The organism is Pseudomonas quebecensis, from assembly GCF_026410085.1.
In the GTDB taxonomy this organism is placed as follows: domain Bacteria; phylum Pseudomonadota; class Gammaproteobacteria; order Pseudomonadales; family Pseudomonadaceae; genus Aquipseudomonas; species Aquipseudomonas quebecensis.
Map to the genome: position 1 here is coordinate 5288689 of NZ_CP112866.1, position 230686 is coordinate 5519374.

General features: G+C 61.5%; 197 protein-coding genes and 1 pseudogene (2 of these 198 running past the window's edge). 105 read left to right on the top strand and 93 right to left on the bottom strand.

Annotated elements, in window-relative coordinates; genetic code table 11:
* Positions 1-682 carry the 5' portion of an oxygen-dependent coproporphyrinogen oxidase gene (hemF, locus tag OSC50_RS24500; RefSeq protein ID WP_181077484.1) on the bottom strand. The gene continues 251 nt to the left of window position 1, outside the view, so only the first 682 of its 933 coding nucleotides appear in the window; it begins with the start codon at positions 680-682; the stop codon falls past the left edge of the window.
* A 176-nt stretch (positions 683-858) separates the two neighbouring features.
* Between hemF and OSC50_RS24505 the strand changes: the two genes are divergently transcribed.
* The gene (locus tag OSC50_RS24505) at positions 859-1836 is read left to right on the top strand and encodes a quinone oxidoreductase family protein (RefSeq protein ID WP_266247443.1); all 978 of its coding nucleotides are present in this window, start codon (positions 859-861) and stop codon (positions 1834-1836) included.
* 62 nt (positions 1837-1898) lie between these two features.
* Here OSC50_RS24505 and tsaC read toward each other — a convergent pair whose 3' ends face one another.
* The 3 genes from tsaC to OSC50_RS24520 form a co-directional block, all read right to left on the bottom strand.
* Positions 1899-2456 carry an L-threonylcarbamoyladenylate synthase type 1 TsaC gene (gene tsaC / locus OSC50_RS24510; protein ID WP_027608149.1) on the bottom strand — a complete coding sequence of 186 codons (558 nt, stop codon included), beginning with the start codon at positions 2454-2456 and terminating at the stop codon, positions 1899-1901.
* 70 nt (positions 2457-2526) lie between these two features.
* On the bottom strand, positions 2527-3621 hold the full coding sequence (dprA, locus tag OSC50_RS24515) for a DNA-processing protein DprA (protein ID WP_181077485.1): 1095 nt from the start codon (positions 3619-3621) through the stop codon (positions 2527-2529).
* Positions 3622-3684: 63 nt separating this feature from the next.
* Positions 3685-4461, bottom strand: a complete 777-nt coding sequence (locus OSC50_RS24520; protein ID WP_266245219.1) for a peptidoglycan-binding protein — start codon at positions 4459-4461, stop codon at positions 3685-3687.
* Positions 4462-4596: 135 nt separating this feature from the next.
* On the opposite strand from OSC50_RS24520, the gene def reads away from it, so the two are divergent.
* The 5 genes from def (at position 4597) to OSC50_RS24545 (ending at position 9154) form a co-directional block, all read left to right on the top strand.
* Positions 4597-5103 carry a peptide deformylase gene (gene def / locus OSC50_RS24525; protein ID WP_181077488.1) on the top strand — a complete coding sequence of 169 codons (507 nt, stop codon included), beginning with the start codon at positions 4597-4599 and terminating at the stop codon, positions 5101-5103.
* 69 nt (positions 5104-5172) lie between these two features.
* Complete coding sequence (fmt, locus tag OSC50_RS24530; RefSeq protein ID WP_266245217.1) at positions 5173-6126, top strand: methionyl-tRNA formyltransferase; 954 nt, start codon at positions 5173-5175, stop codon at positions 6124-6126.
* Positions 6123-7433, top strand: a complete 1311-nt coding sequence (gene rsmB, locus OSC50_RS24535; RefSeq protein ID WP_181077492.1) for a 16S rRNA (cytosine(967)-C(5))-methyltransferase RsmB — start codon at positions 6123-6125, stop codon at positions 7431-7433. The genes fmt and rsmB overlap by 4 nt, the downstream gene beginning before the upstream one ends.
* Before the next feature lie 20 nt (positions 7434-7453).
* Positions 7454-8827 (top strand): Trk system potassium transporter TrkA, encoded by a 1374-nt coding sequence (gene trkA / locus OSC50_RS24540; RefSeq protein ID WP_253509855.1) that lies wholly within the window; start codon positions 7454-7456, stop codon positions 8825-8827.
* Between the two features lie 15 nt (positions 8828-8842).
* Positions 8843-9154, top strand: coding sequence for a tetratricopeptide repeat protein (locus OSC50_RS24545; RefSeq protein ID WP_181077495.1), 312 nt, complete (start codon positions 8843-8845; stop codon positions 9152-9154).
* An 89-nt stretch (positions 9155-9243) separates the two neighbouring features.
* Here OSC50_RS24545 and OSC50_RS24550 read toward each other — a convergent pair whose 3' ends face one another.
* Positions 9244-10131: a lysophospholipid acyltransferase gene (locus tag OSC50_RS24550; RefSeq protein ID WP_181077496.1), complete on the bottom strand. Its 888-nt coding sequence runs from the start codon at positions 10129-10131 to the stop codon at positions 9244-9246.
* A gap of 40 nt (positions 10132-10171) precedes the next feature.
* On the bottom strand, positions 10172-10729 hold the full coding sequence (locus OSC50_RS24555) for a DNA-3-methyladenine glycosylase I (protein ID WP_266245212.1): 558 nt from the start codon (positions 10727-10729) through the stop codon (positions 10172-10174).
* Between the two features lie 81 nt (positions 10730-10810).
* Between OSC50_RS24555 and glyQ the strand changes: the two genes are divergently transcribed.
* From glyQ to OSC50_RS24575, 4 genes are all read left to right on the top strand, one after another.
* Entirely contained in the window at positions 10811-11764 is a 954-nt protein-coding gene (gene glyQ / locus OSC50_RS24560) for a glycine--tRNA ligase subunit alpha (RefSeq protein ID WP_003170711.1), read from the top strand.
* On the top strand, positions 11761-13815 hold the full coding sequence (gene glyS, locus OSC50_RS24565) for a glycine--tRNA ligase subunit beta (protein ID WP_266245208.1): 2055 nt from the start codon (positions 11761-11763) through the stop codon (positions 13813-13815). Before glyQ ends, glyS begins: the two co-directional genes overlap by 4 nt.
* A 2-nt stretch (positions 13816-13817) precedes the next feature.
* Complete coding sequence (gene gmhB, locus OSC50_RS24570) at positions 13818-14354, top strand: D-glycero-beta-D-manno-heptose 1,7-bisphosphate 7-phosphatase (RefSeq protein WP_266245206.1); 537 nt, start codon at positions 13818-13820, stop codon at positions 14352-14354.
* Positions 14355-14437: 83 nt separating this feature from the next.
* Positions 14438-15208 carry a lysophospholipid acyltransferase family protein gene (locus OSC50_RS24575; protein WP_181077504.1) on the top strand — a complete coding sequence of 257 codons (771 nt, stop codon included), beginning with the start codon at positions 14438-14440 and terminating at the stop codon, positions 15206-15208.
* Between the two features lie 180 nt (positions 15209-15388).
* Here the strand turns inward: OSC50_RS24575 and OSC50_RS24580 are convergent, their stop codons facing one another.
* Positions 15389-17668: a CHASE2 and HATPase_c domain-containing protein gene (locus OSC50_RS24580; RefSeq protein WP_266245203.1), complete on the bottom strand. Its 2280-nt coding sequence runs from the start codon at positions 17666-17668 to the stop codon at positions 15389-15391.
* A 417-nt stretch (positions 17669-18085) separates the two neighbouring features.
* Between OSC50_RS24580 and OSC50_RS24585 the strand changes: the two genes are divergently transcribed.
* On the top strand, positions 18086-18808 hold the full coding sequence (locus OSC50_RS24585) for a response regulator transcription factor (RefSeq protein WP_181077508.1): 723 nt from the start codon (positions 18086-18088) through the stop codon (positions 18806-18808).
* A gap of 111 nt (positions 18809-18919) precedes the next feature.
* Here OSC50_RS24585 and gyrB read toward each other — a convergent pair whose 3' ends face one another.
* Genes gyrB through dnaA form a run of 4 tightly spaced genes read right to left on the bottom strand, consistent with a single transcriptional unit; the run spans position 18920 to position 25125 of the window.
* Positions 18920-21337: a DNA topoisomerase (ATP-hydrolyzing) subunit B gene (gene gyrB / locus OSC50_RS24590; protein ID WP_181077543.1), complete on the bottom strand. Its 2418-nt coding sequence runs from the start codon at positions 21335-21337 to the stop codon at positions 18920-18922.
* Positions 21338-21341: 4 nt separating this feature from the next.
* Positions 21342-22445, bottom strand: coding sequence for a DNA replication/repair protein RecF (gene recF / locus OSC50_RS24595; RefSeq protein WP_266245200.1), 1104 nt, complete (start codon positions 22443-22445; stop codon positions 21342-21344).
* Between the two features lie 20 nt (positions 22446-22465).
* Complete coding sequence (dnaN, locus tag OSC50_RS24600; protein ID WP_266245197.1) at positions 22466-23569, bottom strand: DNA polymerase III subunit beta; 1104 nt, start codon at positions 23567-23569, stop codon at positions 22466-22468.
* Between the two features lie 38 nt (positions 23570-23607).
* Positions 23608-25125, bottom strand: a complete 1518-nt coding sequence (gene dnaA, locus OSC50_RS24605; protein ID WP_181077548.1) for a chromosomal replication initiator protein DnaA — start codon at positions 25123-25125, stop codon at positions 23608-23610.
* A gap of 585 nt (positions 25126-25710) precedes the next feature.
* On the opposite strand from dnaA, the gene rpmH reads away from it, so the two are divergent.
* The 5 genes from rpmH (at position 25711) to mnmE (ending at position 29659) form a co-directional block, all read left to right on the top strand.
* Positions 25711-25845, top strand: coding sequence for a 50S ribosomal protein L34 (gene rpmH, locus OSC50_RS24610; RefSeq protein WP_003213577.1), 135 nt, complete (start codon positions 25711-25713; stop codon positions 25843-25845).
* Between the two features lie 16 nt (positions 25846-25861).
* Positions 25862-26266, top strand: a complete 405-nt coding sequence (gene rnpA / locus OSC50_RS24615; protein ID WP_253511954.1) for a ribonuclease P protein component — start codon at positions 25862-25864, stop codon at positions 26264-26266.
* Positions 26259-26504, top strand: coding sequence for a membrane protein insertion efficiency factor YidD (gene yidD, locus OSC50_RS24620; protein WP_080758814.1), 246 nt, complete (start codon positions 26259-26261; stop codon positions 26502-26504). The genes rnpA and yidD overlap by 8 nt, the downstream gene beginning before the upstream one ends.
* A gap of 2 nt (positions 26505-26506) precedes the next feature.
* Positions 26507-28210: a membrane protein insertase YidC gene (gene yidC / locus OSC50_RS24625; RefSeq protein ID WP_181077551.1), complete on the top strand. Its 1704-nt coding sequence runs from the start codon at positions 26507-26509 to the stop codon at positions 28208-28210.
* Positions 28211-28288: 78 nt separating this feature from the next.
* Positions 28289-29659 carry a tRNA uridine-5-carboxymethylaminomethyl(34) synthesis GTPase MnmE gene (gene mnmE, locus OSC50_RS24630; RefSeq protein ID WP_181077553.1) on the top strand — a complete coding sequence of 457 codons (1371 nt, stop codon included), beginning with the start codon at positions 28289-28291 and terminating at the stop codon, positions 29657-29659.
* Between the two features lie 19 nt (positions 29660-29678).
* Here the strand turns inward: mnmE and OSC50_RS24635 are convergent, their stop codons facing one another.
* The 3 genes from OSC50_RS24635 to OSC50_RS24645 all read right to left on the bottom strand — a co-directional run bounded on the left by OSC50_RS24635 (position 29679) and on the right by OSC50_RS24645 (position 33655).
* Positions 29679-32117 (bottom strand): TonB-dependent siderophore receptor, encoded by a 2439-nt coding sequence (locus OSC50_RS24635; protein ID WP_266245191.1) that lies wholly within the window; start codon positions 32115-32117, stop codon positions 29679-29681.
* A gap of 87 nt (positions 32118-32204) precedes the next feature.
* The gene (locus tag OSC50_RS24640) at positions 32205-33149 is read right to left on the bottom strand and encodes a FecR domain-containing protein (RefSeq protein ID WP_266247441.1); all 945 of its coding nucleotides are present in this window, start codon (positions 33147-33149) and stop codon (positions 32205-32207) included.
* Entirely contained in the window at positions 33149-33655 is a 507-nt protein-coding gene (locus tag OSC50_RS24645; protein ID WP_181077556.1) for a sigma-70 family RNA polymerase sigma factor, read from the bottom strand. The genes OSC50_RS24640 and OSC50_RS24645 overlap by 1 nt, the downstream gene beginning before the upstream one ends.
* 564 nt (positions 33656-34219) lie before the next feature.
* On the opposite strand from OSC50_RS24645, the gene mnmG reads away from it, so the two are divergent.
* From mnmG to glmS, 16 genes are all read left to right on the top strand, one after another.
* Positions 34220-36112 carry a tRNA uridine-5-carboxymethylaminomethyl(34) synthesis enzyme MnmG gene (gene mnmG, locus OSC50_RS24650; RefSeq protein WP_181077558.1) on the top strand — a complete coding sequence of 631 codons (1893 nt, stop codon included), beginning with the start codon at positions 34220-34222 and terminating at the stop codon, positions 36110-36112.
* Entirely contained in the window at positions 36109-36753 is a 645-nt protein-coding gene (gene rsmG, locus OSC50_RS24655; protein ID WP_253509842.1) for a 16S rRNA (guanine(527)-N(7))-methyltransferase RsmG, read from the top strand. Before mnmG ends, rsmG begins: the two co-directional genes overlap by 4 nt.
* 18 nt (positions 36754-36771) lie before the next feature.
* On the top strand, positions 36772-37569 hold the full coding sequence (locus tag OSC50_RS24660; RefSeq protein ID WP_181077561.1) for a ParA family protein: 798 nt from the start codon (positions 36772-36774) through the stop codon (positions 37567-37569).
* Positions 37570-37578: 9 nt separating this feature from the next.
* The gene (locus OSC50_RS24665; protein ID WP_016970690.1) at positions 37579-38451 is read left to right on the top strand and encodes a ParB/RepB/Spo0J family partition protein; all 873 of its coding nucleotides are present in this window, start codon (positions 37579-37581) and stop codon (positions 38449-38451) included.
* Between the two features lie 148 nt (positions 38452-38599).
* The gene (locus OSC50_RS24670) at positions 38600-39007 is read left to right on the top strand and encodes a F0F1 ATP synthase subunit I (RefSeq protein ID WP_010565865.1); all 408 of its coding nucleotides are present in this window, start codon (positions 38600-38602) and stop codon (positions 39005-39007) included.
* Between the two features lie 16 nt (positions 39008-39023).
* Positions 39024-39893 (top strand): F0F1 ATP synthase subunit A, encoded by an 870-nt coding sequence (gene atpB, locus OSC50_RS24675; protein WP_034101609.1) that lies wholly within the window; start codon positions 39024-39026, stop codon positions 39891-39893.
* A 134-nt stretch (positions 39894-40027) separates the two neighbouring features.
* Entirely contained in the window at positions 40028-40285 is a 258-nt protein-coding gene (atpE, locus tag OSC50_RS24680; RefSeq protein WP_002555987.1) for a F0F1 ATP synthase subunit C, read from the top strand.
* A gap of 54 nt (positions 40286-40339) precedes the next feature.
* Positions 40340-40810, top strand: a complete 471-nt coding sequence (locus tag OSC50_RS24685; protein ID WP_003177066.1) for a F0F1 ATP synthase subunit B — start codon at positions 40340-40342, stop codon at positions 40808-40810.
* 12 nt (positions 40811-40822) lie between these two features.
* Positions 40823-41359: a F0F1 ATP synthase subunit delta gene (locus OSC50_RS24690; RefSeq protein WP_253509841.1), complete on the top strand. Its 537-nt coding sequence runs from the start codon at positions 40823-40825 to the stop codon at positions 41357-41359.
* Between the two features lie 21 nt (positions 41360-41380).
* A complete protein-coding gene (gene atpA, locus OSC50_RS24695; protein WP_034101605.1) occupies positions 41381-42925 on the top strand; it encodes a F0F1 ATP synthase subunit alpha in 1545 nt (514 codons plus the stop codon).
* Between the two features lie 50 nt (positions 42926-42975).
* Complete coding sequence (atpG, locus tag OSC50_RS24700) at positions 42976-43836, top strand: F0F1 ATP synthase subunit gamma (RefSeq protein ID WP_266245186.1); 861 nt, start codon at positions 42976-42978, stop codon at positions 43834-43836.
* 27 nt (positions 43837-43863) lie between these two features.
* Positions 43864-45240, top strand: a complete 1377-nt coding sequence (gene atpD / locus OSC50_RS24705; RefSeq protein WP_065953331.1) for a F0F1 ATP synthase subunit beta — start codon at positions 43864-43866, stop codon at positions 45238-45240.
* Positions 45241-45284: 44 nt separating this feature from the next.
* Complete coding sequence (locus OSC50_RS24710; protein WP_003177061.1) at positions 45285-45701, top strand: F0F1 ATP synthase subunit epsilon; 417 nt, start codon at positions 45285-45287, stop codon at positions 45699-45701.
* Positions 45702-45823: 122 nt separating this feature from the next.
* A complete protein-coding gene (gene glmU / locus OSC50_RS24715) occupies positions 45824-47191 on the top strand; it encodes a bifunctional UDP-N-acetylglucosamine diphosphorylase/glucosamine-1-phosphate N-acetyltransferase GlmU (protein WP_181077566.1) in 1368 nt (455 codons plus the stop codon).
* Between the two features lie 227 nt (positions 47192-47418).
* Complete coding sequence (locus tag OSC50_RS24720) at positions 47419-48186, top strand: DeoR/GlpR family DNA-binding transcription regulator (protein WP_181077567.1); 768 nt, start codon at positions 47419-47421, stop codon at positions 48184-48186.
* 10 nt (positions 48187-48196) lie between these two features.
* Positions 48197-50029, top strand: a complete 1833-nt coding sequence (glmS, locus tag OSC50_RS24725) for a glutamine--fructose-6-phosphate transaminase (isomerizing) (RefSeq protein WP_181077569.1) — start codon at positions 48197-48199, stop codon at positions 50027-50029.
* 51 nt (positions 50030-50080) lie between these two features.
* Here glmS and pbpC read toward each other — a convergent pair whose 3' ends face one another.
* The 8 genes from pbpC to OSC50_RS24765 all read right to left on the bottom strand — a co-directional run bounded on the left by pbpC (position 50081) and on the right by OSC50_RS24765 (position 64219).
* On the bottom strand, positions 50081-52378 hold the full coding sequence (gene pbpC / locus OSC50_RS24730) for a penicillin-binding protein 1C (protein ID WP_266245184.1): 2298 nt from the start codon (positions 52376-52378) through the stop codon (positions 50081-50083).
* A complete protein-coding gene (locus OSC50_RS24735; protein WP_266245183.1) occupies positions 52359-58175 on the bottom strand; it encodes an alpha-2-macroglobulin in 5817 nt (1938 codons plus the stop codon). Before OSC50_RS24735 ends, pbpC begins: the two co-directional genes overlap by 20 nt.
* 356 nt (positions 58176-58531) lie before the next feature.
* A complete protein-coding gene (locus tag OSC50_RS24740) occupies positions 58532-59464 on the bottom strand; it encodes a phosphatidate cytidylyltransferase (RefSeq protein ID WP_017528659.1) in 933 nt (310 codons plus the stop codon).
* A gap of 1 nt (position 59465) precedes the next feature.
* Positions 59466-60086 (bottom strand): lysophospholipid acyltransferase family protein, encoded by a 621-nt coding sequence (locus tag OSC50_RS24745; protein ID WP_253509836.1) that lies wholly within the window; start codon positions 60084-60086, stop codon positions 59466-59468.
* Positions 60087-60095: 9 nt separating this feature from the next.
* Complete coding sequence (locus tag OSC50_RS24750) at positions 60096-60539, bottom strand: hypothetical protein (protein WP_253509835.1); 444 nt, start codon at positions 60537-60539, stop codon at positions 60096-60098.
* Entirely contained in the window at positions 60529-61827 is a 1299-nt protein-coding gene (locus OSC50_RS24755; RefSeq protein WP_266245181.1) for a phosphatase PAP2/dual specificity phosphatase family protein, read from the bottom strand. The genes OSC50_RS24750 and OSC50_RS24755 overlap by 11 nt, the downstream gene beginning before the upstream one ends.
* Before the next feature lie 2 nt (positions 61828-61829).
* A complete protein-coding gene (locus OSC50_RS24760; protein ID WP_266245180.1) occupies positions 61830-63584 on the bottom strand; it encodes a bifunctional alpha/beta hydrolase/class I SAM-dependent methyltransferase in 1755 nt (584 codons plus the stop codon).
* An 11-nt stretch (positions 63585-63595) separates the two neighbouring features.
* Positions 63596-64219, bottom strand: a complete 624-nt coding sequence (locus OSC50_RS24765) for a CDP-alcohol phosphatidyltransferase family protein (protein ID WP_181077586.1) — start codon at positions 64217-64219, stop codon at positions 63596-63598.
* A 212-nt stretch (positions 64220-64431) separates the two neighbouring features.
* Between OSC50_RS24765 and hflK (OSC50_RS24770) the strand changes: the two genes are divergently transcribed.
* From hflK (OSC50_RS24770) to cfaB, 8 genes are all read left to right on the top strand, one after another.
* Positions 64432-66354 carry a protease modulator HflK gene (gene hflK, locus OSC50_RS24770; RefSeq protein WP_266245178.1) on the top strand — a complete coding sequence of 641 codons (1923 nt, stop codon included), beginning with the start codon at positions 64432-64434 and terminating at the stop codon, positions 66352-66354.
* A gap of 9 nt (positions 66355-66363) precedes the next feature.
* Positions 66364-67356 carry a protease modulator HflC gene (gene hflC / locus OSC50_RS24775; RefSeq protein ID WP_181077641.1) on the top strand — a complete coding sequence of 331 codons (993 nt, stop codon included), beginning with the start codon at positions 66364-66366 and terminating at the stop codon, positions 67354-67356.
* Positions 67353-68387 carry a protease modulator HflK gene (gene hflK / locus OSC50_RS24780; protein WP_181077589.1) on the top strand — a complete coding sequence of 345 codons (1035 nt, stop codon included), beginning with the start codon at positions 67353-67355 and terminating at the stop codon, positions 68385-68387. Before hflC ends, hflK (OSC50_RS24780) begins: the two co-directional genes overlap by 4 nt.
* The gene (locus tag OSC50_RS24785) at positions 68384-70270 is read left to right on the top strand and encodes a cation-translocating P-type ATPase (RefSeq protein ID WP_266245176.1); all 1887 of its coding nucleotides are present in this window, start codon (positions 68384-68386) and stop codon (positions 70268-70270) included. Before hflK (OSC50_RS24780) ends, OSC50_RS24785 begins: the two co-directional genes overlap by 4 nt.
* A gap of 117 nt (positions 70271-70387) precedes the next feature.
* The gene (gene bufA2, locus OSC50_RS24790; protein WP_181077593.1) at positions 70388-70639 is read left to right on the top strand and encodes a BufA2 family periplasmic bufferin-type metallophore; all 252 of its coding nucleotides are present in this window, start codon (positions 70388-70390) and stop codon (positions 70637-70639) included.
* A 65-nt stretch (positions 70640-70704) separates the two neighbouring features.
* Positions 70705-71550: an MNIO family bufferin maturase gene (gene bufB / locus OSC50_RS24795; RefSeq protein ID WP_253509829.1), complete on the top strand. Its 846-nt coding sequence runs from the start codon at positions 70705-70707 to the stop codon at positions 71548-71550.
* Complete coding sequence (locus tag OSC50_RS24800; RefSeq protein ID WP_266245173.1) at positions 71541-72329, top strand: HvfC/BufC N-terminal domain-containing protein; 789 nt, start codon at positions 71541-71543, stop codon at positions 72327-72329. Before bufB ends, OSC50_RS24800 begins: the two co-directional genes overlap by 10 nt.
* A gap of 86 nt (positions 72330-72415) precedes the next feature.
* Positions 72416-73600: a C17 cyclopropane fatty acid synthase CfaB gene (gene cfaB / locus OSC50_RS24805; RefSeq protein ID WP_181077598.1), complete on the top strand. Its 1185-nt coding sequence runs from the start codon at positions 72416-72418 to the stop codon at positions 73598-73600.
* A 62-nt stretch (positions 73601-73662) separates the two neighbouring features.
* Here the strand turns inward: cfaB and cls are convergent, their stop codons facing one another.
* Positions 73663-75102, bottom strand: coding sequence for a cardiolipin synthase (gene cls / locus OSC50_RS24810; protein WP_181077600.1), 1440 nt, complete (start codon positions 75100-75102; stop codon positions 73663-73665).
* Positions 75103-75233: 131 nt separating this feature from the next.
* On the opposite strand from cls, the gene OSC50_RS24815 reads away from it, so the two are divergent.
* The gene (locus OSC50_RS24815) at positions 75234-75755 is read left to right on the top strand and encodes a DUF3617 domain-containing protein (RefSeq protein ID WP_181077602.1); all 522 of its coding nucleotides are present in this window, start codon (positions 75234-75236) and stop codon (positions 75753-75755) included.
* Between the two features lie 13 nt (positions 75756-75768).
* Here the strand turns inward: OSC50_RS24815 and OSC50_RS24820 are convergent, their stop codons facing one another.
* Genes OSC50_RS24820 through folE2 form a run of 4 tightly spaced genes read right to left on the bottom strand, consistent with a single transcriptional unit; the run spans position 75769 to position 79080 of the window.
* Positions 75769-76647 carry a metal ABC transporter substrate-binding protein gene (locus OSC50_RS24820; RefSeq protein WP_253509827.1) on the bottom strand — a complete coding sequence of 293 codons (879 nt, stop codon included), beginning with the start codon at positions 76645-76647 and terminating at the stop codon, positions 75769-75771.
* A gap of 11 nt (positions 76648-76658) precedes the next feature.
* Complete coding sequence (locus OSC50_RS24825) at positions 76659-77525, bottom strand: metal ABC transporter permease (RefSeq protein WP_266245168.1); 867 nt, start codon at positions 77523-77525, stop codon at positions 76659-76661.
* Positions 77525-78193, bottom strand: a complete 669-nt coding sequence (locus OSC50_RS24830) for a metal ABC transporter ATP-binding protein (protein ID WP_266245166.1) — start codon at positions 78191-78193, stop codon at positions 77525-77527. Before OSC50_RS24830 ends, OSC50_RS24825 begins: the two co-directional genes overlap by 1 nt.
* On the bottom strand, positions 78190-79080 hold the full coding sequence (gene folE2, locus OSC50_RS24835) for a GTP cyclohydrolase FolE2 (RefSeq protein ID WP_253509824.1): 891 nt from the start codon (positions 79078-79080) through the stop codon (positions 78190-78192). The genes OSC50_RS24830 and folE2 overlap by 4 nt, the downstream gene beginning before the upstream one ends.
* A 128-nt stretch (positions 79081-79208) precedes the next feature.
* Here folE2 and OSC50_RS24840 point away from each other — a divergent pair, with 128 nt between their 5' ends.
* The gene (locus OSC50_RS24840; RefSeq protein WP_266245164.1) at positions 79209-80420 is read left to right on the top strand and encodes an N-acetylmuramoyl-L-alanine amidase; all 1212 of its coding nucleotides are present in this window, start codon (positions 79209-79211) and stop codon (positions 80418-80420) included.
* Here the strand turns inward: OSC50_RS24840 and OSC50_RS24845 are convergent.
* On the bottom strand, positions 80417-80785 hold the full coding sequence (locus tag OSC50_RS24845; RefSeq protein WP_253509822.1) for a glutamine synthetase: 369 nt from the start codon (positions 80783-80785) through the stop codon (positions 80417-80419). The two genes, OSC50_RS24840 and OSC50_RS24845, sit on opposite strands and share 4 nt — an antisense overlap.
* 136 nt (positions 80786-80921) lie before the next feature.
* Here OSC50_RS24845 and zigA point away from each other — a divergent pair, with 136 nt between their 5' ends.
* The 3 genes from zigA to OSC50_RS24860 are packed head-to-tail and all read left to right on the top strand — an operon-like array spanning position 80922 to position 83781.
* Positions 80922-82130 (top strand): zinc metallochaperone GTPase ZigA, encoded by a 1209-nt coding sequence (zigA, locus tag OSC50_RS24850; RefSeq protein ID WP_253509821.1) that lies wholly within the window; start codon positions 80922-80924, stop codon positions 82128-82130.
* Entirely contained in the window at positions 82130-82774 is a 645-nt protein-coding gene (locus OSC50_RS24855; RefSeq protein ID WP_253509820.1) for a DUF1826 domain-containing protein, read from the top strand. The genes zigA and OSC50_RS24855 overlap by 1 nt, the downstream gene beginning before the upstream one ends.
* A 44-nt stretch (positions 82775-82818) precedes the next feature.
* Positions 82819-83781, top strand: a complete 963-nt coding sequence (locus OSC50_RS24860) for a CobW family GTP-binding protein (protein ID WP_266245161.1) — start codon at positions 82819-82821, stop codon at positions 83779-83781.
* On the opposite strand, the gene OSC50_RS24865 is transcribed toward OSC50_RS24860, so the two are convergent.
* Positions 83775-84170, bottom strand: a complete 396-nt coding sequence (locus OSC50_RS24865; RefSeq protein ID WP_181077619.1) for a DUF3301 domain-containing protein — start codon at positions 84168-84170, stop codon at positions 83775-83777. The two genes, OSC50_RS24860 and OSC50_RS24865, sit on opposite strands and share 7 nt — an antisense overlap.
* A 117-nt stretch (positions 84171-84287) precedes the next feature.
* Between OSC50_RS24865 and pdxY the strand changes: the two genes are divergently transcribed.
* A complete protein-coding gene (gene pdxY / locus OSC50_RS24870) occupies positions 84288-85160 on the top strand; it encodes a pyridoxal kinase PdxY (protein WP_181077620.1) in 873 nt (290 codons plus the stop codon).
* A gap of 65 nt (positions 85161-85225) precedes the next feature.
* Here pdxY and OSC50_RS24875 read toward each other — a convergent pair whose 3' ends face one another.
* Positions 85226-85711 (bottom strand): acyl-CoA thioesterase, encoded by a 486-nt coding sequence (locus OSC50_RS24875; protein ID WP_181077622.1) that lies wholly within the window; start codon positions 85709-85711, stop codon positions 85226-85228.
* A gap of 281 nt (positions 85712-85992) precedes the next feature.
* On the opposite strand from OSC50_RS24875, the gene OSC50_RS24880 reads away from it, so the two are divergent.
* Positions 85993-87756 (top strand): cation:proton antiporter, encoded by a 1764-nt coding sequence (locus tag OSC50_RS24880; protein ID WP_181077624.1) that lies wholly within the window; start codon positions 85993-85995, stop codon positions 87754-87756.
* Between the two features lie 13 nt (positions 87757-87769).
* Here OSC50_RS24880 and OSC50_RS24885 read toward each other — a convergent pair whose 3' ends face one another.
* From OSC50_RS24885 to uvrD, 3 genes are all read right to left on the bottom strand, one after another.
* Positions 87770-88177, bottom strand: a complete 408-nt coding sequence (locus tag OSC50_RS24885; RefSeq protein ID WP_181077625.1) for an SMI1/KNR4 family protein — start codon at positions 88175-88177, stop codon at positions 87770-87772.
* Positions 88178-88311: 134 nt separating this feature from the next.
* Entirely contained in the window at positions 88312-89178 is an 867-nt protein-coding gene (locus OSC50_RS24890; protein ID WP_034101550.1) for a Tim44 domain-containing protein, read from the bottom strand.
* Between the two features lie 171 nt (positions 89179-89349).
* Complete coding sequence (gene uvrD / locus OSC50_RS24895; protein ID WP_181077627.1) at positions 89350-91533, bottom strand: DNA helicase II; 2184 nt, start codon at positions 91531-91533, stop codon at positions 89350-89352.
* Positions 91534-91801: 268 nt separating this feature from the next.
* Here uvrD and OSC50_RS24900 point away from each other — a divergent pair, with 268 nt between their 5' ends.
* The 3 genes from OSC50_RS24900 (at position 91802) to OSC50_RS24910 (ending at position 96051) form a co-directional block, all read left to right on the top strand.
* A complete protein-coding gene (locus OSC50_RS24900) occupies positions 91802-94675 on the top strand; it encodes an EAL domain-containing protein (RefSeq protein ID WP_181077628.1) in 2874 nt (957 codons plus the stop codon).
* Between the two features lie 162 nt (positions 94676-94837).
* Positions 94838-95704, top strand: coding sequence for a transcriptional regulator HexR (gene hexR, locus OSC50_RS24905; RefSeq protein ID WP_003177007.1), 867 nt, complete (start codon positions 94838-94840; stop codon positions 95702-95704).
* A gap of 149 nt (positions 95705-95853) precedes the next feature.
* A complete protein-coding gene (locus tag OSC50_RS24910; RefSeq protein ID WP_253509817.1) occupies positions 95854-96051 on the top strand; it encodes a PA3496 family putative envelope integrity protein in 198 nt (65 codons plus the stop codon).
* Here OSC50_RS24910 and OSC50_RS24915 read toward each other — a convergent pair.
* A complete protein-coding gene (locus tag OSC50_RS24915; protein WP_181077630.1) occupies positions 95981-96955 on the bottom strand; it encodes a LysR family transcriptional regulator in 975 nt (324 codons plus the stop codon). The two genes, OSC50_RS24910 and OSC50_RS24915, sit on opposite strands and share 71 nt — an antisense overlap.
* Positions 96956-97150: 195 nt before the next feature.
* Between OSC50_RS24915 and OSC50_RS24920 the strand changes: the two genes are divergently transcribed.
* Entirely contained in the window at positions 97151-98566 is a 1416-nt protein-coding gene (locus OSC50_RS24920; protein ID WP_034101546.1) for an acetyl-CoA carboxylase biotin carboxylase subunit, read from the top strand.
* 100 nt (positions 98567-98666) lie between these two features.
* Positions 98667-100475, top strand: a complete 1809-nt coding sequence (gene oadA, locus OSC50_RS24925; protein WP_181077632.1) for a sodium-extruding oxaloacetate decarboxylase subunit alpha — start codon at positions 98667-98669, stop codon at positions 100473-100475.
* 74 nt (positions 100476-100549) lie between these two features.
* Here oadA and OSC50_RS24930 read toward each other — a convergent pair whose 3' ends face one another.
* The 3 genes from OSC50_RS24930 to OSC50_RS24940 all read right to left on the bottom strand — a co-directional run bounded on the left by OSC50_RS24930 (position 100550) and on the right by OSC50_RS24940 (position 103654).
* Positions 100550-101857, bottom strand: coding sequence for an autotransporter outer membrane beta-barrel domain-containing protein (locus OSC50_RS24930; RefSeq protein ID WP_253509815.1), 1308 nt, complete (start codon positions 101855-101857; stop codon positions 100550-100552).
* Between the two features lie 175 nt (positions 101858-102032).
* A complete protein-coding gene (locus tag OSC50_RS24935) occupies positions 102033-102836 on the bottom strand; it encodes an amino acid ABC transporter permease (RefSeq protein WP_181076185.1) in 804 nt (267 codons plus the stop codon).
* On the bottom strand, positions 102833-103654 hold the full coding sequence (locus OSC50_RS24940; protein WP_181076187.1) for an ABC transporter substrate-binding protein: 822 nt from the start codon (positions 103652-103654) through the stop codon (positions 102833-102835). The genes OSC50_RS24935 and OSC50_RS24940 overlap by 4 nt, the downstream gene beginning before the upstream one ends.
* 113 nt (positions 103655-103767) lie before the next feature.
* On the opposite strand from OSC50_RS24940, the gene OSC50_RS24945 reads away from it, so the two are divergent.
* Positions 103768-104667 (top strand): homocysteine S-methyltransferase family protein, encoded by a 900-nt coding sequence (locus OSC50_RS24945; protein WP_253509813.1) that lies wholly within the window; start codon positions 103768-103770, stop codon positions 104665-104667.
* Between the two features lie 3 nt (positions 104668-104670).
* Here the strand turns inward: OSC50_RS24945 and OSC50_RS24950 are convergent, their stop codons facing one another.
* From OSC50_RS24950 to OSC50_RS24960, 3 genes are read right to left on the bottom strand one after another with little or no spacing between them, the layout of a single operon-like run.
* Positions 104671-105348 (bottom strand): GNAT family N-acetyltransferase, encoded by a 678-nt coding sequence (locus OSC50_RS24950; RefSeq protein ID WP_266245149.1) that lies wholly within the window; start codon positions 105346-105348, stop codon positions 104671-104673.
* Positions 105349-105358: 10 nt separating this feature from the next.
* Complete coding sequence (locus OSC50_RS24955; protein ID WP_266245147.1) at positions 105359-105805, bottom strand: GNAT family N-acetyltransferase; 447 nt, start codon at positions 105803-105805, stop codon at positions 105359-105361.
* Positions 105802-106440 carry an FMN-binding negative transcriptional regulator gene (locus OSC50_RS24960; RefSeq protein WP_181076193.1) on the bottom strand — a complete coding sequence of 213 codons (639 nt, stop codon included), beginning with the start codon at positions 106438-106440 and terminating at the stop codon, positions 105802-105804. The genes OSC50_RS24955 and OSC50_RS24960 overlap by 4 nt, the downstream gene beginning before the upstream one ends.
* A gap of 87 nt (positions 106441-106527) precedes the next feature.
* On the opposite strand from OSC50_RS24960, the gene pdxR reads away from it, so the two are divergent.
* Complete coding sequence (pdxR, locus tag OSC50_RS24965) at positions 106528-108066, top strand: MocR-like pyridoxine biosynthesis transcription factor PdxR (RefSeq protein ID WP_266245145.1); 1539 nt, start codon at positions 106528-106530, stop codon at positions 108064-108066.
* 7 nt (positions 108067-108073) lie between these two features.
* Here the strand turns inward: pdxR and OSC50_RS24970 are convergent, their stop codons facing one another.
* The 6 genes from OSC50_RS24970 to aspA all read right to left on the bottom strand — a co-directional run bounded on the left by OSC50_RS24970 (position 108074) and on the right by aspA (position 121878).
* On the bottom strand, positions 108074-112189 hold the full coding sequence (locus OSC50_RS24970) for a dermonecrotic toxin domain-containing protein (protein WP_266245143.1): 4116 nt from the start codon (positions 112187-112189) through the stop codon (positions 108074-108076).
* Positions 112111-112728, bottom strand: coding sequence for a hypothetical protein (locus OSC50_RS24975; RefSeq protein ID WP_266245140.1), 618 nt, complete (start codon positions 112726-112728; stop codon positions 112111-112113). Before OSC50_RS24975 ends, OSC50_RS24970 begins: the two co-directional genes overlap by 79 nt.
* 123 nt (positions 112729-112851) lie before the next feature.
* Complete coding sequence (locus tag OSC50_RS24980; RefSeq protein ID WP_266245138.1) at positions 112852-117441, bottom strand: hypothetical protein; 4590 nt, start codon at positions 117439-117441, stop codon at positions 112852-112854.
* Positions 117442-117554: 113 nt separating this feature from the next.
* Positions 117555-118532 carry an asparaginase gene (locus tag OSC50_RS24985; protein ID WP_266245136.1) on the bottom strand — a complete coding sequence of 326 codons (978 nt, stop codon included), beginning with the start codon at positions 118530-118532 and terminating at the stop codon, positions 117555-117557.
* Between the two features lie 77 nt (positions 118533-118609).
* Positions 118610-120061, bottom strand: coding sequence for an alanine/glycine:cation symporter family protein (locus OSC50_RS24990; protein ID WP_181076201.1), 1452 nt, complete (start codon positions 120059-120061; stop codon positions 118610-118612).
* A gap of 392 nt (positions 120062-120453) precedes the next feature.
* Positions 120454-121878 carry an aspartate ammonia-lyase gene (gene aspA / locus OSC50_RS24995; RefSeq protein WP_253509808.1) on the bottom strand — a complete coding sequence of 475 codons (1425 nt, stop codon included), beginning with the start codon at positions 121876-121878 and terminating at the stop codon, positions 120454-120456.
* A gap of 182 nt (positions 121879-122060) precedes the next feature.
* Here aspA and OSC50_RS25000 point away from each other — a divergent pair, with 182 nt between their 5' ends.
* From OSC50_RS25000 to OSC50_RS25020, 5 genes are all read left to right on the top strand, one after another.
* Positions 122061-122969, top strand: a complete 909-nt coding sequence (locus OSC50_RS25000) for a LysR substrate-binding domain-containing protein (RefSeq protein ID WP_010566930.1) — start codon at positions 122061-122063, stop codon at positions 122967-122969.
* Positions 122970-123232: 263 nt separating this feature from the next.
* Positions 123233-123724: a 5-(carboxyamino)imidazole ribonucleotide mutase gene (gene purE, locus OSC50_RS25005; RefSeq protein WP_003195648.1), complete on the top strand. Its 492-nt coding sequence runs from the start codon at positions 123233-123235 to the stop codon at positions 123722-123724.
* 11 nt (positions 123725-123735) lie between these two features.
* The gene (locus tag OSC50_RS25010) at positions 123736-124821 is read left to right on the top strand and encodes a 5-(carboxyamino)imidazole ribonucleotide synthase (RefSeq protein WP_181076203.1); all 1086 of its coding nucleotides are present in this window, start codon (positions 123736-123738) and stop codon (positions 124819-124821) included.
* A 106-nt stretch (positions 124822-124927) separates the two neighbouring features.
* Positions 124928-125173, top strand: coding sequence for a GlsB/YeaQ/YmgE family stress response membrane protein (locus OSC50_RS25015; protein ID WP_181076205.1), 246 nt, complete (start codon positions 124928-124930; stop codon positions 125171-125173).
* Between the two features lie 77 nt (positions 125174-125250).
* Positions 125251-125787, top strand: a complete 537-nt coding sequence (locus OSC50_RS25020; protein WP_181076206.1) for a DUF3299 domain-containing protein — start codon at positions 125251-125253, stop codon at positions 125785-125787.
* Between the two features lie 120 nt (positions 125788-125907).
* Here OSC50_RS25020 and OSC50_RS25025 read toward each other — a convergent pair whose 3' ends face one another.
* Positions 125908-126807 (bottom strand): D-hexose-6-phosphate mutarotase, encoded by a 900-nt coding sequence (locus tag OSC50_RS25025; RefSeq protein ID WP_266245130.1) that lies wholly within the window; start codon positions 126805-126807, stop codon positions 125908-125910.
* Positions 126808-126864: 57 nt separating this feature from the next.
* Entirely contained in the window at positions 126865-127269 is a 405-nt protein-coding gene (locus OSC50_RS25030) for an acyl-CoA thioesterase (protein ID WP_003176975.1), read from the bottom strand.
* Positions 127270-127668: 399 nt separating this feature from the next.
* Here OSC50_RS25030 and OSC50_RS25035 point away from each other — a divergent pair, with 399 nt between their 5' ends.
* From OSC50_RS25035 to OSC50_RS25065, 7 genes are all read left to right on the top strand, one after another.
* Positions 127669-128958, top strand: a complete 1290-nt coding sequence (locus tag OSC50_RS25035; RefSeq protein WP_266245127.1) for an MFS transporter — start codon at positions 127669-127671, stop codon at positions 128956-128958.
* 270 nt (positions 128959-129228) lie between these two features.
* Positions 129229-130218 carry a phosphate ABC transporter substrate-binding protein PstS gene (locus OSC50_RS25040; RefSeq protein ID WP_181076211.1) on the top strand — a complete coding sequence of 330 codons (990 nt, stop codon included), beginning with the start codon at positions 129229-129231 and terminating at the stop codon, positions 130216-130218.
* A 428-nt stretch (positions 130219-130646) separates the two neighbouring features.
* Positions 130647-132680 carry an ABC transporter permease subunit gene (locus tag OSC50_RS25045; RefSeq protein WP_181076573.1) on the top strand — a complete coding sequence of 678 codons (2034 nt, stop codon included), beginning with the start codon at positions 130647-130649 and terminating at the stop codon, positions 132678-132680.
* Between the two features lie 15 nt (positions 132681-132695).
* The gene (pstA, locus tag OSC50_RS25050) at positions 132696-134366 is read left to right on the top strand and encodes a phosphate ABC transporter permease PstA (RefSeq protein ID WP_266245125.1); all 1671 of its coding nucleotides are present in this window, start codon (positions 132696-132698) and stop codon (positions 134364-134366) included.
* A gap of 93 nt (positions 134367-134459) precedes the next feature.
* Complete coding sequence (gene pstB / locus OSC50_RS25055) at positions 134460-135293, top strand: phosphate ABC transporter ATP-binding protein PstB (RefSeq protein ID WP_016971675.1); 834 nt, start codon at positions 134460-134462, stop codon at positions 135291-135293.
* Positions 135294-135408: 115 nt separating this feature from the next.
* Positions 135409-136170 carry a phosphate signaling complex protein PhoU gene (phoU, locus tag OSC50_RS25060; RefSeq protein ID WP_053127580.1) on the top strand — a complete coding sequence of 254 codons (762 nt, stop codon included), beginning with the start codon at positions 135409-135411 and terminating at the stop codon, positions 136168-136170.
* A 167-nt stretch (positions 136171-136337) separates the two neighbouring features.
* Entirely contained in the window at positions 136338-137246 is a 909-nt protein-coding gene (locus OSC50_RS25065) for a response regulator (RefSeq protein WP_181076214.1), read from the top strand.
* 197 nt (positions 137247-137443) lie between these two features.
* Here OSC50_RS25065 and OSC50_RS25070 read toward each other — a convergent pair whose 3' ends face one another.
* The 3 genes from OSC50_RS25070 to phoB all read right to left on the bottom strand — a co-directional run bounded on the left by OSC50_RS25070 (position 137444) and on the right by phoB (position 141164).
* Complete coding sequence (locus tag OSC50_RS25070; RefSeq protein ID WP_053127585.1) at positions 137444-138784, bottom strand: hemolysin family protein; 1341 nt, start codon at positions 138782-138784, stop codon at positions 137444-137446.
* Positions 138785-139051: 267 nt separating this feature from the next.
* Complete coding sequence (gene phoR, locus OSC50_RS25075; protein WP_266247439.1) at positions 139052-140338, bottom strand: phosphate regulon sensor histidine kinase PhoR; 1287 nt, start codon at positions 140336-140338, stop codon at positions 139052-139054.
* Between the two features lie 136 nt (positions 140339-140474).
* Positions 140475-141164, bottom strand: a complete 690-nt coding sequence (phoB, locus tag OSC50_RS25080; RefSeq protein WP_016703132.1) for a phosphate regulon transcriptional regulator PhoB — start codon at positions 141162-141164, stop codon at positions 140475-140477.
* A gap of 154 nt (positions 141165-141318) precedes the next feature.
* Between phoB and OSC50_RS25085 the strand changes: the two genes are divergently transcribed.
* Positions 141319-141696 (top strand): COG4315 family predicted lipoprotein, encoded by a 378-nt coding sequence (locus tag OSC50_RS25085; RefSeq protein WP_253509803.1) that lies wholly within the window; start codon positions 141319-141321, stop codon positions 141694-141696.
* A 120-nt stretch (positions 141697-141816) separates the two neighbouring features.
* Here the strand turns inward: OSC50_RS25085 and ubiA are convergent, their stop codons facing one another.
* Together ubiA and OSC50_RS25095 are read right to left on the bottom strand one after the other, a co-directional pair.
* Positions 141817-142707 (bottom strand): 4-hydroxybenzoate octaprenyltransferase, encoded by an 891-nt coding sequence (gene ubiA, locus OSC50_RS25090; protein WP_266245116.1) that lies wholly within the window; start codon positions 142705-142707, stop codon positions 141817-141819.
* Positions 142707-143270, bottom strand: a complete 564-nt coding sequence (locus OSC50_RS25095; RefSeq protein ID WP_181076220.1) for a chorismate--pyruvate lyase family protein — start codon at positions 143268-143270, stop codon at positions 142707-142709. The genes ubiA and OSC50_RS25095 overlap by 1 nt, the downstream gene beginning before the upstream one ends.
* Positions 143271-143466: 196 nt before the next feature.
* Between OSC50_RS25095 and OSC50_RS25100 the strand changes: the two genes are divergently transcribed.
* The 3 genes from OSC50_RS25100 to OSC50_RS25110 all read left to right on the top strand — a co-directional run bounded on the left by OSC50_RS25100 (position 143467) and on the right by OSC50_RS25110 (position 145286).
* The gene (locus OSC50_RS25100) at positions 143467-143634 is read left to right on the top strand and encodes a rubredoxin (RefSeq protein WP_122849948.1); all 168 of its coding nucleotides are present in this window, start codon (positions 143467-143469) and stop codon (positions 143632-143634) included.
* A gap of 36 nt (positions 143635-143670) precedes the next feature.
* Positions 143671-144819 (top strand): NAD(P)/FAD-dependent oxidoreductase, encoded by a 1149-nt coding sequence (locus tag OSC50_RS25105; protein WP_181076222.1) that lies wholly within the window; start codon positions 143671-143673, stop codon positions 144817-144819.
* 191 nt (positions 144820-145010) lie between these two features.
* Positions 145011-145286 (top strand): HU family DNA-binding protein, encoded by a 276-nt coding sequence (locus OSC50_RS25110; protein WP_003176958.1) that lies wholly within the window; start codon positions 145011-145013, stop codon positions 145284-145286.
* 166 nt (positions 145287-145452) lie between these two features.
* On the opposite strand, the gene OSC50_RS25115 is transcribed toward OSC50_RS25110, so the two are convergent.
* The 13 genes from OSC50_RS25115 to tssA form a co-directional block, all read right to left on the bottom strand.
* Complete coding sequence (locus OSC50_RS25115) at positions 145453-146022, bottom strand: imm11 family protein (RefSeq protein WP_123479192.1); 570 nt, start codon at positions 146020-146022, stop codon at positions 145453-145455.
* Between the two features lie 85 nt (positions 146023-146107).
* A complete protein-coding gene (locus tag OSC50_RS25120; protein ID WP_266245108.1) occupies positions 146108-146719 on the bottom strand; it encodes a hypothetical protein in 612 nt (203 codons plus the stop codon).
* Between the two features lie 11 nt (positions 146720-146730).
* Positions 146731-151143 carry an RHS repeat-associated core domain-containing protein gene (locus tag OSC50_RS25125; RefSeq protein WP_266245106.1) on the bottom strand — a complete coding sequence of 1471 codons (4413 nt, stop codon included), beginning with the start codon at positions 151141-151143 and terminating at the stop codon, positions 146731-146733.
* 12 nt (positions 151144-151155) lie between these two features.
* Positions 151156-151590, bottom strand: a complete 435-nt coding sequence (locus tag OSC50_RS25130) for a DcrB-related protein (protein ID WP_065879244.1) — start codon at positions 151588-151590, stop codon at positions 151156-151158.
* Between the two features lie 15 nt (positions 151591-151605).
* A complete protein-coding gene (locus tag OSC50_RS25135; RefSeq protein ID WP_181076225.1) occupies positions 151606-153546 on the bottom strand; it encodes a type VI secretion system Vgr family protein in 1941 nt (646 codons plus the stop codon).
* Positions 153547-153695: 149 nt separating this feature from the next.
* Positions 153696-156359, bottom strand: coding sequence for a type VI secretion system ATPase TssH (gene tssH, locus OSC50_RS25140; RefSeq protein WP_266245101.1), 2664 nt, complete (start codon positions 156357-156359; stop codon positions 153696-153698).
* On the bottom strand, positions 156352-157395 hold the full coding sequence (tssG, locus tag OSC50_RS25145; protein ID WP_181076228.1) for a type VI secretion system baseplate subunit TssG: 1044 nt from the start codon (positions 157393-157395) through the stop codon (positions 156352-156354). Before tssG ends, tssH begins: the two co-directional genes overlap by 8 nt.
* The gene (gene tssF / locus OSC50_RS25150) at positions 157359-159218 is read right to left on the bottom strand and encodes a type VI secretion system baseplate subunit TssF (protein WP_253509799.1); all 1860 of its coding nucleotides are present in this window, start codon (positions 159216-159218) and stop codon (positions 157359-157361) included. Before tssF ends, tssG begins: the two co-directional genes overlap by 37 nt.
* Positions 159215-159730 carry a type VI secretion system baseplate subunit TssE gene (gene tssE / locus OSC50_RS25155; RefSeq protein ID WP_266245098.1) on the bottom strand — a complete coding sequence of 172 codons (516 nt, stop codon included), beginning with the start codon at positions 159728-159730 and terminating at the stop codon, positions 159215-159217. Before tssE ends, tssF begins: the two co-directional genes overlap by 4 nt.
* A gap of 90 nt (positions 159731-159820) precedes the next feature.
* The gene (locus OSC50_RS25160) at positions 159821-160309 is read right to left on the bottom strand and encodes an Hcp family type VI secretion system effector (RefSeq protein ID WP_017526783.1); all 489 of its coding nucleotides are present in this window, start codon (positions 160307-160309) and stop codon (positions 159821-159823) included.
* Positions 160310-160479: 170 nt separating this feature from the next.
* A complete protein-coding gene (gene tssC, locus OSC50_RS25165) occupies positions 160480-161976 on the bottom strand; it encodes a type VI secretion system contractile sheath large subunit (RefSeq protein ID WP_181076229.1) in 1497 nt (498 codons plus the stop codon).
* A gap of 2 nt (positions 161977-161978) precedes the next feature.
* Positions 161979-162485 carry a type VI secretion system contractile sheath small subunit gene (gene tssB, locus OSC50_RS25170; RefSeq protein WP_034101506.1) on the bottom strand — a complete coding sequence of 169 codons (507 nt, stop codon included), beginning with the start codon at positions 162483-162485 and terminating at the stop codon, positions 161979-161981.
* A 54-nt stretch (positions 162486-162539) separates the two neighbouring features.
* Positions 162540-163559, bottom strand: a complete 1020-nt coding sequence (gene tssA, locus OSC50_RS25175) for a type VI secretion system protein TssA (protein ID WP_181076231.1) — start codon at positions 163557-163559, stop codon at positions 162540-162542.
* 394 nt (positions 163560-163953) lie between these two features.
* Here tssA and tagH point away from each other — a divergent pair, with 394 nt between their 5' ends.
* The 13 genes from tagH (at position 163954) to OSC50_RS25240 (ending at position 181472) form a co-directional block, all read left to right on the top strand.
* Positions 163954-165306 carry a type VI secretion system-associated FHA domain protein TagH gene (tagH, locus tag OSC50_RS25180; protein WP_253509798.1) on the top strand — a complete coding sequence of 451 codons (1353 nt, stop codon included), beginning with the start codon at positions 163954-163956 and terminating at the stop codon, positions 165304-165306.
* Positions 165307-165356: 50 nt separating this feature from the next.
* On the top strand, positions 165357-165866 hold the full coding sequence (gene tssJ, locus OSC50_RS25185) for a type VI secretion system lipoprotein TssJ (protein ID WP_181076234.1): 510 nt from the start codon (positions 165357-165359) through the stop codon (positions 165864-165866).
* A gap of 15 nt (positions 165867-165881) precedes the next feature.
* On the top strand, positions 165882-167216 hold the full coding sequence (gene tssK, locus OSC50_RS25190; RefSeq protein ID WP_253509797.1) for a type VI secretion system baseplate subunit TssK: 1335 nt from the start codon (positions 165882-165884) through the stop codon (positions 167214-167216).
* A 6-nt stretch (positions 167217-167222) separates the two neighbouring features.
* A complete protein-coding gene (locus OSC50_RS25195) occupies positions 167223-168512 on the top strand; it encodes a DotU family type VI secretion system protein (RefSeq protein ID WP_181076237.1) in 1290 nt (429 codons plus the stop codon).
* Positions 168509-172009, top strand: coding sequence for a type VI secretion system membrane subunit TssM (gene tssM / locus OSC50_RS25200; RefSeq protein WP_253509796.1), 3501 nt, complete (start codon positions 168509-168511; stop codon positions 172007-172009). The genes OSC50_RS25195 and tssM overlap by 4 nt, the downstream gene beginning before the upstream one ends.
* The gene (gene tagF / locus OSC50_RS25205; RefSeq protein ID WP_266245093.1) at positions 172006-172659 is read left to right on the top strand and encodes a type VI secretion system-associated protein TagF; all 654 of its coding nucleotides are present in this window, start codon (positions 172006-172008) and stop codon (positions 172657-172659) included. The genes tssM and tagF overlap by 4 nt, the downstream gene beginning before the upstream one ends.
* Positions 172660-173379: a PP2C family protein-serine/threonine phosphatase gene (locus OSC50_RS25210; RefSeq protein WP_181076242.1), complete on the top strand. Its 720-nt coding sequence runs from the start codon at positions 172660-172662 to the stop codon at positions 173377-173379.
* Complete coding sequence (locus tag OSC50_RS25215; protein WP_253509795.1) at positions 173376-176372, top strand: serine/threonine-protein kinase; 2997 nt, start codon at positions 173376-173378, stop codon at positions 176370-176372. The genes OSC50_RS25210 and OSC50_RS25215 overlap by 4 nt, the downstream gene beginning before the upstream one ends.
* Entirely contained in the window at positions 176372-177076 is a 705-nt protein-coding gene (locus tag OSC50_RS25220; protein ID WP_181076575.1) for an ABC transporter ATP-binding protein, read from the top strand. Before OSC50_RS25215 ends, OSC50_RS25220 begins: the two co-directional genes overlap by 1 nt.
* Positions 177076-178260, top strand: a complete 1185-nt coding sequence (locus OSC50_RS25225) for an ABC transporter permease family protein (RefSeq protein ID WP_253509794.1) — start codon at positions 177076-177078, stop codon at positions 178258-178260. The genes OSC50_RS25220 and OSC50_RS25225 overlap by 1 nt, the downstream gene beginning before the upstream one ends.
* Positions 178253-179965 carry a formylglycine-generating enzyme family protein gene (locus tag OSC50_RS25230; protein WP_181076247.1) on the top strand — a complete coding sequence of 571 codons (1713 nt, stop codon included), beginning with the start codon at positions 178253-178255 and terminating at the stop codon, positions 179963-179965. Before OSC50_RS25225 ends, OSC50_RS25230 begins: the two co-directional genes overlap by 8 nt.
* A gap of 84 nt (positions 179966-180049) precedes the next feature.
* Positions 180050-180973: a type VI secretion system-associated lipoprotein TagQ gene (gene tagQ / locus OSC50_RS25235; protein WP_181076249.1), complete on the top strand. Its 924-nt coding sequence runs from the start codon at positions 180050-180052 to the stop codon at positions 180971-180973.
* A gap of 124 nt (positions 180974-181097) precedes the next feature.
* On the top strand, positions 181098-181472 hold the full coding sequence (locus OSC50_RS25240; RefSeq protein WP_003195530.1) for a hypothetical protein: 375 nt from the start codon (positions 181098-181100) through the stop codon (positions 181470-181472).
* Between the two features lie 115 nt (positions 181473-181587).
* Here OSC50_RS25240 and OSC50_RS25245 read toward each other — a convergent pair whose 3' ends face one another.
* From OSC50_RS25245 to exbB, 6 genes are all read right to left on the bottom strand, one after another.
* Complete coding sequence (locus tag OSC50_RS25245; protein WP_181076251.1) at positions 181588-182988, bottom strand: aminoacyl-tRNA deacylase and HDOD domain-containing protein; 1401 nt, start codon at positions 182986-182988, stop codon at positions 181588-181590.
* A 117-nt stretch (positions 182989-183105) separates the two neighbouring features.
* Positions 183106-185181: an ATP-dependent DNA helicase RecG gene (gene recG / locus OSC50_RS25250; protein ID WP_266245073.1), complete on the bottom strand. Its 2076-nt coding sequence runs from the start codon at positions 185179-185181 to the stop codon at positions 183106-183108.
* 8 nt (positions 185182-185189) lie between these two features.
* Positions 185190-186113, bottom strand: a complete 924-nt coding sequence (locus OSC50_RS25255) for a hydrogen peroxide-inducible genes activator (protein ID WP_181076254.1) — start codon at positions 186111-186113, stop codon at positions 185190-185192.
* A 142-nt stretch (positions 186114-186255) separates the two neighbouring features.
* Positions 186256-187008, bottom strand: a complete 753-nt coding sequence (locus OSC50_RS25260) for a TonB family protein (RefSeq protein WP_034101489.1) — start codon at positions 187006-187008, stop codon at positions 186256-186258.
* Complete coding sequence (gene exbD, locus OSC50_RS25265; RefSeq protein WP_017526806.1) at positions 187005-187430, bottom strand: TonB system transport protein ExbD; 426 nt, start codon at positions 187428-187430, stop codon at positions 187005-187007. Before exbD ends, OSC50_RS25260 begins: the two co-directional genes overlap by 4 nt.
* 6 nt (positions 187431-187436) lie before the next feature.
* Positions 187437-188396: a tonB-system energizer ExbB gene (gene exbB, locus OSC50_RS25270; protein WP_253509792.1), complete on the bottom strand. Its 960-nt coding sequence runs from the start codon at positions 188394-188396 to the stop codon at positions 187437-187439.
* A 191-nt stretch (positions 188397-188587) separates the two neighbouring features.
* On the opposite strand from exbB, the gene OSC50_RS25275 reads away from it, so the two are divergent.
* Positions 188588-189439 carry an SDR family oxidoreductase gene (locus tag OSC50_RS25275; RefSeq protein ID WP_181076257.1) on the top strand — a complete coding sequence of 284 codons (852 nt, stop codon included), beginning with the start codon at positions 188588-188590 and terminating at the stop codon, positions 189437-189439.
* 64 nt (positions 189440-189503) lie between these two features.
* Here the strand turns inward: OSC50_RS25275 and OSC50_RS25280 are convergent, their stop codons facing one another.
* From OSC50_RS25280 to OSC50_RS25305, 6 genes are all read right to left on the bottom strand, one after another.
* Positions 189504-190247 (bottom strand): hypothetical protein, encoded by a 744-nt coding sequence (locus tag OSC50_RS25280; protein WP_253509791.1) that lies wholly within the window; start codon positions 190245-190247, stop codon positions 189504-189506.
* Positions 190248-190303: 56 nt separating this feature from the next.
* Positions 190304-190684: a RidA family protein gene (locus tag OSC50_RS25285; protein WP_003176922.1), complete on the bottom strand. Its 381-nt coding sequence runs from the start codon at positions 190682-190684 to the stop codon at positions 190304-190306.
* A 40-nt stretch (positions 190685-190724) separates the two neighbouring features.
* On the bottom strand, positions 190725-192830 hold the full coding sequence (gene spoT, locus OSC50_RS25290; protein ID WP_181076261.1) for a bifunctional GTP diphosphokinase/guanosine-3',5'-bis pyrophosphate 3'-pyrophosphohydrolase: 2106 nt from the start codon (positions 192828-192830) through the stop codon (positions 190725-190727).
* A gap of 60 nt (positions 192831-192890) precedes the next feature.
* Entirely contained in the window at positions 192891-193154 is a 264-nt protein-coding gene (gene rpoZ, locus OSC50_RS25295) for a DNA-directed RNA polymerase subunit omega (protein WP_003176920.1), read from the bottom strand.
* A 167-nt stretch (positions 193155-193321) separates the two neighbouring features.
* Positions 193322-193942 (bottom strand): guanylate kinase, encoded by a 621-nt coding sequence (gmk, locus tag OSC50_RS25300; RefSeq protein WP_181076262.1) that lies wholly within the window; start codon positions 193940-193942, stop codon positions 193322-193324.
* Between the two features lie 10 nt (positions 193943-193952).
* A complete protein-coding gene (locus tag OSC50_RS25305) occupies positions 193953-194816 on the bottom strand; it encodes a YicC/YloC family endoribonuclease (protein WP_181076264.1) in 864 nt (287 codons plus the stop codon).
* Positions 194817-195030: 214 nt separating this feature from the next.
* Here OSC50_RS25305 and rph point away from each other — a divergent pair, with 214 nt between their 5' ends.
* Both rph and OSC50_RS25315 read left to right on the top strand, forming a co-directional pair.
* On the top strand, positions 195031-195753 hold the full coding sequence (gene rph, locus OSC50_RS25310) for a ribonuclease PH (RefSeq protein ID WP_034101482.1): 723 nt from the start codon (positions 195031-195033) through the stop codon (positions 195751-195753).
* Positions 195754-195775: 22 nt separating this feature from the next.
* Positions 195776-196144, top strand: coding sequence for a DUF4870 domain-containing protein (locus tag OSC50_RS25315; protein WP_181076266.1), 369 nt, complete (start codon positions 195776-195778; stop codon positions 196142-196144).
* Positions 196145-196202: 58 nt separating this feature from the next.
* Here the strand turns inward: OSC50_RS25315 and crc are convergent, their stop codons facing one another.
* A complete protein-coding gene (gene crc / locus OSC50_RS25320; RefSeq protein ID WP_003195493.1) occupies positions 196203-196982 on the bottom strand; it encodes a catabolite repression control protein Crc in 780 nt (259 codons plus the stop codon).
* A gap of 82 nt (positions 196983-197064) precedes the next feature.
* Here crc and pyrE point away from each other — a divergent pair, with 82 nt between their 5' ends.
* Positions 197065-197712 (top strand): orotate phosphoribosyltransferase, encoded by a 648-nt coding sequence (gene pyrE, locus OSC50_RS25325; RefSeq protein WP_266245062.1) that lies wholly within the window; start codon positions 197065-197067, stop codon positions 197710-197712.
* Between the two features lie 62 nt (positions 197713-197774).
* Here the strand turns inward: pyrE and argB are convergent, their stop codons facing one another.
* The 5 genes and pseudogenes from argB to coaBC all read right to left on the bottom strand — a co-directional run bounded on the left by argB (position 197775) and on the right by coaBC (position 202033).
* Positions 197775-198680 carry an acetylglutamate kinase gene (argB, locus tag OSC50_RS25330; RefSeq protein WP_003176913.1) on the bottom strand — a complete coding sequence of 302 codons (906 nt, stop codon included), beginning with the start codon at positions 198678-198680 and terminating at the stop codon, positions 197775-197777.
* An 18-nt stretch (positions 198681-198698) separates the two neighbouring features.
* Positions 198699-200120, bottom strand: a pseudogene (locus OSC50_RS25335) (phosphomannomutase/phosphoglucomutase); the annotation flags it as partial.
* Positions 200121-200136: 16 nt separating this feature from the next.
* A complete protein-coding gene (locus tag OSC50_RS25340; protein WP_253509789.1) occupies positions 200137-200295 on the bottom strand; it encodes a hypothetical protein in 159 nt (52 codons plus the stop codon).
* Between the two features lie 68 nt (positions 200296-200363).
* Positions 200364-200819: a dUTP diphosphatase gene (dut, locus tag OSC50_RS25345; protein ID WP_181076270.1), complete on the bottom strand. Its 456-nt coding sequence runs from the start codon at positions 200817-200819 to the stop codon at positions 200364-200366.
* A 5-nt stretch (positions 200820-200824) separates the two neighbouring features.
* A complete protein-coding gene (coaBC, locus tag OSC50_RS25350; RefSeq protein ID WP_266245059.1) occupies positions 200825-202033 on the bottom strand; it encodes a bifunctional phosphopantothenoylcysteine decarboxylase/phosphopantothenate--cysteine ligase CoaBC in 1209 nt (402 codons plus the stop codon).
* A gap of 143 nt (positions 202034-202176) precedes the next feature.
* Between coaBC and radC the strand changes: the two genes are divergently transcribed.
* Entirely contained in the window at positions 202177-202851 is a 675-nt protein-coding gene (gene radC, locus OSC50_RS25355; RefSeq protein ID WP_181076273.1) for a RadC family protein, read from the top strand.
* Between the two features lie 28 nt (positions 202852-202879).
* On the opposite strand, the gene OSC50_RS25360 is transcribed toward radC, so the two are convergent.
* Positions 202880-204472, bottom strand: coding sequence for an ABC transporter substrate-binding protein (locus OSC50_RS25360; protein WP_181076275.1), 1593 nt, complete (start codon positions 204470-204472; stop codon positions 202880-202882).
* A gap of 458 nt (positions 204473-204930) precedes the next feature.
* On the opposite strand from OSC50_RS25360, the gene rpmB reads away from it, so the two are divergent.
* Together rpmB and rpmG are read left to right on the top strand one after the other, a co-directional pair.
* Positions 204931-205164, top strand: a complete 234-nt coding sequence (rpmB, locus tag OSC50_RS25365) for a 50S ribosomal protein L28 (RefSeq protein WP_181076277.1) — start codon at positions 204931-204933, stop codon at positions 205162-205164.
* An 11-nt stretch (positions 205165-205175) separates the two neighbouring features.
* The gene (gene rpmG, locus OSC50_RS25370; RefSeq protein WP_003176906.1) at positions 205176-205331 is read left to right on the top strand and encodes a 50S ribosomal protein L33; all 156 of its coding nucleotides are present in this window, start codon (positions 205176-205178) and stop codon (positions 205329-205331) included.
* A 71-nt stretch (positions 205332-205402) separates the two neighbouring features.
* Here rpmG and OSC50_RS25375 read toward each other — a convergent pair whose 3' ends face one another.
* The gene (locus OSC50_RS25375; protein ID WP_253509788.1) at positions 205403-205765 is read right to left on the bottom strand and encodes a cupin domain-containing protein; all 363 of its coding nucleotides are present in this window, start codon (positions 205763-205765) and stop codon (positions 205403-205405) included.
* A gap of 230 nt (positions 205766-205995) precedes the next feature.
* Here OSC50_RS25375 and OSC50_RS25380 point away from each other — a divergent pair, with 230 nt between their 5' ends.
* Positions 205996-207489 (top strand): aldehyde dehydrogenase, encoded by a 1494-nt coding sequence (locus OSC50_RS25380; protein WP_253509787.1) that lies wholly within the window; start codon positions 205996-205998, stop codon positions 207487-207489.
* Between the two features lie 148 nt (positions 207490-207637).
* On the top strand, positions 207638-208783 hold the full coding sequence (locus tag OSC50_RS25385; protein WP_181076281.1) for an MFS transporter: 1146 nt from the start codon (positions 207638-207640) through the stop codon (positions 208781-208783).
* Here the strand turns inward: OSC50_RS25385 and OSC50_RS25390 are convergent.
* Positions 208780-210345 carry a phospholipase D family protein gene (locus OSC50_RS25390; RefSeq protein WP_181076576.1) on the bottom strand — a complete coding sequence of 522 codons (1566 nt, stop codon included), beginning with the start codon at positions 210343-210345 and terminating at the stop codon, positions 208780-208782. The two genes, OSC50_RS25385 and OSC50_RS25390, sit on opposite strands and share 4 nt — an antisense overlap.
* A 243-nt stretch (positions 210346-210588) precedes the next feature.
* Between OSC50_RS25390 and OSC50_RS25395 the strand changes: the two genes are divergently transcribed.
* The 4 genes from OSC50_RS25395 to OSC50_RS25410 all read left to right on the top strand — a co-directional run bounded on the left by OSC50_RS25395 (position 210589) and on the right by OSC50_RS25410 (position 215021).
* A complete protein-coding gene (locus OSC50_RS25395; RefSeq protein ID WP_253509786.1) occupies positions 210589-211239 on the top strand; it encodes a DUF1120 domain-containing protein in 651 nt (216 codons plus the stop codon).
* A 121-nt stretch (positions 211240-211360) separates the two neighbouring features.
* The gene (locus OSC50_RS25400; RefSeq protein ID WP_253509785.1) at positions 211361-212065 is read left to right on the top strand and encodes a fimbria/pilus chaperone family protein; all 705 of its coding nucleotides are present in this window, start codon (positions 211361-211363) and stop codon (positions 212063-212065) included.
* On the top strand, positions 212065-214491 hold the full coding sequence (locus tag OSC50_RS25405) for a fimbria/pilus outer membrane usher protein (RefSeq protein WP_266245054.1): 2427 nt from the start codon (positions 212065-212067) through the stop codon (positions 214489-214491). The genes OSC50_RS25400 and OSC50_RS25405 overlap by 1 nt, the downstream gene beginning before the upstream one ends.
* Positions 214491-215021: a DUF1120 domain-containing protein gene (locus OSC50_RS25410; RefSeq protein WP_266245053.1), complete on the top strand. Its 531-nt coding sequence runs from the start codon at positions 214491-214493 to the stop codon at positions 215019-215021. The genes OSC50_RS25405 and OSC50_RS25410 overlap by 1 nt, the downstream gene beginning before the upstream one ends.
* Positions 215022-215024: 3 nt before the next feature.
* Here the strand turns inward: OSC50_RS25410 and OSC50_RS25415 are convergent, their stop codons facing one another.
* Entirely contained in the window at positions 215025-216443 is a 1419-nt protein-coding gene (locus OSC50_RS25415) for an aminotransferase-like domain-containing protein (protein ID WP_266245051.1), read from the bottom strand.
* A 166-nt stretch (positions 216444-216609) separates the two neighbouring features.
* On the opposite strand from OSC50_RS25415, the gene OSC50_RS25420 reads away from it, so the two are divergent.
* Positions 216610-216834 carry a DUF1127 domain-containing protein gene (locus OSC50_RS25420; RefSeq protein WP_266245049.1) on the top strand — a complete coding sequence of 75 codons (225 nt, stop codon included), beginning with the start codon at positions 216610-216612 and terminating at the stop codon, positions 216832-216834.
* On the opposite strand, the gene OSC50_RS25425 is transcribed toward OSC50_RS25420, so the two are convergent.
* The gene (locus tag OSC50_RS25425) at positions 216835-218127 is read right to left on the bottom strand and encodes an NAD(P)/FAD-dependent oxidoreductase (RefSeq protein ID WP_266245047.1); all 1293 of its coding nucleotides are present in this window, start codon (positions 218125-218127) and stop codon (positions 216835-216837) included.
* 115 nt (positions 218128-218242) lie between these two features.
* Here OSC50_RS25425 and OSC50_RS25430 point away from each other — a divergent pair, with 115 nt between their 5' ends.
* A complete protein-coding gene (locus OSC50_RS25430; RefSeq protein WP_253509781.1) occupies positions 218243-218596 on the top strand; it encodes a YkgJ family cysteine cluster protein in 354 nt (117 codons plus the stop codon).
* On the opposite strand, the gene OSC50_RS25435 is transcribed toward OSC50_RS25430, so the two are convergent.
* Positions 218593-219081, bottom strand: a complete 489-nt coding sequence (locus OSC50_RS25435) for an Lrp/AsnC ligand binding domain-containing protein (protein WP_003176896.1) — start codon at positions 219079-219081, stop codon at positions 218593-218595. The two genes, OSC50_RS25430 and OSC50_RS25435, sit on opposite strands and share 4 nt — an antisense overlap.
* A 155-nt stretch (positions 219082-219236) precedes the next feature.
* Between OSC50_RS25435 and dadA the strand changes: the two genes are divergently transcribed.
* The 6 genes from dadA to OSC50_RS25465 all read left to right on the top strand — a co-directional run bounded on the left by dadA (position 219237) and on the right by OSC50_RS25465 (position 225331).
* Positions 219237-220538: a D-amino acid dehydrogenase gene (dadA, locus tag OSC50_RS25440; RefSeq protein ID WP_181076294.1), complete on the top strand. Its 1302-nt coding sequence runs from the start codon at positions 219237-219239 to the stop codon at positions 220536-220538.
* Entirely contained in the window at positions 220510-220863 is a 354-nt protein-coding gene (locus OSC50_RS25445; protein ID WP_181076295.1) for a RidA family protein, read from the top strand. Before dadA ends, OSC50_RS25445 begins: the two co-directional genes overlap by 29 nt.
* An 80-nt stretch (positions 220864-220943) precedes the next feature.
* Positions 220944-222017 (top strand): alanine racemase, encoded by a 1074-nt coding sequence (gene alr, locus OSC50_RS25450; protein WP_181076296.1) that lies wholly within the window; start codon positions 220944-220946, stop codon positions 222015-222017.
* Positions 222018-222131: 114 nt separating this feature from the next.
* A complete protein-coding gene (locus OSC50_RS25455) occupies positions 222132-222680 on the top strand; it encodes a cupin domain-containing protein (RefSeq protein WP_005792468.1) in 549 nt (182 codons plus the stop codon).
* A 181-nt stretch (positions 222681-222861) separates the two neighbouring features.
* Entirely contained in the window at positions 222862-223272 is a 411-nt protein-coding gene (locus tag OSC50_RS25460; RefSeq protein WP_305437754.1) for a c-type cytochrome, read from the top strand.
* A 136-nt stretch (positions 223273-223408) separates the two neighbouring features.
* Positions 223409-225331: an acetyl-CoA hydrolase/transferase family protein gene (locus OSC50_RS25465; RefSeq protein WP_181076298.1), complete on the top strand. Its 1923-nt coding sequence runs from the start codon at positions 223409-223411 to the stop codon at positions 225329-225331.
* Between the two features lie 135 nt (positions 225332-225466).
* On the opposite strand, the gene OSC50_RS25470 is transcribed toward OSC50_RS25465, so the two are convergent.
* Both OSC50_RS25470 and rep read right to left on the bottom strand, forming a co-directional pair.
* Positions 225467-226039, bottom strand: coding sequence for a xanthine phosphoribosyltransferase (locus OSC50_RS25470; RefSeq protein ID WP_003195447.1), 573 nt, complete (start codon positions 226037-226039; stop codon positions 225467-225469).
* Positions 226040-226097: 58 nt separating this feature from the next.
* The gene (gene rep / locus OSC50_RS25475; RefSeq protein WP_181076301.1) at positions 226098-228107 is read right to left on the bottom strand and encodes a DNA helicase Rep; all 2010 of its coding nucleotides are present in this window, start codon (positions 228105-228107) and stop codon (positions 226098-226100) included.
* Between the two features lie 268 nt (positions 228108-228375).
* Between rep and OSC50_RS25480 the strand changes: the two genes are divergently transcribed.
* On the top strand, positions 228376-230049 hold the full coding sequence (locus OSC50_RS25480; protein ID WP_181076303.1) for a putative bifunctional diguanylate cyclase/phosphodiesterase: 1674 nt from the start codon (positions 228376-228378) through the stop codon (positions 230047-230049).
* Positions 230050-230076: 27 nt separating this feature from the next.
* On the opposite strand, the gene OSC50_RS25485 is transcribed toward OSC50_RS25480, so the two are convergent.
* On the bottom strand, positions 230077-230686 hold the 3' portion of the coding sequence (locus tag OSC50_RS25485) for a NorM family multidrug efflux MATE transporter (RefSeq protein WP_266247550.1). Its footprint extends 794 nt past the window's final position; only the last 610 of its 1404 coding nucleotides appear in the window; the start codon falls outside the window, past its right edge — the gene reads right to left on this strand; the stop codon is at positions 230077-230079.

Here is a 230686-nt window from a genome sequence, read left to right on the forward strand (position 1 = left end):
CGGTATAAGCCATGGCCTTGCGGCGCTGCACGATTGGCAGGTAGGCGTCGATGTAGGCGTCGCCAATGGCACGGATGAAGGCGAAGCAGGTGTCGAAGCCCCACTCGTTCAAGTCATCGAAAAACAAGCCGCCAATGCCACGCGGTTCGTTGCGGTGCTTGATATGGAAGTAGCTGTCGCACCAGGCCTTGTAACGCGCGTAGACGTCGGGGCCAAACGGCGCACACGCTCGTTCGGCCACGCGGTGCCAGTGGACGCAGTCTTCTTCGTTGCCGTAGTAGGGGGTGAGGTCGAAGCCGCCGCCGAACCACCACACCGCTTCTTCACCTTCTTTTTCCGCGATGAAAAAGCGCACATTGGCGTGGGACGTTGGCACATGAGGATTGTGCGGGTGAATCACCAGCGACACACCGAGCGCTTCAAACCCGCGACCGGCCAACTCAGGGCGATGGGCGCTGGCTGATGGGGGGAGGCCGCTGCCGAAAACGTGGGAAAAGTTGACGCCGCCTTTTTCAATCACCGTGCCGTTCGCGATTACGCGGGTGCGACCGCCACCGCCGGCAGGCCGGGTCCAGGCGTCTTCGATAAAGCGAGTGTCCGTCTCGAAGGTTTCCAGGGCGCTGCAAATGCGGTCTTGCAGGTCAAGCAGGTAGGCCTTTACAGCCTCGGTGCGGGTAGTCATGGCATCACCTTGAATCGGGCAAAGCTACGCGAGGCCATCAGGCGTCGGCGGCAAATGGGCGCACAGGATACCACCGCGCTTAATGAGCACTGCACTTAGGTGCGCGGCAGTTGACGAAGATCAAGCTTAGGAGTCCGATAGGAGCCTTCGTGAAAACGACCCAAGGAGAAGTGCAGATGGCCAAGCGTATCCAGTTCAGTGCCCATGGCGGCCCCGAGGTACTTGAATATGTGGACTACACCCCGGCGGAACCCGGCCCACAACAAGTTCGCGTGCGTAATGAGGCGATTGGTCTGAACTTCATCGACACCTATTTCCGCAGCGGCCTCTACGCGCCACCCTCCCTGCCATCGGGGTTGGGCGCGGAAGGGGCCGGCGTGGTGGATGCGGTGGGCAGCGAAGTCACCCAGTTCAAAGTCGGCGACCGCGTGGCCTACGGCAGCGGCCCGCTGGGCGCCTATAGCCAACTTCACGTGCTGCCCGCCGCCAACCTGGTGCACCTGCCTGATGGCATCAGCTTCGAACAGGCTGCTGGCGCCATGCTCAAAGGCCTGACGGTGCAGTACCTGCTGCGCCAGACCTATGAGTTGAAGGATGGCGAGACCATCCTGTTCCATGCCGCCGCCGGTGGCGTGGGCTCGCTGGCCTGCCAATGGGCCAAGGCCCTGGGCGTTAAGTTGATCGGTACTGTGAGTTCGCCTGAAAAAGCGGCGGTGGCCAAATCCCTCGGCGCGTGGGAAACCATCGACTACAGCAAAGAAGATGTCGCACAGCGCGTGCTGGAATTGACCGACGGCAAAAAAGTGCCGGTGGTGTATGACGGCGTCGGCAAGGACACCTGGCTGACCTCACTGGACAGCGTGGCACCGCGTGGGCTGGTGGTGAGCTTCGGCAATGCGTCGGGCGCGGTGGATGGGGTCAACCTGGGGATTCTGGCGGCGAAAGGTTCGCTCTATGTAACCCGGCCGACCCTGGCGACCTATGCCAACAACCCGCAAAATTTGCAGGCAATGGCCGACGATCTGTTTGCGATGATCCACAGCGGCAAGGTACGCATTGATATCAACCAGCGGTATTCGCTGGCTGATGCGGCCAAGGCGCAGGCAGAGCTGTCTGGGCGCAGAACCACTGGGTCGACCATCCTGTTGCCTTGACGCACGGCGTTGCCTGGGGGCCAGCATGGGCCAACGCCCTCGCCACACGCCGGGTGCAAGGGTCAAGACGGGCGAACCACCTCGCCCGTTGCCAGGTCGCGAATCAGGCTGGGGTTCTTGCGTCCGCCCAGGGCGCCACCCAGCACCAGGTCCACCTGGCCACGGAAGTACTGCTCCACGCGAATCCGCGTACGCGCGGCCGGACGGCCCTGCGGGTTGGCGGATGTTGAGATCAGTGGCCCCACCAGCGCGCACAAATCCCGCACCAGCGGGTGATCACTGACCCGCAACGCCACCGTGTCATGCACGCCGGTGACCCATTCCGGCAACAGATCCTGATGTGGCACCAGCCAGGTATTAGGCCCCGGCCAAGTGCTGGCCATGCGCTCGATCCAGGTATCCGGGAAGTCTTCGAACAGAAAATCGAACTGGCGGATATTGTCCGCTACCAGGATCAGGCCTTTGTCCACCGAGCGATTCTTGATCGCCAGCAGCCGATCTACCGCCTCTTCATTCCAGGGATCGCAGCCCAGGCCCCAGACCGCCTCGGTTGGATAGGCAATCACCGCGCCTGCGCGAATTTCTCGTGCGGCTTCCAGCACACGCCACCTGTTGACCATGGTTTTACTCTCCGACTAAAGCTCTGCGCAGTTTACCGATCTTCTTTGCAAAACCCAGCAGCACAAACGCTCAGCGGCGCGCGAACCAGCGCCCGTTTTCACAGATCACCTGGCCTTCAAGCTCCAACTCGGTCAGGGCCGCCAGCAACTGGGCCAAAGGGCGCCCGCTGGCAATCGCCAAGGCTTCGCTGGTGTGCGGCGCGGCGCGCAGCAGGGCCACCAGGGGATGGGCTACCGCAATCGGCGCCGGGCACGATAAGGCCTGCCAGCCGCGCAAGGCCTCAAGGATATGTTCGATGGTTTCCACCAGTACCGCGCCGTCACGGATCAACTGGTGGCAGCCCTTGGCGCCAGGGTGATGAATGGACCCCGGGATCGCGTACACCTCACGACCCTGTTCGGCCGCCAGTTTCGCCGTGATCAGCGAGCCGCTGGCCATACTGGCCTCCACTACCAGCACGCCGAGGGACAGGCCGCTGATGATCCGATTGCGCCGTGGAAAGTTGGCGGCCTGGGGCGCGGCGTCCAGCGGGAATTCTGAAACCACCGCGCTGCCTTGGGCGATCATCGCCGCGGCAAGGCGACGATGGCGTTGTGGATAAAAATTTTCCAGGCCCGTGCCGAGTACGCCGATTGTCTGGCCGCCCACGTCGAGCGCGGCTTGATGCGCCGCGCCGTCGATACCCAACGCAAGGCCGCTGGTGATGACAAAACCGGCGCCTGCCAGGCTGCGCGCAAACGCAGCGGCGGTGTCCATCCCCGGGCGCGATGCACGTCGACTGCCAACCATCGCCAGTTGCGGTTTCTCCAGGATTGCAGGGTCGCCGGCGATGAATAACAGCGGCGGCGCGTCATAGATCTGGGCGAGCAAGGCGGGGTAATCCGGCTGGTCCCACATCAGCAAATGCTGGTCCGGGCGCTCAAGCCAGGCCAGTGCCTGGCTGGCCCCGTCGCGTATTTCATGACTGCGCCGGGCATCGGCGCTGATGGGCGGCAAGCCCAGGGATCGCCAGGCACCGGCGGGCGCGCTGATGGCTTTAGAGGCGCTGCCAAAGGCTTCTATCAGCAGGCGAAAACGCTTCGGGCCGACGTCAGGCAGCCTGTGCAGGCGCAGGCGAGCTTCCAGCTCTGACGGGGAAATGGCATAGCTGTTTATCGGATTCATTTGATCGTCCTTGACCGGAACAAGCTGTGGATAACTCTGTTGGTAACTTATTTAGCAACCTACTTATTGCGCAGCATGGACAGCCTCGAAACGGTCCATGACCGCCAACGACCGGGAGGCGCTGAGTACCAAAGCGAAGCTGAGCTTTTCATAGGTGCGAAACACCAGCAGCGTACCGGCGGGTGTGTCGGGAAGGGCTACGGACGAACCGCTGAATGGATCCCGGACGCGGGCACCGGCCTTGATCACCGTCAGCAACTGGCCTTCCACCAAGCCATCGCGGCGCCCTTTGTTCAGGGTCACGGCGTCGAGCACGCCGATTTGAGTGACACCTCGGGGGATATCAATGATGTGCCCTTCAACGGACGCCGAAGACGCCGGTGTCACCAGGCGTGCCGGGTCGACAGCCGGCTGGAGTCGCAGCAAGCGATCACCGGGGCGTATCTCTTGTGTCACCCGTTGCACCACCAGCGTGCTCAGATCGCTCGCGCTGACAAAGCGCGCGGTGCCGATATCGTCGGCGTTCACGCCTAGCAGCTCGCGCGTGCGCGGGTCGGTATAGGTCCTGCCGCGTCGCACAATGGCATAGCCGGGTTGGGCCGGATCCAGCACGCCGCGCGCATGCACGCGTTCACCATCAGCCCCCAGGACACGCCCGTTATCGGCGGCAATTACATAGGGCGCGGTGTCCAGGTCCTCGGGCGTATCCAGAATGCGGTTGTGCAATAAAAAACGCTGGATGGCCTGTTGTGTCGAAGGGTCGAGCGCCCGGCCTGGCGGCGGGATCAGCGCCATGGCAAACGGGGCCCACAGCAGCAAGACGAGTAGCGATTTCCTCATGGGGTCAATCTCCTTTATTATGTGCGTTCGCGTGAAATGCCTTGGCCATCGCGGCTTTCGAACGTTTCACACCGGCCGTGTGGGTCCATCCCACCGCCGATTTGCCTTTACCTCACATGTGCAGCAATTACGCTTATGGCTATTTTGAACATCCTCGAATTCCCCGACTCGCGCCTGCGCACGATCGCCAAACCGGTGGCCGTAGTGGACGACAAGGTTCGTCAGTTGGTCGATGACATGTTTGAAACAATGTATGAAGCTCCTGGCATCGGGCTCGCCGCGACGCAGGTCAATGTGCATCAGCGTGTCGTGGTCATGGACCTGTCGGAAGATCGCAGCGAACCGCGGGTGTTCATCAACCCCGAATTCGAACCGCTGACCGATGAGATGGGGGAATACCAGGAAGGCTGCCTGTCGGTGCCGGAGTTCTACGAGAACGTCGAACGCCCGCTGCGTGTGAAGATCAAGGCGCTGGACCGTGATGGCCAACCGTATGAACTGATCGCCGACGGCCTGCTGGCGGTATGCATCCAGCACGAATGCGATCACCTCAACGGCAAGCTGTTTGTCGATTACCTGTCCACGCTCAAGCGTGACCGGATCAAGAAGAAGCTGGAAAAAAAGCATCGCCAGCAAGCTTGATGCCCTTCTTCCAAAGGCTTGCTGCGGCAAGCCTTTTTCTTTTGTGACTGTTTTTAACCGAGAACGCCCATGACCGAGCCACTGCGCATTGTTTTTGCCGGTACACCTGAATTTGCCGCCGAACACCTCAAGGCGCTGCTTGCCAGCCCTTATGACATCGTCGCGGTGTACACCCAGCCGGACCGCCCGGCAGGGCGTGGGCAAAAACTGATGCCGAGCCCGGTCAAACAGCTGGCGCTGGAGCACAACATTCCCGTGCTGCAGCCGCCGACCCTGCGCAACGCCGAGGCCCAGGCCGAACTGGCGGCGTTGCGACCGGACCTGATGGTGGTAGTGGCGTACGGCCTGATCCTGCCTCAGGCAGTACTGGATATCCCACGCCTGGGTTGCATCAACAGCCACGCCTCGTTATTGCCGCGTTGGCGCGGCGCGGCGCCGATCCAGCGCGCCTTGGAAGCCGGCGACAGCGAAAGCGGCGTGACCGTGATGCGCATGGAAGCGGGCCTGGACACCGGTCCGATGCTGCTGAAAGTCAGCACCCCGATCACCGCCGAGGACACCGGCGGCAGCCTGCACGACCGCCTCGCCGAGCTGGGCCCCCCGGCTGTGATCCAGGCCATCACCGGCCTCGCCGCCGGTACGCTGCAAGGCCAAGTGCAAGACGACAGCCTGGCCACTTACGCACACAAATTGAACAAAGACGAAGCACGCCTTGACTGGGGCCGTCCGGCCGTGGAGCTGGAGCGCCTGGTACGTGCCTTCAACCCTTGGCCGATCTGCCACAGCAGCCTCAATGGCGAAGCTTTGAAAGTGCTGGCCGCCACTTTGGCCGACGGCAAAGGTGCCCCCGGTGAAATCATCGCCGCCAGCAAGGAGGGTCTGCTGGTGGCCTGCGGCGAACAGGCGCTGTGCCTGACCCGTCTGCAATTGCCGGGCGGAAAAGCGCTGAATTTCAGTGATTTGTTCAACAGCCGGCGTGAGAAATTTTCCCTGGGTAGCGTGCTCGGGACGGTCACCCAATGAACCCGCGTCTGGCCGCCGCCAAAGCCCTCGCCGCCGTTCTTAATGGCAAGGCATCGCTGAACAGTTCGCTGCCCACGCAGTTGGATAAGGTCGAGGATCGCGATCGCGGTTTCACCCAGGACCTGGCCTTCGGCACCGCGCGCTGGCAACCACGGTTGTCGGCGCTGGCCGCCAAACTGCTGCAGAAACCCTTCAAGGCGGCGGACGCGGATGTCGAGGCGCTGCTGCTGGTGGGTCTCTATCAACTGCTTTACACCCGCGTGCCGGCACATGCCGCCATCGGTGAGACCGTCGGCTGCGCCGACAAGCTGAAAAAACCCTGGGCCAAGGCCTTGCTCAACGCTGTGCTGCGCCGCGCCCAACGCGAAAGCGAAGGGCTGCTGGCCGAGTTGGAGCATGACCCCGTGGTTCGCACTGCTCACCCGCGCTGGCTGCAGAAATCGCTGAAAGCTTTTTGGCCACAGGAGTGGGAAGCCATTTGCGCGGCCAACAATGCGCACCCGCCGATGATCCTGCGGGTCAACCGTCGCCATCACCGCCGTGACGCGTACCTGCAATTGCTGACCGACGCCGGGATAAACGCCGCGCCGTGCGTGTACAGCACCGACGGCATCGTGCTTGAGGCGGCTACCGATGTGCGCAGCCTGCCAGGCTTTGCCGAAGGCTGGATCAGCGTGCAGGACGAAGCTGCGCAATTGGCCGCCGACCTGCTCGACCTGGCACCCGGCCAACGCGTGCTGGACGCCTGCTGCGCGCCCGGCGGTAAGACGTGTCACATCCTGGAAGTGGAAAAAGACCTGGCCCACGTGGTCGCCGTCGATCTGGAGGCCAAGCGTCTGGTACGCGTGCGGGAAAACCTTGCACGCCTGGGCCTGAGCGCAGAACTGATTGCCGCCGACGGCCGCGACACAGCCGCATGGTGGGACGGGCAGCCGTTTCAGCGCATCCTGCTCGACGCACCGTGCTCCGCCACCGGTGTAATCCGCCGCCACCCGGACATCAAGCTCACCCGCCAAGCCGACGACATCGTCGCGCTGGCCGCACTGCAAGGCGAGCTGCTCGACGCACTGTGGCCGACGCTGGAAGTCGGCGGCATCCTGCTCTACGCCACATGCTCCACCTTGCCCACCGAAAACACCGAGGTCATCGAAGCCTTCCTCGCCCGCACCAGCGGCGCGCGGGAACTGGACCTCGCCACCGCGGCCGGTATCAAGCAGCCCCATGGCCGACAACTGCTCGCGCAGGAAGGCGGGCACGATGGCTTCTACTACGCCAAACTGATCAAGATCGCCGCCGCGCGCGGCTGACGGTTTAAGGGAGTGACCGGATGAAAATCATCATCCTTGGGGCAGGGCAGGTTGGCGGTACGTTGGCCGAACATCTGGCCAGCGAAGCCAATGACATCACCGTGGTCGACACCGACGCCGAGCGCCTGCGCAACCTGGGTGACCGCCTGGACATCCGCACCGTACAAGGACGCGCGTCGTTTCCCACGGTGCTGCGTCAAGCGGGCGCCGACGATGCGGACATGCTCGTCGCCGTAACCAACAGCGACGAAACCAACATGGTCGCCTGCCAGGTCGCTCACACGTTGTTTCACACGCCGACCAAAATCGCCCGGGTGCGCGAAGCGGCCTACCTGACCCGTGCCGGGTTGTTCGACAACGACGCGATTCCGGTGGATGTGCTGATCAGCCCGGAACAAGTGGTGACTCACTACATCAAGCGCCTGATCGAAATTCCCGGCGCCCTGCAGGTGATCGACTTCGCCGGCGGCAAGGCCCAGTTGGTGGCGGTAAAGGCCTACTACGGTGGGCCGCTGGTGGGTCAGCAACTGCGCCAACTGCGCGAACACATGCCCAATGTGGAAACCCGTGTCGCAGCCATTTTCCGCCGTGACCGGCCGATCCTGCCCCAGGGCGACACCGTGATCGAAGCCGATGACGAAGTATTCTTCATCGCCGCCAAAGCGAATATTCGCGCAGTCATGAGCGAAATGCGTCGGCTGGACGAGACCTACAAGCGCATCGTCATTGCTGGTGGCGGGCAAATCGGCGAGCGGCTGGCGGAGGCCATCGAAAGCCGCTACCAAGTCAAGATTATCGAGATGAGCCCGTCGCGCTGTCGGCATCTGTCCGACACCCTGGACAGCACGGTCGTGCTGCAAGGCAGCGCCTCGGACCGCGACCTGCTGATGGAAGAGAACATCGCCGACGCGGATATCTTCCTGGCGCTGACCAACGATGACGAAGCCAACATCATGTCCTCACTGCTGGCCAAGCGGCTGGGGGCAAAAAAAGTCATGACCATCATCAACAATCCGGCCTATGTGGACCTGATCCAGGGCGGCGATATCGACATCGCCATCAGCCCGCAACTGGCGACCATCGGCACCTTGCTGGCCCACGTGCGCCGTGGCGATATCGTCAGCGTGCACTCCCTGCGCCGGGGCGCGGCGGAGGCCATCGAGGCGATTGCCCATGGCGACTCAAAGTCCAGCAAGGTCATCGGCAAGGCCATCCGCGACATCGGCCTGCCGCCGGGCACCACGATCGGCGCAATCATTCGCGATGAAGAGGTGCTGATCGCTCATGACGATACGGTGATTGCTGCCGGGGACCACGTCATCCTTTTCCTTGTGGATAAGAAACATATCCGCGATGTTGAAAAGCTGTTCCACGTGGGCTTGAGCTTTTTCTGATCAAGGAGTGAACCGATGCTGGAGTCTCTGGAAAAGATGCTCGCAAAGGGCGTGGACAACTCGCTGCTGCGCTTTGGCTTGGGCAAGGGTTATCTGGATTTGAAGGACAATGCGAAGGCGGCGGAGCATCTTCACAAATGCGTCGAGTTCGACCCGAAATATTCGGCGGCCTGGAAGTTGTTGGGCAAGGCGCAGTTGGGGCAGGGTGATAACGCCGCAGCGCGACAGGCGTGGGAGAAGGGTATCGAAGCGGCCCAGGCCCATGGCGACAAGCAGGCCGAGAAAGAGATGGCGGTGTTCCTGAAGAAACTCGAGCGACAAACCTGAGCAGATCGAAAATGTGAGAGGGGCGGTACGACGATTCGACTTACCCCTTCCCACATTGGGTGTGGCGTTGTTTTTCGATCAACAGTGGGTCAGTACCACCGCGCTTCACCCGGCGGGCGTTTCTTGAAGCGCTTCATGCTCCACATGTACTGGCTCGGGTAGGCGCCGACATAGCGCTCCACTACCTTGCTCATCGCTGCGCAGGACGTGGCGGTGTCGGTGCTGTACATGTCTTCCGGCGCCGCTTCCAGAATCACCTTATAGCCCGAACCGTCAGGCAGGCGCAGGGCGTGCAGGAACACCCCCACAGCCTTGTGGCCGGCGAGCATGTTGGGCACGAATTTGCTGGTGAGCGCCTGAGTGGCGAAGAACGGTACAAAGATCCCCGCGGATTCCGCCGGCTCCGGGTCGGCGGGAATACCCACCTGGCCACCTTTGCGCACTTCCTTGATCACGCTCAGGATGCCTTCCTTGGTCGACGCAGCTACGCGGTTGCCCAGTTGCACGCGCTGCTTGCGCAGTAATTCGTCCACCGCTTTGAGTTTGGGCGGGCGGTAGAAAATGATCGGTTTGCACTGGCTGCAATAGAAGTGGTTCAACACTTCCCAGTTGCCCAGGTGGCTGGTGATGCCCACCACGCCTTTGCCCGAAGCCAGCGCCTCGTGCAGGACTTCCAGGCCTTCGACTTCACGCACCAGGTCAATGGAGCGTTGGGCTGGCCAGATCCATGCGCAGGCGCTTTCGGTCAGGGACTTGCCGATGTCCATCAGGCTGCGGCCGACCAGGCGCTCACGCTCGGCGGGGTCCATGTCCGGGAAACACTTGGAAAGGTTGATCCGCACCGTGTCGCGCGAGCGGTTGGGGGTTTTCCACATGATCCAGCCGATGGCCGTGCCGACCGCCTGGACAGCGCGCCAGGGCAGCAGGGCAAACAACCGGAGAGCGCCTACCAGCAAGGCGCCTTTAAACTTTTCCACAGGTCACTCCTGATCGTGTGTGGTGCGCAAAGCGCGCATTCTAACCGGCGATGGCCAACTGCGCGTAACGGTCACAGTCTTGGGTGTGATCCATGACCATGCCTGAGGCCTGCATGAACGCGTAACAAATGGTCGGACCGACAAAGGTGAAACCGGCTTTTTTCAAGGCTTTGCTCATCGCCTCGGCCTCGGGGGTGATCGCCGGAACTTCACTGCGGTCCTTGAAGTGATTGATCCTGGGCACGCCGCCAACGAATGACCACAACCACCCCACCGGATCTTCGAGCGCCAGCCAGGCCGCGGCGTTGCGCCGGGTGGCGTTGAGCTTCAGACGGTTGCGCACGATACCGGGGTCAAGCATCAGCGCGTCGATCTCGGCGTCGCTCAGGCGCGCCAGACGCTGGGCATCGAAGCCGAACAGCACCTTTCGATAATGCTCGCGTTTGCGTAAAACGGTGATCCAGGACAGGCCCGCCTGGAACCCTTCGAGCAATAACAACTCGAACAAACCCTGCGCATCGCGCAGCGGCGTTCCCCACTCCTGATCGTGATAAGCCATGTACAGCGGATCTTCAGAACACCAAAAGCAGCGTGGCATAAGGCTCCAGGGGATGGTGGCGCGGCCGAATCGGGTATACTCCCGCTCTTTAAATCGCAGCCCAAGTAACAGGTGAATTTCGTGAGCCAGCCTACGCCAGCCGTGCGTACCTTCCAAGACTTGATCCTCGCCCTCCAGCAATACTGGGCCGAGCAAGGTTGTGTGGTACTTCAGCCCTACGATATGGAAGTAGGCGCCGGCACTTTCCACACCGCTACCTTCCTGCGGGCCATCGGCCCGGAAACCTGGAACGCCGCTTATGTGCAGCCCAGTCGTCGCCCGACTGACGGCCGCTACGGCGAAAACCCGAACCGTCTGCAGCACTACTACCAGTTCCAGGTGGTATTGAAGCCCAACCCGGATAACTTCCAGGAACTCTATCTGGGCTCGCTGAAACACGTCGGCCTCGACCCCTTGGTACACGACATCCGTTTCGTCGAAGACAACTGGGAATCGCCGACCCTGGGCGCCTGGGGCCTGGGCTGGGAGGTCTGGCTCAATGGTATGGAAGTGACGCAATTCACTTACTTCCAACAAGCGGGCGGCATCGAGTGCTACCCGGTAACCGGCGAAATCACCTACGGCCTTGAGCGCCTGGCCATGTACCTGCAGGGCGTGGATTCGGTCTACGACCTGGTATGGGCTGATGGCCCGTTCGGCAAAGTGACCTATGGCGACGTGTTCCACCAGAACGAAGTGGAGCAGTCGACCTATAACTTTGAACACGCCAACGTCGACAAGCTGTTCGAACTGTTCGATTTCTATGAAAGCGAAGCCAAACGCCTGATCGAACTCGATCAGCCGCTGCCGCTGCCGAGCTACGAAATGGTGTTGAAGGCGTCCCATACCTTCAACCTGCTGGACGCCCGCCGCGCCATCTCGGTGACCGCGCGCCAGCAATACATCCTGCGTGTACGCACCCTGGCGCGTTCCGTCGCTCAAGCCTACCTGCTGGCACGCGCCAAGCTGGGCTTCCCGATGGCTACCGAGGATTTGCGTGATGAAGTGTTGGCTAAGCTGGAGGCTGCACAATGAGTGCTCAAGATTTCCTGGTTGAACTGGGCACCGAAGAGCTGCCACCCAAGGCGCTCAATACGCTGGCCGACGCCTTCCTGGCCGGTATCGAAAAAGGCCTGCAGACCGCCGGCCTGAAGTTTGAAGCGAAAAAAGTCTACGCCGCACCGCGTCGCCTGGCGGTACTGCTGACCGCGCTGGAAACCCAGCAGCCGGACCGCAGCATCAACCTCGATGGCCCGCCACGCCAGGCCGCCTTCGACGCCGAAGGCAACCCGACCCAGGCCGCCCTGGGCTTCGCCAAGAAGTGCGGCGTGGAGCTGAGCGATATCGACCAGAGCGGTCCGAAACTGCGCTTCAGCCAGGTCATTACCGGCAAGCCGACCGCCAGCCTGCTGCCAACCATCGTCGAAGATTCCCTTAACGACCTGCCGATCCCCAAGCGCATGCGTTGGGGTGCGCGCAAGGAAGAGTTCGTGCGTCCGACCCAGTGGCTGGTGATGCTGCTGGGTGACCAGGTCATCGACTGCACTATTCTCGCCCAGAAGGCCGGTCGCGATTCCCGTGGCCACCGCTTCCACCACCCGCAAAGCGTGCGTATTACTTCGCCGGCCAACTACCTCAACGACCTGCGTGGCGCCTACGTATTGGCCGATGCCAACGAGCGTCGTGAGCTGATCAGCAAGCGCACCGAAGAGCTGGCCCGCCTGCAGGAAGGCACTGCCATCGTGCCGCCAAACCTGCTCGACGAAGTGACCGCGCTGGTGGAGTGGCCGGTGCCGTTGGTGTGTTCGTTCGAGGAGCGTTTCCTCGATGTGCCGCAGGAAGCCCTGATCACGACCATGCAGGACAACCAGAAGTACTTCTGCCTGCTGGATGCCGACGGCAAGTTGCTGCCGCGCTTTATCACCGTGGCCAACATCGAGAGCAAGGACCCGCAGCAGATCATCGCCGGTAACGAGAAAGTCGTTCGCCCGCGCCTGACCGACGCCGAGTTCTTCTTCAAGCAGGACAAGAAGCAGAAGCTGGAAGACTTCAACCTGCGCCTGCAGAACGTGGTGTTCCAGGAGAAACTCGGCAGCGTCTACGACAAAGCCGTACGTGTTTCCAAGCTGGCGGCCTACATTGCACCACGCATTGGTGGTGATGCAGCCTGGGCCGCGCGTGCCGGCTTGCTGTCCAAGTGCGACCTGGCCACCGAGATGGTCGGCGAATTCCCCGAGATGCAAGGCGTTGCCGGCTACTACTACGCCCTCAACGATGGCGAGCCGAACGATGTGGCCCTGGCGCTGAACGAGCAGTACATGCCGCGCGGTGCCGGTGCCGAGTTGCCGTCCACCCTCACGGGTGCAGCCGTGGCGATCGCCGACAAGCTGGACACCCTGGTCGGCATCTTCGGCATCGGCATGCTGCCCACCGGTAGCAAAGACCCGTACGCCCTGCGCCGTGCGGCCCTGGGGGTGCTGCGCATCCTGATCGACAAGAAGCTCGACCTCGACCTGACCCAGGCCGTGGTCTTCGCGGTCGGCCAATTCGGTGCCAAGGTCAAGCAGGCCGGCCTGGCCGAGCAAGTGCTGGAGTTCGTGTTCGACCGCCTGCGTGCGCGCTACGAGGACGAAGGCGTGGATGTTTCCGTCTACCTGTCGGTTCGTGCCCTGCAACCGGGTTCGGCATTGGACTTCGACCAGCGCGTACAAGCCGTGCAGGCGTTCCGCAAGTTGCCTGAGGCCGATGCGTTGGCTGCCGTGAACAAGCGCGTGTCGAACCTGCTGGGCAAGGCCGAAGGCATGAGCAACGTTGATGTCGACCCGGGCCTGTTTGCCGATGCCAAGGAGTTCTCGCTGAACTCAGCCATCGTCAAGGCAGAGAACGCCGTGAAACCGCTGATCGCCGAGCGCAACTACGCCGAAGCGCTGGCGCGCCTGGCGACCTTGCGTGAGCCGGTGGATGCGTTCTTCGAAGCGGTGATGATCAATGCCGAAGACGCAGGTGTGCGGAAAAACCGCTACGCCATGCTGGCGCGCCTGCGTGGTCTGTTCGTCAATATCGCCGACATTTCGACCCTGAGCTGACCATGCTGAAGCTGCTGATTCTCGATCGGGACGGTGTAATCAACTACGACTCCGACGCCTACATCAAATCGGTCGAGGAATGGATTCCAGTACCCGGCTCGATCGAGGCCATCGCGCAGTTGAGCAAAGCCGGCTGGACAGTGGCCATCGCCACCAACCAGTCCGGCATTGCCCGTGGCTACTATGACCTCGCCACCCTGGACGCCATGCATGCGCGCTTGCGCGCGTTGGTGGCTGAGCAGGGCGGCGAGGTGGGCTTGGTTGTGTACTGCCCCCATGGGCCGGACGAGGGCTGCGATTGCCGCAAACCCAAGCCGGGCATGTTGAAAACCATTGCAGAACATTACAACGTGCCGTTGGCTGGGATATGGTTCGTCGGGGACAGCCTCGGTGACCTGGAGGCGGCCAAGGCCGTCGACTCTCAGCCAGTTTTGGTAAAGACCGGGAAAGGCGAAAAGACCCAGGCGAAAAACCTGCCGGTAGGCACATTGATTTTTGACGATCTGGCGGCAGTTGCCGCAGAACTTATCAACAACTAGCCGCCCTCGACTTCCTGACCAAGGATTGTTCGGGAGTGCGCTGTTCAACAGGCGGGCCGTGTCCCGCAACGGTAAATGCCGCCATGTCGATCTTGCAGGCCATCAGAACCTTTTTCTTTTACCTGCTGCTGGGCACCAGTTCGTTTCTCTGGTGCACCCTGAGCTTTTTTATTGCGCCGTTCCTGCCGTTCAAGGCGCGCTATCGCTTTATCAACGTTTACTGGTGCCGCTGCGCGTTGTGGTTGGCCAAGGTATTCCTGAATATTCGCTTCGAGGTCAAGGGCGCGGAAAACGTCCCTGAGCAGCCCTGCGTGATTCTGTCGAACCACCAGAGCACATGGGAGACGTTCTTTCTCTCGGCTTACTTCTCGCCCTTGAGCCAGGTGCTCAAGCGCGAGTTGCTGTACGTGCCATTTTTCGGCTGGGCGATGGCCATGTTGCGTCCCATCGCCATTGACCGTGACAACCCCAAGGCCGCGCTCAAGCATGTGGCCAAGAAGGGCGACGAGCTGCTCAAAGACGGCGTGTGGGTGCTGATCTTCCCGGAGGGCACTCGCGTACCCTACGGCACCGTGGGCAAGTTCTCGCGAGGTGGGACTGCTTTGGCGGTCAACGCCAATCTGCCGGTACTGCCGATTGCGCATAACGCCGGCAAGTTCTGGCCGAAAACCGGCTGGGCCAAACGCGAAGGCACGATTACCGTGGTCATTGGCGAACCGATGTATGCCGAAGGCGAAGGCCCTCGCGCCATTGCGGCACTGAATGATCGCGCCGCGGCCTGGAACGAAGCGCAGCAACGCGCCATGGGTTCACTGCCACCGGAGCCGATCGTTGTGGATACACCCGTCGTATGATGTTCTGTGGATAACCTGTGCACGGTTTGTTGGCGAATGGCTTCTTTTTTACGTTAAAAAGCTGATTTTATTAGATATTTCAAAAAGGGATAAAATCTCGAAAAAGGTGCATAAGTTTTTCCAGCTATAAAAAAACCGGTCTTGATGACCGGTTTTTTGTGTTCGCCCCAAATGCCTCGCTTACTCCTCCAGCAAGGGCAACCGAAGGTTGAATACGGTGCCTTTACCCAATGTGCTTTCACAACTGATAACGCCCCTGTGACGCTCCACCACCGCCTTGACCATCGTCAGGCCCAGCCCCAGTCCTTCGCTGCCTTGGGCTGAATCAAAGCGCCGGTACTGGCTGAACAGTTCGGGCAAATCGTCTGGCGCTATGCCAGGGCCCTGATCGCTGATGCGGCATCCAAGCCAGCCGTCAGCAGCGGCATGACTCAACCTGACGGTGGTACCGGAAGGTGAGTACTTGACCGCATTCTCAAGCACATTGAATAACGCTCGAGTGAGCAGCGACTGATCGGCCAACACCATGCCTTCATCCGCCTCATCCAGGTCGTGGACCAAGTGGATGCCTTTGAGCTGAGCAATTACTGCCACTTGGTCGAAGGCATCCATCACCAACATGGCAAACAGCGTCGGCTGGAAGTGATAGCCATCGGCCTCGGCTTTGGCCAACTGCACGAATGACTCGGTGAGGCTCAACGCGCGTCGTACCTGCTGTTCGATCTGGGCAAATATCGGCGACTCGCTGCTGTGCACATCCAGCAATGCAAGGATCGCTGAGTGGGGGGCGCGCAAGTCGTGGGAAAGAAAGCGCAACATGGTTTCCCGATGCTGCTGGGCGTCACGCTCCTTACTCAGATCGGTAAGGCTTAATAGCCAGCCCAGGGCAAAATCGCCTTCGGCCGGTAGCAGGGGCGCAAGCTCCATGCGCAGGCTGCGCTGGTGGATATCGCGGAACTCGACCAGTTCCAGTTGCGCGAGGGCAGGGCGGACGCCGCCGTGCAGGGGTGGATAACCCAGGTCGGCCAGTTGCTCCAGGAGATTTTCAGCGACCAGGTCATTGCCGAACACATTCCGGGCGATACGATTGGCCAGCAGAATATTGCCTTGCGGATCGGTGATCAGCGTCGCCACCGGCAGGCACTCAAGGCCATCGGCCATGAAGCGCCGGGTATCTCGTGTGCGGCTGACCGCTTGCTCCAGCGCGAAGATGCGCGACTGCAACACGTCGCCTCGGCTGGCGGGCGCACGGCGGCGTTCAGGCAGGACCTTGGGCTCGTCGTCCAGGCGCGCCAACTCCCAGCCGAAATAGGCGAGAATTACACTCAGTCGGCGCCAATTCCAGATCAGGTAGCTGAGCAACAAACCGATCAGGCAAGCGGCCGGCGACCACCAGTGCCCCATGCGTAACAACGTCCAGGCGCCGACCAACGCGATGAACATGCAGCCCAGCGTCATCCAGAGCGCATAGCGTGGCCGGTAGAGCAGCAACGCCAACAACAGCGCCACCAGTGAGGTCGCTATCAACGCCGCAAGCCATCCTGGAACATCTTCAATACTGCGACCTTGTAATAATCCATTGAGTACGTTGGCCTGAATGTCCAGCCCTGCGGTAGTACCAGCCGTGGAAAAGAGGGGTGTAACAAAACGATCCCCCATTGCAGACGCGTTTGCCCCCACCAGAATCAAACGGTCACGCAGTTGTGCCGGTGGCACCTCACCGTGCAATACGCTGACATAGGACACGCTGGGGAAGTGGCTATGAACAGGGATGGAGGGGATGCGGATCGCATGATCTCGGTGCCAGCGTTGCGGTGTCGATACCAGCGGCCCGCCGGGCATTTGTCGTGGTTCAACGGCCATTTGGTAAGCCAGCCAGGCAAGCTGCGGGACCATCGCATCAGCTGGTCCTTCACGCAGATACAGGCTGCGCACCACGCCGTCGCTGTCGGCTTCAACATTGATATGACCCAAGCCCCTGGCACATTTGAGTAATGGCAGCCTGTGCGCTTCGGCCTGGCCGTCGCCTGTGGAGTCGTCCTGCACCAAAGGCAGCACCACGTTGCCGGCGTTGCATAGCGCATCCGCCAGACGCTTATCGCCAGCGGGTTCTTCGGGCTCACTGAAGATCACGTCGAACAGAATCCCGGCCGGCTGCGCAGCGCTGAGGCGATCAATCAGATCAGCATGCAGGGTACGAGGCCAAGGCCATTGCCCGAGTTTCTTGAGGCTGGGCTCGTCGATGGTCACCAGCAAAATACGCGGATCTACCGGCAGCGACGTCAAGCGCAGCAGGCTGTCATACAGCGGGTTACTCAAGGCCAGCCCAGGACTCACCGACAGGTAGGCAGTTATAGGCAGCAGCAGCAAACCGATCCACAGCCATTCACGCACCAACCCGCGGAACAAGCGCTGGGCATGGGTCGGTTGCCGCTTCTCGGCCTTACCCCAGAGCATCATAGGTCACCGCGCCGGTGTTGGAGGAGGGTACTAAACATTGTCGTGGTTTCACTTCTGCTCGCGGGAAGCCCATTCTCGCCCAATCGGAAAAGTTTTCCTGCACGATGTTCATTGAGGCTCCGCCGTGGCGACTTGAAAGCGGTGAGGTGAGGGCGGCTCCGCTATGTGCACCGAGGAGTCTACGACGGCACATGTGTCGGCTGAGCCTTTTCCTTACTATCGGGAGTCGGTATCTTTCCTGCCTGGGTAGAAACGTTTTCCAATGAGTTAAGCACTCTTGGAAATGAGCCTACCGAGAGATCCAGGGGGGCGTTGGTTCTGAGCACAATTCTTCAGATTCAACGACCGGCATCTGCGCAGTACGTGCCTTGATGAGGACGACGGCTGCCGTACTCTTCAAGACGAAAGGACCCACCCATGCGTGTCGCAATACTGGATGACGAACCCGCGGAATTACGCCGGGTGGAACAGACACTGCGACAAATCCCAGGTACTGCGGAACAGCCTTGGGCCCTGCATTGTTTCGAGCGTGGGGAAGACCTGCTGCGTCAACTGCGACGGGAAACCTTCGATCTGTTGATCCTGGACTGGCAACTGCCGGACATCACTGGTATCGCATTGCTGCGCTGGACGCGCGAACACATGGAATCGCCGCCTGCTGTGATCATGCTGACCAGCCGCGATGCCGAAAGCGATATCGTCACCGCGTTGAACAGCGGCGCTGACGACTATCTCAGCAAACCCTTTCGCCCTAATGAACTGAAAGCCCGCGTCAACGCAGTGCTCCGCCGTCACGGCCTGCAGAAATCCGCCACACAGGAAGTACAGAGTTTCAACGATCTGACCTTCGACGATGCAGAACTGACGGTTACACGCGCAGGTAAGCCGATCAACCTCACCGAACGAGAGTACCGCCTGGCCAGCTGTCTGTTCGCCAACCTGGCGAGGCCGTTGTCCCGCGAATACCTGTACGAACGCTTCTGGACCCATGAAGAAATGGTCTCATCCCGCCCGCTGGATACCCATATCTACCGGTTAAGAAACAAGCTCGGTCTGACGGCGGATCGGGGTTGGCAACTGCTGACCATCTACGGATATGGCTATCGTTTGGAGAGTGTGCCGGCCCCTTCCTCCAGCTAGGAATGACGATGTTCCACGTGGAGCAATTGAAAAACCAGATTCAGCTGGTGAAAAAAAAGGCCAACGCTAAGAAGCGCTGGCCTTTTTACTTCGACGAGGGGTAAACCGGAATTAGAAGTCCAGGTTCGATACCGCCAAAGCGTTGCTTTCGATGAAGTCACGACGAGGTTCAACCGCATCACCCATCAGGGTGTTGAAGATCTGATCCGCGCCAATGGCGTCCTCGATGGTCACGCGCAGCATGCGACGCTGGCTTGGGTCCATGGTGGTTTCCCACAACTGGTCAGGGTTCATTTCGCCCAGACCTTTGTATCGTTGGATGGTGTGGCGCTTGGTGCTTTCTGCCATCAGCCAATCAAGGGCTTCCTTGAATTCCTTGACCTGCTTCTTGCGTTCGCCACGCTGAATGTAGGCGCCGTCGTCGAGCAGGGTGCTGAGTTGCGCACCCAACGTCACCACAGTCTTGTAATCATTGCTGCCGAAGAAGTCGCGGTTGAAGGTGACGTAGTTCGACAAGCCGTGGGAAATCAGCTCGACCTCTGGCAGCCACACGTTACGTTCACGGTCCTCACGCAGGCTGGCTTTGTAGACCAGCCCGGATTTCTCTACCGTGCGCAGACGCACTTCGTACTGGGCCAGCCAATCCTGCATCGCTGCGTGATCGCTCAGTTGCTCCAGGCTGACGGCCGGCAGATAGATGAAGTGCTCGGTCAGCTCCTGAGGGTACAGGCGCGACAGTCGCTTGAGGGTCTTCATCACCATGCGGAAATCGTTAACCAGACGCTCCAGCGCCTCGCCGGAGATCCCCGGGGCCTCGTCGTTCAAGTGCAGGCTTGCATCTTCCAGGGCCGACTGCGTCATGTACTCTTCCATGGCGTCGTCGTCTTTGATGTATTGCTCTTGCTTGCCCTTTTTGACTTTGTACAACGGTGGCTGGGCGATATAGATGTAGCCGCGCTCGATCAGCTCCGGCAACTGACGGAAGAAGAAGGTCAGCAGCAGCGTACGAATGTGCGAACCGTCGACGTCGGCATCGGTCATGATGATGATGTTGTGGTAGCGCAGTTTTTCGATGTTGTACTCGTCGCGACCAATACCGCAGCCCAGAGCCGTGATCAAGGTGCCGACTTCCTGAGAGGAAATCATCTTGTCGAAACGCGCCTTCTCGACGTTGAGGATCTTACCCTTCAACGGCAGGATGGCCTGGGTGCGACGGTTACGACCCTGCTTGGCGGAACCGCCAGCAGAGTCACCTTCCACCAGGTACAGTTCGGAGAGGGCAGGGTCCTTCTCCTGGCAGTCAGCCAACTTGCCCGGCAGGCCGGCGATATCCAGCGCGCCTTTGCGTCGGGTCATTTCACGGGCTTTACGCGCCGCTTCACGGGCACGCGCGGCGTCGATCATCTTGCCGACAACCAGCTTGGCCTCGTTCGGGTTCTCCAGCAGGAAGTCGGAGAAGTATTTGCCCATCTCCTGTTCAACTGCGGTCTTCACTTCGGAGGACACCAGTTTGTCTTTGGTCTGCGAGCTGAACTTAGGATCCGGCACCTTCACCGAAATGATCGCTGTCAGGCCTTCGCGCGCATCGTCACCGGTGGTGGCGACCTTATGCTTCTTCGCCAGACCTTCAGCTTCAATGTAGGTGTTGAGGTTACGCGTCAGTGCGGAACGGAAACCCACGAGGTGAGTACCGCCGTCGCGTTGTGGAATGTTGTTGGTGAAACACAGCAGGTTCTCGTTGAAGCTGTCGTTCCACTGCAGGGCAATTTCCACGCCGATGCCATCTTCACGCTGGATGTTGAAGTGGAACACCTGGTTGACCGCAGTCTTGTTGGTGTTCAGATATTCAACGAATGCACGCAAGCCGCCTTCATACTTGAACAGTTCTTCCTTGCCGCTGCGTTCGTCCTTGAGGACGATACCCACACCGGAGTTGAGGAATGACAGTTCACGAATTCGCTTGGCCAGAATGTCCCAGCTGAAGTGAATATTCTTGAAGGTTTCAGCCGAGGGCTTGAAATGGATCTGGGTGCCGGTGGTTTCACTGTCGCCAACAATCTTCATTGGCTCTTGTGGTACACCATGGACGTAAGTCTGTTCCCAGATTTTGCCGCTGCGGCGAACGGTCAGGATAAGCTCTTCAGACAGAGCGTTCACCACCGACACACCCACTCCGTGCAAACCACCGGAAACTTTATAGGAGTTGTCGTCGAACTTACCGCCGGCGTGGAGCACAGTCATGATGACCTCTGCCGCCGAAACGCCTTCTTCTTTATGCACATCTACCGGGATGCCGCGACCGTTGTCGCGCACGGTGATGGATTCGTCCGGGTGAATGATGATACTGATGTCGTCGCAGTGACCGGCCAAAGCTTCGTCGATGGAGTTGTCGACCACCTCGAACACCATGTGGTGCAGACCGCTACCGTCATCAGTGTCGCCAATGTACATACCGGGACGTTTGCGTACGGCATCCAAACCTTTCAGCACTTTAATGCTGGTCGAGTCGTACGTGTTTTCTTCGCTCATGCCTTCACTCCCGATGGTCGTGGGTCTGGGTGATACGGCCTTGTTCCACGTGGAACAAAGCGACTGGCGTTTCCGTCTGCCAGCCTTCCCTCAATAATTCGTGGTCTACACAGGTGATAAACACCTGGCAGCGTAAGTCTTCCAACAAGCGGCACAACGAGCGACGATGTTGCTCGTCCAGTTCGGACGGCAAATCATCCACCAGATAAATACATTGGCCTCGCCGAGCCTGGCTAACCAAGTGGCCCTGTGCGATACGCAATGCGCACACCACCAATTTCTGCTGGCCGCGAGACAAGATATCCGCAGCGTTATGAGTGCCTAATCTAAGGCGCAAATCAGCACGTTGGGGTCCAGCCTGCGTATGGCCCATTTGCTGATCCCGCAGCAAGGAGGTCGCGAGCACTGCGCTCAGCTCACGCTCTTTGTCCCAACCACGGTAATAACTCAGCGTCAGCCCTTCGAGATCCAGCAACTCACTCAAAGTCTGCTCAAAAACTGGTTTTAATGCCTTGATGTAGGCGCGGCGGTATTCATCTATTTCGTCGCTGGCCAGGCACAGTTCACGGTCCCAGGCCGCTTGCGAAGCGGCGTCAAGTGTACCATGCCGCAGCCATGAGTTCCGCTGCCGCAGGGCCTTCTGCAGGCGCTGCCAGGTCGCCATAAACCGTGGTTCCACGTGGAACACTCCCCAATCGAGGAACTGCCTGCGGATCTTTGGCGCGCCTTCCAACAGCCGAAAACTGTCGGGGTTAATCAATTGCAGCGGCAGGATCTCAGCCAACTGCGCGGCACTCCGAGCATTTTGCCCGTCTATGCGAATTTGAAACTCCCCACCACGATCACGAGATATGCCCAGGTTGCTATGACCGCCTTCTGCGAGCTCAACCTGCCCAAACACTGTGCACGCCAGCTGTTCGTATTGGATAACCGGCAACAAGCGAGCGCTGCGAAACGAACGCGCAAGGCCCAACAAGTGAATGGCTTCCAGCACACTGGTTTTACCACTGCCGTTGGCGCCGTGGAGAATATTGATTCGGGGGGAAGGGGAGAAGGTCACCGGGTGCAAATTGCGCACCGCGGTGACCGAGACGCGACTGAGGGACATCTAGCTTCTGCTGGGCATGGTTACAGGCGCATCGGCATGACAACGTAAGCCGAGTCGTCGTTGTCGGATTCCTGTACCAACGCGCTGCTGTTGGAGTCCGAAAGGATCAAGCGAACTTGTTCGGTGGTCATTACGCCCAGGACATCGAGCAGGTAGCTGACGTTAAAGCCGATTTCCAGCGAGCCACCGTTGTAGTCAACGCCCACTTCTTCTTCCGCTTCTTCCTGCTCCGGGTTATTGGCCTGGATTTTCAGCTGACCATTGGCCAGTTGCAGGCGGATACCACGGTACTTTTCGTTGGAGAGAATAGCCGTACGACTGAATGCTTCACGCAGTGCCTGACGATCGCCCACCACCAACTTGTCACCACCTTTGGGCAGCACGCGCTCGTAGTCCGGGAACTTGCCGTCAACCAGCTTGGAGGTAAAGGTGAATTCGCCGGTGGTGGCGCGAATGTGGTGCTGGCCCAGCACGATGCTGACGTTGCCGTCCGGCTCGGTGAGCAAACGCGCCAGCTCGAGAATACCTTTGCGGGGCACGATAACCTGGTGACGATCAGGCTGGCCGATGTCGGCGCGCATCGAGCACATCGCCAGGCGATGACCGTCGGTTGCGACAGCGCGGATAACGCCTTCGGAGACTTCAAGCAGCATGCCGTTGAGGTAGTAACGCACGTCCTGCTGAGCCATGGCGAAGCTGGTACGCTCGATCAAACGGCGCAGCTTGCTTTGCTCCAGGCTGCAGGTCAGCGAGCCCGGGCCTTCTTCAACAGTCGGGAAATCATTGGCTGGCAGCGTGGACAGGGTAAAGCGGCTACGACCGGCCTTGACCACCAACTTCTGCTCATCGACTTTGATGTCGATCAGCGCATCGTTCGGCAGGCTTTTGCAGATGTCCATCAGCTTGCGTGCCGGAACGGTGATTTCACCGGGTTCGGCAGGTTCTTCCAGCTGCACACGGCCCACCAGCTCGACTTCAAGGTCAGTACCGGTCAGGGACAATTGCTGGCCTTCGACCACCAGCAATACGTTAGAGAGCACCGGCAAGGTCTGGCGGCGCTCGACGACGCCTGCGACCAGTTGCAGGGGTTTCAACAGGGCTTCGCGTTGAATGGTGAAATGCATGGTCTAGTCCCTTGCCTTAATAAGCTGCGCTGGTGTCATCACGTAGTCAGTGTACGCAGCAGGTTCTTGTAGTCCTCGCGAATATCCGCGTCGGATTCCTTAAGTTCATTGATCTTGCGGCATGCGTGCAAAACCGTGGTGTGGTCGCGACCGCCAAATACATCCCCGATTTCCGGCAGACTGTGGTTGGTCAATTCCTTGGAAAGGGCCATTGCCACCTGGCGCGGACGCGCCACAGAGCGCGAGCGGCGCTTGGACAACAGATCGGATATCTTGATCTTGTAGTACTCGGCCACCGTGCGCTGGATGTTATCCACACTCACCAGTTTGTCCTGCAGGGCCAACAGGTCCTTCAAGGATTCGCGAATCAACTCGATGGTAATGTCGCGCCCCATGAAGTGCGAGTGGGCGATCACCCGCTTGAGCGCGCCTTCGAGTTCACGCACGTTGGAGCGAATGCGTTGAGCGATAAAGAACGCAGCGTCGTGAGGAAGATCCACCTTAGCCTGGTCGGCCTTTTTCATCAGGATCGCCACGCGGGTTTCCAGCTCCGGCGGCTCCACCGCAACGGTGAGCCCCCAGCCGAAGCGCGACTTCAAGCGTTCTTCCAGACCTTCGATTTCCTTCGGGTAACGATCACTGGTCAGAATGACCTGCTGGCCACCTTCGAGCAGGGCGTTGAAGGTATGGAAAAACTCCTCCTGCGAACGTTCTTTGCGTGCGAAAAATTGGATGTCATCGATCAGCAAGGCGTCAACGGAGCGATAGAAACGCTTGAACTCGTTGATCGCGTTGAGCTGCAAGGCCTTGACCATGTCGGCCACGAAGCGCTCCGAGTGCAGGTATACAACCTTGGCATTCGGGTTCTTCTTTAATAGATGATTGCCCACTGCATGCATCAAGTGGGTCTTACCCAAGCCAACGCCGCCATAAAGGAAGAGTGGGTTGTAGCCATGCTTGGGGTTATCGGCGACCTGCCAGGCAGCGGCTCGCGCCAACTGGTTGGATTTACCCTCGACGAAATTTTCGAAGGTGAACGTTCGGTTCAGGTAGCTGGTGTGCTTGAGTGCGCCTTCGACCTGCACTGTACGCTGTTCGGCGCGAACCGGAGCCTGCTGGGAACTGGCGCCCGCCATCGGGTCGAAGCTGTCACGCGAAGGCTCTTCTTGCTCTGGCGCATTTTTCTGCGCCGACGATCTGGAGGTTGCCGGCGCTGCTGCAGGAGCCGAGGTCACCGGGGCGGAGGCCGCCTGAGCCTGGGACGCGGCAGCGGCCAAAGGTGCATTGGGTGCCGCGCGAGGCGCAGAGCTGCGTTTGCTGCCTATTAATAAGGAGAGCGCGGGAGCGAGCCCGTTGCCGTGCTCGTCGAGCAATTCAAGAACGCGGCTCAAGTACTTCTCGTTGACCCAGTCCAGAACAAACCGGTTGGGCGCATAGACGCGCAACTCGTCGCCTTCGGCTTCGACCTGTAGCGGACGGATCCAGGTGTTGAATTGCTGGGCAGGCAGCTCATCGCGCAAAAGCTCTACGCACTGCTGCCAAAGTTCCACTGACACGGATATCCCCTAAGTTGAAAGCCGGTGAGGCAAAAACAGCCGCCATTGTAGCGGCCAGCCGCCCACTTATCCACATGTAGGTTGCCCACACACCGGCCAAAATCAATGCCTTAACCTTGAAAAAGCCGACCGGCGGTCTGTGCATAAGCTCTGTGGATAAGCGGCCCTGAGCTCGTTGCACAAGTGGGGTCGAAAGTCTGTGGGTAACCGCGCTGTGGATAACACCCGCTTTCACACACAGCTTATCCGACAGCGCAGCACAGGCAGAGCACCGTTTCTCCCCCGTGTTGTCATTCTCTGTACAGCACGTGAAATATGGGCTGCATCCAGTTATCCACAGATGATCGCCTACCTAGCTTTTATAAGCTTTACAGAAAAGCTTTAAATAACTTCCTTCTTTATTTTTATATCTAGGTCGGCACTGATGGAGGCGCGGGCCAAGCAAAGCACGCTCGCGCTCCTGAAGATCTAATTGAAGGAAAAGCTGGTTGGAAATTGACCTAGAGGCTTGCTTTCTCTAGAATCGCCGGTCTCTTAAAACGGGGGCCATTCCGGCCCGTTGTGGACGAACCAGGTAACAACGCCATGAAACGTACTTTCCAACCCAGCACCATCAAACGCGCCCGTACCCACGGCTTCCGTGCCCGCATGGCCACCAAGAACGGTCGTGCCGTCCTGTCGCGTCGTCGCGCCAAAGGTCGTGCGCGTCTGGCAGTTTGATAATCCGGCACTGGTGGTGAGTCAGGACTTCAGTCGGGAAAAGCGTCTGCTAACCCCCCGGCACTTCAAGGCAGTCTTTGACTCCCCCACCGGCAAGGTTCCGGGGAAAAATCTCCTGCTCCTTGCGCGTAACAACGATCTGGATCACCCCCGTCTCGGGTTGGTGATCGGCAAAAAGAGCGTAAAGCTCTCCGTTGAGCGCAATCGCCTCAAGCGTCTGATGCGCGAATCGTTTCGCCTCCACCAGGACACTCTGGTTGGTTGGGATATTGTTATCGTCGCGCGCAAAGGCTTGGGGGATGTAGAAAACCCCGAATTGATTCAGCATTTCGGCAAGCTCTGGAAACGTCTGGCGCGTACCCACAAGCCAGCACCTCCAGGTAGCCCCGAAACTGTAGGGGTAGACAGCAACGATGCGTAAACTGGCACTCGTTCCGATCCAGTTTTATCGCTATGCCATTAGTCCTCTGATGGCAAACCACTGTCGTTTCTACCCCAGTTGTTCCTGCTACGCGTTAGAAGCCATAGAAAATCATGGTCTTCTGCGCGGTGGCTGGCTGACCTTTCGTCGTTTAGGTCGCTGTCATCCGTGGAATCCCGGTGGTTATGACCCGGTTCCACCTGTCCCTACCTCCCGTTCTTCTTCGATGGCCGAGTAATCATGGATATTAAACGCACGATCCTGATCGTCGCCCTGGCAATCGTGTCCTACGTCATGGTTCTTAAGTGGAACCAGGACTATGGCCAGGCTGCCCTGCCGACTCAGAATGTTGCCGTCAACACTGCACCTGCGGGTCTTCCCGACGCTGCAAGTGGCACAAATGCTGCCGCCAGTGATGACATTCCACGCGCAGCAGGCGAAGCCAAAGCGCCCGCCGAAGTTCCAGTTGCAGCAAGCACCGACCTCATCCAGATCAAAACGGATGTGCTGGACCTGGCGGTCGATCCGCAAGGTGGTGACGTTGCCAAGTTGACGCTGCCGCTTTACCCACGCCGTCAAGACCATCCGGAAATTCCATTCCAGCTGTTCGATAACGGTGGCGAGCGTGTTTATCAGGCCCAAAGCGGTCTGATCGGCGCAAATGGACCTGATGCCAGCCAGTCCGGCCGCCCAGTGTTCTCCTCGGAGAAGAAAAGTTATCAACTGGCTGATGGTCAGGACCAATTGGTCGTAGACCTCAAGTTCAGCAAGGACGGCGTCAATTACATCAAGCGGTTCACGCTCAAGCGTGGCCTGTACGATATCGTCGTTACCTACCTGATCGACAACCAAAGCGCCCAGCCTTGGAATGGTGCGATGTTTGCGCAACTCAAGCGCGACGCCAGCTCCGATCCTTCGTCAAGCACCGCGACGGGTACTGCGACTTACCTGGGCGCCGCCCTGTGGACAAGTTCGGAACCCTACAAAAAAGTGTCCATGAAAGACATGGACAAGGTGAACGAAGACAAGACCAAGCCAGCCATCACGTATAACGTGAACGGCGGCTGGGTTGCCTGGTTGCAGCACTATTTCGTTACCGCGTGGATTCCACAACCAGGCCAGAACAACGTGGTTCTGGCCCGCAAGGACACCAAGGGTAACTACATTATTGGCTACACCGGCCCGTCGTTGACCGTCGCGCCAGGTGCCAAGGCTGAAACCAGCGCTACGCTGTATGCCGGTCCGAAAAGCCAAGCGGTACTCAAAGAGTTGTCCCCAGGTCTGGAGCTGACTGTGGACTACGGCATTCTGTGGTTCATTGCCCAGCCGATTTTCTGGTTGCTGCAACATATCCACAGCATCGTCGGTAACTGGGGCTGGTCGATCATCTTCCTGACCATGCTGATCAAAGGGATCTTCTTCCCTCTGTCGGCCGCCAGCTACAAGTCGATGGCGCGCATGCGTGCGGTGGCGCCGAAGCTGGCTGCGCTGAAAGAGCAACATGGCGATGACCGGCAGAAAATGTCCCAGGCCATGATGGAGCTGTACAAGAAAGAGAAGATCAACCCGCTGGGTGGATGCTTGCCGATTCTGGTGCAGATGCCGGTGTTCCTGTCGCTGTACTGGGTACTCCTGGAAAGCGTGGAAATGCGTCAGGCACCGTTCATGCTGTGGATAACTGACCTGTCGATCAAAGACCCGTTCTTTATCCTGCCGATCATCATGGGCGCGACCATGTTTATCCAGCAGCGCCTGAACCCGACACCTCCGGATCCGATGCAGGCCAAGGTGATGAAAATGATGCCGATCATCTTCACCTTCTTCTTCCTGTGGTTCCCGGCTGGTCTGGTCCTGTACTGGGTGGTCAACAACGTGTTGTCGATTACTCAACAGTGGTACATCACACGTAAAATCGAAGCGGCTACCCAAAAAGCCGCGGCGTAATTACTCTGTGGATAACCACTCAAGACGCCCCCTAGTGGGGCGTTTTGCTTTCCGTCACTTTTGTTCTGGAACCTGTTGATGAGCGCTCCTCGTGAAACCATCGCTGCTGTCGCTACCGCTCAAGGTCGCGGCGGCGTCGGTATCGTTCGAATTTCCGGGCCGCTTGCCGGCGTGGCTGCCAGCGCCATCAGCGGGCGAGATCTTAAGCCGCGATATGCCCATTACGGTCCATTCCTGAACGCCGATAACGAAGTATTGGACGAAGGCCTGGCGCTGTATTTTCCAGGCCCGAATTCGTTTACCGGTGAGGATGTGCTTGAACTGCAAGGCCACGGCGGCCCGGTGGTGCTCGATATGCTGTTACAGCGTTGCCTACAGTTGGGTTGCCGCCTTGCTCGACCGGGGGAATTCAGCGAGCGCGCGTTCTTGAATGACAAGCTCGACCTGGCCCAGGCCGAAGCCATTGCGGATTTGATCGAGGCCAGTTCCGCACAGGCGGCACGCAATGCGTTGCGTTCATTACAGGGCGCTTTTTCCCAGCGTGTGCACAACCTCACAGAGCAACTTATCGGCTTGCGTATCTACGTCGAAGCGGCGATTGATTTCCCGGAAGAGGAAATCGATTTTCTTGCCGATGGGCACGTTTTGGCGATGCTGGACAAAGTTCGAGACGAGTTATCCACAGTCCTGCGTGAAGCGGGACAGGGCGCTTTGCTGCGTGATGGTATGACTGTGGTAATCGCAGGACGTCCCAATGCCGGCAAGTCCAGCCTATTGAACGCCCTCGCGGGGCGTGAAGCCGCCATCGTGACTGAAATCGCAGGGACCACGCGGGATATCCTGCGCGAACATATCCACATCGATGGCATGCCATTGCATGTGGTCGATACCGCTGGCTTGCGCGACACCGATGACCACGTTGAAAAAATTGGCGTTGAGCGAGCACTCAAGGCCATCGGTGAAGCGGACCGGGTGTTGTTGGTGGTGGATGCCACGGCGCCCGAGGCTGCCGATCCTTTCGCTTTATGGCCGGAGTTCCTCGAGCAAAGGCCAGATCCGGCCAATGTCACGTTGATCCGCAACAAGGCCGACCTCACAGGGGAGGCCGTAGCGTTGGAAACCAGTGAGGATGGCCATGTCACCATCAGTCTTAGCGCCAGGTCGGCGGGTGAGGGGCTGGAACTGCTGCGTGATCATCTCAAAGCTTGCATGGGCTACGAGCAGACCTCCGAAAGCAGCTTCAGCGCTCGCCGGCGGCACCTTGAGGCGTTGCGCCATGCCAGCGCGGCTCTTGAGCACGGGCGTGCGCAACTGACCCTGGCGGGGGCGGGAGAGCTGCTGGCCGAGGATCTGCGCCAGGCTCAGCAGCTGCTGGGAGAAATCACGGGCGCCTTCAGCTCGGATGATTTGCTGGGGCGGATTTTTTCAAGCTTCTGTATCGGCAAGTGAAATGTTATCCACAATTGCTCTACCAGTTGTAGGAGAGGGTACCAAGCAAGGTGCGACTTTCCCCCCAGTAGCAACGGCCCGCATCGTTGCAACCCGACACGTATTCTTTATCGAAGAGGTTCTTGGCGTTTAAATCCACGGACCAGTTCTTGTCGATCTGGTAACCGATGGCGGCATCCACCAACGTGACACTCCCTGCGTCCAGCTTGCCGTACAGCGTCGGTGCGGTGTAGGAAAAAGTACTGTCGAAATAGCGCACGCCACCGCCCAGGGATAAGCCTTTGAGACCTCCTTCAAGGAAGCGATATTTGCTCCAAACGGAAGCCTGGTTGCGCGGCACACCGGTCATCTGATGGCCTTCGACCAGTGATGCAGCCGAGTCTTTGGTAATACGCGCATCCGTGTAGGTATAAGCCGCCGTCAGATTCAGATTTGGCGTGAGGTTGCTGTTGACCTCCACCTCCACACCCTTTGCACGGCTTTCGCCCACCTGCCGATAACTATTGGTGGTGGCGTCGAGGTAGGTGTCGTCCTGTTTACGCAGGTCATACACCGACAGTGTCATTGCCGTGTCCCAGCCGATCGGTTCGTATTTAACGCCCACTTCGTATTGGCTGCTGGTGATCGGCTTCAATGGCGAGCCGGCATTCGAGATCTGCTGGACCGGTACAAACGCGGTGGAGTAGCTGACATACGGCGTCAAACCGTTGTCGAACTGGTACATCACCCCGCCCTGATAGGTGAATTTTCGATCTTCTGAGCGAGTATCGCTGGCGGTATTCACCTTGTCGCGAAATTCGCTGTCGACCCAGTCCTGACGACCGCCGAGTAAGAACAGCCAATGGTCGTATTTGCTCTGGACCTGTGCATAAACCCCTTTCATCTGTTGTTCAAGCAAGGTGTTTTGTACGGCGACGGGGGTCAGCGGATCGCGCAGGTACACAGGGTTGAACACATTGATGGTTCCCGCGAAACCCGCATCCCAGTCCTGATTGAACGAGGTGCGGTCATAGCTGGCGCCCAACAGCACGGTATTTTCCAAGTTGCCCATCTGGAATTTGCCTTCCAGCTGGTTATCCAGGGAGTACACCATCGACTTGTTGTAACGGTCGTAGGCCGTCATGTTCAACTGAGTGCCGAAGCCGCGATTATTCAGGGCGCTGGGCCAGGTTTCATGGCGGTCGATGCGCGATTGCATATAGCGTGAGTTCTGGCGGAACTGCCAGTCATCATTAAAGCTGTGGCTGAACTCGTAGCCGGTGCTCCAGCTTTCACGCTCAAAGGTATTCCAGTCCGGATTACCGAGCATTGTGTGCTTGGAGAGCTTGCCGTTGGGGTTTGTGAGCAAGGTGCCTGCAGCCGGCAGGCCGAGTTCCAGGTTGGTGTGGTCCTTCTGGTAATTGGCCAACAGGGTCAGGCTGTTGTAATCGTCGAAGTTAAGCGTCAAGGAAGGCGCGATATAGAGGCGGTCGTCCGGTACATGGTCGGTTTGCGTATCGGACTTGCGGCCCAGCATCACCAGTCTGCCGAGGACGTTATCGTTATCGCTGAGCGGACCCGAGATATCCACACCCAGTTGGCGACGATTATTGGAACCATACCCCAGTTGCACCTCGCCCTGGGGCGTGGCCGTTGGATGTTTGCTCACCAGGTTTACCAGGCCACCAGGAGCGTTCTCGCCATACAGCAGGGAGGAGGGGCCACGGAAAACCTCGACCCGCTCCAAGCCATAGGGTTCGCTGGTGGTGTCGTACCGGTTGCCCTGCACACGCAGGCCATCTCGCAGCAGACCGTAGCCATAATCAGTGGCATTGAAACCGCGGATAAAGAACAGATCGCCTGCCAGACTGTCGCCGGCGGCAAAGGGGGGCGCGAAGATGCCGGGAACATATCCCAGCACTTGCGTCAGACTTTGCGCCTTTTGGTCCTTAATGCGTTGGCCGGTGACCACCGACACCGAGCGCGGTGTTTCCGACAACGGGGTACTGGTCTTGGTGCCGATCCGACTGTTTTGCGCCTTATAGCCTACATCTGCAGCGATATCCTGGTTGAAACCAGTTTGTTGATAAGTACTCACCGTCGTCGCCGCAAGGGTGAGTTGGCCCGCAGGAGCTGCCTGCAATACGTAGCTGCCGGGGGCTTGAACGGAAGCCGTCAACCCTGAGTTTTGCAGCAACAATGCGAATCCCTGATCGATCGAGTAATCGCCTTCAATACCAGGGGTGGTTAGCCGTGCGGTTTGCTCCGGGGAGAAAGATAGGATCACGTTCGCGCTGGCGGCAAACTGGCTCAAAGCCCTGTCCAGCGGACCGGCCGCAATGGAGAAATGCCGCACCGCACTGGCGGCCAAGGCGCCGGTGGCAAATACGGTGCCGGCTGTGGCGGCGGTAGCAATCAGCAGACCGTAGGTCAAGCCGTGGCAGGAAAGTCGCTGGCGTAGCTGGGTGGGAAGGCGCATTGGTGGATAGACCCTGAAGGTATCGTCGTAATTACCTGTAGGGCCGTTCCAGCTAGGAAAAAGATAACCCCTCGTGTGATTTTTTAATCAAACCATCGGTGCTATCGAAACCCAGTAGCGTGTGAAGTATTTCACCTGGATAGGCAAGGTGGCCTGCAGGTTGGCCAACACTGCATCAGTGGCGTCCAGGCGGAACGTACCGGAGACGCGCAGGTGCGCCGAGACCGTGTCGCACTGCAGGACACCGGACCTATAGCGCGCCAATTCGTGGATTACATCCCCAAGCGGTGCATCCAGCACGATTAATTGCCCGTCGACCCAGGCGGCCTGAACGGCAGCATAAGGACGGATCGGACTCACCTTGAGCCGATCAAAGTCGGCGCTTTGGCCCGCATTGAGCAGCAGGCCGGAGTCGGGTTTGTCGGCCGGGGACACCTGTACTCGATCTTCCAATACGCCTACCCGAGTGGAATCGGCCAGCTGGCGCACAGTAAACCGAGTGCCCAACGCCTGGACCCGCCCCTGGCGAGTCTCAACATAAAACGGTGCCTGTGCGCCCAACTTGCCGGTGTGGATAAGCACCTCACCCTCGCGTAGGCGAATCAAGCGTTGCCGTTCGTCGACTATCACGTCAATCGCCGAGCGGGTATTGAGTTCGATTCGGGTGCCATCGGCCAATTGGATATGTTGCCGTCCACCAACCGGTGTGCGGTAGTCGGCCCACACTGTTCCAACGCGGCTATGTTGTTGGATGTTCCAGCCGAGATAGCCACTACCGCCAAGAACCAGCAGCCATTTGAGTACTTGCCGACGTTGCTGGGTGGTTGATAGCGCACGGCGAGTGACGTCCTGGGGCAGCGCACCCAGGCTGCGTTGCAGATGTTCCAGCTGATTCCATGCAACCAGATGGGAAGGATCGCGGTTCAGCCATTGCTGCCAGGCATGACGTTCGGCGGGGGTGGGAGCTTGGGACTGAAATTGCACATACCAAGTGGCGGCGGCTTCAAAGGTTTCGCGATCGGGAGCGGCCATCAGCTGCTGGCCAGGATCAATGAACATTCGGTAAACGCCCGGATCATGTGTTTCTTCACCGTGGTCAGCGAAACCTGTAATTGATCGGCGATCTGTTGATAAGTCAGCCCCTCGAACTGAGACAGCATGAAGATCCTTCGCGCGCGCGCCCCGAGTCCATGCAGGGCTTTATCCACAGCCGTCAGGGTTTCGATGATGATCGCCCTGTCCTCTTCACTGACAACAGTGGGTTCAGGGCGCTCGGCCAAAGCCTCCTTATAGGCCTGTTCGATGGTATGGCGGCGATAACGATCAATCACCAGACCCCTGGCGATCGTGGCCAGGTAATCCCGCGGTTCGAGGATCTGGGAGGCATGTCGTCCACCTAAAATACGCACGAACGTATCGTGGGCAACATCGGCTGCATCGCAGGCGTTATGCAATTTACCTTTGAGCCACCCCTGTAACCACGTGTGGTGTTCCTCGTAGATGTTCTGAACAGCTGCCGTATGAGTAGGAGGGGACATAGGGGCGCAGTGGGCAGGTTAATGATAATCGCTATTATTAACTGCGGCGAGGGTGTCCCACAATAGGTCTTTCATTGAAGTGGTCTGCATCGGATCCGAAGGTAACCGAGGCTTTCTCGTGGGCTGAATTCAGGATGAATGAAGAAAAAAGCCGGGTTAAGCCCTGTGGGTAAGCCGCTCTGTGCCCGGTTGATAACAGGGCTTAAAAAGTCATGATAAACTCATCTGTGGATAAGTGATGGTTTAATCCACAGGCTTAAATCAGTTACCCACCGCGCTCATCGGCACATGACCACAGACTTTTGAAACGCTGTACACAACGTATTTAGAGGGTTTGAGCAATCTATCCACAGAAATGGTGCTCAGTAGAAATAAACATAAAAACAAAGATTTAATAAATTTCTCTCTTTTAATTTCTATTGTCTGTGATTCATCCACAGCTGGTTAAATTTTGTGCAAAGGGTTCTTTAGGAAGGGCTAAGTCCCTATACTTGCCGCCAAAGCTGCAAAACTCTTTCAACAGACAATTCCTGATTACCTACATAAGCAGGCACGAGGTGCGTGGTGGATTTCCCTTCCCGTTTTGAAGTGATCGTCATCGGCGGCGGTCATGCCGGTACCGAGGCAGCACTGGCGTCAGCACGCATGGGCGTCAAAACCCTGTTGCTCACGCATAACGTGGAAACCCTCGGTGCGATGAGTTGCAACCCTGCCATCGGTGGCATCGGCAAAAGCCACCTGGTCAAGGAAATTGACGCCCTCGGCGGCGCGATGGCCATGGCCACCGATAAAGGGGGTATTCAATTTCGCGTGCTCAACAGCCGCAAAGGCCCGGCCGTGCGTGCGACTCGCGCACAGGCCGACCGCATCCTGTACAAGGCCGCAGTACGCGAAACCTTGGAAAACCAGCCGAACCTGTGGATATTTCAGCAGGCTGCGGATGACCTGATTGTCGAGCAGGACCAGGTCCGCGGTGTCGTCACCCAGATGGGTCTGCGTTTCTTCGCGCAATCCGTCGTGTTGACCACCGGTACGTTCCTCGGGGGACTTATCCACATCGGCATGCAGAACTATTCGGGTGGCCGCGCGGGTGATCCACCCTCAATTGCTCTGGCCAAACGCCTGCGTGAATTGCCGCTGCGTGTCGGCCGCTTGAAAACCGGAACGCCACCGCGTATCGACGGACGTTCCGTGGATTTCTCGGTGATGACCGAACAAGCGGGCGACACGCCGATTCCAGTGATGTCGTTCATGGGTTCCAAGGAGCAGCACCCGAAACAGGTCAGCTGCTGGATTACCCACACCAACGCCCGTACTCACGAGATCATCGCGGCGAACCTCGACCGTTCACCGATGTATTCCGGCGTGATCGAAGGCATTGGCCCACGCTACTGCCCGTCGATCGAAGACAAGATCCACCGTTTTGCCGACAAGGAAAGCCATCAGGTCTTTATCGAGCCCGAAGGCCTGACGACCCACGAGTTGTACCCGAACGGGATTTCCACCTCGCTGCCGTTCGATGTGCAAATTCAGATCGTGCAATCGATTCGCGGCATGGAAAACGCACACATCGTGCGGCCGGGTTACGCCATCGAATATGACTACTTCGACCCGCGCGACTTGAAATACAGCCTCGAAACCAAAGTAATCGGCGGTTTGTTCTTCGCCGGGCAAATCAACGGCACCACCGGTTACGAAGAAGCCGGCGCCCAAGGTTTGCTGGCCGGGGCGAACGCGGCACTGCGTGCACAAGGCAAAGACAGCTGGTGCCCGCGTCGCGATGAGGCTTACATCGGTGTATTGGTCGACGACCTGATTACCCTGGGCACCCAGGAACCGTACCGGATGTTTACCTCCCGAGCGGAATACCGTTTGATCCTGCGCGAAGACAATGCCGATCTGCGCCTGACCGAAAAAGGTCGCGAGCTCGGCCTGGTCGACGATGCGCGCTGGGCCGCCTTCTGCAAAAAACGCGAAAGCATCGCGCTGGAAGAGCAGCGCCTGAAAAGTACCTGGGTTCGTCCGGGCACCGAGCAGGGCGACGCGATTGCGGAAAAATTCGGAACGCCGTTGACCCACGAGTACAACCTGCTGAACCTGCTGTCCCGCCCGGAAATCGACTACGCTGGCCTGGTCGAAGTGACAGGCCATGGTGCAGAAGATCCACAGGTCGCCGAGCAGGTCGAAATCAAGACCAAGTACGCCGGCTACATTGATCGCCAGCAGGACGAAATCGCTCGCCTGCGCGCCAGTGAAGACACCAGGCTGCCTGTGGATATCGATTACACCGGCATCTCCGGGCTGTCGAAAGAAATTCAAAGCAAGCTGGGGATAACTCGCCCCGAGACCCTGGGCCAGGCTTCACGCATCCCCGGCGTCACCCCGGCAGCGATCTCGCTGTTGATGATTCATTTGAAAAAACGCGGCGCGGGCCGTCAGTTGGAGCAAAGCGCTTGAGTTCGTTGGTTACCTTGCAACACGCCGAAGAGTTATCCACAGGAGCGCGCCAATTGGGCGTGGACTTGACCGAAGCCCAGCACGAGTTGCTGCTGGGTTATCTGGCCCTGTTGATCAAATGGAACAAGGCTTACAACCTCACCGCAGTCCGTGATCCCGACGAAATGGTCTCGCGTCATTTGCTCGACAGCTTGAGTGTCATGCCGTTTATAAAAAACGGTCGCTGGCTCGACGTGGGCAGTGGCGGCGGCATGCCGGGCATTCCCCTGGCTATCCTGTTTCCGGAGTCACAGGTCACGTGTCTGGACAGTAACGGCAAGAAGACGCGCTTTCTGACCCAGGTCAAACTCGAACTCAAGCTGGAAAACCTGCAGGTTATCCACAGCCGCGTTGAAGCCTTCACGCCAGAGCTGCCCTTCAACGGAATTGTCTCCCGGGCGTTCAGTAGCATGGAGAACTTCAGTAACTGGACCCGCCACCTGGGCGACCACGACACCCGCTGGCTGGCAATGAAGGGCGTCCATCCAAGCGATGAGCTGTTAGCATTGCCGGCAGACTTCCACCTCGATAGCGAACACGCCTTGGCCGTACCCGGTTGCCAAGGCCAACGCCATCTGCTGATACTGCGCCGCACGGCATGATTGGGAACACAAGCAAGAATGGCTAAGGTATTCGCGATAGCGAACCAGAAAGGTGGCGTGGGCAAAACCACCACCTGCATCAACCTCGCAGCATCCCTGGTGGCCACCAAGCGCCGGGTGCTGTTGATCGATCTTGATCCACAGGGCAACGCCACCATGGGCAGCGGTGTGGATAAACACGGCCTGGAAAACTCGGTCTATGACTTGCTGATCGGTGAGTGCGACCTGGCCCAGGCCATGCACTACTCCGAACACGGCGGTTATCAACTGCTGCCGGCCAACCGCGACCTGACCGCGGCGGAAGTGGTGCTGCTGGAAATGCAGATGAAAGAAAGCCGTCTGCGCAGCGCCCTGGCACCGATCCGCGAGAATTACGATTACATTCTGATCGACTGCCCGCCCTCGCTGTCGATGCTGACGCTCAACGCCCTGGTCGCCGCCGACGGGGTCATTATTCCCATGCAGTGCGAATATTTTGCATTGGAAGGTTTGAGCGATCTTGTGGATAACATCAAGCGGATTGCCGAGTTGCTCAACCCGAACCTGCAAGTCGAGGGTCTGCTGCGAACCATGTACGATCCGCGCCTGAGCCTGATGAACGATGTTTCGGCCCAGCTCAAGGAACATTTCGGCGATCAGCTTTACGACACGGTGATCCCGCGCAACATCCGCTTGGCCGAAGCACCGAGCTACGGCATGCCGGCCCTGGCTTACGACAAATCGTCGCGTGGTGCCATTGCTTACCTGGCACTGGCCGGCGAGATGGTCCGTCGCCAACGCCGCAATTCACGCACCGCTGCTGCCCAGCCAACTTAAGGAATCCCCATGGCCGTCAAGAAACGAGGTCTAGGACGTGGACTGGATGCACTGTTGAGTGGTCCGACCGTCACGTCGCTTGAAGAACAGGCGGTGCAGGCCGACGAGCGCGAGTTGCAGCACCTGCCCCTGGACCTGATCCAGCGCGGTAAATACCAGCCGCGCCGGGACATGGATCCCCAGGCGCTGGAAGAACTGGCCAATTCGATCAAGGCCCAGGGCGTGATGCAGCCCATCGTGGTCCGCCCGATCGGTGGTGGGCGCTTTGAAATCATCGCCGGCGAGCGCCGCTGGCGTGCAAGCCAACAGGCGGGCAAGGAAACCATCCCGGCAATGGTCCGCGATGTGCCCGACGAAACCGCGATCGCCATGGCCTTGATCGAGAATATCCAGCGTGAAGACCTCAACCCCATCGAAGAAGCGATTGCGTTGCAGCGTTTGCAGCAGGAATTCCAGCTGACCCAGCAACAGGTGGCCGAGGCGGTAGGTAAATCCCGCGTAACCGTCTCCAACCTGCTGCGCCTGATCGCGCTGCCGGAAGTCATCAAGACCATGTTGTCCCATGGCGACCTGGAAATGGGCCATGCCCGTGCATTGCTAGGTTTGCCGGAAAATCAACAGGTTGAAGGGGCGCGACACGTTGTCGCACGGGGGCTCACCGTTCGTCAGACCGAGGCCTTGGTTCGGCAGTGGCTCAGCGGTAAACCTGCACCGGTTGAAACGGCCAAACCTGATCCGGATATCGCGCGTCTCGAGCAGCGCCTGGCCGAGCGCCTGGGCTCTGCGGTGCAAATTCGCCACGGTAAGAAGGGCAAAGGCCAACTGGTCATCGGATATAACTCCCTCGATGAGCTTCAAGGCGTCCTTGCCCACATTCGCTGAAACATTTGCTTATGTAGCGCGTGATCGGAAATCACTACCCGACAGTTGAATAGGGGCTGAACCGCCCCTATACTCTGCGCGCATTTTGTCGGCACAAATTATGCCAAGTTATTGATCTCCGGCAGCCGACCATTGAGGAGCAAGAGTGATGGAAACCCGCACGCCAAACACGTTGCCGTTCCATCGCTTGGCCGTTTTCCCGGTTTTATTGGCTCAATTTGTCATCCTGCTGATCGCCGCATTGGCGCTTTGGTATTGGCATGGAGTCGTAGCCGGATATTCAGGACTCTGCGGAGGCCTGATAGCCTTGCTGCCCAATATGTATTTTGCTCACAGGGCCTTTCGGTTTTCCGGCGCCCGAGCAGCCCAGGCCATCGTCCGGTCTTTTTATGCCGGCGAGGCGGGGAAACTGATTTTGACGGCAGTGCTGTTTGCACTGACCTTTGCAGGTGTGAAGCCATTGGCGCCGCTGGCTGTATTCGGTGTCTTCGTGTTGACCCAACTGGTCAGCTGGTTCGCTCCCCTGCTAATGAAAACAAGACTTTCGAAACCTTAGGGCGTTTGAGGCAACCATGGCAGAAACAACCGCTTCGGGCTATATCCAGCACCACTTGCAGAACCTGACCTTCGGTCAGCTTCCCAACGGCGGCTGGGGCTTCGCCCACACCGCAGCAGAAGCCAAAGAAATGGGCTTCTGGGCTTTCCACCTGGATACTCTGGGCTGGTCGGTCGCATTGGGTCTGATCTTCGTCCTCATTTTCCGCATGGCGGCGAAGAAGGCGACTTCCGGTCAACCGGGTGCTCTGCAGAACTTCGTTGAAGTATTGGTCGAATTCGTCGATGGCAGCGTGAAAGACAGCTTCCATGGCCGTAGCCCGGTGATCGCACCGCTGGCGCTGACCATCTTCGTCTGGGTGTTCCTGATGAACGCCGTCGACCTGATCCCGGTCGACTGGATTCCTCAACTGGCCATCCTGATCTCCGGCGATCACCACATTCCATTCCGTGCGGTCTCCACCACGGACCCTAACGCCACCCTGGGCATGGCCCTGTCGGTGTTCGCGTTGATCATTTTCTACAGCATCAAGGTCAAGGGCATCGGCGGTTTCATCGGCGAACTGACCCTGCACCCATTCGGCAGCAAGAACATTTTCGTTCAGGCCCTGCTGATTCCGGTGAACTTCCTGCTGGAATTCGTCACCCTGGTCGCCAAGCCTATTTCCCTGGCCCTGCGACTGTTCGGCAACATGTATGCCGGCGAACTGGTGTTCATCCTGATCGCTGTGATGTTCGGCAGCGGCCTGCTCTGGCTTAGCGGCCTGGGCGTTGTTCTGCAGTGGGCGTGGGCTGTGTTCCACATCCTGATCATTACCCTGCAGGCCTTCATCTTCATGATGCTGACCATCGTCTACCTGTCGATGGCGCACGAAGAGAACCATTAAGACCGGTCTCGACCAGTCTGATGTCCTTCCCGGTGAAACGGGAAGGTGGCCCACCAGGGCTGATGAAACGATTTGTTTTACCGCTTTAAAATCTAAAAAACCTAAACCATACGACGTAAAAGTCGGGAGGAAAGATGGAAACTGTAGTTGGTCTAACCGCTATCGCTGTTGCACTGTTGATCGGCCTGGGCGCCCTGGGTACTGCCATTGGTTTCGGCCTGCTGGGCGGCAAGTTCCTGGAAGGCGCAGCGCGTCAGCCAGAAATGGTTCCAATGCTGCAAGTTAAAATGTTCATCGTCGCCGGCCTGCTCGACGCCGTGACCATGATCGGCGTTGGTATCGCTCTGTTCTTCACCTTCGCGAACCCCTTCGTTGGTCAACTCGCTGGCTGATCACTCGATTTCGAGTGATTGGGGTGTTGGACAACGAATGAGCGAGGTGTTGGCGTGAACATTAATGCAACCCTGATTGGCCAATCCGTTGCGTTCTTCATTTTTGTAGTGTTTTGCATGAAGTTCGTGTGGCCTCCGGTCATCGCGGCTTTGCACGAACGTCAGAAGAAGATCGCGGACGGCTTGGACGCTGCCAGCCGTGCAGCTCGCGACCTGGAGTTGGCCCAAGAGAAAGTGGGTCATCAACTGCGCGAAGCTAAAGCACAGGCAGCTGAGATCATTGAGCAAGCCAAGAAACGCGGTAACCAGATCGTCGAAGAGGCTGTTGAAAAAGCCCGCGTCGAAGCTGACCGTGTGAAGGCTTCGGCTCATGCCGAGATCGAACAGGAACTGAACGGCGTCAAAGACGCGCTGCGTGCCCAACTGGGTGCTCTGGCGGTCGGCGGTGCTGAGAAGATCCTTGGTGCCACAATCGATCAAAACGCGCACGCGGAGCTGGTTAACAAACTGGCTGCTGAAATTTAAGCGAGGGCGATCATGGCAGAACTGACCACGTTGGCCCGACCTTACGCTAAGGCAGCCTTCGAGCACGCCCAGGCCCACCAGCAGCTGGCCTCTTGGTCAGCCATGCTCGGCCTGGCTGCAGCCGTGTCGCAGGACGACACCATGCAGCGCGTGCTCAAGGCCCCGCGCCTGACGAGCGCAGACAAGGCCGCCACTTTTATTGAAGTGTGCGGCGACAAGTTCGATGTGAAAGTGCAGAACTTCATCAATGTCGTTGCCGAAAACGACCGACTCCCGCTTCTGCCGGAGATCGCCGCGCTGTTCGACCTGTACAAGGCCGACGCAGAGAAATCGGTAGACGTTGAAGTGACCAGTGCTTTCGCATTGAACCAAGAACAGCAAGACAAACTCGCCAAGGTTCTCAGTGCACGACTCAATCGGGAAGTGCGCCTGCAAGCTTCGGAGGACGCATCCCTGATTGGTGGTGTTGTTATCCGTGCCGGCGACCTGGTTATCGATGGCTCGATTCGCGGCAAAATCGCGAAACTTGCCGAAGCATTGAAATCTTGAGTTTGAAGGGGCAGCAGAGCAATGCAGCAACTCAATCCTTCCGAAATAAGTGAAATTATCAAGGGCCGCATCGACAAGCTCGATGTGACCTCCCAAGCCCGTAACGAAGGCACTGTCGTCAGCGTATCTGACGGCATCGTGCGGATTCACGGTCTGGCCGACGTTATGTACGGCGAGATGATCGAGTTTCCGGGCGGCGTCTACGGTATGGCCCTCAACCTGGAGCAAGACTCCGTAGGTGCCGTTGTATTGGGCGCGTACACCAGTCTGGCTGAAGGCATGAGCGCCAAGTGCACTGGCCGCATCCTGGAGGTTCCGGTTGGTAAGGAACTGCTGGGCCGCGTAGTCGACGCACTGGGTAACCCTGTTGACGGCAAAGGTCCACTGGGCAACACCGAGACCGACGCGGTCGAGAAAGTTGCTCCGGGCGTGATCTGGCGTAAGTCGGTAGACCAGCCTGTACAGACTGGCTACAAGGCTGTCGATGCCATGATTCCTGTCGGCCGTGGCCAGCGTGAGCTGATCATCGGTGACCGTCAGATCGGTAAAACCGCTCTGGCCATCGACGCAATCATCAACCAGAAGAACAGCGGAATTTTCTGCGTCTACGTAGCCATCGGTCAGAAGCAATCGACCATCGCCAACGTGGTTCGCAAGCTGGAAGAAAACGGCGCCCTGGCCAACACGATCATCGTGGCTGCCAGTGCTTCGGAATCTCCTGCGCTGCAATTCCTGGCACCGTACTCCGGTTGCACCATGGGTGAATTCTTCCGCGACCGCGGTGAAGACGCGCTGATCGTTTACGACGATCTGTCCAAGCAGGCCGTGGCTTACCGCCAGATCTCCCTGCTGCTGCGCCGTCCACCAGGCCGTGAAGCTTACCCAGGCGACGTGTTCTATCTCCACTCCCGTCTGCTGGAGCGCGCATCCCGCGTTTCGGAAGAGTACGTAGAGAAGTTCACCAACGGCGCAGTGACCGGCAAAACCGGTTCCCTGACCGCACTGCCGATCATCGAAACCCAGGCTGGCGACGTTTCCGCGTTCGTTCCGACCAACGTGATTTCCATCACCGACGGTCAGATCTTCCTGGAATCGGCCATGTTCAACTCAGGCATCCGCCCTGCAGTGAACGCCGGTGTTTCGGTATCCCGTGTGGGTGGTGCCGCTCAGACCAAGATCATCAAGAAGCTCTCCGGCGGTATCCGTACCGCTCTGGCTCAGTACCGTGAACTGGCGGCATTCGCCCAGTTCGCTTCTGACCTGGACGAAGCGACCCGTAAGCAACTTGAGCATGGTCAGCGCGTTACCGAGCTGATGAAGCAGAAGCAATACGCCCCAATGTCGATCGCTGACATGGCGTTGTCGCTGTATGCCGCTGAGCGTGGGTTCCTGACCGACGTTGAAATCGCCAAGGTCGGCAGCTTTGAACAAGCGCTGATTGCTTACTTCAACCGCGATCACGCCGATTTGATGGCGAAGATCAACGTGAAGGGTGACTTCAATGACGATATCGACGCTGGCATGAAAGCCGGTATCGAGAAGTTCAAGGCCACCCAAACCTGGTAAGCCGCAGCGGGAGCCGCAAGGCTCCCGCTTGCTAACCTGATAGGTGTTACATGGCAGGCGCAAAAGAGATTCGCAGTAAGATTGCGAGCATCAAAAGCACGCAAAAAATTACCAGCGCCATGGAAAAAGTGGCGGTCAGCAAAATGCGCAAGGCACAAATGCGCATGGCTGCTAGCCGTCCTTATGCGGAGCGTATCCGCCAGGTAATTGGGCATCTGGCCAACGCCAACCCGGAATACCGCCACCCCTTCATGATCGAACGCGCCGTTAAGCGTGTGGGTTATGTGGTTGTGAGCAGTGACCGTGGTTTGTGCGGTGGTTTGAATACCAACCTGTTCAAGGCCCTGGTCAAGGACATGGCGGTAAACCGCGAAAACGGCGTCGAGATCGATCTGTGTGTTGTTGGTAGCAAGGGTGCGGCCTTTTTCCGCAACTTCGGCGGTAACGTCGTTGCAGCTATCAGCCACCTGGGTGAAGAGCCGTCGATCAATGATTTGATCGGCAGTGTGAAGGTGATGCTGGATGCGTACCTGGAAGGCCGGATTGACCGCCTGTCCGTGGTATCCAACAAGTTCATCAACACCATGACCCAGCACCCGACCGTGGAGCAATTGATTCCACTGGTGGCGACCCCGGATCAGGAACTCAAGCACCACTGGGACTACCTCTACGAACCAGACGCCAAAGAGCTGCTTGATGGCTTGATGGTGCGCTACGTGGAGTCGCAGGTGTACCAGGCGGTGGTCGAGAACAACGCAGCTGAACAAGCGGCGCGGATGATCGCGATGAAAAACGCTACCGATAACGCCGGTGATCTGATCAGCGATTTGCAGCTGATCTACAACAAGGCGCGTCAGGCTGCGATCACCCAAGAGATCTCGGAAATCGTCGGCGGCGCTGCCGCGGTTTAACGGTTCAAATATTCAGAGGATCCAGCTATGAGTAGCGGACGTATCGTTCAAATCATCGGCGCCGTTATCGACGTGGAATTCCCACGCGACAGCGTACCGAGCATCTACAACGCGCTGAAAGTACAAGGCGCGGACACTACCCTGGAAGTTCAGCAGCAGCTGGGCGACGGCGTGGTTCGTACCATTGCGATGGGTTCCACCGAAGGCTTGAAGCGCGGTCTGGACGTTATCGACTCCGGCGCTGCCATCTCCGTACCGGTCGGTAAAGCGACCCTGGGCCGGATCATGGACGTACTGGGCAACCCGATCGACGAAGCTGGCCCGATCGACACCGAAGAGCGTTGGGGTATCCACCGCGCTGCACCGTCGTTCGCAGAGCAGGCAGGCGGCAACGACCTGCTGGAAACCGGCATCAAGGTTATCGACCTGGTTTGCCCGTTCGCCAAAGGCGGTAAAGTCGGTCTGTTCGGTGGTGCCGGTGTAGGCAAGACCGTAAACATGATGGAACTGATCCGTAACATCGCCATCGAGCACAGCGGTTATTCCGTGTTCGCCGGTGTGGGTGAGCGTACTCGTGAGGGTAACGACTTCTACCACGAGATGAAGGACTCCAACGTTCTGGACAAAGTGGCGCTGGTTTACGGTCAGATGAACGAGCCGCCGGGAAACCGTCTGCGCGTGGCACTGACCGGCCTGACCATGGCCGAGAAGTTCCGTGACGAAGGTAACGACGTTCTGCTGTTCGTCGACAACATCTACCGTTACACCCTCGCCGGTACTGAAGTATCCGCACTGCTGGGCCGTATGCCTTCGGCAGTAGGTTACCAGCCGACCCTGGCTGAAGAGATGGGCGTTCTGCAGGAACGTATCACTTCGACCAAGGAAGGTTCGATCACTTCGATCCAAGCGGTATACGTACCTGCGGATGACTTGACCGACCCGTCGCCAGCGACCACCTTCGCCCACTTGGACGCCACCGTCGTACTGTCTCGTGACATCGCTTCCCTGGGTATCTACCCAGCGGTCGATCCACTGGACTCGACTTCGCGCCAGCTGGACCCGAACGTGATCGGCCAGGAGCACTACGACACCGCTCGCGGCGTTCAGTACGTGCTGCAGCGTTACAAAGAACTGAAGGACATCATTGCGATCCTGGGTATGGACGAGCTGTCGGAAGCCGACAAGCAGTTGGTAAACCGTGCTCGTAAGATCCAGCGCTTCTTGTCGCAGCCGTTCTTCGTGGCTGAAGTCTTCACCGGTGCTTCGGGTAAATACGTTTCCCTGAAAGACACCATTGCTGGCTTCAAAGGCATCCTCAACGGTGACTACGACCACCTGCCAGAACAAGCGTTCTACATGGTCGGCGGCATCGAAGAAGCGATCGAGAAAGCCAAGAAACTGTAATCCAGGCGCCCGGAAACGGGCGCTCATCAGGTTGAGGCAATCAGATGGCTATGACAGTCCATTGCGATATCGTCAGTGCGGAAGGGGAAATCTTCTCCGGTCTGGTAGAAATGGTGATTGCACACGGCGAACTCGGTGACCTGGGTATTGCCATGGGTCACGCGCCATTGATCACCAGCTTGAAGCCAGGTCCGATCACTCTGACCAAGCAAGGCGGGGAAAAGGAGGTGTTTTACATCTCCGGTGGTTTCCTTGAGGTTCAGCCGAACATGGTCAAGGTACTTGCCGACACCGTGCAACGTGCTGGCGACCTGGATGAAGCCTCCGCTCAGGAAGCCGTCAAGGCTGCCGAGAAGGCCCTGAACGAAAAAGGCGCAGACTTCGACTACAGCGCTGCTGCAGTCCGTCTGGCCGAGGCCGCAGCTCAGCTGCGTACTCTCCAGCAGATCCGCAAAAAGTAAGCGGCCACGCCGTCATGCTTCATGCGCGATTGATTAAAAAGGGTAGCCTCGGCTACCCTTTTTCTTTTTTGCAAAACACTTCTTTGGTCTGAACCCGGACCGCCCAGGATTGGTAGCCATTCATGTCTCTTGAAATCGTCATTCTCGCCGCAGGCCAGGGCACCCGTATGCGTTCGGCCCTGCCTAAGGTGCTGCACCCGGTCGCGGGTAATTCCATGCTTGGGCATGTTATCCACAGCGCTCGTCAGTTGGACCCGCAACGTATCCACGTGGTGATCGGCCACGGTGCTGATGTGGTGCGCGAGCGCCTGGCGGCGGATGACCTGAATTTCGTCTTGCAGGACAAACAACTGGGCACCGGCCACGCCACCGCGCAGGCTGTGCCGTTCATCACCGCCGACACGGTGCTGATCCTCTACGGCGACGTGCCGCTGATCGAAGTGCAAACCCTGCAACGCCTGCTAAAACATGTGGTACCCGGCCAGATGGGCCTGCTCACCGTTGAGCTGGATGACCCTACCGGCTACGGGCGTATCGTGCGCAACGCCGATGGCAAGGTTGCCGCCATCGTTGAACACAAGGACGCCAGCGAAGCCCAGCGTGCGATCACCGAAGGCAATACCGGTATCCTCGCCGTTCCGGCCAACAAGCTCGCCGACTGGATGAGCCGCCTGTCCAACAACAACGCCCAGGGCGAGTACTACCTCACCGACGTCATCGAGATGGCCGTGAATGATGGCCTGGTAGTCGCCACCGAACAGCCACACGACCCGATGGAAGTGCAGGGCGCCAACGACCGCAAGCAACTCGCCGAGCTGGAGCGTCACTACCAACTGCGCGAAGGCCGTCGCCTGATGGCCCAGGGCGTAACCCTGCGCGACCCTGCGCGTTTTGATGTGCGCGGTGAGGTCACCGTGGGCCGTGACGTGCTGATCGATATCAACGTGATCCTCGAAGGCCGCGTGATCATTGAAGACGACGTGGTGATTGGCCCGAACTGCGTGATCAAGGACAGCACCCTGCGCAAAGGCGTGGTGGTAAAAGCCAACAGCCATATCGACGGTGCCGTGATGGGCGAGGGCAGCGATGCCGGGCCGTTTGCGCGGTTGCGTCCTGGCACTGTGATGGATGCCAAGGCCCATGTGGGTAACTTCGTTGAATTGAAGAATGCCCATTTGGGAGAAGGCGCCAAGGCCGGTCACCTGACTTACCTGGGTGACGCGGTAATCGGTGCGCGCACCAATATCGGCGCTGGCACCATCACTTGCAATTATGATGGCGCCAACAAGCACCAGACCGTATTGGGCGAAGACGTGTTTATCGGCTCCAACAACTCGCTGGTCGCCCCGGTCAGGCTGGGTGATGGCGCCACGACCGCCGCCGGCTCCACCATCAATCAGGATGTGGATAACTTGCAGCTGGCCGTCGCCCGAGCCCGCCAGCGCAACATCGACGGCTGGAAACGCCCGGTCAAAATCAAAAAGACCTGAGTTATTCACAATATATAAGCAGCATAGCCTCAAAGTGGGAGGGGGCTTGCCCCCGATGGCGGTGGGTCAGTGGCAGATGAGCTGACTGACCCAGCGCTACCGGGGGCAAGCCCCCTCTCACATGTTCATATGTGTCGTTTAAAAAATCTGTTCCCGACGCTTGACGATACCCTCCCAATAGGTTTTGATTGCCTTCGTTATCTTTCGAAACGAAACTTATCACTACCATGTCGAAACGTAATACACCTCAACGACGCCACAACATCCTCGCCCTGCTCAACGAACAGGGCGAAGTCAGTGTGGATGAATTGGCCAAGCGTTTCGAAACTTCCGAAGTCACCATCCGCAAGGACCTGGCTGCCTTGGAAAGCAACGGTTTATTGCTGCGGCGCTACGGTGGCGCAATCACCATGCCTCAGGAATTGGTCGGCGATCCTGCCCAACCCGTTTCTGCGTACAAGCGCGCCATTGCTCGTGCTGCAGTCAAGCGCCTGCGCGAACACGCCCGCATCATCATCGACAGCGGCAGCACCACCGCCGCCATGATCCCCGAGCTGGGCCACCAGCCTGGTCTGGTGGTGATGACCAACTCCCTGCATGTGGCCAGCGCTCTGAGCGAATTGGAACACGAGCCGGTGCTGTTGATGACCGGCGGCACCTGGGACCCGCATTCGGACTCGTTCCAAGGCCAGGTCGCTGAGCAAGTGCTGCGGTCCTACGATTTTGATCAACTGTTCATCGGTGCCGATGGCATCGATCTGGAGCGTGGCACCACCACTTTCAACGAATTGCTGGGCCTGAGCCGCGTGATGGCCGAAGTCGCCCGTGAAGTGGTGGTGATGGTCGAATCCGACAAGATCGGCCGCAAGATTCCCAACCTGGAACTGCCTTGGGGCAGCGTCCATACCCTGATCACCGATGATCGCCTGCCGCTTGAGGCCCGCGACCAGATCCAAGCCCGCGGCATCACGTTGATATGCGCGGCAATCATCTAGGAGAAACACCATGTGTGGCATTGTTGGCGCAGTCGCTGAACGTAACATTACGCCCATCCTGATCGAAGGCCTCAAGCGCCTGGAATACCGTGGCTATGACAGCGCCGGTGTGGCGGTTTTCACCAACGGCGGCAAGCTTGAGCGCATGCGTCGCCCGGGCAAAGTCAGCGAACTGGACCAGGCCCTGGCCGGCGAGCCGCTGGTCGGTCGCCTGGGCATTGCCCACACCCGCTGGGCCACCCACGGTGCACCGTGCGAGCGCAATGCCCATCCTCATTTCTCCGGTGACTTGGCGGTGGTGCACAACGGCATCATTGAAAACCACGAAGTGCTGCGCGAACAGCTCAAGGCCCTGGGCTACGTGTTCACCTCGGACACCGACACCGAAGTCATCGCCCACCTGCTCAACCATAAGCTCAAGGACCACAACGACCTCACCAACGCCCTCAAGGCTACGGTCAAGGAACTGCACGGTGCCTACGGCCTGGCAGTGATCAGCGCCAGCCAGCCCGACCGCGTCGTGGCCGCCCGCAGTGGCAGCCCGCTGGTGATCGGCCTGGGCCTGGGTGAGAACTTCCTGGCCTCCGACCAACTGGCCCTGCGCCAGGTGACTGACCGCTTCATGTACCTGGAAGAAGGCGATATTGCCGACATCCGTCGCGAAAGCGTGGCGATCTGGGACATTAACGGCAATTCCGTCGAGCGCGAAGCCGTGCAATACCGCGACGGCGCCGAAGCCGCCGACAAGGGCGAGTTCCGGCACTTCATGCTCAAGGAAATCCATGAGCAACCGTCCGTGGTGCAACGCACGCTGGAAGGTCGCTTGAGCCAGAACCAAGTACTGGTCAACGCCTTCGGCCCACAGGCCGCCGAGCTGTTCGCCAAGGTCCGCAATGTGCAGATCGTCGCCTGCGGCACCAGCTATCACGCCGGCATGGTCGCGCGTTATTGGTTGGAAGAATTGGCTGGCATCCCGTGCCAGGTCGAAGTGGCCAGCGAGTTCCGCTACCGCAAGGTGGTGGTACAGCCCGATACGCTGTTCGTAACCATCTCCCAGTCCGGTGAAACCGCCGACACCCTGGCCGCCCTGCGCAACGCCAAGGAGCTGGGTTTCCTGGCCAGCCTGGCGATCTGCAACGTCAGCATCAGCTCCCTGGTGCGTGAGTCCGACCTGACCTTGCTCACCCAGGCCGGTCGCGAAATCGGCGTGGCCTCCACCAAGGCATTCACCACCCAGTTGGTCGGCCTGTTGCTGCTGACCCTGTCCCTGGGCCAAGTGCGTGGCACTCTCGCCGCTGGCGTGGAAGCCACCCTGGTCGAAGAACTGCGTCGCCTGCCGACCCGCCTGGGCGAAGCCCTGGCCATGGACAGCACCGTGGAAAAAGTCGCCGAACTGTTCGCCGACAAGAACCACACCCTGTTCCTCGGCCGTGGCGCGCAATACCCCGTGGCGATGGAAGGCTCGCTCAAACTCAAGGAAATCTCGTACATCCACGCCGAAGCCTACCCGGCGGGCGAACTCAAACACGGCCCGCTGGCCCTGGTGGATGACGACATGCCAGTGGTCACCGTGGCGCCGAACAATGAACTGTTGGAAAAGCTCAAGTCCAACCTGCAGGAAGTGCGTGCCCGAGGCGGCCAGCTGATCGTGTTCGCCGACGAAAAGGCCGGCATGACCAATGGCGAAGGCACCCACGTCATCAACATGCCGCACATCCACGACACCTTGTCGCCGATCCTCTACACCATCCCGCTGCAACTGCTGTCGTACTACGTGGCCGTGCTCAAGGGCACAGACGTTGACCAGCCGCGTAACTTGGCGAAGTCGGTGACGGTGGAGTAATCCGCCGCTTCCCGGGGACCCGCCCGTTCGGGTCTCCACTGCCAACCCTCCCTAAGGCACAAACTCCACCCGCAACCCCCGACTCGCACTGCGCCCCTGATCGTCGCTGACCCGCAACCGGTACTCCCCCGACTTCCCCGGTCGCCAATTCAGCGTGGCCTGTGGCGAGCCCTGGCCGATCAAGGTTTGGTCAGCAAACCAGTACAGGGTCACCGCATCGCTGGCCGCGTTCGCGTTCAGCGGGATGCTTTCCTGGGGTTGGGACAGGCGCAGTTGGTAGCTTACTTGGGTCAGCGGCGAACGAATCTGCGGCGCTTCGCTCTGGTCGCTGATGCGGTTGGGCTGGCAGTTTTTCATCACATTGGGCGGTGTACGGCGCGGCAGGCCGGCGGCGCGGTACAGGCGTTGTACGTCGCTGGGCCAGAACTCGAAGACTTCCTCGCGGGTGTATTGCGGATCGAACGGTGGGCAGGCCGCTTTGCCGGTGCGGGTGTCGATCAGCACCGGGCGGTGCAGGTTGGACACGCGAATCGGTGAGACGCCAGGGATGTACCAGGTCTTGCGGGTTTGCGGGCACCAGCGGTTGGGCAGGTCGCCGGAGGCGGCGCAGACGTCGATGCGCACCAGTCCGGCAGGTGGCTTGTCGGCCTTGATGACGACGTTCGGCAAAGCCAATGGCAGGGCGTCGGCGATACGGAAGAACAGCGGCGCGGCGGTCTTGGCACCGATAAATGCAGGGTTGGGGCGCCCGTCGAAGTTACCCACCCACACCACCAGCACATACGGGCCCACCAGGCCGGCGCTCCATGCATCATGAAAGCCCCAGGACGTGCCGGTTTTCCACGCGGTGCGCCAATGGTGCGCGGGCAGGCCATCCTGACGCGGGTTGCGGCGCAGCATGTCGCGCACCATGAAAGCGGCCTGAGGGGTGAGCAATTGCACGCCTGTGGATGGCGGTTGTTCCTGCACATAGCGCAACGGTCGCAGATGCCCGTCGCCCGCCAGCATTACGTATAGCCGCGCCAGCTCCTCCGGGGTCATCTCACCGCCGCCAAGGGCCAGGGCCAGGCCATAGTGGCTCTCATCGCGCAGGCCCTTGATGCCGGCGCGTTGTAACAAACCATACAACGACGGCGACTTGACCTGGCTGGCCAGCCACACCGCCGGGATATTGCGACTACGGATCAAAGCGTCCCGCGCCGTCAGCGGGCCGACAAAACTGCCGTCGAAATTTTCCGGCTGGAAGTAGCCGAAGTTACTGGGCAAATCCTTGAGGATACTCATGGGATGGATAATCCCCTGGTCCAGCGCCAGCCCGTACAGAAAGGGCTTGAGCGTCGACCCCGGCGAGCGTCGGGACAACACGCCATTGACCTGGCCGTGGATGCCTGTGGATAAGTAATCCGCCGAGCCCACCAACGCCTTGACGCTCTGGTCGCGGCTGTCGATCAGGATGGCCGTTGCGTTTTCCACACCCGTGCTGCGGCGCTCGGCGATAAAACCGCTGATCAAACGTTCAAGCAATTGCTGAAGCGGCAGGTTGAGAGTGCTGTTGATTTGCGTGCCGATCTGGGAGGCCAGCAGCTGTTCGCTCAGGTGCGGCGCCAGAAACGGGATCTGCTGGCGGTTGCGTGCTTCAAGGGGCAGGTCGAGCAGACTGTCATTGCGCGGGTCTTGTGGATAAGTGTTGCGCCAGTCGGCCATCAAGCGCAGCCGGGCGTTCTGCAGCGACGGCCCGAAACGCGCCCGTCGCCCGGGTTGCTGGGGGATGACCGCCAGGGCCAGTGCTTCTGAGAGTGACAGCGTTGCCGCAGCCTTGCCGAAGTAGATGCGGCTCGCCGCTTCGGCGCCTTCGATATTGCCGCCCATGGGCGCCAGGTTGAGGTAAGCCTCAAGAATCTCGTGCTTGCTGTAGCGCGCCTCCAGCCACAGCGCCAAGGCTATTTGCTGCACTTTGCCCGGCACCTGGCGGGTGTTCAGATCCCACAGGCGCCGCGCCAGTTGCATGCTCAAGGTCGATCCGCCCTGACGCTGGCCGCCGCTGTAGGTGGCCATGGCCGCACGCAGCAATGCCGCCGGATTGACCCCCGGATGCCAGTAGAAATTGCGGTCTTCCTTGAGCAACAAGGCGTCGATCAGTGACGGCGACATGCGCTCCAGCGGCAGCCACAGGCGATATTGGCCGTCATCCGCCAGGGTCATGCGCAGCAACGAGCCGTCATCGGCCAGCACCACCCGTGATGAGGTGACGGCCTGTTCCAACGAAGCATGGGGCCACAGCCGCAGCCCCGCCAGGAGCGCCGCCGCTGCCAGCAGCGGCGCCAGGCGTTTAAGGCTGGGTGATTTCAAGCTGGCCTACTTTGCCGCGCCCTTGCAGGGTGGTTTCGTACATGCCTTCGGCGTAGGCCGGTGGTGTGTTGAAGGTGCCCGCGTTGGTGGCGCGCACGCGATACACGAAGGTGCCTGCGTCACGCAGCGCAGTGCCGTACAGCACCACCCGATCATCACGCACATCCACGTAATCCGGCTGCCAGTTGCTCAGCTCGGTTTCACCGATGGGCGCCTGCCAGGTGTCGGCCTCTTGGCTGTCTTCACTGGACTCCACGTACTCGGCGTCGTCGCCTTCGCTTTCACTGTCCTCGGTGCTCGCCGCTTCCGGCTCCGGCGCCACGTTATACACAGGCTCGACACCGCCGGGCAGCAGGTCGACCACCGCCACCTGCTGCACCTGGTCGCGGTCGGTGGCGCGCAGACGCAGGCGCACCAGGAACTCTTCGCCCACCGCCACTGTGCTCAGCGGCTCGCCTTTGAGGTCGAGGTACTCGTGGATGATTTCCAGGCCATTGTTGATTGGCTTGAGCTTGGCACCCTTGTCGAAACCGGCTTCGCTGAGCATATAGAACGCCGCCGGGCCGTCGGACTTCTCCATCACCAGCTTCTTAGTGGCGGCCGGTACGGCAGCACGCGGCGGCTGGCCGGCCATGTCCAGCAGTTGTTGCTGCTTGTCGCTCAGCCACGCGGTGGCCTTGAGAGTCATGTCGCTTTGGGCGCGCTGGCCGTAGTTGTCCAGGGCGCGCAGCAGCAGGGCCGCCGACAGCGAGTTATAGCGCTGCTCATTGAGCCGCTTGCCGAGCTTATCCAGCAGTGCCGTGGGCACATCGTCCATCAGTTCAGGGAAGTGGCGCGCCAGCAGGTGCAAGTGTTCGGCATCGTGCACCAGCGGGTCGTAGTACAGGCCGTCGCTGTCCCACTTATCCACAAGGGTGCGCCATGGGATCTTGCGGAACAAGGCATCGGCCTGCCGATCCTGTTTGAGCAACTTGTAGCTGGCGGCCAGGTAAGCTGCGCCCAGGTCGTTCTGCCAGGTGTCCTTGAAGTAGCTTTCGTAACGTTCGCGGATATCGCTCAAGGCGCCGCTGACCAGAATCCCCTGACGGCTCAACAGGTAACTGGCGTAGGCGCGATTGCGCAATTCCGACAGGCCTTCGCTAGGACCGTTGGCCAGGTCTGTCAGATAAGCATTCGAGCGTACCAACAGGTCTTCCGGTACCGGCAGCCCGTGCTCTTTGGCTTCGATCAGGAAATCGGTGGCGTATAGGCTGGCGTACGGCGCCACGTCGGGGTTGGCAGCCCACAAGCCGAAGCCACCGGCCTGGTTCTGGCGCTGGCGCAGCATGCGTACCGCACTGCCGAAGGCTTGCTCGGCCTCCGGTGCCGTGCCCCCCCAAATCAACGCCGGCATGGCCTTGGACACCAATTGTTCGGTGCAGGCATAGCCGTAGTCATCCAAGTAATGCTTGAGGCCGTTGGCCCATACCAGCGGCGAAGCAGCCACGCCCAGCTGTACGTCGCGCAGTTGGCCGAATAGCTCACGGGTGGGTTTGAGTTCTTTGCTGGCGCTGTCGAAGCGTCCCAGGCTCAGGGCCACGCGATGCTCGCTCAGAGGACGGATCGACGTGGTCTCGGCCACTTGAATACGTTTGCCGTCCGGCAGCACCGCGACAAAGCGCAGGTCTGCCGAACCCAGGGTTTCGCCCACTTTGATCCTGAACTGCGCAGTGCCTTCTTTGCGCGGTTGCAGGGCCAGCGTGCTGGCCTTGTCGCCCTGTACCACCAGACCGGTGCTGGTCTGCAGTTCAAACTTCACGTCCGCCGCCGCCTCCAGGTTACTGAAGACCCCGGCACTCACGTTGAACACATCGCCCAGTGCCACAAAGGCCGGTACGTTCGGTGTGATGACCAGCGGCCCGCGCACGTCGGTGTTGGTCTCGCTCACGCCGACGCTGTCGCTGTCCACCGACACCGCAAACAGGTGCAGTTTGCCGTTGAAGCTGTCCGGCACTTGATAGTGCAGCACGGTTTCGCCGGCAGGCAGGTCCACCAGACCCGACCACCAGGCCACCGGTGGCTGATGTTTGCGCTTGAACGGGTTGAGATGGTTCGCCAGGGCGCCTTCGGTATCGCCGCCGGGCGCGGCCCCACTGAGCAGACGGCTGAATTCCGGCAGGATCAGGTCAAGGATCTGACTGGTGCCGACCTCCAACGCGCGCTTCTGGAAGAAGAAACCCAATGGGTCCGGCGTCTGATAACGCGCCACCTGCAGGATGCCTTCGTCCACCGCGTACACCACCGCACGGCCCGGACGGTCGGCGGTGACCTTGATATCCAGGGTCTGCCCCGGCTCGATCTTCGCCGGGCCTTCCACCTTCAGCGCCATGCGTCGTGCATCCAGGTTGATGCTGAACGGCACCACACCGTAGGACAGCGGGCTCATGTACACCTCCGGCGAGCCCATATCGCGTACGAATTGCACGTTAACGTAGGCATTGCCCTCTAGCCCTGCCGGTACGCGGATATGTTGCACGCTGGTGGTGCTGTCGGCCTTGAACCACTGTTGGGTGTAGACCTTGTCGCGTTCGATGGTGATCAGGCCCGCGCCGGTATACGGCGCCCGCAGGCTGATGGCGATCTCGTCACCGGTGGCGTAGCTGGATTTATCCAGGCGCAATTGCAGCTCGGCGTTACGCTCCAGGGAGCGCGAGGTATTGCCGTGCCCGGCCACGCTGTAGTCGATCTGGTTGAGCAGGTTACCGTTGGCATCCTTGACCTGCAGGGTGAAATCTCCCGGCGTCGCGGTGTTCAGTGTCTGCCTGGCGCCGTCCTTGGTCATCGCCAGCGGTGAGGCCGGTTGGCTGATGTTCTTGATGCGCGACTCGTACTTGTAGGTGCCGTTGGACTGTTTCACCAGCACCGAGACATAGCGGTGTTCCACCACTTCACTGGTCAGGCCATCTACCGCCAGCGGCGTGAGGTCCGGTGCCACGGCCAGCCATTGCACCTGGCGTGGCGCATCCTTGGCGACGTACGACAGCGAATCCTGACTTTTCACACCCACCAGGTAGGGCGCGGACGACACAAGCAAAGCACTTTGCGCGGCCACGTTACGGCCGCCCTCGGCTTCATACACCTGGGTCATCACTTGCAGGCGGTAAGTGCTGTTGGCGAAGCGTTGCAGGTTAAGGTCGAGCACGGCCTGGCCGTTATCGTCGAGGGTGCTTTCGGCCAGGTCTTCGGTGCTCGCATCTTGCAGGGCATCGTTGAGGCGGAAGCGATAATCGGGGTAGCGGTCGAAGGCCGCAAGGGTCGGGCTCAGGAATATCTTGCCGGTGACACGACGGTCCGCCGCCGGCGCGCCGAACAGGTGCATGGCGGTGACCTTGGCCACCACTTGGTCAGGCGCGATCCAACCCGCTACCGGGGTGTCGTGCAGGCTCAGGCTGACCTTCATGCGGTCCGGTTCGAAGTCACGCACCTTGAAGCTGACACTGCCCAGGTCGGTGCGCGTCTGTTTCTGGCCGATCAGCTGCAAGGTCGCGGTGTAATCCCCGGCGGGCGCGACGTCGCTGCTGGGGAAATCAAAACTCTCAAAACCGCTGGCGGACAGTTTCAGCGGCTGGCGAATCACTTCCAGGCCGCGTGGGTCGGTGATTTGCAGTTCCACCGGCAGGCCTTGCAGTGCGCCCTTCCAGTTGCCGCTGCGCACGATCATGCCCAAATGCGCGGTTTCGCCGGGCCGGTACAGGCCACGGTCAGTGAACAGGTAGGCGCTGAGACGATCAATCGCGCCGTCTTCCTCCAAACCGCCTACGTCGAAGCGCGACAAATCCAGTTGCTGGGACTGACGGGCAATGGGCAGAAACGACTGGTCATTACCGCGAGTGACCACATACATGAGCGGCGTTTTCTCACGGCGCAGTTCATCGAGCTTGGCGAAATGCGCGTGGCCTTCGGCATCCGAGTGGCCACTGGCGACCGGCAGACCGTTGCGGCCGATGATGTCGACCTGCGCGTCAGCCACCGGTGAACCGTTGCCGATGGACTGCACATAGACATCATGGCTGCCATCGCTGGAACGCTTGGCGATGATGCCCAGGTCGGTCACCACGATAAACCGCAGGTCGCTGGTGCCGCTGCGGTCGTAGTCGAAGGTGCGTTCGGCCTGTTCGTCCTGGGGGCTGAGCTTGAGCACAAAAATACCGCGGCGGCCGCCATTGGCGGTGAGGTAGTGGCTCAGGTCCACATTGTCGTAGACGGTTTTCGCCGGGTCGTTGGACGACAGCGCAATGTCCAGTGACTGACGCTCGACCATACGATCGAAGTATTCGTTACCAAAGTTGGGGCGGGCGAAGCTGCCGCTGCTCTGGTCCACCAGATGCTGCAGCTGATTAGGCAGCAGGCGCGCAATTTCCACATGCGCGCCAGGCACGCCACGGGCCATGAAGCCCAGGCGTTTTTCGCCATTGAGGCTGAGCAATGCGCCATCAGACAAGAACTGCAATGTGCGTGGATACGCCGGCATGCTCACCAGCGACGCCGTAGGATTCTTCGCCAGATAGCCGCCGATGGCTTCCAGGTTGGCGGGTACGCGCACATACAGCGCGCGGCCGGCCGGGGCCTTGAACTTGAAGGCGTGCAGGGTATTCAGCGGTTCGACGCTGGGCACGTGGGTCAGCGTGACCTTGGTGCTGCGGGCCAACAAGGCGTCATCGATCTCGTTAGTGTTATAGGGACGGGTGTCGTCCTCGGCTTTTTCGGGCAACAGCCAGGCCTGCACCTTACCGGCGATGGTGTCATCGGCTACGGCGCTGGAGCTGCTGAACATCAGCACCGGCTCGGGCTCGCCGCGTGCGTTATCCACAAAGCTCACTTCGGCGCCGGTGAACGTCAGGCGATAACGCCCGGGCACGGTCACTTCCGCTACCAGCGGTGCAGTGCTGGCGTTGCCACCGTCGCGGGCCTTGATGCCTTCATCCAACTTGGCGCTGACGGGCGTACTTTCCAGCGGCGTGGCCAGGGCGGCGGAGCGCACGTAGGCGTTGAGTTTATGCTCGTCGAAGGTGATTTCCGGGCGGTTGGGCAACTGCGCATCACGGTACGTCAGGCCTTTGCCGAGAATGACCGACACACGCTTGCGCAGGCTGTCTTCATCCACTGGGTGGGAAAAGTGGAAGGTGGCTACCAGCTGTTTCAGCGTCGGGTTGGACGGGTCTTGATACAACTCGTTTTGTCCCAGGGTGACGCGCAATGGTTGGGTGGAAAATTGCGCGCTGTATTGGTCGAGCAATACACCGTCGGCCAGCAGGTTTTTCTTTGCCAGGTCCAGGGTGTAATGGGCGTCGATGGGCCAGTCTTTTTCCGGTACGAATACCAGGGTGCGGTCATCCGCCCAGCGCCAGCTGCCGGCAACCTCGGGTTTAAGAGTGATGCCCTCGGTCACCGGCTTGCCGATCGCCGACAGAGGCGCCACGGATTCGCCGAAACGCACCTGCAAGTTATCCACAACCGGTGTTTGCTGGGTGTAGTCGGTCAGGTTCGGTTTGTGCAGCGAATAACTCGCGGTGTGCGGCTGCGGCAGGTGGGAATACCAGTGCCAGCCGTAGAACCCGGCAGCGGCGAGCAGCACAAGGCCGAGCACACCGGCACCGGTCTGGCGTGGGTACGCGCGCGCTTTGCCCCCCAGGTTCGTCACGCCACGGCCGACAGCATGCAGCCACAGCGGCGGCTGCCAGCGACCGAAAACGGCGCCCACCACGGTCAGAAACACACCGACAACACGACGGCTGATGGCTTTGAGCGAATCGAACATGATGGGCATCCCTGGCTAAGTGCGGCGTATCTTACACGCGTCTTTGATACAAAAGATGTCGCCGATACGCCGCACGCGAGGATGTTTACGGGGTTAGTGAACGCTTATGCATTCCAGCGAGCGGTCGACCTGATCGTCCCCACGCTCTGAGTGGGAGTGCCGTCTGGGACGCTCCGCGTGCCGCCAAGCGCTGCAAGTTCTGACTATTGCGCACAGGTGACGCAGAGCGTCACGGGCTGCATTCCCACGCAGAGCGTGGGAACGATCTTTGAAGGGGCCGCTTCGCAGCCCAGGGCAGGCCTGCTCACCACAGCGAGCCCCCTCCCACAATTTGATCTTCGTTCGGCTTGCGGGGGTCAGGTCCACCAGTAGCGTACGAGGTGGAAGAAAATGGGGGCCGCGAAACACACCGAATCCAGCCGATCCAGCATGCCGCCGTGCCCTTCGATCATATGTCCCCAGTCCTTCACCCCCCGGTCACGCTTGATCGCCGACATGACGATGCCGCCAGCGAAGCCGAGCAGGTTGATCAGCAGCGCAATCAAAAACGACTGCCACGGATTGAACGGCGTGGTCCACCACAACGCCGCGCCGATCAGGGATGACAGCAGAATCCCGCCGACGAAGCCTTCCACGGTTTTGGACGGCGACAGGTTCGGCGCGATCTTATGTTTGCCGAACAGCTTGCCGCACACGTATTGCAGCACGTCCGACAACTGCACCACGATCACCAGGTAGGCGATCAGCAGCAGGTTGCGGCCTTCGTAGCCGGGAATGTCCAGTGTCAGCAGCGCGGGTACGAACGACACGCAGAACACCGCGATCATCAGGCCCCACTGCACCTTCGACGCGCGCTCCAGAAAGTGCGTGCTGTCGCCGCCTAACGACGCGAGGATCGGCAGCAGCAGGAACACGTACACCGGGATAAAAATCGAGAACAACCCGTACCAGTCCGAGTAAATCAGCAGGTATTGCAGCGGCAGGGCCAGGTAGAACGCGGCCACCAGGGCCGGGTAGTCGCTGCGTCGGGTGGGGGTGAGGGTGAGGAATTCGCGCAAGGCGTAGAACGACACCGCATAGAACAGCAGGATTACCGCGCCGGTGCCGAGCCAGAAGGCGATACCGATCACCACCACCATGACCCACCAGGCGTTGATGCGCGCGTTGAGGTTGTCGATCACCGCGTTTGGCGTGCCACGGGTGCGCAGTTTGAGAATCAGGCCGATCAGCGAGGCCAGGACCAGGATCGCGCCGATCCCGCCGAACAACATCAGGGTTTGGCTATCCATCTCAGCAGTGCTCCGGGGCAAGGGCGAGCAGGGCATCGCGGGTGCGGGCGAGGAACAGCGCCTTGTCTTCGCCGTCTTGCAGTTGCAGGGGGGCACCGAAGCTGGTGGTGCACAGCAGGGGCAGCGGCAGGACGCGGCCCTTGGGCATGACCCGATTGAGGTTGGCGATCCACACCGGGATCAGCTCGGCCTGTGGGTAACTTTTCGCCAGGTGATACAAACCGCTTTTGAACGGTAGCAAGCCGTCCTCCAGATTGCGCGTGCCTTCCGGGAAGATGATCAGCGAGTCGCCACCTTCCAGCGCCGCCAGCATCGGTTGCAGAGGGTTATCCACAGGCTCTTTGCGCTCACGATCAATCAGCACACCGTTGAACACGCGGTTGATGATGTAGCGGCGCAGGGCGCTTTTATTCCAGTAATCGCTGCCGGCCACCGGGCGCGTGAACTTGCGCAGGTTCTGCGGCAGCGAGGCCCACAGGAGCACGAAGTCGCCGTGGCTGCTGTGGTTGGCGAAATAGATGCGCTGCACCGGCACCGGCGCGCAACCCAGCCACAGGCTGCGAGCGCCCGTGACAGTGCGGGCCATGGAGGTAATCAGCGTGGCGACCACAGGTTCGAACATGGGGGTTCCTTATCCGGCGAAAGGCAGCCAAGGGCTGGTGAGGATCACGGCCAGGGTCAGCAGGGTTTGAGCGCCCAGCAGCCAGGCTTGTTTGCGCAGCAGTTTGAGGGCGCCGCGACGCCGTTCGGTCCAGGGCCGGCCGGCACGCTTGGGCGATTGCAGGCCCAGAGTCTGCAGAGCCTGGTCGAGGTCGACGGTACGCTCGGTGTCGCGGGCCAGGAGGTCGAACAGGTCGGCGTCGAAGGCCACCCGCAGCGCCCAGTACTTCTGCAGCAGCCCGAGCAGAATCATCCACAGGCTGAGCAGCAGGCAGATGGGCGAAACGCTGACCATCAACAGCTGTGCCAGGCCGAATAACACCCCGACCAGCGTCAGGCCTGTGGATAACTGATCCAAGGAGCGGCCGCGGCGCAGCAGGCTGGCGACGACCTGAAGTTCCATATCAGCGGGCATGGGCCAAACCCTCAAGGGCTGAACGATGAGCGGGGTGCAGGACCACCTCGGTCCGCGCTGTACCAATCATAGCCAGTGCTTTATCTACCGTGGCGGCGCGGCCGCTGTGCAGCAGCCAGGCCGCAACAGCGGTGGCACTGCGCGAATAACCCAGGGCACAGCACACCAGCAGCGGACCTTCGATGCGCAGGCGCTCAATGGCCTGGGCCGCCTGCAGGCATTCGGCGGGGGTGGGCGCAGTCAGGTCCAGGACGGCGATGCATTGATAAGCCCGGCCCTGTGGATAAATCGGTAACTCAGCGCAGAGGTCGACGATGGCCTTGAAAGACGTTTGCTCGCTCGTCGTGGGTATTCGCCCGAGCCAGACGTTATCCACAATCAGATCCGGCTGTGGATGCTTGCGTGTCCATAGCCGTGAATTTATCCACGCCGCCGCCAGATAAGGCGCATACAGCCAGCGCGCGGCTGGCGTCAGTCGGCCATCGCTGCGCTTCTGAAACCCCACAGCGCCCAGCACGGCGTAATTGGCACTGACCAACCCCAGCGACACGGCTGGCCACAGCAGCCATAACCAGCCGCCACCCAGCTTCAAGGCCGCTGTCGCCAGGGCCAAGGCTCCCAGGCCGTAGCGCAACCCCAGCCGCCAACGTTTCGGGTCGCGAGCCAAACGTGCATTCAACAGCGGGCTGGGATGTTCCACCGGCCACAGCCATACACACAGCCAGCCGGCGAGGGCGCCTGTGGGTAAGTCAATAAAGTGATGTTGATAAGTGGTCAGTACCGAAATACCGATCAAGGCGAACCAGCCATGTACCACCCAGCGCCACGCCCCTTGGGTGTGGCGCTGGTACATCACCCACAGGATCACCAGTAGGGCGATATGCAGCGAAGGCGCTTGGTTGAACGGCTTGTCGAAGCCAGCCAGCACGGCAAACAGCCAGCCGAATACGCCGTCCAGTTCCGGCCGCTCGAACGTGAAGCGCAGCGGCCAGATCAAAAAGCAGCTCACGGCGATGATCTGGGCGGACAGCAGGCGCAGGGCATGTTGTTTGAGTTCATGGCGGCTGTTGGGCAGCAGCAGGGAGAAGCCATACAGCAGGTCAATGGACCAGTAGGGCACGATGGTCCAGGCCCAGAACGGCATATGGCTTTCCCAGTCGAATACCAGCGTACCCACATCGCTGCGCTGGCTGGTGACCCAGGTGGCAAAGCCGTAGGTGCTGAAAAACAGCGGCGCCAGCAGCAGCAGCCACAGGACCGCAGGCTTTAACAGGCCGGGTTCGCGCATGGTCAGATCTTCTGTGCCAGGGACACGGTGAAAATGCCCCATTCATCCACGCGCTGGGTGATCTTGCGGAACCCGGCGGCTTCCACCAACTGGTCCATTTCCGCCTGGCTGCGACGGCGCATCACCCACGCCTGACCCTGGCGATGGCTGGTCAGCGCACGAGCAATCAGCTCCAGCTGCGGGTGCCATGGCTGGCCGGTGTAGACCAGATAACCGCCAGGCTCCACTGCCTCGGCCAGACCGGCCAGCGAGCCACCGACCATACCGTTGTCGGCGAACAATTCGTACAGCCCGGACACCACCGCCAGGGTCGGTTCAGGGGTCAGCGCCGCCAAATCCAGGCGGTCGAACGCGTCGCCTTTCACGAATTGCGCGATATCCCCCAGGCCTTTTTCTCGGATCAATGCGCCACCGTCGCGCACGTTGATGTCGCTGTAGTCGCGCAGCAGGATCGATTCCGGCAGCGGCGATACACCCTGCAAAGCCTCCAGAATGTAACGGCCATGGCCGGCGGCGATGTCAACGATGCGCACCTCGCGCTGTTCATCGCGCAACCGGGCCATGGCCAGGCGCAGCAGTTCTTCGACGTTCAACTTGCGCTGGCGAATGCCGCGCCAGCCGATGGAATTGAGGTAGTTGGCGTCGATCATGCGCCCCAGGGCGCCTTTGCCCGTGGGAGTGTTGCGGTACACATAATCCAGGGTGCTGCCGGAGTCGAAACCGGTATCGAAACCCAGTTTGACGCCTTCGGACAGGTTCTTGCCCAGACCCATGCTCGCACGGGTCATGCGCCAGTACAGGTCGCGTGGGGAATTGTGCGGCAGCGGCGCGGCCAGGGATTCGGACTCGGCGCACGTGGCGCCCAGTTTGTCGGCGTCCAGCAGCGAGGCGCGGTCCAGCGGGTGCTCGAAATTCTGCAGGATAAAGCGCCGGGCGCTGCTTACCGCCACCGCACGGTCGCGTTCGCCGAGGGTGTCATGGAAGAACCCGGGCAGGATGTGCAGTTCTTTTTTCAGGCTGCCCAGGCGGTCGAAAAACTGCTGTTGCGGTTTGCGATGCACCACAAAGTCAGCGCCGGACACCAAGAGCTGGGTCGGCACCTGGATCGCCTGGGCGTCTGCGACCACCCGGTCGGCGGCTTCGTACAGGCCCAGCAGCACATTCACCGAAATCGCCTTGGTGATCAGCGGATCGCTGTCGTAGGACGCCACGCGCTCCGGGTCGTGGCTGAGGAACTTGGCCTTGACGTAGCTGTTGACGAAAAAGTTGCCGCGAAACTTGCGCATCAAGGCCAGGCCAGTTCGTGCGAACGGCACATACAGCTTGACCTTGAACGCCGGGGAAGCGAGCACCAGCGCGCGGATTTTCGGCGCGTAATCGTGTACCCAGGTGGCGGCGATCACCGCGCCGACACTTTGGGCAACCACGGCGAAGTTCTCTTGCTCAATGCCATAGGCGCCGCCGATGTGGTCGCAAAAGGTCTGCACGTCGCGCGCGCTGGTGGCGAAGCTGGGGCTGTCACCGCGGTCGCCGGGCGACTGGCCATGGCCACGGGCGTCCCAGGCGAAGAAGTCGAATTGCGGCAGGTCGAGTTCATCGACCAGGTGCGCGATACGCCCCGAGTGCTCATGCCCGCGATGGAACAACACGATTGCCTTACGCGGCTCGCCGCCCGCTGGGGCGGTGGCCGGCCAGTGCCGGTAGAAAAGCTCGACGCCATCATGGGTACTGAAGGTGTGCTGTTGCTGTTCGCGCATCGCAGAATCCTTTATGCAGAAGGGGAGGTGGTTTGAGCTTCTTTGAGGCCTTGGCGCACGCGGTTGACCAGGGTGTAGGCCAGCAGTGCGGCGACCAGCCACATCAGCGTGTCGACCCAACCGCTGCCCAGCCAGCCGAGCGCCACGCCGGTGGCCAGCACGCCGAGTACGAAGGCCCGGTCGCTTTTGCCCATCGGCCCATCGTAACGGCGCGATGCACCGACCATCGGCCCGAGCACGCCAGCGTATTCGCTGAACACCGCCAGTAACGCCACCAGCAGCACCGCCGCCAGGCTGACGCCGGGGATCAGCGCAAATGGCAGGATCAGGGCGCTGTCGGCGATGACGTCGCACAGCTCATTCAGGTACGCACCCAGGCGCGATTGCTGGCCGAATTCGCGCGCGAGCATGCCGTCGATGGCATTGAGCGCCATGCGCAGGATCATCCACACCGGGATCAGCGCAAACAGCCACAAGTGTTGGGCAAAGCCAGCAATCAACAGGCCGACGAGCAGCGAAATAATGCCGGCCAGCACGGTGATCTGGTTGGCGGTGGTGCCGTTGTCGTAGAGGCGCTGCACGAGGGGACGCAGCAGGTTTTGAAACCGCGGTTTGAGCTGATAGATCGAAATCATGGGGGATGACGCTTCCTTGTCCGTGAGCCCGCTGGAGTGTGCCGATTATTCCGGGCCTGCACCAGCGATAGCGTGTGTTTATGGGGGGTTAATCACGCTCCTGACGGCAATGAAGGTCAAGCGTGGGCAATGTTTGAAGCAGGGGTTACCGAACAAAAATTTCACGCTGTGTGTTATATCGTAACGAATTGTGTACGAGCGGGCGTGTTGGGATGCAAGTGGATCTAGAAGCTGACGGCGCTTCGGTAGAGGGCCTCCCGCGTTTTCAGCAGGGGCTGTTCCATGCCCGGCGGTTGCGTCAGGCCGGTATCAGCCTGACGGTGCTGGCGGTGATCGGCTGGGTGCTGGCGTTGTTTGTCGCGCTGTTTGCGCCGCTGTCGATCTGGCCGGTGGTGCTGATCAATTGCGCCTCGGCGTTGCTGGTGCTGGTGGCGGGGTTGCAATCAGCGTGGTGGGTGGCGGATTGGCGCGCGCAGGCGCTGGAGCCGACCGTTGAGTCGGTCGAACCCGGCGGGGCGGCCAGCGGCTGGTCTGCACGGTTGCTGGAGCGTTTCGGCACTGGGCTGCTGGCCCAGGTCGGTACGCCGGTGTTGTGGCTGTGCGGCTGGTCTCTGCTGGCGCTGATCAGCGTCGCGGAGTTTTGGAACCTGGCGTTACCGGCCGCCCAAGTCGGCCAGTCCGCCAGCATCGGCGCCGCGTTGGCGTTGGCCCTGGCGTTTGGCGTGCTGGTGTTCGAGCGTCGGCTGGCCCAGGAAACCGCCGCACAATGGCCCGAAGCCGCGCAGTTGGCACAGTTGAGCCGGGTGGCGATCAGTTGCCTGGTGGTCAGCGCGGTTTGCCTGTTGTTCGCCGGTGAGGCATCGGTATGGCCGCTGCGTCTGGCGACCCTCGTGGGGTTGTTGCCGGCGCTGGTGGCGCTGGAGTTCTTGTTCAGGGCCGTGCTGTCGCTGTTCAGCCCGCGCCAGCCACGGCGGGAGCCGCGCCTGATGGCGCAGAGCTTTATCGCCGGCCTGCTGCGTTGGCCGCCGCGCCCGTTGCTGGCGTTGCAGCATGAATTGCACAATCGCTTCGGTATCGATCTGCGCCAGATCTGGGCGTTTACCTACATGCGCCGGGCGTTTTTGCCGGTGCTGGTGGTGGTTCTGGCGATCGGCTGGGCGCTGACCGGCGTGCATGAAGTCCCGCTGCAAGGCCGTGGGATTTATGAGCGCTTCGGTAAACCGGTCGAGGTGTTCGGCCCCGGGCTGCACACCGGGTTGCCCTGGCCATTAGGGCGTGTGTTGCCAGTGGAAAACGGCGTGGTGCATGAGCTGGCGACCAGTGCCAGCGACGCCGCGGCTCCGGCGCTGGCGCCCGCCGAAGGCCCGCCGCCGCTGATCGCCAATCGCCTGTGGGACGCCAGCCATGTGAACGACAAATCCCAGGTCATCGCCAGCCGCCGTGGCGGCACTCAGGGCTTCCAAATCGTCAATATGGACGTGCGTTTCGTCTACCGCATCGGCCTCAGCGATCAGGCCGCGCTCGCCGCCACCTACAACAGCGCGGACGTGCCGATGCTGATCCGCAGCACCGCCAGCCGTATCCTCGTGCACGATTTTGCCTCGCGCACCCTCGACGAATTGCTCGGTGAGCAGCGCACCCGCCTGGCGGATGAAATTGGCCGTGCCGTGCAGGCAGATTTGCAGCGCCTGGACAGCGGAGTAGAAATTCTCGCCACGGTGGTGGAAGCCATCCACCCACCGGCCGGCGCCGCCAATGCTTATCACGCCGTGCAAGCCGCACAGATCGGCGCCCAGGCCCTGATCGCCCGCGAACGTGGCGCCGCCAGCGAGCAGACCAACCAGGCCCTGCTGCGCGCCAGCAGCGCTCGCGACCAGGCCCAAGCCAGCGCCCGTGAAGTGAATGCCGGGGCACAGGCTGCCGACCTGCGTTTCACGGCCGAACAGAAGGCTTACGCCACGGCGGGCCGGGCATTTGTGCTGGAGCAGTATTTCAGCCAGCTCAGTCAGGGCCTGGCCCACGCCAAGCTGCTCATTTTGGATCACCGTCTGGGCGCCGATGGCGCGCCGACCATCGATCTGCGTTCTTTCACTTTGCCGGCCGACCCCATGGCGCCGCGTAAAGCCGTGCAATAAGGAGTCTGTCTGTTGAGCGCTCATTCTCACGATCACGGTCATCACCACGGCCATCATCACCACCATCATCATGACGAGGAGCACGCCGGCGGCCCGTTCCCTTGGCGGCGTATGGGCTGGGCCGTGTTGCTGGTGCTGTTTGCACTGGCGGCGGCGAGCCTGGTGCAGGTGCGTTCCGGCGAGGCCACGGTGATCACCCGGTTCGGCAACCCGTCGCGGGTGTTGCTGGAACCGGGCCTGGGCTGGCGCTGGCCGGCGCCGTTCGAAGCAGCGATCCCGGTAGACCTGCGCCTGCGCACCACTTCCAGCGGTTTGCAGGATGTGGGCACGCGCGACGGCCTGCGCATCATCGTGCAGGCCTACGTGGCCTGGCAGGTGCAGGGCGACGCCGAGCATGTGCAGCGCTTTATGCGCGCGGTGCAGAACCAGCCGGATGAGGCGGCGCGGCAGATTCGTACGTTTGTCGGCTCGGCGCTGGAAACCACCGCCGCCAGCTTCGACCTGTCCAGCCTGGTCAATACCGACGCCGGCCAGGTGCGTATCGCCGACTTCGAGGCGCAGTTGCGTCAGCAGATCGATCAACAATTGCTCGCCACTTACGGCGTGCGCGTCGCGCAGGTCGGGGTCGAACGGCTGACCTTGCCGTCGGTGACCCTTACCGCCACCGTCGACCGCATGCGCGCCGAGCGGGAAACCATCGCCACCGAACGCACCGCCGTGGGCAAGCGCGAAGCGGCGCAGATCCGTTCGGCCGCCGAGCGTGACGCGCGGATCGTGCAGGCGGACGCCACGGTCAAGGCCGCCGATATCGAAGCGCAGTCGCGGGTCGAGGCGGCGCAGATTTACGGACGCGCCTACGCCAGCAATCCGCAGCTGTATAACCTGCTGCGCTCGCTCGACACCCTGGGCACGGTAGTCACGCCAGGCACCAAGATCATCCTGCGCACCGATGCCGCGCCGTTTCGCGCGCTGGTGGACGGGCCCAAGGATGTTCAACCATGACCGAGCGTGACAGCCCGGACAGCCCCTGGATCCAGGCCGGGCGCTTGACCTTCATGGCGCTGTACGCGGTGACGGTGCTGGCGGCGTTGGCGTGGGCGTTTTCCAATGTGCGCCAGATCGACCCGCAGAACCGCGCCGTGGTATTGCACTTCGGCGCGCTGGACCGCGTCCAGAATGCCGGGCTGTTGCTGGCCTGGCCGCAGCCGTTCGAGCAGGTGGTGTTGCTGCCGGCGGCGGACCGTGTGCTCGAGCGCCGGGTGGAAGGCCTGCTGCGCTCGGACGCGGCGATCCAGGCCGACCGGGTGGCCAGTTTCGCCACGCCGCTCAGCGACGCCCTGGCCGGTTCCGGGTACCTGCTGACCGGTGATGCCGGCGTGGTGCAACTGGATGTGCGGGTGTTCTACAAAGTCACCGAGCCCTATGCCTTTGTGCTGCAGGGCGACCATGTGCTGCCGGCGCTGGATCGCCTGGTGACCCGCAGCGCGGTGGCACTGACGGCGGCGCGAGACCTGGACACGATCCTGGTGGCCCGCCCGGAACTGATCGGCAGCGACAACGGCGCCGCCGAACGCCGCGAGCGCCTGCGCGGCGACTTGGTGCAAGGCATCAATAAACGCTTGGCCGAGTTGACCGCCAGCGGGCTGGGCCTGGGCATCGAAGCCACCCGTGTGGATGTGCAATCGAGCCTGCCGGGGCCGGCGGTGAATGCGTTCAATGCGGTGCTCACTGCCAGCCAGCAGGCTGATAAAGCCGTGGCCAACGCGCGAACCGAGGCTGAAAAACTCACCCAGGCCGCCACCCAGCAGGCCGACCGGCTGGTGCAAGTGGCGCACGCCCAAGCCAGCGAACGCCTGGCCAATGCCCAGGCGCAGACCGCTACGGTGACCAGCCTGGCGCAGGTGAAAGACCCGGGCCTGCTGTTGCGCCTGTACCGCGAGCGTTTGCCGAAGGTGCTCGGCCAGGCCGGGTCCGTGACCACGGTGGACCCCAAAGACGACGCCCGCTTGATCATTCAGGGAGCCGAACAATGAGCGCAGCGATGCTGACCTCCGCCGAGCAGCGCAGCGCAGCCCGGCAGTTGACCCTGGCGATGCTGGCCCTGGGCTTGTTGGTACTGGGGCTGGTGTGGCGCTGGCTGGCGCCGGACCAGAGTGGTGTGAGCCAACTGCTGCTGGGCGTCGCCTCGCTGCTGGTGGCGGTGCCGGTGATGCGTTCGGCCTGGTACAGCCTGCGTTTTCCCAGCCTGCATGGCATCACCGACCAACTGATCGCCCTGGCCATGCTCGGCGCCTGGGCCACCGGCGACCTGCTGACCGCTGCGTTGCTGCCGATCATCATGATCTTCGGCCATGTGCTGGAGGAGCGCAGTGTGATCGGCTCTCAGGAAGCGATCCATGCCCTGGGCAAACTGACCCGCAGCCACGCGCGCCTTGTGCAGGCCGACGGCAGCGTTCAGGAAGTGGACAACGGCACACTGAACACCGGCGATATCGTCGAAGTGCGCGCCGGTGACCGGGTACCGGCCGATGGCGTGGTGCTGTCGGGCCAGGCCAGCCTGGACACGGCGCCGATCACTGGTGAATCGGTGCCACTGGAGGTCAGCGCCGGTGTGCAGGTGTTCGGCGGGGCGATCAATCTAGATGGCTTGTTGCGTCTTGAAGTGACGCGTACCGGTCATGAGTCGACCTTGGGCAAAGTCATTGCATTGATGCAGAACGCGGAACGCTCCAAGCCGCCGATCACGCGGCTGCTGGAGCGCTATGCGGGCAGTTACATGGTGCTGGTGCTGCTGTTGGCGGCCGTTACCTGGTTTGTGACCAACGACGCCCAGGCGATGCTCGCCGTGCTGGTGGCGGCGTGCCCGTGCGCGTTGGTGTTGTCGGCGCCGGCCACGGCGATTGCCGGGATTGCCGTGGCGGCGCGCCATGGGATTTTGATTCGCAGCTCGGCATTTCTAGAGGAGTTGGCGGACCTGACGTCCCTGGTGGTCGACAAGACCGGCACCCTGACCTTTGGCACCCTGCACCTGCAATCCATCGAAACCACTGCGCCTGATCGGCAAGTGTTGCTGAATTTGGCAGCCAGCCTGGGCTCGGCCAGCAGCCACCCGGTCAGCCGGGCGTTGGCGGGGTTGGCGACGCAGGAACAGATGTGGGTGTTGACCGACATCCGCGAACGCCAGGGCCTTGGGGTAGTGGCACAGACCGAGGAGGGCGAAGCGGCCTTGGGGCGCCCTGAGTTGTTCGAGCAATTGGGCATCGTGACCAGTGCCGTGCCGACCCATGACGGGCCGATCGCCGGGCTGGCGCTGAACGGGCAATTCCTCGCCTGGCTGCTACTGGCCGACAGCATCAAACCGGAGGCCCGCCAGGCCCTGCAAGAGCTGCGCGAGCTGGGCCTTGGGCGTCAATTGCTGCTCACCGGCGACCGCCAGAGTGTCGCTGACAGCCTGGCGCTGGAAGTGGGCATCAGCGATGTCGCCGCCCAGGCGCTGCCGGAGGACAAGCTCAACCGCGTGCTGGCCGAGATCGATAGCGGCTTCCGGCCGATGGTGGTGGGTGATGGCATCAACGACAGCCTGGCACTCAAGGCCGGCGTGGTCGGCGTGGCCATGGGCGCAGGCGGGGCGGATATCGCACTGGCCTCGGCGGACGTGGTACTGATCGGCAGCGATCTGCGTCGCTTGGGCACCTGTGTGCGCTTGAGTCGCCAGTGCCGGCAGACGCTGCAGGTCAATGTGATCATCGGCCTGGGCTGGACGCTGGCCATCGTCGCGTTCGCGGCCTTCGGCTGGTTGGGCGCAGCGGGGGCAATGATTGCGGCGCTGTTGCATAACCTCAGCACATTATTGGTACTGGGCAATGCCGGGCGCTTGCTGCGGTTTCAGGAGCCGTTGCTGAAACCGGAAGAATAAATTTTCAGGAAAAAATGCGAGCGGCTGTAACGCCGATGGGGAGCCTCACTCTAGTGGCGTGTCAGGACCGAGCACTCTGCCCGGCCGACGCCACGACTGAACAATGAGGATGACCCCATGAATATCAAACAAGCCGTTTCCGGCGCTGCCCTGGCTATCGCTGCCGCTTCCCTGTTTGCCGGTGTTGCCACCCAGGCACAAGCGGCTGACGCGCCGGTTCATTGCTACGGCGTCACTGCCTGCAAAGGCATGAACGACTGCAAGACAGCGGAAAACGCCTGCAAGGGCCAGGCTGTCTGCAAGGGCCACGGTTTCAAGACCATGACCAAGGCTGAATGCGATAAGGCTGGCGGCAAAGTCGGCGAATAAGCGCAAGCCGGGTGTTACCGCAGCGTGTTTTGCGACCGCTGCGGACACTTTTCCTGGAGTCCACGATGGCCACCTCGCTTCCTTTCCTGGGCTACGGCCTGGGGTTACGCAACGAATATTACGAACAGATCCTTGAGCAATCGCCTGCGGTGGATTGGTTCGAAGTGATTTCCGAAAATTACCTGGTCCAGGGCGGCAAAGCCTTGTATTACCTGGACGCGATTGCCGAGCGCTACCCAGTGGTGATGCACGGCGTATCGCTGTCGATCGGCGGGCCTCATGCCCTCGATCTCGATTACCTGAAGCAGATTAAACAGCTCGCCGAGCGCATCCAGCCGGCGTGGGTGTCCGATCACCTGTGCTGGAGCCGCGGCAACGCGCACCAGTTGCATGACCTGCTGCCTTTACCCTACACCGAAGAAAGCCTTTACCACGTGGCTGGCCGCGTTCGTCAGGTGCAGGACATTCTGCAACGGCCGCTGGTGCTGGAAAATGTCTCCAGTTACGTGCGCGCCCGATCGGACGAGTTCACCGAGTGGGAGTTCCTCAACGCCCTGGCCCATTTGTCGGGGTGCCAGTTATTGCTGGACGTGAACAACGTTTACGTCAGTGCGCGTAATCATGGTTTCGACGCCTGGACCTTCATCCGCAACCTGCCGCCGCAGAGCATTCGCCAACTGCATTTGGCCGGGCACCTGGACTATGGCGACTATGTGGTCGATACCCATGATCATCCGGTGTGCGACCCCGTGTGGGCGCTGTATCAACAGACGCTGGAACACATCGGGCCGGTATCGACGTTACTGGAACGCGATGACCGTTTCCCACCCTTTCATGAGTTGCTCGACGAGTTGGATAAGGCCCGTGAGCTGGGAGCATCGGCCCTGGCCAGGAGAGCCCTATGCGCCTGATCGATTGGCAGTTGGCGTTCGAGCAGCACCTGCTGGCTGATAACTCGGCGCTTGAGCCTGGGTTTGCCGCCACGTTGCGCGGCGGGCCGACCCTGGATGTGGATACGGGCCTGGCGATTTATCACAACGCCTACCGTGCTCGGTTGCAGGAAGTGCTGCGGCATGACTTCAGCGCCATTCGTTACTGGCTGGGGGATGACGAATTCGCCGCACTGGCCGACGCCTATGTGCGCCGCTACCCGTCCGCGCATTACAGCCTGCGTTGGCTCGGCGCGCGGTTCGCCGCGTTTATCCTGGAGCACCTGGTGCCGCAGCACAGCGCGCCACTGGCCGAACTGGCGCGGTTGGAGTGGGCCTTTACCCTGGCGTTCGATGCGCCTGAGGGCGAACCGCTGAGCCTCGCGGAGTTGGCCGGGCTGGCGCCTGAGGCTTGGCCTGGCTTGCGCGTGGCGCTGGTTCCGTCTGTGCAACAGCTGTTGTGTCATTTCAACTCGGTGGCAATCTGGCGCGCCAGCAAGGACGAGACGACTTTCCCCGGCAGCCAGGCCATGGACCCTGCGCAGATTTGCCTGGTCTGGCGCCACGAACAGGTATGCCGCTATCGCAGCCTGGATGTTGCGCAAGCCTGCGCCCTGGCCGGCATGGTGACGACCGGTTGGTGCTTTGGCGAACTGTGCGCCGAACTGGAAGTCACTTATGCAGAGGGTGCCCCGCTGCAGGCTGTTACGTGGCTGAAACAGTGGGTCCAGGAAGGGTTGCTGCAGCGTCGAGACCCATAGTCGTGCTCGATGGAATCGATAGCCTCCTACTCGTCTTGGGATGGTCTACCCTCACAGCAGACGTCTGAAACAAGGGGGGACTACTCATGCTCGCGCAACTTCCACCGGCCTTACAGAATCTTCAGCTGCCGCTGCGTCTTCGACTCTGGGATGGCCATGAATTCAACTTGGGCCCCGAGCCCAGCGTCACCATCGTGGTCAAGGACCCCACGGTCGTGCCTCAGCTTTCCCATCCCACGCTCGACACCTTGGGCGAAGCCTTTGTGGTGGGCAAATTGGAGCTTGAGGGCTCCATCACCGAAGTGATCCGGGTGTGCGACGAGTTAAGTCACGCGCTGGTGGATGACGACGAAGGCAGTCGTCCGGTGCGCTCGATTCACGACAAGGCCACGGACGCGGCGGCCATTTCCTACCATTACGACCTGTCCAATGCCTTCTACCAGCTGTGGCTGGATCAGGACATGGCGTACTCCTGCGGTTATTTCGAAACCGGCAGCGAATCCATCGACCAGGCCCAGCAGGACAAATTCCGCCACCTGTGCCGCAAGCTGCGGTTACAGCCGGGCGAGTACCTGCTGGATGTCGGTTGCGGCTGGGGCGGACTGGCGCGTTACGCGGCGCGGGAGTTCGGGGTCAAGGTGTTCGGCATTACCTTGAGCAAGGAGCAACTGCAACTGGCCAGGGAGCGGGTCGAGGCCGAGGGCCTGCAGGATCAGATCGACCTGCAACTGCTCGACTACCGCGACCTGCCCCAGGATGGCCGCTTCGACAAAGTGGTCAGCGTAGGCATGTTCGAACACGTCGGCCACGCCAACCTGGCGCAGTACTGCAAGACCTTGTTCGGCGCTGTGCGCGAAGGTGGCCTGGTGATGAACCACGGCATCACGGCCAAACATACCGACGGCCGCCCGGTTGGGCGTGGTGCGGGTGAGTTTATCGAGCGCTACGTGTTTCCCAATGGCGAACTGCCGCACCTGGCAATGATGACCGCCGAGCTCAGTGAAGTGGGGCTGGAGGTGGTCGACGTCGAAAGCCTGCGCCTGCATTACGCGCGCACGCTGGACCACTGGAGCGAGCGCCTTGAAGACAACCTGGATGCGGCGTCCAGGATGGTGCCGGAGCAGGCATTGCGCATCTGGCGGCTGTACCTGGCGGGCTGTGCCTATGCGTTCGCGCGGGGCTGGATCAACCTGCACCAGATCCTGGCGGTCAAACCTCATGCCGACGGCAGCCATGAACTGCCGTGGACGCGGGAAGATATCTACCGCTGAACCAGGGGGGCAGATGTGGGAGGGGGCAAGCCCCTCCCACAGTTTTTCTACCGTGTTGGCTGTTAGAGAATCGGTGAGATCAAGCGCGCAATGCGCATCCCCAGGTGTTGCAACCGGCGGGTTTCGAGGCTTTCTTCCTGGCTGACCTCATGGGCTTGGGCAAAGTCGTTGAGCAACATGTGCTCCACCTGCTGGGCGAAGGCTTCGTCGACCGTCAGCAGCATCACTTCAAAATTCAGGCGGAACGAACGGTTGTCCATGTTCGCACTGCCGATGGCGCTGATTTCGCCGTCCACCAGCACCACTTTCTGATGCAGAAAGCCGGGGGTGTAGCGGAACACTCGCACGCCGGCGCGCACGGCTTCGATGGCGTACAGGCTGGAGGCGGCGTAGACGATGCGATGGTCGGGGCGCGATGGCAGCAGCAGGCGCACATCGACGCCGCGCAACACCGCCAGACGCAGGGCAGCGAACACCGCTTCATCGGGAATGAAATACGGGCTGGTGATCCACACGCGTTCGGCGGCGGCGTGAATCGCTTCGACGAAGAACAGCGAGCAGGTTTCATACGCGTCGGCCGGCCCGCTGGCCAGCAGCTGACAAAGCACGCCGTCTTCGGGGTAGGCGTCCGGCAGGATCAGCGGCGGCAGTTCCCGTGCAGCCCAGAACCAGTCTTCGGCAAATGACTCCTGCAGGCACGCCACTACCGGACCGGTCACTTGCACATGGGTGTCGCGCCACGGTGCCAGCGGCGGCTTCTTGCCCAGGTATTCGTCCCCCACGTTGTGCCCACCGACAAACCCCGTGATGCCGTCCACCACCACGATCTTGCGATGGTTACGGAAGTTGACCTGGAAGCGGTTGAGCCAACCGCTGCGGGTGGCGAAGGCTTTGATCTGTACACCCGCGTCACGCAGTGATTGCACGTAGTGATGGGGCAGGGCGTGACTGCCGATGCGGTCGTACAGCACGTGAATGGCCACGCCCTGTGCGGCTTTCTCCTTCAATAGCGCGTGTAATTGCCGGCCGAGTTCGTCGTCATGAATGATGAAAAACTGGAATAGCACGGCCGTTCTGGCGTTGCGAATGGCCTCGAAGATCGCGCTGAAGGTGGCCTCGCCATTGACCAGCAACTGCACTTGGTTGTTGGCCAGGCACGGCATGCGGCCCAGCTTGGGCATGGCGCGCAACGAGGCGTAGGCACTGGAGTGGCGTGCGGCCAGGGCCTCTTCGACCCACGGGCGCCAATTGAGCGCGGCGATGGCGCTGTGCATTTCCTGGTTGGCCTGGCGGCGCGCGTGGATATACGCATCGAAGGTGCTGCGGCCGAAAATCAGGTAAGGGATCAGGGTCAGGTACGGCATAAACATCAGTGACAAGGCCCAGGCGATGGAGCCTTGGGCGGTCCGCACGGTCAGCACCGCATGGATCGCGGCGAGGGTGCCGAAGAAGTGCAGGGTGGCGATAAAGTACGCCAGCAGGTGCGGGCCAAAAAAATCCATGGACGACGTTACTCCAGGCAATCCAGTGCCTAACAGACCATGTTCGGTCACGAATGTCGCTATTTTATTTGCCGTGCAACACTGGCTGTTTTGCGGCGTCTAACGCTCCACCTTTACCCAGGAGTTACCCGATGAATGCTCGTCTGCTGTGTATGACCATGGTTGTTGGTTTGTCGTTGCCCCTGGCGGCGCAGGCCCAGATGCTGGCGCCGGGCTTGTGGGAAGTGACCACCAGCAATATGAAAGTCGATAACCAGGAGTTGCCGGACCTGTCGCTGATCCTCGGCCAGCTCAAGCAACAGATGACCCCGGAGCAGCGCGCCATGCTGGAAAAACAGGGCATTACCATGGCCGGTAAAGGCGTGCAGGTATGCCTGACCCCGGCGCAGGTGGCGTCCGATTCGATCCCCTTGACCGACCCGCAGTCGGGCTGCCGCCAGGAAGTGACCGACAAGACCGGCAACCAGTGGAAATTCCGCTTCAGTTGCCCGAAGGCCCAGGGCACGGGCGTGGCGACTTTCCAGAGCCAGAAAGAATTCACCACCACCGTCAACGGCACCTTCAACGCCACGGGCGTGCAGCAGAAGGGCAGTCTGGACAGTCATGCTCAGTGGCTGGGCAACAACTGCGGTACCGTCAAGCCGCGCGCCTGAAGGGGCTTGCGGATCATGGCTTGCCCAACGTGTTGCACAGGGTGTTGAGGTTGTATTCGAACAGACCGATAAAGGTACTGGCCGGGCCTTCGGCGGCGAGGGCGTCGGAGTACAGCGTCCCGCCGATCTGCGCGCCGCTTTCGTCGGCGATCTGCTTGAGCAGACGCGCGTCCTTGATGTTCTCCATAAACACCGCTTTGACCTTGTCCTTGCGAATCTGCGTAATTAGCGCGGCGACTTCGGCTGCCGAAGGCTCCCGCTCGGTGGACAAACCTTGGGGGGCGAGGAACTGAATGCCATAGGCCTGGCCCAGGTAACCGAAGGCATCATGGGAGGTGACGATGCGGCGATTGCCCGGCGGCAGGGCGCCGAACCTGGTTTTGGCGTCGGCCAGCAGGCGGTAGATTTGTTTCAGATAGGCTTGGCTGTTGCGCTGGTAATCGGCTTGGTTGGCCGGGTCGGCCGCTATCAGGGCCTTGGTGATGTTGTTCACATAGATTTCGGCGTTGGCCAGGTTGTGCCAGGCGTGCGGGTCGGGGATGGTTTCGCCGTCCTCTTCCATGGTGTGAGAGATCACGCCTTTGCTGGCGGTGACCACGGTGGCCCGGGTTTCGGTACTCGCCACCAGGCGGTCCAGCCACGGCTCGAAGCCCAGGCCGTTCTTGATGATCAGCCTGGCTTTAAGCAGCGCCTTGGCATCGTCCGGGGTGGGCTCGTAGGTATGGGCATCGGCATCGGGGCCGACCATGTTGCTGATCTGGATGTGGTCGCCACCGATCTGGTGGGTGATGTCATCGAGAATACTGAAACTGGTGACGACTTGGAGTTTGTCGGCGGCCTGGGCCATCGACAGCGGTAGCAACAAACTGAACAGCACGAGTAGAGCGCGCATCGGCAAACACCTCATTGGGATGACAGCAAGGGCGGGCGGCGCAGCACACCGTGCACCGGACCGAAGACCACAGACAATAAGTACCCGGCACCCGCCACCAGCACGATTGCAGGGCCGCTGGGCAGCGAGTAGTAGAACGACAGCAATAAGCCAAGCCACACCGACAGGCATCCCAGCACTGCCGATACAGCGATCAACACCGGCAGGCGTCGGCTCCAGAACCGTGACGCGATGGCCGGCAGCATCATCAACCCCACCACCATCAGCGCGCCGATGGCTTGGAAACCGATCACCAGGTTCAGCACCACCAGGGTCAAAAACAGCCCATGAGCCAAGGGACCGAGGCGGCTGACGGTTTGCAGGAACAATGGGTCGAGGGTGTCCAGCAGCAGCGGTTTGTAGATCAGCGCCATGGCGATCAGGCTGAACCCGGACACCCACAACATACCGGTGAGGGTGGTTTCATCCACGGCCAGGGCGGAGCCGAACAGCAGGTGCAACAGGTCCAGGCGTTTACCGGCGATGCCGAGGATCAGCACCCCGGCGGCGAGGGAAATGGGGTAGATGGCGGCGAGGCTGGCGTCCTCGCGCAGGCCAGTGCGGCGGGTGATCCACGCCGACAGCCCGGCCATGCCCAGGCCGGCACCGAGCCCGCCGAGGGTCAGCGCCGGCAGGCTCAAACCGGCGAACCAGAACCCCAGGGCGGCGCCGGGCAGGATGCCGTGGGCCACGGCGTCGCCGATCAGGCTCATGCGCCGCAGAATCAGGAATACGCCCAGCGGCGCGGTGCTGCACGCCAGCACCAGCCCGCCAATCAGTGCGCGGCGCATAAACACGAAGTCGAGGAAGGGCATCCACAAGTGGGCGGCGAAGTGCATCAGGCCACCTGCATCTGGGGCTGGGGTCGGATGAGCTCTTTGCTCGAGCCCAACAAGCAGCCGGTGCTTTTGATCTGCAACACGTTTTGAGTGTGATGGCGCACGGATGCCAGGTCATGGCAGACCACCACCAAGGTGCGGCCCGACGCGTGCCAGGCGTGGATGTGTTTCCAGCACAGCGCCTGGCCCTCTTCATCAAGAGCGGCGTGGGGTTCGTCGAGCAGCAGCACCGGCGACTCCGACAAGCTCATGCGGGCCAACAACGCGCGCTGCAACTGGCCGCCGGACAAGGCCATTAACGGGCGCTGTTCCAGGCCGCTGAGGCACCAGTCTTCAAGCACGGCTTGCAGGCGCTGGCTGCGCCGTTGCGGGCTGAGTTGCACGCCCCAGAAACCGGCGGCGACCAGTTCCTGCAGGCTGATGGGAAACTGGCGGTCCAAGTGCTGTTGCTGCGGCAGGAACGCCAGGCCGCCACGTCGCGGCACGTTCACGCTGACCTTACCGGCCAGCGGCCTTTGCAGGCCGGCAATCACCTTGAGCAGGCTGCTTTTGCCGGTGCCATTGGCGCCGATCACGCCGGTGAGGCTGCCTTTTTCCAGGTTGAAATCTACAGGTGGCGTCAGCGGTTGGCCGGGAGCGCCCCAGCGTAAAGCGGTGCAGGTGATCATGCAGAGTGTCTCGTCCAGCGGCTTTCAGCCACGGCATCGTGCGCGTGCAGGCTTTCGGCGTGGATCACTTTGAGGTGAAAGGCGTTGATTGCGTCCGAGCGTTTCAAGGCGAGGTTTACGCGGCGAGCGGCGTCTTCGCAGAACATCAGGTTCTGACCGTTGGCGAGGGCGAAGGCTTGCTCGTCGGCGCGTTTCACTGCGGTTTGCACGGCAGTGCCGAGGGCGGCTTCAACCGTGTTGATCAGCTCCAGCAGCGGCAGCTTTTCACCTTGCAGGTGCACGTGTAACTGCGCGCTACTGCGCTGGCTATGGGGCGTGGCGACAATGCCGTTGGCGCTGCCTAGCCATGTCAGCACCTCTGCATGCTGCAAGGACCTGTTGGCGAAGTCATCTACAAATTGCTGTTGAATCAACTGCCTGGCGAGCGCAGCCGAGCAAGGGCAGGTTGAGGAGTACGCCACGTCAATTTTTAGTTCCACGTGGAACATCTGGTTTTTCAGCTGCGCTTCAATGCTGACGGGATAGCTCTTCCAACCCGCCAATGGGCTGACCAACGCCGGGCGTTTGAGCAGCAGATCGGCGTTGAGGCGCAGATAAGCGTTCTTAGATAAACCTTCATGACTGTCGAGAAAACGCTGCAGTACAGTGCGCAGAAGTGCAGGCGTAAGCGGCTGCTGGTCAAGCATCTCCAAAGCCAAATACAAACGGGACATATGGATGCCGCGTGCGGTGCCATCGTCCAGGCTGACGCCGGCGTCGGCTGTGGCGCTCAGGCGCTGGTTATCAAGAAGGATGGGCAGGGCAATGCCGCACATGCCGACCCAGTCGAGTGGCAAGGCTTGGCGTGAAGCCTGCGCGGCAATGTCCGGCAGAGTCAGCGCGTTCATAAGCGGGTCCATCGTTGGAAATAATTAGACATGTTATAGTATAACAATCTCATCGACGATGAAATTTGTACGCCAGCCTTTGTTCAGCCATGTCGAGCAGGGACGCTCCTCTATTCGCGGTACTTGTCATGCACAGACGTCAGCTTCTCAACCTGCTCCTGGCCAGCCCACTTTTCGTCCTGCCGTTCACGGTCCACGCCACGCAGATCCGCAACGCGCGCTTGTGGCGTTCAGACGACAAGCTACGGCTGGTGTTCGACCTCAGCGGCCCGGTGCAGTACAAGACCTTCTCGCTGACCGCGCCGGAGCGTTTGATCATCGACCTGAGCGGCGCCGGGCTCAGTGGGGACTTCTCGCAGTTGGCGCTGCAAAACAGCGGCATCACCTCGATTCGCTCAGGGCATTTCGGCCGGAACGACACACGCATCGTGCTGGACCTGGCGGCGCCCATGCAGCTCAACAGTTTTGTACTGCCGCCCCAGGACGGCCAAGGGCACCGTCTGGTGCTGGACCTGACCCGCGCCACCCAGGCGCCCCGTCAAATCGCGGCTGAACCGGCGCCCTGGGTGGCGCCGGTGGACAAAGCCCATCCCAAGCGCGACATCATCGTAGTGGTCGACCCCGGCCACGGCGGCAAGGACCCCGGCGCCATCGGCTCCAAGGGTCAGCGCGAAAAAGACGTGGTGTTGTCCATCGCCCAACAGCTGGCCAAGCGCTTGAAGCGCGAAAAGGGCTTTGACGTGAAGCTGGTGCGCAACGACGACTTCTTCGTGCCGCTGCGCAAGCGCGTGGATATCGCCCGTCGACACAAAGCGGATATGTTCATCTCGGTGCATGCCGATGCTGCGCCACGGCTGACTGCGTCAGGCGCTTCGGTGTACGCGTTGTCCGAAGGCGGCGCCACCTCCGCCACGGCGCGGTTTATGGCCCAGCGTGAAAACGGCGCAGACCTGCTGGGCGCCACCACGCTGCTCAATCTCAAGGACAAAGACCCGATGCTGGCCGGGGTGATTCTCGATATGTCGATGAACGCCACCATCGCTTCCAGCCTGCAATTGGGCAGTTCGGTACTGGGCAGCCTGCAGAGCATCACGTCGCTGCATCAGAAACGCGTGGAACAGGCTGGGTTCGCAGTGCTCAAGTCTCCAGACGTACCGTCGATCCTGGTAGAGACCGGTTTTATTTCCAACGCTCAGGACGCGCAACGATTGGTGAACGCACGTCATCAGCAGGCTGTGGCTGACGGGCTATTCGAGGGCCTGAAAAATTACTTCCAGAAGAACCCGCCGATAAACAGTTATATGGCCTGGATGCAGGAACAGAAAAACGCCCGCGTCTAGCAACCCGTGAGGCGGCTGCAGGTAAAAGTAGCGCGGGCGCCGCCGGAGCTGGAAAACCGATTGACCGTCGTCCAACCCACCCGGCGTGTGTAACCGACCCACGCCTCACCGTCCGACGCCAGCCCGGTAAAGAACGTCAGTTGCCCGTAGCGGCTGTTGGTCTGCGCCCAGTAGCGCTTCCCGATCACCTCGAAGCCGCGCAGATATGTGGTACTGCCGGCCGTTGCCACGCTGTAGGCGTTGCCCAACGGGTCTACGCAGGCGAGCAGGTTGGCGCTGCGTGTGCAATTGGCCAGCAAGGTCGGCGCTTGGGCATTGGCCTGGCTCGCGAAGATCAGCAGGAGGCCGCAGAGCAAGTAGTTCATAAGCAATCTCGATATCGGCAGACGCCAGCATTGCTGTCTTCATCAGGACGAGCAAGAGGGTTGGCTTATTTGCGTTGTTATACTATAACATTAACAACAGCCCGATTCGAACGGGCGGCCTGATGAGAATGACCTGATGCCCAATCGTCTCCCCGTTACCGTGCTGTCCGGCTTTCTCGGCGCCGGTAAAAGTACGCTGCTTAACTACGTCCTGCGCAATCGCGACAACTTGCGTGTGGCAGTGATCGTCAACGACATGAGCGAAATCAACATCGACGGCAGCGAAGTGCAGCGCGACGTCACGCTCAACCGCGCCGAAGAAAAACTGGTGGAGATGAGCAACGGCTGCATTTGTTGCACCTTGCGTGAAGATTTGCTCGAGGAGGTCACCAAACTCGCCAGGGACGGGCGCTTCGATTACCTGCTGATCGAATCCACGGGTATTTCCGAGCCGCTGCCGGTGGCCGAAACCTTCACTTTTCGCGATGAAAACCAGCAAAGCCTGGCCGATATCGCGCGGCTGGACACCATGGTCACCGTGGTCGACGGCATCAACTTCCTGCTCGACTACCAGGCCGCCGAAAGCCTGGCCTCGCGCGGTGAGACGCTGGGTGACGAGGACGAACGTTCGATCACCGACCTGCTGATTGAGCAGGTCGAATTCGCCGACGTGATCCTGATCAGCAAGATCGACCTGATCAGCCGGCACGAGCGCGAGGAACTGATGGCGATCCTTGAACGCCTCAACGCTCAGGCCCGGATCATCCCGATGGTGATGGGTGAGGTGCCGCTGGAGCAGATCCTCAATACCGGGCGCTTCGACTTCGAACGCGCCGCCCAGGCACCCGGCTGGTTGCAGCAATTGCGCGGCGAGCATGTACCGGAAACCCAAGAGTACGGCATCGCGTCCACCGCTTATCGTGCGCGGCGCCCGTTTCATCCGCAGCGTTTCTACGACTTTATCGATCGCCCGTGGGTCAACGGGAAATTGCTGCGTTCCAAGGGCTTTTTCTGGCTGGCCAGCAAACACCAGGATGCAGGCAGCTGGTCCCAGGCCGGTGGCTTGATGCGCCATGGCTTCGCCGGGCGCTGGTGGCGTTTCGTGCCGAAAAATCAATGGCCGCAGGACGAGGAAAGCGTTGCGGCAATCATGGGCAATTGGCAGCCGGGCAGCGGCGATTGCCGTCAGGAACTGGTGTTTATCGGGCAGCACATCGACTTTGCCCGACTGCGCGCCGAGTTGGATGCGTGCTTGCTCACCGATGACGAAATGGCCCTGGGTGTCGAGGGATGGCGCTTGCTGGCCGACCCTTTTGGCCCCTGGTATGAGGAGGTCGCCGCCTGATGCTGTCTGCATTAACGCCCTTGCGCCCATTGATTCGCCAGACTCGCGGCGAAACCCCGTTGGCACTGTCCGACATCCTTGAAGACGGGGTGAACCTGGCCCTGTGGCAGCGCCAATTGCCGCTGCATATCGCCGAATTCGGCGCCTTGCTGGTGGCGCTCAACGAGCCCGTGGCCGATTCGTTGGTGGTGGAACTCGGCAGTGAGGAGGCGGTGCCGAACTTGCAGGGGCTGGCGGCCAATTGCCGTGATCTTGAAGGCTACGAAGGGTTCATCGCCGATGTGTCATGGCTGGTCAGCGCCTTTGCCTGCCTGCTCGGTGCCCACCGCATCGGGGTGCGCCTGCGGTTGTTGGATAAAGCCATGTGCCCAAGGTTTCACGTCGACCATGTACCGGTGCGGCTGATCACTACCTATGCGGGGATTGGCAGCCAATGGTTGCGTGAAGGCATCATGGACCGCCGCCGATTGGGTCAACCCGCCGCCGAGCCCACCGCGCGCATTGAGCAGATCCACTGCGGCGAGGTGGCCCTGCTCAAGGGCAGCAAGTGGCACGGTAACGAAGGTCACGGCCTGATTCATCGCTCGCCCGCTTTGAGGGCCGGTGAGCGCCGCTTGATTCTGACGCTGGATTGGCTGGCATAAGCGCGTAGGATCAAGCGCTCTCCATGGCCTGAATGAAGCCTTCCATGCTGCAGAACATTCCCACTCACGTGATAGCCGGGCCATTGGGCGCCGGCAAGACCAGCCTGATCAAGCACCTGCTTGCCCAACGCCCGCCAGGCGAGCGCTGGGCTGTGTTGATCAACGAATTCGGCCAGATCGGTCTGGACGCCGCGCTGCTGAGCCAGGATGACGACGGCATTGCCCTGGGCGAGGTCGCCGGTGGTTGTTTGTGCTGTGTGAACGGTGCGCCGTTCCAGGTAGGCCTGGGCCGTCTGTTACGTAAGGCCCAGCCGCATCGTTTGTTTATCGAACCGTCGGGGCTGGGCCATCCGGCGCAGGTGCTCAAGCAGTTGCGTGAGCCACCTTGGCAGGGCGTGCTGACGGTGCAACCCTGCGTGTTGGTCCTGGATGCCCAGGCTTTGGCGGCGGGCAGACCCCTGCCCGCGGCGCAACAGGAAGCGCTGGCCGGTGCCGGGCTGCTGGTGTTGAACAAGGATGAAGGTCTGGACGCGGCGCAGCGCCAGGCGGTTGAAGCGCGGCTACCCGATTGCCCGCGTTGCTGGACCCACCAGGCGCGTCTGCCATTGGCTCGGCTACCGGGGTTGGATCAGCACGCGGGTGTGGCTGTGGATAACGTTGACCAACCCCAGGGCTTGGCCCAACTGCCGGCGATCTGGCGCGATCCCACCGTGCCGATCTGTTTGAGCCAGGCCCAGGAGGGCAACTGGAGTGTGGGATGGCGTTGGCATCCGAGCCAGCAATTCGACACTCAACGCGTGGCGGCGTGGCTGGCAGATCTCGCCTGGCGGCGCGCCAAGCTGGTTATCCACAGCCGTGACGGTTGGGTCAGCGCCAATGCGTTGGATAACAGCGCGCTTGCGTGGCAGGCCAGTGAATGGCGCCGTGATTCTCGTCTGGAATTGATCTTCAGCACGCCACAGGACGTGGCGGCATTGCAGGCCGGATTGGCGGCCTGCCGTTACTGACGGTTCTTGGTGCTGTGGTCCTGGCGCCACTGGCTCAGCTCAATGATCTCGGCGCTGGGCAAGGGGGTCTTGATCTCGAACGGGTAGGGCGCCAGTTCGATCTGCGCGCTATGGGCGCCGAACTGGGTGATGGTGCCGGGGTGGCGGGTCTCGCCGGTCACGGTGAACTCGAAATTGTAGACCCGCGCCAAGCGCCGCCGCCCATTGGCATCCTTTACAAAACCGATACGCTTGAGCGCCACCGCGCCGTCCAGCAGCTCGACGTCGAGCTTGGCGCAATGCTGCTTGACCCGCTCCAGCGCGCGCTCGCGCAAACCGTGGTTGTGCCACACCCAGGCGGCACCGGTCGCCAGCAGCATCAACACGAACATGTTTCCCAGGGTCAGCATGCGATGAACTCCAACAAAGTGAGAGCAGCTTAACTGCGTCGCCGGTCTGTCGTACAGGCTGCGTTTAGTCGCATACTGCGCGGCCAGAATCCAAATGGCTTTACGGAAACCCCCTGCATGAAACGCACCCCTCATCTGCTTGCGATCCAGTCTCATGTGGTCTTTGGCCACGCCGGAAACAGCGCCGCCGTGTTCCCCATGCAGCGGGTCGGGGTGAACGTCTGGCCGCTCAACACGGTGCAGTTCTCCAACCACACCCAGTATGGACAGTGGACGGGAGAAGTGTTGGCGCCGCAGCAAATTCCTGCGTTGGTGGAAGGCATTGCCGCCATCGGTGAACTGGGTAACTGTGATGCCATTTTGTCCGGTTACCTGGGCAGCGCGGACCAGGGGCGGGCGATTCTCAGCGGCGTGGCGCGCATCAAGGCGATCAACCCCAAGGCTCTTTACCTGTGCGACCCGGTGATGGGGCACCCGGAAAAAGGCTGCATCGTGCCTCAGGAAGTCAGCGATTTTCTGCTCGACGAAGCTGCTGCGATGGCCGACTTCCTGTGCCCCAACCAATTGGAACTGGACAGCTTCGCCGGTCGTAAGCCGCGCTCGCTGTTCGATTGCCTCGCCATGGCCAAGGCGTTGCTGGCGCGTGGGCCCAAGGCCGTATTGGTCAAGCATTTGGATTACCCCGGCAAGCTGCCGGATGGTTTCGAGATGCTGTTGGTGACCGCCGACGCCAGTTGGCACCTGCGCCGGCCGTTGCTGGCCTTCCCTCGTCAGCCGGTAGGGGTGGGCGACCTGACGTCGGGACTGTTCCTGGCGCGTGTGCTGTTGGGTGACAGCTTGCTGGCGGCTTTTGAATTCACCGCCGCCGCGGTGCACGAAGTGCTGCTCGAGACCCAGGCCTGCGCCAGCTATGAACTGGAACTGGTGCGCGCCCAGGACCGCATTGCCCATCCTCGCGTTCGCTTCGAAGCGACACCCATCACTCTGTAAGCACACCGGGCCCACTGTGGGAGCAAGCCCACTCCCACAGGGTGAATGGGTTTACAGCCTCGGACTTACGGCGCGTCGGCCTTGATTTCCTGGTAGCGCTTTTCCAGCTCCTGGCGGATCTGCCGACGTTGCTGGGCCTGCACGAAGCGGCGTTTGCCTTCGCTGTTATGCGGTTGCAACGGCGGGACGGCAGCCGGTTTGCGCTGGTCGTCCACCGCCACCATGGTAAAGAAGCAACTGTTGGTATGCCGCACCGAGCGCTCGCGAATGTTCTCGGTCACCACTTTGATGCCCACTTCCATCGAGGTATTGCCGGTGTAGTTGACCGACGCGAGAAAGGTCACCAGCTCGCCGACATGGATCGGCTCGCGAAAAATCACCTGGTCCACCGACAACGTCACTACATAGCGCCCGGCATAACGGCTCGCGCAGGCGTAGGCCACTTCGTCGAGGTACTTGAGCAAGGTGCCGCCGTGGACATTGCCTGAGAAGTTGGCCATATCAGGGGTCATCAAGACCGTCATCGACAGCTGGGCGTTTCCGGGTTCCATAGCTCACTCACGGGTTATAGGCATTGGTGGGGAAAGCACCTCTGCGGGTGCTGAACTCTTTACTGCGCTAGCCCTAACGGGACGCCGGTGGGCGGCTTGCCGTCACGCGTGGGCCGATCTGTTTCCATATATTGCACCGGCTTTTCGCCGGAAGTCGCGGTGTTAACCTTCAAAAGCCTTTCTAAGGGCATTTCTTACGTTTTAGGTAGATTTTTCCTTCAGCCTTTAAGGGTACGAGCTGAAGTGGGAAAACTGCCGGTACCCTCAAGGAGCCCCTCGCCATGCACGCCATCAGCTTCATTCAGGACTTGGCTGTGATCATGTTGGTGGCAGGGGTGGTGACCGTCCTGTTTCATCGGCTCAAGCAGCCGGTGGTGCTGGGGTATATCGTCGCCGGGTTTATTATTGGCCCGCACACGCCGCCCTTCGGGCTGATCCACGACGAAGACACCATCAAGACCCTGGCCGAGCTGGGGGTGATTTTCCTGATGTTCTGCCTGGGCCTGGAGTTCAGCCTGCGCAAGCTGTTCAAGGTTGGCGCCACGGCGTTTATCGCGGCGTTCCTGGAAATCATCCTGATGATCTGGATCGGCTACGAAATCGGGCGCTGGTTCGACTGGAGCACCATGGACTCGCTGTTCCTCGGCGCGATCCTGGCCATTTCTTCCACAACCATCATCGTCAAGGCTCTTAATGACCTGAAGATGAAAGACCAGCGTTTCGCCCAGCTGATTTTCGGCGTATTGATCGTGGAAGACATCCTCGGGATCGGCATTATCGCGCTGCTGTCGAGCATTGCCGTGAGCGGCACGGTCAGCTCCGGCGAGGTGTTTTCCACGGTCGGCAAGCTCTCGCTGTTCATGATTGTGGCGCTGGTGATCGGCATTCTGCTGGTGCCGCGGCTGTTGGCCTACGTGGCCAGATTTGAAAGCAACGAGATGTTGTTGATTACCGTATTGGGCCTGTGCTTCGGTTTTTGCCTGCTGGTGGTCAAGCTGGAATACAGCATGGTGTTGGGCGCGTTCCTGATCGGAGCGATCATGGCCGAGTCGCGGCAGTTGATTAAGATCGAGCGCCTGATCGAGCCGGTTCGCGACATGTTCAGTGCGATTTTCTTTGTCGCCATCGGCCTGATGATCGACCCCCAGATCCTGCTGCAATACGCCTGGCCGATCGCGGTGATCACGGTGGCCGTGGTGCTGGGCAAAATGCTCTCCTGTGGCCTGGGGGCATTTATCGCAGGCAACGATGGGCGCACTTCGCTGCGGGTGGGGATGGGACTGTCACAGATTGGCGAGTTCTCCTTCATCATTGCCGCGCTTGGGATGACGTTGCAGGTGACCAGTGACTTTCTGTATCCGGTGGCGGTGGCGGTTTCGGCGATTACAACCTTGCTTACGCCCTATCTGATTCGCGGTGCCGATCCGTTGTCATTGAAGATGGCGGCAGTGATGCCTCAGCGCATGAGCCGGGTGTTCGGTCTGTATGGCGAGTGGCTGCGCAGCATTCAGCCTCAGGGAGAGGGTGCGATGCTGGCGGCGATGATCCGCAAGATCGTCCTGCAGGTTGGGGTGAACCTGGCGCTGGTAGTGGCAATCTTCCTGGCCGGCAGCTATTTCGCCGCCCGTATCGGTGGCTATCTGGAGGGTTGGGTCAGCGATCCCAGCTGGCAGAAGGCGTTGATCTGGGGCGGCGCATTGCTGTTGTCGCTGCCGTTCCTGATCGCGGCGTACCGCAAGCTCAAAGCGCTGTCGATGCTGCTGGCGGAGATGAGCGTGACACCGGAAATGGCTGGACGGCATACCCAGCGTGTGCGGCGTGTAATCGCCGAGCTGATTCCGATTCTGTCGCTGCTGGTGATCTTTCTGCTACTGGCCGCGTTGTCGGCCAGTATTCTGCCGACCAACAAGTTGTTGGTGTTGATCGCGGTGGTCACGGCAGCGGTGGCGGCGGTGCTCTGGCGCTGGTTCATCCGCGTGCATACGCGCATGCAGGTCGCGTTGTTGGAGACGCTGGATAACCATAAGGATACGCCGGAGCACTGAAGGGCCTGTGGACTCAGCTTTCCAGCCAGACGTCCCGCGCCCAGTGCCAGACCGATTCCCAGGTTTCTTCCTGGATGAGTTCTTCTTCAGCGGACCACAGCACCACGGTGCCGTCTTCCTCGACGCAGTAGTAGTCGTCGCCGTCCTGGCAGATCGGAATCAAACTGCGATCGACACCGGCATCCCATGCATTGGCGGCCACATCCGGCAGGTAGGTGTGGGATTGTGGGTCGGTGACGGTCACCGGCTCCAGGCTGCCGTAGACCACGTCGCTGACGGTCAGCAGGAACTCGCGGAAGACAAAGGGGATGTCGATGAACAGCTGTTCTTCGATTTCCACCAGCAGGTCTTCGTCAGGCAGTTCCAGCGGAACCGGGACCGGTTCGTTGGCTTCACGCAGTTGTTCGATGATTTCTTCCACGGCCGGGATCCTCTTGCTGATGGCGCGGGTTAATAGGGGCGTTTTATACAGTAGCTCGCTATAAGTGCAACCGTGAAATAGAAAACCCCGGACAGGTCCGGGGTTTCGGTGTTGCTGGCTCAAGCGAGTACGGATCAGCCGTTCTGGCGGATACCGGCGACCAGCCATGGCTGGTTGTCGCCCTGGGCACGTTCCATGTTCCAGCTTTCGCTGAACGCTTCGCCCTGGTCGAAACGCGAGGTTTTCGACACACCGCTGAAGGTCAGGGTGGCGATGGTCTTGTCGGCGCGGTCATCCACACCGTCAAGCTGGACGCGCAGGTCGTCGATGTAGGTCGACTGGAAACCGTCGCCCAGGTCGGCGCGTTCGCGCTTGAGGAACTCCAGCAGTTGCGGGGTCACGAACTCGGCGATCTTGTCCATTTCATTGGCATCCCAGTGTTGCTGCAGGGACTGGAAGTGGCTGCGGGCCGCTTCGATGAAACGTTCTTCGTTGAACCAGGCCGGTGCATTGATCACCGGACGGGCGGCAGGTGCGGCCGAACCACCGAAGATCGAACCCATGGCCGGCTTCTGCTCGAACACTTCACGCTGCATTGGCGCGCCGGCCGGAGCCAGGTGCTCCTGTTGCTTGCGGCGACGAGCGGCGATGAAGCGGAAGATCACGAACGCGATGACCGCCAGGATCAGGATGTCGAAGATCTGCATGCCCTGGAAGCCGCCACCCATAAACATGGAGGCGAGCAGGCCACCGGCGGCGATACCTGCCAGTGGGCCCAACCAGCGCGAAGCGCCGCCGGCCTTGGCCGCAGCGCCAGCCGCACCGGCTGCGCCCGCAGTGGCTGCTGCACCGCCGGCACCGGCGGATGGGGCCATTTGGCTGGTCTGGTGAGTGGGCGCTGCGCCCGAGCTTTTGCCACCACCGAAGCGTTTGGCGTTGGCGTCGAGGCTCATCGTCAGGCCGATGCACAACGCCATGGCGATGCTAAGAAAACGTTTCATAAAGGGAATTCCCATTTGTGGATTGCACGCGCGCCATGTTGCACAGGTGTAATGACAGTGGCTAGCGACATAATGTTTCGGGCTTTTGCGTAGGACGAAATCCGAAGGGTCTGTAGGACTAATTACAGATATCGGCCCACCCACCACAAACCGCGCCTTGCCTGGTCCAGGTCAAATCGCTTCGAGCTTGGCGTAGCCCATCATCAGCCACTTGCTGCCCTCGGCGAAGTTCACCTGCACGCGGGCCTGGGCACCGGCGCCTTCGAAGTTGAGGATCACGCCTTCACCGAAGATCGCATGTTTGACCTGCTGGCCCAGGCTGAACGGCGTTTCCGGAATCTCGGAACCGGCGAACATGTTGCTGGAATTCTGTTGCTGACCACCGCCGAACGGGCGACTGACGCTGTTGGACAAGCGCACTTCCTGAATCAGCCCTTTCGGCACTTCGCGTACGAAGCGCGATACCTTGTTGTAGGTCTCGCTGCCGTAGAGTCGTCGGGTCTCAGCGTAAGTCATCACCAGGTTCTGCATCGCCCGAGTGATACCGACGTAGGCCAGGCGGCGCTCTTCCTCAAGGCGGCCAGGTTCTTCCAGGCTCATCTTGTGCGGGAACAGGCCTTCTTCCATGCCCACCAGGAACACGTAGGGGAATTCCAGGCCCTTGGCGCTGTGCAGGGTCATCAGCTGGATGCTGTCTTCGTGCTCGTCGGCCTGAGTATCGCCGGCTTCCAGCGACGCGTGGCCGAGGAACGCGGCGAGCGGGGTCAGCTCTTCGTCTTCTTCGGTGGTCTCGAAGGCGCGGGCCGCGCTCACCAGTTCCTCAAGGTTTTCCACCCGGGCCTGGCCTTTCTCGCCTTTTTCCGCCTCGTGGTAGGCAATCAGCCCGGATTGTTCGATCACGGTCTGGGTCATCAAGTGCAGGGGCATCTGCTCGCACTTGGCCGCAAGGTTCTCGATCAGTTCGACAAACACGCCCAGCGCCCCGGCCGCTCGACCGGTCAGGCCCTTGTTGGCGATCAGCAGGCGCATGGCCTCCCACATCGACACATCGGCGTGACGCGCGTGCTCGCGGATCGCTTCAACGGTTTTCTCACCGATGCCACGAGCCGGAATATTGATCACCCGTTCCAGCGCCGCATCGTTGCCCCGGCCTTCCAGCAAGCGCAGGTAGGCCATGGCGTTCTTGATTTCCGCGCGTTCGAAGAAGCGCTGGCCGCCATAGATGCGATACGGGATGCGCTCGCGCAACAAGGCTTCTTCCAGTACCCGCGATTGGGCGTTGGAGCGGTACAGGATGGCGATGTCGCTGCGCGCCAGGCCGGTTTTCAGGGCGCTTTCGATGGTTTCCACCACATAGCGCGCCTCGTCGTGTTCGTTGAAGGCGGCGTACAGATTGATCGCTTCGCCTTCGCCGCCGTCGGTCCACAACTCTTTGCCCAGGCGCCCGGTATTGTTGGCGATCAAGGCGTTGGCGGCTTTGAGAATGCCGGCAGTGGAGCGGTAGTTCTGCTCCAGGCGAATCGTCACCGCGTCCGGGAAATCCTCGGAATACTGGTAAATGTTCTCGATTTTCGCGCCGCGCCAGCCGTAGATCGACTGGTCGTCATCGCCCACTACCATCAGGCTGTCGCCGCCCTTGGCCAACAGGCGCAACCAGGCGTATTGCACGGCGTTGGTGTCCTGGAACTCGTCCACCAGGATGTGGCGGAAGCGCTTTTGATAATGGGCCAGCAAGCCTGGGTTATCGCGCCACAGGTCGAGGGCGCGCAACAGCAGTTCGGAGAAGTCGATCACGCCGGCGCGCACGCAGGCCGCTTCGTACGCCTCATAAATGCTGCGCATGGTGGCCAGGAACAAGTCGCCGCTGGCCTGGATATGTTGCGGGCGCAGGCCTTCGTCTTTCTGGCCGTTGATGAACCACTGGGCCTGACGCGCGGGCCAACGCTGTTCGTCCAGGCCCAACTCGCGAATGACGCGCTTGACCAGGCGTTGCTGGTCGTCACTGTCGAGGATCTGGAACGTCTGGCTCAGGCCCGCTTCCTGCCAGTGCGCACGCAACAGGCGGTGTGCCAGGCCGTGGAACGTACCGACCCACATGCCGGCCGGGCTGATACCCATCAGCTGTTCGATGCGGTGGCGCATCTCGGCGGCCGCCTTGTTGGTGAAGGTCACCGACAGGATGGAATGCGGGGACGCGTTTTCGACCTGGATCAACCAGGCGATACGGTGCACCAGCACTCGGGTTTTACCGGAGCCAGCACCGGCCAGGACCAACTGACGGCCAACGGGGGCGGCTACGGCCTGGCGTTGGGCATCGTTGAGGGAATTAAGCAAAAGAGAGAGATCATCGCGCATCGGCGCATTCTATGGCTCCCAGCAGAGTGGGGCAAATGCCAATGCCGGGCGGTCAACGCAAAACGTTCGGCGCACGCCGTGCACGGGTGCGGCGGATGACCGGTAAGTCAGGCAGTGCAGCCCGCGCGGTGTCTCGCTCAAGCCGTCTGGCCCACAGGTTTGCGTGGCGCGGCCGTGAGGTTTTTATGACGTGGAGCAGTTTGGCCGCAGCGCTTGCTTGTGTATGCTCCGTCGACGTTTCGGGCTCACCATTATAAGAACACTGCCTATGACCCTCAGCACCGATCTGCCCGGCCCTTCGGCGATGCCCGCGCAGGTTATCCACAAACAGTACGCCACCGAGCTGGCAGTCGAGCGCACGCGTCTGCTGTATCAGGGCTCGTTGCTGCCGACTCTGCTGATGTTGGTCAACGGGATGGTCTGCGCCTGGTTGCTGTGGACCCCTGCGCAATATTTGCTCGACAGCATCTGGCTGGTCTGGCTGCTGGCGCTGGTGGCACTGCGCGTGATCCAAGTGGCGGCGTTCGATTCGGCCATGCCCAGCCGCCAGGCCCAGCCGGTGTGGCGGCGCATGTTCATGCTCGGTTCGGCGGTCAGTGGCCTGACGTTGGCGACTGCCGCCATCGCCCTGGCGCCGGTCAACAGCTTCATGCAACAGGCCTGGGTGTTTGGGCTGATCGGCGCGGCCACCTTGTCGGCCAGCGTGGCGTATGCCGTGAGTTTTCCCGCATTTCTGTCATTTGCCTTGCCCTGCCTGGTGCCTTCCATCGTCTATCTGTTCTGGAATGGCGAGCCGCAGCAACAAGGTTGGGGGGTGTTGGGCCTGATTCTGCTGGCGTCCTTGAGCCTGGTGGCGTGGCAGGTCAATCGCTTGATCCAGCGCGGGTTATTGCGCCGTTTTCAGAATCAGGCGCTGATCGAGCATCTGCAGCGGGCGCAGCAGCGCAGTGAGCAGTTGAATCACGAGCTGGTGCGTGAAGTCGAGCAACGGCGCCAGGTCGAGCAGGAGCTGCGCGATGTGCAGGTCGGCCTGCAGGATCGCGTGGCGCAACGCAGCCAGGAGCTGGACCTCGCCAGCCAGGCCCTGAATAAAAGCGAAGCCCGCCTGGCCATGGCGCTGCAGGCCAGTGAGTTGGGGTTGTGGGACTGGAACCTGCAAACCGACGAGGTGCACCACACTCAAATCAAAGAGCTGTTCGGCCTGGAGCCTGAATGCGTCACCGCTATGCTCAGCCACCTCAAGCCGCGCCTGCATCCCGACGACTTGCCGCTGCTCAAGCGCGCGCTGGTGGAGCATCTCAAAGGACGCAGCGAGGACTACCAGGTGGAATACCGGGTGCGGCACGGCGACGGTCACTGGGTCTGGATCGAAGACCGTGGCCGCGCGGTTGAACACGGGCGCGGTGGGCGTGTGACCCGTATGCTCGGCACACGCCGCGATATCAGCGCCGGCAAAGCCCTGGAAGAGCAGCAGCGCCTGGCGTCGACCGTCTTCGAGGCTGCCAGCGAAGGCATCGTGATTCTCGATCCGGACTATAAGCTGATTGCGGTCAACCAGGCCTTCAGCCGCGTCACCGGTTTCGAGCGCGACGACATGCTGGGTCGTAATGTCGTGGAGTTGCCCAGCAGCCGCGATGCGCGGCGTCATTTTCCGATGATCCGCCAGGCGCTGCTCAATCATGGCACCTGGCAGGGCGAGCTGGTTGAAACGCGCAAGAATGGCGAACTCTACCCGCAGTGGCTGCAATTGAACGTTGTGCGTGACGTGCGAGGAAATGTCAGCCACATTGTGGGGTTCTTCGCTGATCTGTCGGCGCGGCGCGAGTCCGAAGAGCGTATGCGCTACCTCACCCATTACGATGAGTTGACCGGCCTGGCCAACCGTTCGCTGTTCCGCGAGCGCCTGCGCGAGGCCCATCAGCGCGTGCGCCAGGGGGGCCGCAGCCTGGCGCTGCTGCACATCAACCTGGATCGCTTCAAACTGCTCAATGACAGCCTGGGGCATGAAGTGGCTGACCAGTTGCTGCAGAAGATGGCCCGGCGCTTGATCAATGCACTGCCCGAAGCCGACACCATTGCGCGGTTGTCCGGGGATGAATTTGCGGTGTTGTTCGATGCCTACGGCAGTTTGTCGAGCCTGGCGCGGGTGGCCACGCGATTGCTGGCCAAGCTGCGTGTGCCGGTCACGGTGGACGGGCATGAACTGGTGGTCAGTGCGTCGATGGGTGTCAGCCTGTTGCCGGACAATGCGCGGGAAATTTCCGCGCTGGTCAGTCAATCCAACATGGCCATGCAGCATGCCAAGCACCTGGGCGGCAATAACTTCCAGTTCTATACCGACAGCCTGCAAGCCAGCACGCTGGAGCGCCTGCAGCTGGAAAACCATCTGCGCAAGGCCATCGACGAACACCAGCTCAGCGTGTTCTACCAGCCCAAGTTATGCCTGGCCACCGGCAAGCTTAATGCTGCGGAGGCGCTGATCCGTTGGGAACATCCGCAGTGGGGCATGGTGCCACCCAGCGAATTTATCGGCCTGGCCGAAGAGACCGGCCTGATCGTGCCGCTGGGCGAGTTCGTGTTGCGCCAAGCCTGCCGGCAGGCCTGCGAATGGCAACGCCAGGGGCTGGCGCCGATCCGAGTGTCGGTGAACCTGTCGGTGCATCAATTGCGTCAGGGCAAGCTGGTCAGCCTGGTGCGTCAGGTCTTGGAGGAGACCGGCCTGGACCCGCAATACCTGGAGCTGGAACTGACCGAAAGCCAACTGCTCGACAGCGTCGAACCGATCATCGCGACCTTCCAGCAACTGCGAGACCTGGGGGTGAAGCTGGCGATCGACGATTTCGGCACCGGGTATTCGTCCCTCAGTTATCTCAAGCGTATCCCGGTGGATTACGTGAAGATCGATCAAACATTCATTCGCGGGCTGGGCCAAGGTCGTGAAGACGCGGCCATTACCCGAGCGATCATCGCCATGGCGCACGGGTTGGCGCTCAAGGTGGTGGCCGAAGGTGTGGAAGATCAACAACAGCTGGATTTTCTGCGCGCCGAGCAATGTGACGAGGTGCAGGGCTACCTGATCAGCCGGCCGATGCCAGCCGACGGGCTCGCGGATTTGTTGCGGGGAAATGCGGATTTATCTTAGCGACGCCGACCGCGCCCGTGTGGCTACAAAGTGTGTGCCCTTTGAATCACAGGGCAGCAGGGCGATTTAGTGATGCGTTGGACGGGCAAAACGGCAATTCTTGTAGTATAACTACAAGCTTGCTACATCCCCTGGCCCTGCCAATAACAAGAGTCCTGCCCTTTGAACCTGTTGCAACATATCGCCCAGTCGCGCCACCTGTTACGCAAATCGGAACTCAAGGTTGCCGATCACGTGCTGCTTGACCCTGCGGCCGTGATGCACAGTTCCATGGCCGACCTGGCCCACAGCGTGGGCATCAGCGAGCCGACCATCGTGCGTTTTTGCCGTGCCATCGGTTGCTCCGGGTTCCAGGATCTGAAACTCAAGCTGGCCCAGAGCCTGGCCGCCGGCGCCAGTTTTGGCCAGTTCGCGATCCACGAAGACGATTCCGTCGCCGACTACAGCCTCAAAATTTTCGACACCACCTTGCACACCCTGATGGAAGTGCGCGAAAAGCTTGATCCGGTGGAACTGCAGAAAGCCGTGACAGCCATGTCCCAGGCTCAGCGTGTGGAATTCTACGGCTTCGGCGCCTCCGGTGCGGTAGCGGCCGATGCCCAGCACAAATTCTTCCGTCTGCTGCTCACGGCGGCGGCCTACAGCGATCCGCATATGCAAGCGATGTCGGCCGTGACCTTGAAGCCAACCGACGTGGCGATCTGCATTTCCCAGTCGGGCCGCTCCAAGGACTTGCTGATCACCGCCAACCTGGTGCGTGAAAGTGGCGCGTCGTTGATCACCCTGTGCCCGAGCCAGACGCCATTGGCGGAGTTGTCCACGGTCAACCTGGCTATCGACGTGCACGAAGACACCGAGATCTACACCCCGTTGACCTCGCGGATCGCCCATCTGGTGGTGATCGATGTGCTGGCGATGGGCGTAGCCATGGCCCGTGGCCCGAGCCTGGTCAATCACCTCAAGAGCGTGAAGCGCAGCTTGCGCAGCCTGCGTCTGTCACCCAAGTCCGTCAAAGCCCTCGACGACTGAACACTGTACATACATCCCAGTGTGGGAGGGGCAAGCTTCCTCCCACATTGGGATGCTCCTGTATGTCCAGAATCTTCATCAGGCTGTCATCGCCCCGTCATCCCTCGCGCCCATTCTGAGCTCCCCGCACTTGCATTGGGAGACTCCAAATGGCACGTCCCTACGAAGACAGCAACAGCGCCGTAAAGACCCGTCGTCAGCAGGAAGACCAGCGCCGCATGGCGTTCCGTCGCGCAATCGAAGACCGTTGTGAGGAGCGCCAGTTGCTCCAGAGCATCAGTGACTATCCGGAGCTTCATTGGCAGGCACCCGCGGCCGCCCAGCGAAGCGCTCAGCCAGGGCGCTGATCTGCTGTCGTTCGCTGCGGATAAAGCCCAGAAACGCATGGGCCACCGGTGACAGGCGCTTGGCCTTGGCCTGCACCAGGCACCAGCTGCGCAACAGCGGCAGTTCTTCCACCGGCAGCTCCTTGAGCCCGCCGGTGGCCAGTTCCAGGTTCAAGGCGTGGCGCGTCAACAGGGCGATGCCCAGGCCGGCCGCGACGCATTCACGCTGGGCTTCGGCCGACGCCACTTCCACCGTCTGGGTGAAGTGCACGCGTTTTTCCTTGAAATACTCTTCGCACGCCAGCCGCGTACCCGAACCGGGTTCGCGCAGCAGCAACGTGTAGGGCTCCAGGTCCTGCAGGCGCAGCGGCCCTTGCAGGCTCAACGGATGGTCCGGCAGCGCCACCGCGACGATGGGGTTGTTGAGGAAGGGCAGGAACTCCAGGCCCATGTCCTGAGGCACCATGGACATGATCACCAGGTCGTCCCGGTTGTCCGAGAGGCGGCGGATCACCTGGGCGCGGTTGACCACGGTCAATTGCAGTTGCACCTCCGGGTGCTGGCGCTTGAAGGCGGCGAACAGGTGCGGCACGAAGTACTTGGCGCTGGACTCCACCGCCAGCTTCAACTGGCCTTGCAGCGAGCCTTGCATGTCCGACAGCTGCATATCGAGATTTTCCAGGCGCCCGAAGATATCGCGACTGGCCCGTTGCAGGGCTTCGGCGGCCTCGGTCATGTAGAGTTTTTTGCCGACATACTCGAACAGCGGCTGGCCGATCAGCTCTTCGAGCTGGCGGATTTGCAGGCTGACCGCCGGTTGCGTGAGTGACATTTCCTCGGCCGCGCGGCTGTAAGAGCGCAAATCGCACACCTCGTGGAATATCTGCAGCTGACGTAATGTCAGTCGCATCAATGACTTGCGCATAATTTTGTCTCCACCTCCGAGGCCGTCCGGCCAACTATAAGTCTTTACTTATGCACGACCCAATAATTATTGATTTTTGTTAATCCCTTGCGCAGCTTAGTGTGTGTCTCGCGACTGGCCTGAAACATTTGGTCACGCGCCGACCCGGCTCCAGCGGGTCGAAGAACGCAGCAATCGGCTCAAGGGAATTTCCAAGTGATAAAAAAGATCCTGATCGCCAACCGCGGTGAAATTGCCGTCCGCATCGTGCGTGCGTGCGCCGAGATGGGTATCCGTTCGGTCGCGGTCTATTCCGATGCCGACCGCCACGCGTTGCACGTCAAACGGGCCGACGAAGCCCACAGCATCGGCGCCGAGCCCCTGGCCGGCTATCTCAACCCGCGCAAGCTGGTGAACCTGGCGGTGGAAACCGGTTGCGATGCGCTGCACCCCGGCTACGGCTTCCTGTCGGAAAATGCCGAATTGGCGGACATCTGCGCCGAACGTGGGATCAAGTTCATCGGTCCCGCCGCTGAAGTGATCCGCCGCATGGGCGACAAGACCGAAGCGCGCCGCAGCATGATCAAAGCCGGCGTGCCGGTCACCCCCGGCACCGAAGGCAACGTGGCCGACATCCACGAAGCGCTCACCGAAGGCGACCGCATCGGTTACCCGGTGATGCTCAAGGCCACGTCCGGTGGCGGCGGTCGCGGTATCCGCCGCTGCAACAGCCGCGAAGAACTCGAACAAGCCTTCCCGCGCGTGATCTCCGAAGCCACCAAGGCCTTTGGTTCGGCGGAAGTGTTTCTGGAAAAATGCATCGTCAACCCCAAACACATCGAGGCGCAGATCCTCGGTGACAGCTTTGGCAACGTAGTGCATTTGTTCGAGCGCGATTGCTCGATTCAGCGTCGCAACCAAAAGCTGATCGAGATTGCCCCCAGCCCACAGCTGACCCCCGAACAGCGCGCTTACATCGGCGACCTGTCGGTGCGCGCGGCCAAGGCCGTGGGCTACGAGAATGCCGGCACCGTGGAGTTCCTGCTCGCCGAGGGCGAGGTGTACTTCATGGAGATGAACACCCGGGTGCAGGTGGAACACACCATCACCGAAGAAATCACCGGGATCGACATCGTCCGTGAGCAGATCCGCATCGCCTCGGGCCTGCCGCTGTCGGTGAAGCAGGAAGACATCCAGCACCGTGGCTTTGCGTTGCAGTTTCGCATCAACGCCGAAGACCCGAAGAACAACTTCCTCCCAAGCTTCGGCAAGATCACCCGTTACTACGCACCCGGCGGCCCCGGCGTGCGCACCGACACGGCGATCTACACCGGTTACACGATCCCGCCGTTCTACGACTCCATGTGCTTGAAACTGGTGGTCTGGGCGTTGACCTGGGAAGAAGCCATGGACCGCGGCCTGCGTGCCCTGGACGACATGCGCCTGCAAGGCGTGAAGACCACCGCCGCCTACTACCAGGAAATCCTGCGCAACCCGGAATTCCGCAGCGGCCAGTTCAACACCAGTTTTGTGGAAAGCCACCCTGAGCTGACCAACTACTCGATCAAGCGCAAACCCGAAGAGCTGGCCCTTGCCATCGCCGCCGCCATCGCCGCGCATGCGGGTTTATGAATAAACAGCGGCAAGTTGCAAGCGGCAAGCTGCAAGTAAAGGCAGAGTGGCTTTTTCTTGCAGCTTGTAGCTTGAAACTTGCCGCTATGAGGAGATACCAATGACTAAAAAGATCTTCGTTACCGACACCATCCTGCGCGACGCTCACCAATCGTTGCTCGCCACCCGCATGCGCACCGACGACATGCTGCCGATCTGCGACAAGCTCGACAAAGTCGGCTACTGGTCCCTGGAAGTCTGGGGCGGCGCGACCTTCGACGCCTGCGTGCGCTTCCTCAAGGAAGACCCGTGGGAGCGCCTGCGTAAACTGCGCGCCGCGTTGCCCAACACCCGTCTGCAAATGCTGCTGCGCGGCCAGAACCTGCTGGGCTACCGCCACTACAGCGATGACGTGGTCAAAGCGTTCGTGGCCAAGGCCGCAGTGAATGGCATCGATGTGTTCCGCATTTTCGATGCGATGAACGACGTGCGTAACCTGCGCGTGGCCATCGAAGCAGTAAAAGCCGCCGGCAAGCATGCCCAGGGCACCATCGCTTACACCACCAGCCCGGTGCACACCATCGACGCATTTGTGGCCCAGGCCAAGCAAATGGAGTCCATGGGCTGCGATTCGATCGCGATCAAGGACATGGCCGGCCTGCTGACGCCGTACGCCACCGGTGAACTGGTCAAGGCGCTGAAAGCAGAGCAAGGCCTGCCGGTTTTCATCCACTCCCACGACACCGCCGGCCTGGCCGCGATGTGCCAACTCAAGGCCATCGAAAACGGTGCCGACCATATCGACACCGCGATCTCCAGCTTTGCCTGGGGCACCAGCCACCCAGGTACCGAGTCGATGGTCGCCGCGCTCAAAGGCAGCGAATTCGACACTGGCCTCGACCTGGAGCTGCTGCAGGAAATCGGTCTGTACTTCTACGCTGTGCGCAAGAAGTACCACCAGTTCGAAAGTGAATTCACCGCCGTCGATACTCGCGTGCAGGTCAATCAGGTACCGGGCGGGATGATTTCCAACCTGGCCAACCAGCTCAAGGAGCAGGGCGCGCTCAATCGCATGGGCGAAGTGCTGGCGGAAATCCCGCGCGTGCGGGAAGACCTCGGCTTCCCGCCACTGGTCACCCCGACCTCGCAGATCGTCGGCACCCAGGCGTTCTTCAACGTGCTGGCCGGTGAGCGCTACAAGACCATCACCAACGAAGTGAAACTCTACCTGCAGGGCGGCTATGGCAAGGCGCCGGGCGTGGTGAATGAAAAGCTGCGGCGTCAGGCCATCGGCAGCGAGGACGTTATCGATGTACGCCCGGCCGACCTGCTCAAGCCGGAAATGACCAAGCTGCGCGGTGAAATCGGAACATTGGCCAAATCCGAAGAGGACGTACTGACCTACGCGATGTTCCCGGACATCGGGCGCAAGTTCCTCGAGGAGCGCGACGCAGGCACCCTGGCCCCTGAAGTGCTGTTGCCGATTCCCGAGGCGGGCAGCGTAGCCCGCGCCGGTGGCGAAGGCGTGCCGACCGAATTCGTCATCGACGTGCACGGCGAAAGCTACCGGGTCGACATCACCGGCGTCGGCGTGAAGGCCGAAGGCAAGCGCCACTTCTACCTGTCCATCGACGGCATGCCCGAAGAAGTGGTGTTCGAGCCGCTCAACGAATTCGTCAGCAGTGGCGGCAGCCAGCGCAAGCACGCAACAGCGCCGGGCCATGTGAGCACCGCGATGCCGGGCAATATCGTCGACGTGCTGGTCAAGGAAGGCGATGTGGTCAAGGCCGGTCAGGCCGTACTGATCACCGAAGCCATGAAGATGGAGACCGAGGTGCAGGCCGCGATTGCCGGCAAAGTGACCGCCGTGCATGTGGCCAAGGGCGACCGGGTCAACCCTGGCGAGATCCTGATCGAAATCGAAGGCTGATCCAGCCTTCGACACAACCGTTTAATCCTCGGGGGAGCAGGTGCTCCCCTTTTTTTTGCATTGGATTCAGCGATTTAGAACGCCATCGTCCATTGCCCCGCCAGTCCCTGGTTGCGGCTGTGGCTGCCACGTTCGGCGGTATAGGTCAGGCCCACACTGTGTTCAGCCGACAGCGCCACGTCCAGGCCGGTGCGCACGGCCAGGCTGTCTCGCGCCAGTGAGGTACCGCTGATGGAGAACTCGCTGTTGACGTGTTCAGGTTCTCTCCAGGCCGAGGATTGTTTCACGCGGCTTTCGACGTTGCCGTACAGGTGCGTCCAACTGGCGCTCAAATGCGGCTTGAGGGCCATCTGGTTATCCAGCCTGAAGTCTCGGGCCAGGCGCAGGCCGAAGGTGGTGTTGAGGTTTTGCTGGGTCTGCGCCCGCACATCCAGCGCGCTGTAGCCGCCCTTTTCGCGAAAGCCCTGGCGGTGATAGCGCTGCAGACCCAGTCCGGCAAAGGGTTCGGCGCGCAGGTCAGCGATGACCAGCGGATAACCCAGTTCGGCGAATACATTCTGACTCTGAGCTTTGTAGTGGCCGGTGAGGCGTTCGCGATAATTGATGAAGTCGACATCCACGTAGCGTTTGTTCTGCCCCGCGTGACTGCTGTACAGCGCGCCCAGGCGCAGCGCGAACGGGCCGTCCTGGCGTGCCGCATAGGTGCCCAGGTGCCAACTGTCCAGGTCACCCTTGAAGCGTTTGGCACTCAGGTCACTGTCGGATTTGCCGCCCACCACGCCGATCCGCCAGGCGTTGGCCAACGACCAGTCGGCGCCCAGCAACAGCCCTTGGCTGCGCCGTTTGAGGCCGGCGCTGCCGTGCTGTGCGTCGAGTTTGCCGCCGCTGCCCACGCCTTGCACCCACACACGGCTTGCTTCTTCAGAGGTGTCCAATTGACGAATCGCCGCGAGCAGGCTGGCGTTCAATTGTTTCATGCTGGCCTGGGTGGCCGTGCCCAGGTTGGCGTTCTGGCTGCCCGCCAATTGTTCAAGCAATGCGCCGACGCGGCCCGGCTCCAGACCCGCCAGGTAATGCACGTATTGCCGCAGTTGGTGTTTGTCCCAATAGTCGAGCTGGTCCGAAGCCAGCAGTTGGCTGACCGCGGAGTCCAGCATACGGGCGACGTTCAGGCCATTACGGCTGGTGGCGCGGTTGGCGAAGCTGGCGTCCCGAGGCTTGACAATGACCAGCCCTGAATGACCTGCCGCTCCGTTGCCGCTGAGCGGTTGCAACCACTCGCTGTCCGGCTCCATGTCGCCGCGAGTGTGTGCGTATGAAGCCCCGATTGTGCCCAGCGCCAGGATGATGGCGACTGCCAATTGCTTGTGTATGAACGGCATGCAAACCCACCTCGTGATGTATGAGGCGGGGAATTTAGCGAGGTGACAGAGGGATAACTGTCAGGCCGGGTGCTGCGGGTTTGCGGGAGATGTCTCTAGTGCGTTGCGATAAAACAATTCGTTAAATCTGCACAACATTGAGTGCACGCTTGAATCAGGCGCGATCGACGCTCCTTCACCCCCGCCCCGCATAGCCCTTGCCGTAGTGCCGCTCCATGCGTGCCTGGATCAGCTCCAGTCCCAAGGACAATACCCAGTAGATGATCGCGGCGGTGGTGAGCATTTCGATGTAGCGGTAGCTCGAACGGCCGTAGGACTGCGCCAGGAACATCACCTCCCAAACGCCCATCACCGAAATCAGTGACGAGTCCTTGAGCATCGAGATGAACTGGTTGGTGGCCGGCGGGATGATGGTGCGCATGGCCTGGGGCAGGGTGACATGCCAGAAGATCTCCCGGTCGCGCATGCCCAGGGCCAGGGCGGCCTCCCGCTGGCCCTGGGGCACACCGAGGATGCCGGCGCGGAAGATCTCGCTGAGGTAGGCGCCATAGTTCAGCGACAGCGCAATGATGCCGGCGACGATTGCGCCCGGCACCACGCCCAGTTGCGGCAGGCCGAGGTAGATCAGCAGTATCTGGATCAGCAGCGGCGTGCCGCGAAAAAACGACGCATAGAAACTGGCGATGCCAAATGCCACGGCGCTTTTCGACAAGCGTGCGAGGGCGGTGACAAAGCCCAGCACCGACGATGCCGCCATCGAGCACAGACACAGGAACAGCGTCAGCGCCGCGCCTTGCAGGAAACCGTTGGGCGCCAGGTGCACGCCGATCAGGTTGGGCAGCTTGTCGAGGATGATCGAGAACTTCAGGTCAAAGCTCAGGAAGAAGCTGGCGAACAGGGCGAACAACGCCGCCCAGGTCAGGTACAGGCGTGCGCGAAAGCCGAGCAGCGCGCGCGCGGGTTTTGGCAGATGACTCATTGGCTGATGTCGGCACCGATCCATTTTTTCGACAGCGTGCTCAACGTGCCGTCCTGTTTCAACTGCGCAAAGACGTCACGCACTTTGCTGTCCCACTGCGGGTCGCCTTTTTCGATGGCCACCGAGTTGGGCTCGGCGTACAGCGGCTCGCCGGCCAGCTTGAAGCGCTTGTCCTGGTCCAGGCGCGGCTGGGCGGTGACCAGGTTGGTGAGGATCGCATCCAGGCGCACGCCGGCACCCAGGCCGAGGTCCTGGAACGCTACGTTGTCGGTGTCGTATGGAGCGATCTGGACGTCCTCGAACGGGTACTGCAACTGCGTGTCTTCGGCGCCTTCGATCAGCAGATTTTTATTCAGGTAGCTTTCATAGCTGGAGGCGCTGGTCAGGCCGACTTTCTTGCCGCTCAGGTCCTTGGCGCCGTGGATGCGGTCGTCCTTGGCGTTGACCACAATGACCGCAGGGGACGCGTAGTACTCCACCGGGAAGTCGAACACCTCGGCGCGGGCCTTGCTGGGGGTCATGGAACAGATGCAAATGTCATAGCGTCCGCTCCAGCGGCCGGCGGCGATCACATCCCAGGACGGCGTTTCCAGACGCAGCTTAACGCCCAGTTTCTGTGCCACAGCCTTGGCCACGTCGACGTCGAAGCCGTCGAGCTGGTTCTGATCGTTGAGAAAAGAGAACGGTGGGTAGCTTTCCATCAGCACGCCCACCAGTTCTTTTTTCTGTTCGATGCGGTCCAGGGTGGCGCCGCCAAAGGCTTGGGTTGAAGCAGCCAGCATCGTCAGGCCCAAGGCCCATAGCGGTTTGAATTTCAAAATGAACACCTGAATAAAAAAGAGGTTGTTATTAACCGAATGGTACGCATTAAATAGTTATAAGAACGACTCTCATAGTGAGTTATTTTCATAAGCATATGAGTAAAAGCTATATGGGCGCTGAAATCACAGTAATTCTCGACGGCGGCATGGGCCGTGAACTGCAACGCCGTGGCGCGCCTTTCCGGCAGCCGGAGTGGTCGGCACTGGCCCTGAGCGAAGCCCCGCAGGCGGTGGAGGCGGTGCATGCGGCCTATATCGACAGCGGCGCCGACGTCATTACCAGCAACAGTTATGCGGTGGTGCCGTTTCACATCGGTGAAGCGCGTTTTGCTGCCGAGGGCCAGGCCCTGGCGGCGCTGGCGGGGGAGTTGGCGCGCCGAGCAGTAGAGGCTTCGGGCAAACCCGTGCGGGTGGCCGGTTCGTTGCCGCCGTTATTCGGCTCCTACCGGCCCGACCTGTTCGAGCCGGCGCGGGTGTCCGAGCTGCTGACGCCCCTGGTGCAGGGCCTGGCGCCCCATGTCGACCTGTGGCTGGCGGAAACCCAGAGCTCCATCGCTGAGGCGCGAGCGATCCACGCTGGTTTGCCGAAGGACGGCAAGCCGTTCTGGCTGTCGTTTACCTTGAAAGACGAAGACACCGATGAAGTGCCGCGCCTGCGTTCCGGCGAGCCGGTGGCGGACGCCGCCGAAGCGGCGGCGCAATGGGGTGTACAGGTGCTGCTGTTCAACTGCAGCCAGCCTGAAGTGATTGGCGCGGCGATCGATGCGGCTCGCCAGACCTTCGAACGCCTGGGCGTGCAGATCCAGATCGGCGCCTATGCCAATGCCTTCCCGCCGCAACCCAAGGAAGCCACGGCCAACGACGGCCTGGACCCGCTGCGCGACGACCTCGACCCGCCGGGCTACCTGCAGTGGGCGGCCGACTGGCAAGCGCGTGGCGCCAGCCATCTGGGCGGCTGCTGCGGGATCGGGCCGGAGCATATTGCGGTGCTGGCGCAGAAGCTGAACTGACGCTTAAAGGGCCTGGCGGCACTCCGCCAGGCCCTTGAGCTGCCCGGAAGCCGTCTGATTCGCCTGGGATAACCATTGCTCAAAAGCCGCCCCCACCACCGGCCATTCCCCATCCAAAATCGAATACCACGCCGTATCCCGGTTCTGCCCCTTGACCACCATATGCTGGCGGAACACCCCTTCAAAACTGAACCCCAGGCGCTCGGCCGCGTATTTGGAACGGGCATTGCCGTTGTTGCACTTCCATTCCAGGCGGCGATAACCCTGCTCGAACGCGTATTTGGCCAGCAGGTACACCGCCTCGGTGCTTTTCGGCGAACGCTGCATCGGTGCGCCGAAGGTGACGTGGCCGATTTCGATGCGGCCCTGGGCCGGCACGATCGACATCAGGCTGAGGATGCCTTGTACATCGCCGCTGACACGGTCGATCACGCTGAAAAAATACGGGTCGCTGTTGGCCGCATGATTGTTCAGCCAGGCATCGAAGGCCGCGCGCTCGGCAAACGGACCATAGGGCAAGTAATCCCACAGCTTGGGGTCGGCGCCGGGGCCTTCCAGAGCTTGCCAGAGTTGATCGGCGTGGCGTGCGGGGTCGAGTTTTTCCAGGCGGATAAAGCGCCCTTCGAGCAGTTGAGCCGAGGGCGCCGGAGCACCTTTCCAGTCGGCGAGGGAAGTGGACATGCTGCGCTCCTTAAAGACCTTTGCGAAATTGAATGAAACCCGGGCGCTCGGCGATCCGCTCATACAGCTGGATCGCGGTGGCGTTGGTCTCGTGGGTCAGCCAGTGCACCTTGCAGCAACCGTCGGCCTTGGCGGTGGCGTAGACGAATTCGATCAGTTTGCGACCGACACCGGTGCCGCGCTGGGACGGGTCCACCAACAGGTCCTGCAGGTAGCAGGAGTTCTCGATGCTCCAGTTGGAGCGGTGGTAGATGAAGTTGACCATACCCACCGCCTTGCCGTCCTGCCAGGCCAGCGCCGAATGAGTCGGTTCGCTGGGGTCGATCAAACGCTGCCAGGTACTGTGGCTCACCGCGTCCGGCAGTTCGGTGTTGTAGAACTGCAAATACGCCTGCCACAACGGCAACCACGCAGCGTGGTCGACGGCGGTGACGGGGCGGATATCGATAGGACTCATTCTGTGGCTCCTTTGGGAATAAATCGGGCGAGGGTCTGGTCGCGCACGTCGCTGCTGGCGGCCAGGCCGTCGCGCACACCGGCGATATCCGCCGAGCTGCGGTTCTGGCTGAGTTTGCGTTTGCCGATCAGGCGCTCGATGGGCAGCGAGAAACCGACGATGGCCTTGAGCATGCCGTCGATGTAGTCGGCCGGGGCATCGCTGACGGCCCATGGTTGGGCGCGACGGCTTTCGTGGCGGTCAGTCAACGCACTGACCACCGCCAGCAAGCGCTCGGCATCGGTGAACACCTCGGCCTTGCCGTAGGCATGTACCGCCAGGTAATTCCAGGTGGGCACCACTTTGCCGTGCTCGGCCTTGGTCGGGTAGAACGATGGACTGATGTAGGCGTCGGCGCCGGCAAAAATCACCAGGGCTTCGCTGCCGTTTTGCAGGTCGCGCCACTGTGGGTTGGCCTTGGCCATGTGCCCGTACAACGTGCCGTTCGAGCCTTCATCAGGGTTGAGCAGCAGCGGCAGGTGGCTGGCTTGCAGGCCGTCGTCGCCCAGGGTCACCAGTTGCGCCAGGCGCGTGTGCTGGATCAGTTGCTGGATTTCGGGCAAGTCATCGAGGGCAAAGGCGCGCGGTGTGTACATGATTATTTTCCTTGGCGAATGGCGCCATCCTAGGCAGGCTAATGGTCTGTGGTAAGAGCCATCCAGGGTCAATTTCATAGGTCCAATATGCCGCCTGCGTCGCCGCCGTTGTCCTTCAACCCCGCCGGTATTGAGTTGGACCCTCGCCAGGGCCTGACACGCCAGCTCTACGACGCCCTGCGCCAACGTGTGCTGGACGGACGCCTGGTGAGTGGCACGCGCCTGCCCGCCAGCCGCGACCTGGCGGCGGCCTTGTCGATTTCCCGCAACAGCGTGGTGCGGGCCTACGATCAGTTGTACGCCGAAGGCTTTATCGAAGCGCGCGTCGGAGACGGCACCTATGTCGCCCAATTACCGACGGTGAAAAAACTATCCACAAAACCATCCACAGGGTTATCACCAGGCTTATCCCCAGCTTTATCCACAAATTGCGGAAATTCATCGGTTAATTCGAGCCTGAAAGTTATCCACAGCGCGGCGCTGGAGCGTTTGGAAACCCACCATTTGTCTCAACCGCCGGTGGGGCCGCCCAAGGCCTTTCGTGTCGGCGTGCCGGCCTTCGATCTGTTTCCGTTTGAGGTTTGGGCCAAGCTCAACGGGGCTTTCTGGCGCAGGCCCGACCTGGAGCAGCTGTGCTACGGCGACCCTGCCGGAGACGCTCGCCTGCGTGGGTTGATCGCCGCCTATCTGCGCAGTTCACGCGGCATGCAATGCACCGCTGAACAAATTGTGATCACCAGCGGCGCGCAACAGGCAATCAGCCTTTGTGCACAGTTGCTGGTGGCGCCCGGCGACGGCGTGGCGGTGGAAAACCCGGGCTACCGCGCCGCCGGGCATGCGTTCGCCCTGGCCGGTGCGTGCCTGCATGGCGTCCCGGTTGATGAGGAGGGGATCGACTGTGGCGTGCTCAACACCCTGGCCGATTGCCGCTTGGCCTACGTTACGCCGTCGCACCAATACCCGTTGGGCGTGGTGATGAGCCTGGCGCGCCGCCTGGAGCTGCTGGCCTGGGCCGAACGCACCGGCGGCTGGATCATCGAAGACGACTACGATGGCGAGTACCGCTACAGCGGCGCACCGCTGTCGCCCCTGGCCGCGCTGGACCGCAGCGGGCGCGTGTTGTACGTGGGCACCTTCGGTAAAGTGGCGTTCCCGGCGCTGCGCCTGGGCTACCTGGTGCTGCCGCCAGGCCTGGTAGAGGCCTTTTCCCGGCGTCGCGCCGTGGACATGCGCCACTCGGAAGTCAGCACGCAGGCGGTGATGGCCGAGTTCATGGCGGCCGGGCACTTCCAGCGCCATATTCGACGTATGCGGCGTGCGGCATTGAGTCGGCGCAATGCGTTGCTCGCCGGTTGGCCGCGCGGGTTGCCCGGCGTCGGCCAATTGCCCGGCGTCGCCGCAGGGCTGCACATCACCGTGCGTGTCGACAACCTTGCCCGCGAGCAGCAATTGCTTGCACAGGCCCATGCCGTGGGCGTTGAGATCAATGGCTTGAGCAATTACTGGCTGGCACCCTCCACGCTGGCGCCGGACCAGGGCGCCGGCCTGGTGCTGGGCTTTGCCGCAGTGCCAGAGCCCGCTATCGCGCAGGCGCTGGAACGTTTACGCGAGGCCTGGCGGTGTTGATCGGCACCTACGATTTTGATGCGCCAGGCGCAGCCGCCGGCTTCAACTGGGGAAAAAACAGCGAACCGGCCAGCGCCGGGCTGATCTCGCTGCGATAAATCGCGATCTGGTCGCGGGCACTGACGTCCTTGCGTTCTACGGCGCCGCCAAGCTTCTGCTGTTCGCGGGTTTTGAGGTGCGCGGCGCCGAACGCTTCATCGGCGGCCTGGGGCGATGGGTAGTGAAAGTGCGCGTACCACAGCACGGCATTGTCCTTGGTGCCGCGAATCTCGTACTCGTCTAGGTAGTCCTTGCCGGGGCCTTTGAGGCGTCGCCGGGTGACGGTTTTTCTGATTGCCACTTGCCCCTCGTGATGCAGCCATTCCAGGCGGGCCGCGGTGGGCGGTTGCTGCTTGGTCATGTTGATTCGGGTGTCGGTACCTAACGCGAAGAGCCGCGTCGCATGATCGGCCAGGGCTTTTCTGAGGATGACCGCGGACGGGCGATCGCTCTCGATCAGATTGCGTTGGGTCAGCGCTTCCTCGATCTGATCGGCGGCCATTTCCAGGCGCATCGCGTATTGGTGGAACATCTCTTCTATTTCCACCGGAATGCACCCGGCCTTGCGCGAATGGTTGAGGATGCGCCGGGATTCGGCAGGCTCCGCATCCAGCAGGTCTTGTGCGCTGTTGAGGCTGGTGTCCAGGTCGATCGACTCGGGTTTCGGGGGGCGCGAGGCCGACGGTTCATGTTCCAGCCAGACGCCTGGGGTTTTCTCGTGGAAGGTGGCGATGACCTTGCCGGTCAGCGGTGCCTTGATGTCCACCAGATGGCTGTCGGCTTCGCGCGGTTCGCCCACGATCACGCCTTTGTAGCGGGTCTTGATGACTTTGCGTTGGGGCGTCGTCGGTGATCTGGATGGCCCGGGCTTGGGCTCCATGGCGCGGCGTTCGCGCAGCAGCCTGACCAAGTCCTGCGTGGCCTGTTGCTGAAAGTCATTGATGTAGCCGCGCAGCGTCTCCAAGGGCTCGCGCAGCAGGTGTTGCGGTGCGTCGGCATGCAGGTCGAGCAGGCGCTGGTCGCCGAGGGCGAATTGCTCAACCATGCTGTTGAGCACTTCGATGCGTTGATCCAGGGGCACGCCGCCGACTTTGCCGAGCAGCTCGATGAAGCTTTGGATGCTGATATCCAGGTCATCGATGATGCGGTTGAGCCGCTGCCGCGTTTCGGTTGTGTCCTCGGTAAGAGCGACGCACAGGAAACGCGCGACGGTGATTTGCAGCGCCTTGAGGTCGATCACCTGGATGTTGGGCACGCGTTGCCGGGTGCGCTGGATGACGTCGGCACCCGCTACACCCAGTTCTCCCAACTCCCGATAGCGCGAGTCGACGTATTCCATGCGCCGGATCATGTCCACATTTACGCTCGACATCGCCTGCGCCTGGTCCACCTGCTGCTGCGTTGTGACAGTCGCCGAAGGGTCGAGCACGTTCATGGTGGTTTCCATCGTGTCGCGAAAAGGGCCGACACGCTCTTCGATCACCGAGCGCGTGAGGATCAGCTGTTTGTTCAAGTAGCCGCTCATCAGGCTCTGGTAATTGGGCACGGTGTCGATGATGCTCAAGGCCCTGAGCTGACGGATGGGGGTGTCGTAGGCACCTACCCGCTCATCCGCCTGGCTGATGAACGCCTCGCGACGCTGGGCCGTGGACGGCCCCGGCTCCGAGCCGATGGCCACCTGCGCTTCGTACAGTTGCGATTGGGTGCGTTCATCATTTTCGCTAAAGGCAATGAGGTCCTTGCGCAGGCTCTCGATGCGCGAGGGCTTCTGCTCCTGAGCGGTCCGGCGACGGTTTCTGAAGCCACCGCCACGCAGGCGCAGGCGAGAATCGATGAACCACTGCCCGGCGCGGTTATTCACCAGCAGCGGGCCGGTGCGGGTTGGCTCCCTGGGATCGACGACCATCACGTTGTCATTGGCATCCAGCGTGACTTCGAACCAGCGCTGGGCCACCGGCGCATACCATTTTTCACTCAATGGGTAGAGGTACAGGTGGGTGCCGGCGCTGGTGTTTTGCTCGCCCAGCCCCTCGGGTTTGGGCACGGCGAAGCTGCTCAGCAGTGTGGCCAGGCGTGTCGGCGTACTGTGCAGCGGGCCGCTGACATTCAGAGGGCCTTGATGCGAGGGTGGCAATTGGCTGTCGGGAACGTCCGACTGGCGCTTCACAGGGACCTTTGCCGGTGCCTTTACCGGGGGCTTTTCGGTCTCCTCCAGCACCTCCATGCGCTCTGCGGCCAGAGGCTTGAGGGGTTCGTCCAGTGCCTGGGAGGGAGGATGGCGCAGCGTGATATGCAGCGTCAGCGCCATCCCCACATTGAGCAACATGTCCACCAGCGCGGTCCACGGGGCCTGCGCCTGCGGCGTGTCGACGACCCGTTCGGCCTGCTCCAGGTCGTCCATGATTTGCCAGATCCAGGCGGCGATGCCGAGGGTACGACCCAGGAACGGCAAGACGGCGGTCAACAGCTGCCAACCCGTGCGGCGAAACGTGTCCCAGCGTTTCTTCACATTGGATACCGATTGCCGAGTCGCCAGCTCAACCATCGCCTTGGCATTGGCGCTGAACAGCGTGTCCAGCGCGTCATCGCCCAGGGTTGCGTTGCTCAAGTCGATCGGCCCGCTCATCTGCAGCACGGTTGCCGGCTCGACCAGCAGGCGCGCGGCCGTCCAGGGTGACGGCAGAGTGTCGGGAAATACGTATTGCGTGTAGTTGAAATGCACCTCCTCAGGCAACCAGGCCAGCACCGACTCACGCAGCGCCGGGTCTTGCTTGATGGCGTACAGGAGGTTCTGGCGCGAGGGAAACTGCAGCAGCATCGGCTCCAGCAATGGGCGATACAGGATACACGGGCCGGCGCCAGGGTCCTTCGGCTCGATCACGTACATGTTGGCGACGATGTCGTGACCGTTGCCAGGGCGCAGCCTGGGAGCAAAGGCCAGGCGACGAATCACAGCCGGCTGCGCATCTACGTTGCGTTCGTGCGCCTCGGTTTGCATCACGGCGGCAACGTAGCGGAAGCCACGTTCATCCAGGCCATTTCGCCGCTGCAATTTCAACTGCAGGGCCAGCAACGGTAGTTGTACGCGTAAATGCGCGGTGTAGAGGCGTGAGCGTTGCGCCGATTGCTGCGGGTCATCGAGCAGTTTTTGCTTGATCAGCGCCGGGTAGGTCGCGCCGATATCAAGCCCCTCGATCACCTCCTTGAGGTAGTCATAGGACAGCCATTGCGGGGCGTCGCCGCCGTTGTAGGTCACGCTGACGACACCGATGGGCAGGCCGGTGAGGTTCTCCAGCGCCAGGTCGATCAGGTTACGCCGAGTGATGTCTTGCGCGCCGGGGATCGGGAAGGAACCCCAGATCACCGGCGAGCGAATTTCAATCTGCACCTTGTCCAGGTTCAGGGGCGCGTCCTGAGCACGGGCGTTGATGCGGCTCTGCAACTGTTCGCGGGCATAGTCGCGGATCGGCGCGATACCGTCGTTGAAGGCGCGTCCGTGCCAGTGGGCGTTGAGCTCGGCGAGGTCGATCATCAAGCGGCTGTAGGCTGCCATGTCCGCGTCCGAGGCGGCCGTCAGCCAGTCGGGTAAATGCTGGTGGATGTCGAAGATCCGCGAGAGATGCTCATCGCTCAGATCCTCAAGGCTGGGCATGATTCGGGAGACGGCCGAATGGCGCAGTGGCAACTCGGTTTGGTCCTGCGCAACGTTATCGCCCATCAGGCCGATGGCCTCGACCTGCAGGCCGATCAGTGTGCAGGCCAGGCTTTCGAAATAGTTGCCGTGGGGTTCATACAATCGCCACTGGATCTCGGCACCGGCGTACAGAGGGTCGAGCGTGCCCGGTAATATCTTCCCCAACTCGTCCAGTGAGTCATAGCGGCTGTAACCGTCCGTGAGCGAGAACGTGAGGATGGCCTGGCGCTCCTGGAGTGTGCCGATCAGCACGGCAATACCCAACAACCCCACGTGCGCGTGGCGGTCGGGCAACACTACATCGACGTCGATCAGGCACGCGCGAAGGTTGTAGGGGGCATCGGAGGCTCGGTTGGCACGGTCGGGTGCGTGGTACAGCAGGCGGGCCATCTTGCATTCGTCCTCATCCAACCTTCAGCGGTGGTGACATTCCATGCTTTGCCCAGGGCGTTAGCGAATACTTTCCAGCGCACCCCTGCGCTGTTGTAGGACGTATTCCAGTAATTCAACTGCTGCTCCTGGAACGCGACGTACAGCAGCGTCGACAGCTCGTTCATCAGGCGCGCGATGGCGTCGATGGCAACCGGCAAATGCACCGGCGACCGGACGTTGGGTTGCAGGGTCAGGTAATGCTCGCCCTCGATGTAGACCAGCGGCTTGGGCATGAGCGCCTGGCGCGCGAGGATACTGGTGAGGGATTCGACCTGCGGCTCGCCGCGTTCAAGCGCCTGCTCTGTCACTTGCCAGCGCGGAGTGACCAGCATGCAGAAATCCGGATTGAGATTGAGCGTGGGGTACAGTTCTGCGAGGGCTTCGCGCAGCAGGTTGGAAGCCACTTCCCGGCTGGAGGGGCCGGTGGTCAGCTGGGTGAGCAGCCCGTAGCCGGGGGCGGTTGGCGTGGGGGTGGATTGAGTAGAGTCGTTGGGCATGTCAGCTCCTTGGTGATCACAGGCAGTGGACCTGCAAACTAACCACTCAAGGAACGCCGCGGAGGTAGATAAGTAGGCGGCCCGGCTTCCACTCGGGATTGCTGAACCGCCCTGGCCGTTCGATCAGAGATTGAAAAACAACCGGCGGGCCTGTTCCAGGTTGATTTCGCTGCGGTAGTAGTCAAGCCGTTGCTGCTGGTTGAACCCATTGACGGTATCGGCGGCTGCGCCCATCCGATGCTCGGCCGGGGTTTTCAGGCGTGCCGAGATAAACGTCCTGGGCGGCGTCCACGACGCCGAGTAATGGAAATGGGCATACCAGAGCACGTTATGCCGCGAGCGGTCGACGATGGTGTATTCATCCAGGTAGTCCTCCTGGACACCTTTGATCCGACGCCGGCTGATGGTCTTTTTAAGGGTGACTTCTTTGCGCTGCAGGAGCCATTCCACGCCCTCGACAGTGGGCGGTCGCTCTATGATCATGCGTCGCACCTGCTGGTTGGCTTCCAGGTAGAGGTCTGCCGTGGCCTCCTTGAGTTTCTGACTGGCGAGGGTGGCGGAGCGCAGTTCATTCTTCACTACGCCGGGCGATGACAAGGCGTGGTCGATGGCATGCTGGGTTTCCTCCAGCCGCAGGGCGTGCTGGTGATACAGGTATTCGATACCGACCGCAGTACGTGCCGGCTTGGCCGCTTGCTCGTGGGCGCGAGCCTTGAACGCGCTCAATCCGTCCAGAAAAGCCTGGGCCTGATCGAGGAATGCCGTAAGGTCCGGCGCCACAGGCGCAGGGGCAGCGGGTGCGGTGATGCGTCTGACCCACTGGGCCTGATCCTTTTTGTGGTAGGTGGCGATGATGTGTTGAGTGATGGGCGATTTGATGTCCACGAGGTCGGGCTCATGCCCGAACTGCGTCGAGCGTGGCTCGCCGATCAACAGGCCGTCATAGCGGGTGCGGATGAACATTTTACGCTGAGCCGGCGGAGTCGGCGGCGGGGTGGGGCGATGCCTGAGATTGTCACGTTCCAGGTGCAGCCGTGCCAGGTGCAACTGGGTGTCCTGGGAGTATCGGTGTATCTGCGCGCGCAGGCGTTGCAACTGTTCGGGAATGATTTCGGCGGAAAATTCCTGCGACAGGTCTTCCAGGCGCTCATCTACGACCGCAAACTGCTCAGTCAGGCTGCCGAGCGCTTCGATACGCTCGTCCAGGCGTGCTTCGCTTCGCTCGAAAAGCGTATCGTGCAGGGTCTGGGCTGCAACGTCGGCGGTGTTGACGATGTCATCCAGGGTCGACCACGCCTGCGGAGTGCTATTGAGCGACGAATCGCTCAGGCACAGGTTGCGTGACGTAGTTAATTGCAGGGCCTTAAGGTTTGAGCTGGTGTAACTGGGCAACAGTCCTTTGTGTTGGCTGATCTCACGGTAGCCTTGCTGGCCCAGTTCGCGCAGCTCTTCGAAACGCGACTCGACGTAATCAAGGCGTTCGATCATGTCCTGGTTTATCTGGCCGAAATGCTGCGCGTCCTCGATGTGCCGCTCTCCAGGCGACTCGGCCTGGTGTGTGACCTGATCCATTATTGTTCTAAGGCCTGGGGTGAATGTCTGCTGGGTTTCGCGGATACCGAACTCGGTTAACTCCAGCTGTGCCCTCAGGTAGCTCAGCGCTTTGGGCGGATAGTCGGCAAGGGGTTCGAAGACATTCAGTTTCTTGAGGTCCTGCAGGGCCGTTTCATAGTCAGAGCGTTGGCTGTCGAGTGCTTGCAGATAGCCTTCGCGCCTGGCAGCGGCCGACGTACCGGGTGCTTCTGTCATTGCTGTGCGGGCTTGCTCCAATTCAAGTGATGCGGCCTTTTTGCCTGTTTCGAATGTCTGCAGTTTGTCGCGCAGCTGCTTGGCTTTTTCCGTGGCCAGCAGACTCGCCCGCCGGCTTGCATGCTTGGGGCCGCCGCCACGCAATCGCAGGCGCGTGTCGATGAACCATTGGCCGGCTGCATTGTGTATCAGCGCCGGGCCGCTGCGCTCCGGTTGGTTGGGATCGATGATCACCACGGGCTCGTCCGCCTGCGCCGATACCTCGAACCAGCGTTGCCCCAGGGATACGTAATATTTCCGGCCTGATCGATAGAGGTGCTGGTAGGTGCCCGCTTCGGTAATGGGCTGGCCAAGGTTCTTGGGTTTTACCACATGGAAGCTGTCCAGCACGGTCGCCAACGGGCCGGGCAAGCGGTTGAGGGCACCGCTGGTACTGAGCGGGCCTGCTCGTTCAGTCGGCCGCGCGGATGCGGTCTGGAGGGGCAATCGTTTGATCAGCGGCGGTTTGACCGGCGTGCCGGGTTCGTGGGTAAGCGACTTGCCGATGCTCTGCCGCCGCGTGACGGTGTGCAAGGTGATCGCCATGCCAATGTTGAGCAAAACGTCAGTGAGGGCAGCCCATTGCGCAGGTTTGTCCTGCTGTTCGCTCGCTTCGACGAGCGCTTGCACTTGATCGAAAATCTGCCAGATCCAGGCGGCGGTGCCCAGGGTCGGGTTTAGGAAGGGCAGCACGGCATTGAGCAACACCCAGCCGATCTGCTTGAGCGTCGCCCAGCGGTTCTCCGCGTTGGAAACCGATTGTCGATCGGCCAGGCTGAACAGTGCCTGGGCGTTGGCATTAAACAGTGCACCCAGCATGTCGCTGCCGACGACGGGATTGGCCAGTGCCACAGGACCGCTCAAAATCAACACTCTGAGCGGATCTACCAGGTAGTTGAAGACCTCCCAGGGGGAGGGTACGTCGCCTGGAAAGACGAGGTTTGCGTAGTCGTCGCGCACGTCATCGGGCAGCCAGGGCAGTATCGAGCTGCGCAATGTGGACGACTGCATGACGTCATAGATCAGGTTGGCGGAGGAGGCGTATTGAATCAGTGGCGGGTTGAATAACGGGCGATAGAGCAGGCAGGGCCCGCCGCTCAGATTGCGCAGGCCGATCACGTACATGTTCGCCACGATGTCGTAGCTCTGGTCCGCGCGGCGAGTGGGGTAGAAAGCCAATTGGTGAAGGACGATATCCTGGCCATCGACCTTGCGGTCGTGTTCCTCGGCCTGCATCAGCGCGACGAGGTAACGGTAACCCTGCTCATCGATCCCGTCTTGCCGTCGCAGCTTGCTCTGCAAAGCCATCAACGGTAGCTGGATACGCAGCTGTTCGCTGTAGAGCTTTTTGCGACGGGCCGACTCATGGCGCAGCTCCAGCAAATTCTGTTTGATCAGGGCTGGGTAGGTTTGACCGACGTCGACCCGTTGAATGATGTCTTCGACATAATCGACCGTCAGCCAGTCGGGCAAGTTGGCACCGTTGCGCAGCTCTATGGTTTTGTTGCCCAGGGGCAGTGCGATGAGGTTCTGCAGGGCCAGCTCAACGAGGGTAAAGGAGGTGGTTTCAACACTCCCGGGCACGACGAACAATCCCCAGACCACCACGCTTTGCACCTTGAAGACGATTTTTTCCAACGGCACGTGCAGGGCGTCCGGATGATCCAGCAGGACCTGTTGCCTGATCTGCTCAAGCGCGTACTGCTCAATGCCGGGGATACCGTCCAGGTAGGAGGCGCCCATATTCAGGCTGTTGAGGGCCGCGAGATCTTTGAGGTGCTGAGCGAAGTTATTCTGGTCGCCGACCGAGGCGTTTTTCAGCCAGTCGGGAAGCGCATGGTGATACCAGTCGAGGTTGGGCCCTTGGTGCGCTGGCGTGTAAATGGCACCCGGACCTGCATTCAATGCCTGATTAACTTGGGCCGAATTGCTCTGGAGCAAGTTCGAAAAATCCAGCGCGCCCACGGCTTCGACCTGTGCACTGATAAACACGCAGGCCAACTGATCGAAGAAGTTGCCCTGGGGCTCGGATAAACGCCATTGCAGCGATGTGCGATGCGTCTGCGACCCGGCATGCGTAGGCAGCGACTCGCCCAACTGGTCCAGAGAGTCGAATTTTTCGTAGCCGTTGCGCGGCGAGTAAGTGAGGATGATTGCGCGGCCCAGGTGCTCGCCCAGCAGCACCGCCAGCATCAGTGGGCTGAAGCGCGTGGCAGCGCCGTCCTCGACCTGTTCGATCTCGACAATGCAGGCTTTGCTCGCATAGGGGTCATCGATTTGCCGGGTGGCGCGGTCGGGGAAGCGATACAGTCGATGTGCCATGGCGCGATCGGTCTCATCCCATTCTTCCACCTGCGCAGTGCCCCAGCCGCTGCGCAGGGTGCTGGACAATTCCTGCCAGCGCGGGCCCTTGGCGTTGCTCTCGTTCCAGAAATCCACCAGGTACGCCTGAAACGCGCTGAGCATCACCGGTGCCTGGGTGTTGATGATCCTGGCGATGTCGGTCATGCGTACGGGCAGGTGCTCAGGTGGCGCGGTGACCGGCTGCCGCGTCAGGAAGTGCTCGCCCTCGATGCACAGCACCGGTATTTGGAGGACGGCTTGGCGCGCCAGCAGGTCGCTGAGCGCGCGATAGGTGGTCGGTCCGGCGACCGGTTGGCCCTCGATGAGTGTCCAGGTCGGCGAACCCATCAGGGTGCTGTCCGGGTCGATGTTCAGGTACGGGTAGAGTTCGTTCAGCGCCTGGCGCAACAGTTGGGTGGCGGTGGCCCTGAAGGAGGGCCCGGCGTGGAATTGGGCGATCAGTTCCAAGGTCAGGTCACTGCGCCTGGGCTGCGGCTGGGAAGCGGAAGTTGAAGAGGTCATGGGGCGTTCCTGTGGTGCCGTTGCATGAAAAAACCCGAGTCAAAGGCTCGGGTTTTCCATGCTAGGCAGCGCCAGGTCAGCGGCGGGAGTGACTATGTATGGTGGAACGACAGTCAGCTCAGCTCGGCGCACAGGTCCAGTTCGACCAGGCGGCGGATCTCGGCATTAGGCAGACCCGCGCCGATCAGGGCATTGAGCTTGCCGAACGCCGCTTCACGGGTCATGCCGCCACCCGACAGCACGCCAACCCCGCGCAGGCGGCTGCCGGCTTCATACACGTCCAGCGCTACGCCACCTTCATGGCATTGGGTGATGGCGACCACCACCACGCCCCGGTCCTGTGCGCGCTGCAGGCTGGCGAGGAATGCCGGGTTGTCGCTGGGCCCGGTGCCGCTGCCGTAGCATTCCAGGATCAGTGCTTGAATGCCGCTGTCGATCAGGCTGTCGAGCAGCACCGCTGAAAGGCCGGGCACCAGCGGCAGCACGCCGACGTTCGCCAACGCTTTCTGCTGGCGATAGTCCAAAGCATCCGGAATCGCATCGGCCTTGGCTGCGCCGCCCTGGCGCTGCAGCGCCGCGAACGGATGACGGCCGAAGCTGCGGATCTTCGCGCAACGGGTCGGCGCCATCAGTGCACCGTGGAAGTACAACTGCACCCCCGGCGCCAGGCCTGCGCCCAACGCCGTCAGGGCGCCGCTGACGTTTTCCCAGGCATCGCTGTCGGGCACGCCCGCCGGCAGCATGGAGCCGGTGAACAGCACCGGCGCCGGCAGCCCCAGCAGTTGAAAACTCATGGCGGCCGCGCTGTAGGCCAGGGTGTCGGTGCCGTGCAGGATCAGCACCGCGTCGCAGCCTTCGTCCACCGCCCCGACCACCGCTGTGCGCAGGCGCTGCCAGTAGGCCGGGGTCATATTGGCGCTGTCGATCAGCGGGGACATTTCGCGCAGGCGCCAGGAGGGCAGCTTCGCCCCGGCAAAGTGCTCGCGCATGCGCGCTTCGAAACCCGAAGCGGGCGCCAGGCCGTTGGCGCTGGCCTGCATGCCGATGGTGCCGCCGGTGTAGAGCACCATGATGTTATTGGCTGGGGACATCGAGAATTCTCCTGAACGAAAAACGCCGCCGGGCCCCGAGCATGCCCAAGGCCGGGCGGCGTGTCATCTATCTACGCTCAGCGTTGCGCTTGAGCGTTCAGTTCAGCCGACACCTTTGCCGCCGGCTCGGACTTGACCGGGTTGGCCGGCCAGGCCTTGCGGTCCAGGTCCAGATCCGGGAACTGGCTGGAATCGAACACCGGGGTCTTGATGCCCGCTGCGCGCTGGTCGTCGTAGTCCTTGAGGATGCGCATGGCGATCTTGAACAGGAACGCCAGGGCGAACAGGTTAACGAACGCCAGCATGGTCATGGTGATGTCGGCGAAGGCGAATACGGTGCTCAGGTTCTCGATCGAACCCCAGAAGATCAGCACCAGCACCAGCGTGCGGTAGCCCATCAGCACCTTGCGGTTGTTGCCCACCAGGAAGCGCAGGTTGCTCTCGCCGAGGTAGTAGTTGTACATGATCGAGGTGAACACGAATAACGCCAGGGCCACCGAGATAAACATGCGGCCCCAGTCGCCGACCACCGCCGCCAGGGAGTTCTGGGTCAGGGCAATGCCGTCGCCTTCAAAGCCTGGGGTGTAGAAACCGGAGAGCAGGATCAGCAGCGCGGTGCAGGTGCAGATCACGAAGGTGTCGAGGAATACGCTGAACGCCTGAACTACGCCTTGGGCGATCGGATGCTCAACCGAAGCGACTGCCGCCACATTGGGCGCACTGCCCAGGCCGGCTTCGTTGGCGAACACGCCGCGCTTCACGCCCATGATGATCGCACTGCCTACCAGGCCGCCGAAGGCTTGGTCGAGGCCGAAGGCGCTCTTGACGATGGTCGCGAGCATGGCCGGCACGTGGTCGAACTGCAGCACGATCACGTACAGGGTCACGGCGATGTAGACCAGGGTCTTGACCGGCACCAGCAGGTCGGCGATCGAGGCGATGCGCTTGATTCCGCCGATGAACACCAGGCCCAGCAAGACCGCGAGGGCCAGGCCGGTGTAGGTGGTGTCCAGGCCGAACGCGTTATTCAGCGAATGCGTCACGGCATGGGCCTGCAGGCCGTTGAAGGCAAAGCCGAAGGTCACCAGCAGCAGGAACGCCATGACCATGCCCAGCCAGCGCTTGTGCAGGCCGTGCTGGATGTAATAAGCCGGGCCGCCACGGTAGGTGCCTTCGGCGTCGGTGCGCTTGTACAACTGGCCGAGGGAGCATTCGATAAAGCTCGAGGACATGCCCACCAGTGCGGTGACCCACATCCAGAACACGGCGCCCGGGCCGCCGAGGGTCACGGCAATGCCGACACCGGCGATGTTACCGGCGCCTACGCGGCCGGCCAGGCTGAGCATCAGCGCCTGGAACGAACTGAGCTGGCCGGAGCTGCTCTTGAGGCTGTCGCGAAACACTGAAAACATGTGGAAAAAGTGGCGCAGCTGTACGAAACGCGAGCGGATCGTGAAATAACCGCCGAGCCCGACAATGAGCACGATCAGTACTTTCCCTGAGAGGAAGTCGTTGATGACTTCGAGCATGGAGTGTTCCTCGCTGATTTTTCTAATGGCAAACGCAGGACGGTTCAAAAACGTCGCATCGCACCAGGCAGTGCGCGACGGTTCGACCCCATTCCTTTTGCGGGTTGTTATTCATGCGGTTTCGCGGGTTATCCCGGCTTCGTTACCGACAGCCGCAGACGCGAAGAGGGGCGGCACTATACCTAGGCGAACGTGATCCGTCTGCCCGGGCCGATTAAAGGTTTCAGCCAGGCGGTTACAAGGGCGGTGGGTAAGCGGTGCGATATTGGATTTTTTATGGGCGTCATTTCACAACCTCGAAGCAAAAAAAAGGGCCTGAAGAACGAGCCTTCAGGCCCTCAAAAGGTGAGAGGTGTCTAGTCCCTCAACCTGGTGAGCGGTGCAACAAACGCTTAGGCCTTCAATGGGACCAAACGTGGAGCGATCATGTTTTCGGGGCGCAGGATGTCGTCGAGCATGGCGTCGTCGAGCAAGCCTTCTTCGCGCACCAGTTCCAGTACCCCGCGGCCGCTTTCAAGGGCGATGCGCGCGATACGGGTGGCGTTTTCATAGCCGATGTAAGGGTTCAGCGCGGTCACCAGGCCGATAGAGTGCTCCACCAGTTCGCGGCAGCGGGCTTCGTTGGCGGTGATGCCGATGATGCAGTGCTCGCGCAGCATGTCCATGGCGCGTTGCAGCAGGCGGATCGAGTCGAAGATCTTGAAGGCGATCAGCGGCTCCATCACGTTCAGTTGCAGTTGGCCGCCTTCGGCCGCCATGGTCAGGGCCAGGTCGTTACCGATGACCTGGAACGCCACTTGGTTGACCGCTTCCGGGATCACCGGGTTGACCTTGCCGGGCATGATCGAGCTGCCTGGCTGGCGCGCCGGCAGGTTGATCTCGTTGATCCCGGTGCGTGGGCCGCTGGAGAGCAGGCGCAGGTCGTTGCAGATCTTCGACAGCTTCACTGCCGTACGCTTGAGCATGCCGGAGAACAGCACGAAGGCACCCATGTCGGAGGTGGCTTCGATCAGGTCGGCCGCCGGAACCACGGGCTGGCCGCTGATGACGGCCAGGCGCTGTACGGCCAGGGCCTGGTAGCGCGGGTCGGCGTTGATGCCGGTGCCGATGGCGGTGCCGCCCAGGTTCACTTCGGTCAACAGTTCCGGCGCCAGGGTTTTCAGGCGGGCCAGGTCTTCACCGAGGGTGGTGGCGAAAGCGCGGAATTCCTGGCCGAGGGTCATCGGCACGGCGTCCTGCAATTGGGTGCGGCCCATTTTCAGCACGTGGCTGAACTCTTCGCCCTTGGCGGCGAACGCCTGAATCAGGCTGTCGAGGCTGGCCAGCAGCGCGTCGTGGCCCAGCAGCAGACCCAGGCGGATCGCAGTGGGGTAGGCGTCGTTGGTCGACTGCGCCATGTTCACGTCGTTGTTGGGATGCAGGTACTGGTATTCGCCTTTCTGGTGGCCCATGGCTTCCAGCGCGATGTTGGCGATGACTTCGTTGGCATTCATGTTGGTTGAAGTGCCGGCGCCGCCTTGAATCATGTCCACCACGAACTCTTCGTGGAAATCGCCGCGGATCAGACGGGCACAGGCTTCGCTGATGGCGGCGTGCTTGGCTTCGCTGAGCTGGCCCAACTCGCGGTTGGCATCAGCGGCGGCTTGCTTGACCATTGCCAGGCCGACCACCAATTTCGGGTAATGCGAAATCGGAACGCCCGAGAGGCGGAAGTTGTTCACCGCTCGCAGGGTCTGGATGCCGTAATACGCTTGAGCAGGTACTTCAAGTACGCCAAGCAGGTCTTTTTCTGTGCGGAATGATGCAGCGGAGGACATGACGGAAATCATCTCGATATGGACCCGGAACTGGCCGGAACGCTGCGAATGCTAGGCTTGTACGAATTTTTGGGCCAATGCTGTTAAACACTGGCCTATGCATAAACGGCATAATGTGAGTGTGACCCGGCTATGATGGCGGGCGTGTGTGCCAAAATGGTGCGTTCCCGTGGGAGGCAGTGATGAACCTTGAGAGCAAGTGGCTGGAAGACTTCAGCGCCCTGGCCGCGACCCGCAGCTTTTCCCAGGCGGCGGAGCGGCGTTTTGTCACCCAGCCGGCGTTCAGCCGACGCATCCGCAGCCTGGAAGCGGCGTTGGGCCTGACCCTGGTCAACCGCTCGCGTACGCCGGTCGAGCTGACGGCGGCGGGGCAGTTGTTCCTGGTCACCGCGCGCACCGTGGTCGAACAGTTGGGTGAAGTCCTGCGTCATTTGCATCACTTGGAAGGCGGGCAGGGCGAAGTCATGCAAGTGGCCGCCGCACACTCCCTGGCGCTGGGCTTCTTCCCGCGCTGGATCGCACAACTGCGCAACGAAGGCCTGAACATCGCCACGCGGCTGGTCGCCACCAACGTCGGCGATGCGGTGCACGCCCTGCGTGAAGGCGGCTGCGATTTGATGCTGGCGTTCTACGACCCCGATGCCGCCATGCAGATGGACGCCGAGATCTTCCCGTCCCTGCACCTGGGCAACACCGAAATGCTCCCGGTGTGCGCCGCCGACGCCGACGGCAAGCCGTTGTTCGACCTGGAAGGCGAGGGCAGCGTACCGTTGCTGGCCTACAGCGCCGGCGCTTTCCTCGGCCGTTCGGTGCACCTGTTGCTGCGCCAGCGCGCCCTGCGCTTTACCACCGTGTACGAAACCGCCATGGCCGACAGCCTCAAAAGCATGGCCCTGGAAGGCCTGGGCATCGCTTGGGTGCCGCAGTTGAGCGTGCGTGCCGAACTGGCGCGCGGCGAGCTGGTGGTCTGCGGCGGGCCGCAATGGCATGTACCGCTGGAAATTCGCTTGTACCGCTGTGCGTTGGTGCGCAAGGCCAATGTGCGGTTGTTGTGGCGCAAGTTGGAAGGTGGTGCGGCGCAGAACACCTGAGCCCAATCTCAAGCCGAATGCAGGGCAAATGTGGGAGGGGGCTTTGTGGTGGTTTGGCTGACTTGAAAGTCAATAAAACCGCCGCTTTCACCACTGGACAGATGGTCGTTCCAGGGGCTGTTTATCTTAATTATTACGGTATACTGCGCGGCCTTCGGCCGGTCCAACCGGCCAACATTCGTACAACAAGCCACGCCGGATTTCCCGCGTGGCTTGTTGTTTTTTGACGCGCCTGCGGGCGCCCAGAGAGAAGAGGCACGACGATGAGTGCATTGGTTGGCGTGATCATGGGCTCCAAGTCCGATTGGTCCACCCTTAGCCACACCGCCGATATGCTGGAAAAACTCGGCATTCCGTACGAAGTGAAGGTGGTTTCCGCCCACCGTACCCCGGACTTGCTGTTCCAGTATGCCGATGAAGCAGAATCCCGTGGCATCGAGGTGATCATCGCCGGCGCCGGTGGCGCAGCGCACCTGCCAGGCATGTGTGCGGCCAAGACCCACCTGCCGGTGCTCGGTGTGCCGGTGCAATCGTCGATGCTCTCGGGCGTGGATTCGCTGTTGTCGATCGTGCAGATGCCGGCCGGCATCCCGGTGGCGACCCTGGCGATCGGCAAGGCCGGCGCGATCAACGCCGCGTTGCTGTCCGCCAGTATCCTGGGCGCCAAGCACCCACAGTTCCACGCGGTGCTGAAAAAATTCCGTGCTGAACAGACAGACAGCGTGCTGGACAATCCAGACCCACGCATCGCCTGAGGTTGTAGACCATGAAGATCGGTGTAATCGGTGGCGGCCAGCTGGGCCGCATGCTCGCCCTGGCGGGCACCCCGCTGGGGATGAATTTCGCTTTCCTGGACCCGGCGCCGGACGCCTGTGCGGCGGCTCTGGGTGAACACCTGCGCGCTGACTACAGTGACCCGGACCACCTGCGCCAACTGGCCGACGAAGTGGACCTGGTGACTTTCGAGTTCGAAAGCGTTCCGGCGGAAACCGTGGCCTTCCTGTCGCAGTTCGTGCCGGTGTACCCCAGTGCCGAGGCCCTGCGCATCGCTCGCGATCGCTGGTTCGAAAAGAGCATGTTCAAGGACCTGGGCATCCCGACGCCGGACTTCGCCGATATCCAGTCCCAGGCGGACCTGGACGCCGCGGTCGCTCGCATCGGCCTGCCGGCCGTGCTGAAAACCCGCACCCTGGGTTACGACGGCAAGGGTCAGAAAGTGCTGCGCAGCGAAGCGGATGTGGTCGGTACTTTCGCCGAACTGGGCAGCGTCGCCTGCCTGCTGGAAGGTTTCGTGCCGTTCACCGGTGAGGTCTCGCTGATCGCCGTGCGCGCCCGTGATGGCGAAACGCGCTTCTACCCGCTGGTGCACAATACTCACGTCAACGGCATCCTCAAACTGTCGGTGGCCAGCACCGACCATCCATTGCAGGCCTTGGCCGAAGACTATTCCAGCCGTGTGCTCAAGCAGCTGGATTACGTCGGCGTGATGGCGTTCGAGTTCTTTGAAGTCGACGGCGGCCTCAAGGCCAACGAGATCGCCCCGCGTGTACACAACTCCGGGCACTGGACCACCGAAGGCGCCGAGTGCAGCCAGTTCGAGAACCACCTGCGGGCGGTGGCGGGCTTGCCGCTGGGTTCCACGGCCAAGGTGGGCGAGAGTGCGATGCTCAATTTCATTGGCGTGGTCCCGCCGGTGGAGCGCGTGATCGCGATCGACGACTGCCACCTGCATCACTACGGCAAGGCCTTCAAGGCCGGGCGCAAAGTCGGTCACGCCAACCTGCGTTGCCAGGACCGTGCGACGCTGCAGGCGCAGATCCTCAAGGTCGAAGCGCTGATCGCCGAGCAATAAGCCTCGGCGCGGCGGGAACCATTGGGCCTCGCCGTCTCTCTGATTGCAGGATGGTAAAGCCTGGCTAGGCTTTGCCATGACACACATTCATTCAGAGGGAAATGCCATGGGTATCATCGGAACCATCTTTATCGGCCTGATCGTCGGTCTGCTCGCGCGTTTCCTCAAGCCAGGCGACGACAGCATGGGCTGGATCATGACTATTCTGTTGGGCATCGCCGGCTCCCTGGCCGCGACCTACGGTGGCCAGGCGCTGGGTATCTACCAGGCGGGTCAAGGTGCCGGCTTCATCGGTGCGCTGGTCGGCGCGATCATCCTGTTGGTGATCTACGGCCTGATCAGAAAGAAGTAATCAGCCGACAAAGTCCTCTGCGCTGCGCAGGCGCAGAGGGCTAGAATGCTCGCCACTTGTACTTGCCGAGCCTCTCCATGCGCCGTTTTCTATTGATTTTCCTCGTGCTGGGCACTGGCCTGGCGCACGCCGGCGAACTGCCGGAAACCGACTGGCTCGACCTGATGCCGCTGTCGGACCAGAAGGCCCTTGAGGCCATGCCCGAGATCGACCACAACTCCCCTGAAGCCCAGGGCACCTTTACCGACAAAGGCGGCTTGAAGCAGAGCAAAGGCCTGCCGGCGGTGATGTATTCCACCAAAACCGTGGCCGCCATGAACGGCAAGAATATCCGCATCGGCGGTTATCCGGTTCCGCTGGAGACCGACGCCAAGGGCCGCAGCACACTGTTCTTCCTGGTGCCGTACCCAGGCGCCTGTATCCACGTGCCGCCACCGCCGCCAAACCAGCTGGTGCTGGTGCGTTATCCCAAGGGGTTGAAGCTGGACGATATCTACACGCCGCTGTGGGTTACCGGCACGTTGAAGGTGGAGACGGTGAATAACGATTTGGCGGATGCGGCCTATGCGCTGGACGCGGGCAAGGTGCGAGTAGTCAAGGAAGCCGATCTCTAAGCCTCAACACAAATCAATGTGGGAGAGGGCTTGCCCCCGATAGCAGGGTGCCAGTCACCCTCGAGCTGGCTGACTCACCGCTATCGGGGGCAAGCCCCCTCCCACAATGGGGCTCTTTGTCTACAGGGCGATGCCGGCGATGCTGACGCCCAGGGTATGGCGTTCGTTGGGCGCCAATGTCACCACATCATCCAGCACATTCGCCGTCTCGATGCACAGCATGTTTTGCCAGCCGTCGTCGGCCATATCGTCGAAGGCCTTGGCCCGCTCGGTCCAGGGGTTCCAGATCACTGTCGATGTGGAGCCCTGGGCCGTGAGTTGGATGCGGCGCTGCCAGTCTTTGTCGACGATGCTCACCTGCGTCGGCGTGTCGAGGTACATGCGGTCGGTCTCGGCGCTGAAGTGCAGCGGGCCGGACTGGGTCTTCGTGGTCCAGCCGTCGGCGGTGTCGATATACGTCGTGCCGTCCAATCCTTCGACCTGCACGTGGCGCACATCGCTGACGGCGAAGTAGCTATGCAGCGCCTGGCTGAGAGTCACGGTGTCGGTGCCACGGTTGTGGCTGGTCAGGCGGATGTGCAGTTGCTCGTCCAGCAGCAGACTCAGGGTAAGTTCGACCTGATGGGGCCAGCCGGGGAAGCCGCCCGCAGGTACCGGCAGCGCCAGGTCGATGCGCAAGGCGTCGCCCTCAAGCTCGGTTCCGGCCAATTCCCAGCGTGCGGTGCGCGCAAACCCGTGGGCGCCGGCTGGTTGGTCGCTCCGGCGCATCGCTTTGACGCTGTCCGGGTTGCGGTCGAACACGCCAAACCACGGCCAGCACACGGGCACGCCGGTGCGGATGCCTTTGCCTTGCTTGAACACGGCGGCAGGGTTCGGCCAGATCAGCGGCTGTTCGCCCTCGCGCTGGTAACTGAAGATATGCGCACCCTGCCGGGCCACCATCAGCTCGGCGCCGTTGTGGCGGATGCGCCAGCAGTCCAGCTCGTCGATTGTCACGGTTTCAACGTGTGGCGTAGGCATACGAAGCACTCTCAATGGCAGGCAATGGGGCAATTGACCGTCAAAATCCGATGAGGTTTAACGCGCGCGCGACGGTACCGAACGGGTGCGGCCGCTGCCGTCGATGGCGACGAACACAAACACCGCCTCGGTCACTTTGCGCCATTCGCTGGACAGCGGATCGTCGCTCCACACTTCGACCATCATCTGGATCGAGCTGCGGCCGATTTCCAGGGCCTGGGTATAAAAGGACAATTGCGCGCCCACCGCGACCGGCACCAGGAACGCCATGCGATCGATGGCCACGGTAGCCACGCGCCCACCGGCGACCTTGCTGGCCATGGCGGTGCCGGCCAGGTCCATCTGCGCGACCAGCCAGCCGCCGAAGATGTCGCCAAAACCGTTGGTTTCACGCGGCAGAGCCGTGATTTGCAGGGCGAGATCGCCTTGCGGGATAGGATCTTCTTGTTCGAGTTCGATCATGCCGAGGGTGCCTCTGACCCGTGACGCTTCATGGGTATTTCAAGTGGATAGCCGTCTTTGGGAAAAACGTTTCAGCACCATACCCCGCCTGATGCGTTTCTCGTAAGGCGTACTAAAGGGAAACTCTGCCAAAACGGCTGGGTGGCGCCAACGTCGTTTTGGCACAGCAGCCCTCAAGACTGCGGGTCTGGCGCGTGCAAGGGACGAGTATATCGACACCCATGCGCTGCGACGACCTCCCGTCGCTCATTTGGTCGGCATTTAGCCGCTGTAATGGAGCTTTTTCCGGCAACTGTGCTTCTGGTGTGCTTTTCCAGGCGATTTGCTATCTTGCCGAACCCGTCCTGGCGCAGCCAGCACCCCGGATCTGCCGTTCTGACTAATAAGAGAAGCCTTGCCATGTCCTCCGTGCCTGCAAGCAGTGCGCAACCTTCGCGCCCGCTGACCCGCAACGACTATAAAACCCTATCGCTGTCCGCCTTGGGCGGGGCGCTGGAGTTCTACGACTTCATTATTTTCGTGTTTTTCGCCACCGTGGTCGGGAAGCTGTTCTTCCCCGTCGATATGCCCGAGTGGCTGCGCATGATGCAGACCTTCGGCATCTTTGCCGCCGGCTACCTGGCGCGTCCTCTGGGCGGCATCATCATGGCGCACTTCGGCGACCTGCTGGGGCGCAAGAAGATGTTCACCTTGAGCATCTTCATGATGGCCGTGCCGACCTTGATCATGGGCTTGCTGCCGACTTATGCGCAGATCGGCCTCTGGGCGCCGCTGCTGTTGCTGCTGATGCGCGTCATCCAGGGCGCGGCGATCGGCGGCGAGGTGCCGGGGGCGTGGGTATTTGTGTCCGAACACGTGCCGCCACGGCATATCGGCTACGCCTGCGGCACCCTGACCAGCGGCCTGACCGCCGGTATTCTGCTCGGATCGCTGGTCGCCACCGCCATCAACACCCTGTATAGCCCGGAACAGGTGTCGGACTACGCCTGGCGTATCCCGTTCCTGCTCGGTGGCGTGTTTGGCCTGTTGTCGGTGTACCTGCGTCGCTGGCTGCATGAGACGCCGATTTTCGCCGAGATGCAGCAACGCAAGACCCTGGCCGCCGAGCTGCCGCTGCGCGCGGTGCTGCGTGACCACCGTGGCGCCATCGTGCTGTCGATGCTGTTGACCTGGCTGCTGTCGGCCGGCGTGGTGGTGGTCATTCTGATGACCCCGACCGTGCTGCAGACCATCTATCACTTCAGCCCCACCGTTGCGCTGCAAGCCAACAGCCTGGCCATCGTGACCTTGAGCCTGGGCTGCATCGGCTCCGGCGCCCTGGCCGACCGCTTCGGCGCCGGGCGCGTGCTGACCGCCGGGTGTGCGTTGCTGCTGGCGACCTCCTGGACGCTCTACCACAGTCTCATCACTCATCCCGACTGGCTGTTCCCGCTCTACGCCCTGACCGGTCTGTTCGTCGGCACCATCGGCGTGGTGCCTTACGTGATGGTCAAGGCCTTCCCACCGGTGGTGCGCTTCAGCGGACTGTCGTTCTCCTACAACGTGGCCTACGCAGTGTTCGGCGGGCTGACGCCGTTGGTGGTGTCACTGCTGATGAAGGAAAGCCCTATGGGCCCGGCTTACTACGTGGCCGTGCTGTGTGTGATGGGGATGTTGGTGGGTGGGTATCTGTGGAGGCGTGGGCGCTGAACCCTGCTGACACGCAACGATAATCTGTGGCGAGTGGGCAAGCTCGCCACAGAGGTTGCTTGCTACAACAATTACAGGGTATTTCAAAAACTGCCGCGCGCTACCTCCTCGCCTCACATTCTCCCGTATTCAGGGCACTGCACCCCGCCCTCGGTCTTTGCTCCCCATACTGGCCTTTCATCTAATTGTCACATTCCAGACATAGAGTGTTCACACGGCCTACCGATACTTGGCCCCGATCCAACTATCCCTATCTGCTAGGAGCAAGGCATGAAACTGAAACGTTTGATGGCGGCAATGACGTTTGTCGCTGCTGGCGTTGCGACCGCCAACGCGGTGGCCGCTGGTGTTGACCCGGCGATTCCGGCGTATGTGAAGACCACGGGTGTGTCGGGCAACTTGTCCAGCGTCGGTTCCGACACCCTGGCCAACCTGATGACCCTGTGGGCTGAGGGTTACAAAAAGGAATACCCGAACGTCAACATCCAGATTCAAGCTGCCGGTTCCGCCACTGCGCCACCTGCGCTGACTGAAGGCACCTCCAACCTGGGCCCGATGAGCCGCAAGATGAAGGACACCGAACTGGCGGCCTTCGAGCAGAAGTACGGCTACAAGCCAACCGCTATCCCGGTGGCCGTGGACGCCCTGGCGGTGTTCGTGCACAAGGACAACCCGATCCAGCACCTGACCATGGAGCAGGTCGACGCGATCTTCTCCTCGACCCGCCTGTGCGGTGGCAAAGCTGACGTGAAAACCTGGGGCGACCTGGGCGTGACCGGTGACCTGGCCAACAAGCCGGTGCAACTGTTCGGTCGTAACTCGGTATCCGGTACCTACGGCTACTTCAAGGAAGAAGCCCTGTGCAAAGGCGACTACAAGCCTAACGTGAACGAGCAACCAGGCTCGGCGTCGGTCGTGCAGTCGATCAGTTCCTCGCTCAACGGCATCGGCTACTCGGGCATCGGCTACAAGACTGCCAGCGTGAAGACCGTGGCCCTGGCCAAAAAAGGCAGCACCGACTTCATCGAAGACAGTGAAGAAAACGCCCTGAACGGCAAATATCCGCTGTCGCGCTTCCTCTACGTCTACGTCAACAAAGCCCCGAACAAGCCGCTGGCTCCGCTGGAAGCTGAGTTCGTGAAGCTGGTTCTGTCGAAACAGGGCCAGGAAGTTGTGGTGAAAGACGGCTACATCCCACTGCCAGCCAAAGTTGCCGCCAAGGCACTGGCTGACCTGGGTCTGCAGGAAGGCGGCAAGTAAGCCACCGGTAAAATCGCCTTGAGCCCGCCGCTTGGCTGGGTTCAAGGCCGGGCAGGTCCGAAGGAGCTGGACCTTGCCTCCTAATTTCTAGTCCGCTGCCAGCCCTGCTACGCGGCGGATTTCCTGCGTCACTGCATTGTCATCTTTCTGTCATACAGGATCGCTAGGGTGTGCGCATGAATGATCTGGCCAATTCCACCATGACGACGACTTCTCCTCCCAAGCGCATTGATTTCAATACGCCTGAGCTGCAACGCAAGCGCCGCATCCGCGCGCTCAAGGATCGCTTCACTCGCTGGTATGTGCTGGTCGGCGGCCTTGCCGTCCTGGCCGCCATCACCCTGATCTTTTTCTTCCTGGCCTACGTGGTGGCGCCGTTGTTCCAAGGTGCTTCGTTGACCAAGGAAGACGCTCTCACGCCCGCGTGGATGCAAGACGCCGGCAAGCCGTTGCTGATCTCCCTGGAAGAACAGAACCAGGTCGCCATGCGGGTTTCCGACAAAGGCCAGGCACTGTTCTTTGAAGTGGACACGGGTGCCGAGCTCAAGCGCGTCGACCTGCCATTGCCGGTCGGCGCAAGCGTAGCGTCCATTGGTGAAGACCAGCCGGGCAGCCCGCTGGTGATTCTCGGTTTGTCCAATGGCCAGGCCATGGTGTTCCGCCACACCTATAAGGTTTCCTACCCGGACGGCAAGAAGACCATCACTCCCGCCATCGAATACCCCTACGGTGAAACGCCGATCGTACTGGACGATGCCGGTCGCCCGCTGGAGCACGTAGCGCTCAACGCCACCGATTCCTCGCTGGTAGCCGCAGGCTCGGCCGGTTCGCACCTGAACGTGCTGACCCTGAGCCGCGAAGAAAACATGATGACCGGTGAAGTCACCAGCGAGCAGAAGCGTATCGAGCTGCCGCAGATGACCGAGCCGGTGAAGGCGATCTTCATCGACCCGCGCCAGCAATGGCTATACGTGATCAACGGCCGCGCCCTGGCCGACGTATTCAGCCTGCGCGACAAGAGTCTCAACGGTCGATACAAATTGTTGGAAGATGGCAACGCTGAAATTACCGCCAGTACGCAACTGGTGGGCGGCATTTCGCTGATCGTCGGTAACTCCAAGGGCGGCCTGGCCCAGTGGTTCATGGCCCGCGACCCGGACGGCGAACAGCGCCTCAAGCAGATCCGCACCTTCCAGATGGGCACCGCGCCGATTGTGGAAATTACCGCCGAGGAACGTCGCAAAGGCTTCACCGCCCTGGATGCCGCCGGCAAGTTCGGTGTGTTCCACAGCACCGCGCACCGCACCCTGCTGGTGGACCCGGTGGTCGACGGCCAGGGCGTGTTCGGCCTGTCGCCACGAGCCAACCGCGTCATCGTGGAAGCTGGCGGCAAACTGCAGCCGTTGGTGCTGGACAACCCGCACCCGGAAGTCTCCTGGAGCGCGCTGTGGAGCAAGGTTTGGTACGAGAACTACGACGAGCCTAAATACGTCTGGCAATCAACCGCCGCCAACACCGACTTCGAACCCAAGATGAGCCTGGCGCCGCTGACATTCGGCACGCTCAAAGCTGCGTTCTACGCCATGCTGCTGGCCGCACCGCTGGCCGTTGCCGCCGCGATCTACACCGCATACTTCATGGCCCCGAGCCTGCGCCGCAAGGTCAAGCCGGTGATCGAGCTGATGGAAGCGATGCCGACGGTGATCCTGGGCTTCTTCGCCGGGCTGTTCCTGGCGCCGTATGTCGAGGGGCATCTACCGGGGATTTTCAGCCTGCTGATGCTGTTGCCGATTGGCATCCTGGTGGCCGGTTTTATCTTCAGCCGCCTGCCTGAATCCCTGCGCCTGCGTGTGCCCGATGGCTGGGAAAGCGCGATCCTGATCCCGGTGATCCTGTTCGTGGGCTGGCTGTCGCTGTACATGAGCCCGTACCTGGAAACCTGGTTCTTCGGCGGCGACATGCGCATGTGGATCTCCCACGACCTGGGCATCACCTACGACCAGCGCAATGCTCTGGTGGTGGGCCTGGCCATGGGTTTTGCGGTAATCCCGAACATCTATTCCATTGCCGAAGACGCCGTGTTCAGTGTGCCGCGCGGCCTGACCCTGGGCTCCCTGGCCCTGGGCGCCACGCCGTGGCAGACCATGACCCGCGTGGTGATCCTGACCGCCAGCCCGGGCATCTTCTCGGCGCTGATGATCGGCATGGGCCGCGCCGTGGGCGAGACCATGATCGTGCTGATGGCCACCGGCAACACCCCGGTGATGGAGATGAACCTGTTCGAAGGCCTGCGCACCCTGGCGGCTAACGTTGCGGTGGAAATGCCCGAGTCGGAAGTGGGCGGCAGTCACTACCGCGTGCTGTTCCTCTCGGCGCTGGTGCTGCTGCTGTTCACCTTCATCATGAACACCCTCGCCGAGCTGATTCGTCAGCGTCTGCGCAAGAAATACTCGTCGCTTTAAGAAAGGTAGAAGTCTGTGAAACAGAACTCCCTGAATGGATGGTTCAAGAGCGGCGCCCCCGGCGTCTGGATCAGCGGTGGCGCGGTATCCATCGCGGTCATCATGACTATTGGCCTGCTGGCTGTGATCGCGGTGCGTGGTCTGGGCCACTTCTGGCCGGCCGACCTGATCCAGGCCAATTACAACGTGCCGGGCCAGGCCAACCACATCGTTATCGGCGAAGTGGTGCAGAAAGAAGAAGTGCCGCGCGAACGGCTTAAAAGCGCAGGCCTGCCGGTGCCCGACGAGGGCCCGGAGTTCATGACCCGCGAGCTGATCAAGGTCGGTAACAGGGACTTGAACGGCAACGACTTCACCTGGATCGTCGGCGAGTGGTTGCAGGACCAGACCAAGCCGAAAGAGCTGATGACGATCGAGCGTCGTGAGTGGGGCAACTTCTACGGCACCCTGGTCAACGTCAAGCAGGACGGCAAGGTCATCGCTGAAGGCGAGGCCGCGTGGCCGGAGCTGCAGGCGCGGGTCGAGCGCGTCAACAAGCTGGCCGCTCAGCTCAAGAGCCTGGAAAAAACCGATATCGGCGCGATCAACGCCGGCCTGGAACGCATCCGCCTGCACGGCCGCAAGCTGGAGCTGGAAGGCAAGCTCGACGCCGCCGCCCAGGCCGATATGGACGCCGACCGCGCCGAGCTGAATGCACTCTACCAGGACATCGAAGCACGCCTGGCCGACCTGCACGCGCAATTCAATCGTGATGCGCTGACGGCCCGTGACGGCAATGGCAAGGAAGTGGAAATCGGCATCGGCAAAGTGGTGCACGCTTACCAGCCCAACGCCATGGGCACCATGACCAAGATCGGCTTCTACTTCAGCAAAGTCTGGGAATTTCTCAGCGATGACCCGCGAGAAGCCAACACCGAAGGCGGGATCTTCCCGGCTATTTTCGGCACCGTAATGATGACCCTGATCATGGCGATGATCGTCACCCCGTTCGGTGTGCTGGCGGCGGTGTACCTGCGCGAATACGCCAAGCAGAACACCCTGACCCGCATCATCCGCATCGCCGTGAACAACCTGGCGGGTGTACCGGCCATCGTCTACGGCGTGTTCGGCCTGGGTTTCTTCGTGTATGTATTGGGGGGCTCGGTCGACCGCTTGTTCTTCGCCGAAGCACTGCCGGCGCCGACCTTCGGTACACCGGGCCTGCTGTGGGCCTCGCTGACCCTGGCGCTGCTGGCGGTACCGGTGGTGATCGTGGCCACCGAAGAAGGCCTGGCTCGGATCCCGCGCACCGTGCGTGAAGGTTCGCTGGCGCTGGGCGCGACCAAGGCGGAGACGCTGTGGAAGATCGTACTGCCGATGGCCAGCCCGGCCATGATGACCGGCATGATCCTCGCCGTGGCCCGCGCCGCCGGTGAAGTGGCGCCACTGATGCTGGTAGGCGTGGTGAAACTGGCGCCGTCGCTGCCGCTGGACGGCAACTACCCGTACTTGCACCTGGACCAGAAGATCATGCACCTGGGTTTCCATATTTATGACGTCGGCTTCCAGAGCCCCAACGTCGAAGCCGCGCGACCGCTGGTGTACGCCACCGCGCTGTTGCTGGTGCTGGTGATCGCCACGCTCAACCTGTCGGCGGTGTGGATTCGTAACCACCTGCGCGAGAAGTACAAGGCGTTGGACAGCTGAATCTATTAGCCACAAGCGGCAAGCTACAAGCCGCTTTTGCTCAAATCTTGCAGCTTGCAGCTAAAAGCTTGCAGCTTCGAACGGAGTGAGACCATGCAACACGAAACCCATTCCCACGGCATCAACATGTCTGCCCTGGGTCGCGACAAGCAGAGCCTGAGCCTGGCCCAGGAAACCGTGGCCATCGAAGTGCCGGGCCTGAGCCTGTACTACGGTGAAAAGCAGGCGCTGTTCGATGTCAGCATGAACATTCCCAAGCAGCGCGTGACCGCCTTCATCGGCCCGTCGGGCTGCGGCAAGTCCACACTGCTGCGTACCTTCAACCGCATGAACGACCTGGTGGACGGCTGCCGCGTGGAGGGTGCCATCAACCTCTACGGCAGCAACATCTACCGCAAGGGCGAGGACGTGGCCGAGCTGCGTCGCCGGGTCGGCATGGTGTTCCAGAAGCCCAACCCGTTCCCCAAGACCATCTACGAAAACGTGGTCTATGGCCTGCGCATCCAGGGCATCAATAAAAAGCGCATCCTTGACGAAGCCGTCGAGTGGGCGCTCAAGGGCGCGGCGCTGTGGGACGAGGTCAAGGACCGCCTGCACGATTCGGCGCTCGGTTTGTCCGGCGGTCAGCAGCAACGGCTGGTGATCGCGCGAACCATCGCCGTGGAGCCGGAAGTGCTGCTGCTGGACGAACCCTGCTCGGCCCTTGACCCGATCTCGACGCTGAAAGTGGAAGAACTGATCTACGAGCTTAAATCCAAGTTCACCATCGTCATCGTGACCCACAACATGCAACAGGCGGCGCGAGTTTCCGACTACACCGCGTTCATGTACATGGGCAAGCTGGTGGAGTTCGGCGACACCGATACCCTGTTCACCAATCCGGCAAAGAAACAGACCGAAGACTACATCACCGGTCGCTATGGCTAGTTGGGGCAGCTGCAAGCCGCCAGTTTCAAGCGGCAAGTAAAAGCAGTTCAACGGAACGACACACATCAGCTTGCGGCTTGTAGCTTGCGGCTTACAGCTTTTGCGGAGCAAACGCATGATTAGCAAAGAAGGCCTTACCCATCACATCTCTGCGCAGTTCAACGCCGAGCTTGAGGAAGTGCGCAGCCACCTCCTGGCGATGGGCGGGCTGGTGGAGAAGCAAGTCAACGATGCGGTCACCGCGCTGATCGAGGCCGACTCGGGCCTGGCCCAGCAGGTGCGGGAAATCGACGACCAGATCAACCAGATGGAACGCAACATCGACGAAGAATGCCTGCGCATTCTCGCCCGTCGCCAGCCGGCGGCATCGGATTTGCGTTTGATCATCAGCATCTCCAAGTCGGTGATCGACCTGGAGCGCATCGGCGACGAAGCCACCAAGATCGCGCGCCGTGCCATCCAACTCTGCGAAGAAGGCGAAGCGCCGCGTGGTTACGTAGAGGTGCGGCACATCGGCGACCAAGTGCGCAACATGGTGCGCGATGCCCTGGACGCGTTTGCTCGCTTCGACGCCGACCTGGCACTGTCGGTGGCCCAGTACGACAAGGTCATCGACCGCGAATACAAGACCGCCCTGCGCGAGCTGGCTACCTACATGATGGAAGACCCACGCTCTATCTCGCGGGTCTTGAGCATTATCTGGGTGCTGCGTTCGCTGGAGCGCATCGGCGACCACGCGCGCAATATCTCGGAGCTGGTGATTTACCTGGTGCGTGGTACCGACGTACGGCACATGGGGCTCAAGCGTATGAAAGCCGAAGTTGAGGGCTCTGCCGACCAAATCCCTAATGTTCCGGGCGAACCTGACGATAAGTAAGTTGCCCGAGAAATTAACGCCCGGCCTTTGGTCGGGCGTTTTTGTTTGTGGCATCTGAATTATTTGCGCGGCGGGTGAAAGAAAGTCCCGACGTGACTGCAGAGTTTTGGCAAAATGCCATCAGTCAGGCGTTCTGCGTGCCGCGGTTTTTATAGGATAAAGGGTCGATGAGTAAAGTCAGTGTATTGGTGGTGGATGACGCCTCGTTTATCCGCGACCTGGTGAAGAAGTGCCTGCGTAATTACTTCCCCGGGATCAAGCTTGAAGATGCGGTGAACGGCAAGAAGGCCCAGACCATCCTGATGCGCGAGTCGTTCGACCTGGTGCTGTGCGATTGGGAAATGCCGGAAATGTCCGGGCTGGAGCTGCTGACCTGGTGCCGCGAGCAGGCCCATCTGAAGGCCATGCCGTTTGTGATGGTGACCAGCCGGGGTGACAAGGAGAACGTAGTCCAGGCGATTCAGGCCGGCGTGTCCGGCTACGTCAGCAAGCCGTTTACCAACGAGCAATTGTTGAACAAGGTCAAGCAGGCCCTGCACAAGGTTGGCCGTCTCGATGCTTTGGTCGCCAGTGCGCCAACCAAGATGAATTCGGCGTTCGGTAATGACTCGCTCAGCGCCCTGACCGGCGGTAAGCCCGAAGCCGTCAAGGGCGCCGCCCCTGTGGCCGCCGCCGCGCCCAACCGTGGCCTGCTCAACACGCCTCCGGTACAAGCGCCGGCCGCATCGCCGGCCCAGTCCGGGCGTGGCCAGGGCCAGTTGCGGCTGTCCAGCGGCACTCAGCAATGCGTCATCAAGGCGCTGAGCATCAAGGAAGCGCTGCTGGTAGTACGCCGTGGCGAGATCCTGCCACAAGTGCTGGAAAGCGCAGTGCTGGACCTGGAACAAGGCGAGAACGCCGAAGTGGCGCGCCTCAACGGCTACCTGCACGCCATCGTCGCCTTCGAGCCCAAGCCGGACAGCGATTGGCTGCAACTGACCTTCCGCTTCATTGACCAGGACGCACAGAAGCTGGACTACATCTCGCGCCTGATCGCACGGGGCACGGCGCAGAAGCATTTTGTGCCGGGTGCCTGATCCTCAAGCGGCGCACGTGTGAGTGTGAGAGCCGGATTGCTTGCGCATAAGGGGTGTCAGTCCCGGATCAGTGGCTGACACACCGCGTTCGCGAGTAAGCCCGCTCCCACGTTTGATCTTCATTGCAGCATACAACGTTGCCATGAGTGCTCAGCCCGTCGGCGGCCTAAGCCGGCTTTGCGTCGGGCAACTGACGGTCAATCCAGCAGCAGCACCTTGGCCAGTACGATCTTCGGCCCTTTCATCTTCTTGATGATGATCCGCAGGCCCTCAACCTCCAGCACCTCTTCTTCCTCCGGCACGCGCTTGAGCGTGTCGTAGATCAGCCCGGCCAGGGTCTCGGCTTCGATGTGGTCCAGGTCCACGCCCAGTAGGCGTTCTACCTTGAACAGCGGGGTGTCGCCGCGCACCAGCAGCTTGCCCGGCTGGTACGCAAGAATGCCGCGCTCGGCCTTGCGGTGTTCGTCCTGGATATCGCCGACCAGCACTTCCAGCACGTCTTCCATGGTCAGGTAGCCGATGATCTTGCCATCAGCTTCTTCCACCAGAGCGAAGTGAGCACCGCCCTTGCGAAACTGCTCCAGCAACTGCGACAACGGCATATGCCGAGACACGCGTTCCAGCGGACGGGTCAGCTCGGCCAGGTTGAAGGATTCGGGGATGTGGTCCAGCGCCGCCAGTTCCAGCAGCAGGTCCTTGATGTGCAACAGGCCCACGAACTCATTGCGCACCGCGTCGTATACCGGGTAGCGACTGAACTTGTGGCGGCGGAACAGCGCGAGAATTTCCTTGAGCGGAGCGTTGAAGTCCAGTGTCACCAGGTCTTCACGGGAATTGGCCCAGTCCACCACTTCCAGCTCGCCCATTTCAACGGCCGATGCCAGTACCCGCATGCCTTGGTCGCTCGGGTCCTGGCCACGGCTGGAGTGCAGGATCAGCTTGAGTTCTTCGCGGCTGTAATGATGCTCGTGGTGCGGGCCTGGCTCGCCTTGGCCGGCGATACGCAGGATGGCGTTGGCGCTGGCGTTGAGCAGGTAGATCGCCGGGTACATGGCCCAGTAGAACAAGTACAGCGGCACGGCCGTCCACAGCGACAGCAACTCGGGCTTGCGGATCGCCCAGGACTTGGGCGCCAGCTCGCCGACCACGATGTGCAGGTAGGAAATCACGAAGAACGCCGCAAAGAACGACACACCCTTGATCACTTCCGGCGACTCTACGCCCACCGCGCCCAACAGCGGCTCGAGGATGTGCGCAAACGCAGGCTCACCGACCCAGCCCAGCCCCAGGGAGGCGAGGGTGATACCCAGCTGGCACGCCGACAGATAAGCGTCGAGCTGGCTGTGTACGGTGCGCAGGATCTGCCCGCGCCAACCGTTGGTGTGGGCAATGGCTTCAACGCGGGTCGAGCGCAGTTTGACCATGGCGAATTCCGCCGCAACGAAAAAACCGTTGAGCAGTACCAGGATCAGAGCAAAAAGAATCATGCCGAAGTCGGCGAAGAGTGTGGCGAAGGTGATACCAGGGGAAGGGTCCATGATGGGGTTTTGCAGGTTCCATGTGTTCAATAAGGGGTGACAGGCACGCCTGAAAGGCAGGCGCAAGTCGGCCAATGTAGCGGCTGACGGGGCGCTTGCCTAGTGCCCGCCGCCGGGTGGGACATGGAATGTATTTCCCGAGACGCTGAAGATCCACCGTGGAAGGGGCTTGCCCACGATGGCGGTGGATCAGTTATGGATAAGTTGACTTCACTCCCGTCATCGGGGGCAAGCCCCCTCCCACATTAGTCTTATGGTGTTTTTGGGTTATTCATCTAGGCCGATCGCCCGCGAGCGGGTCATCTGAGCGGGCGGAAAGTGGCAGGTGAACGTACTGCCGTGCCCCAGCACGCTGCTGATCTCCAGGCGCGCGCGATGGCGCAGCAGCACGTGCTTGACGATGGCGAGGCCCAGCCCGGTGCCGCCGGTGTTGGAGTTGCGGCTGGAGTCGACGCGGTAGAAACGCTCGGTCAGACGCGGCAGGTGCTTGGCATCAATGCCGATGCCGGAGTCCTGCACGCTCAGGTGCGCGCCTTGCTCGTCGGCCCACCAGCGGATGCGAATGGTGCCCTGATCCTGGGTGTATTTCACCGCGTTGAACACCAGGTTGGAGAACGCGCTGCGCAACTCGCCTTCGCTGCCCTTGAGCAGCACCGCCGGGTCGGCTTCCAGACTGATCTGCTGCCCGCGCTCGCCCGAGAGGGCCTTGGCGTCATTCTTGATGGTCTGCAGCAGGCTTTGCACCGCCACCGGATGGTTGTCGGAGGGGTAGTCGGTGGCCTCCAGCTTGGCCAGCAGCAACAGGTCGTTGAGCAGGGTCTGCATCCGCGAGCCCTGCTGCTGCATCTGCTGCAGCGCGCGGCTCCAGCGTGGGTTGATCTCATCGACGTTATCCAGCAGCGTCTCCAGGTAACCGCAGATCACCGTCAAAGGGGTGCGCAGCTCGTGGGACACGTTGGCGACGAAGTCCTTGCGCATCTGTTCCAACTGGTGGATGCGCGTGACGTCACGCACCAGCATCAGGTGCTCGTTGTTGCCGTAACGCGTCAGGTACAGCTGGATACGCACACGGTCGTTGGTGGGTGAGGGGATTTCCAGCGCTTCGTCGTAATTGTCCTGCTCGAAATATTCCTTGAAACGTGGGTGGCGTACCAGGTTGGTCACCGGTTGGCCGCTGTCCTGGGGCGTCTTGAGGCCCAGCAGGGTTTCGGCGGCGCGGTTCCACCATTCCAGGTTGCCGTCGCTGTCGAGCATGATCACAGCGTCTTTGAGGGCCGCGGTGGATTCCTGCACGCGGTCGATCACCGCCTGCAGGCGCCCGCGTACCCGCTGGTCGCGACGTTGCAGGTGGTAAATGCTGTCGAACACTTCGCCCCACAGGCCGTAGCCGTCGGGTGGTGCTTCGTCGGGTTTGTGCTGGCGCAGCCATTCATGCAGGCGTAGCAGTTGCTTGAGGGTCCAGGCCAGGTACAGGCCGATGCCGATCGCCAGGCTCCAGCCGTAATAACCACTGATCAGGCCCACCAACAGGCTACCGGTGACCAACAGGAGCATGTGGCGGATCAAGGTGCCATGCCAATTCGAATTCACTTGAAAATACGTCCTTGGGGCAGCTTCAAGGTGCAAGCTGCAAGCTTCAAGTTAGAGCGATGCGGCGTTCTCTTGCCGCTTGTAGCTGACTGCTTGCTGCTCAACTTTTGGTCGAAAACCGATAGCCGGTACCGCGCACGGTTTGTACCAGATTCTCGTAGGCATCACCCAAGGCTTTGCGCAGGCGGCGAATATGGACGTCCACGGTGCGTTCTTCCACATACACGTTGCCGCCCCACACCTGGTCCAGCAGTTGACCGCGGGTGTAGGCGCGTTCCTGGTGGGTCATGAAAAATTGCAGCAGGCGGTATTCGGTGGGGCCCATCTCGGCCGGTTTGCCGTCGATGGTCACGCGGTGGCTGATCGGGTCCAGCAGCAGGCCGCCGACTTCAATCGGCGCTTCGCCGTCGGTAGGGCCGGCACGGCGCAACACAGCCTTGAGCCGTGCGACCAGTTCCCGTGGGGAAAAGGGTTTGGTGATGTAGTCATCGGCACCGACTTCCAGGCCCTGGATCTTGTTGTCTTCTTCGCCCTTGGCGGTAAGCATGATGATCGGGATATCCCCGGTCAGTTCGTCACGCTTGAGGCGTCGGGCCAACTCAATGCCGGACGTGCCGGGCAGCATCCAGTCCAACAGGATCAGGTCCGGCTTGCGGTCGACGATAATGGCATGGGCCTGCTGAGAGTTCTCTGCCTCCAGGCAGTCATAGCCGGCCATTTCCAACGCAACGGCGATCATCTCGCGGATGGGCGCTTCGTCGTCAACAATCAGAATGCTCCTGCCAACCATGCTCAAAATCCTCTTGTCATTTAACTGTCTTGCGCCGCATTAGATAACGGAATTATTGCAGTCGTGTGACAGTAATTTAGTCGCCTGGGCAATTAGCGGCACTCTGGACTACCCTTTGGGTCCGAATCCTGACAACCACAAAAGGAAGGTTCCGATGACTTACAGCACTGTTTCCTGGAAAGCCCTCATGGTAACGGCAGCGTTGACCCTGCCAGGCCTGGCGTTCGCGGCGGAGCCGGCGATGACCCAAGGTGGGTTGTTGGTGGATCACAAGGGGTTGGCCCTTTACACCTTCGACAAGGATGCCGATGGCAAGTCCGTGTGCAAGGACCAGTGCGCGACCAACTGGCCGCCGCTGAAGGCAGAGTCCACTGACAAGTCGACAGGCGATTGGACGGTCATCACCCGCGACGACCAGACCAGCCAGTGGGCCTACAAAGGCAAGCCGGTGTACACCTACAAGGATGACAAAAAGGCCGGTGACAAGTCCGGCGATGGCAAGGGTGGCGTGTGGCATGTAATCAAGCCCTGATTTCTGGGCGCTGCTCAAACCATCGGGGGCAAGCTCCCTGCCACATTTGAATGTCTTCACACATCAAAAGGTGGGAGGGGGCTTGCCCCCGATGAGGCCCGATCAGACAGCGCAAAAACCTCAGCGAAACGCGTAATCCGCCACAATCCCGAGAAAAATCGCCAGCCCGGCCCAATGGTTGTGCAAGAACGCCTTGAAGCACTTCATGCGATCGCGATCGCGGGTGTACCAGGACTCCCAGGCAAAACACCCAGCCGCCGCCAATAAGCCCAGGTGGAACCAGCCCCCCAGGTCAAACCGTGCGCCGGCCAGCAACAGGCACGCCAGTGAAAGGCCTTGCAGCGTCAGGATGATCACGCGGTCAGCATCGCCAAACAGAATGGCGGTGGATTTCACGCCGATCTTCAAATCGTCATCGCGGTCAGTCATGGCGTAGTAGGTATCGTAGGCCACCGTCCACAGCAGGTTGGCGATATACAGCAGCCAGGCCGTGGCGGGCAGATGACCGGTCTCGGCAGTGAATGCCATGGGCATGCCCCAGGAAAACGCCGCCCCCAGCACCACCTGCGGGTAATAGGTGTAGCGCTTCATGAACGGGTAGCTGACCGCCAGCGCCAGGCCGCCCAGCGACAGCCAGATGGTGGTGGCGTTGGTCAGCAATACCAGCAGGAAACTGATCAGCATCAGTACCGCAAAGAACACCAGCGCCTCTTTGGAACTGATTTTGCCGCTGGCCAACGGGCGCTGCGCGGTGCGCTTCACATGGCCGTCGACCTTGCGATCAGCCCAGTCGTTGATCACGCAACCGGCAGCGCGCGTCAGCGTAACGCCCAGCACGAAAATCACGATATTGATCAGCGAGGGCGAGCCCTTGCCGGCAATCCACAATGCCCACAGTGTCGGCCACATCAACAGGTAGATACCGATGGGCTTGTCCATGCGGGTCAACTGAACGAAGTCCCAGGCCCTGGGATTCAGGCGGTTCAGGGATTGGAGCAGGCGTTGGTACATCAGCGGTTCTCCGAAGGGGCGTGCAGTGCATCCCAGAAGCTCGGCAGGAAGACTTCCGCCACCAGCACGCTCAGTGCGCCCCGGTCGAAACGTGAGCGGCGGGCCCATAACCCATCGACCTGATCCACCGTAGGCAGCCAGTGCCGGGGGTAGTGGCACACTTCAATGGCCTGGCGGGTGAACGCGCGGTCGCAGAACAGCAATTCACCCAGCGAACGGCTGCCCAATTCGTCCATCTGCAGCCCGTCGCCCTGCAAGGCACTGCGCGCCGCCACGCTGCGGGCAAACACCCAGGGCTGGCCATGCCCGCGCAGATACACCTCGCGTACCCAACCGATACTGGCCGGGGGCAGTTCCAGCGCGGCGCACTCGTCCTCGCGCAGCGGCTGCCAGCCCTCCAACAGCGGCGTCACGCTGAAGGCACCGTTGGACAACCCGGTCAACCGCCGCGTCAGTGAGCCTTCGTCGAACAACCAGTCGAGGGTCGACGGCGCGGGCGCAGGGTTCAGAAGGCTCTGGGGCAGCCATCGGCAGACAGCGGGGCGGGTGAGTGAGTGCGGCACGGCGAGTCAGTATTGGCAGCAAAAGAGGCGGCGAGCTTACCATGGCGTCCCGGTCTTTTGCCGGGCTCAACCGTCCCGTTGAGTCGATCGCGCTTGCATCTGCAGGCCCCGATCAGTACAAAACGCCCTGAGCCGCGTGGCAACGCTGGATCCATCGACCGCCGGCCAATATGCCTGGACCCTGAGGAAGCGAGTAATGAAGAAGTGGCAATGTATCGTCTGTGGCCTTATCTACAACGAAGCGGACGGCTGGCCTGATGACGGCATCGCGCCGGGCACTGCTTGGCAGGACGTCCCGGAAGACTGGCTGTGCCCGGATTGCGGCGTGGGCAAAATGGATTTCGAAATGATCGAAATCGGCTGATCTGAAAATTAAGAAACGTACTACAAGGAGAAAGGAATGAACGCACCTGTCGTGATCATCGGCACAGGGTTGGCCGGTTACAACGTGGCCCGAGAGTTTCGCAAGCTCGACAGCGAGACCCCATTGCTGCTGATCACCGCGGATGACGGGCGCTCCTACTCCAAGCCCATGCTCTCCACCGGTTTTGGCAAGAATAAGGAAGCCGATGGCCTGAGCATGGCTGAACCTGGCGCCATGGCCGAGCAACTTAAGGCCGAAGTGCGTACCCACACCCGCGTCAGCGGCATCGACCCTGGCCACAAGCGCCTGTGGATCGGCGAGGAAGCGGTAGCCTACCGTGACCTGATCCTGGCCTGGGGCGCCGAAACCGTGCGCGTACCGGTCGAGGGCGACGCCGCCGAGCTGATTTTCCCGATCAACGACCTTGAAGACTACGCGCGCTTTCGCGCCGCTGCCGCCGGCAAGCGCCGCGTGCTGGTACTTGGCGCCGGCCTGATCGGCTGCGAATTCGCCAATGACCTGATCCTGGGCGGCTATGAAATCGACCTGGTCGCGCCGTGCGAGCAAGTCATGCCGACCTTGCTGCACCCGTCAGCGGCGGCGGCGGTGCAAGCCGGCCTGGAAAGCCTTGGCGCGCGTTTCCACCTGGGCCCGGTGCTCAACCGCCTGCAACGCACGGCTGACGGCCTGGAAGCGCACCTGTCTGACGGCGAAGTGATCCACTGCGACCTGGTGGTCTCGGCCATCGGCCTGCGCCCACGTATCGACCTGGCCGCCGCCGCTGGCCTGCAGATCAACCGCGGCATCATGGTTGATCGCCACCTCAAGACGTCCCACGCCAACATCTACGCCCTGGGCGACTGCGCCGAGGTCGACGGTCTCAACCTGCTGTACGTCATGCCCTTGATGACTTGCGCCCGCGCCCTGGCCCAGACGCTGGCCGGCAACGCCACGGCCGTCAGCTACGGGCCGATGCCCGTCACCGTTAAAACGCCGGTCTGCCCGCTGGTGGTCTCCCCTCCGCCACGCGGCGCCGAGGGCGTGTGGAGCGTCGAAGGGCAGGGCGCTGATATCAAGGCGCTGTGCCGCGACGCCAGCGGCCGGCTGCTGGGCTACGCGCTGACGGGCACCGCCGTGATGGAAAAACTCGCGCTCAACAAAGAGCTTCCGCCGTTGCTGGCATAAATACCGGTCGTTCTGTCGGATTCAGCACATTTTTCCACTTAGAAAGGTCGCCGCCAGACTGGCGCGGCGTTCGAGGGCATGCCATCCTCACTCCCGTCTGCCGCAGAGTAGAGCCTGCGGCGCTTTGGGCGCCGCTCCGTCAGAGAGCGGCACGGACATAACAACAAAAAACCGTCAAAGAGGCTTCACTTATGCGTAAACCAGAACTCGCAGCCGCCATCGCTGAAAAAGCCGATCTCACTAAGGAACAGGCCAACCGCGTCCTTAACGCCGTTCTCGAAGAAATCACCGGCGCCCTGCACCGCAAGGACAGCGTCACCCTGGTGGGCTTCGGCACCTTCCTGCAACGCCACCGCGGCGCCCGCACCGGCAAAAACCCGCAAACCGGCGAGCCTGTGAAGATCAAGGCGAGCAACACCGTTGCGTTCAAGCCGGGTAAGTCGCTTAAAGACACTGTTAACGCGTAAGGGCGTTACCGTCTCGAAGGGGGCGGGGTGGTAGGGAAAAATGGGCACGCCGACTGGGTTGGGTGCCCATTTTTTGTGGGGTGCTGTACGGCGTTGGGCTTTTGATCTGGAGATAAAGGGGCGAATTATTTTATTGATCAAATAGATCCTTCCCGTTGGGACGCACTCAGACTTGAATACCCTTGGAGCAGTCTATAAATCGAAGACCCTTTAGCTGGGATGCTTCGCACTGCTGCTTGAACTGTTGGGAAACAAAGATGCGTTGTGAACTTTCCTTCGCCCTTACGATATGGTGACTGCCTAAAGTCGCAGACGGCAAGCTTTGAAGGGTCGTGAAGGCCAGCGGACCGTCAGGCATAAAGCTGAAAATGGGACCATGCTGAGAGTTATTCAAATCAATACAAGGTAATGTCTGGACCACGTTGAATACATAGTAGCCGTCCAGCTTCTCTTCTTTTAGGTAAACGTCAGCAGGAAAAAGCTGGACGTCTTCAGGAAAGTCACGTAGCACGTTAGCCAGTGCCTCACTTACAAATTCGATCGTGTCACTTTGAAGAAGATCGAAAGACAGCAGGCGAGACGTGCTGACCTTTTTTTTATTTCTAAAGGTTGGAGTTTTAGTGATTGATAATTGTTGTTCCCCGCTGATGAAAAATAGATGGTCGGGAGAAGCTTTCTGGTCGTATTTGAACCAGTAACTTTCCGAGTATTGTTCACTGATTTCTAATAAGTGCATATTATTTCCCGCAAGAACCTAAGGGGTAAGATTTATTTAAAGTCCCTATCCGGATTAAATAGATTCGTCCCCTTTATTGTTAACTTTATGCCTGGTTTTTATAGGGAGTAAATGATTGATTGGCGATGTAGAAGCCTAGCCCTTTGTCACCTTTGAACCGGTTTTCTATCATGGCATCAGCCAAATCTTGGGAAATCAAAAGGTCGCCAGAATCACGCTCACGGGCAATCCCATCCATTCCTGCGGCGGTATCACGAAGCCAAATTTCATTGAAGTACAGTATTGAGCCACTGTCAGAGAGCTCCGGTACCGACTTGCTGTGATCAACAGCGCTAATCGCTTGGGCAGCATTGACGATGTAATAGCCGTCATCCACGGCCTCTCCGTTTGCAGTAATATTAGCGGGTTTCAAGAGCTGAATATGATGGTTAGCTTTCTGCATGAGAAAATCTGCCAACCTCTGGCTCACCAACGGTATGTCACCCAGCAACCATAAGCAGTCATACGCCAATAGCTTTTTCTTTTGGCATGGGAAAAATATTTTTGGTCTATCCATGTCGGCGGGATAAGGCTCGCCTGACAGTAGCGATAAATAATCAAAGTTCGATCCCGCAGTCTCATACGAGCCGATCTCGGCATCGTATGAGCCCAGCAGTTTTTCGCTGTGATAGATAGGCGCTTTCCAGCTTAAGATCATTTCTAGATATCCTAATTATAATGTGCGCCTGGGCGCGCATTTTTATTCAATTGTCTCTCGCCAGAGCGGAGTAATCTTCGCTCATCGGACACGATTTTATCTAGGGCTTTGCGGTATTGGGCCTGATCCCAGTTTTCACGTTTGCCAACCTTTTGTACTCGATCCATTTTGCTTCCAAGGTTTTGATTGACCCTGGCTGCATGGCGTCCTTGGTGAATAGACCGACGTCCGTCAGTCATCGCCCGAGTCTTGTTGGGCAGGAATATTTTATTTTGCCGACTTTGCAAATCGAATCCTGCCAATTTAAGCAGAGGGTGATTTTTAGTACTGGCATGCTTGTCGCTCAGTATGTGGTGGTCTTGGTATCCCTGTTTTTTCAGGCGTCCAATGCGTCGGTTTATGGATGACGTACAGCTCCAGCCCAGTGGGTCAACCCATCCATATGGATTGGCGGCATACAAATAAAGATTGATGCCCCCCTCCAACCCAATCGGATCCGGCGTAGTAAACCGCCCCACATCCGGATCATAAAACCTGAACGTGTTGTAGTGCAGCCCCGTCTCCCGATCCAGGTACTGCCCCTGAAACCTCAGGTTCTGCTCTTCAATGTAATAAGGCTCGCGCACCTCTTCCAGCGTGTTGCCCCACACCCGATATGTCGCCTGCCAAACCGTGTGTCCATCCGCTTCGGTGAGTTGTTCCGGCAAGCCGTTCAGGTCGTTGTGGTAGTAGCGGATTTTTTGCAGAGGCCCGCTGCCGTCAATGCGGGCCAGGGGTTCGTAGCCTTCGTTTTCGTAGACGTACAGGCTGGTTTGGCTGTGGCGGTGTTCCTGCAACAACCGCAGGCCATCCCACACAAAACGCGTTTCCCCCAGCGGATACCCGTCACCGCCGTGCTCGGTTTTCGCGATGCGTCGGCCCAGCGGGTCGTAGGTCATTCTGACCACGCTGCCGTTTTCATTGCGTACTTCGATCAGACGGCTTTCGGCGTCGTAGGCAAAGCGTTGCAGGCCGCGCGCGGTGCTGCGTTTTTCGATTGTGCGGCCAAAGGCGTCATAGCGATAACGCTTGTCTTGGTAGGTCAGCAGCTTGTTGTGCACCACCAGCCCGGCGCCGGGTTGCGGGCCGTCCAGCAGGTTGGCGGCGGCGTCGTAGGCGAAGGTTTCGCGTTGGCCGTGCAGGCTGTCCTGGCTGGCGATGATGCGGCCGGTGGCGTCGTAGTGCAGCAGTTGGCGGTGTTGTGTGGCGGGCTGCTGGTCGAGTTTGCCGATCAGGTTGTCGGCGGGGTCGTATTCGAATTGTTTCTGTGCGGCTGCCGGTAGCAGCGACGGTTGGCCCGCCAGACGACGTTGACGTGCGCGCAGACGGCCGCTGCGGTCGTATTCGCTGCGGGTGCTGAGCTGGCCTTGGGTGCGCAGCACTTCGCGGTGCAGGCGGTCGCGTTCGAAGTCGCTGATCACCTGACCGTCGAGGTTGATCTGATGCAGGTGGCCGCTGCCGTAGTACAGGCGGTTGAGCCAGCGGCCGTCGGGCAGTTGGGTCTGGATCAGATTGCCGAGTTCGTCGTAGTGGTGGTGCAGGCTGCCCGCCGAGCTCTGTTCGGCGAGTAACTGGCCAAGGGCGTCATAGGCGAAACTTAGGGCCTGGGTATTGCCTTGCAGGTCGGTGAACGTCACCGCGGTCAGCTGGTCCACGGCGTCGTAGCTGTAATCGGTGCGGCCATCGTCGGTGGTCTTGGCGATCAGGCGGCCAACCGCGTCGCGCTCCAATCGATGCACGATGGGCGCGGGCGGTGTCTCGGGGACGACGGCCAAGCCGCTGCCATACGGGGCCGGAACAGCGGTCACCGCAATCACATTGTCCAGCGGATCGTAGTGGTAGCACTTGGCGCTGCCATCCAGGTCCTGCTGCTCGGTCAGTCGGTCCCCGGCGTCCCAGGCAAACCGATAACGCTCGCCGTTTTCGTTGATCAGCGCTTGCAGGCGCCCATAGCTGTCATAGCCGAACTGCACCTGCCGACCATGGGCGTCGATGCGCTGGCGCACCTGGCCGCGACGGTTGTGCTGGTACAGGGTGGTATGCCCGGCCGGGTCGGTGTAACCCACCAGTTGGCCGCTGGCGTTGCGCTGGTACTGCTCGGTGCGCCCGTCCGGCAATTGGCTGCTGAGCAGGCGCCCCTGGGCGTCATAGCTGAACAGGGTGCGCTCGCCGAGGGCGTCGGTGATGATCTGCAAGTTGCCGCGCTCGTCGTAGCTGAAGCGCGTTGGATAGCCGGAGCAATCCACGTGCTCGACCAACTGCCCGAACGGGTTCCAGCGCAGCGTCTTGCTTTTGCCGGTGGCGTCGATGATTTCTACGGGCTGGCCGTGATCGTCATAGCGATAGCGGGTGACATAGCCCAGCGGGTCGGTTTCGGCGATGCAGTTGCCGCGCTGATCGTAGCGATACGCCCAGCTATTGTCGGCGGCGTCGGTCTCCACCAGTGGCAGTGCCCAATGCTCAAGCCACAAGGTCGAGTCGCTGCGGCCCAGCGGGTCAGTCTCGCCGATCAGGTTGCCGGCGTCGTCGTAGCTATACGTATAGCGCCCGCCCAGCGGATCGGTGGCACTGAGCAATTGGCGCTCGTCGTTCCACTCGAACAGCCAGGTTTGCCCGAGGTTGTCGCTGTACCGAACGATCTGGTGCTGGGTGTTCCAGTGGCGGGTACTGACGCGTTGCAAGCCGTCGGTAATCCGCGTGATACCGGCCTGCAAGTCATAGTCGAACTGGTAGGTGTCGCCTTCATCGGTCCAGTGCCGGACCACGCGCCATTCCGCGTTTTCAACCAAGGCCCACTCGTAAAAGCAGCGCAACCCGGTCGGTAACTGGTGTTCCACCATGCGCCGGCCAGCATCGTAGCTGAAGCGCCGCTGCACCTGGCCAGTGGCATCGCGGACCTCAGCCAGGTTGCCGATAGCGTCGTAGCCGTAGCTGACCAGCACTTCGCGGCGCTGGTCGGGGTACAGCCGTTCGAGCCGCACCACGTGGCCTTGATCGCGGATCAACTCCACTTGTACCAGATCGAACGTATCGCGCAGCCGGATCAGCCGCCCGACGTCGTCATAATCGACGTGAATGCGGTTTTCGTTACGGTCGCCGAGTTGGCTGAGGCGCAGCAATGCCGGGTTGGCAGAGGGTTCAAACAAGCGATACAGCCCGTCATCGCTCTCGATCAGCAACTGCCCGTTGAGATGTCGGCGCACGGCCAGCCCCTCACCGGCGCTGAACACCGCGCCGCCCAGGGGGATGCTGCCCATGTCGATAGGCCGGCCCTGTTCATCGGTGTAGATCAGTGTTTCACCGCCGTCGGGGTGAGGCTGGATGGCGACGCAGACTTCATATGGCACGCTCCAGCCTACGCCGAACAGGCTGCCCGTGCGTTCGTCACGGCTGTTGTAGAACCGCTGCCAATCAATCGGCAGGATGCCGGGCAGGACGAAGTCCAACTCATCATCGCCGCCCAATACCTTGGCGCCGGTGGCCGCATGCACCGGGTTCGACGAGCCCATCGCCGCGTTGGCCATCGCCCCCATCGCACTGCTGACGGCCATCGAGGCCGCGCCGCCGATCAACATGCAGGGCAACTTGCTGAAGAACTTGCCCTTGCCGCCCTTGAGCATCAGCAACGCCGTCACCGCCAGCCCGACGCCCGGTGTCTTGCCGCTGCGAATCTCACGCACCACCACCGAACCCCCGCCAATGGTCACGTTGGAGGAGATCAGCCCCGACGAGACCACCGTTGCATCGCAGGTGCTGCGGTCACCGCTGCGCACCGCCGGCTGGCCATTGATGGTGACTTTTTCCGAACCCTCGGCCAGAAACTGCGGCGGCATCGGCGGATGCTTTGTGCACGTCACCTGATCCAGCGGCTTGGGTTCGGCGCCGGGGGCGGGCGTGGCCACCGTGGGGCGCCACATCTGCGAGAAGAAACTCTCGGCCATGTCCAGGAAGCTGGCTTCCGGCTCGGGCGCGGGCTCTTCCAGCTCAGTGCCGGCGGGTGCGACGTGAGAGGTGATCGCCCCGGCGGCGCGCGCGGCCGGAATATTATTGGTCAGGGTGTTGGTGGAACCGGTGAGGATGTTCGCCTGCACCGTGGGCGGAAACAGGGCGTTGCTGAAGCTCTCGCATAAATTCGATAAGCCTTTGTCCGCGCCGGTCTTGCTCATGGCCAGGCCGACAACCGTGCCCACCACGGCGCCCAACAGGAAACAACCGAGCCCGCCAGTGGCCACGGTAATCCCGGTGGCGGCAACCACCGCCGCAGTCGCCACCGCCGTGATCGCGATGTTGGCCGCCACTTCCAGCACACCGCCGAGGATGTCGGCCATCATCGAGGTGTGGGAGAGCGCATCGCCCATGCGGGCGGCCCAGAGTGCGTCAGACATGCAGGCAACTCATCAGGAAATAGCGTCGAACGACAGCGAATTTTTAATCAGCGCCCAATGCGCCGCCTCGGCATCCCCAAGCTTGTCCGCCTTCACATAACTCAAGGCGAGCATCTTGCGCGTGCCCGGTATCACCAGCGCCAGCTGATACTGGAACACCTTGTCGTTGCCCTTGTTGAACTGGCTGCGCAGCTCGATGCCTTCCACTTCCTGCGCGGCGCCCAAGCGCACGTCCACGCCCGGTTGATAGCGCAGCTCCTGCACTTGTTTTTCCAGGCGCTGGAGTTGATCGTTGAAGTTGCTGTGCAGGGTTTCGCCGTCGGCCAGCAGGCTGCGGCTGACGATCAGGGATGTGCCCAGCTCAGGGAATTTGAGGATATTGATCGTCGCGTCCTGCAGCTCGCTCGCCGGCAGTTGGAACTGGAATTCGTTGATTCGGTACGTCATGGCAAACGGGTCTCGTCAGGAGCTTTTCGGCGCGGGGAACGCGGCTTTGATATTGGCGTCGATGCTGGCTTTCTGGCCCTGTCCATCGGGCGTGGCGCCAGGGCCGCCGCCGTTATTGAGGTGCAGCACGCCCTTGGTATTGAACTCGGCGTCGCCGCTGGCATAGAAGCTGATGTTCACGCCGGTGAGGTTGATCTGCCCGCTGGCATTCAACTCCAGGATGCTTTCGCCGCAGACCAGGCGCAGGTTTTCGCCCACCTCGATCACATAGCTCTGGCTGATGCTGTCGGTCTTGCGCTGGCCCACCGAGAGGATGTCTTCCTGCTTGACGATGCGCAGGCGGTTGTTGCCGATGGTCACCGTCTCGTTATGGCCGATGCTTTTGTTGCGGTCATGCCCGACGGAGTGGCTCTCATCCACCTCCACCACAATGTCCTGGTTACGCTCGGCATGGATATACAACTGCTCCAACCCCTTCTTGTCCTCCATACGGATTTCATTGAAGTTGGCTGGCGTGCCGCCCTTGCTCGAACGACTTTTCATGCCGCTCTGGGTCGCGTTCTCGGGCAAGTCATAGGGCACGGTCTGCTCGGCGTTGTACACGCGGCCGGTGATGATCGGCCGGTCCGGGTCGCCTTCCAGAAAGCTCACAATCACTTCCTGGCCAATCCGTGGAATCTGCATCGAGCCCCAGTTCTTGCCGGCCCAGGATTGCGACACACGAATCCAGCACGAGCTGTTTTCGTTGGATTGGTCGTGACGGTCCCAATAGAAATGCACTTTCACGCGGCCGTACTGGTCGGTCCAGATCTCCTCGCCTTTGGGGCCGACCACCAGCGCGGTCTGCGGGCCTTTGACGATGGGCCGGTGAGTGGTGGCCAACGGGCGGAAGCTTTGCTGGGCGTCTATGCAGGTCAGGCTGCTTTCGAACTGCGCCGAGGCCGAGCCGCCGCCGCTCTCGAGGTTTTCCTGGACGATGTAGTAGCGGATGCCAACGATCAGGTATTCGCGATTCTGGTCCTGGCGGCTGAAGCCGGTGAGGCTGAACAGGTGGCCCGAACCCAGGCCGCGTGCATTGCCGGCAAACTCGATTTGTTCGTGCAGGGTTTGCAGGGCCTCGATGCGGGTGCGCGCGTAGTGTTCGCCGTCTTCGCTTTGCACGTAGGTGCCGGGGTAGTCGTACAGCGGATAGTCGCCGGCAGTGTGCGGGCGCGGCATGGCCGAGCGCACGTCGATGCTGGCGCTGGGGCGCTGGAAGTCATAGTCGTTGAGCTCCAGCGAGCCCGGCTGCACCTCCTGCGCCAGGTGCCAGTTATGCATGTGGTCGCGTTCGCGCTGCTGCTCGTCCTTGGGGTAGTACGGCACCGACGCGTAGCCCGGCACCGTGGTGTGGGCGCCGTAGGCGTCGGCCAGCACCAGCACATGGCGGTCCTGTTCATGGCGGAAGAAGTAGTAGATGCCTTCCTGTTCCATCAGGCGGCTGACGAAATCGAAGCTGGTCTCGCGGTACTGCACGCAGTATTCCCACTCGCGGTACGGCCGGCTCAGGGCGTCTTCGAAGTCGGAAAAGCCCAGGTCGCGGAACACCTGCTTGATGATCTGCGGGATGCTCAGGTTCTGGAAAATCCGGCAATCCGAGGTGCGGGTCAGCAGCCACAGCCACGGGCGCAGCGTCACCTGGTAACTGGCGAACTGGCCTTGGTCGATGTTCTGGCTGCAGCGCGCGACGATACCGTGGAAGTGCCGCTCGCCGCCGTCCGCCAATTGCAAGCCGACGCTCATGGGTTTGCCGAGCAACTGGTTGAGGTCGATGTTGGCGTCCAGGGACGTCAGCTGCAGCTCGTAATTGAACAGGCGGCCAAGCTCTTCACCGCCGCCCATTTCATTGAGCAGCAGCACATCCGGCCCGAGAGGGCTGGTGATCTTGGCCAGGCGTGAGGCTTGGTTGAATAGCATCGAAGTACCCTAATAACTGAAGGAACCCAGTCCAAATGTGGGAGGGGGCTTGCCCCCGATAGCAGTGTGTCAGTTGATGCATGCAGTGACTGATTCACCGCTATCGGGGGCAAGCCCCCTCCCACATTTAAACCTTATTTCAACAGTCGTTATTCGGCGTCGTTGAAGTCGTAGTGCAGCTCATTATCCCGACTGCTGATCCGCACCCCCGCCAGCGCCTTGCCCTCAAGCATGCGCGTGAGGAACTCACGGCTCATGTCCGGCAGCAGGCTGTTGGTGAGGATGGTGTCGATCATGCGTCCGCCGCTTTCGGTCTCGGTGCAGCGCGAGACGATCAGGTCGACCACCGCGTCGTCGTAGTCGAAGGCAACCTTGTGGGTATTCTCCACGCGCTTTTTGATGCGGTTCAGTTGCAGGCGGGTGATCGCCTTGAGCATTTCATCGCTCAGCGGGTAATACGGAATGGTTACCAGACGGCCGAGCAAGGCAGGCGGGAAGATCTCCAGCAGCGGCTGGCGCAGGGCCTTGGCGATTTCTTCCGGCTCGGGGATGTTCGCCGGGTCTTTGCAGACCTGGGAAATCAACTCGGTACCGGCGTTGGTGGTCAGCAGGATCAAGGTGTTCTTAAAGTCGATCACACGGCCTTCGCCGTCTTCCATCACGCCCTTGTCGAACACCTGGAAGAAGATCTCATGCACGTCCGGGTGGGCTTTTTCCACCTCGTCCAGCAGCACTACGCTGTAGGGCTTGCGCCGTACCGCTTCGGTCAGCACGCCGCCTTCGCCGTAGCCGATGTAGCCCGGTGGCGCGCCCTTGAGGGTCGACACGGTGTGGGCTTCCTGGAACTCGCTCATGTTGATGGTGATCACATTCTGCTCGCCGCCATACATGGCTTCGGCCAGGGCCAGGGCGGTTTCAGTCTTGCCCACGCCGGAGGTGCCGGCCAGCATGAACACACCGATCGGCTTGCTCGGGTTGTCGAGGCCGGCGCGGGAGGTCTGGATGCGCTTGGCGATCATCTGCAAGGCATGGTCCTGGCCGATGATGCGTTTTTTCAGGTGCTGATCCAGGTTCAGCACGGTTTCCAATTCGTTGCGTGCCATGCGGCCCACCGGAATGCCCGTCCAGTCGGCGACCACCGAGGCTACGGCCTGGTAATCCACGGTCGGCAGGATCAACGGAGTTTCGCCTTGCAGCGCAGTGAGGCGTTGTTGCAAGTCGACCAATTGAGCGCGCAATTCGTCGTTGCCACTGTCCACCACCCCGGCCTTTTCACGCAGCGTTGCTCGGGTCGCGAGCAACTCATCCACCAGGGTTTTTTCTTCGGCCCAACGGCTTTCGAGAGTGGCCAGACGCTCACGTTCGGCGCTCAGCAAAGCTTCGCTGTTGCTCTCGCGCGCACCGATGGCTATACCTATCGCATGCTCGCGGGCGATGATCTGCAGCTCGGTTTCCAGGGCTTCGATGCGACGACGGCTGTCGTCCACTTCCGCTGGCACCGCGTGCAGGCTGATGGCGACGCGGGCGCAGGCGGTGTCCAGCAGGCTTACGGATTTGTCCGGCAACTGGCGCGCCGGAATGTAGCGGTGGGACAGCTTCACCGAGGCTTCCAGGGCTTCGTCGAGGATCTGCACCTGGTGGTGCTTCTCCATGGTCGAGGCCACGCCGCGCATCATCAGCAGCGCCTTGTCTTCCGACGGCTCGGCCACCTGCACCACCTGGAAGCGGCGGGTCAGGGCCGGGTCTTTCTCGATGTGCTTCTTGTACTCGGCCCAGGTGGTGGCGGCCACGGTGCGCAGGGTGCCGCGCGCCAATGCGGGTTTGAGCAGGTTGGCCGCGTCGCCCGTCCCGGCGGCGCCACCGGCACCCACCAGGGTGTGGGCTTCGTCGATGAACAGGATGATCGGCTTGGGCGAGGCCTGCACGTCTTCAATCACCTGGCGCAGGCGCTGTTCGAACTCGCCTTTCATGCTGGCGCCGGCTTGCAGCAGGCCCACATCCAGGCTGCGTAGTTCCACGTCCTTGAGCGCGGGCGGCACGTCACCGGCGACGATGCGCAGGGCGAAGCCTTCGACTACGGCGGTCTTGCCGACGCCGGCTTCACCGGTGAGGATCGGGTTGTTCTGGCGGCGACGCATGAGGATGTCGACCAACTGGCGAATTTCTTCGTCACGCCCCACGATCGGGTCGAGCTTGCCGCTGCGCGCCTGCTCGGTCAGGTCCACGGTAAAACGCTTGAGCGCTTCCTGCTTGCCCATTGCGCTGGGCGCCATGGCGCCGCTGGCTTCGCCTGGGACGGCACCGGCGTTGAAACCGTCGCTGGCGGTCAGGGCGTTTTCCGGCGAGTCGCCGACGTATTCGTCAAAGCGCTCGCTCAGGGCCTCGGCCTTGATTTTGTCGAACTCGCCGGACAGGCCCAGCAACGCATGGCGCAGGCTCGGCGTCTTGAGAATGCCCAGCACCAGGTAACCGGTGCGCACCTGGCTTTCGCCGAACATCAGGCTGCCGTACACCCAGCCGCGTTCCACGGCTTCTTCCACGTGGGACGACAGGTCGGTGATCGAGGTCGAGCCGCGCGGCAGGCGGTCCAGGGCTTCGGTCAGGTCGCGGGCCAGGCGCGCCGGTTCGACGTTGAACTGGCGGATGATGCGGTGCAGGTCCGAGTCCTGCAGTTGCAGCAACTGGTGGAACCAGTGGGCCAGTTCCACGTAAGGATTGCCCCGCAACTTGCAGAACACGGTGGCGGCTTCGATGGCTTTGTAGGCCACGCTGTTGAGTTTGCCGAACAGTGCGGCGCGACTGATTTCACCCATGCTCTGGATTCCTTGAGGTGGTGGCTTGATCGGCGTAATGCCGGGCCAGGATTAGGTCGTTGGCGTCAACCGCAGGTTGGCCGAGCCACGTGTTGAAGCCCAGGCGGAACTGGCCGTTAAGCCGCAGCGCCGGGACTTCGGGTTGTTGCAGGACCAGGTTCAGGTCCCAGTCCAATTCGTGGCCCAGGTACTCGGCCACCCATGCCACCAGTTCGTTGAACGGCTGGTGGCCGGGCAGCATGCCCATGTAGTCATCGAGCGTGAGCGGGCCCAGGCGGATACGGAATTTATGCTGGCGGTCCCATACATGGCTGCCCAGGCACAGGTCCACGCCCAGCCGGGTGGCGTTGACGCCCACACGGCTGCGTTCGGGCAGTTCGAGCCATTGGCCGACGTATTCCTCGATCTCTACCGGCAGGCCGAAGTACTCGCTGAGGATGGCTTTCAGCCCGTCCGGATAGCGGGTCTGTGCCGACAGGTGGCCGCTGTAATGCAGCTTGGCCGTGTCGGGAATCAGCCCCTGGTTGAGCAGGCTCGGCATGCCGCGACCGCTCAAGGCGGCGAGGCGCGCGGACCAGTAGTCATCGTCCGGGCGGTCGTGGCTGACCGTCGGCCGCGCCTCGGCCCAGGCCCGGTAAAACAGGCTGAGCAGGCGATGGTGGAACACGTCCAGGAACGCTTTGCTGGTGCTGTCGGCGTTGTTGCGCTGACGCTCGCGCACGTATTCGGTGATGTGCAGCGGCAGCGGGCCGTTGGGGCCGCCGAGGCCGAAAAAGAACTGCTCCAGCCGCGCCGGCCGGCCATCGCCGCCCGGCGCCACCGAGGCCAGGGTGGCCGGGGCGAAGGTGCAGTCGGCCTGTTGCCCAAGGCGCAACGGGTCGTCCGCCAGACGCAGGGAATGGCCCAGGCGCGGCAGGTGCGGTGACTCGCATTCGATGCGCCGCAGGGCCTGGAAGAAATCGTATTCCCAGGGCTCCTGGTGCATCGCTTCCAGGGTACTCACAGGGTCGGACGACGTCCGGGCTTGGCTTTCCATCGCATGATCTCGCCGCGTTCGGTGGTACGGATCACCGTCTCGGTAAAGCTGTTGATCGACACGTAGCGTGCCAGGAAGCGCTCCAGTACCGCACCGAGCAGGAATACGCCGGTGCCACGAAACGCGTTTTCATCGAATTCCAGTGTAATTTCCAAGCCTCGGCCAAACACGATCGGGCCGGGCATCGGCAGGCGCCGGGTCACCGCTTTGCTGCTGACTTCGCGCAGGCCTTCGATCTGCAACTGCAGGGCGGCGTCGTTGCTGTCGCCATACAGGCGCAACAGTTCGCGTAAGGCGCCGGCGCCCTGGCCCTGTTCGCTCAGGGACAGGTAATTGAGCGACAGCTGGCTGATCAGGCGCCACGCCTTGGCGTCATGGGCATGGCTGGCACGCGGGCGGCTCGGGCCGGCAACGCAGCGCACGGCCAGTACCGGCGCGCTGTCGGCCAGGGTGAAGTCGGTCTTGCCGTTGCCCACGCTCATGAACAGCGGCAGGTCGCGGTTGGTGCACAGCGCGGTCACGCCGAGTTGGCGCAGGTCGTGGCGATACGGCGCTTGTTGGCTGTCCACCAGGCTGACGAAGGTCTCGCTGCCCACATACGTGGAGCGCGGGCCATTGCGGCGCTGGTCGCTGGAGAGCACGCGGGGCTCGCGCCGCACCGTGTAGTAAGCCTTGTCACGGCCATAGCGCGATGGGTCGCGCACCGCATAAAACGGCAGGAACGGCTGCTCCGGCCCGGTGCCATGGCCGGTCAGGCCGGTGAGGGAATGCACCTCGAAATCCATCGGCCGGGTGCGGTCGGCGATCACGTGGTGTTCGTTGACGCGGTCGGACAAGTGAATACGGTCCAGGCGCTTGGGGAACAGGTTGATCGCCGGGGTGCAGAACGGCAGGAACTGCGCCGCGCCGACGCTGCCTTCCAGGCTCGGCTCGTGACGGTCAAACAGTACGATCAATTCCAGCTCCTGGCCGTCGCAGCGCTTGACCGCACGGCTCAGCTCGGCGAACTCCACGAACAGGAACCGCTGGGGCAGGGCGAAGTATTCCTGCAACAACCGATAACCCTGGAACGCTCGCGCCACTACCGGCATGGCCGCATCGGCGTCGTCGAACCCGCGTGAACGCAGTGCGTCCTGCGGTAGACGCTCGACCCAATCGCTACCGGGCTTGCGTGCGAATACCGCGCAGGCGTTGCCCAGCAGTTGTTCGTAAAGGCGGAACGGTTGCTCGTCGGCACCGCTGAGGTACAGCGGCAGGCTGTCCAGATCGAGGCTGTTGAACGGCAGTTCGGCGCCGGTGCGCAAGGTCAGGCGCAGACCGGCCTTGGCCTTCGGCTCGCTGGCGGCCAGGCGCCCGAGCACGGTGGCCGGGTTGCCGAAGTACTCGGCGTTGCTCACCTGCAGTGGCCACAGCGTTACCGGATGCGCGGTGCGGTACTCGCAGCAGGTCTGGGTCTCGCGGCCCAGGGCGGCGCGCAGGACGGTGTCGCGCGGCAACGGGAAACCACCGACCAGGGAACCTTCGTCGGGGTCGGTCTGCAACTGCACCACGGTCATCGACGGCGTCGGCGCCAGGTAGTGCGGGTAGGCGATTTCCAGCAGGTTGTGGGTGAACGTCGGGTACTCGGCGTCGAGCTTGAGCTGCACGCGGGCGGTGAGGTAGGCAAAGCCTTCGAGCAGGCGTTCGACGTACGGGTCGGCGCAGTCCATACCGGACAGGGTCAGCCGACTGGCGATCTTTGGGTATTCCTTGGCGAACTCGGCGGCGCTTTCGCGCACGTGGTGCAATTCCTGGTTGTACAGCTCCAGCAGGCGCGGGTTCATGGGCGCCTCCGCTGGTCGGCATTGACCACGCGTACATGGCCGGATTCCAGGTCCAGGTCGGTCTGCAGCAGCAGGCGCAACGGCACCGGTTGAGCCCACAGGTCGCCTTCGATTTCGAAACTCAGGGCGTTGTGGTTCATCTCGCCCTGGCCGACCCGGGCTTTGACGCGCAGGGTATGGCGCAGAATGCGCGGTTCGAATGTGGCGATAGCCTGATAAATCAGGGCCTCCAGCGCTTTGATATCCACGCTGGACACGCTGTTGCCCGCCAGCGCCGGCAGGCCGTAATTGACCACGGAGGTGCCGGCCGGGGTGTGCAGCGTTGCATCGGCGTCGAGCAACGACGTGGTGTTGAGCAGCCACGCCAGGTCGCGCAGCACCGAGGCTTTCAATTGAGTCAGGGACAGCACGCGTTTGTCGGCGCTTTCCTTGGGGTTGGTTGGGTCGTCGTCGGTCAGCCGATCCAGCAGGGACGGTTGCAGACGTTCGCGGGAAGCGATTTCAGTTACCACCAAAGCAGCTCCACGGACGGATTGCGAGAGGAACAAGATGCTGCATGTGAGGCTGTAGTGCCGTGGCGCGGGGCCACGGCACAAGGGCTATCAGCGCTTGGTGTTGGAACGGATGTTCCAGCCAAACTTGACCGCGCCGCCGTCTTTGGTGCCGTCGGCTTTCTGCGGCTGGTAGTCCACCATCACTTGGGCGAAGTTCAGGGTGACGTTCTCGGTCAGGCGGTCATCGGTGCCCGAACCGCCGGTGCTCAGCGACGTTACCAGCACTTCTTCCAGGTTGATCACCATGTACTCGACCTGGCTTTCACCACCGGCCTTGCGCACGGTCAGCTTGACCTTGTCGATGTGCTTGCCGCTGGCGCACAGCATCATCAGGTTTGGCGACGCCTTGTCGACGTACTTGGTCAGCGACAGGTCCTGGATGTTCACCTTGCCCGCGCCGCCGCCACCGCCAACGTGCATGTTGCCGGACTGGGACATGCCCCAGCTCCAGTTCAGCACGTCGATTTCGTCTTTGTGGGCCTTGTCCATGGACTCGCCCTTGATGTCGCCGATCTTGATGAAAATATCAACAGCCATGTTTTCTCCCTGTGTGGCTCTTGCCACTGAATTTGAGTGACTCCAAATGGGCAGTGCTTTTGTGTGGGTGGGGCTTGCCCCCGATGCAGGCACCTCGGTGTGTCAGTCACACCCCAGTGATGCTATCGGGGGCAAGCCCCCTCCCACAGAAGAGCCAGCTCATCCGTGGGTCAGGCGCTTTTCGCCGAAGGCAGCTTCGACACCAGACGCAACGACACGGTCAGCCCTTCGAGCTGGTAGTGCGGGCGTAGATAGAACTTGGAGTTGTAGTAACCCGGGTTGCCTTCTACTTCTTCGACGATCACTTCGGCGGCTGCCAATGGGTGCTGGGCCTTGGTGGTTTCGGTGGAGTGCGCCGGATCGCCGTCCACGTAGTTGAGGATCCAGTCCTGCAACCAGCGCTGCATCTCGTCCTTCTCTTTGAAGGAACCGATCTTGTCGCGCACGATGCACTTCAAGTAATGAGCGAAACGGCAAGTGGCGAACAGGTACGGCAGGCGCGCGGCCAGGTTGGCGTTGGCGGTGGCGTCCGGGTCGTCGTATTCGGCCGGTTTCTGCAACGATTGCGCGCCGATGAAGGCGGCGAAATCGGTGTTTTTCTTGTGCAGCAGCGGCATGAAACCGTTCTTCGCCAGTTCCGCTTCACGGCGGTCGCTGATGGCGATCTCGGTCGGGCACTTCATGTCCACGCCGCCGTCATCGGTCGGGAACGTGTGGGCCGGCAGGTTTTCCACTTCACCGCCAGATTCAATGCCACGGATGCGCGAGCACCAGCCGTAGTGTTTGAACGAACGGTTGATGTTCACCGCCATCGCGTAAGCGGCGTTGGCCCAGGTGTACTTGGAGCTGTCGGCGCCGTCGGTGTTTTCTTCGAACGCGAAGGCTTCCACCGGGTCGGTCTTGGCGCCGTACGGCAGGCGCGCCAGGAAGCGCGGCATGGTCAGGCCGATGTAGCGCGAGTCTTCCGATTCGCGCAGCGAACGCCAGCCGGCGTATTCCGGAGTGGTGAAGATCTTGGTCAGGTCGCGCGGGTTCGACAGTTCCTGCCACGAGCCCATGCCCATCACGGTCGGCGACGCCGCGGCGATGAACGGGGAGTGCATGGCCGCGCAGACTTTCGACAGCTCGCCGAGCAGTTCGACATCGGGTGGCGACTGGTCGAAGTAGTAGTCGCCCACCAGGCAGCCGTATGGCTCGCCGCCGAACTGGCCGTATTCTTCTTCGTACATTTTCTTGAAGATCGGGCTCTGGTCCCACGCAGTGCCCTTGAATTTCTTCAGGGTCTTGTGCAGGTCCGGCTTGGAGATGTTGAGCACACGGATCTTGAGCTGCTCATCGGTCTCGGTGTTGTTGACCAGATAGTGCAGGCCACGCCAGGCGCTTTCCAGCTGCTGGAAGTCCGGGTGGTGGATGATCTGGTTGACCTGGGCGGTCAGCTTGGCATCGATCGCGGCGATGATCGATTCGATCGACTTGATCGCATCGTTGGACACCAGGTCGGTCTGCGCCAGGGCTTGTTCGGCCAAGGTGCGCACGGCGGTTTCCACGGCTTCGCGGGCACGTTCGGTCTTGGGTTTGAATTCCTGCATCAGCAGGGATGCGAACTCGCTGGTTTCTTCAGTAGCGCCCAGGCTCTGGACGCCTTCGCGTGCGGTGTTGTCGGTCATGATTACTGATCCCCTGCAGGCTTCGGCGCGCTGGCAAGTGCCTGAAGCAGTGCCGGGTCCTTGATTGCCTTCATGATGATTTCTTCAGCGCCGGTCTTGCCGTCCATGTAGGTCAGCAGGTTGGCCAACTGAGTGCGGGCTTCGAGCAGCTGGTTCAGCGCGTCGACCTTGCGGGCCACGGCGGCCGGGCTGAAGTCGTCCATGCTTTCGAAGGTCATGTCCAGGCTCAGGTTGCCTTCGCCGGTCAGTTCGTTCGGCACGTGGAATGCCACGCGCGGCTGCATGGCCTTGAGGCGGGAGTCGAAGTTGTCGACATCCACTTCAAGGAATTTGCGGTCGGCCACCGGCGCCAGAGGCTCGGCAGGCTTACCGGCGAGGTCGGCCATCACGCCCATCACGAAGGGCAGCTGGACCTTTTTCTCGGCGCCGTAGAGCTCGACGTCGTACTCGATCTGCACTCGAGGCGCGCGGTTGCGCGCGATGAATTTCTGAGAACTTTGCTTCGCCACGTTGCTGCTCCTGGTCGCTTGAGCGACGGTGTTGTTACTGCACAGCCGGGCGGTTTATTCGCCGTCCGGGCCACGCAGGTTTTCAAATTGGGACATGCCGTCGGGAATCAGGTTGCGCACGATTGCTTCGAAATCGGCATGGACCAGATTTTTGGCCCGGTTCAATAACACCGGCAGCGGGCTCGAAGGCTCGTGCCGGGTGTAGTACGCGAGGATCTTGTCGAGGCTGCGCAGCACGTCGTCGCGGCTGGCGATATCGCCGACCGGGCGTGGCGCCGCTGGGGCAGGGGCGAAGTCGGCCGAGGGGGCATTGTCTTCACTGACGGCCTCGGGTTCGCTGCTGCTGTCGGTGCCCGGCACCGCTTGATTGAGTATCTGCAGCGCTTGCTTGAGCGGCTGCTTCAACGCGCTGAGGTCCACGCCCTGGGCGGAGCCGACCTGCTCGTTGACCTGTTGTTCAATGGCTTCGCAGGCAGCCCGCGCGGCGCTCAAGGCCTCGCGGGTGGCTTGCAGGTGATCGGGGTCGCTGTCGAGGAACGCCGCGTTGAGTTGCTGGGCGCCCAGTTGTTCATCCGGGAAGTGCATCAGGCCGCTGGCGTTGAGCGCCGCGCGCAGGCTCACCGGGCCGAACGTGCGCGAGCGGGTGAGGATGCTTTCGCGCAGCAGGCGGATGGTTGCGTCGCTGGTCAGGCCGGCCAGTGCATTGATGCGCACGGTGGGGTCGTTATCGTCGTCAGCGTCCAGGCGCGGGTGCAGGTCGGCCCAGTATTGGCGCAACAACGCGTCGATCAGCGTGAGGACTTCGGCCAGCCCGGCCACGCCTTGCAGGGCCAGGGAACTTTGCAGCAGAAAGTGAGTGATGCGCAGGTCTTTGCTGCGCTGCAGCAAGTCGAGGCTCTGCTGCTGGATGCTGCGCCATTCCGGCGGTTCGGCGGGCAGGATGGCATCACCCATGCTGCGCTCGGGTTGCCCCTTGGCGTCACGCTCAAGCTGGAGAAAGTCCGCGTCATATTCCATGTCTTCGCCACACGGCGAGTTCGCGGAAACGGCGGCGAGCAGCAAAGGCACATCCACTGAAATCGATCTCCCTATCCGCCCGTTAAGATGACGGGCTATTCATGCATTAGTTGCGCAAGGAACTTTGCATGTTTTCTTGGTCATATAAGCACAGTGCTATTAATGTGCCATCATTGGTGTTCAAGAAGTTGTGCATTTTTGGTGTAGTACTTATGCCTTGTCAAGGTAAGCTATTCGCCCTCTGTGACAGATGTGCGGTGCTTAACAACCTGTGCGACTGACGGGTCGAAGCACGCACCGAGGCAGGATTTTTGTCATGCGGCCCAGTTAACATCAGCGATCATGCTGACAACAGCGGGTTGTAAAGGGTCGATTCCATGGCCCGATGGGATTTCCCGGGAATGTTCAGCCCGGGAATCGACTGCGCGCGAAGTATCAGCAAGGAGGCAAGATGTCGCTGTGTTTGACTATCACTAGTTATCACAAGATTACCCCCGGGCAGTGCCCCGAAAAGTCCATGAACCAGGGCTCGATGGCGATCGGCCGCAGCTCGGATAATGACTGGGTATTGCCCGACCCCGAGCGCCTCGTGTCTTCGCAACACTGCGTTATTCAATACAAAGACGGCCGTTATTATTTAACCGATAACAGCACCAACGGCGTGGAGTTGGTCAACGCCGGCATCCGCATGCGCCGCGGCAACAGCGAGCTGCTGCAGGATGGCGAACTGATCCGTATCGGCGATTACGAAATCCAGGCACGCATCGATTTCAGCGTGCAAGCCGTTGAAAGCCAGCCCTTTGCCGGTGAGTCGCCGAACAGTTTCGAAGCGCTGATGGGCGCCGTGGCCGGCCCCGTGACGCCCGCGCCGATGCCGCAGCCAGCGATCGCGCCGCAGTTCCAGGGTGCGTCGTCGATGGACACCCTGCCGGACCTGTTCGACTTCCTCAGCCCCACCGCCGTGCCGCCGCCGACCGTGGCCGATCATGTGCCCAGTGAACAACACGACTTCCGCCCGCCGACGCCGGTGAGCGTGCCGGTGCCCGAGGCGCCGGTGGCGTCCGGTTCAGTGATCCCCGAAGATTGGGACCTGCTCAGCGACGCGCCGCCGCCGATTATCAGCGCGCCGGCACCGACTCCATCGCCGCCACCGCCACCGCCAGTGACGCCATCCGCGCCCATGCCCGAGGTGGCACCGCCGGTGGTCAATGCCGGGCAACCGGACCTGCTGCAAGCCTTCCTGCGCGGTGCCGGCCTCGACCAATTGCGCCTGGATAAGGCCGACGCCTGCGCGCAGATGGAAAGCATCGGTCGCAGCTACCGGCTGATGGTCGAAGGCTTGATCGACGTCCTGCGCGCCCGGGCCAGCCTCAAAGGCGAGTTCCGCATGCAGCAGACCATGATCCAGCCCGCTGAAAACAATCCGTTGAAGTTCGCACCGAATGCCGACGAAGCGTTACTGCTGCTGCTGCGTCACGGCAACCAGGCGTTTATGGCGCCCGATGTCGCGGTAAAGGAAAGTTTCGACGACCTGCGCGCCCACCAACTGGCGGTGATGGCCGGTGTGGAAGCGGCGATCAAGCACCTGCTCAAGCGCTTCGAACCGGCGCAACTGGAAGAACGCATGGGCAAGCCCGGTGGGCTGTCGAGTATTTTCAACGGGTCACGCCAGGCCCAGTACTGGCAGCAGTTCACCGAGCTCTACGGCAATATTTCCCGTGAGGCCCAGGAAGACTTCCAGGACCTGTTCGGCCGCGAGTTCAGTCGGGCCTATGAAGAACACAGCGCACGACAGCGGCGCTGAACCGCACACACGGATTAACGGATAGCTAAGTACGTCATTGAGGACGCAGGATGATTCCCAGGTTTTTACTCGCAGTCGCCACCGCGCTTCTGCTGACGGCGTGTGCCAAAGACGCCGCCAAACCCGAAGCCGCCGCCGAGGCTGAAGCGGATACGGCTGCGGTCGAATTGCACTTTCACGCCATTGCCGGGCTCAACCCCGGCGCCAATGGCCAGGCCGCCCCGGTGCGCGTGCGGATTTTCGAACTGAAGAATGCCGCCACCTTTGCCCGCTCCGACTATTTCGCCCTGGCCGACCGTGCGCAATCGACCCTGGGCCTGGACTTGTTGGACCAGGACGAAGTGATGGTGCAGCCCGGTCAGCAACTGAGCATTCAGCGTGACCTCGACCCGTCGACGCGCCAGATCGGCTTGCTGGTGGGCTACCGCGAACTCGATCGCGCGCAGTGGCGCACGGTGATCAATGTGCCGGCGCGTCAGTACACCGAATACCAGATCAGCCTCGATGTGCGCGCGGTGCGCGCCGACGTCGTGGTTACCCCATCCAGCCCTGCCCAATAAGCAATCGGAGCCCCCATGTCCTGGAACAATCGCGTGGTCTGGTCGGAAGGCATGTTCATCGGAACGCAGCACTTCCAGCAGCATGACCGTTACCTGGAAAACCTGATCGACGCCCGCAGCCGCCCGCTGTCCGCCGGTGCCTGGGGCTTTTCCGAGTTGCTGATCGACCAGGGCCTGTTGGCCCAGGGCAAGCTGGCCATCGTCTCGGCGCGGGGCCTGTTGCCTGACGGCACACCGTTCAATATTCCCCAGGACGACCTGGCGCCCAGCCCGCTGAACATCGATGACAACCTGCGCGACGGCCTGGTCTACCTGGCCTTGCCACTCAAACGGGCCGGCGTGCGCGACACCGTCGACGAGGGCGAAGCCCTGGAAGCCGCGCGTTACGTGAGCCAGGTGCGCGAAGTACGCGATGACAACGCACCGTTCGAAAACCGCGCGCCGGTGGCCGTGGGTTCTCGGGCGCTGCGCCTGCTCACCGCCCAGGATGGCATCAGCGATTACGCCGCCATCGGTGTGGTACGCATCAAGGAAAAACGCGCCGACCGCGCGCTGGTGCTCGATGACAGCTACATCCCACCGGTGCTGGACGTGGCCGCGAGCAAACCGCTCACCGCGTTTCGCAGCGAATTGCTGGGCCTGCTGCACCAGCGTGGCGAGGCCCTGGCCGGCCGCGTGGTGGCCTCGGGCGCCGGCGGCGCCTCGGAGATCGCCGACTTCATGCTGCTGCAACTGGTCAACCGCGCCCAGCCGCTGATCCAGCATTTCAGCCAGTTGAGCCCGCTGCACCCGGAGCGTTTCTTCAGTGAACTGGTGAGCCTGGCCGGGGAGTTTTCCACGTTCTCCACCTCGGGCCGTCGTCCTCAGGAATACCCGCAATACCAGCACGACGATCTGGCCGTCAGCTTCGCCCCGGTAATGGCGGCATTGCGCGAAGCGTTGTCGATGCTGATTGACAGTAAAGCCACGCCAATCCCGATTGTGGAAAAAGCGTATGGCATCCACGTGGCAATGCTGGCCGACAAAACCCTGCTCGACAACGCCAGTTTCATCCTGGTGGTGCGTGCCGATGTACCCGGCGAAACCCTGCGCGCGCGCTTCGGCCAGCAGAGCAAGGTAGGGTCGGTTGAACACATCCGCGACATGGTCAACCTGCAGTTGCCGGGCATCGGTCTGGTGCCGTTGCCGGTGGCGCCGCGCCAATTGCCGTACCACGCAGGCTCGACTTACTACGAGCTGGACCGGGGCAGCGAGCACTGGCAGCAACTGAGCAACTCCGGTGGTTTTGCTTTCCACATCGCCGGGCAGTTCCCGGGCTTGAACCTGGCCTTCTGGGCGATCCGAGGATAATCCGCGATGCATCCCAATGATGACGACCGCACCCAGTTCATGCCGCGCCCGGGGGGCCGTGCGCCGGAACCCGCGCGTGCAGAGCCCGCGCCTTTGTCAGTGCCGGCCGCGCCGATGCTCACCGGCAAGAGCCAGGGCCTCAACCCGCTGGAAAGCGCCGCCGGCCCGTTGCTGGCATTGCTGACGCGGCTGCGCAACACCATCGCCCACCCGGCGCCGGCCAGCCTGCGCGCGCAACTGTTGGCCTACCTGCGCCAGTTCGAAGAGCGTGCCGAGGCCGCCGGCGTGGCGCGCAACGAAGTGCTGCTGGCGCGCTACGCGCTGTGCACCGCTCTGGATGAGGCGGTGTTGAGCACGCCGTGGGGCAGCACCAGCGAGTGGGGCAAGCAGAGCCTGTTGATCACCGTGCATAACGAAGCCTGGGGTGGTGAAAAAGTCTTCCAGCTGCTCGACCATTGTCTGCAAAGCCCACGGGAACGCTTGTACCTGCTGGAGTTGCTGTACCTGTGCATGTGCCTGGGTTTCGAAGGTCGCTACCGCGTGATGAACGACGGCCGCAGCCAGTTGGAAGCCCTGCGCGAACGCACCGCCGCGGCCATTCGCAGTGCCCGTGGCGAGCACGAGCGCGAGCTGTCGCCGCATTGGCGCGGTGTGACCGTGGCGCGAGATCGCCTGGCGCAATTCATGCCGCCGTGGATCGCCGTGGCCATCGGCCTGGCGCTGCTGCTGGCGCTGCTGTTCGTGTTGCGCATGCTGCTGGCGGCGCAGGCCGAACCGGTGTTCAAGAATATCCATGCCCTGGGCGAGATCCCGGTGCAGGCCATCGACCGTCCGGTGGCGCAGCCCAAGGTCATTGAGCGGCCGCGTCTGGCCGGCTTCCTGGCGGAAGACATCAAGGCCGGGCGCGTCGCGGTGGAAGACAAGGTCGACCGCTCCGTGGTGACCATTCGTGGCGACGAGTTGTTCGCGTCCGCCAGCTCCAGCATCGTCGATGACTACCAGCCGTTGATGCTGCGCATTGCCGACGCCGTGCGTAAGGTCAAGGGCCAGGTCCGCGTCACGGGCCACAGCGACAACCGTCCGATTGCCACGCTGCGCTTCCCGTCCAACTGGGCGTTGTCGGAAGCGCGGGCCAAGTCGGTGCTGGAGATTCTTGCCGCCAAGACCGGCCAGGCCGAACGCTTCAGTGCCGAGGGCAGAAGCGACACCGAGCCGCTGGCCACCAACAGCACAGCCGAAGGCCGCGCCCGCAATCGTCGGGTTGAAATCACCGTATTGGCGGAGGGCGTCGAGTGAAGGCGTTTTTCAGTTTCATGATTCGCTGGGTGATCCCGGTGCTGGGCCTGATCGCCCTGAGCCTGATCATCTGGTTTGTCGGGCCGCTGCTCGACGTGCTGGTGCCGGAAGGCCGCCGCTGGGCGTTGATCGTCCTGATGTTCGCGGTGTGGATCGCCTACCGCGTGTTCCGCATTATCCAGGCGCGCCGCCAGGCCGCCGAAGTGATGCGCAGCCTGGCGGCGGATACGCCGGTGGACCCCAACAGCGTGGCCACCGCCGAAGAACTCGCCACCCTGCGCCAGCGCATGGACGAGGCCCTGACGCTGCTCAAGAAAGCCAAACTGGGCGGCGACGAGCGGCGCAACCTCTACGAACTGCCGTGGTACGTGATCATCGGCCCGCCGGGTTCGGGCAAGACCACCGCGCTGGTCAACTCCGGCCTGCACTTTCCGCTGGCCGCGCAGCTGGGCGCCGGTGCGGTGCGCGGTGTCGGCGGTACGCGTAACTGCGACTGGTGGTTCACCGACCAGGCCGTACTGCTCGACACCGCTGGTCGCTATACCACCCAGGACAGCAACTCCACGGTGGATAAAGCTGCGTGGCTGGGCTTTCTCGACCTGCTGAAAAAACAACGCTCGCGCCGCCCCATCGACGGCGCATTCATTGCGATCAGCCTCTCGGATCTGCTGCTCGGCACCGACGCCGAGCGCGCCGCCCACGCGGCGGCGATTCGCCTGCGGATCCAGGAGCTGTATACGCAATTGGGCGTGCGCTTTCCGATCTACCTGATGCTGACCAAGCTCGATCTGGTCCCCGGCTTCATGGAGTTCTTCGACAACCTGAGCAAGGAAGAGCGCGCCCAGGTGTGGGGCATGACCTTTGCCCTGGACGACGGTAAAAACAATGACAGCCCGCTGGCGCACCTGCAGAGCGAGTTCGCCGGACTCGAACAGCGTCTCAACGAGCGCCTGGTGGAACGTCTGCAACAAGAGCGCGACCCGGCGCGGCGCGACCTGATCTACGGCTTCGCGCAGCAATTCGGCGCCTTGAAGGATTGCCTGCAGAGTTTCCTTGAGGGCGTGTTTAAACCCAACGCCTTTGAAGAGCGTGTATTGCTGCGTGGCGTGTACTTCACCAGTGGCACCCAGGAAGGCAGCCCGATTGACCGCCTGATCGGCGCCATGGCCCAGAGCATGAACCTGGACCGCCAGCACCTGGCGCGCCAGAGCGGCACCGGGCGCAGTTATTTCATCGAAAAACTCTTTACCGCCGTGGCCTTTGCCGAGCGTGGGCTGGTGGGTGTGAACCCGAAAGTCGAACGCCGGCGCAAGTGGATTGCGCGCGGTGTACTCGCGGCCACCGTGGCTTTGGTGATCGTGGTCAGCAGCCTGTGGTGGGTGAGCTATCGCGCCAACCAGGCCTATATCGCCCAGGTCGACCAGAAGGTCGCGCCCCTGGGCCAGACCGTACAGAACCTCAGCCCGGCGCAGCGCGACGTGCTCGCGGTGCTGCCGCTGCTCAATGCGGTGAAAAACCTGGCGGGGGATTCGCCGAGTTGGTCCGAGGGCCTGGGGTTGTACCAGGGCGACATGCTCGAAGCCGAGTCCGCCAGCGTCTACCGCAAATTGTTGATCGCCGTATTCGCCCCGCGACTGGTGACGCGCATCGAGGAGCAACTGCACGGCGGCGGCAACTCCGACTTCCTCTACGAAGGCCTCAAGGCTTACCTGATGCTTGCCGACAGCGAGCATTACGACCCGGATTTCATCAAGGCGTGGATCGCCCTGGACTGGGACCGCAACCTGCCACGGGATCTGCCGGCCGATCAGCGCCAGGCGCTGGCCGGGCATTTGCAGGCCCTGTTCGAACGGCATCCGCCGAACGCACGCCTGGACCCACGCCTGATCGACGATCTGCGCCGCCAACTGCAACAGTTGCCGGTGGCGCAGCGTGTATATGACCGGGTCAAACGCCAGAAACTGCCCGAAGGCATCCCGGACTTTCGCATCAACGAAGCCGCCGGGCGTGATGCCGCGCTGGTGTTCAGCCGCAAGAGCGGCAAGCCCCTGGGCGAGCCGTTGAGTGGGTTCTTTACCGCCAAGGGTTATCGTCAGGCATTCCTGCTGAGCAGCCTGAACCAGACCGGCACGCTGGCCGAAGAACAGTGGGTGCTGGGCCGCGAGCAGGCCGATCAGCAGAACGTGGTGAGCCTGGCCGCCGATGTGCGCCGCCTGTATTTCCAGGACTACCAGCGCCAATGGGACGCCTTGCTCGCCGACATCGACTTTGTGCCGATCACCAGCGTGGCCCAGGCCGCCGATGTGCTGCGGGTGATTTCCGGGCCGACCTCGCCGCTGAAAAAGCTGCTGGTGGCGGTGGCCAAGGAAACCGACCTGCAAGCCGAAGAACGCCAATTGGCGGCCAAAGGCGCGCCGGTGGAAGGCGGCGTCGACAAGCTCAAGGAGCGCCTCGGCAGCTTGCTGGGTCAGGAGCAACCCACAACCAACGCGCCGGCGGCGACGGACGATCCGGTCACCGCGCACTTCGCCGAACTCAACAGCATCGTCAGTAAAAATGAAGGCGAGCCGGCGGCCATCGACGGCCTGTTGGCGGACATGAATGCGCTGTATGTGCAGGTCAGCGCCATGGTCGGCGCCAGTGGCGACGCGCTGCTCGGCGAGGCCAAGAACCAGGCAGCGGCTGCGGCTACGCGCGTCAGCCTGAATGCCGAACGCCAGCCGCCGCTGGTGCAGGGCATGGTCAAGTCGGTGGTCAACTCCACCACCAACAGCATGATGGGCGGGGTGCGTAACCAACTGAACGCGGCCTGGGTCAGCGAAGTGGTCAACGTGTATCGCCAGTCGCTGGCGGGGCGTTATCCGATGTCACCCGGCAGCGCACGGGACGCCACGCTGGATGATTTCGGCCAGTTCTTCGGCGTCGGCGGGGTGATGGACAATTATTTCCGCAAATACCTGCAGCCCTACGTGGACACCTCCGCGCAAACCTGGCGCTGGCAGCCGGGCGCGGCGCAGAAACTGGGGATCGCGCCGGGCGTGCTGCAGACCTTCCAGCGCGCCGCGACGATTCGCGATGCGTTCTTCCGCTCCGGGGGCACCCAACCGATTGTGCGTTTCGAGCTTAAGCCGGTGTCGATGGACCCAAGCATCACCCAGTTCCTGCTCGACCTGGACGGCCAGCAACTGAGCTACGACCATGGCCCGAGTCGTCCGGTGGCGATGCAATGGCCGAACCCCGGCAGTATTGGCGTGGTGCGTATCTCCATCATGCCGCCGTCGGCCAGTGGCCGTTCCGGCGTAACCCTCGACGGCCCGTGGGCCTGGTTCCGCCTGCTGGAACAGTCGGACCTGACCCCCGGCAACTCACCGGACCGTTTCAACCTGCGCCTGCGCGTCGATGGCGCGAGTATCGCTTACGAGCTGCGCGCCAACAGTGCCTTCAACCCGTTCAAGAGTCGCGTGCTCAGCGGCTTCAGCCTGCCGGAGCGGCTATGACGACGTTGGGCTTCTACGGCAAATTGGCCAGCCGTGGCGATTTCGTCAGCCGCGCCTTGCCCCAGAGCTTTATCGGCCCGTGGGACAACTGGCTGGCGGCGGGGTTGCTCGCCAGCCAGAACAGCCTGGGCGCTGGCTGGCTCAATGCGTACCTGGTCAGCCCGCTGTGGCGTTTTGTGCTGGCGCCGGGCGTCTGCGGGCCGGACGCCGCCGCCGGGGTGGTGATGCCGAGCATCGACCGGGTCGGGCGGTACTTCCCGCTGGCGGTGGTGGCGCTGCTGGATCACAACACCAACCCCGCCTCGCTGGTGGGCGGGCCGGACGCCTGGTTCGAGCAGGTCGAAGCGTTGCTGCTGGGTACCCTGGACAGCGGCGCGACCTTTGAAGGCTTCAACGAGGGGCTCGACCGTCTGGGTGTGCCGACCGCCGAGCCGCGCGCCCTCGACGGCCGTTTCGCCGGTCTGCAGCGCGTCGTCGCGACCGAGCCCCAAGGCCGCCTGGCCGCGCTGGCCGAACAGGCATGCGAAGGCGCCAGCCTGTGGTGGGGGCGCGGCTCGCAACAGATTTCTCCTGGTTTATTGCGGTGTCAGGGCCTGCCTGCCGCCAGCGATTTTGCGCAGTTTTTGCTCGGACAAGAAGGTGTGGTGTAGATGGGGTCGACGTACAAATCCGCGAGCAAAAGCCATGTGGGCATGGTGCGGCAGGTCAATGAAGATGCGTGCCTGGACCTGCCGGAGAACCGCCTGTGGGTGGTGGCCGATGGCATGGGCGGGCATGCGGCGGGCGATTACGTCAGCAGCCTGATCGTCGACAGCCTGCGCAACGTGCCGCTGGGTCGCTCGCTGGATGAATACACGGCGGCGCTGCGCAACGACCTGGTCCGTATCAACGCCGCCGTGCGCGAGGAAACCGCCAACCGTGGCGTGACCATGATGGGCAGCACGGTGGTGGTTTTCGCTGCCCGTGGCCTGCGCGGCGTGTGCCTGTGGGCCGGCGACAGTCGCCTGTATCGCCTGCGCGACGGCGTGCTCGAAGGCATTTCCCGCGACCACAGCTACGTGCAGGACCTGCAAGACAGCGGTTTGCTCAGCGAAGCCGACGCTCGTGTGCACCCGCGCGCCAACATCGTCACCCGCGCCATAGGTGTGGAGGCGCACCTGGACCTGGCGGTGGTCGACTTGTTGATCGCCCCCGGCGACACTTACCTGCTGTGCAGCGACGGCCTCAACAAAACCGTCGAAGACCATGAGATCCGTGAAGTGCTGGGCCATGACGCGCCGGATGAAATCGTGCGCAGCCTGGTGCATCTGGGCCTCAACCGAGGCGCGCCGGATAACATCACCGCCATTGTCGTGAAGGTATCGGCATGAACATCCTGATTCCGGGTTATGACATCGAAGGCGAGATCGGCGAAGGCGCCATGGCCAATGTGTACCTGGCCACCCAGCGTTCACTGGAGCGCAAGGTGGCGTTGAAGGTGATGGCGGCGGCCCTGGCGGCCGACCCGAGTTTCTGCGAGCGCTTCCTGCGCGAGGGCAAGACCCTGGCGCGCCTTTCGCACCCGCACACCGTGACCATCCATGACATCGGCAATGTCGGTGAGCTGTACTACATGGCCATGGAATACCTGCCCAACGGCACGCTCAAGGAGCGCATCGCCGCCGGCATGACGCCGGAGCAGGGCGTGACGTTGATCCGCCAGATCGCCTCGGCGTTGGGTTACGCCCATGCCCAGGGCCTGGTGCACCGTGACGTCAAGCCGGCGAACATCCTGTTCCGCGCCGACGGCACGGCGGTGTTGTCCGACTTCGGCATCGCCAAATCCCTTGACGACCGCACCCAGTTCACCCAGGCCGGTTTCGCCGTAGGCACCCCGAGCTACATGAGCCCCGAGCAGGCACGCGGGCAGGAGATCGACGGGCGCGCCGACCTCTACGCCCTGGGCGTGGTGCTGTATGAAATCCTGGTGGGCGAGTTGCCGTATAACGGCACCGACGCGCTCTCCACCGCCCTGGCGCACCTGACCGAACCGTTACCGGAATTGCCGGTGCACCACGGCCGTTATCAAGCGGTGTTGCGCAAACTGTTGGCCAAGGACCCCGCCGATCGCTTCCCGGATGCGGCGGCGTTGCTGCTGGCGCTGGATCAACTGCCGGCCGATTCGCCGGAGGCGACCCTGGTGCGCCCGGCGCCGCTGCCGCTCAGTTTCGATCTGGCGGGGATTACGCCGCAATCCATCGAAATCCCCACCGACAAGCCCCAGCCCGCGCCGCCTCCGGTGCGTCAGCCGGTGGTCAAGCCAACCCAGCACGGCGAGCAGCGGCGTGGACCGGTGCTGGCCTTGGCGGCCGTGGCGGTCGCGGTGGCATTGGCCATCGGCGGGGGCAGTTACTGGTGGATGAGTCGCAGCGATACGCCAGCGGCCGCGCCCACCGCCAGCCTGCCGAAACCGCCAGCGACGCCGACCGCGCCGCCAGAGGCGAAACCGGCAGTGGCCGAAGCGGACGGCGGCGGCCGCCCGTTGCTGATGGCGGGCAAGAAAACCCTGTTCCAGCGCGTGCTGAGCAAGCCTGGCGCGAAACTCTCCAGCGATGCCGGCGGTGCACCGGGCAAAACGCTGCCGGCGTTCTCCGTGCTCTACGTGTACCAGCGTAAAGACATCGACGGCCAACCGTGGGTGCGCGTCGGCGCCGCCACCGATGGTCGCAGCGACGGGTGGTTACCGGCTGCCCAGGTCAGCGACTGGAAGCAGAGCCTGGTGCTCAAGTTCACCGAACGCTCGGGCCGTGCGCCGGTGATGTTCCTGCGTCAATCCGGCGAAGTCGAGAAGTTGCTCGCCGACCCCGCCGCCGCCAAAGGCGTGCTGGTCAAGGCGCAGAAAAACCGCGAAGACAACGGCCAGGTGCTGGCCCTGGAACCGTCCGCCAGCGCCGTGCCGCAGAACCAGTTCTACCTGCTGCCGATCTTCGATTCCAAAGAGAGTTTCGACGAAAACGGCCAGCCGGTGCAGTTGCTTAACGTGGCCTCCATCGACCCAGGCAACAGCCCGGTGGCCAAGCCGTCGACGCCGGTGCTCAACGCCAACGCCGATGCATTTCGCACCGCCGTGGTACTGGTGGTGGACACCACCGTGTCGATGCAGCCCTATATCGACCAGGTCCGCGACGTGGTGCACGAACTGCAAACCCGTATCGCCGAACGCGGCGAGCTGGACAGCGTCAGCTTCGGGCTGGTGGGTTTTCGCAACAGCATCAAGAAAACGCCCGGCCTGGAATACGTGGCCAAGACCTTGATCACCCTCGACCAGGGCCGCGACCCGCAGCGTTTTCTCGACATGGCGCGCCAGGTCAAGGCCTCGACGGTTTCCAGCCATTCGTTCAACGAGGACGCGTTTGCCGGGGTGATGCAGGCGGTCGAAGGCATGGACTGGTCCGGCTACGGTGGCCGCATCATCCTGTTGGTAACCGACGCCGGCGCGCTGCGCAAGAACGACCCGTTCGCCGCCACCCAGATGAACGAAGCCGAAGTGCGCCAGGCCGCGTTGGGCAAGCAGATCAAAATCTACGCCCTGCACCTGCGCACCGACGCCGGCAAGAAAACCCACGCCGGCGCCGAAAGCCAGTACCGCATCCTTACCGCCGACGCCAACCCACAGATCGGCGACCTTTACACACCGGTGCCCGGCGGCGATGTGCGCAAGCTGGGCGAGCGTGTGGATGAGATCGGCACGGTGTTCGCCAACCTCGTGCACCAAGTGCGCAGCAATACGCCGCAAGCGGTGCCGACACTCAGCGCCGCGCCGAGCCTGGCGGACAAATCCGCGGCGGTCGGTTATGCGATGCACATGGACTTTCTCGGCCGCAAAACCGCGAGCCAGGCGCCGCAACTGGTCAGCGCCTGGACCGCCGACCGCGACCTGACCAACCCGGCGCTGCCGGCGTTCCAGGTGTGCGTGATGCTGACCAAACTGCAGCTCAACGACCTGCAGCAATCGCTGAAACTGATCGTCGACGCGGCGCGCAAAACCCAGACCTCGCCCAAGGACTTCTTCCAGGAAATCGCCAGTGCGTCGGCTTATATGAGCCGCGACCCGCAGGCCCTGCGCAAGGGCGGCAATCTGGCCGACGGCGGCATCCTCGGCGAATACCTGGAAGGCCTGCCGTACCGCAGCAAGTCGCTGAACATGACCCAGGATTTGTGGTTGTCATTGAGCGTGGCCGAGCAGGAAGACTTCATCGACGAGCTGGATTCGAAAATCCGCCTCTACGAAACCTTCCACAACGACGTGGCCAACTGGGTCCGCTTTGGCGATGCCGAGCCGGGTGATGCGTTGTACCGCGTGCCATTGTCGACGCTGCCGTGATGCTGAACCTGAGCGCGGTGCACAAGAGCCGGGGCGCCGGCAGCCAGCGCTACAGCCTGGTGATTCCGGCACTGCACCTGCGCGCGGGCGAGCAAGTGGCGATTGTCGGGCCCAGCGGCTGCGGCAAAAGCACCTTGCTGGACCTGCTCGCACTGGTGCTGGCGCCGGATCAGGTGGGCCGGTTTGAGTTCAATCAGCAGGATATCGCCGGGTTGTGGCGCGCCGATCAGCAATCGGCCCTGGCCCGGTTGCGCAGTCAGCACCTGGGTTATGTGCTGCAGACCGGTGGGCTGCTGGGGTTCCTGGATGTGCGCGGCAATATCGCGTTGTCCCGCCAACTGCTCGGCCTGAAGGACGACGGCAGCGTGGCGCGCCTGGCCGAACACTTGGAGATCAGCGATCAGTTGGCCAAGAAACCCTCGGCATTGTCGGTGGGCCAGCGCCAGCGCGTCAGTTGCGCCCGGGCCCTGGCCCACGCGCCGCAACTGGTATTGGCGGATGAGCCCACGGCGTCTCTCGACCCGCTGAATGCCGAGCGGGTCATGCAAGCGTTGCTGGCCCAGGCCCGCGAACACCGTGCCGCCTGTGTGATCGCCACCCACGATGAGCCCCTGGCGCGCGCCAGTGGCTTGCAGGTGCGGCGTATTCGTTGCCGGCGCGACAGCGACGGCGGCGTCACGGCGACGCTGGGGGAGGCCGGCTGATGCGCTTTCCTTTGGTGGCGTCGCTCGCCTGGCAGGACTACCGCAACGACACCTGGCTGTCGGCCTGCTCGGTGCTGGCGCTGGTGGCGGTGATCGCGCCGTTGCTGGTGTTGTTCGGCCTGAAATTCGGACTGGTCAGCAGTTTGACCCAACGTTTGGAGACGGACCCGGCCACCCGTGAAATTATTCCGCTGGGCGGTGGTCGATTCAGCAGCACGTTTATCGAGCAACTGGGTCAACGGCCGGACGTGGCGTTCGCCATCCCGCGTACGCGGCAGATTGCGGCGACGGCGCAGGTGGGCACTTTGGTGCTGGAGATGCTGCCGACCGCGCCGGGCGATCCCCTGCTCGGCGGCTTGCCGGTGCCTCAGGGGCTGGAGCAGATCGTCCTGAGCCACACCGCCGCCGAGAAACTTGCGGCGCGGCCCGGTGACTGGCTGGAGACCAGTTTCGCGCGGCAAATGGCCGGGCGTGTCGAGGCCCGCCATACACGGCTGCAGGTGCTGGCGGTGTTGCCCCTGGAGGCGTTTGCCCGCGACGGATTGTTCGCCGGGCTGGGCCTGCTCGAGGCGGCGGAAGATTATCGCGACGGCCGTGCGGTGCCGGCGCTGGGATGGGAGGGCGAGGCCGTGGGCACGAATGAGCAGCGCGTCTACCCGGCGTTTCGTTTGTATGCGCGTAGCCTCAACGACGTGGAACCGTTAAGGGTGTTTTTTGCCAGACAGAACATGCTGGTGTCGACCCAGGCATTGAACATTGCTCAGGTGCAATCTCTGAGTCGTAACCTGTCCATCGTGTTCTGGATCATCGCCGGGTTGGCCTTGGCCGGGGCGTTTGCGGCGATCTTTGCCGGCGCCCTGGCCGCTGTCGCGCGCAAGCGACGGGAGTTGTCGGTGCTGCGCCTGCTGGGTTTTTCCACCGGCGCGCTGTTGCTGTTTGTAGTGCTGCAGGCGCTGTACAGCGCAAGCCTTGCCGCCGTGCTCAGCGCCGGGTTATATGGCCTGGCCGAGGCGGGGTTGAATCAATTATTCGTGCAGGTGCCGGGCGAACACGCCAGCCACCTGCTGGCGCATCACTATGGCCTGGCCCTGGTTGCCGTGCTCGGCATCAGCGCCGTGGCGGCGGCGTGTGGCGGTTGGCGCGTGGCGCGTATCCAGGCTTCTGAAGGGATCAGAGATGTATAAGTTATTGGGCGCCTGTGTGGCGCTGAGCCTGGCCTCGCTGGCCTGGGCCGATGAAGCCAGCGACAAACTCGACAACCCCAAACCGTTGCCGGATGACGTGAGCCTGCCGCTGCCGTGCGAAGGCAATATGGTCTTCCGGTACGCCTATGTGCTGGCCCAAGGCACTCTGGACGACCGCGAGATCAGCCTTGGCTATCCGTTCAGTGAAGGCGAAGCGGGTTATCAACAGTCGTTTATTTCCGGCTACCGTCGCGACTTTATCAACGGTCAGTTCACCCTCAAGGACCTGCCCAAGGACTGGAGCAAGGTCATCACGCCGTTGATGCCCAAGACCGACGCCAAGACGCCGCTCAAGCCGATGCTGTACTTCATCGGCAAGTACGAAGTGACGGCGCGCCAGTACGCCCAGGTGATGGCCCAGGCGCAATCCCTGGCCAGCGGCGAACCGGCTCCGGCCTGTGATGCGCCGACCGGCATGGCCGCGCGTTTGCCCAAGGTGAAGTTATCGAGGTTCGAGGCCGAACGGTTCTCGGCGGTCTACAGCGCCTGGCTGCTCAAATATCACCGCGATGCGCTGCCGGTCAGTGGTCGCGGTTCGTCCGAGGATGATGGCGGTGTAGGATTTGTGCGCCTGCCCACCGAAGTGGAGTGGGAATTTGCCGCCCGTGGCGCCCAGGCCGTGAGCCGGCAGGACCTGGAAGGCCGCCTGTTCCCGCGCCGCGCCGAAGGCAGCGACAGTGACGGCCCGCTGGGCGACTACGCCGTCTTCAACCAAGTGGCCGGCGGTACCGGCCAGGCGGCGCGGTTGATGCCCATCGGCACCAAGTTGCCCAACCCGATCGGCATGTTCGATGTGATTGGCAACGCTGCGGAAATGGTCCAGGAATCCTTCCAGCTGGTCCACGCCGGGCGCCGCCAGGGCACCTACGGCGGGTTTGTGGTCAAGGGCGGCAACTACCTGGAAGGCGAGGGCACGTTGTTCACCGGCATGCGCCGCGAGTATCCGTTGTTCGCCGCCGATGGCACCGAGCAAAGCAACGAGACCACCGGTTTCCGCGTGGCGATTGGCGCACTGTCGGCGCCGCGTTCGCGCTACAAGGAGCTGTTTGCGCAGTGGCAGAAAGAAGGCCGCCTGGCTTCGCTGACCGACGCCATCGACGACGCTCAGGACCCGACCAAGCGCCTGGACAGCATCATCGCCGCCAGCGTCGACCCCAAGTTGCAAGCCGAATTGGGGCTGGTCAACGAGGAGCTCAAGCGCAACGTGTCGCTGATCGCCCAGCAACGCGAAGAGGCGGCGGGTAATCTGATCCAGTCGGCAGCCCTGGTGGCCGAGACCATCAGTAACTACAACATTCGTTTGATGAACCTGCAGAAGAGTCGTCAGCAGGCCGTCGACGCCAAGGACGACGCCAGTGCGCAGCTGTTCGCCACCGCCATCGATAACGGCCGCAGCGCGCTCGATGGCGCAGTGGCGATCTATATTGACAACCTGGCCACCGGCACGCGCTATACCGATGCGGTGATCCAGGCGCAGTTTCAAAGGATCAAGGAAGAGTTGGATCGCAAGCCGGTGCTCGGTAAGAGCCTGGTGACGCGCGCAACACTGTTCGTTCGCCATGTCGGCAACTACCGCAAGCAACAGCGGGCCGACCCGGCAACGATCTTGAAGGAATTGCTCGCAGCGAGCGGTCAGCGGTCTTGATCGTTGGCTGTATGGCGAGCTTGGAAGGGACTCAGGCGGCATGGGCCGTGCTGGGCAAGTCAAACTTAGAAGAGAACACAACTTATGCTTTTTTCCCGTAAGGCGGTTTCCAAGCGTCACCTGCTGCTGATCGCAGCCGGTTTCAGCACCGTGCTGACAGGTTGCGCCACGTCGCCAGCCTCCAAGGTCGCGTCCAGCACCAAGGTCGAGTATTACCCAAGCTGCTACGAGCCGGTGCAGCACCTGCGTGCGACCGATTCGGACATGACCAAGTCGGTTGTGACCGGCGCGGCCATCGGTGCCGCCGGCGGTGCACTGCTCGGCGTGTTGAGCGGTGACAAGGAAAAACGTGGCCGTAACGCGGCCATCGGCGCTGCCGGCGGTGCCCTGGCCGGCGGCGCGGCGGGTTACTACACCGAGCGTCAGAAGCAGATTGCCGACGACAACCAGCGCATTGCGTCCTACGCGGCTGACGTCAACAAGAGCGCGTCCGACATCGACCGCAGCACCGCCTACGCCAAAGCTTCGCAGCAGTGCTACCAGAGCGCGTTCACCAAGCTCGTCGCGGACCGCAAGGCCAAGACCGTCAACGACACCGAAGGCCGCAAGCGCCTGGCGGAAATCGTCGCCGGCCTGAAGGAATCCAACGACCTGATCGTGGCAGTCAACGGCAAAGCTGCTGAAGACCTGAACAACTACACCCAGGCCTACGAGAAAGACCTGCAACAGGTGGGCGTGCAGCGCAACGACGTGGTGACGGTGGCCACCGCCGATACCACCCCGGTCGTTGCTCCGACCAAGGGCAAGAAGGCTGTCAAACCGGCCAAGAAACCGGTATTGCCGGTGGTGCCGAAAGAAGCCGTCGCGACCGAGAAAACCCTGCAGACCGCGCAGACCAAGCAAGCTGAAAGCAAGCAGGTCGCCAACGCCGGTAAGGCACAGATCGAAGGCACCTGCCGCGATCCAAACCTGGCCGACTGGGCGCCGGTGCCTTGCCCTAACGTTTAAGTAACATGTTGCTATAAGCGTTAAACGCCAGCCGATCTCCCGCTAAAGCGTGAGATCGGTGGCGTTCTTCCGGCAAATCGCTACACTGCTGCGGCCATTCAATAATTACACCGAGGCCGTGTGCATGAAATTTCGTCTTCTGTTGTGGGTGCTGGGCCTGATGATGGGCAAAGCCAGCCGCACCAACCCTGCCTTTCAGCAACAGCTGGGTGACAAAGACCTGGCGTTTCAGTTGCAGACCCTCGACGGCAAGGTTGCCCGTCACTTCATTGTTAAAGACCAGCGCATCACCAGCCGTTCGGGTGTTCACCCGGCGCCGGCGTTTGCCATTGCCTTTAAAGATGCCGCCTACGGCTTCGCCACGATGCAGGCGAAGAACAAGCAACTGGCGTTCATGACGGGGATTCAGGACAAGTCGATCCAGATCAAGGGCAACCCGGCGCTGGTGATCTGGTTCCAGGGCTTGACCAAGTACTTGAAGCCGAAGAAAAAGAAGTAGGGCTTTTCAGCTAGGCCGAGTTGGATTCATCGGGGGCAAGCCCCCTCCCACATTTGGAATGCATTCCTATGTGGGAGGGGGCTTGCCCCCGATTGCTATATGACAGGCGCCACATTCAAGCCTGAGTGAATTGCGAGGCCAATTCGCGCAGCAAGACTTCGGCGTCCAGTACTTTACCCACCACTTCGTCAGCTTTGTCCCGGCTCAAGCCCAGACGCTCAAGCAGCGCATCCGGGATGGTTTCGTCCGGCCCGGAACCGATCCCCCGGCTGCGCAGCAGGCACACGGCCAGGCACACCAGGTTCGGGTACTCGGCGTAGTTGCCGTCGTAGGTCGGGTCATGCTGGAAACGCAGGGCCGTGGACAGTTCGTCCGGCATGTCCCAGTAGCGCATCAGCCAGGCGCCGATCTGCTCGCGGCTGATGCCCAGCAGGTGCTGTTCCACATAGCTGTGGCACAGGTGCGGATTGACTTCCAGATGCCGACAGATCAGCGAGAAGTGCGGCGGGAATACGTGGGCCAGCAGCAGATAGCCGAAGTTGTGCAGCAAGCCGGCCAGGTAAGTCAGGCCGGCTTCAGGGCGCTGCGCCCTTGGCATGGCGCGGGTCAGGCCTTCGATCACGGCGGCGGTGTAGATCGATTGATGCCAGTACGGCGTGGCCTGGTGTGGGTTGTCCTTGGGCAGGCTCAGGGTTTTGCCCAGGGCCAGGCCGAGCGCCAGGTTGATCACCAGATCGAAACCCAACACGCGCACGATAGCGTCTTCCACGGAGCGGATCTTGCCCGGCGACGCGTAGTACGGCGACGCGGCCCAGCTCACCACTTGCGCCGCGAGGGCGGGGTCGGTTTCCACTACGCCGGTGATGTCGTCGATGGTCGCGTTGGGGTCGACCCGCAGCTTGATGATCTTCTGCGCGGTGTCGGCCAGCGGCGGAATCTCGATGGTTGCTTCCAGGCGTTGCTGGATACGGCGCGCAGTGAAGGCCTGCATCGCCTGGGTGATTTCCTCGCGGTCATCATTGGGGCGGTCGAGGTTCGGGCGAATATTGCTCAATGGCTCGCCGAACTGCGCGGCGCTGGCCTTGGTGAGCAGGGTCTTGAAGGCTGCGGTGTCGATTTGCAGCAACAGCCCGGCTTCGCCCGAATGCACCAGCAGGCTCGGTTGATTGAGCAGGCTGCCTTCATACAGACAGGGCGAACTGGTGAGCGGCGGCAGGCCTGGCAGCAGGCTCAGGTTGTGTTTATCCAGCATGCGCTTGACGCGCTCCGGCGCCACGGCGGTGAGGCGACGGCCGGTGAGTTCGGCGAGGCGGTTGAGGTCCAGTAACTGGCTCTGCGGGAACAGCACCATCAATGCGCCCACCGCATCTTCGAGCAGCACGGCCTGGACCTTTTGCGCAGGATTCAGGCCCGGTTGTTCGGCGACTTCCGTGTAGCTGACGGCTAGCTTGGCGAGCAGGTCCCGAATGACCGGCGGAGCGGTCAGTGGGGCTGTGGCATGGGCAACTTCTGACATGGCCTGATCCAATTTCGTACAGTCATCGAAGTATAACCAGCTTGGTACAAGTGTTGGTCGGATAAGTGCTGTTTGTGACCAGGTTGGTGATCCGCGACGGTTTTTCCTTCGACAGCGTTAAACCTGGCCGTATTGCTGGCCGTGTCGCAGCCAGCGGTCCAGCAACGGGCTGACGTGATCCGGCCAGCGTTCCAGCAGGGCTTGGGCGGCATCGCGCACGGCGGGCAGCAGGTCGGCGTCACGCATCAGATCGGCCACCTTGAATTGCAGCAGGCCGGTCTGGCGGGTGCCGAGCATTTCACCGGGGCCGCGCAGTTCGAGGTCTTTTTCGGCAATCACAAAACCGTCGTTGGTTTCGCGCATGATGCCCAGGCGCTGGCGGCCGATCTGCGACAGCGGCGGGTGGTACAGCAGCACGCAGTGGCTGGCGGCGCTGCCTCGGCCCACGCGCCCGCGCAGCTGGTGCAACTGCGCCAGGCCCAGGCGTTCGGGGTTCTCGATGATCATCAGGCTGGCATTGGGCACGTCCACGCCAACCTCGATCACCGTGGTGGCGACCAGCAGTTGCAGGTTGCCGGCCTTGAATTCGGCCATCACCGCCGCTTTTTCCGCCGGTTTCATACGGCCATGGATCAGCCCGACCTTGAGCTCGCCCAGGGCGCTGGTGAGGTCTTCATAGGTAGTCTCGGCGGCCTGACAGGTCAGTTCCTCGGACTCTTCGATCAGGGTGCAGACCCAATAGGCCTGGCGGCCTTCGGCGCAGGCACCACGCACGCGTTCGATCACCTCGACCCGCCGCGTGTCGGTGACCAGCACGGTGTTGACCGGCGTGCGGCCGGGCGGCAGTTCATCGAGGATCGAGGTGTCGAGGTCGGCGTAGGCGCTCATCGCCAGGGTGCGCGGGATCGGCGTGGCGGTCATGATCAGTTGGTGCGGGCTCATGCGCCCGCCCACGCCTTTCTGGCGCAGGGCCAGACGCTGTTGCACGCCGAAGCGGTGTTGTTCGTCGATGATCACCAGGGCCAGGTTCTTGAACTGCACTTCGTCCTGGAACAGTGCGTGGGTGCCCACCACCATCGGTGTGCCAGCGGCGATCTGCTCCAGCGCGGCGGCGCGGTTCTTGCCCTTGAGCTTGCCGGCCAGCCAGGCGACTTCCAGGCCCAGCGGCTCCAGCCAGCGCTTGAAAGTGATGAAGTGCTGTTCGGCGAGAATCTCGGTAGGCGCCATCAGCGCCACCTGGTAACCGGCTTCCAGCGCCTGCAGCGCGGCGAGGGCGGCGACCACGGTCTTGCCTGCGCCGACGTCGCCCTGGATCAGGCGCAGCATGGGTTCCTGCTGACTGAGGTCGTAGGCGATTTCGTTGCCCACGCGCTGCTGGGCGCCGGTCGGCGCAAATCCGAGGTTGGCCAGGTATTGCGCGGGCAGGCGCGTGGCCTTGGGCATTGCCGGCGCCCGCAGCGAGCGCATGCTTTCGCGCAGGCGTTGCTGGGACAGTTGGTGGGTCAGCAGCTCTTCGAAGGCCAGGCGATGCTGGGCCCAATGATGACCCAGGGCCAGCTCGTCCACGTCGGCGTCGGCGGGCGGGTGATGCAGGTAGCGAATCGCATCGGCCAGCGGCGCCAGTTGATAGTCGCGGGCCAGCTCCAGGGGCAGCCAGTCCGGCAGGCTGGTCGGGCCGAGCATCGTCAGCGTCTGCATGCACAATTGGCGCAGGCGTTGTTGAGTCAGGCCTTCGGTGAGCGGGTAGATCGGAGTGAGGGTGGTGTCTACCGGCGGCGGTTCGTCGCCGGTGATTGCACGGTATTCCGGGTGGTAGATTTCCAGGCCCGAGGCGCCGGGGCGGGCTTCGCCGTAACAGCGCACGCGAGTACCGCGTTTAAGGCCTTCTTTCTGTGCATTGCTGAAATGGTAGAAGCGCAGGCTAAGGCCGCCGGTACCATCCTGCAGGCGCACCACCAGGCTGCGGCGCTTGCCCATCACCACGTCGGCGCCGCTGACCGTACCTTCGACCACCGCGTCCTGCCCAGGGCGAAGCTGGCCGATGGGCACCACGCGAGTGCGGTCCTGATAACGCAGGGGCAGGTGGAACAGTACGTCCTGAAGGTTCTCCAGGCCGACCTTGGCCAACTTCTCGGCCATGGCGTCCCCGACACCCTTGAGTGCCGTCACCGGCACCTGCGACAGCTCAGTCATACGACGGATCAGCTCGCGGCGGCAGGCGGCTTGGCCACCGAGCACAGGCGGACCGAGTCGGCGAGGATCTCAATCGCCTTGGGCCGTGGGAAACTGGCGCGCCAGGCGATCGCCACGGTACGGAACGGCACCGGTGGCGTCAGTGGGCGCACTTCGATCACGCCAGGGGCGTAATGATGACTGTCCACCGCCGACAACGGCAGGATCGAGATGCCCAGGCCCGAAGCGACCATGTGGCGAATGGTTTCCAGGGAGCTGGATTCCACCGTGGTGTGCTTGGCGCCGTCGTTGCCTTTGGTGAGGGTCGGGCAGGCTTCCAGCACCTGGTCGCGGAAACAGTGGCCTTCGCCGAGCAGCAGCAGGCTCTTGTCGTTGAGCAGAGCGGCGTCGATGGTGGCTTTTTTGGTCCACGGGTGGGAAGCGGGCATCAGCACCTGGAACGGCTCGTCGTAGAGCTGCAGGGTGAGCACATCCGCTTCGTTGAACGGCAGGGCGATGATGATTGCGTCCAGCTCGCCGTTGCGCAGTTTGTCGCGCAGTACGTGGGTGAAGTTTTCTTCGATATACAACGGCATCTGCGGCGCGACGCGGTGCAGTTGCGGGATCAGGTGCGGGAACAGGTACGGGCCGACGGTGTAGATGGCCCCGACCTTGAGCGGCGCGGTGAGCTGGTTCTTGCCGGCCTGGGCCAGCTCGCGAATGCTTTGCGCCTGTTCCAGCACCTTCTGGGCCTGGGCGACGATACCTTCGCCTACTGGCGTGAGGCGCACGGCGCTCTTGCTGCGCTCGAAAATCAGCACACCGAGTTCGTCTTCAAGCTTTTTCACGCCCACCGACAGCGTCGGCTGGCTGACATGGCAGCGCTCGGCCGCATGGCCAAAGTGTTGCTCTTGGGCGAGGGTCACGATGTAGCGTAATTCTGTAAGAGTCATAGCGGGCGTCCATGAGGTTGCGAGCCAAGCATACCGGCTGCAATCGATAGACGCACGTTATCAGAAGTTTGTAAGGGATTGAGTGGGAAGTGCCGAGGATTTTCCTGAAAGTGGCGAGGGTTACCCCTCGCCATGCTCATGTTCAGCGACGACGCTTTTCGATGTTGTACACGAACGGTGCAACGATCTCGATGCTGCCGCTCTTGACCATATCGGCCGGCGGTTTGGGCAGCGGCTGGGCACGACGGATCATGTCCAGGGTGGCGCGGTCCAGGTCGGCGTTGCCGGAGAGCCCCACCAACTCGTACGACAGCACATTGCCTTCAGCGTCGACCACGAACTTCAGGCGGTTCAAGCCTTCCTTGCCACGTGCCTGCGCGCCTGGCGGGTACTTCTTGTACTTCTGCAAGTGCGCCAGCAAAGTGCCTTCCCAGGACGCCTTGGCCGCGAGCTGTTGCGGCGACGGCCCCGGAGCAGGCTGTGCCGATTTCTGCGGTGGCGCCTGGGTCGGCGGCGTATCGCTCGGCGGCTCCTCGGACGGTTTCTCCTTGGGCGGCTCGGGCTTTTTTTCCACCGGCTTGGGCGGCTGGGGTTTGGGCTTGGGCTTGACCGGCTTGGGCACCTGGATCGTCGGCTTGGGCGCCTCGGCCATTTTCGGCAGCGGCAACTCTTCCACCGGCGCGGGCGGTTGCGGCGGCGTCACCACCTTCGGCGGGGCCGGCGGTGGTGGTGGCGCAGGCGCAGGCGCCAGGTCGATGACCATGGCCGCCGGCGGCAATTGCACCGTACGCGGCGCCGACCAATGGAGTGCGATGGCAATCGCGATGGCATGCACGCCCAGCACGACGGCGAGGCTGGTGCCATAACGCGTCAGTTTGTGGCGCGTCGTGATCATTTCTTGGCTGCCGTCTCAAGTCCAACCAGGCCAACCTTGAGGTAGCCGGCCGCGCGCAGGGCATCCATCACGCTCATCAGATCGCCGTAGTCCACGCCTTTGTCAGCCTGGAAGAAGATCGTCGTGTCTTTCTTGCCTTGGGTCTTGGCGTCGAGCACCGGGCCCAGGGTTTCGGTCTTGACTTCTTCTTCACCCAGGAACAGGCGTTGATCCGCCTTGACGCTGAGGAAGATCGGCTTTTCCGGGCGTGGCGCCGGTTTGGCGCTGGAGGCGGGCAGGTCGACCTTGATGTCCACAGTTGCCAGCGGTGCGGCCACCATGAAGATGATCAGCAGCACCAGCATCACGTCGATAAACGGCGTGACGTTGATTTCGTGGTTCTCGACGAGTTCGTCGTCGCCTTGATTCAAATGCAGGCCCATGGCCGATTACCCCACTTTCACCATGTGCGGTTGCGAGCTGCGCTCGGTAGGCAGGTGATCGAGGTCGCGGCTGACCAGCAGCAGAACCTCCGCCGACGCGTCCGATACCTGAGCCTTGTAGCCGGCAATCGAACGGGCGAAGACGTTGTAAATCACCACCGCAGGAATCGCGGCGACCAACCCGAGGGCGGTTGCCAGCAAGGCTTCGGCGATGCCGGGGGCAACGACGGCGAGGTTGGTGGTCTGGGTTTTGGCGATGCCGATGAAGCTGTTCATGATGCCCCACACGGTGCCGAACAGACCGACGAACGGCGCAGTTGAACCGATGGTCGCCAGCACGCCGGTGCCGCTGCTCATGTTGCGACCGCAGGCGGCCACCAGGCGCTCCAGGCGGAACGCTACGCGCTCCTTGATGCCTTCTTTTTCGCGGGTGTTGGCCGACAGGCGCATCTCTTCCAGCGCATCGTGCACCAGGGTATTGGCCAGGGTGCCTTTCTTGGTGGCGCTTTCGCTGGCTTCCTTGAGGGTGGCGGCCTTTTTCAGATGGACGATTTCAGTGCGCAGACGACGCTTGGCGCCCAGCAGCTCGAAGCCTTTGGCAATCCAGATGGTCCAGGTGATGATCGAGGCAATGGCCAGGCCGATCATCACGGCCTTCACTACCACGTCTGCGTTCTGGTACATGCCCCATGGCGACAGGTCATGGGCCATGCCCAGGGTGTTGTTTTCTTCCAGCACTACGCCGGTGTCGTCCGCGGCCGCTGCGGCCGGATCGGTGGCGGCCGGCGCGGCAACCGGTGCAGCGGCGCTCTGCTCGGCGGCAGTGGGCGTGGCTGGCGCGGTGGCGTCGGCGAATGCGGCGGTCGGTGCCAGCAGAACGCTGAACAGCACCGCAGCAATCGCGCGCCAGGCGCGGGAAGGACTGTGAGGCTTGGTTGGCGAAGCGGGGGTTGTATTACGTGTCATGCTGGCCGGACCTGAGAGAAAGAATGAGTGATTGTCCTGCCAGACCCTGAGCAGGGGTCGAGGACAAATGGGCGGTCATTATTGCAAGTAATTCTTGTTAACAGAAGTAATACAGTAACTTTATTTGCCGTTTTTCTGGCCGTCGGTCAACCGGCAGCGCTAACCTAGACCTTTCGATACGGAGTTTTATGATGTCCGCGCCTTCTGTTGTGATTGTCGGATGTGGCGATGTGGGGAGTCGGTTAGCCAGCCAATTGCTCGCCTCGGAATGGGAGGTGCATGGTCTGCGGCGTGACATTTCGCGCTTGCCCGACGGAGTGATCGGCATTGCCGGCGACCTGTTCAAAAAGGACTGCCCGGACACCTGGCCGATCGGCGCAGTGGATTACCTGGTGTATTGCGCTGCCGCGACCGATCACGATGAAGCCGGCTATCGCGCGGCGTACGTGCAGGGGTTGCAGCATGTGCTGGAGTGGCTCGGCGATTACGGCCAGCAACCCAAACATCTACTGTTTGTGTCCAGCAGCAGTGTGTATGGGCAGCAGAACGGCGAGTGGGTCGACGAAACGTCTGAAACTCAGGCCAAAGGCTACTCCGGTCAGATCATGCTCGAAGCCGAGCAGGTCGCCTTGAACAGCGGCATTGCGGCCAGCATCGTGCGGTTGACCGGTATTTATGGCCCTGGCCGCGAATGGTTGCTGACCCAGGTGCGCAAGGGTTACCGGGTGGCGGTCGATCCGCCCTTATATGGCAACCGGATCCACGCGGATGATGCGGCGGGCTTGCTCGCATTCCTGCTGCGCCATGTGGAGCAGGGCGGTTCGCTGGATAAGGTCTACATCGGTGTGGACGACGCGCCGGCGCCGCTGGCCGAGGTGGTGGCCTGGTTGCGCGATTACCTGGGCGTGACGCAGTGGTCCGACGAGGCGAGCGTGCGGCGTGCGGGGAGCAAGCAATGCAGTAATGCGCGCATCAAGGCCTTGGGATGGACGCCGACATACCCGACGTATCGGGAAGGCTACGCGGCGATCCTCAAGGGCTGAAACACGGTCTGAAAATGGTGGGAAGGGGTTTGCCCTCTCCCACATTCACTTTCATTCAGGGCGGTTATTGTTTTTCCAGCAGCCATTGGCGAGGGCCCGGCGTAAACGAAGGTACTTCGTCCGCCTGCGCCGTATTGACCGCCTGGAAAATCTCCAACTGCTTGTCTTTGCGCATGAAAATCCAGGGGTTGCCCTGACCATTGAGTTGCAGCCAGATGCTGTCATAGCCGCCGCTCATGGAAGCGCAATCGCCGGCCAGGCACAGTGAATACCGATCGACCCTGGGCAGGCCGACAACCTTGCCATCGGCCTGGAACTGCACGATGGCGCCGTTGCCGAAGCCGTCGGTGATCTTCCAGTCGCCGCCCAGGTAGGCGGCGTACAACGCCCGTTCGAAGTTGGCGCCCAGTGGCGCGCCTTCCGGGGCGGGGTCCTTGGCGCGAGCGAACAATTGCTCGGGCTCGTTATCGTTGGCCACCTGCAGCAGTTGCTTGCCTTTGCGCTTGAGTTCGGTGGCGGAGCTGCCGTAGAAGCCCACGCTCCAGGCGCCGGATTGTTCCGTAAGCAGTTTGCCTTCCGCCACTTCAAAACCGTTGTAGTAGCGCGCTTGGGAGGCCTTGGTATTGACCTCCCATTCCAGATTCGGGCCGAAGCTTTGCAGCGCTTCACGCAAAGGGCCGCCCTTGGCTGCCGCATCGATGGCGGCCTGGTTGATCCAGGTACCGCTTACATCCTGATCGGCGGGGTTGCTGGCGCAGCCGCCGAGCAACAGGGCGAGCAATGAAGAGGCTACAAGCGCTTTGCGCATGATGAAATCCTTTTAAAACGAAGTCGGCGCAGCCTGTGGGGGCTGCGCCGGGTGTTTTACTCGATGACCAGAATCGCGTCCATCTCAACCTGCGCGCCCTTTGGCAGAGCTGCCACGCCGATGGCGGCGCGGGCTGGGTAAGGCTGTTCGAAGTACTTGCCCATGATCTCGTTGACCTTGGCGAAGTGGCTCAGGTCGGTGAGAAAGATGTTCAGCTTGACGATGTCCTTGAACGAACCGCCGGCGGCCTCGGCCACGGACTTGAGGTTTTCGAAGACTTGCACGGTCTGGGCTTCGAAGCCTTCCACCAGTTCCATGGTCTTTGGGTCCAGTGGGATCTGGCCGGACATGTAGACGGTGTTGCCTGCCTTGATTGCCTGGGAGTAAGTACCGATGGCGGCCGGGGCTTTGTCGCTGGTGATAACAGTCTTGGTCATGAATGACTCCTTGTAATAGGCAGTGGCGGGGTATGACGCACTAGGCACGCATGCGGGTGATGCGGATGACTCCCGTCAAGGCGCGCAGCTTCTTGATCACGCGGGCCAGGTGCACGCGATCGTGCACGCTGACCACCAGTTGGACCACGCTGATGCGACCATCGCGTTCGTCCATGCTGATCTTCTCGATGTTGCCGTCGGCCGCATTGACGCTGCTGGCCAGCAGAGCGATCAGGCCGCGCTGGTGTTCCAGCTCTACGCGCAGCTCGACATTGAACTCGCCGGTGACATCCTTGGCCCACGAGAGCTGGATGCATTTTTCCGGGTTGTGGCGGATTTCGGAGATGTTGCGGCAGTTGTCCAGGTGCACCACCATGCCTTTGCCGGCGGACAAGTGGCCGACGATCGGATCGCCCGGGATCGGTGTGCAGCATTTGGCGTAGCTGAGCACCAGGCCCTCGGTGCCGCGAATCGCCAGTGGGCCTTCCGGGCTTGGCAGTTGTTCGCCTTCGCCCAGCAGGCGGCGGGCGACCACATAGGCCATGCGGTTGCCCAGGCCGATGTCTTCGAGCAGGTCTTCGATGGTTTCCTGGCGATATTCGTGAAGCATCGCCTGCACGCGCTCCTGAGGAATTTTGTCCAGGGCGCTGTCGAAGCCGTTGAGCACCTTGTTCAGCAGGCGTTCGCCCAGGCTGATGGACTCGGAACGGCGCTGCAGTTTGAGAGCATGGCGAATGTGTGTGCGGGCTTTGCCGGTGACCACGAAATTGAGCCATGCCGGATTCGGGCGGGCGCCCGGTGCGCTGACGATCTCTACGGTGGAGCCGCTTTGCAGCGGCTCCGACAGCGGGGCCAGGCGCCGGTTGATCCGACAGGCTATGCAGCTATTGCCCACATCGGTGTGCACCGCGTAGGCGAAATCGACCGCTGTGGAGCCCTTGGGCAGCTCCATGATCCGGCCTTTGGGCGTGAACACGTAGACCTCGTCCGGGAACAGGTCGATTTTCACGCTTTCGATAAATTCGAGGGAGTTGCCCGCGCGTTGCTGCATTTCCAGCACGCCTTTGACCCACTGGCGAGCACGGGCGTGGGTGCCCTTGGGCTGTTCGTCGCCACTGGATTTGTACAGCCAATGGGCGGCGATGCCGTTGTTGGCCATCTCTTCCATTTCCCGAGTGCGGATCTGGATCTCGATCGGCACGCCATGCATCCCGAACAGCGTGGTATGCAGCGACTGATAGCCGTTGGCTTTGGGAATGGCGATGTAGTCCTTGAAGCGGCCGGGCAGGGGCTTGTACAAATTATGTACAGCGCCGAGTACGCGGTAGCAGGTGTCCACCTTGTCGACGATGATCCGGAACGCATACACGTCCATGATTTCGTTAAAGGCCCGACGTTTGCCGCGCATCTTCTTATAGATGCCGTAGATGTGCTTCTGTCGGCCACTGACCTCGCCTTCGATCTCGTCAATCGCCAGGCAATGGCTCAATGACTCTTCGATCTTGTTGACGATTTCCTTGCGGTTGCCCCGGGCGCGCTTGACCGCCTGGTAGATGCGCGCCGAACGCATCGGGTGCATCGCCTTGAAGCCGAGGTCTTCGAACTCGATGCGAATGGCGTGCATGCCCAGCCGGTTAGCGATGGGGGCGTAGATTTCCAGGGTTTCCTTGGCGATGCGCCGGCGTTTTTCGCCGGACAGCACTTCCAGCGTGCGCATGTTGTGCAGCCGGTCGGCCAGCTTGACCAGGATCACGCGGATATCGCGGGCCATGGCCATGGCCATCTTCTGGAAGTTTTCCGCCTGGGCTTCGGCCTTGGTCTCGAAGTTCATCTGGGTCAGTTTGCTGACCCCGTCGACCAGTTCGGCCACGGTTTCGCCGAACTGGGAGCTGAGCGCTTCCTTGGCGATACCGGTGTCTTCGATCACGTCATGCAGCATCGCGGCCATCAGGCTCTGATGGTCCATGTGCATGTCCGCAAGAATATTGGCCACCGCAAGAGGATGGGTGACATACGCCTCGCCGCTGCGACGGCGTTGGCCGTCGTGGGCTTGTTCGGCGTAGAAATACGCTCGGCGGACCAGATTGACCTGGTCTGGGCCGAGGTAGGCCGATAAGCGATCGGCGAGGGCGTCTATGCTCGGCAAAGTGTGAACTCCTGCCGATGGCTGTGACCCCGCGCCGTGCTACGTCGACCAGGCATAGGCTTAGACGGCCTCGTTGGACTCGTCCTCGAACGCTGCGAACAGCGGTTCGTCTTCAACGATTTCGGCATTGGCGATGAACTCGTAGCTCATCAGGCCTTCGGCGATTTCACGCAGGGCGACAACGGTCGGCTTGTCGTTTTCCCACTGGACCAGGGGCTCTTTGCCGCCAGTGGCCAGTTGACGGGCACGCTTGGTAGAGAGCATGACCAGCTCAAAGCGGTTATCCACGTGTTCTAGGCAGTCTTCAACGGTTACGCGGGCCATGGTATTCCTCGGAGCGAATGCAAGATGCGCGCTGCCCGGTTGGGCGAGCGGACTGAGCAGTTTAAAAAATCACCAGCGTTTAGGGAAGCGCTGATTTTTCGCGGAAGCTCGCCAAACCGCTGCAAGCGCCAATGTAAAGCCCTTGCAGGGGTTTTGGGAAGCGTCAATCAGCCGAGCAATTCGGCCAGTAATTTGCCAAAACGCTGCTGTTGCCGCTTCTGCTGGAGCTGATTGGCACGGAAAATCGCCTTCAAGTCATCCAGCGCGTGGGAAAAATCGTCGTTGATGATCAGGTAATCGTAGTCGACGTAGTGGCTCATTTCGCTGACCGCCTCACGCATACGGCCGTCGATGATCTCGTCGCTGTCCTGGCCGCGATTGGTCAGGCGCTGGTGCAAGGCTTCCAACGAGGGCGGCAGGATAAAGATCGAGCGCGCGTTGGGCATCAATTTGCGCACCTGCTCGGCGCCCTGCCAGTCGATTTCCAGAATCAGGTCGTGGCCTTCGTCCAGGGTCTGCTGCAGGTGGCTTTGCGAGGTGCCATAGAGGTTGCCGAACACTTCGGCGCGCTCCAGGAAGTCACCGTGTTCGATCATCTTCACGAACTCGGTGCGCTCGACGAAGTGATAGTGCACGCCATTCACTTCACCCGGGCGCATGGCACGAGTGGTGTGGGAAACCGAGATGCGGATTTGATCGTTGGTGTCGGTCAGGGCCTTGACCAGACTGCTCTTGCCCGCGCCCGAAGGGGCGGAAATGATGTAAAGGGTGCCGGTGCTATGGGTCATGGAGGTTGCCTTACTCAATATTCTGTACTTGTTCGCGCATCTGCTCGATCAACACTTTGAGGTTGACCGCCGCCTGTGTGCTGCGCGGATCGAAGGCTTTGGAGCCCAGTGTATTGGCTTCGCGGTTGAGTTCCTGCATCAGGAAGTCCAGGCGCCGACCAGCGGCACCGCCGGACTTGAGTACGCGGCGCACTTCCAGGATGTGGGTACTCAGACGGTCGAGCTCTTCGGCAACGTCGCTTTTCTGTGCCAGCAGCACCATTTCCTGCTCAAGGCGCATCGGATCGAGGTCAGCCTTCATGTCGGCGAAACGGTCGAGCACCTTCTGGCGCTGTGTGGCGAGCATCTGTGGCACCAGGTCGCGCAGGATCAGCACATCCTCTTCGATCGAGGTCAGGCGCTCGTTGATCAGGCGCGCCAGCTCGGCACCTTCACGCTCACGACCGGCCTTGAGCTCCTTCAAGCCCAGGTTGAACAGGGCGAGGGCCTCGGCATTGAGGGCCTGCGGGTCGGCAGCGTCGGCCACCAATACACCGGGCCAGGCCAGCACTTCCAGAGGGTTGAGCGGGGCCGGCCGCTGGATCAGGCCGGCAATGGTTTCGGCGGCGGCGACCAGTTGTGCCGCGCGGTCGCGGTCGACCTGCAGCGGTTTGCCGGCAGTTTCTTCGGTAAAGCGCAGGGTGCATTCCAGCTTGCCGCGGGAAATGCCCTGGCGCAGCGCTTCGCGCACGGCGCCTTCGAGGTCGCGGAACGACTCCGGCAGGCGCAGGTGCGGCTCCAGGTAGCGGCTGTTGACCGAGCGCAATTCCCAGCTCAGGGTGCCCTGGACGCCGGCTTTTTCGACGCGGGCGAAGGCGGTCATGCTGTGCACCATGCGGGTACCTCGCGTTGCAGTCCCGCGATCACGGGCTGATGGGTAAATGAAGCAGGCAGGCTGCGAAGGCGCAGGATTGTAGCGCAGTGGGACGAATGCGCCCAAACAAAGGGCGACGGGCCGAGCATTCGTAACTGAATTTTTAGAAGTGCCCCGAAGCGGTTCGCGGCTCTATAATGCCCGGCAGTTTTCGTCCTCAGTACAGGTATCCCCTATGAAACGTCCAAGTGGTCGCGTTGCCGATCAGCTCCGCTCGATCCGCATCACCCGCAACTACACCAAACACGCCGAGGGATCCGTACTGGTCGAGTTTGGCGATACCAAGGTCATCTGCACCGTCAGCGTCGAAAATGGCGTGCCGCGTTTCCTCAAGGGCCAGGGCCAGGGCTGGTTGACCGCCGAATACGGCATGTTGCCGCGCGCCACCGGCGAGCGTAACCAGCGTGAGGCCAGCCGAGGCAAGCAGGGCGGTCGTACCTTGGAAATCCAGCGCCTGATCGGTCGCTCCCTGCGCGCCGCCCTGGATATGTCCAAGCTGGGCGACGTGACCCTGTATGTCGATTGCGACGTAATCCAGGCCGACGGCGGTACTCGCACCGCGTCCATTACCGGCGCCATGGTGGCCCTGGTCGACGCCCTGAAAGTGATCAAGAAGCGTGGCGGCCTCAAGGCCGGCGATCCACTCAAACAGATGATTGCCGCGGTGTCGGTTGGCATGTACCAGGGCGAGCCTGTGCTGGACCTGGATTACCTGGAAGACTCTGCCGCCGAAACCGACCTCAACGTGGTGATGACCAGCACCGGTGGTTTCATCGAAGTGCAGGGCACCGCTGAAGGCGCGCCATTCCAGCCGGCCGACCTGAACGCCATGCTGGCCTTGGCCCAGAAAGGCATGAGCGAAATTTTCGAACTGCAGAACGCCGCCCTGGCCGACTGAAGCCGCCTCAAGGAGAAGCGCCATGAATGACAGCCAAATGCCGGTACCTACGCCTTCCTACGAGGTTCGGCAGAGTGCAATGTTGTGCCACCTCGCGGCGTTCCTCGGGTTTGTGTTCCCTTTCGGCAGTGTCGTGGGGCCGCTGATCCTGTGGCAGATGAAGAAGGAAGTGGACCCGTTCATCGACGATCAGGGGAAGGAAGCCTTGAACTTTCAGATCACCGTGGCTATCGCCTGGTTGGTCTGCATCGTGCTCGCGTTCGCCGTGATTGGGTTTTTCCTGATGATGGCCCTGGCGATTGCCACGGTGGTGCTGACCATCATCGGTGGCATCAAGGCCAACAACGGCATCGCTTATCGCTATCCGCTGACCTGGCGTCTGGTTAAATAATGACCGCCCACAAAAAAACCGACAGTGATGTCGGTTTTTTTGTGCCTGGAAAAAGACCTTAGATGGTCAGTGTCCAGTCGTAGTCCACGATCAACGGCGCATGCTGCGAGAAACGCGGCTGGCGCGGCAAGCGCGCGCTGCGAACGAACCGGCGCAGGCCTGGGGTCAGCAGCTGGTAGTCGAAACGCCAGCCCAGGTTGAGCATTTCGGCCTGTTCGTTGTCCGGCCACCAGCTGTACTGGTCGCCTTCACGGCTGACTTCGCGCAGGGCATCGACATAACCCATGTTGCCGACAATCTCGTCCATCCAGGCCCGTTCCGGCGCCAGGAAGCCTGGAGATTGCTGGCTGTCGCGCCAATTCTTGATATCCAGCTTCTGTTGCGCCACGTACAGCGAGCCACAATAAATGTACTCGCGACGTTTGCGCCGCTGCTTATCCAGGTAACGGGCGAAATCGTCCATTAGCTTGAATTTCTGGTTCAAGTCTTCATCGCCGTTCTGCCCTGATGGAAGCAGCAAGGTCGCGATGCTGACCTTGTCGAAATCGGCTTGCAGGTAGCGCCCGTAGCGGTCGGCTGTCTCGAAGCCGAGGCCGCTGATGACCGCCTTGGGTTGCAACCGCGAGTACAAAGCCACGCCACCTTGAGTGGGCACTTCGGCATCGCAGGCATAAAGGAAGTAGCCATCCAATTGGAAGGCTGGGTCGTCCAGTTCAAAGGCGGAGGCGCGGGTATCCTGCAGGCAGATGACGTCGGCATTCTGGGCTTGCAGCCAACTGAGCAAACCACGCTCGACTGCAGCCTGAATACCATTAACGTTCACACTGATGATCCGCATAAATGGCCCCAAAAATCGCGTGCGTGTATGATACACGCCGTCTACCTAATTAGCTAAATCCGTGGTATCTGAGGCTTTTTTCATGCAGGCGTATCAACGCGATTTCATTCGTTTTGCCATCGATCGCGGGGTTTTGCGCTTCGGTGAGTTCACCCTCAAGTCCGGGCGCACCAGCCCGTACTTCTTCAATGCCGGCTTGTTCAACTCCGGTTCCGCCCTGGCGCAGCTGGGTCGTTTCTACGCGGCGGCCATCGTTGAAAGCGGTATTGCCTTCGACGTGCTGTTTGGCCCTGCCTACAAAGGCATCCCTTTGGCTGCCGCTACGGCCGTGGCCCTGGCCGAGCATCATGGGCGCGATTTGCCGTGGTGCTTCAACCGCAAGGAAGCCAAGGCCCATGGCGAGGGCGGCAGCCTGGTAGGCGCGCCACTGACCGGTGATGTGCTGATCATCGACGACGTGATCACTGCCGGCACGGCGATCCGTGAAGTGATGCAGATCATCGCGTCCCAGGAAGGCGCCAAGGCCGCCGGTGTGCTGATCGCACTGAACCGCCAGGAGCGCGGCAACGGTGAATTGTCGGCGATCCAGGAAGTGGAGCGCGATTTCGGCATTCCAGTGGTAAGCATCGTGTCGCTGAACCAGGTGTTGCAGTTCCTGGAAGATGATCCGCAGCTTAAGCAGCACTTGCCTGCTGTTCGTGCATACCGCGAGCAGTTCGGCGTCCAGTAATCGCCGAACCATAAAAAAGCCCCGCTCAATCAGGTTGAGCGGGGCTTTTCGTTGTCAGCGGTTTAAGGACGCTTGCGATTACTGATCAGCGTGCCCACACCGGTATCGGTGAAAATTTCCAGCAGGATCGCATTCGGCACCCGGCCATCCAGGATCAGCGAGCTGCCAACCCCGCCCTGCACGGCCTCCAGTGCACAACGGATCTTGGGCAGCATGCCGCCGTAGATGGTGCCGTCGGCGATCAAGTCGTCCACTTGCTGGGTGGTCAGGCCGGTCAACACCTTGCCTTGCTTGTCCATCAGGCCGGCGATGTTGGTCAGCAGCATCAGCTTTTCAGCCTTCAGGGCCTCGGCCACCTTGCCGGCCACCAGGTCGGCGTTGATGTTGTAGGACTCACCGTTGGCACCTACGCCGATTGGCGCGATCACCGGGATGAAGTCGCCTTTGACCAGCAGGTTCAGCAGATCGGTATTGATGCCGATCACTTCGCCCACCTGGCCGATGTCGATGATTTCCGGCTGAGTCATTTCCGGCGTCTGGCGGGTCACTGTCAGTTTTTTCGCGCGGATCAGCTCCGCGTCCTTGCCGGTCAGGCCGATGGCGCTGCCGCCGTGACGGTTGATCAGGTTAACGATGTCTTTGTTTACCTGGCCGCCGAGGACCATCTCCACGACGTCCATGGTCTGCGCGTCAGTGACGCGCATGCCATCGATAAAGTGACTCTCGATCGACAACCGCTTGAGCAGGTCGCCGATTTGCGGGCCGCCGCCATGCACGACCACCGGGTTGATGCCCACCGCCTTCATCAGCACGATGTCGCGGGCGAAGCCGGTTTTGAGCTCGTCGCTTTCCATGGCATTGCCGCCATACTTGATTACCAGCGTCTTGCCGACGTAGCGTCGAATGTAAGGCAACGCTTCGGACAGGACCTTGGCGGTGTTGGCAGCGGCTTCGCGTTCGAGGGTCATTCAGGGCTCCGGTAAAAATCAGAACGGTAATTGGAGATCAGGGGCAACACGTTTCAACTGGGCGTGGAACACGTCCTTGATGCGCTGCAACTCAGCCTCGGTATCCGCCTCGAAACGCAGCACCAGCACCGGTGTGGTGTTGGAGGCGCGAACCAGGCCCCAGCCTTTGGCGTAATCGACTCGCACACCATCAATGGACGTCAGGTTGGCGCCTTCACCCCATTGCGCATCGTGCAGAGCGTCAATGATGCTGAATTTGCTCTCCTCGGTCACATGGATATTGATCTCTGGCGTGGAAATATCGTTCGGGAAGGTCTGAAACAGCTCTTCGGCGGTGGATTTTTCCTTGCTGAGGATTTCCAGCAGGCGCGCGGCGCTGTAAATGCCGTCGTCAAAGCCGAACCAGCGTTCCTTGAAGAACACGTGGCCGCTCATTTCGCCGGCGAGCAGGGCGCCGGTTTCCTTCATTTTCTTTTTGATCAACGAGTGACCGGTCTTCCACATGAGCGGGCGACCGCCATATTCCTTGATCAGCGGCGTAAGACGGCGGGTGCACTTCACGTCGAAGATGATCTCGGCGTTGGGGTTGCGCTTGACCACGTCGCGGGCGAACAGCATCAGCAGGCGGTCGGCGAACACGTTTACGCCGGTGTTGGTCACCACGCCCACACGATCGCCATCGCCGTCGAAGGCCAGGCCGACGTCAGCGCCGGTTTCCTTGACCTTGGCGATCAGGTCCACCAGGTTTTCAGGTTTGCCCGGGTCCGGGTGGTGATTGGGGAAGTTGCCGTCCACGTCGCAGAACAGCGGGACGACCTCGCAGTTCAGGGCTTCGAGCAATTGCGGGGCGATCACACCGGCCGCGCCGTTGCCGCAGTCCACCACCACCTTCAGGCGGCGCTCCAGTTTGACGTCGCCGGTGATTTCATCGGAGTAGCGCTGCAGGATGTCGACCTTGGTGATGCTGCCCTGACCGCTGGTCAGGTCATTGGTTTTAAGGCGTGTGTGCAGGGCCTGGATCTGTTCATTGGCCAGGGTGTCGCCGGCAATGACAATCTTGAAGCCGTTGTAGTCCGACGGGTTGTGGCTGCCAGTGAGCATTACGCCGGACTTGCCGGCCAGGACGTTTGCCGCGTAGTACAGCGCCGGTGTCGGCACCAGGCCCACATCGCTGACATGGCAGCCGCTGTCGGCCAAGCCCTGGATGAGTTGCTCCACCAGCTCCGGACCGGACAAGCGCCCATCGCGGCCGACGCAGACATTGGGCTCGCCTTGGGCCAGACTTTGGGCACCGATGGCGCGGCCAATCCAGTAAGCGGTTTCGGCGGTCAGGGTTTTGGGTACGACGCCGCGAATATCGTAGGCGCGAAAAATGCTGTCTGGGAACGTCGGGGCTACACGGGCTGCGGTACTCATCGCGGGGGGAAACTCCATCTGAAGGGGGGGCAAGGCTGGCCTAATTTGGGGTGGCCGGCAGGCTCAAGCTGAAGGGTATGACGGCGTTTTCGGCAGAGAGTTCGTGGTGCAAAAATGCCATCGCCGCTCGCCCATCGTTGCCGTATCCGCATAATGCTTTGATTTTAATGGAGAAATATTGCCATTTAACTTCACGCATTCTTCGTCCTGAATGACCTTGCCAGGGGCGTTAAGCCGGACGTCAGTGTCCGGCCCGATTCAGCTTAGTCAGTGGCTGCCGGAATGCCCAAAACCGCCCGCACCGCGTTGGGTTTCGTCGAATTCCTCTACCAGTTCGAAGTGCGCCTGCACCACCGGCACCAGCACCAGTTGGGCAATGCGCTCGCCGACGGCGATGTTGAAGGCGGTTTGCCCACGGTTCCAGCACGACACCATCAGCTCGCCCTGATAGTCCGAATCGATCAGGCCCACCAGGTTGCCCAGCACGATGCCGTGCTTATGGCCCAGGCCGGAACGCGGCAGGATCAGTGCCGCCAGGCCCGGATCGCCCACGTAGATCGACAGGCCGGTGGGGATCAGCAGGGTCTGGCCCGGTTCAAGCACGGTGTCTTGCTTGAGCATGGCGCGCAGGTCCAGGCCGGCGGAGCCTGGTGTGGCGTAGGCCGGCAATGGGAAGTCGGTACCGAGGCGGGGGTCGAGGATCTTGGCTTGCAAAGCGTGCATGGAAATTAAACCTGGTTCAGCCGTTGGGCGATAAAAGAGATCAGTTGGCGGGCAATCTTGCCCTTGCTGGTCTGGGCGAAAAGGGTGGCGTGCAGCTCGCGGTCGATCACGCTGCAAGCGTTTTCCTCGCTGTTGAAGCCGATGCTCGGGTTGGCGACATCATTGGCAACGATCAAGTCGAGGTTTTTGTCTTTCAGCTTGCGCGCGGCATAGTCCAGCAGGTTTTCGGTCTCGGCGGCAAAGCCGACACTGAACGGGCGGTCCGGGCGTGTGGCGATGGTGGCCAGAATGTCCGGGTTGCGCACCATTTGCAGGAGCAGGCCATCGCCGCTGGTAGGGTCTTTCTTGAGTTTTTGCGGGGCGACGACTTCTGGACGGTAGTCCGCAACCGCTGCCGAGGCGATGAACAGGTCACATGGAATGGCCGCTTCGCAGGCCGCCAGCATGTCGCGGGCGCTGACCACATCAATGCGCGTCACGCGATCCGGCGTCGGCAAATGCACCGGGCCAGTGATGAGCGTGACACGTGCGCCTGCCTCAACCGCTGCTTCGGCCAGGGCAAACCCCATTTTCCCTGAGCTATGGTTGGTGATGTAGCGCACCGGGTCGATGTTTTCCTGGGTCGGGCCTGCGGTAATCAGCACGTGCTTACCGGTGAGGGCCAGGTGTTGGAAACACTCGGCGGCACACAGGGCCAAGTCGGTGGCTTCGAGCATGCGGCCCATGCCCACGTCACCGCAGGCCTGGCTGCCGGAGGCCGGGCCGAACACCTTCAGGCCACGGCTTTGCAGGAGTTGAGTGTTGGCCTGGGTTGCCGGGTCGCGCCACATTGCCTGGTTCATGGCCGGAGCGATGGCAACGGTGGCGTCGGTGGCCAGTACCAGAGTGGTGAGCAGATCGTCGGCGATACCTTGGGCCAGGCGCGCGATCAGGTCGGCGGTGGCCGGGGCGATCAACACCAGGTCGGCCCATTTGGCCAGCTCGATATGGCCCATGGCGGCTTCGGCGGCGGGGTCGAGCAGGTCCAGGTGAACCGGGTGGCCGGACAGGGCCTGCATGGTCAGCGGGGTGATGAACTCACTGCCGCCGCGGGTCATGACCACGCGCACTTCGGCGCCTTGGTCGAGAAGCCTGCGAACCAACTCTGCGCTCTTGTAAGCGGCAATGCCGCCGCCGACGCCGAGAACGATGCGTTTCCGATACAGACGCTGCATTGGTTTGCCTTTCCAGTTCAGTGAAGCCAGTTCAGTGACGCCTGCGATGCCCCCTCCCCAGGTGAAATCGCAGGCAAAAAAGAGGGCCTACGATAACACAGCGACCGCCACGCAACAGCGGCGCACATGCACAGGGAGGTGGGATGAGTATTCGCGATTGGCCGGCGGCAGAGCGACCACGGGAGAAACTTTTGGAATGGGGCGCAGCGAGTCTGTCGGACGCCGAACTGCTGGCGATTTTTCTGCGCACGGGGGTGGCGGGGCGCAGCGCTGTGGACCTTGCGCGCCATTTGTTGGCGCAGTTCGGCGGCCTGCGCCCGTTGCTCGAGGCCAGCCAGGCGCTGTTCAACCAGCAATTGGGGCTGGGGCCGGCGAAGTATGCGCAACTGCAGGCCGTGCTGGAAATGTCCCGGCGGCACATGGCCGAACGGCTGCGCCATGACTCGGTGCTGGAAAGTCCGGTAGCGGTGCGCGACTACCTCAAGGCGCTGTTACGGCATGAGCCCCACGAGATATTCGGTTGCCTGTTCCTCGACTCGCGGCATCGGGTGCTGGGTTTCGAGGCGCTGTCCGAAGGCACCATCGATGCGGCGGTGGTTTATCCACGGCAAGTGGTCAAGCGCGCCTTGGCCTATAACGCGGCGGCGCTGATCCTGTGTCACAACCATCCTTCCGGCAGCCTTGAACCCAGCGCGGCTGATCGAAAATTGACCAAGCTGCTGCAAAAGGCTCTGGAAGTCGTGGATGTGCGGGTGCTGGACCACATCATCGTCGGGGATGGCGACCCGCTGTCGATGGCCGAGTATGGATGGATGTGACCCCGCCCGGTAAGGGCGGGGCACAGGCTCAAGGCTTGACGCTGACCTTGGAGAAGTCCTGGCGCCCGAACGGGCTGACCTGATACCCCTCGACGCCTTTGCGCGTCAGGGCGAAGGCGGTGGGGTGCGCCAGCGGCAACCAGAGCGCCTGTTGCTGGATCTGGGCCTGGGCCTGTTGATACAGCTTGCTGCGCACGCCTTGTTCGCTGGTGGTCTTGCCAGCATTGATCAGCTTGTCCAGGGTCGGGTCGCAATAGCGTGCGAAGTTGGTGCCGGACTTCACCGCTGCGCAGGAAAACTGCGGGGTCAGGAAATTGTCCGGATCGCCGTTGTCGCCGGCCCAGCCCATGAACAGCAGGTCGTGCTCGCCGGCCTTGGCGCGGCGGATCAACTCGCCCCATTCGATGACACGGATCTCGGCCTGGATGCCGACCTTGGCCAGATCGGCCTGCAGCAATTGCGCGCCCAGGTTGGGGTTTGGGTTCAGCAGACTGCCGGTAGGGCGCGTCCAGATCGTGGTTTTGAAGCCATCCTTGAGGCCGGCGCGGTCCAGCAACGTCTTGGCTTTGGCGAGGTCTTGTGGATAGCCCGGCAACTCCTTGGCAAAACTCCAGGTGTTCGGCGGGTAAGGCCCGTTGGCGGCTTCGGCGGTGCCTTCGAACACGGCTTTGAGGTAACTGCCCTTGTCGAATGCCAGGTTGATGGCCTGGCGCACTTCGGGTTTGTCCAGCGGTGGATGCTGGCTGTTGATGGCCACAAAGGCGGTCATGAACGCGGCGGTTTTCTCGATTTTGAGGGCGGCATCCTTTTCGGCTTGCGCCACATCCAGAGGCTTGGGCGACAGGGCGATCTGGCATTCGTCGCGGTGCAACTTCTGCAGTCGCACATTGGCGTCCGGAGTGATCGCGAAGATCAAGTTATCCACAGCCGGTTTGCCGGCGAAATAATCCGGGTTGGCTTTGTAGCGCACTACGGCGTCTTTCTGAAACCGCACGAAAACGAACGGGCCGGTGCCGACAGGGTGGCTATTGAGCTTTTCCGGCGTTCCGGCCTTGAGCAGTTTGTCGGCGTACTCCGCCGGGTAGATCGAGGCGAAGCCCATGCTCAAGGCCGCAAGGAACGTGGAGTCGGCGTGGTCCAAGGTGAAGCGCACGGTGAGTGGGTCCAGAGCATCGATCTTCTTGACCAGAGCGGGCAATTGAAGCGATTGGGCATGGGGGAAACCGCTCTGGGCGATCTTATGCCAAGGGTTGGCCGGGTCGAGCATGCGCTCGAAGCTGAAGCGTACGTCTTCGGCCGTCAGCGTCCGGCTCGGTGTGAAATACTCGGTGCGGTGGAATTTCACATCGGGATGCAGCTTGAAGGTATAGGTCAGGCCGTCGGGCGAGACTTCCCAGCTGTCGGCCAGGCTTGGCACGAGCTTGCCGCTGGCGGCGTCGTAGTCGACCAGACGGTTCATCAGCACGTCGGCCGAGGCGTTGGTGGTGGTCAGCGAGTTGTACTGCACCACATCGAACCCTTCGGGGCTGGCCTCGGTGCAGACGCTCAGATTACTGGCGGCAGAGGCCAGCGGCGCAATAAAGAGAGGGGCAAGCAAGAGCGGCAGGGCTGCGAGGCGCATATTCGGTTTCCTTTGCAGATCGTAGGCCCATCTGCGAGTGCAGTCTGGAAAAGTCCTACCGTAGAGGTCTGATTGATAAATGACTAGCCCATTTTTGCCTGTGCTTTTGCGGCAAATGCTGTTTTGATGGCGCCTCGGTTCGTTTCGCCGTGCGCTCGGCACCGTGCATGAGGGCATAAACTGATTCTGTGCGACGAGCGGTCAGCGGTAAGGGCGGCCCCTCCTGGCAGCGGTTCGGGCGCCAGTGGCGTTGAATTAAGCTGGGAAAAATACACGGGCTGTTGTTGCGCCTGGGTCTTTCTGGTATAAAGCAGCGCTCTTTTCTAGGGGCCCGGTTCCTTCGCTTGTAGGTGTAGCCGGTAAGACCCTAAAGAAACGCGGCGCCTGGCGCCAAATGACTGAGAGATTAAGCGGCCAACCCATGCCGGGTTGGGCATGTGGTTTTAGAGGGCTGAGGCATGTCGAGAGTCTGTCAAGTTACCGGTAAGGGTCCGGTGACTGGGAATAACATTTCCCACGCAAATAACAAAACCCGTCGTCGTTTCCTGCCGAACCTGCAGCATCACCGCTTCTGGGTTGAAGAAGAGAAACGTTTCGTGCGTCTGCGCGTATCCGCCAAAGGCATGCGTATCATCGACAAGCGTGGCATCACTGCCGTGCTGGCCGACATCCGCCGCGCTGGCAAGGTTTAAGGAGCTATATCATGCGTGAATTGATTCGAATGATCTCTAGCGCCGGTACTGGTCACTTCTACACTACCGACAAGAACAAGCGTACTACCCCGGACAAGCTCGAAAAGAAAATGTTCGACCCGCGCGTTCGCAAGCACGTGATCTACAAAGAAGGCAAAATCAAGTAATTGATTTGCTTCCTTGTGAAAAAAAGCCCGTATCTCACGATACGGGCTTTTTTTTGCGTCCGATTTACTGATCAGGCTTTCTGTTCGAATACCACATAGATCTTGCGGCAAGGTTCGAGCACTTCCCAGGTTCCGCTGAATCCGGCGGGGATCACGAAACGGTCACCGGCGCGCAAGGTCTTGGCGTTGCCTTCGCCATCGCGCAGCACCGACACACCCTGCACGATTTCGCAGTACTCATGTTCGGTGTAATTAACCGCCCATTGCCCCACTTCACCTTCCCAGACGCCCGCATTCATCTGGCCGCAGGGGCTGTTGTAATGGTTGTAGACGGTCTGCTCGGGATCGCCCTTGAGGATTTTTTCTGCGGCAGGGCGGTAGCGGTCTGGGGCGGTGTTGGCCTGGCTGAAGTCGACGATGTCCTGGATGCTCATATGCGTGTCCCGTCTGGCCTGCGGTTGGAGAGCCCAAAGTCTATGTTTATTAAAATGAACATCGCAAGGGCGTTTGCCGCCGTTATGTCAAATATATTGAAACATCCCTGGCCGCTGGTTTAGGGTGGCAGCTGCCTTTGAGCCGAGCAGTTGGCTGGCGGGCAAGAATTCTTTGAGGCTGCCGGGCGACATCACCTGGCCCTCGTATTCAATAAGAGGAGGACACTCGCATGACCACCCTGACCCGTGCCGACTGGGAACAACGCGCCAAGGATCTGAAGATCGAAGGCCGCGCCTATATCAATGGCGAGTACACCACCGCCGTTTCCGGCAGTACCTTCGAGTGCATCAGCCCGGTGGACGGCCGCCTGCTGACCACCGTTGCCAGCTGTGACGCCGACGATGCCCAGCGCGCCGTGGAAAACGCCCGCGCCACCTTCAATTCCGGTGTGTGGTCGCGCCTGGCACCGGCTAAACGCAAAGCCACCATGATCCGTTTCGCCGCGTTGCTCAAAGCCAACGCCGAAGAGCTGGCGCTGCTCGAAACCCTGGACATGGGCAAGCCCATCAGCGATTCCCTGGACATCGACGTGCCCGGTGCCGCCAACGCCTTGAGCTGGAGCGGGGAAGCCATCGACAAGATTTACGACGAAGTGGCGGCCACGCCTCATGACCAGCTGGGTCTGGTGACCCGTGAGCCGGTCGGCGTGGTGGGCGCCATCGTGCCGTGGAACTTCCCGTTGATGATGGCCTGCTGGAAACTCGGTCCGGCGCTGTCCACCGGTAACTCGGTGATCCTCAAACCGTCCGAAAAATCTCCGCTGACCGCCATCCGCATCGCGGCCCTGGCCGTTGAAGCCGGTATCCCGAAAGGCGTGTTCAACGTTCTGCCAGGCTACGGTCACACTGTGGGTAACGCCTTGGCGTTGCACATGGATGTCGACACGCTGGTGTTCACGGGCTCCACCAAGATTGCCAAGCAACTGTTGATTCGTTCCGGCGAATCGAACATGAAGCGCGTATGGCTGGAAGCGGGCGGCAAGAGCCCGAACATCGTGTTTGCCGACGCTCCGGATCTGCAGGCCGCCGCCGAGTCGGCCGCCAGTGCCATCGCCTTCAACCAGGGTGAAGTGTGCACCGCCGGCTCGCGCCTGCTGGTGGAGCGTTCGATCAAGGACACCTTCCTGCCCCTGGTGATCGAGGCCCTCAAAGGCTGGAAGCCCGGCAACCCGCTGGACCCGGCGACCAACGTCGGTGCCCTGGTGGACACCCAGCAGATGAACACGGTGCTGTCCTACATCGAGGCGGGCCACGCCGACGGCGCCAAGCTGGTGGCGGGCGGCAAGCGCACCCTGGAAGAGACCGGCGGTACCTACGTCGAGCCGACGATTTTCGACGGTGTGACCAATGCGATGAGAATCGCCCAGGAAGAAATCTTCGGTCCAGTGCTGTCGGTGATCACCTTCGACAACGCCGACGAAGCGATCAAGATCGCCAACGACACCCAATACGGCCTGGCCGCGGCGGTGTGGACTGCGGACATCTCCAAGGCGCACCTGACCGCCAAGGCGCTGCGCGCGGGTAGCGTGTGGGTCAACCAGTACGACGGCGGCGACATGACCGCGCCGTTCGGTGGCTTTAAGCAATCGGGTAACGGTCGCGACAAGTCGCTGCATGCGTTCGATAAGTACACCGAGCTGAAGGCCACCTGGATCAAGCTCTAAGCACCCCTGCAGGCCAAATGTGGGAGCGGGCTTGCCCGCGAATGCGGTATGACAGTCGCCGTTGTCGCGTCTGATACAGCGCATTCGCGAGCAAGCCCGCTCCCACACTGTTTTGTACGAACCCGTAGATATCCACAGGAGCGTGGCAATGCGTTGGGCGACTTACTTTGCCGTCCTGGCTTCGGTACTCAGCGTGGGCCTGGCGCTGGGCGTCAGCATGCCGCTGGTGTCCTTGCGCCTGGAAGGCTGGGGCTATGGCAGCTTCGCCATTGGCGTAATGGCGGCGATGCCAGCATTTGGTGTACTGCTCGGCGCCAAACTCTCCAGTCGCCTGGCGGCGTGGCTGGGCACCGCCAACCTGATGCGCCTGTGCCTGTGGGCCGGTGCGGTGTCCATCGGGTTGCTGGCGATCCTGCCCAGTTACCCGGTGTGGCTGGTGCTGCGCTTGATGATCGGCGTGATCCTGACCATCGTGTTTGTCCTCGGCGAAAGCTGGATCAATCAATTGGTGGTCGAGCAGTGGCGTGGACGGCTGGTGGCGTTGTACGGCTGCAGCTATGCGTTGAGCCAGTTGTCGGGGCCTTTGTTACTGGGCGTGATCGGCACCGGGCATGACTACGGCTTTTGGGTCGGCGTGGGGCTTCTGATGGTTGCGCCGCTGCTGTTGCTGGGGCGCTCCGGCGCGCCCACGGCCGAAGCGTTCAGCGTCACCTTTGTCGACCTGTGGCGTTTTTGCCGCAGCCTGCCGGCGATTGCGTGGGCGGTGGCGCTGTTTGCTGCGTTCGAAGCAATGATCCTGACGCTGCTGCCGGTGTATTGCCTGCAGCAGGGGTTCACCGCTGAAACTGCCCTGGCGATGGTCAGCGCCGTTGTCGTTGGCGATGCGCTGCTGCAGTTGCCCATCGGCGCGCTGGCCGATTACCTGCCGCGCCGAACATTGTTTCTGGGCTGTGCGCTGCTGTTACTGGTGTCGAGCCTGGCAATTCCTGCGTTGATGCACACGCTGTTGATCTGGCCGGTGTGGGTGCTGTTCGGCGCCAGTGCCGGCGGATTGTTCACGCTGTCGTTGATTCTGATCGGCGAGCGCTATCGCGATGATGCGCTGGTGCGGGCCAATGCCCATATCGCGCAGCTGTGGGGTATCGGGTGTCTGATTGGGCCGCTGGTGGCCGGCGCCGGCAGCCAGTGGATCAGCGGACACGCGCTGCCGTTGCTGATGGCGGCCGGGGCAGTGGGGCTGGTGCTGCTGTTACTGCGCCAAGGCGCTTTCGGCGCCACACAACCGTGTTCTTAAAGCATGCGCTCCAGGCCCACTGAGGTGGCGAACCATGCGTTGAAACGCCGCCACCAACTGCCTGGCTCGCGCGTCAGGGTGTGCAGTTGGCCGTTATCCTCGGTTACCCACACCACCTGGCCGTCTTGCAGTTTCGCCTCATAACTGAGTGCTGGCGCCATGCCCTGCAGCGCCAGGTTACGCACGTGCTCGGCCAGTTCGGGGCTGTCCACCAGCACGCCGACTTCGGTGTTCCACAGCACCGACCGTGGGTCGAAGTTGAACGAGCCGATAAACGATTTTTCGCGATCAAAGATCATCGCCTTGCTGTGCAGGCTCGAATCCGAACCGCGGAACGTGCCGCGCCGGAACAGGTGCGGTCCGCTGCCGGCGCTGGGGTCGCCGGGTTGACGGCGCAATTCGTACAGCTTTACGCCGTGTTCGAGCAACGCTTTGCGGTAGGGCGCGTAGCCGCCGTGTACGGCCGGCACGTCGGTGGCTTCCAGGGAGTTGGTCAACAGGCGCACCGAAACCCCGGCGTCGGCGCGTCCAGTCAGGTACACCAGGCCGGGCTGGCCTGGCACAAAATACGCTGAGATCATCACCAGTTCGCGGTTGACTCGTTCCAGCTCCGGCGCCAGTTGGGTGGTCAGCAGCAGTTGCGGGTCCGGGTCCGCCTTGGCCAGCACCTTGCTCGGTGCGTCCCACAGCGCCTGGTTCCAGGCCCAGATCAGTTCGCGGCGCCAGATGTCCATGCGTGGCTGAGTCTTGTAGGTGCGCAAGCGGTTGTACAGCGCGTGGTTCTGCTGGCGTGATTCGGCGAGCGACGCCTCCAGGCGCACGCGTGCGACGGCCAGGTCGCCTTTTGACGGCGGGTTGGAAACGAAGTCGTCGATGGGCTTGCTCAGGGCGCTGTTCCAGTACTGATCGAAGCTGTGCCCCAGTTGCTCGGCCACCGGCCCCACGCTGAGCATGTCGATGTCGGTGAAATTCAGATTGGGCTCGGCGTCGAAATACTCATCGCCCAGATTGCGCCCGCCGACAATCGCCACGCTGTTGTCCGCCAGCCACAATTTGTTGTGCATGCGTCGGTGTTGCAGCGACAGGTTGAACAGGCGCCCCATGGCCCGCGTGGCCCCCGTGCTCCGTCCCAGATGCAGCGGGTTGAACAGGCGAATCTCGATCTTGGGGTGGGCGGCGAGGGTGGCGATGATCTGGTCGAGGCCGTCGCTGGTGGTGTCGTCCAGCAGGATGCGTACGCGCACGCCACGGTCGGCGGCCTTGAGCAGCTCGTCCACCAGCATGCGAGTGCTGATGCCGTCGTGCACGATGTAGTACTGCAGGTCGAGGCTGGTCTGGGCGTTGCGGATCAGTTCGGCGCGGGCCATGAACGCTTCGCTGCTGTTGGGCAGCAGGCGAAAACCCGAACGGCCCTGGTAAGGCGCGGCCTGGGCCTGGATCGAACGGCCGAACGAAGACGCCGTCGCGGGCAGGGCGTCGCTGGGGATGCGCGGGGCATGCACCGTTGCGCAGCCAGCCAAGGCCAGGGCGAGTACCAATGTGAACAGCTGGGCAGGTCGCAATCTCAAGGGGATGTGTCTCGCTGAGGGGGCGCGGCGTTGGACAACACGCTTTGCGAAATGTCATGGGCGTTGATTGGAACGCGCAGGCTGGCCAGGCAGCACACCTGCCTTTGATTTGGAGACATTCCCTACAGATCAGCGCGGGGCGCTGCCCGGATTATTTCGACGTCGCCGATGCCCCGCGGCGCATCTGTGCCTACGGGGTGCGGCGCGTCCGACTAATCCAATCAAGAAAAAACCAACATGAAAAAACAACCTATCTTGACCGCCCTCATCATCGCGATGGCGCCGCTTGCGGCCAATGCCGCCAGTGTCGACCTGACCGTCAGCGGTACGGTCGTGCCCACCTCCTGCGTACCGTCCTTTGCGGGCGGCTCCCATGTGAACCTGGGCCAGGTCGAAGCTTCCCGTTTGAACCAGGAGCGCCAGACCGATCTGCCGCCGCGCGATATCAACCTGATCATTGCCTGCGACGCCCCGGCGCCGGTGGAAATTGCCGTCGTGGATAACCGCGCGGAAACCAAGGCCCCCGGCATGCTCTTCAAAAACAACCCGAGCGTGGGCCTGTATTACGGCCTGGGCAGTGTCCAGGGCGTGCCGATCGGCGGGTTTGGTCTGTCGGTGGGGCAGCCCACCACCGACGGCACGGCCCAGACGTTCCTGGTGCGTACGCCGGAAAACCCGGTATGGCGCGTGCCGACCAGCGGCCTGGTATCCAATTCGCCGACGTCCTACTCCTGGGGTGAGAGTGCGGCCTCGGGCCCGGTTGCAGCCCGTTTGCACGCATTTCCGATGCAGGTGCTGCCAGCGATTCGCCGTGCGTCGGCGCTGCCGGAGACCACTGATTCGTACGAGCTCTCCGGGTCCGTCACGTTCAACGTTTTCTACCTCTGAGGCAGTGCGCGCCAGGCATGACGGGGCGCTGACCCGTTCGGCCTGAATACGCGACTCAGCCAAACGAAACACGTCGGGCGGCATGGCTGTTACGCCGCCTTGACGTGCCCTGGAGCACTGCATGAAATCCCATGATTGTTTTCGCGCGTTGAGCGCCGTTGCCCTGTCGTGCCTGGCGTTTGCCAGTCTGTCGACGATGGCGGCAGGCATGGTGCCGCAAACCCCGGTTGTCATCGTGGACGAGGCGACGGGGGACGCTACGTTGATCGTCAAGAACACCGATGACCAGCCGGCGTTGCTTTACAGCAGCATCGAACACATCGCTGAGGACCCGGCACCGATCCTGTTGCTGACGCCGCCTGTGATCAGGGTCGAAGCCGGGCAGAGCCAGCAGGTCAGGTTTGTCCTGCACAGCGAAACGCCACTGACCACCGAGCGCCTCAAGCGCGCGGTATTCGAGGGCATCAAGCCGCGCCAGAGCGCCGAGGGTGCCCATGTGAGCCTGGGCGTGCGGCAGAACATCCCGGTGATCCTGCGGCCCGCCAACCTGCCCATCGAGCGCGCGCCCTGGAAGCTCTTGGTCTGGCGCGTGACCGAGGGCAAGGTACAGGTGAGCAATCCCAGCCCCTATGTGGTTCGTTTATCCAAATCCGTCAGCCTGCTGCCGGGTGGCGAAGTGCTGGACCTGGGGCGCACTTATATTCTGCCGGGGGAGGTGCTGACGCCGGCAGGTGACGCTTTTCTGGGCACCCACGTGCGACTGTTTCCGGCGACCACTTATGGGTTCGCGGTCAGCAGCCATGACGCGCCGCTGAGCACGCAGTAATGCCACGTGGGTTTGGCCCTTGGCCGGTCTCGCGCCTGGCGGTGGCGATGTTTATCGGCACCACAGCGAATGCATTCGGTGAAACAGCGGTGGAATTCGACCTCTCGGTGGTGCAGGCGCGCGGCCTAGATCCGAAGCTCGCCGAGTACTTTAGGACAGCCCCACGCTTCACCGCCGGGCAAAGTCGGGTTGCCCTGAGGGTCAACGGTGTATCCGCCGGGCAGGTGCTGGCCACCTTCGATGAGCAAGGCCGGCTGTGCCTGGATGCCGCGCTGCTTGAGCAGGCTGGTATCGATGAGGCGTTCATACCGTACGCCGCGTCGACGCAATGCGCGCTGCCGGCCGAGACGCTTGCCGGCGTACAAGTGCAGCTTGATCCTGGCACCCAGCAGGTGTCGTTGCTGGTGCCCACGGGCCTGCTGCGCAACGGCGCGCGCGCATCCAAAACCTGGACGACGGGCGGCACGGCCGGGGTGGTGAATTACACGGCGCTGGTGTCCGCCAGCGCAGGGCCTGCCTATTCCAGCCAGTTTCGTCACGTGGGGGTGGAATGGGGCTTCAACGCCAATGATTGGGTGGTGCGCAGCCGCCAAAGTTACACCCGATCGAACGACGCCTCGCAGGTCGAAAACCTTTACACCCACGCCTCAAGGACCTTGGAGCGCTACCAGGCCACTGTTCAGGTGGGCCAGCTCACACTGCGCTCGCCGCTGTTTGCAGGCGGGGCCTTCACCGGGATCCAGATGTTGCCCGAAGCAGGCCTCGCCCAACGGTTCGATGGGCAGTTGGGCGATGGCACGCAGGTCGAAGGCATTGCCTACGGGCCTGCCCGTGTCGAGGTGCGTCAAAGCGGTGCGCTGATCCACACCACGCTGGTTCCCAGCGGGCCTTTCGTCCTGCGCGATGTGCCCCTGCTGAGCGGGCGGCTGGACCTTGAAGTCAGCGTGATAGAGGACGGTGCCGAGCCCCGCCGTTTCTGGGTGCCCGTCGACAGCCTGCGCCCACTGGCGATTGCGGCGTCCCCCGGGTTTGCCCTGGCGGCGGGGCAGGTTCGCCGATTTGCCGACGATACGCGCGAAAAGCCGTCGTTTGCGGTCGGTAGCAAGGATTGGCTGTTGAGCCCTTCGACGTTGCTGACGGGAGGATGGATGGGCGCCGGTGACTATCAATCCCTCGGCCTTGGCGTTCAGCACGCGTTGGGTCGCGACACCACGGTGAGCGCGCAGCACCTGGGCTCTCATGTCGCGACGGCGGGGGCGGGGCACAGTCTTAACGCTGCCGTGAACACATCGCTCGGCGCCGGTGTTTCCGCCGGCTTGACCTGGACGCGACGCAGCCAGGGGTTTCGGGCTCTGGATGACGTCGCGCTGGATGTCCGCGATAGCAATCCCTATGAGCGGGCGGAGCAACAATGGGGGGCGTCGTTGAGCTATTCCGATCAGGCGTGGGGTGCCCTGACGTCTTCCGTGTCGCAGTACCGCCTGGCGGGCGCCGCGGATCGCACGAGCGTGAATGTCGCCTGGTCACGCGCCTTTGCCGACGCCAGCCTGTCGTTGAGCGTTCGCCATGACAGCGGCGGCGATGACCGGGGGATCGGTGTCTACACAAGCCTGACCCTGCCGTTCGGGCATCGCCGCGTGAGCGTTTCGGCGCGCCATGACGAGCGGCAGGGCACGCGCACCGGCGCGCGTTACAACGAGCACATCAGCGATACCGCCAGCTACAGCCTTGCCGCGGATCGCAGCGATACCGGCCGCACCGATCTTTCCGCGCGCCTGAGCCTGCTGCCGCGCTACACCAGTGTTGAGCTGGGGCATGCGCGCGGCGGTCTGGGGCAACGCAGCTATGACCTGTCGCTCAATGGCGGCCTGGCGCTGCACGCGCACGGCGTGACGCCTTCGCCATACGCCGTGCGCGATACCTTTGGTGTGATCAAGGTCGGCGAGGGCGCCGGCGTCAAAGTCAATACACCCCAGGGGCCGGTCTGGACCGATAGCTCGGGGCATGCCGTGGCGGCGAGCCTGCCGGCATTTTCCGCGAGCCGGTTGGAGGTCGATCCTCGCAGCCTCAAACGGAACACCGACGTGCTCAATGGGTTCCGGGAGATCGAGGCCGGGCGTGGCGCTGTGCCACGGGTCGAATTTGCCCTGGCCAGTGCTCGGCGCCTGTTGCTGCGCGTGCGCACCGACGCGGGGGGTTGGGTGCCCAAGGGCGGCGCGGTGTATGACAGTGCCACGGGTGCCTACCTTACCAACGTGGTTGACGCCGGTCTGGTGTACCTGGCCGACGCACCGGAGCAATTGAAGCTGTACGTCTCCATGGCCGACGACCGGCGCTGCGTTATCGAGTTGGATACCCGGCGCATTGCGCAAACCGCGGCGCCGTATCAAAGCGCCGAAACGACCTGTATCCAAAGGAGCCCGTAATGGCAGGCACAACGATGAAGGGCGTCCTCTGCGCCGTGGCGCTCTGCTACGGCCCGGCTGCGCAAGTCCAGGCTGAGTGCAGCTTGCAGTTGAGTTCGCCTCAGGTGGTGTTCGAACCAGGCCCGCGTTCGGCGCTGCGACCCGGCAGCGCTGGCGGTGACCTGAGTTTTGGCGTGCGGCGTGTGTGGTTGAATGCGCAGTGCCGGCAATCGCAGCCGATGAGCTTGCGGTTCGAGGCTCCTGCGGCGAACGCCCAGGCCTATCGCTTCGGCGTGGGTCGTTTGCAGGTGCGCGTGCGTGCCGCGCGAGTGGATGGGCGCTTGATCGAAGACTGGCGCGGCGCGGATGCAGCTGCACGCGACAACGTATTGCGCCCAGGCGACCGCTTGAGGCCCTGGCACAATGGCCAGGCGCTGGCAGGTCGCCATTTGCAGTTGGAGCTGGAGGTCGAGCCGCTGGTGCCTCGGCAGGCGGCGAATGTCAGGGATATCACGCGGTTTGCAACAGTGGGGCGCTTTGAGCTGGAGTGAGGGTCAGTCGCTTGCCAGCATCGCCGTCGCGGCCGCTCCGACCTTGCGCACCGCTTCTTCAATCTGCGGGGTGGGTTTGGCCGAGTAATTCATGCGCAGGCAATTGCGGTACTTGCCCGACGCGGAAAAAATGCTGCCGACCGCCACCTGTACCCCTTGCTGCATCAACGTGCGGTTGAGCTTGAGGGTATCGAAGCCCTCCGGCAGTTCTACCCACAGCATAAAGCTGCCCTGTGGCCGACTGGCGCGTGTGCCAGCCGGGAAATAGCGGCTGACCCAATCGAGCATCAGGTCGCGATTGCGCTGATATTGCGTGCGCATCCGCCGCAAATGCGGTTCGAAGTGGCCACCCTTGAGAAATTCCGCGATGGCGATCTGCGGCTGCGTGGCGGTGGAACCGGTGCTGATGTATTTCATGTGCAGCACGCGTTCCAAATACCGGCCCGGCGCAACCCAGCCAATGCGCAGGCCTGGGGCGAGGGTTTTGGAGAACGAACTGCACAGCAGCACGCGACCGTCTTCGTCGAAGGACTTGATCGTGCGCGGGCGCGGGTAGCTGTAGGCCAATTCGCCATACACATCGTCTTCGATGATGGCCGCGTCAAAGCGCTGGGCCAGGGTCAGCAGCGCGCGTTTGCGCGCTTCCGGCATGATGTAGCCCAAGGGGTTGTTACAGTTGGGGGTCAGCTGGATGACCTTGATCGGCCATTGTTCGAGGGCCAGCTCCAGGGCTTCGAGGCTGATGCCGGTGAGCGGATCGGTGGGGATCTCCAGGGCTTTCATGCCCAGCCCCTTGAGGGTCTGCATGGCGCCATGGAAGCTCGGTGAGTCCACCGCGACGATGTCGCCCGGCTCACAGATGGCGTGGATGCTGGCCGATAACGCTTCGTGGCAGCCGGTGGTGATCACGATGTCTTCGGCGCCCAGTTGGCAGCCGGAATCCAATGACAGCCGGGCGATCTGCTCGCGCAGTTCCATACAGCCCAGGATGTTGTCGTAGTACAACCCCGGCAGATCCTGGCGCCGGCTGACGCGGGCCAGGCTGCGCAGCAAGGGTTTGAGGGTGGGCGACAGTACATCGGGCATGCCACGGCCCATCTGTATGACGTCTTTGCGCGGCACAGCGCGAATCAGTTCCAGCACCTGGTCCCACTGGGAGATTTCCACCGGGCGCTGTGCCGGCCGTCCTACCTCCGGCAACGCAGGCAGCTCACGGCTCGCGGGCACGAAGTAACCAGACTTGGGTTTAGGTGTCGCCAGGCCGTGGTCTTCCAGCAGGCGATAGGCCTGTTGCACGGTGCTCAGGCTCACCCCATGTTCCACGCTTAACGCCCGTACGGAGGGCAACCGGTCGCCTGGGCGATAGAAGCCTTGTTCGATGCGAGTGCCCAGCAGCTCGGCGAGGTTGACGTAGAGGGTCATGGCGGTCGCTCCCGGGGACCAGTACAGATCCTGGGAAAATACAGGATTCAACCTTCAAGTGGCAGTATCTGTATGGATTTAATAAGCGCTTGTTGAATCTGTAATGGTTTGGTCCACTCGCTCATTCTAGTCACTCATGGCAACCGACAAATGAGGGGCAGCAAAAATGAACGGTATGAGCGATGTGCGCCTGAGGTTATACAGTCAGGAGCTGGAGGCTGACCAAGGTCGGGCCGCAACGCCGGGCGATATCAGCCGTTGGGGGCTGTTCTGGCGCCGTCGCCACACCCGCAAGGCCTTGCTGCACTTGACCGGCGAGCAACTGCGCGACATCGGCTTGAGTGCCGAACAGGCGCTGGAGGAAGGCCTGAAACCGTTCTGGCGTGATTGATCAGACCAGCTCTTTGAGGCGGTGCCAAAGCATGCCCAATGCCAGCAGCGGCGAGCGCAGATGCTTGCCGCCGGGAAAGGTCATGTGCGGCACCTGGGCGAACAGATCGAAACGCCCGTGCTGCTGGCCGCTGATTGCTTCGGCCAGCAGCTTGCCCGCCAGGTGTGTGGCATTGAGGCCATGGCCGGCGTAGGCCTGGGCGTAATACACATTGGGCTGATCGCTCAGGCGCCCGATCTGCGGCAGGCGATTGGCGCCGATGCCGATCATGCCGCCCCATTGATAATCGATCTTCACGTCGGCCAGTTGCGGGAACACCTGCAGCATTTTCGGACGCATATACGCGCCGATGTCCTTGGGGTCCCGACCGGAATAATGGCAGGCCCCGCCGAACAGCAGGCGCCGGTCGGCCGACAGGCGGAAGTAGTCCACGGTCACCCGCTGATCGCAGACGGCCATGTTGCGCGGCAGTAATTGAGCGGCCTGGGCCTGGCTCAAGGGTTCGGTGGCGATGATGTAGCTGCCGGCGGGCAGTACCTTGCCGCTCAGATGAGGGTTGAGGCCATTGAGATAAGCGTTGCAGGCCAACACCAGCGTATTGGCGCGTACCGTGCCCTGGGCGGTGTGGACTTGGACTTCGGGGCCGTAGTCGATACGCGTCACTGGCGATTGCTCGAACAGCTTTACGCCTTGTTGCGCGGCGGCGGCGGCTTCGCCGATAGCCAGGTTCAGCGGATGCAGGTGGCCGGAGCCCATGTCGATCATGCCGCCCACATAGCGCCCGGAACCGATCACACTGTCCATTTCGTTGGCTTGCAGCAGGCGCACTTCATGACGATAGCCGAGGCTGCGCAGTTCTTCGGCGTCTTCGGCCAGGCCTTGCAGGTCGCGAGGCTTGTTGGCGAGGTCGCAATAGCCCCACGTCAGGTCGCACGCGATCTGAAAGCGTTCAACGCGCTCGCGCACGATCTCCACGGCCTCAAGGCCCATCAGTTTCATCTGTCGGATCCCGTCGGTGCCGATGATGCTGGCGAACTGGTCCAGGCCATGACCGACCCCGCGGATCAATTGGCCGCCGTTACGCCCGCTGGCGCCCCAGGCGATTCTGCGGGCCTCCAGCAGCACCACGCTGAACCCGCGCTCGGCCAGTTCCAGGGCGGTATTGAGCCCGGAAAAGCCACCGCCAACCACACACACATCGGCTGTCACCTCGCCCGTCAGCGCCGGGTGGTCGGGCTGCGGCAGGCTGCTGGCGGCGTAGTAGGAATCAGTGTGGCGGGCGCTTGTGATCATGGGGAGCATCCCTGTTTGGAAAATTTGACGCAGGATACAGCGGTCGGACGATGCTGTCTGCGCAGGGCAATTTGCGGCAGAATCCACGCCTGTTCGCCGTGGGGTACGTGTTTCGATGAGTTGCAACCGTCAGAAGATCAGCGCATTGCGCCGTCAGATTCCTTCGTTCGAATGTGTGCCGGGGTGCCATGACTGTTGTGGGCCGGTGACCACCTCGCCCGAAGAAATGTCGCGCCTGCCGCGCAAGACTGCTGCCGAGCAGGAGGCCGCCATGGACGAGCTGAACTGCGTTCATCTGGGCCCCACGGGCTGCACGGTGTATGACGAGCGGCCGCTGATCTGTCGGCTGTTCGGCACCACCGAAACCTTGCCATGCCCCAATGGCCGTCGGCCGGTGGAGCTGATTCACCCACGGGTGGAAAAACAGATCCACGAATACATGGCCAGCACCCGGCAGGTATTGGTTTAGTCCGGGATCGGCAGGTTAAGGCTCTCTTTAACCTCTTCCATCACGATGTAGCTCTTGGATTCGCGCACGTGGGGCAGCTTGAGCAGGATGTCGCCCAGTAATTTACGGTAGGAGGCCATCTCGGAAATCCGCGCCTTCACCAGATAGTCAAAGTCACCGGATACCAGGTGGCACTCCAGCACATGGGGCAGTTTCAGCACGGCGCGGCGGAACTCCTCAAAGGTGTCGCCGGACTTGTAATCCAGGCTGATCTCGACAAATACCAGCAAACTCCCCTTCAAGTGCTGCGGGTTGAGCCGCGCGTTGTAGCCCATGATGATTCCCTCGCGCTCCAGGCGCCGTACGCGCTCGGTGCAGGGTGTGGTCGAGAGGCCGACTTTTTCCCCCAGCTCAGTGAACGAGATGCGCCCATCGGTTTGCAGGATGCGCAGGATATTGCGGTCGATCTTGTCCAGCTCCCGCTTGGTCTGGGTGTTGGTACGCATAGGGGATACGCCTCTGTTAAAACGGTTTATGCCGAGAATTGTCGCCAAATATAGGCATTTATATAGTGAAATGCACTGGCGATTGCTTTTTATACTGCGCCCATCATTGCTCGAATAACACACGTCGGCGGCCAAGCCGCGATGAGGATATAAAAATGCGCGTTCTGGTCTTGGGTAGCGGCGTCATTGGGGTAACCAGTGCGTACTATTTGGCGCGGGCCGGTTTTGAAGTGGTGGTGGTCGACCGCCAGCCCGCCGCTGCCATGGAAACCAGTTTCGCCAACGCCGGCCAGGTGTCCCCAGGCTATGCCTCGCCCTGGGCCGCGCCGGGCGTGCCGCTCAAGGCAATCAAATGGCTGCTGCAACGCCACGCGCCATTGGCGATCAAAGCCACCGCCGATATCGATCAATACCTGTGGATGGCCCAGATGCTGCGCAACTGCACCGCCAGCCGGTATGCGGTGAACAAAGAGCGCATGGTGCGTTTGTCCGAATACAGCCGTGATTGCCTCGATGAGCTGCGCGCCGAGACCGGCATTGCCTACGAAGGCCGAAGCCTGGGGACCACCCAACTGTTCCGCACTCAGGCGCAGTTGGACGGCGCCGCCAAGGACATCGCTGTACTCAAAGAGTCCGGTGTACCGTTCGAGCTGCTTGATCGTGCTGGCATTGCCCGCGTGGAACCTGCTCTGGCCAGCGTCACCGACATCCTCGCCGGTGCTCTGCGCCTGCCCAACGACCAGACCGGCGACTGCCAGATGTTCACGACGCGCCTGGCCGACATGTGCAGGCAATTGGGCGTTGAGTTCCGCTTCGAACAGGATATCCAGCGCCTCGACCACGCGGGCGAGCGCATCAACGGTGTATGGATCGACGGCAAGCTGGAAACAGCCGATCGTTATGTCCTCGCCTTGGGCAGTTATTCGCCGAAGTTGCTCAAACCGCTGGGTATCAAGGCGCCGGTGTACCCGCTCAAGGGTTATTCGTTGACCGTGCCGATCACCAACCCGGCGATGGCGCCCACCTCGACCATCCTCGACGAGACCTACAAGGTCGCGATTACCCGTTTCGACAACCGCATCCGCGTCGGCGGCATGGCTGAGATCGCCGGTTTTGACCTGTCGCTGAACCCGCGTCGACGCGAAACCCTGGAGATGATCGTCAACGACCTTTATCCTCAAGGCGGCGATCTGGCCCAGGCTTCGTTCTGGACCGGCCTGCGTCCGACCACGCCCGACGGTACGCCGATTGTCGGTGCCACACCGTTCAAGAACCTGTTCCTGAATACCGGCCACGGCACCCTCGGTTGGACCATGGCCTGTGGCTCCGGTCGTTTGCTGGCCGACCTGATGGCCAGGAAAACCCCGCAGATCAGCGCCGCGGGCCTCGATATTTCCCGTTACGGCAACCACCAGGAGTCCGCAAAACATGTCAATCCAGCGCCAGCTCACCAATGAGCGCATGAGCCAGATCGTTGTTCACAGCGGTACCGTGTACCTGGCCGGGCAAGTCGGCGATGACATGAGCGCCGGGATTGAACAGCAGACTCGCGAGACGCTCGCCAATATCGAGCGCTTGCTGGACCTGGCCGGCACCGACAAAACCAGACTGCTGTCGGTGACGATTTACCTGAAGGACATCGACGCCGATTTCGCCGGCATGAATGCAGTGTGGGACGCGTGGCTGCCCAAAGGCGTTGCCCCGGCACGCGCCACCGTTGAAGCCAAGCTGTGCGAACCGCACATCCTGGTAGAGCTGTCCGTGGTGGCCGCGCTGCCTTAGATTCAGATCCCTCTCCCGGCGCCGAGGCTGTTGATCGGTGCCGGTTTTTTTTTCACTCCGCCGCCTAGAAGCCTGCCGCCATGCGTCCAGCCCGTGCCCTGATCGACCTCCAAGCCTTGCGCCACAACTACCAATTGGCCCGTGAAGTCACGGGCGCCAAGGCGCTTGCCGTGATCAAGGCCGATGCCTACGGCCATGGCGCCGTGCGGGTGGCCCAGGCGCTGGAGGCGCAGGCCGATGGTTTTGCCGTGGCCTGCATCGAGGAAGCACTGGAACTGCGTGCCGCCGGCATTCGTGGGCCGGTGCTGCTGCTGGAAGGCTTTTTTGAAGCCGACGAGCTACCGCTGATCATCGAGCATGATTTCTGGTGTGTGGTGCATTCGCTGTGGCAACTGGAAGCTATCGAACAGGCTCGCTTGAGCAAACCGCTGACCGTGTGGTTGAAACTGGATTCGGGCATGCATCGTGTCGGCCTGCATCCCAAGGATTATCACGAGGCTTACCAACGCCTGCTGGCCACCGGCAGCGTTGCAAAAATCGTCTTGATGAGCCACTTCGCACGTGCCGATGAGCTCGATTGCGTGAGCAGCGATGAGCAAGTGGCGGTGTTTGACGCGGCGCGCCAGGGCCTGGCGGCCGAGGTGAGCCTGCGCAATTCGCCGTCGGTGATGGGCTGGCCGAATGTGTCCAGCGACTGGGTGCGCCCCGGCATCATGCTGTACGGCGCCACGCCGTTTGGCGAAGACCAGGCCGTGGCCGCGCGCCTGCAGCCGGTAATGACCCTGGAATCGAAAGTGATCTGCGTGCGTGAGCTGCCGGCGGGTGAGCCAGTGGGCTACGGCGCCAGGTTCATCACGCCCAAACCCATGCGGATCGGTGTGGTCGCCATGGGTTACGCCGATGGCTACCCACGTCACGCTCCCACCGGGACGCCGGTGCTGGTGGCTGGGCAGCGCAGCCGGTTGCTGGGGCGCGTGTCCATGGACATGCTTTGTATCGACCTGACGGACGTGCCTCAGGCCGGCCTGGGCTCGACGGTGGAATTGTGGGGAAAAAACATCCTGGCCAGCGACGTCGCCGTCGCCGCCGACACCATCCCCTACCAGATTTTCTGCAACCTGCGGCGGGTGCCAAGGCTCTACTCCGAGGCCTGAGCGCCGTTACGAATGGAGCTGGTCGGGATTTAGGCCAAAGTGTTGTAAATACTGAACGCTGTCGCCATGATAACGCTCAATTACAACAAGCCTGAATCCTAGGAGGCACCTGCATTGGACGTCGGCGAACGACTGCAATCCATCCGTAAACTCAAAGGTCTTTCCCAGCGTGAGCTCGCCAAGCGCGCGGGTGTCACCAACAGCACCATTTCGATGATCGAAAAAAACAGTGTCAGCCCCTCGATCAGCTCCTTGCGCAAGGTGCTGGGCGGCATTCCGATGTCCATGGTCGAGTTCTTTTCCGAAGAGATCCTCCAGGAAATACCGACGCAGATCGTCTATAAAGCCAATGAGCTGATCGATATCTCCGACGGCGCGGTCACCATGAAGCTGGTGGGCCGGGCGCACCCCAGCCGGGCTATCGCGTTCCTCAACGAGATCTATCCGCCGGGCGCCGACACCGGTGAGGAAATGCTCACCCACGAAGGTGAGGAAACCGGGATTTTGCTTGAGGGCCGCTTGGAGTTGGTGGTCGGTCTTGAAACTTTTGTGCTCGAAGCGGGCGATAGCTACTACTTTGAAAGCACCAAGCCCCACCGTTTCCGCAACCCGTTCGACGTGCCGGCGCGACTAATCAGCGCAGCCACACCCGCGAACTTTTAACACAAGAGGCGTCCTGCCAGCGTTGCAGAGCCGCCCGTGGCAGTATCCGCGAGGCTGAATCTCCCTTTATTTAATGGGGTTGTTTCGGCCAGGCGGGCTAACCGTTATACTTTCGCCGCCTGCGAAACCGTGGCCGCAGGCGTGAATAGCCACCATTGAGGGTGAACGCGTGAACCTAATTATGAAAATGCTGGCTGCACCAGCAACCGTACTGGCCCTCTGGGCTGTCAGCGCTCAAGCTGCGACCAACGATGAGATCGCCAAGCGCCTGGAGCCTGTCGGCCAGGTGTGCGTCCAGGGCCAGGAATGCAAGGGCATGGAGGTGGCCGTGACGGCGGGCGGCGGCGGTGCGAAAACGCCGGATGACATCATCGCCAAGCATTGCAATGCATGCCACGGCACAGGTTTGCTGGGCGCGCCGAAAATCGGCGATACCGCGGCCTGGAAAGAGCGCGCCGATCACCAGGGCGGCCTTGATGGCATCCTGGCCAAAGCCATTACCGGTATCAACGCCATGCCGCCCAAAGGTACCTGCGCCGATTGCTCCGATGAGGAGCTCAAGGGCGCCATCAAGAAGATGTCCGGTCTGTAACCCGGCTAGCTTCGCCAAAAATGCCGCTTCCGAGCGGCTTTTTTGTGCGTGCAATTGATAGGTCGAGGCTGGTTATTGCAGCAAAGACCCTGCAAGCTCGGTCCAACTCCAATTCATGGAATGTCAGGAGGGTCGGATGGTGCAGTTGTGTTCAATCGAGCAAGCAGTTGATGACGTACTGGCGCGGTTGCCGGCGCATATCCATATGGGCCTGCCGCTGGGCCTGGGCAAGCCCAATCTGTTTGTCAACGCGCTGTACCGGCGTATCGCCAAGCTGCCGGAGCGGGCACTGACGATCTACACCGCCTTGAGCCTGGGCCGCCCGACATTGGGCGACGGTTTGCAGAAGCGCTTTCTCGAACCCTTCATCGAGCGTGTGTTCGGCGATTACCCCGAGCTGGATTTCCTCGCCGGCCTGCACACAGACAGCTTGCCGGCCAATATCCGCGTGCAGCAATTCTTCATGCAACCCGGCAGCCTGCTGCACAGTGCATCGGCGCAGCAGGACTACGTCAGCAGCAATTACAGCCACGCCGCCCGCGACATCAACGCCGCCGGCCTGAACCTGGTGGCGCAGCTGGTCGCCAGCAGTGCCGAACACCCCGACCGTCTGAGCCTGAGCTGCAACCCCGACATTACCCTCGACCTGCTGCCGATGATCGCCAGGCGCCGCGACGCGGGTGAAACCATCCTGATCGTCGGTCAGGTTCACACCGACTTACCCTACATGCCCGGGGATTCCGAGCTGGGCATGGACGCGTTCGACTACCTGCTCGACGAAAAGGACAGCACCACGCTGTTTTCCACACCCAATATGCCGGTGGGTTTCCAGGATCACTTTATCGGCCTGCACACCAGCACCCTGGTACGCGACGGCGGCACGTTGCAGATTGGTATCGGCTCGATGGGCGATGCACTCACGGCCGCACTGCTGGCGCGTCAGGCGGACAACGAGGCCTATCGCCTGCTGCTGACGGACCTGGATGTATACCGCTGGGCGCCGTTGATCAGCCGTGAAGGCGGGGTTGCGCCGTTCGCCCGTGGCCTGTACGGCTGCAGCGAAATGTTCGTGAATGGCCTGCTGGTACTGGCCGACGCGGGCATCGTGCGGCGCAAGGTGTACCCGGATGTCGCCACTCAAGAACAGGCCAACGCGGGCTTGCTCGATGACGCCGCGCAGACCGATGGCGTGTCGATCCACGGCGGTTTCTTTCTAGGGCCTCGGAGTTTTTACCAGCGCTTGCAGGAAATGACCCACGCCAAGCGCCTTGAATTCAACATGACAGGTATCAGTTACATCAACGAGCTGTACGGTCAGGAGGCACTCAAGCGCCTGCAGCGTCAGGATGCGCGCTTTATCAACAGCGCGATCATGGTGACGCTGCTGGGCGCGGGCGTGGCCGACCAGTTGGAAGACGGCCATGTACTCAGCGGGGTCGGTGGGCAATACAACTTTGTCGCCCAGGGCCATGCGCTGGAGGGCGCGCGCTCGATCCTGATCCTGCGGAGCTGGCGCGAATCGGCCGGGGAGGTCAGTTCCAATATCGTCTGGGACTACGGTCACTGCACCATTCCCCGGCACCTGCGGGACATCGTCATTACCGAATACGGCATCGCGGACTTACGCGGTCAGACGGACGCCAAGGTGATCGAGGCGTTGCTCAGCATCACCGACTCGCGCTTCCAGAATGACCTGATCCAACAGGCGCAGAAGGCCGGCAAATTGCCCAAGGATTTCCAGCTGGATCCGCGGTTCAGCGACAACACGCCCGAACGGTTGCAGGGTATCCAGGCGCGACATCGACGCTTGTTCCCCGAATATCCGCTGGGCAGCGATTTCACTCAGGAGGAGCGAGATCTGTTGCGGGCGCTGAACTGGCTCAAGAGCAAATTCAAGCTGACGGAGATTCTCGAGTTGGGCAAGGCTGCATTGGATGCGCCGGAACCGGAAGCGTTTCCAGAGCATTTGAGGCGGATGCAGTTGGACAAGCCTGAGGGTTTGAAGGAGGACCTCTATCAGCGCCTGTTACTCGCTGGCTTACAAGCAACCGCGCACTAAAACCAACACAAGGCCAACTGTGGAAGGGGGCTTGCCCCCGATAGCGGCGTATCAGTCCCAAATGTGTTGGCTGAACCACTGTTATCGGGGGCAAGCCCCCTCCCACATTTTGATCCGTGTTCACCTCGTAGCAAATTACTCGATGAAGGTGACGACGCCACCGGCCAACGACTTCACGCGCGCCAGCGACTCAACCCGATAACCCTGCGCGTCCAGCTCGGCGCGGCCACCCTGGAACGACTTCTCGATCACGATCCCCAAACCGGCCACGGTTGCGCCGGCCTGCTTGATGATCGAAATCAGTGCCTGGGACGCCTTGCCGTTGGCCAGGAAGTCGTCGATCACCAGGACGCGGTCGCTGCTGGTGAGGTGACGCGGCGAGATGGCCACGGTGCTTTCGGTTTTCTTGGTGAACGAATACACCGTCGCCGACAGCAGGTTTTCGGTCAGGGTCAGAGATTGCTGCTTGCGCGCGAAAATCACCGGCACGCCCAGGTTCAGGCCGGTCATGATCGCCGGGGCGATGCCCGAGGCCTCAATGGTGACGATCTTGGTGATGCCCGAGTCCTTGAACAACGCGGCGAACTCGTCGCCGATCAGTTTCATCAGCGCCGGGTCGATCTGGTGGTTCAGAAACGCATCGACCTTGAGTACCTGATCGGAAAGCACGATGCCTTCTTCGCGAATTTTCTTGTGCAGTGCTTCCACGGAAAGCTTCCTCTAATGGCGCGTTGTGCGCCGAAAGTAGATTAAAAAGTAGTCGATTCTAGCGCTTTAACATCGCGCGTATGTCCGCCAGGGCGGTATTGCCGCGAACGGCCTTCACCTCGGTCGGGGTGTCGTCATTGCCTTCCCAGGCCAGGTCGTCCGGCGGCAGTTCGTCGAGGAACCGGCTGGGGGCACAATCGATGATTTCGCCGTATTGCTTGCGCTTGGCGGCAAAGGTGAAGGCCAGGGTCTGACGCGCGCGGGTAATGCCCACGTAGGCCAGGCGCCGTTCTTCCTCGATGGTGTCGGCTTCGATGCTGGAGCGGTGCGGGAGGATTTCCTCTTCCATGCCCATGATGAACACGTAGGGGAATTCCAGACCCTTGGACGCATGCAAGGTCATCATTTGTACACCTTCGGCGCCGTCTTCCTCTTCCTGCTGGCGTTCGAGCATGTCACGCAGTACCAGCTTGCCGATGGCGTCTTCGACGGTCATTTCGCCGTCTTCGTCTTTTTCCAGGGTGTTCTTCAGCGCCTCGATCAGGAACCAGACGTTGCCCATACGGTAATCCGCGGCCTTGTCGCTGGAGCTGTTGGTGCGCAGCCAGTTTTCATAGTCGATGTCCATGACCATGCTGCGCAGGGCGCTGATCGGGTCTTCGCCGGCGCATTGCTCGCGCACCTTGTCCATAAAGCGTTTGAAGCGCGACAGGCGGTCGGTGAAGCGCGTGTCCAGGTGTTCGCCCAGGCCGATTTCGTCGGTGGCGGCGTACATCGAGATCTTACGTTCGGTAGCGTAGTTGCCGAGCTTTTCCAGGGTCGTCGAACCGATCTCCCGGCGTGGCACGTTGATGACGCGCAGGAAGGCGTTGTCGTCGTCCGGGTTTACGATCAGGCGGAAGTACGCCATCAGGTCTTTGACTTCCTGGCGTCCGAAAAAGCTGTTGCCGCCCGACAGGCGATACGGCACCTGGTGATGCTGCAACTTCAACTCGATCAGCTTGGCCTGGTAGTTGCCCCGATACAGGATCGCAAAATCGCTATAGGGCCGGTCGGTGCGCAAGTGCAGGCTGAGGATCTCGACGGCCACGCGCTCGGCTTCGGCGTCTTCGTTGCGGCAACGGATCACGCGGATCTCGTCGCCGTGGCCCATCTCGCTCCACAGCTGTTTTTCGAACTCGTGGGGGTTGTTGGAGATCAGCACGTTGGCGCAGCGCAGGATGCGGCTGGTGGAGCGGTAGTTCTGCTCCAGCATCACCACTTTCAAGGATGGGTAATCCTCCTTGAGCAGCATCAGGTTTTCCGGACGAGCGCCGCGCCAGGCGTAAATCGACTGGTCATCGTCGCCCACCACGGTGAACTGGTTGCGCGTGCCGATCAGCAGCTTCACCAGCAGGTATTGGCTGGCGTTGGTGTCCTGGTATTCGTCGACCAGCAGGTAGCGCACCTTGTTCTGCCATTTTTCCAGGATGTCCTTGTGTTCCTGGAACAGTTTGACCGGCAGCAGGATAAGGTCGTCGAAGTCCACGGCGTTGAACGCTTTGAGCGTGCGCTGGTAGTGGGTGTAAACGATGGCGGCGGTCTGTTCCTTGGGGTTGCGCGCGTTTTCAAGGGCTTCGGGCGGCAGGACCAGATCGTTTTTCCAGGCGCCGATCATGTTTTTGATCTCGTCGACGCCGTCGTCGCCCGCGTATTCCTTCTGCATGATGTCGGTCATCAAGGCTTTGACGTCGGTCTCGTCAAAGATCGAAAAGCCTGGCTTGTAGCCCAGCCGCACATGCTCCTTGCGGATGATGTTCAGCCCCAGGTTGTGGAAGGTACACACGGTGAGGCCACGGCCTTCGCCACCCTTGAGCAGGGTGCCGACGCGCTCTTTCATTTCCCGCGCGGCCTTATTGGTAAAGGTCATCGCGACGATGTACTGGGCGCGGATGCCGCAGTTCTGGATCAGGTGCGCGATCTTGCGGGTAATCACGCTGGTCTTGCCGGAGCCTGCGCCGGCGAGCACCAATAGAGGGCCGCCGACGTAGTTCACGGCTTCTTGCTGCCGGGGGTTGAGTCGGGACATACGGAATGTGTGGGGTCGTTGATCAAAAGGGCGGGCATTTTAACAGGCTGGCAAGATTCTGCTGCTCTGGATCGACGGTGTGACGTACCACTCGATCTAAATTTGCCGGTTTTGCTACTTTGCCGCAGGATGTCGGGGCTTCTTGTGGTTAAAGCGCTGACAAATGATTACAGCCTGCGTGTTTGATAACTCTTATCATTGGTGATTATCAGGCCGCACGTCATAATGCCCGCCGCCAACGAAATTTTGCAGAGTCTAGGGAGCTAGCTTGTCTACGCCTGTCGAACCCTTGCGTTTGCTGCTTCTGGCCGATACGCCTGAGTGGGCAGCGTTGTTGCGCGAGTGCCTGGCGCCGATGGGCGATGGGGCTGTGCTGATCAGCGCGCCAAACTGGGACTCCGTGAGTCGTCTGTTCGATGACGACCAGAGCGCGGTGCTGTTGACCACACCGATGCTGCAACCCGCCCCCGGCCGTTGCAGCCTGCCCTGCGTGCTCCTGCTGGAGCAGGAACCGCTGGTTGCGCCGTTAGGCGTCAGCGATTGGCTGGTGCGCGATGGCGTGGCCGTCGACACGCTGCGCCGCTGCCTGCGCCATGTTCGCGAGCGCGGTGTGCTGGAAACAACCCTGCAACGCCTGGCCGAACAGGACCCGCTGACCGGCATCGCCAACCGTCAGGGCTTCCTGACCTTGCTGGCCGCGCGACTGGCCGAGAACGACGGTCGCGGCCTGGCTCTCGGTCACTTGGACCTGGACAATTTCCGACATGCCAACGACGCCCTTGGCCACCAGGCCGGCGACCGCCTGATTCTGCAGGTAGTGTCGCGGCTCAAGAGCCAACTCGAAGTCGGCGACCAACTCGCCCGCCTGGGCAGCGATGAATTCGCTCTGTTGATAGATACCCGCCGCGCGCCCCAACGTGCCGAGTGGATGGCCGAACGCATCACGCAAGTCATGGCCGAACCTTACTGGGTGGATGGCGAAAGCCTGCTGATCGGCTGCAGCCTGGGCGTGGCCCATGCCCGCGCTCGCGCCGGCGCCGACCCGCTGATGTGGCACGCCCATATCGCCATGCAGCAGGCCAAGAGCACCCAGGGCTGCACCTTTCATATCTTCAACGAACGCATCAACCGCAACGCCCGCAGCCTGGCCGACCTGGAAAGCGAACTGCGTCGTGCCCTGCGGCGTGATGAGCTGGAGCTGCACTACCAACCGCGCCTGGACCTGGACGACGGCCACATTGTCGGCCTCGAAGCCTTGGTGCGCTGGCGCCACGGCGAACGTGGCCTGTTGCCGCCCAGCGAGTTCGTACCGCTGGCCGAACAAAGCGGCCTGATCGTACCGCTTGGCTATTGGGTGATCTCCCGTGCCCTGCGCGACATGCAGGACTTGCGCGAACGCGGCCTGCCGCCGCTGCACATGGCGGTGAACCTGTCGTTTCGCCAGTTTCAGGACAGCCAACTGCTTTCCACCCTCAGCCGTCTGATTGCGGAACGTGGGGTAGAGGCGCAGTGGCTGGAATTCGAGCTGACCGAAACCGCTGTGATGCGCCGCAGCGATTTGGTCAAACAGACCATGGATGCCCTCGGTCGCCTGGGCGTGCGGTTTTCCCTGGATGACTTCGGTACCGGTTTCTCTTCGTTCGTGCACCTCAACAGCCTGCCGATTGCCCTGTTGAAGATCGACAAGAGTTTTGTCGGCGGCATGGAGGAGCGTGAAGAAAACCGCAAATTGGTACACGCCATGATCAACCTGGCCCACAACCTCAACCTGGAGGTGGTGGCCGAAGGCGTGGAAACCCAGGAACAACTGGCGCTGTTGCGGTTATTTGGCTGCGATCAGGCCCAGGGCTACCTGATCAGCAAGCCATTGCCATTGCCTGAGCTGGTGGCTTACCTGACCGTCGGCGATGGCCAGCAGGCCATGCCGGGCGCGGTTATGTAGCGCGGTGGAGCCGGTGAAGTCGGCCTTTCAGTCTGCTTGCGCAGCCTGAAACACGCCTTGAGTCGCAGGTTCCTGATGAATCATGCGTTTCATCTTTGCTTCAAACGCCCACGTCAGGCTCACCGCCGCGCAGGCCAGCCCCAGCGCCAGGCCCCACCACACGCCGGTTGGCCCCCAGCCCAGGGTGAACGCCATCAACCATGCCGACGGCGCCCCGATCAGCCAATAGCAACCCAGCCCCACCAGGAAGGTGGTCTTGGCGTCCTTGAGCCCACGAATACAGCCCATGGCGATCGTCTGCACGCCGTCGAACAGTTCGAACCAGGCCGCCACGGCCAGCAGGCTGACGGCCAATACAATGACGTCATGGAATGCCGGGTCGTTATGGTCGAGGAACAGTCCGATCAGAGGGTCGGAGTACAGCCACAGCACGGCGGCAAAACCCAGCATCACCAAGGCACCGAAACCGATCCCGACGCGTCCCGCCAGGCGTGCCTGCAGCAACTGCCCGGCCCCGTAATGCTGGCCGATGCGCATGGTCACCGCGTAGGACATACCCGCCGGCACCATGAACGCCACCGAGACGATCTGCAGGGCGATCTGATGCGCGGCCAGTTGCGTGCTGCCCATGGTGCCC

What these genes read in the sequence shown, in the direction of transcription:
- OSC50_RS24505 (WP_266247443.1), top strand. Translation starts at nt 859, where the DNA reads ATGGCCAAGCGTATCCAGTTCAGTGCCCATGGCGGCCCCGAGGTACTT.
- tsaC (WP_027608149.1), bottom strand. Translation starts at nt 2,456, where the DNA reads ATGGTCAACAGGTGGCGTGTGCTGGAAGCCGCACGAGAAATTCGCGCA.
- dprA (WP_181077485.1), bottom strand. Translation starts at nt 3,621, where the DNA reads ATGAATCCGATAAACAGCTATGCCATTTCCCCGTCAGAGCTGGAAGCT.
- OSC50_RS24520 (WP_266245219.1), bottom strand. Translation starts at nt 4,461, where the DNA reads ATGAGGAAATCGCTACTCGTCTTGCTGCTGTGGGCCCCGTTTGCCATG.
- def (WP_181077488.1), top strand. Translation starts at nt 4,597, where the DNA reads ATGGCTATTTTGAACATCCTCGAATTCCCCGACTCGCGCCTGCGCACG.
- fmt (WP_266245217.1), top strand. Translation starts at nt 5,173, where the DNA reads ATGACCGAGCCACTGCGCATTGTTTTTGCCGGTACACCTGAATTTGCC.
- rsmB (WP_181077492.1), top strand. Translation starts at nt 6,123, where the DNA reads ATGAACCCGCGTCTGGCCGCCGCCAAAGCCCTCGCCGCCGTTCTTAAT.
- trkA (WP_253509855.1), top strand. Translation starts at nt 7,454, where the DNA reads ATGAAAATCATCATCCTTGGGGCAGGGCAGGTTGGCGGTACGTTGGCC.
- OSC50_RS24545 (WP_181077495.1), top strand. Translation starts at nt 8,843, where the DNA reads ATGCTGGAGTCTCTGGAAAAGATGCTCGCAAAGGGCGTGGACAACTCG.
- OSC50_RS24555 (WP_266245212.1), bottom strand. Translation starts at nt 10,729, where the DNA reads ATGCCACGCTGCTTTTGGTGTTCTGAAGATCCGCTGTACATGGCTTAT.
- glyS (WP_266245208.1), top strand. Translation starts at nt 11,761, where the DNA reads ATGAGTGCTCAAGATTTCCTGGTTGAACTGGGCACCGAAGAGCTGCCA.
- gmhB (WP_266245206.1), top strand. Translation starts at nt 13,818, where the DNA reads ATGCTGAAGCTGCTGATTCTCGATCGGGACGGTGTAATCAACTACGAC.
- OSC50_RS24575 (WP_181077504.1), top strand. Translation starts at nt 14,438, where the DNA reads ATGTCGATCTTGCAGGCCATCAGAACCTTTTTCTTTTACCTGCTGCTG.
- OSC50_RS24580 (WP_266245203.1), bottom strand. Translation starts at nt 17,668, where the DNA reads ATGATGCTCTGGGGTAAGGCCGAGAAGCGGCAACCGACCCATGCCCAG.
- OSC50_RS24585 (WP_181077508.1), top strand. Translation starts at nt 18,086, where the DNA reads ATGCGTGTCGCAATACTGGATGACGAACCCGCGGAATTACGCCGGGTG.
- gyrB (WP_181077543.1), bottom strand. Translation starts at nt 21,337, where the DNA reads ATGAGCGAAGAAAACACGTACGACTCGACCAGCATTAAAGTGCTGAAA.
- recF (WP_266245200.1), bottom strand. Translation starts at nt 22,445, where the DNA reads ATGTCCCTCAGTCGCGTCTCGGTCACCGCGGTGCGCAATTTGCACCCG.
- dnaN (WP_266245197.1), bottom strand. Translation starts at nt 23,569, where the DNA reads ATGCATTTCACCATTCAACGCGAAGCCCTGTTGAAACCCCTGCAACTG.
- rpmH (WP_003213577.1), top strand. Translation starts at nt 25,711, where the DNA reads ATGAAACGTACTTTCCAACCCAGCACCATCAAACGCGCCCGTACCCAC.
- yidD (WP_080758814.1), top strand. Translation starts at nt 26,259, where the DNA reads ATGCGTAAACTGGCACTCGTTCCGATCCAGTTTTATCGCTATGCCATT.
- yidC (WP_181077551.1), top strand. Translation starts at nt 26,507, where the DNA reads ATGGATATTAAACGCACGATCCTGATCGTCGCCCTGGCAATCGTGTCC.
- mnmE (WP_181077553.1), top strand. Translation starts at nt 28,289, where the DNA reads ATGAGCGCTCCTCGTGAAACCATCGCTGCTGTCGCTACCGCTCAAGGT.
- OSC50_RS24635 (WP_266245191.1), bottom strand. Translation starts at nt 32,117, where the DNA reads ATGCGCCTTCCCACCCAGCTACGCCAGCGACTTTCCTGCCACGGCTTG.
- OSC50_RS24640 (WP_266247441.1), bottom strand. Translation starts at nt 33,149, where the DNA reads ATGGCCGCTCCCGATCGCGAAACCTTTGAAGCCGCCGCCACTTGGTAT.
- OSC50_RS24645 (WP_181077556.1), bottom strand. Translation starts at nt 33,655, where the DNA reads ATGTCCCCTCCTACTCATACGGCAGCTGTTCAGAACATCTACGAGGAA.
- OSC50_RS24660 (WP_181077561.1), top strand. Translation starts at nt 36,772, where the DNA reads ATGGCTAAGGTATTCGCGATAGCGAACCAGAAAGGTGGCGTGGGCAAA.
- OSC50_RS24665 (WP_016970690.1), top strand. Translation starts at nt 37,579, where the DNA reads ATGGCCGTCAAGAAACGAGGTCTAGGACGTGGACTGGATGCACTGTTG.
- OSC50_RS24670 (WP_010565865.1), top strand. Translation starts at nt 38,600, where the DNA reads ATGGAAACCCGCACGCCAAACACGTTGCCGTTCCATCGCTTGGCCGTT.
- atpB (WP_034101609.1), top strand. Translation starts at nt 39,024, where the DNA reads ATGGCAGAAACAACCGCTTCGGGCTATATCCAGCACCACTTGCAGAAC.
- atpE (WP_002555987.1), top strand. Translation starts at nt 40,028, where the DNA reads ATGGAAACTGTAGTTGGTCTAACCGCTATCGCTGTTGCACTGTTGATC.
- OSC50_RS24690 (WP_253509841.1), top strand. Translation starts at nt 40,823, where the DNA reads ATGGCAGAACTGACCACGTTGGCCCGACCTTACGCTAAGGCAGCCTTC.
- atpA (WP_034101605.1), top strand. Translation starts at nt 41,381, where the DNA reads ATGCAGCAACTCAATCCTTCCGAAATAAGTGAAATTATCAAGGGCCGC.
- atpG (WP_266245186.1), top strand. Translation starts at nt 42,976, where the DNA reads ATGGCAGGCGCAAAAGAGATTCGCAGTAAGATTGCGAGCATCAAAAGC.
- atpD (WP_065953331.1), top strand. Translation starts at nt 43,864, where the DNA reads ATGAGTAGCGGACGTATCGTTCAAATCATCGGCGCCGTTATCGACGTG.
- OSC50_RS24710 (WP_003177061.1), top strand. Translation starts at nt 45,285, where the DNA reads ATGGCTATGACAGTCCATTGCGATATCGTCAGTGCGGAAGGGGAAATC.
- glmU (WP_181077566.1), top strand. Translation starts at nt 45,824, where the DNA reads ATGTCTCTTGAAATCGTCATTCTCGCCGCAGGCCAGGGCACCCGTATG.
- OSC50_RS24720 (WP_181077567.1), top strand. Translation starts at nt 47,419, where the DNA reads ATGTCGAAACGTAATACACCTCAACGACGCCACAACATCCTCGCCCTG.
- glmS (WP_181077569.1), top strand. Translation starts at nt 48,197, where the DNA reads ATGTGTGGCATTGTTGGCGCAGTCGCTGAACGTAACATTACGCCCATC.
- OSC50_RS24735 (WP_266245183.1), bottom strand. Translation starts at nt 58,175, where the DNA reads ATGTTCGATTCGCTCAAAGCCATCAGCCGTCGTGTTGTCGGTGTGTTT.
- OSC50_RS24740 (WP_017528659.1), bottom strand. Translation starts at nt 59,464, where the DNA reads ATGGATAGCCAAACCCTGATGTTGTTCGGCGGGATCGGCGCGATCCTG.
- OSC50_RS24745 (WP_253509836.1), bottom strand. Translation starts at nt 60,086, where the DNA reads ATGTTCGAACCTGTGGTCGCCACGCTGATTACCTCCATGGCCCGCACT.
- OSC50_RS24750 (WP_253509835.1), bottom strand. Translation starts at nt 60,539, where the DNA reads ATGCCCGCTGATATGGAACTTCAGGTCGTCGCCAGCCTGCTGCGCCGC.
- OSC50_RS24755 (WP_266245181.1), bottom strand. Translation starts at nt 61,827, where the DNA reads ATGCGCGAACCCGGCCTGTTAAAGCCTGCGGTCCTGTGGCTGCTGCTG.
- OSC50_RS24760 (WP_266245180.1), bottom strand. Translation starts at nt 63,584, where the DNA reads ATGCGCGAACAGCAACAGCACACCTTCAGTACCCATGATGGCGTCGAG.
- OSC50_RS24765 (WP_181077586.1), bottom strand. Translation starts at nt 64,219, where the DNA reads ATGATTTCGATCTATCAGCTCAAACCGCGGTTTCAAAACCTGCTGCGT.
- hflK (WP_266245178.1), top strand. Translation starts at nt 64,432, where the DNA reads ATGCAAGTGGATCTAGAAGCTGACGGCGCTTCGGTAGAGGGCCTCCCG.
- hflK (WP_181077589.1), top strand. Translation starts at nt 67,353, where the DNA reads ATGACCGAGCGTGACAGCCCGGACAGCCCCTGGATCCAGGCCGGGCGC.
- OSC50_RS24785 (WP_266245176.1), top strand. Translation starts at nt 68,384, where the DNA reads ATGAGCGCAGCGATGCTGACCTCCGCCGAGCAGCGCAGCGCAGCCCGG.
- bufA2 (WP_181077593.1), top strand. Translation starts at nt 70,388, where the DNA reads ATGAATATCAAACAAGCCGTTTCCGGCGCTGCCCTGGCTATCGCTGCC.
- bufB (WP_253509829.1), top strand. Translation starts at nt 70,705, where the DNA reads ATGGCCACCTCGCTTCCTTTCCTGGGCTACGGCCTGGGGTTACGCAAC.
- OSC50_RS24800 (WP_266245173.1), top strand. Translation starts at nt 71,541, where the DNA reads ATGCGCCTGATCGATTGGCAGTTGGCGTTCGAGCAGCACCTGCTGGCT.
- cfaB (WP_181077598.1), top strand. Translation starts at nt 72,416, where the DNA reads ATGCTCGCGCAACTTCCACCGGCCTTACAGAATCTTCAGCTGCCGCTG.
- cls (WP_181077600.1), bottom strand. Translation starts at nt 75,102, where the DNA reads ATGGATTTTTTTGGCCCGCACCTGCTGGCGTACTTTATCGCCACCCTG.
- OSC50_RS24815 (WP_181077602.1), top strand. Translation starts at nt 75,234, where the DNA reads ATGAATGCTCGTCTGCTGTGTATGACCATGGTTGTTGGTTTGTCGTTG.
- OSC50_RS24820 (WP_253509827.1), bottom strand. Translation starts at nt 76,647, where the DNA reads ATGCGCGCTCTACTCGTGCTGTTCAGTTTGTTGCTACCGCTGTCGATG.
- OSC50_RS24825 (WP_266245168.1), bottom strand. Translation starts at nt 77,525, where the DNA reads ATGCACTTCGCCGCCCACTTGTGGATGCCCTTCCTCGACTTCGTGTTT.
- OSC50_RS24830 (WP_266245166.1), bottom strand. Translation starts at nt 78,193, where the DNA reads ATGATCACCTGCACCGCTTTACGCTGGGGCGCTCCCGGCCAACCGCTG.
- folE2 (WP_253509824.1), bottom strand. Translation starts at nt 79,080, where the DNA reads ATGAACGCGCTGACTCTGCCGGACATTGCCGCGCAGGCTTCACGCCAA.
- OSC50_RS24840 (WP_266245164.1), top strand. Translation starts at nt 79,209, where the DNA reads ATGCACAGACGTCAGCTTCTCAACCTGCTCCTGGCCAGCCCACTTTTC.
- OSC50_RS24845 (WP_253509822.1), bottom strand. Translation starts at nt 80,785, where the DNA reads ATGAACTACTTGCTCTGCGGCCTCCTGCTGATCTTCGCGAGCCAGGCC.
- zigA (WP_253509821.1), top strand. Translation starts at nt 80,922, where the DNA reads ATGCCCAATCGTCTCCCCGTTACCGTGCTGTCCGGCTTTCTCGGCGCC.
- OSC50_RS24855 (WP_253509820.1), top strand. Translation starts at nt 82,130, where the DNA reads ATGCTGTCTGCATTAACGCCCTTGCGCCCATTGATTCGCCAGACTCGC.
- OSC50_RS24860 (WP_266245161.1), top strand. Translation starts at nt 82,819, where the DNA reads ATGCTGCAGAACATTCCCACTCACGTGATAGCCGGGCCATTGGGCGCC.
- OSC50_RS24865 (WP_181077619.1), bottom strand. Translation starts at nt 84,170, where the DNA reads ATGCTGACCCTGGGAAACATGTTCGTGTTGATGCTGCTGGCGACCGGT.
- pdxY (WP_181077620.1), top strand. Translation starts at nt 84,288, where the DNA reads ATGAAACGCACCCCTCATCTGCTTGCGATCCAGTCTCATGTGGTCTTT.
- OSC50_RS24875 (WP_181077622.1), bottom strand. Translation starts at nt 85,711, where the DNA reads ATGGAACCCGGAAACGCCCAGCTGTCGATGACGGTCTTGATGACCCCT.
- OSC50_RS24880 (WP_181077624.1), top strand. Translation starts at nt 85,993, where the DNA reads ATGCACGCCATCAGCTTCATTCAGGACTTGGCTGTGATCATGTTGGTG.
- OSC50_RS24890 (WP_034101550.1), bottom strand. Translation starts at nt 89,178, where the DNA reads ATGAAACGTTTTCTTAGCATCGCCATGGCGTTGTGCATCGGCCTGACG.
- uvrD (WP_181077627.1), bottom strand. Translation starts at nt 91,533, where the DNA reads ATGCGCGATGATCTCTCTCTTTTGCTTAATTCCCTCAACGATGCCCAA.
- OSC50_RS24900 (WP_181077628.1), top strand. Translation starts at nt 91,802, where the DNA reads ATGACCCTCAGCACCGATCTGCCCGGCCCTTCGGCGATGCCCGCGCAG.
- OSC50_RS24910 (WP_253509817.1), top strand. Translation starts at nt 95,854, where the DNA reads ATGGCACGTCCCTACGAAGACAGCAACAGCGCCGTAAAGACCCGTCGT.
- OSC50_RS24915 (WP_181077630.1), bottom strand. Translation starts at nt 96,955, where the DNA reads ATGCGCAAGTCATTGATGCGACTGACATTACGTCAGCTGCAGATATTC.
- oadA (WP_181077632.1), top strand. Translation starts at nt 98,667, where the DNA reads ATGACTAAAAAGATCTTCGTTACCGACACCATCCTGCGCGACGCTCAC.
- OSC50_RS24930 (WP_253509815.1), bottom strand. Translation starts at nt 101,857, where the DNA reads ATGCCGTTCATACACAAGCAATTGGCAGTCGCCATCATCCTGGCGCTG.
- OSC50_RS24935 (WP_181076185.1), bottom strand. Translation starts at nt 102,836, where the DNA reads ATGAGTCATCTGCCAAAACCCGCGCGCGCGCTGCTCGGCTTTCGCGCA.
- OSC50_RS24945 (WP_253509813.1), top strand. Translation starts at nt 103,768, where the DNA reads ATGGGCGCTGAAATCACAGTAATTCTCGACGGCGGCATGGGCCGTGAA.
- OSC50_RS24950 (WP_266245149.1), bottom strand. Translation starts at nt 105,348, where the DNA reads ATGTCCACTTCCCTCGCCGACTGGAAAGGTGCTCCGGCGCCCTCGGCT.
- OSC50_RS24955 (WP_266245147.1), bottom strand. Translation starts at nt 105,805, where the DNA reads ATGAGTCCTATCGATATCCGCCCCGTCACCGCCGTCGACCACGCTGCG.
- OSC50_RS24960 (WP_181076193.1), bottom strand. Translation starts at nt 106,440, where the DNA reads ATGTACACACCGCGCGCCTTTGCCCTCGATGACTTGCCCGAAATCCAG.
- pdxR (WP_266245145.1), top strand. Translation starts at nt 106,528, where the DNA reads ATGCCGCCTGCGTCGCCGCCGTTGTCCTTCAACCCCGCCGGTATTGAG.
- OSC50_RS24970 (WP_266245143.1), bottom strand. Translation starts at nt 112,189, where the DNA reads ATGGCCCGCCTGCTGTACCACGCACCCGACCGTGCCAACCGAGCCTCC.
- OSC50_RS24975 (WP_266245140.1), bottom strand. Translation starts at nt 112,728, where the DNA reads ATGCCCAACGACTCTACTCAATCCACCCCCACGCCAACCGCCCCCGGC.
- OSC50_RS24980 (WP_266245138.1), bottom strand. Translation starts at nt 117,441, where the DNA reads ATGACCTCTTCAACTTCCGCTTCCCAGCCGCAGCCCAGGCGCAGTGAC.
- OSC50_RS24985 (WP_266245136.1), bottom strand. Translation starts at nt 118,532, where the DNA reads ATGTCCCCAGCCAATAACATCATGGTGCTCTACACCGGCGGCACCATC.
- OSC50_RS24990 (WP_181076201.1), bottom strand. Translation starts at nt 120,061, where the DNA reads ATGCTCGAAGTCATCAACGACTTCCTCTCAGGGAAAGTACTGATCGTG.
- aspA (WP_253509808.1), bottom strand. Translation starts at nt 121,878, where the DNA reads ATGTCCTCCGCTGCATCATTCCGCACAGAAAAAGACCTGCTTGGCGTA.
- OSC50_RS25000 (WP_010566930.1), top strand. Translation starts at nt 122,061, where the DNA reads ATGAACCTTGAGAGCAAGTGGCTGGAAGACTTCAGCGCCCTGGCCGCG.
- purE (WP_003195648.1), top strand. Translation starts at nt 123,233, where the DNA reads ATGAGTGCATTGGTTGGCGTGATCATGGGCTCCAAGTCCGATTGGTCC.
- OSC50_RS25010 (WP_181076203.1), top strand. Translation starts at nt 123,736, where the DNA reads ATGAAGATCGGTGTAATCGGTGGCGGCCAGCTGGGCCGCATGCTCGCC.
- OSC50_RS25015 (WP_181076205.1), top strand. Translation starts at nt 124,928, where the DNA reads ATGGGTATCATCGGAACCATCTTTATCGGCCTGATCGTCGGTCTGCTC.
- OSC50_RS25020 (WP_181076206.1), top strand. Translation starts at nt 125,251, where the DNA reads ATGCGCCGTTTTCTATTGATTTTCCTCGTGCTGGGCACTGGCCTGGCG.
- OSC50_RS25025 (WP_266245130.1), bottom strand. Translation starts at nt 126,807, where the DNA reads ATGCCTACGCCACACGTTGAAACCGTGACAATCGACGAGCTGGACTGC.
- OSC50_RS25030 (WP_003176975.1), bottom strand. Translation starts at nt 127,269, where the DNA reads ATGATCGAACTCGAACAAGAAGATCCTATCCCGCAAGGCGATCTCGCC.
- OSC50_RS25035 (WP_266245127.1), top strand. Translation starts at nt 127,669, where the DNA reads ATGTCCTCCGTGCCTGCAAGCAGTGCGCAACCTTCGCGCCCGCTGACC.
- OSC50_RS25040 (WP_181076211.1), top strand. Translation starts at nt 129,229, where the DNA reads ATGAAACTGAAACGTTTGATGGCGGCAATGACGTTTGTCGCTGCTGGC.
- OSC50_RS25045 (WP_181076573.1), top strand. Translation starts at nt 130,647, where the DNA reads ATGCAAGACGCCGGCAAGCCGTTGCTGATCTCCCTGGAAGAACAGAAC.
- pstB (WP_016971675.1), top strand. Translation starts at nt 134,460, where the DNA reads ATGCAACACGAAACCCATTCCCACGGCATCAACATGTCTGCCCTGGGT.
- phoU (WP_053127580.1), top strand. Translation starts at nt 135,409, where the DNA reads ATGATTAGCAAAGAAGGCCTTACCCATCACATCTCTGCGCAGTTCAAC.
- OSC50_RS25065 (WP_181076214.1), top strand. Translation starts at nt 136,338, where the DNA reads ATGAGTAAAGTCAGTGTATTGGTGGTGGATGACGCCTCGTTTATCCGC.
- OSC50_RS25070 (WP_053127585.1), bottom strand. Translation starts at nt 138,784, where the DNA reads ATGGACCCTTCCCCTGGTATCACCTTCGCCACACTCTTCGCCGACTTC.
- phoR (WP_266247439.1), bottom strand. Translation starts at nt 140,338, where the DNA reads ATGCTCCTGTTGGTCACCGGTAGCCTGTTGGTGGGCCTGATCAGTGGT.
- phoB (WP_016703132.1), bottom strand. Translation starts at nt 141,164, where the DNA reads ATGGTTGGCAGGAGCATTCTGATTGTTGACGACGAAGCGCCCATCCGC.
- OSC50_RS25085 (WP_253509803.1), top strand. Translation starts at nt 141,319, where the DNA reads ATGACTTACAGCACTGTTTCCTGGAAAGCCCTCATGGTAACGGCAGCG.
- ubiA (WP_266245116.1), bottom strand. Translation starts at nt 142,707, where the DNA reads ATGTACCAACGCCTGCTCCAATCCCTGAACCGCCTGAATCCCAGGGCC.
- OSC50_RS25100 (WP_122849948.1), top strand. Translation starts at nt 143,467, where the DNA reads ATGAAGAAGTGGCAATGTATCGTCTGTGGCCTTATCTACAACGAAGCG.
- OSC50_RS25105 (WP_181076222.1), top strand. Translation starts at nt 143,671, where the DNA reads ATGAACGCACCTGTCGTGATCATCGGCACAGGGTTGGCCGGTTACAAC.
- OSC50_RS25110 (WP_003176958.1), top strand. Translation starts at nt 145,011, where the DNA reads ATGCGTAAACCAGAACTCGCAGCCGCCATCGCTGAAAAAGCCGATCTC.
- OSC50_RS25115 (WP_123479192.1), bottom strand. Translation starts at nt 146,022, where the DNA reads ATGCACTTATTAGAAATCAGTGAACAATACTCGGAAAGTTACTGGTTC.
- OSC50_RS25120 (WP_266245108.1), bottom strand. Translation starts at nt 146,719, where the DNA reads ATGATCTTAAGCTGGAAAGCGCCTATCTATCACAGCGAAAAACTGCTG.
- OSC50_RS25125 (WP_266245106.1), bottom strand. Translation starts at nt 151,143, where the DNA reads ATGTCTGACGCACTCTGGGCCGCCCGCATGGGCGATGCGCTCTCCCAC.
- OSC50_RS25130 (WP_065879244.1), bottom strand. Translation starts at nt 151,590, where the DNA reads ATGACGTACCGAATCAACGAATTCCAGTTCCAACTGCCGGCGAGCGAG.
- OSC50_RS25135 (WP_181076225.1), bottom strand. Translation starts at nt 153,546, where the DNA reads ATGCTATTCAACCAAGCCTCACGCCTGGCCAAGATCACCAGCCCTCTC.
- tssH (WP_266245101.1), bottom strand. Translation starts at nt 156,359, where the DNA reads ATGGGTGAAATCAGTCGCGCCGCACTGTTCGGCAAACTCAACAGCGTG.
- tssG (WP_181076228.1), bottom strand. Translation starts at nt 157,395, where the DNA reads ATGGAAAGCCAAGCCCGGACGTCGTCCGACCCTGTGAGTACCCTGGAA.
- tssF (WP_253509799.1), bottom strand. Translation starts at nt 159,218, where the DNA reads ATGAACCCGCGCCTGCTGGAGCTGTACAACCAGGAATTGCACCACGTG.
- OSC50_RS25160 (WP_017526783.1), bottom strand. Translation starts at nt 160,309, where the DNA reads ATGGCTGTTGATATTTTCATCAAGATCGGCGACATCAAGGGCGAGTCC.
- tssC (WP_181076229.1), bottom strand. Translation starts at nt 161,976, where the DNA reads ATGACCGACAACACCGCACGCGAAGGCGTCCAGAGCCTGGGCGCTACT.
- tagH (WP_253509798.1), top strand. Translation starts at nt 163,954, where the DNA reads ATGTCGCTGTGTTTGACTATCACTAGTTATCACAAGATTACCCCCGGG.
- tssJ (WP_181076234.1), top strand. Translation starts at nt 165,357, where the DNA reads ATGATTCCCAGGTTTTTACTCGCAGTCGCCACCGCGCTTCTGCTGACG.
- tssK (WP_253509797.1), top strand. Translation starts at nt 165,882, where the DNA reads ATGTCCTGGAACAATCGCGTGGTCTGGTCGGAAGGCATGTTCATCGGA.
- OSC50_RS25195 (WP_181076237.1), top strand. Translation starts at nt 167,223, where the DNA reads ATGCATCCCAATGATGACGACCGCACCCAGTTCATGCCGCGCCCGGGG.
- tagF (WP_266245093.1), top strand. Translation starts at nt 172,006, where the DNA reads ATGACGACGTTGGGCTTCTACGGCAAATTGGCCAGCCGTGGCGATTTC.
- OSC50_RS25210 (WP_181076242.1), top strand. Translation starts at nt 172,660, where the DNA reads ATGGGGTCGACGTACAAATCCGCGAGCAAAAGCCATGTGGGCATGGTG.
- OSC50_RS25215 (WP_253509795.1), top strand. Translation starts at nt 173,376, where the DNA reads ATGAACATCCTGATTCCGGGTTATGACATCGAAGGCGAGATCGGCGAA.
- OSC50_RS25220 (WP_181076575.1), top strand. Translation starts at nt 176,372, where the DNA reads ATGCTGAACCTGAGCGCGGTGCACAAGAGCCGGGGCGCCGGCAGCCAG.
- OSC50_RS25225 (WP_253509794.1), top strand. Translation starts at nt 177,076, where the DNA reads ATGCGCTTTCCTTTGGTGGCGTCGCTCGCCTGGCAGGACTACCGCAAC.
- OSC50_RS25230 (WP_181076247.1), top strand. Translation starts at nt 178,253, where the DNA reads ATGTATAAGTTATTGGGCGCCTGTGTGGCGCTGAGCCTGGCCTCGCTG.
- tagQ (WP_181076249.1), top strand. Translation starts at nt 180,050, where the DNA reads ATGCTTTTTTCCCGTAAGGCGGTTTCCAAGCGTCACCTGCTGCTGATC.
- OSC50_RS25240 (WP_003195530.1), top strand. Translation starts at nt 181,098, where the DNA reads ATGAAATTTCGTCTTCTGTTGTGGGTGCTGGGCCTGATGATGGGCAAA.
- OSC50_RS25245 (WP_181076251.1), bottom strand. Translation starts at nt 182,988, where the DNA reads ATGTCAGAAGTTGCCCATGCCACAGCCCCACTGACCGCTCCGCCGGTC.
- recG (WP_266245073.1), bottom strand. Translation starts at nt 185,181, where the DNA reads ATGACTGAGCTGTCGCAGGTGCCGGTGACGGCACTCAAGGGTGTCGGG.
- OSC50_RS25255 (WP_181076254.1), bottom strand. Translation starts at nt 186,113, where the DNA reads ATGACTCTTACAGAATTACGCTACATCGTGACCCTCGCCCAAGAGCAA.
- OSC50_RS25260 (WP_034101489.1), bottom strand. Translation starts at nt 187,008, where the DNA reads ATGATCACGACGCGCCACAAACTGACGCGTTATGGCACCAGCCTCGCC.
- exbD (WP_017526806.1), bottom strand. Translation starts at nt 187,430, where the DNA reads ATGGGCCTGCATTTGAATCAAGGCGACGACGAACTCGTCGAGAACCAC.
- exbB (WP_253509792.1), bottom strand. Translation starts at nt 188,396, where the DNA reads ATGACACGTAATACAACCCCCGCTTCGCCAACCAAGCCTCACAGTCCT.
- OSC50_RS25275 (WP_181076257.1), top strand. Translation starts at nt 188,588, where the DNA reads ATGTCCGCGCCTTCTGTTGTGATTGTCGGATGTGGCGATGTGGGGAGT.
- OSC50_RS25280 (WP_253509791.1), bottom strand. Translation starts at nt 190,247, where the DNA reads ATGCGCAAAGCGCTTGTAGCCTCTTCATTGCTCGCCCTGTTGCTCGGC.
- OSC50_RS25285 (WP_003176922.1), bottom strand. Translation starts at nt 190,684, where the DNA reads ATGACCAAGACTGTTATCACCAGCGACAAAGCCCCGGCCGCCATCGGT.
- rpoZ (WP_003176920.1), bottom strand. Translation starts at nt 193,154, where the DNA reads ATGGCCCGCGTAACCGTTGAAGACTGCCTAGAACACGTGGATAACCGC.
- gmk (WP_181076262.1), bottom strand. Translation starts at nt 193,942, where the DNA reads ATGACCCATAGCACCGGCACCCTTTACATCATTTCCGCCCCTTCGGGC.
- OSC50_RS25305 (WP_181076264.1), bottom strand. Translation starts at nt 194,816, where the DNA reads ATGGTGCACAGCATGACCGCCTTCGCCCGCGTCGAAAAAGCCGGCGTC.
- rph (WP_034101482.1), top strand. Translation starts at nt 195,031, where the DNA reads ATGAAACGTCCAAGTGGTCGCGTTGCCGATCAGCTCCGCTCGATCCGC.
- OSC50_RS25315 (WP_181076266.1), top strand. Translation starts at nt 195,776, where the DNA reads ATGAATGACAGCCAAATGCCGGTACCTACGCCTTCCTACGAGGTTCGG.
- crc (WP_003195493.1), bottom strand. Translation starts at nt 196,982, where the DNA reads ATGCGGATCATCAGTGTGAACGTTAATGGTATTCAGGCTGCAGTCGAG.
- pyrE (WP_266245062.1), top strand. Translation starts at nt 197,065, where the DNA reads ATGCAGGCGTATCAACGCGATTTCATTCGTTTTGCCATCGATCGCGGG.
- argB (WP_003176913.1), bottom strand. Translation starts at nt 198,680, where the DNA reads ATGACCCTCGAACGCGAAGCCGCTGCCAACACCGCCAAGGTCCTGTCC.
- OSC50_RS25340 (WP_253509789.1), bottom strand. Translation starts at nt 200,295, where the DNA reads ATGCGTGAAGTTAAATGGCAATATTTCTCCATTAAAATCAAAGCATTA.
- dut (WP_181076270.1), bottom strand. Translation starts at nt 200,819, where the DNA reads ATGCACGCTTTGCAAGCCAAGATCCTCGACCCCCGCCTCGGTACCGAC.
- coaBC (WP_266245059.1), bottom strand. Translation starts at nt 202,033, where the DNA reads ATGCAGCGTCTGTATCGGAAACGCATCGTTCTCGGCGTCGGCGGCGGC.
- radC (WP_181076273.1), top strand. Translation starts at nt 202,177, where the DNA reads ATGAGTATTCGCGATTGGCCGGCGGCAGAGCGACCACGGGAGAAACTT.
- OSC50_RS25360 (WP_181076275.1), bottom strand. Translation starts at nt 204,472, where the DNA reads ATGCGCCTCGCAGCCCTGCCGCTCTTGCTTGCCCCTCTCTTTATTGCG.
- rpmB (WP_181076277.1), top strand. Translation starts at nt 204,931, where the DNA reads ATGTCGAGAGTCTGTCAAGTTACCGGTAAGGGTCCGGTGACTGGGAAT.
- rpmG (WP_003176906.1), top strand. Translation starts at nt 205,176, where the DNA reads ATGCGTGAATTGATTCGAATGATCTCTAGCGCCGGTACTGGTCACTTC.
- OSC50_RS25375 (WP_253509788.1), bottom strand. Translation starts at nt 205,765, where the DNA reads ATGAGCATCCAGGACATCGTCGACTTCAGCCAGGCCAACACCGCCCCA.
- OSC50_RS25380 (WP_253509787.1), top strand. Translation starts at nt 205,996, where the DNA reads ATGACCACCCTGACCCGTGCCGACTGGGAACAACGCGCCAAGGATCTG.
- OSC50_RS25385 (WP_181076281.1), top strand. Translation starts at nt 207,638, where the DNA reads ATGCGTTGGGCGACTTACTTTGCCGTCCTGGCTTCGGTACTCAGCGTG.
- OSC50_RS25395 (WP_253509786.1), top strand. Translation starts at nt 210,589, where the DNA reads ATGAAAAAACAACCTATCTTGACCGCCCTCATCATCGCGATGGCGCCG.
- OSC50_RS25400 (WP_253509785.1), top strand. Translation starts at nt 211,361, where the DNA reads ATGAAATCCCATGATTGTTTTCGCGCGTTGAGCGCCGTTGCCCTGTCG.
- OSC50_RS25405 (WP_266245054.1), top strand. Translation starts at nt 212,065, where the DNA reads ATGCCACGTGGGTTTGGCCCTTGGCCGGTCTCGCGCCTGGCGGTGGCG.
- OSC50_RS25410 (WP_266245053.1), top strand. Translation starts at nt 214,491, where the DNA reads ATGGCAGGCACAACGATGAAGGGCGTCCTCTGCGCCGTGGCGCTCTGC.
- OSC50_RS25415 (WP_266245051.1), bottom strand. Translation starts at nt 216,443, where the DNA reads ATGACCCTCTACGTCAACCTCGCCGAGCTGCTGGGCACTCGCATCGAA.
- OSC50_RS25420 (WP_266245049.1), top strand. Translation starts at nt 216,610, where the DNA reads ATGAACGGTATGAGCGATGTGCGCCTGAGGTTATACAGTCAGGAGCTG.
- OSC50_RS25425 (WP_266245047.1), bottom strand. Translation starts at nt 218,127, where the DNA reads ATGATCACAAGCGCCCGCCACACTGATTCCTACTACGCCGCCAGCAGC.
- OSC50_RS25430 (WP_253509781.1), top strand. Translation starts at nt 218,243, where the DNA reads ATGAGTTGCAACCGTCAGAAGATCAGCGCATTGCGCCGTCAGATTCCT.
- OSC50_RS25435 (WP_003176896.1), bottom strand. Translation starts at nt 219,081, where the DNA reads ATGCGTACCAACACCCAGACCAAGCGGGAGCTGGACAAGATCGACCGC.
- dadA (WP_181076294.1), top strand. Translation starts at nt 219,237, where the DNA reads ATGCGCGTTCTGGTCTTGGGTAGCGGCGTCATTGGGGTAACCAGTGCG.
- OSC50_RS25445 (WP_181076295.1), top strand. Translation starts at nt 220,510, where the DNA reads ATGTCAATCCAGCGCCAGCTCACCAATGAGCGCATGAGCCAGATCGTT.
- alr (WP_181076296.1), top strand. Translation starts at nt 220,944, where the DNA reads ATGCGTCCAGCCCGTGCCCTGATCGACCTCCAAGCCTTGCGCCACAAC.
- OSC50_RS25460 (WP_305437754.1), top strand. Translation starts at nt 222,862, where the DNA reads ATGAAAATGCTGGCTGCACCAGCAACCGTACTGGCCCTCTGGGCTGTC.
- OSC50_RS25465 (WP_181076298.1), top strand. Translation starts at nt 223,409, where the DNA reads ATGGTGCAGTTGTGTTCAATCGAGCAAGCAGTTGATGACGTACTGGCG.
- rep (WP_181076301.1), bottom strand. Translation starts at nt 228,107, where the DNA reads ATGTCCCGACTCAACCCCCGGCAGCAAGAAGCCGTGAACTACGTCGGC.